The sequence below is a fragment of the Jannaschia sp. 2305UL9-9 genome, assembly GCF_041403465.1.
Classification (GTDB): domain Bacteria; phylum Pseudomonadota; class Alphaproteobacteria; order Rhodobacterales; family Rhodobacteraceae; genus Jannaschia.
Genome location: NZ_JBGEHM010000002.1, coordinates 336520 through 561819, shown reverse-complemented (window position 1 = coordinate 561819; position 225300 = coordinate 336520). Strand labels below are relative to the sequence as shown.

Here is a 225300-nt window from a genome sequence, read left to right as displayed (position 1 = left end):
CTTCTGGCCTCGCTGATGCTGCGCCTCTCGCTCAATGTCTCCTCCACGAAACTCATCATAGGCGAGGGGCATACGGGCACGGATGCGGCGGGGCACGTAATCGAGGGCTTTGCGAATTTCGTCATGGGCGGCAGCGTCGCCCTGGGCCTTGTCGTGTTCGGCGTGCTCCTGATCGTGAACTTCATGGTCATCACCAAGGGCGCGACACGCATGGCCGAGGTGGGCGCCCGGTTCGCCCTCGACGGCATGCCGGGCAAACAGCTGGCCATTGACAGCGATGTTGCCGCAGGCGCCATCGATCACGAGGAGGCCAAGCGCCGCCGCGATGTGGAACTGTCCGAAACCACGTTCTTCGGATCGCTCGATGGGGCATCGAAGTTCGTCAAGGGCGACGCGGTTGCCGGACTTCTGATCACGATCCTGAATCTGGTGGTTGGCCTGACGGTCGGGATGATCGCCCATGACATGCCGATCGGTACGGCGGTCGAGACCTATGCGATCCTCACGGTCGGCGACGGGCTCGTCTCGCAGATACCTGCGGTGATCATATCGATCGCATCCGGCCTGCTTCTGGCGAAAGGCGGCGGCAAGGGGGCCATCGATACCGCCATCATCGCGCAGGTCGGCCAGCATCCGGCCGCCTTGGCCACGGTCGCGTTCATCATGACCGTTTTCGCCTTTGTCCCCGGTTTGCCCTTCCTGCCTTTCATCGCCGGGGCGCTTCTGTTGGGTGGGGCGGCGTTCTGGCGAATGCGGGCCCTCCAACCGGAGGACGCATCGGGATCCGATGCCCCCCTGCCCCCCCCGGAACGGGAAATCGGCGATATCCTTGATCTTGACGATATCCGGGTCGAATTTGCGCTCGACCTCGTCGATCTGGCGCTCGACCCGTCAAACGGGTTGGAGCGTCGTATCAGCGGGCTGCGCAACCATATTGCGGAACGGTTCGGCATCATCCTGCCGGAAATCCGGATGACGGACGATGCGGGCCTGCCATCGGGAACCTACGTCATCCGCATCCAGGGTGTCGTCATGGCCCGGGACAAGTTGGAGCGGGGGCACGTCCTTGTCCTGACAGGCTCGGATGGTGCCAATGCCCTGCCCGGCAACATCGTGAAGGAACCCGTCTATGGCGCACCCGCACGGTGGGTGCCCTCGGCACACGCGGACACCATGTCCGGCCATACCATCGTGACCCCGACCGAGGTGCTGGCCACGCACCTTCTGGAGGTCATCAAGTCCAACTTTCCGCGCCTGCTCGGCCTAAAGGGGTTGCAGCGCCTTCTGGACGCCTTTGCCAAGGTGTCCTCGCCGGAGAAATCGTTGGCCAACCGGCGGCTGCTGGACGATCTGGTGCCATCGAAAGTCTCGCCCGAAACCCTGCTGGCGGTCCTGCGGCATCTGTTGTCGGAACGTATATCCGTCCGCAATCTGCCCGTCATCCTCGAAGCAATCGCAGAGCGGCGGGACCACAACCTGTCCCCCGACGAACTGGGCGAACATGTCCGTCAGCGACTGGCCGATCAAATCACCGCAGAGTTGAAACGCCCCGATGGGACGGTGCCCCTTCTGCAGTTGGCGCAAGGATGGGAGGATACCTTTGCCCGTCATCAGCTGGATGGGCACGGGGCCGGTCGCGACATTGCACTGCCGCCGGACCTGTTTCAGAAATTGGCGACCAATCTGGCCGATGGCATCGGGCGCGCGGCGGAACAGGGCACGCACGCCGCTATCGTCACGTCGGCCCGCCGTCGTCGGTTCGTGCAGACCGTCTTGTCTACGCGCGGCTTGCCCAATCCAGTCATCTCCTACGAGGAGATCGGGACCGTCGCGGTGCCCGCGATCATCGGATCGATCGCCGCATGATCGACGGCCTGCTTGCTCTGCATGATGTGGTTGCCCCGGCACTTGGCGGGTTTCTGGTCGTGTTCCTTCGGGTGGGTGCCATGATGCTGCTCGTTCCCGGTCTTGGCGATCAGATGATCCCCGCGCGCGTCCGCCTCGTGGCGGGCTTTGCGCTCGCTGCGGCCATCACCCCTGCGGTGTCGACGCCCGTATCCGTCGGATCCGCACTGATCCTGACGGAGACGATCGTCGGGCTCGCGTTCGGTGCCGTGCTTCGGTTTCTGGCCCAGGCCCTGCTGATCGCGGGGATGATGGCCGCACAGCTGACGTCATTGTCGCAACTTTTCGGCACGCAGGAGCCTTCGTCCGCCATCGGCAACCTGCTCAACATCGCGGGGCTGTGCCTGCTCATGGCAACTGGCCTGCCGCTTTACCTCGTCGAGATGCTGATCCGCAGCTATGACGTCATCCCCCTCGGCAGCATCATGCCCGGTTCCGATGTCGTCAGATGGGGCGTCGCGCGGTTGTCCCATGCGTTCGCGCTCGCCTTCGGGCTGGCGGCACCCTTCGCGCTGGCTGCGATCCTGTACAATGCGGCGATGGGCGTCATCAATCGCGCCATGCCCCAGTTGATGGTCGCGCTGGTCGGCGCGCCTGCGATCACCGGCGCGGCGGGCTTGATCCTGATGCTGGCCGCCCCCGTCATCCTGACTGTCTGGCATGGCGCGATGATTGCCGTTCTCGACGATCCGATCTCAGGCGCCCTGCCATGAGTCAGGAAGACGGCGCAGAACGCAGCCACGAGGCGACACCTCAGAAGCTGGAGGAGGCGCGCAAGAAAGGCGAAATCGTCAAATCCCAGGACGTGATGGTGGCGGCATCCTACCTTGGCGCACTGCTATGCATCCTCTTGGCCGCGCCAACGGTCGGTCGGCTGTTCCTCGAGACCGGCGGCACCCTGCTTGAACGCGCGGAATCATTTGGCCAACCCCTGCGGGAGGGCGGCGGGGGCATAGGCGGCGCCCTTCTTGGTCGGGTCCTCGGCGTGACCGCGCTTGTCGTGGGACCGATTTCGGCGTTGGTTCTGGCCGCGATACTGGCGCAACAGGCGTTCGTCGTCGCCCCATCCAAGCTGATGCCGAAGATGTCGCGCATTTCGGTGATTTCGAATGCGAAGAACAAGTTCGGCCCGTCGGGCCTTTTCGAGTTCGCCAAATCCGCTGTCAAACTGACGGTATTCGCCGGGCTTCTGGGGTATTTCCTGTTCTCGAACATCGACCGCATGATTATGGCCGCCGCCCTAGACCCGCGCGAGGTCGCCGGCCTCGTGCCGGATATGCTGGTTCAGTTCCTGATCGCGGTCGTCCTCGTCTCCGGCGCGATCGCCGTCGTCGATTACGGCTGGCAACGGCACAGCCACCTCGCCAAGAACCGCATGACCCGGCAGGAGGTTCTGGACGAAACCAAGCAATCCGAGGGCGATCCCTACATGAAGGCGCGCCGTCGTCAGCGGGGGCAGGAACTGGCGACGAACCGGATGTTGGCCGATGTGCCCGAGGCGGCCGTGGTCGTGGTGAACCCCACCCATTATGCCGTGGCCCTGAAATGGTCGCCCATGGATCCGTCGCCGCCGGTCGTCGTGGCGAAAGGCGTCGACGAAATCGCCGCCAAGATCCGGGAGGTCGCGGGTGAGCACGGCATCCCGATCCACAGTGATCCACCAACGGCCCGCGCCCTGCACGCCACCGTCGACATCGGCGATGCCATCGACCGCGAACATTTCGCAGCCGTCGCCATCGCCGTCCGCTTTGCGCAGGAAATGCGCGACAAGGCAGGTCGGTGATGCGCCGCGATCAGAAACTGGAGCAACTCGGACAGCTGGCTGCCCTTCGATCGCAACGCTCGGCCGCCCGTCTTGCCGGCCGCATGGCGAAATTGACCGCATTGCAGGCACGGGATACCGCCCTTCGCGCCCCGCCCGAAGGCGAGCCTGCAAGCTTGCCGGAGCTGATCGCGCGGGACCGCCATGATACATGGCGCAACCAGCAACTGGCACGTCTGTCATTGGAGCTGGCCCGTGCCCGAGCCGAGGTGGAGCCCTTTCGCCACGCTCATGCGCGCGACGTGGCACGTGAACAGGTCATCGCCCGCCTGCAGGGCAAGCGGACGAAAGGCGCGGGCTAGGTTCCGTTCTCAGCCGTCCTGGCGCACCATGGAAATGATGAGGACACGGGCATCCGGATCGCCCAGCCGGGTCGAGATCACGGTATCGAGGCGGCCCCGCAGACGGTTCATCGGCTCTGGTGCCGTAAAGTCCCCGTCAAATCCGCCCAGAGAGGCATGGAGGTAGAGAATTTCATTCATGCCGTCCCGCAACAGTGGTTCGAGCAGGAGCACGTCATCGCGCGACACGTTGTGCGCTTCGATCCCGAGGGACAGAACGACGTGGGACCAGATTCTTCCGTCGCGCAGAACGGGCACGACGAAAAGGTCGCGCAGGGACACGACCTCCGGAGCCGACAGGTCCGGTTCCGTAGGTTCCACGACGGCAATTTCTTCGCCTTCGGGCGGGGGCGGACGCAGGAAATGCCCGGCGGCGGCCCCGCCGATCAGCGCGACGACTACAAGCAGGAGGGGGAGGATCTTTGCCATGATCAGAACGGCAGGATGATGTCGGCGACCTGCTGGCCGAGGCGCGGTTGCTGCACCGCCGTGATCTGCCCCCGCCCACCATAGGAAATGCGGGCCGCGGCGATCTTGTCGTAGGTGATCTCGTTCTGACGCGAGATATCCTCGGGCCGCACATACCCCGTCACCAGCATCTCGCGCAGCTCGAAGTTCACGCGCACCTCCTGCCGTCCCTCGATCTGAAGCGTGCCGTTCGGTTGCACCCCCGTCACCGTCGCCGCGACCCGCAGCGTCAGCTTTTCACGCCGCCGCACACCCCCGCTGCCCGACGAGGCGCTGGAGCTGTCGATGCCCACCGCATCCGCCAGCGATGCACCATCCGGCAAGCGTGGATCGATCGACTGAGGCAGGCCGAAGAAGTTCGGGATTCCAAGGCTCTCGGATCCGCTGCGCGATCGATTGGTGCTGTTGTTGATCTCCGCGTTCTCGTCGATCTCGATCACGACGGTCAGGATATCGCCCCGGTCGCCGGCGCGCCGGTCGCCCAGCAGTGATTGGCGCCCCTGCGTCCAGAGCGACGCAGGGTGGATATCGACCGCGTCGATCTTGGTTGCCTCGAACACCGGCGTGGCCATCGCAAAGGCTTCGGCCCCTGTCGAAATCGGTGTCAGTTCGGGCGCCTGGCCGACCTGTTCCAGTCGGCCGCAGGCGGTCGCATTCAGGGTCAGCAGGGACAGGATCGCGATCTTGCGCAGGGGCATCGGGGGCCTCCGATTTGAATCAGTTGACGATGACCGCGCCAGAGGCGGTCGCCACCCCGGTCACGGTGGAACGGGACGACAGGTTCATGACGCGAATGGCCTCACCTTCACCGGCACGGCCCAAAGCGCGTCCTTCCAGCGTGATGGTCAGCCCGCCACGATTGAAGATCAGCGGCACGACAGCATTGCGTTGGATCACCGTCGGCAGGCCGACGTCGCGCAACCGGATGGGCCGCCCAGGGTACAGGTTCACCCGCGCCTCCAGACCGATCAGGTCGCGCGGGTCGTCGAAGCCGTCCTCGATGGTGACATCGGCAAAGGACAGGTCGTCGGGGCCCAGCGCCTCGCCCGCCCGCAAGGGACGCAGCACCATGACGGATTGTGCGACGGCGGGCAGGGCAACGGCCACGAGGCAGAGAGCAAGGAGGATGCGCATGACGTCAGCGGATCTGCGTGGTGGCCGACATCATCTGGTCGGCGGCGGTGATGACCTTGGCGTTCATCTCGTATCCGCGCTGCGCCTCGATCAGGTCCGTGATCTCGCGCACTGCATCGACGGAACTGTCCTCAAGGTATCCCTGTCGAAACATGCCAAGCCCGTCCTCGCCGGCAAAGCCCACGATGGGCGCGCCCGAAGCATTCGTTTCGGCGTAGAGATTGGACCCCAGCGCCTCCAGCCCCTTTTCGTTCGAGAATCCCACGAGGGTCAGCTGTCCCAGCTGCTCCGGCTCCGTGCGGTCGATGAAATAGGCATAGACCTCGCCGTCGGCATTGATGCTGACCGACCGGGTATCGTCGGGAATCGTGATGTCCGGCACGATGGCGTGGCCATCCGACGTCACCAGAAGCCCCTCGCCCGTGCGCTTCAGCGCGCCGTCCCGCGTATAGGCCGCGTTGCCGGAGGGCAGCGTGATTTCCAGGTATCCCTTGCCTTCGATGGCCACGTCCAGGTCGCCGTTTGTCTGCGCCAGAGTGCCTTGCGCGACATCCATCGTCACGGCGGAAGCGCGCACGCCCAGGCCAAGCTGCACCCCGGTGGGGATCACGGTTCCGCTCGCGGATGCGATGGACCCGGCGCGCGTCGCCTGCTGGTAATGCAGATCCGCGAATTCCGCCCGCCGCGCGTTGTAGGCGGTGGTGTTCATGTTGGCGAGGTTGTTCGAAATCACCTCGACCCGCATCTGCTGGGCCGACATGCCGGTTGCGGCGATAGACAGGGCGCGCATGGGCGTCTCCTTTACGGTGTCATTGTTCCATCAGACGGAAGATCGAGCGGACGCGCTCATCCTCCTGCGTCATGAAGTTCTGGCCCAACTCGTAGGCATTCTGGACGGTGATCATCCGCGCGATTTCCAGCACGGGGTTCACGTTCGATGCCTCGAGAAAGCCTTGCAGGATGCGCGGGGTCTCCACCGGAACCGTGCCGTCCCCTGCCTCGAACAAGGTGCCTGCCGTGCGCGCCAGACGATCCGGTGCGACAGGCATGACAAGCCCGATCTGCGCAAGCGGCTGTCCGTCCGCCGACAGGGTTCCGTCGCCCGAGACATGCACGGCGTTCGATCCCGGCGGCACGAACACGGGCGCGCCGCCTGCGTCCAGCAAGGCATCCCCTTCGGGGGTGACGACACCTCCGTCCGGCCCGGTCATGAACGCGCCGGCGCGGGTCAGAAACGTCTGCCCGTTGCGATCGACCTGAAAGAAGCCGTCCCCCTCGATCGCCAAGTCAAACGCGCCGCCGGTTCGTTCCAATGCGCCCTGGGTCAGGTTCGTGGTCTGCACGTTGGCATGGGCCATCGACACCGACGGATTGCCGTTCCCGGTATCCACCACGAATTCCGAAAACAGCATGCCGCCGCCCCGGTATCCGGTGGTGTTCGCGTTCGCGATGTTCTGCGCGATGGCGTTCATTTCGCGCAGCAGGCCGGATTGGCGGCCGAGCGTGGGATAGATGCCGTCGGTCATCTCAGAATCCTCCGATCACGGGGACGAGCGTGTCGGTGAAATAGCGGACCAACGTCAGGGTCATGAAACCCATCGATGCCCAGAACACCGCCAGCATCGCGGCCATCTTGGGCACGAAGGTCAGCGTCATCTCCTGAATGGACGTCAGGGCCTGGAACAGCCCGATGGCGAGGCCGACCGTCAGGGCAACCGCCAGGATCGGCGCCGACATCACGACGGCAATCCACAGACCCTGACGCAGAATATCGAAGAAAAGGGCATCGGACATCGATCAGACCGGCATCCGCAGGATTTCCTGATAGGCTTCGACCACGCGGTCACGCACCGTGACGACGGTATCGATGGCCAGCTTGCTTTCGGCGATGGCCGAGACCAGCGCATGGGGGTCCGCCCCGGTGGTCAGCGCGGCCTGCGACTGCGCCTCGGCCTCGGACAGGGCCTGGGCAAAGCCGGTGACGGCATCCATCGCAGCAGATCGGGCTGATCCGGGCATGGCGGTAGCGGGCCCGGCGCCTGACATCAGGGCCGAGATATGGGTGGTGTTCATTCTGAACTCCTATCGTTTGAGAATATCCATCACCGCCGACGACATGCGCCGGACCTGTTCGAACATCTTGAGGTTGGCCTCGTAGGTGCGCTGCGCTTCGCGCGCGTCCGCCAGTTCCGTCACGAGGTCGACGTTGGAACTGAAGTAATAGCCTTCCTCGTCGGCCATGGGGTGCGCGGGGTCGTGCAACCGTTGCAGGTCCGACCGGTCAAGCCGGACGGGGCCCGTCTCGACCGCACCCGTGCGTTGCCCGGCGTCGTATTCGGCGCGGAATTCCACCGTCTTGCGGCGGTACCCCGGTGTATCGGCGTTGGCGACATTCTCCGAGATATGGCCCAGCCGCTGGCTCTGGCTTCGCATTCCCGAGGACAGGACGGACATGGCGTTGGAAAAACCCGACATATGGCCCCCCTCAGTTGCGGCCGATGCTGGCGCGCAGCATGTCCAGCGATGATTTGTAGATGGTCACGGCGCGATTGTGGGCGCGCGTCGCCTCCACCCCCAGTAGCACCTGATCCTGCAAGGATACGGTGTTGCCATTCGGATCGGCAGGCGTCCCGCTCTCCTGGAACACGCGGGCGCTGCGCGATGTGCCGGCCAGATGACCCGGATGCGTGCGGTTCAGCGGCATCTCGGTCGAGGCGGGTTGAAAGGGGGCCATGTCGCGGGCGCGATATCCCGGCGTGTCGGCATTCGCGACATTCGTGGCGATCACGGTCTGGCGCGCGGCTGCGTGTTTCGCAGCGTCCGACGCCAGCCGGAGCAGGGAAGGTATCTCGGTCACAGGCGGATTCTCCGTCATTCCTGCAACGAAGCCTTAAGAGTGATTCCTTTAGAAATCGTTTCAACCAGCAAGGGGATGGCCATGACCACCGACACGCTCGATCCGTTCGCCCCGCTCCGCCAGGCGGTTCAGGGCATTACCCGCATGACCCCGATCGGACGCATCACGCGACTGGATGCGACGGGGTTCTTTGTCAATGGCCTGTCGGATCACGCGCGTCTGGGCGACGATGTCTACTACCGCGGGGATGATGACATTCCCCAGCGGGCAGAGGTTGTGCGGCTTGATCGCGATGGCCTGTGGGCAACCCCTTTCGGGCCGGCAACCGGTCTGCGCATCGGCCTGCCGGTGCGGGCCGGCGGGGCCCCGATGCTCGCCCCTGACACAAGCTGGATCGGCCGCGTGGTCGACCCCTTCGGCCGGCCCCTCGACGATCGCCCGATCGGCGGCGGCCTCGCAAGGCCGCTGCGACGTGCGCCGCCCCCTGCGGGTCGCCGCGGCGGCATGGGGCTGCGCCAGACCACGGGTCTTGCCGTTCTGGACACCATGCTGCCGGTGGCCGCCGGACAGAGAATCGGCCTGTTCGCCGGATCGGGCGTTGGCAAATCCACGCTGCTCGGGATGCTGGCACGACGGATGCAGGCTGATGTCTGCGTTCTCGCCCTCGTGGGGGAACGGGGGCGCGAGGTGTCGGATTTCGTCAACACGGTGCTTGGTCCCGAAGGAATGAAACGTACCGTCGTCATGGCCGCCACATCCGACATGCCTGCACCGGTCCGGCGACGCTGCGCGTTTTCCGCCATGACGGTGGCCGAACACTTCCGGGATCGGGGCCTTTCGGTGCTGTATCTGTGCGACAGCGTCACGCGCCTCGCCGAGGCTCATCGCGAAGTCGCAAGTGCGGCGGGCGAAGCGGCGGAATTGCGTGGTCACCCGCCGAGCCTGACACCCCTTCTGGCATCCCTCGCTGAACGCGCCGGTCCGGGAATCGACGGGCAGGGCATGATTTCGGCGGTCTTTTCCGTTCTGGTGGCAGGCTCGGACATGGAGGAGCCGGTGGCCGACATCGTGCGGGGGCAACTCGATGGTCACGTCGTCCTCTCGCGCGACATTGCGGAGGCTGGACGTTTCCCTGCCGTCGATGTCCTGCGATCCGTATCGAGGAGCCTTCCTGATGTGGCAACCGCAGAAGAGAATGCCTTGATCACGGAAACGCGGCGGCTGTTTGGCGTATACGACCGCGCGGAACTGATGGTGAGCTCGGGTCTCTATGAGCGTGGCGCCAACCCGGAAATCGATCGCGCCGTCGCGCTTGTCCCCCGGTTGAACGAGGTCTTTACCCAAACGAACCTTTCCACCGCGCAAGAGGCGTTTCAACAGATCGCCGCCGTTCTTGGGCGAACCTATCGGCCAATGGCATGACGGAAGGCCCGCGGACGACATGCGATCCGACGGATCGGCACAGGGCTGACCTTGTCGCAGGACAGCGTCATCTGCGCATCTGTCGCTCCCGAGCCGGAACTGACGTGCACCTGGATATACTCAGTACCCGCGCAACAGGATCAGGGCGGGGGACGTGACCGTTGACGATGCATCGTTCAAGCCGGCAATCGCCGTGTAGCGGTCGAGAACCCGGTCGATCGTGCCGGGCTTCACAAGGTCATCGACCTGATCCGAACCGAACATTGCCGCGCTCCTTTCCTTGAAAACCTCCAGCTGCCGATCCAGTTCGAGGGTCGCAAAGGATGTCGGAAGGTTCAGCGCACCCTCCATGACGGCACGCAGCGGGGCCGTGCCCATGATGGTGAACCACTTGGTCGTATTCGAGGAGGTGCCACCGGCAATTCCCTCCAACTCCCGCTGCGCGTTGAGGGCCAGGCGCATGGTGTTGTTCGTCTCTCCCATTGCCGTCTCGAAACTCTGGTCGGCATAGCGCGCGGCAATCTGATCGGGAAAATCGCTCATCACCGTGTTCGGGACGGGAAAATCCCCGAAACCGAAGGCTTTGGACATTGCCTTGTAGCGACTATCAGACAGCTTGTTCGACAGGGCGTCGGGATCCAGTGTTCCCTCTTCCAGCACCTTTCGGATGAGGTATTTGTTGTTGATATCCTCAGACAGGCCAAACGCCCCGAGCGCGACGGTCAGCAACCTGTAGTCGGAGACCAGTTGTTCCGGCGTCTCGATCGTTCCGATCTTTTCCGCGAAGTAGTCCAGATCCCGCTGCACGCTTGCGGACGATGCATGCGCAGCCTTCTGCACGTCGAGGGTCGACTGCAGAAACCGCCACCCGGCCAGCCCGCCGGTCGGCACGAACGGCTGAAAGGTCATGGCAGGTGTTGCGACAACAGCGCCGCCTCCCGCTGACGCAAGCGACCGAGGTCTCGCAATGCTTGATAGAATTGCCGCTCTTCCAGGTGCGCCGTGATTTCGTCGATCCGGTCCTTGTCAGCCGCATCCATGAAGGCCGCGCGCAGGGGCACGAGGGCCGAGAGCGTTTCGCCCAACACGGAATCGACCTCGCATTCCCCGACCAGCATCAGCTGGACGGAATGGCACAAGCGGCCGACCGGGGTGGTGACCTCTTCGGGGTTGATCGCGTCCCGCAGCCGCAGCAGCTGCGTGTTCGGTGTCAGCACCCGCAAGCGCGCCCCGCGCCCCACGTTTTCGATGACGGCCCCGTTCAGGACGATCCGATCGCCGGCAGGAAATTTCAGCATCAGGCCAGCCATGTCAGCGGGCCCCGTGGGACAAGCCGCCGACGACACGGCGATTGATCTCGAACAGGATGCGGGGATCGCCTTTTCCTTTGAGAAGTGCACGCGTCTGGCGGTCCACGAAGGCGGCAAGGCTCAACAGGCTTGCCCGCAGCGGCGCCGGCATGCCGTTTCCATCATCCGCCAACGCAGCCGCTGCTGCCAACCAGAGGCGGCGATTGTCATGCAGGACCGATGCACGGCTTGCGAAACTTGACTTGGGGTCAGAAAACGCGGCTTCCAGCCTTCGGGTAACGCCCGCAAAGACAAGGGCTTCGGCACGGGTCGGGTCCAGCAGTTGGGCGTCTAGGGCGCCATAGCCTGCGGCGGCTACGGTGTGTACGTTCAACATCGGGGGCATTCACTTTCTGCAAGGCAGGCCGCGCTTCGGCGGCGGGTCGGCAGGGCCGGTCATTCAGACGGGTTGGTCGCCCCGGAACATACCGGGACGACCGCCTTGCTTAGCGGAACAGCGACAGGATCGACTGCGGCGCCTGGTTCGCGATGGACAGCGACTGGGTTGCCAGCTGCTGCTGCACCTGAAGGGCCTGCAGACGGGCCGACGTTTCCTCCATGTTGGCATCCACGAGAGAGCCGATGCCGGAGTTGAGCGAGTCTGTCAGCTTGGAGATGAAGTCGGACTGCGTTTCGATCCGCCCCTCTGCCGAACCGAAGGCCGCGGCGGAATCGATGGCCGTCTGGATCAGGCCTTCGATGCTTTCCAACGCGCTTTCGGATCCTTCGGCCGAAGACACGTCGATGTCGGCAAGATCCGACAACCCGCCACCGATGGTGGTGTCTGCGGCGGCGTAGCTGTTGACGTTGATGCTGAACGCGTCGGCGGCAACGCCCGTTTCACCGGTGATCGTCACGGCTCCACCGGTCGAGGCGGCGGCGACGGTGGAATCGTCACCAAGGCCCGCCTCCTTCACGTATTTGTTGAAGGCATCCGTCAGACCCTTGGCAACATCGGCCGCGGTGTCACCATCGCGCGCCACGTAGGAGATCTCGTTCAGATCGCCGGCTGTCGTGTTGAAGCCCGCGCCCACGGTGCCGCCACCGGCGGTGATGGCAATCTGGTAGCCCTGGCCGGCCGCGACATCATCACCGATGGTGAATGTCCCGGTGCCAGCCGTCGCCGCACCCGCGATCGCGAAGACCGCCGCATCACCGTCACCCGTGACGTTGTTGTTGGCCGTTGCCACGACGCTGGCGCCGGTGGCAATATTGGACTTCTCGATCCCCAGATCTTCCTTCGCGACGGAGATCGAGCTCGAGGCGACGCCGCTGCCGGACCGGTCCAGCGAGGCAAGCACGTCGACCGACCCGGATCCGGCGTCGGTTTCCTTGTTGGACAACAGATTCAGGCCGTTGAACTGTGCCGCGCCGACGACGGCGCCGATCTGGTCGCGCAGAGCGGTGATGTCGGTCTGGATCTTCTCGCGGTCGACGTTGTCTTCCTGCGAGGCCACGATCTTGCCCTTGATCTGGGTCAGCAGGTCGGTGACCGTCTCGGACGCGTTCCGTGCCACGGCGACGGTGGATTCGCCCAGGGCAAGGCTTTCCTGGATCGACTTGAACCCCTGCACATCCGATTCCATCTGCTTGGAGATGGCCCAGACGGCCGAGTTGTCCTTGGCGTTGGCAACCGATTTGCCGGTCGAGATGGCGGACTGGGTCGCGCCCATATCCTTGTTGATCGATTGCAGGGTCTGCAGCGCAACCATTGCGCCGTTGTTGGTCAGAATGCTGGACATTTCAGTTCCTTAAGAATGCGCCCGCTTTGCGGGCAAGTGAGCGTCCGCCAAGGGCGGACATCGCGACATTCTGCCGTCGGGCGGGGCCCGTGATCGCCATTCTTGGCCAGACGATGGGTAATCCGCTCGGCTTAACGACTTCCTAATTTGCCCGGCCAAGTCCTTCGGATTCGACACGAAATCAACACGTCCCGCGCACCCTTGCACTTTGCGCGAACCCTGCGCTTGATGCCGGCAATGCAAGTCTTCTCCTCCAGATCCCGCCCCATCCACCTTGGCCGTTTTCCGGCGGAACGGTTGCGCCGTGGCGCAATGCCCGACCTGTCGGCCGTCCCGGCGCCCGCCGAACTCCGGTTCGACGGTGACGATACCGGCCCGATCGTCGCCGCGATGGCCGAATATCAGGCGACGATGGATGCGATCCGCGACGGCCCCGTGAACAAGGTGCAATCCGACTGCCCCTCCGACCCCGCGGAACGGGCCCGCCATCTCAAGGCGTTCGGATATTTCAACGACGCGGCCCTGATGGGCATCGGCCCTGTCCCCCCCGAGGCGCATCTTGCCGAGGTGCGTCGCAACCCGGATATCGACGCATTGGCCGAGGCGCTGCGCACCCGACAGACCAAGACACTCGCCGCCGGGATCGACGGGATCATGGCCGATCTGCGTGACCAGATGCAGACGCCGCCGACCGGCATCGGCGGGCATGACAACGCCATCTGCATCGTTGCCGACATGCCACGCGCGCCCCGTGCGGATGAGGTCGGCAGCGATTGGATCATGGACGCCTGCGCCCATCGCGCCTGTCTGCGCGCGTCGGAAACCGCGGTCATCCTGGCCAGCTATCTCCGGCTGATGGGGTTCGACGCGGTGGCGCATACCCCGACCTCGACGGACGTGAACCTGCATGTGCTTGGCATCGCGGCCGGTGTCCTGACCCACGGCGATGGCACGGTGAAGGCACCGTTTCTTGGCGCACGGTTCGGCATCGCCGCCGTCACCACGACCTTCGGGATGACGCAGGACGCGCCGCTGGCCGCGCGACAGCCTTTCGATCCGAAATGGTGGCTGGGGCTGGGTAGCCAGCGCTCCGCCCTTTCCGGCGATCCGTATACGCAGCGCGACTATCACATGGGGCCGCATCCGTTCGAAACGCTCAAACGCCGAGATACACCGACGACCTACATCGACGAGGCGCGCGTCCCCCGCGTGCCCAAGCGCGCCGACCTCTTCGCCCGCGCGCAGTTCGGCGACATGGGCAAGACCGTACAGAAGGCCGCGACGGGTGGCTATTATGTGCGCAAGGCCGCGACATCCTCGGCGCAGCGCCGGATGCTGGGGGCCTTTACCCTGTTGCAGGACGGAACGCCCGATGAGGGCCCCCGCCCCACCGATGCCGCGCGCAACGCTGCGAACGTCAAGGCGGCGGCCTACTGGCTGGGCGTGGATGCCGTGGGCATCAGCCGCTGCCCCGACTGGACATGGTATTCCCACGACGCGCGCGGCGACCCGATCGACCCGCCCCACGACCAGGCGATCTCCATGATCGTCGATCAGGGCTACGAGACGATGGAAGGCGCGTCCGGCGACGACTGGATCAGCGTGGCCCAGAGCATGCGCGCCTACCTGCGGTTTTCCCTGCTTGGCGGGGTCATCGCCCGGATGATCCGCTCGCTCGGCTACAAGGCCAAGGCGCATACCGTGATCGACGGCGAGGTGCTGCAACCGCCGCTCCTCCTGCTGTCCGGCCTCGGCGAGGTGTCCCGTATCGGCGAGGTCATCCTGAACCCCTTCCTCGGGCCGCGCCTCAAATCGGGCGTGGTGACCACCGACATGCCCGTGGCGCACGACAGGCCGATCGACTTCGGCCTGCAGACCTTCTGCGAAAGCTGCAACAAATGCGCCCGCGAATGCCCGTCCGGTGCGATCACCGCTGGGCCCAAGCGGATGTTCAACGGCTACGAGATCTGGAAATCGGACAGCCAGAAATGCGCCACCTACCGGGTAACGACCGAAGGCGGTGCGATGTGCGGGCGGTGCATGAAGACCTGTCCCTGGAACCTCGAAGGGTTGTTCGCCGAAAAACCGTTCCGCTGGGCCGCGATGAATGTTCCGGCCGCGGCCCCGGTGCTGGCCAGGCTTGACGATACGTTGGGGCGCGGCAACCTGAACCCCGTCAAGAAATGGTGGTGGGATCTGGAGCTGTCGGAGGACGGGGCCTACCGGCCCACACGCCACCCCGTGAATGCCCGCAACATCCAGCCCGACCTCGAATTGCGGCACGAGGATCAGACCCTCGCCGTCTATCCCGCGCCGCTGGCCGCGCATCCCCATCCCTATCCCGACCCGATGGACCGGGAGGCGGGGATCGCCGCCTACCGCGCGATGATCAGCGCCGACGACTACCGCCGCCGGATCGCCAAAGGGGATACGTCCCACGTCCACCGCTACACGGCGGACCGCGACAGCCCGGTCATCGCCGCCGTGGTCACGAAGGCCGAGGTGATGTCCCCGGACGTCACCAAGTACGAATTCGCCGCCGCCGATGGCAGCGACCTGCCGCCATGGACGGCAGGCGCCCACCTCGACATCGTCGTGGCGCCGGAATACCTGCGGCAATATTCCATGTCCGGCGACCCGGCCGACCGCAGCAGATATCAGATCGGCGTCCTGCGCGAAGATACGGGGCGCGGCGGTTCCAAACTCCTGCACCGCATTTTCACGCGGGGCAGGCGCGTGTTCATCGCCCCCCCGATCAATCACTTCCCCCTTACCGAGGATGCGACGATGACGCATCTGATGGGTGGCGGCATAGGCGTCACACCGATGATCGCCATGGCCCACCGCCTACACGCGCTGGGCCGCGACTTCGCCTTGCACTACTCCATCCCGTCACGGGCGCAGGCGGGCTATCTTTCGGATCTTGCCCGGGTGCCATGGGCCGATCGCGTCCACATCCACGTCAGTGACGAGGGCAAGCGCGCCGACCTTCGCGAAGTGTTGGGACATTGGTCCGAAGGCACCCATGTCTACACCTGCGGGCCCGATCGCTACATGTCTGCCGTGATCGCCGCTGCCACGCAGAACGGCTACCCCGAGGACGCCCGGCACCTCGAATATTTCGCCATCCCCGAGGAGCCGGAGTATCAGAACCATCCCTTTACCCTGCGCCTCACCGATGGCCGCGACATCGATGTCGCCGCCGATGAGGCGGCGTCCGACGCCCTGATCCGTGCAGGGATCACCGTGGATGTAAAATGTGGCGACGGTCTGTGCGGTGTCTGCGCCTGCGGCCTTGTTGCGGGTGAGGTGGAGCATCGCGACCACGTCCTTTCCGCGGCCCAGCGCGAAACTCGCATCATCCTGTGCCGTAGCCGGGCGACCTCAGCGGGCGGCGTCGTGTCGATCGACCTGCCCGAACAGGGTTAGACCGCGAAAGCCCCGCCTGTCCGAACCTCTTCCATGACGGCATAGGTGTGCGTTTCGCGCACACCCGGCAGGGTCAGCAATGTGTCCGACAGGAAGGCGCGATAGGCGGCCATGTCGCGATGGCGCGTCTTGAGCAGGTAATCGAACCCGCCGGCGACCATATGGCATTCCTCCACATCCGGGGCGTTTCGGATGGCGGCGGCGAAGGCCTCGAACACATCGGACGCGGTGCGGTCCAGCTTGACCTCGACGAAGGCCAGCAGGCCGCGCCCCAACGCCTCGGCGGACACCGTCGCGCGATAACCGGTCACGATACCGTCCCGTTGCAATCTGCGCATGCGTTCGGCGGTGGCATTCGGCGACAGGCCGATGCGCTCGGCCAGGGCCGTCACCGCGATCCGCCCATCCTCCTGCAGAATGGACAGGATTCGTCTGTCATGACGGTCCAACTGCGCTGGCATGGTGAAATCCCCCGGCCAAAACCCGATAAACGGGATTTTCCGCGCTTTGACAGCCCGCGCAAGCGATACTTTGGTGAGACCCACTGCACCGATCCGGGTAGATCCCGTTTACCCCCCCCCAGCGTCGGAGACATGCGATGCCCCCATTTTCCGCCCCATATGCCCCGGCCGACGAAGCCCTCATCGCGCCCTTGATGAAACACGCCAAGGTTTCGCCCTCGACACGCGAGACGGCGGCGCGGCTGATCGGCGCGATCCGCGCCGCCCACACCCGTATCGGCGGCTTGGAGGATTTCCTGCGCGACTACGACCTGTCGACCCGCGAGGGCCTCGCCCTGATGGCCATGGCCGAGGCGTTGCTGCGCGTCCCCGACCGCGAGACGCAGGACAAGCTGATCGCCGACAAGATCGGACAGGGCGACTGGGCCGGGCACGACCCCTCCGACGCGTGGCTCGTCTCGGCGGCGACCTGGGGCCTTGGCCTGTCCTCCCGCCTGCTGCGTCCCGGCGACACGGTGCAGGGCGTCATGGGTCAGATGACCCGCCGCATCGGCGCCCCCGCCGTGCGCACCGGCGTGCAGCAGGCGATGCGCTTCATGGGGCATCAGTTCGTGCTGGGTGAGAGCATCGAAGCCGCCCTGAAACGCGCCCGCGACAACGAAGCCAAGGGCGCGCTGCACTCCTACGACATGCTGGGCGAAGGCGCGCGCACCTGGGATGACGCGCGGCGCTATGCGGACAGCTATGCCAAGGCCATCGCCGCCATCGGGCGCAGCGCGGGCAATCGCCCCCTGCCGCACCGGCCCGGCATCTCCGTCAAGCTGTCGGCCCTGCACCCGCACTACACCCCGCGCAACCGCGAGGCGGTACTGGCCGACCTGACGCCTGTCCTGATCGACCTCGCCAGACAGGCCAAGGCGCACGACCTCAACTTCACCGTCGACGCGGAGGAGCAGGAGCGGCTGGAGCTGTCTATCGACGTGATCGAAGCGGCGCTGGCCGACGACGCCTTGCGCGACTGGAACGGCTTCGGCCTTGCGATCCAGGCCTATGGCAAACGCGCCCTGCCCCTGATCGACCGCATCGGGGCGCTGGCCCGCGACCACGGCCAGACCCTGATGGTGCGCCTCGTCAAGGGCGCCTATTGGGACACGGAGGTCAAACACGCGCAGGTCGAGGGTCAGCCGGATTTCCCCGTCTTCACGCGCAAGGTCGTGACCGACCTCAACTACCTCGCCTGTGCCGAAGCCATGCTGGCCCTGCGCCCGCATCTCTATCCGCAATTCGCCACCCACAACGCCCTGAGCATCGCAGCCATTCAGGAGATGGCAGCGAAAACCGGCATTGAGGGCGGCTATGAGTTCCAGCGCCTGCATGGCATGGGCGAGGCGCTCTATGCCGGGGTTGCCAAGCTGACCGACATCCCCTGCCGGATCTACGCCCCCGTGGGCGGGCACCGCGACCTGCTGGCCTACCTCGTGCGGCGCCTGCTGGAAAACGGCGCCTCCACCTCCTTCGTTGCCAAGGCGGGCGACGACGACGTGCCGGTGGCCGACCTGCTGGCGATCCCCGACGACCTGCGCGACCGGCCCCGCCACCCGCGCATCACCCGGCCCGGCGCCCTGTTCGGGACGCGGCGCAACTCGCAGGGGATGACCTTCGGCGCCCGCGCCGAGCTGGAGGAGCTGTCGCAGGCGATGACCGCCGCACCCGAGGCCCCCACCGCCGAGATGATCGATCCGGCCGAGGCCATGGCACGCGCCGCCCGCGCCTTTCCCGATTGGCGCGACGCCCCGGTCCAGACCCGCGCCCAGGCCCTGCGCCGCGCCGCCGACCTGTTGGAGGATCACCGCCCCGAGCTGATGGCGACGCTGGCGCGTGAGGCGGGCAAGACCATCGACGACGGCATCGCCGAGGTGCGCGAAGCGGTGGATTTCCTGCGCTTCTACGCCGACGAGGCCGAAACCCTCTGCGCCCCCCGCATCCTGCCGGGCCCGACCGGCGAGGCGAACCGCTGGCGCGCGCACGGGCGCGGGGTCTTCGTGACCATCGCGCCCTGGAACTTCCCGCTGGCCATCTTCCTCGGCCAGACCGCCGCCGCATTGGCCGTCGGAAATACGGTGGTCGCGAAACCCGCGCCGCAGACCCCGCGCATCGCCGCACAGGCCGTGGCCCTGTTGCACCGGGCGGGCGTGCCCGAGGATGCGCTGATCCTCTGCCCCGGCGGGGTGGAGGTGGGGGCCGCCCTGAGCGCCGATCCGCATCTGGCCGGCGTGGCCTTCACCGGATCGACCGCGACCGCCCGCGCCATCAACCGCGCACTAGCCGACCGCGACGGCCCGATCCTGCCGTTCATTGCCGAAACGGGCGGCATCAATGCGATGATCGTCGATGCCACCGCCCTGCCCGAACAGGTTGCCGATGACGTGGTCATGTCGGCCTTCCGCTCCGCTGGGCAACGCTGCTCCGCCTGTCGGATCCTCTATGTGCAGGACGACGTGGCCGACCGGATGATCGACATGATCGCGGGTGCTGCGGCCTGCCTGCGGCTGGGCGACCCGACGGACCCGGCCACGGATGTCGGCCCGATCATCGACGATGCCGCCCTGACGCGCCTGCGCGACCACGTCGCCAGGCATAAGCCCGTCTTCCAGGGCAAAGCCCCCGAAGGCCGCTTCCTGCCACCCACGATCATCGAACTGGGGCGCGACGATCACCTGACGGAGGAGGTGTTCGGCCCGGTCCTGCACATCAAACGCTACCGCGCCGCCGACCTCGACCGTGTGCTGGACGAGATCGCGGAGACCGGCTTCGGCCTGACGTTCGGGCTGCACAGCCGTATCGATGCGACGATCGCCCATGTCACGGCGCGGGCCTCTGCGGGCAACATCTATGTCAACCGCAACCAGATCGGCGCCATCGTGGGCAGCCAGCCATTCGGGGGACACGGCCTGTCCGGCACGGGCCCCAAGGCAGGCGGTCCGCTGTACCTGCAACGGTTCGTCACCGAGACCGTGGTCAGCACCGACACCACGGCCGCAGGCGGAAATGCCAGCCTGATCGCCATGGCGGAGGTCGGGCAAGGCTAGCCTTGCCCTGCGAAGTAATGGTCGGCGGGAACGGGGCGGGATCGTGCTAGGCGGGGCCGGAATCGGGTGCTAAGCCTGCGCCCATGATCGATGCCACGCTTCATCCCGACCGCCTGTTCCCCGCCGATCCGGCCACTCGGGCCATCGCCCGCAGCCTGTTCGCAAAGGTCGAGCATATGCCGATCGTCTCACCACACGGGCACACCGACCCGACGTGGTGGGGGGACAATCCGTCGTTTTCAAACGCGGCTGACCTGTTCGTCATACCGGACCACTACGTCGTGCGGATGCTCGTGTCGCAGGGTGTCCCCTTCGAGGATCTGGGCGTCGGCGCCGCCACCGATCCGCGCGCCGTATGGCGCAGGTTCGCGGCCCATTACCACCTGTTTGCGGCAACCCCATCCCGTCTGTGGCTGGACCATGCCTTCCAGACGGTTTTCGGCCTGACCCAACGCTTGTCCGAGACGACGGCGGATATGTTCTACGACGCGATCGGTGCGGCCCTCGCGACGGAGGCCTGCAAGCCGCGCGCCCTCTACGACCGCTTCGGCATCGAAGCCATCGCAACCACCGATAGCGCGCTGGACGATCTTGCACATCATCGTGCCGTGCGGGACAGCGATTGGTCCGGTCGCGTCGTGCCGACCTACCGCCCGGATGCCTGCGTTGATCCGGAGTTCGACGGCTTCACCGACAACCTTGCCCGGTTGGGCGAGATCACGGGCTGCGACACGACCACCTGGGCGGGATACCTCGATGCACATCGCGCCCGGCGTGCCTGTTTCATCGAACTGGGCGCGACGGCCACGGATCATGGGCACCCCACGGCGGCGACGCTGGATCTGCCGCAAGACGAGGCTGCTGCGTTGTTCGCACGGGTGTCCCGGAACGCAGGCGCTCCCGGCGACGCCGAGGCGTTCCGCGCCCAGATGCTGACCGAGATGGCGCGCATGTCGGTGGACGACGGGCTGGTGATGCAATTGCACGCGGGGTCCAGTCGCAACCACTCCGACATGGTGCACGCGCGCTATGGCCGCGACCGGGGCTTCGACATTCCCGCGCGGACCGATTTCACGGGCGGCCTGCGCCCGCTGCTGAATGCTGTCGGCATGGACTCGCGCCTGACCCTGATCCTGTTCACACTGGACGAAAGCACCTATGCGCGCGAACTGGCCCCCCTGGCCGGGGCCTATCCCTGCCTGCGGCTGGGCCCGCCCTGGTGGTTCCACGACAGCTACGAGGGGATGCTGCGGTTCCGCGAACGCGTGACCGAGACGGCAGGCTTCGCCAACACCGCGGGGTTCAACGACGATACGCGGGCGCTCTGCTCCATCCCCGCGCGTCATGACGTCGCGCGGCGGGTCGATTGCGCCTTTCTCGCGCAGCAGGTCGTGACCCACAGATTGTCGGAGGAAGAGGCCCATGCCCTGATCCCCGACCTGACCACTGGACTAGCAAAGAAGGCCTACAACCTATGATGATGCGACAGACATGGCGCTGGTTCGGCCCGTCCGATGCGATCCCGCTGTCCTATATCCGCCAGGCGGGTGTCGAGGGAATCGTGACCGCCCTTTATGACCTGCCACCCGGCCGGGTCTGGCCCCTCGACAGCATTCTGGCCCGCAAGGCGCAGATCGAAGCCGCCGGCATGACATGGGACGTGGTCGAAAGCCTTCCGGTGACCGAATCCATCCGCACGGGCGACGCGGGCGCGGCGCGCGACATCGACACCTGGATCGAAAGCCTGCGCGCCTGCCATGCGGCGGGTCTGCGGGTGATCTGCTACAATTTCATGCCCGTCCTCGACTGGACCCGCACCAACCTGATGTGGGAACGGCCAGACGGGGCGCGGGCGCTGCGCTTCGACCTCGTGGATTTCGCGGCCTTCGATTTGCGCGTGCTGGGCCGCGATGCGGAAGCGGACTACACCCCCGAAGTCGTCGCCGCCGCCCGCACGCGGGACATCGACGAAGCCGCCCTGACCGCCACCATCCTTGCTGGCCTGCCCGGCACGATGGAGGGGTGGACGATCGACACCTTCCGCGACCGCCTTGCCGCCTATGCCGATATCGACGCCGACACACTGCGCGCCAACCTTGCGACATTCCTGCGCGCCGTCGTTCCCGTGGCCGAGGAACTGGGGATGCGCCTTTGCGCCCACCCCGACGATCCGCCCTGGCCGCTGTTCGGCCTGCCCCGCATCCTGTCGACCGAGGAAGACTACGCCGCCCTGCTGACCGCCGCGCCGTCACCCGCCAACGGGGTCACCTTCTGCACCGGCAGCCTCGGCGCGCGGGGCGACGTGGACCTTCCGGGCATGGCCACACGCATGGGTCCACACATCCATTTCGCCCACCTGCGCAATGTCCGCAGAGAGGCCGAGACCGTGCCGACCTCCTTCTTCGAGGACGCGCATCTTGGCGGATCGACCGACATGATCGCCTGTATCCGCGCCCTTCTGGCCGAACAGGGGCGGCGCATGGCGGCAGGCCGCGACGATGCGCAGATTCCGATGCGCCCCGATCACGGACAGATGATCATGGACGACCACACCCGCGACACGGCGCCCGGCTATCCGGCAATCGGACGCCTACGGGGCCTGTCGGAGCTGCGCGGCGCAATGGCGGCCCTGCAATGATGCCGGTTGTACTGCACTTCGGCCTCGGGGCCTTTCACCGCGCGCATCAGGCTGTCTACACCGAGGATGCCGGCGGATGGCAGATCGAGGCCGTGTCGATGCGCGACCCTACGCTTGCCGATGCCGTGAACGGGCAGGCGGGCTATACGCTTGTGACACGCACGCCCGATGGCCCGGTCCTGCGTCAGATCAAGGGCATCACCCGTGGCCATGCCCTGTCGCGGGGTGCGGGGCCGATCGCCGATCGACTGGCCGACCCGGACGTCCATGTCGTCACGGTCACGATCACCGAAAAGGGATATGGCCTCGACCGTGCGACCGGTGGGCCGGATCAGGCCCATCCGACCATGTCCCATGACCTCGCGCATCCGGGGGACCCCCGCGGCCTGATCGGCACGCTTCTTCTCGGGCTGGATCGCCGCCGCGCCGCGGGCACCGGCCCGCTGACGATCATCTGTTGCGACAACCTGCCCGACAACGGCGCGGTGCTTTCCGGTCTTCTGCGACAGACGGCGCAGATCACGCATCCCGACCTGATCGGATGGATCGACGACAATTGCACATTTCCCGCGACGATGGTCGACCGCATCACCCCCGCCACGACGCCCGAGACCACCGAACTGGTCAAGGCGCAGACCGGTCGCGACGACCCGCTTGCCATCGAGACGGAACCTTTCACCCAATGGGTGATCGAGGATCGGTTTGCCGGACCCATCCCCGACTGGCACGCCGCGGGCGCACAGATCGTGGACGATGTCGCACCCTACGAGATGATGAAGCTGCGCATGCTGAACGGCGCCCACTCCACGCTGGCCTACATGGGCCTGCTGGCGGGGCATGCCTGCGTGCGGGATGTGATGGGCGATGCGACGCTGGCCCCCTGCATTCGCGCCGTGATGGATACGGCGGGGCGGACGCTGCCGGCCGATCTGGAGACGGGCGCCTACGCCGATGCCCTGATGGAGCGTTTTGCCAATCCGTCCATCGCGCACCGCTGTCAGCAGATCGCGATGGACGGCAGCCAGAAGATGCCACAACGCATCTTCGCCACCGCCCGCGATGCCTTGGCAAAGGACATCGACGTGGCCGCCTTGGCCGATGCGACGGCAGCATGGCTGACGTACCTCGCGACTGCGGACACCGTGGACGACCCGCTGGCAGAGGCCATCTGTTCCGCCGCGCGCGCGGACGATCCGGTGGCCCGGATCGCGGATGTCGCGGGTCTCGGGTGCCGGGACGTTCTCGAACATCCCATCTGGCAGGACGCCGTCCGACAGGCCCTTGCGCGGCGGGGCGCCCAACACTGACACGGCCCGTACGGGGCGTGCAGGCGTCGGCCCGGGAAACGGACCGATCGACGGCCGAGCAAGACGGATTGGCCGCACCGCAAAAAGGGCATGATGCCCCTCATCCCGCGTGACCCTGCCACCCGGCGATGTCCGACCGGGGCAGCTTCGGCAGGGTGGCGCGGGATATGACCGCCCGCCGGGGGCGCGGCCCGCCACTGGACCCTTCGGGCCCGATACGACAAGACTGAACGCAACGCGTGCCCCGTTCCGGAGAGACAGATGAACCGCTACCCCCGCGACATGCTCGGCCATGGTCCCACCCCGCCGGATGCCCATTGGCCGGGCGGTGCGCGGATCGCCCTGTCGCTCGTGCTGAACTACGAAGAAGGCGGCGAAAACAACATCCTGCACGGCGATGCGGCCTCCGAGGCGTTCCTGTCGGAGATAACCGGCGCACAGCCTTGGCCGGGACAGCGGCACTGGAACATGGAATCGATCTACGAATACGGCGCACGGGCCGGTTTCTGGCGCCTGCACCGCATCCTGCACGATACCCCCGTGACCGTCTACGGCGTCGCCACGGCCCTGTTGCGATCCCCCCTGCAGGTCGAGGCCATGCAGGGCGCTGGCTGGGAAATCGCGTCCCACGGTCTGAAATGGGTCGAACACAAGGACATGCCCGAGGACGAGGAACGCGCTGCCATCCGCGAGGCGCTGTCCCTGCACGAGGCCGCCACCGGCAGCCCCCCGCGCGGCTGGTATACCGGCCGCTGTTCCAACAACACGGTTCGCCTCGCGGCCGAGGAAGGCGACCTCGCCTATATCTCGGACAGCTATGCAGACGACCTGCCCTACCGCGTGCGCATCGGGGATCGGTCGCAGCTGATCCTGCCCTATACGCTGGATGCCAACGATATGCGTTTCGCCATTCAGGCGGGTCATGCCGACGGCGCCTCGTGGGAGCAGTATCTGCGCGACAGTTTCGACTGCCTCTACGCCGAGGGCGGACGGATGATGTCCATCGGCCTGCATTGCCGCCTGGCCGGGCGGCCGGGGCGCGCGATGGCCTTGAAGCGGTTCCTCGACCACGTGCGCAGTCATGAGGGCGTCTGGATCGCCACGCGCGAACAGATCGCTGCCCATTGGAACCGCGTGCATCCTGAAAACGCGGGCCATGTCCGGACCGGTCAGGACATCACGCGCGACGCGGTCCCCCCCCTCTCCGATCGCCCCGTGACCGCGGGCAGCGGGGACATGGTTCACGAGTTGACGCAAGAGGCGTTCGTCGCACGCTTCGGCGGCATCTACGAACACTCTCCCTGGGTGGCAGAACGCGCCTGGCAGCAGGAGCTGGGGCCCGCACACCATCACCCTGCGGGCCTGTCCGCCGCGATGGCCCGCGCCTTCGCCGCCGGATCGCAGCAGGAACGCCACGCCGTCCTGACCGCGCACCCGGACCTTGCCGGAAAGTTGGCCGCAGCGGGCGAATTGACGGGCGACAGCACCGCCGAACAGGCAAGCGCCGGCCTCGACATGTTGACGGCGAAGGAACGGGAGACGTTCCAATCCCTGAACACGGCCTACGTCGCCAAGCACGGGTTCCCCTTCATCATCGCGGTGCGCGACTACGACAAGGCGGGCATCCTCGCCGCCTTCCACGCGCGCATCGACAACGACAGCGAGGCCGAGTTCGCGACCGCCTGCGCGCAGGTGAACCGCATCGCGCGCCTGCGCCTCGAAGCCCTCGACTGGTAATCCTCAGACCGGAGACGCACATGCCAAAAGTCCAGTTTGCCATCGAGATAGGAATGGGCACCGACCTGACCGGGGAGGACCATACCAAGGCCGCCTGCCGCGCGGTGCACGACGCCTTGCACCGCAATTCACTGACCATCGGCCCGGCCTTCGGTTTTCCGCGCGAGGCGATGCTGGTCGATATCCGCGTCGGCGTGCCCGACCCGGATGCAGTCGACCGGGACCGTGTGGCGGCCGAGGCGCCCTACGGGATCGTCGCGGTCGAGGCGGTCAAGGGCGGCGCGTCCCTGCAATCGCGTGACAAGACGGTGGTGGTGGCGAACGCCATCGTCTCGGTCAGCTTCGACGTGGAGGACGCCCGATGAGCGAGCAGCAGTTGATCGTCGAGATCGGGATGGGCGCCGACGTGCATGGCCGTGACATGACCAAGGCGGCCCTGCGCGCGGTGTCGGACGCGATCCGCCATTCGTCCCTGTCGGTATTCTATGCCTGGAAGGTGCCGCACAAGATGCGGATCGAGGTGACCATCGCCTGTCCCGACCCCGATGCCGTCGACCGCGGCGCGGTGGCCGCCGCCCTGCCCTACGGCACGGTGGAGGTGATCTGCCAGCACGGCGGCCTGACCGATGAGGGGATGGGCGGCAGCAGCGACACGACGCTGGTGATCGCGGGCGTCCGCGCCTTTCTCGATACGGGCGACCACCCGTTCACCCTCGTCGAATAGGCACGCGCGCGCCCTTCTTTGTTCCTTCAAATATCCAATCCGACGCCCGGCTTCAGGCGTCGGCATTGGCGCGCAGCGGGCCGCCGGCGCTTTCCAGCTCCACCTCGCCCGCGCGATGACAGGCGACACGGCCATTTCCGAAAGGCTGCAGTTTCGGACGTTCAGCCGAGCATCGTTCGATGGCCAGGGGGCATCGGGGATGAAAGGCACACCCCTTGGGCGGGTCGATGGGGTCGGGGATCTCGCCCTCGGGCGGCGCGACCTCGCGTCCGAAGGCATCCAGCTTCGGGGCCGCGTCGATCAGCATCGCGGTATAGGGATGGGCGGGGCGCGTGAACAGGTCGTCTGGCGCCGCCTCCTCGACCAGACGACCCAGATACAGCACGCCGATGGTGTCGGCCATGTGCCGCACCACGGTCAGGTCGTGGCTGATGAACAGGTAGGTCAGGCCATGCTCGTCCTTCAGGTCGCTCATCAGGTTCAGGACCTGCGCCTGCACGGACACGTCCAGCGCGGACGTCGGCTCGTCGCAGACGATCAGCTTGGGCTCGGAGGCCAGTGCGCGCGCCACGCAGAGCCGCTGCCTCTGACCACCCGAAAACTGGTGCGGGTATTTGCCCGCGTCCTCGGCGGCGAGACCCACCTGCACCAACAGCTTCTCGGCCATGCCATCCACGTTCCCCCCGCGCGCCGCGACGGGTTCAGTGATGATGTCGCGCACCCGCCAGCGCGGGTTGAGCGAGGCGAACGGGTCCTGGAAGATCATCTGGATGTCGGTACGGATGCGGTCGATGGTGGCCGGATCGGTTTCCGTTACCAGATCGACGCCATCGATCTCGACGTTGCCCTCGGACGGGCGCAACAGGCCGACGACCATCTTGCCGATGGTCGATTTGCCGGACCCGGATTCCCCCACGAGGGCATAGGTCGTCCGTTCGGGAATATCGAAGCTGACGTCCGACACGGCCGTCAGCATCCGCTTGGGCAGTCGTTCGATCACACGGTTGAGCCAGGGTTTGGAGACGTCGAACACCCGCGTCAGGGCCTTCACGGAAACAAGCGCGCTCATGCCGCGTCCTCCTGCGTGATCGGAAACCAGCAGGCGGCACGCGGGTCGGCCTCACCAACTTTCGGGCCGGGGTTCTGGCGGCATTTTTCCTGCGCATAGGGACAGCGCGGGTGGAAGGCACAGCCATCCGGCAGCTTGCCCAGACGCGGCATCGCACCGGGGATCTGCCGCAACCGGTGCTGACCGGCGCTGGCCGCCGGGGTCGAAGCCATGAGGCCGTCGGTATAGGGATGCCGCGGCTGACCGACGATCTGGCTGACGGGCCCGATCTCGGCCAGGCGGCCGGCATACATCACGGCCACGCGGTCGGCGGTTTCCGCGATCACGCCCATATCATGGGTCACCAGCATCGCGGCCATCCCGCGCTCACGGCACAGCCGTTTCAGAAGGGCGATGATCTGCGCCTGAACCGACACGTCCAGCGCAGTCGTCGGCTCATCCGCGATCAGCAGCGTCGGTTCGGCACAAAGGCTGAGCGCGATGACGACACGCTGACGCATCCCGCCGGAAAATTCGTGCGGATAGGCGCCCATGCGGTTCTTGGCCGACGGGATGCCGACCTCGTCCAGACCGCGGATCGCGCGGGCCTGTGCCTCGGATTGCGACACGTCGAGGTGACGCAGTATCGTCTCCTCCAACTGCTCGCCCACGGTCAGCAACGGGTTCAGGGACGTCAGCGGATCCTGGAACACCATGCCGATCCGCTTGCCGCGGATCTTGCGCATCTGCGGCAGCGACAGGTTGTCGATGCGCTCTCCCTCCAGCAGCACTTCACCGCCCGAGATATGGGCAGGCGGGTCCAGAAGGCCGATCACGGCGTTGCCGGTCATGGATTTGCCGGCACCGGATTCGCCGACGACGCCGAGAATCTCGCCACGCGCGATGTCCCAACTGACGTTGTCGACGGGGCGCAAGGTGCCGTAGCGGGTCGGAATGTCGACCGTCAGGTCGCGGAGCGAAAGGACTGGAGTGGTCATGTCTGGCCCTCGATCAGCGCGGCAAGCAGCGCCGCGTCGGTGGGATATGTTTCGGTCTCGGGCAGGAAGGACGCCATCGGGGGCCGGCCTGCCCAACTCATGTGGACGAGGGCGATGGGATGCGCCGCGTCGTCCGACCGGACGATGATGCGATCGCCGTCCCGCGCCTCGACGGACAGGCTGTCCTGACGGGGCCACAGAACGTGGCCGATAGGCAGCTCGGCCAGCAGATGCCGAAGGAGGGCGGCTCGCTCCTGATCATCGGGCCGCCAGAACGGCGTCGCTTTGAGAAGGGCATTCACCGCAGCCTCGGGTTCAGGGCATCGCGCAGCCAATCACCCAAAAGGTTCACGGACAAAGCCAGCGCAAGAAGGGTGCAGGCCGGGAAAAACAGGATCCACCATTCGCCCGAGAACAGGAAATCCTGCCCGATGCGGATCAGGGTGCCCAGGCTGGGCTGTGTCGGCGGGGCGCCCACCCCGAGAAAGCTGAGCGTCGCTTCCGCGATGATCGCCAGCGCCAGCGAAATCGTCGCGATGACCAGCACGGGCGACAGCACGTTGGGCAGGATGTGGCGCAGCATGATCGCGCCCGGTTTGCGCCCGATCAGGCGCGCGGCCTGAACGTATTCCTTGTTCTTCTCGACCATCGTGGCACCGCGCACCACGCGCGCGAACTGCACCCAGTCGGAGAGGCCGATGGCCACGATCAGCACCCAGATCGCCATCTGGTCGCGGTATTCGATGGGGATGACCCCGCGCGCCACCCCGAAGATCAGCAGCGCGACAAGGATCGACGGAAACGTCAGCTGAACATCCGCGACGCGCATGATGATCGTCTCGGTCCAGCCGCCGACATAACCGGCAAGCAGGCCCAGCGTGATGCCAAGCACCATCGCGAAGGCCACGGCCATGACGCCGACGAACAGGCTGATGCGCAAACCGTAGAGGATGGTCGAATAGACATCGCGCCCCTGGTCATCGGTGCCCAGAAAGAACGTCTCGCCGGTAAAGGCATTCGGAACGCCCGGCTCCGAGAAGCCGTTCATCAGGTTCAAGGATGAGGGATCGAACGGATTGGTCGTCGCGACCCATGGGGCCAGCACGGCGGCCAGCACCATCACGACGGTAACGAAGAAGGCGACCATCGCGACCGGCGACTTGCGGAAGGAATAGGCGAGGTCGCTGTCCCATGCCGTGCGCAGGCGCGAGGGCGCCGCCTCGGGTGCCTTGGCCAGACGGGCCTCGGGTTGCTCGGGGCTGTGGGTCATGCGTGCCTCCCGTCGATGCGCAGGCGGGGGTCGACCCAGACATACAGGATGTCGACCAGTAGATTGATCATCACGAACATCACGGAGATCAGCATCAGGTAGGCGGCCATCACCGGGATATCGACGAATTGCACCGCGTTGATGAACAGCAGGCCGACACCCGGCCATTGGAACACCGTTTCGGTGATGATCGCGAAGGCGATGATCGCACCCAGTTGCAGGCCGGTGACCGTGATCACCGGGATCATCGTGTTCTTCAGGGCGTGGCGGAAGTTGACGGCCTTCGCCGACAAACCCCGCGCGCGGGCAAAGCGGATGTAGTCCTGACGCAAGACCTCCAGCATCTCGGAGCGGACGAGGCGCATGATCAGCGTCATCTGGAACAGGCCGAGCGTGATCGACGGCAGGATCAGCGACTTGAGCCCGCTTGTCGTCAGGAAGCCCGTGGTCCACCAGCCAAGATCCACCACGTCACCGCGCCCGAAGGTCGGCAACCATCGAAGCTGCACCCCGAATACATATATCAGCAGGATGCCGATCAGGAACGTCGGCAGACTGACCCCGATCAGCGATGCGGACATGATCGCATTCGCCGCCCAGCCATCACGCCTGATCGCCGTGAAGACGCCCAGCCCGATGCCTACGGTCAACGCAAGGAACCCGGACACGAAGGCCAGTTCCAGCGTGGCAGGCGCCCGCTCGGCAATGATTTCGGCCACGGGACGCGACTGACGATAGCTGATCCCGAAATCCCCCTGCACCGCGCGGCCAAGGAACTTGGCGTACTGCACCGGGAACGGATCGTTCAGGCCAAGGGCATCGCGCAGACGCTCCACGTCGGCGACGGTCCGTTCCTGGCCCAGAAGCTGTTCGATCGGATCCCCGACGAACCGGAACATCGAAAACGCGACGAGACCAACGGCCAAAAGCACGATGACGGACTGAAAAACGCGGCGAATGATATAGGCAAGCATCTGCAATCTGTCCCGTCTGTCGACCCGGACGTCAAGACGTGACCGATGGTCAAACCCCTTCAAACGCCCGCATTGACCGAAACAGGTCACATCGCTATCTGATTTGCCAAGGCCGCAGACGCCCGCCATCCGCAGACGAAGGTCCATGGTGAAGGTCTGACAGCAAGGATGCTGTTCTACCCCGTCCTGCCTGTCGCGCAGGGGCAACGCGGATACCCCCTCGAATTTTGCGACCAGCAGACGAGAGGTCCGGCCATGGCCGACAGACCACGACCCCCGGGGGTGTCCCCCATTCACGAGACGCATCTGCATTACAACCGACCCGCCGCTTGCGCGGAATCCGGTTCGCCCCAAGGCGACCGCCCGATCGCGCGATTGGTCACAGGGGCCGCCATTCGGGATTGCGAGGTGCGCAGATGACCCCGCATCCGACCCGCAGACAGGCCAAGGAACTGGCCCGGGCCCTGCGCCAGCACGCCGGCAGGCGTGGCGAGACCATCAGTCATGGCGCCGCGCTGGATCGCGTGGCGCGCGCTCATGGGTTTCGGGACTGGAACGGCCTGTCGGCCCATGCCGGCGACGATCGCCGCGAAGGGGCCGTCGTGACCGGATCCTATCTGGGGCAGCCGTTTCGCGGCCGGATCCTGCAAAGCCGGACCATGCGACCGGGGTGGACGCGGCTTGTCCTCGACCTCGACAAGGCGGTGGACGTGGTCACGTCCGACAGTTTCAGCAACCTGCGCAAGCGTATTACCGCAACCGTCGGACCGAGGGGCCATACGCAGGAGGTGACCTCCGACGGGCGACCGCATCTGATCCTGACCCCCTGAGGGTCTGCCCAGGCCCGGAAACAATTCTCCGGGCCGGGGCGATTGCCTATTCGGCGACGTCGATCCAGCGCAGCACGAGGAAGTTGTCGGGCCGCTGCACGACCTCGACGCCGTCCTTGACGCCCCAGACGAGGGGTTGGACGTACATCGGCACGTAGGCCACATCGTCCAGCTGGATCTGCGCGATCTCGTCCAGCATGGCCTGACGCTTCGTGTCGTCGATCTCGGACTGGATCATCGGCAACAGCTCGTCGATGCGGGCGTTGGAATAGCCGCCGAAGTTCCAGGACCCCAGCTTCGCCTCGTCATCCGGCGTCGCCAGCAGGAAGCGGATCGGATGCTCTGCATCGAAGGTGCCGGGCGACCAGCCAAGCAGATACATGTCGTGATCGTCCTCGCGCAGGACCGGCCAGTAGTTGGCGACCGGCATCGTCTCGAGCAGCGGCTCCAACCCGATCTGGGCCAGCATCGCGTTGATCGCGGTGCAGACGGCTTCGTCGTTCAGATAGCGGTCGTTCGGGCACTTCAGGCTGAACCGGAAACCGTCGGGATATCCCGCTTCGGCCAGCAGGGCGCGCGCGGCTTCGACATCATAGGCCGGACGTTCCAGCCCTTCGGTATAGCCGCGCATCCCCGCGCCGACCAGTTGGGCCACCGGCTCCGCGCTGCCGCGCATCACGGTCTGCAGGATCGCGGGGACGTTGATCGCCTGGGCCACGGCCTGACGCACGCGGTTGTCGGCAAAGGGATTGCCCTCGCCACCCGCGATCAGGGCGTCTGCGTCATGCGGAAAGCCGAGCATGATCACCCGCGCCTCGATGCCGCGCACGACATCCACGCCGTCCGCCGCTTCCACGCGGGCCGCATCCTGAACCGGGACCGGTTCGATCAGGTCCAGCTCGCCGGACAACAGGGCCGCGACCGCCGTGGCCGAGTTCTGCACAGGTGTGAATTCCGCCGTCGTGACATTTCCACGATCATCGCCCCACCACCCGTCGAAGGCGGTCAGGACCGTCCGCAGGCCCGGCTGCCGTTCCGTGATCTGGTAGGGGCCGGTGCCATTGGCATTCAGCGTGGCAAAGTTGCCCTGTTCGATGTTGGGACGTTCCGCGTCATTTGCCGCGGCCCAGCCGCTGTCCATCATCATCCAGTTGGCGATGCCGTCGACGAAGATCGGGTTCGGCGCGCTCGTCATGATCTCGACGGTGTAATCGTCGGGTGCGGTGACGGAAGTGACGCCCGCGAACCAGCTCGATGTGTCGGATTCCGGTGATGATGCACGCTCGTAGCTGAAGATCACGTCCTCGGCGGTGAAATCCTCACCACCGTGAAACTTGACCCCCTCGCGCAGGGTGAAACGCCAGCCCTCGCCGTTTCCGATCGGCTCCCACGCGGTGGCAAGCGCCGGTTCGACCGCCATGTCGCGACCGCGCCGCACGAGGCCTTCGTAGACATTGCCCAGCAGGCTGAAGACAGGGGCGGAGTTGCCCGCATTCGGATCGAGCGTATTCGGATCCGTCGTCGAGGCGAACCGCAGTTCAGCAGCGCCCGCAGGCAGCGCGGCGGCCACGACCAGTGTGGCTATCATTGATCTCATGGTGTCCCCCGAAGATGATATCGGGGGACAAAATGACGCAGCGGACGGAAACGTCAAATCAAGTTTGCGATGCTCAGGCCGCAAACCCGATTTTGTATACATGGATCTCGAACGCGGGGTGCTGCTCCGCGCCGACAAGCTCGGGGCGGGCATGCCGATAGGTCGAGCGCCAATAAGGTTGGATGACGACTCCTTCGTCCTGCATGATGCGTTGCAGCTTTTCGGAAAGCGCCCGACGGGCGTCGGCGTCGGCGATGGCCATCGCCTCCGTCAGGGTGGCATCGAACTCCGCGTTGGAGAAACCCGTTTCATTCCACGGCTCGCCCGTGCGGAAGGCCAGGGCCAGGACCTGAACGCCAAGGGGGCGCTGTGCCCAATCGGTGGCCGAGAAGGGATACTTCGTCCAGTCGTTCCAGAACGTCGCACCGGGCAGGACCGTGCGGCGCACCGGAATGCCCGCGTCGCGCAACTGCGCCGCCGTCGCGTCGCAGGTGTTGCGCCGCCAGTTGTCATCGATGGAGATCAGCTCGTGCTCGAAGTCGCTCAGCCCGGCCTCCTCCAGCAGGGCGACGGCCTGGGCCGGGTCGTGCGGAACGGCAGGCAGTTGCGCATATTCCGGATGGATCGGACAGACGCAGTGGTTCTCGGCTACCGTCCCCCGGCCGTCATAGCCAAGTTCCAGCAGCACCTCGTTCGATACGGCCAGGGCCAGCGCGCGTCGCACGCGGACGTCCTCGTAGGGGCGGATGCCGTTTACCTCGGCCAACTGGTTCGGGCGCACGAACACGGTGTTCGCGGTCACGACCTCGGACCGGGTCCAGCCGGTCGTGTCCAGCAGATCGACGAATTCGCCCAGGGATTCGTAGACCATGTCGACTTCGCCCGAATCGGCGGCCGCGAAATGCGACGCCTGATCGGTGCCATAGTCGATGTATTCGATCCGGTCGGCGTAGGGCCCGCCGAAAACCTCGGTTCCCCACCACGTGTGGTCTTCACGACGAACCATGGCCGCGCGAATGCCGACCTCCAGCATGTCGGGGCGGTACGGGCCGGTGCCCTTGGCCGTCATCGGATCGCCGTCGAAATCCTGCGGCACGATCGCGGCCGGATATTCGGAGAAGCCGGCGATCAATGTGATGTCGGCCGTTCCCGGACGCAGGGTGACCGTCAGGTCGTCGGTCACCTCGATCGCGCCATCACGGGCCATGCCCGTCTCGGGATCGATCAGGGATCCCATGCGGGACGCCATGGAGTTGCCATCCACGGATTGGTCACACCACCGTTCGATGTTGAAGGCGACGTCCTCGGCGGTGAAATCCGTGCCGTCGCTCCACCGGATGCCGGGACGGACGTTCAGGGTATAGACGGTCGCGTCCTCGTTCACGTCCCACGATTCCAGCAGCATCGGCGAGAACGATCCGTCCCGCTGATACTCGACGAGGTATTCGAGCCAGCCGCGCGACAGGTTGGACATCTGCGGCCAGTCATAGGTGCGCGGGTCCTTCAGGGCACGGACGTCGGACTGAATGCGGATGGTGCCGCCCTTGGCGATCTGGGCGTGGCCATCCGCCTTGGCCGGAGAGGCCCCGATCAGCGCATAGGCCGCGGGCGCGGTCACGCCGAGCGCGGTCGCCCGGCTCAGGAAATCCCGCCGCGTCATCAGCCCCTCCGCATGTTCGCGGGCGTAGAGACGGGCAGCGGGATGGATCGTGTTGGTGGTCATGCGGACCTCCGTTCTGGTCTGGATGGGATCGGTCGGGATGGCACCGGAACGGGCCGGTGCAGGGGCGGAAAGCCCTTTGTGATTGATATCGGGAGGGGAGGTAGCCCGCCGCTCGTCACCGGCGAGGCCAAAGTGCGCAAAGCGACACCTGCGGACGCGAAAAGGGGCCCCGCGGGGCCCCTCCGATAGCAACGCCGAGCCTTGGCTCAGTTCATTTCGAAGAACTTGAACTTCGGATCATCCTCCGGCGACACCTCGATGCCGACGGCTTCGGACATGCCCCAGTTCAGCACCTGGTGGTGCAGCGGGATGTAGAGCGTCTCGCCGTTCACGACTTCCCAGATGCGGGCGATGGCGGCGTCACGCGCCTCCAGATCGGTTTCCGAGGCCAGCGACACGATCAGCTCGTCGACTTCGGCGTTGGAGAAACCGGTCGGGTTCCACGAGCCGCGGTCTTCACCCTTGGAGTGGACGAGGAAGTTGAAGATGTATTCCGAATCGTAGGTCGGAACGCCCCAGCCCAGCATGTAGAAGTCGGTCTGCTCGTTCTGGATCAGCGGGAAGTGAAGCGCCTTGGATTGGGCGTTCAGATTCACGTTCACGCCGATCTGACCCAGCATGCCGACGGCGGCCTGACAGATCGCCTCGTCGTTGACATAGCGGTCGTTCGGGCAATCGAGCTGCACCGAGAAACCGTCGCCATAGCCGGCTTCGGTCATCAGGGCCTTGGCGGCCTCGATGTCGCCCGACGGCACGGCGTCCAGTGCTTCGGTCCAGCCGTTGACGAACGGCGGCATGATGACGCCCGTCGGCTGCGACTGACCGCGCATGACGACCTGCTTGATGGCGTCGCGGTTGATTGCCATGTTCATGGCTTCGCGAACGCGGGCATCCGAGAAGGGGTTGCCTTCGGCGGAGCGCAGGTCTTCGGACCCGATGTCCATGCCGAAGAAGATCGTCCGGTTCTGCGGCGCGGTCTTGACGGTAAGGCCGTCGGTTTCGGCGACGCGGGACAGGTCCTGCACCGGAACATCCTGGATGAAATCAACTTCGCCGGACAGGAGCGCGGCCACGCGGGTCGCGGCGTTCTGGATCGGGGTGTATTCGATCCGCGTCACTTCCAGCGGGAACTCACCCACGCCCCAGTAGTCGGGGTTGGCTTCCAGAATGGTGCGGACGTCGGGCTCGCGGCTGACGAGGGTATAGGGGCCGGTGCCGTTGACATTGGTCGCGGCAAAGGTCGTCTCGCCGCTGGCCATGTCCTGAACCGCGGTCACGCCGTTCTCTTCGGTCCAGGTCTTGTCCATCATGAACAGGTTGGTGAAGTTGTTCGGCAGGATCGGGTTCGGGCCGTCCGTCACGAATTCGACGGTCAGGTCATCGACTGCGCGGACCTCGACGATGGAGGTCAGAAGCTCCTTCATCGCGGATGTTTCGGACTTCGCTCGCTCGAAGCTGAAGACGACGTCTTCGGCGGTGAAGGCGCTGCCGTCGTGGAAGGTCACGCCTTCACGCAGGTTGAACACCCAGACGTTCGGATCGTCTTCCTTGGGCGCCCAGTCGGTCGCCAGCGCGGGCTGGAACGCACCTGCGGTGTCGCGGATGATCAGCGGCTCGTAGATCTGGTGGGCCAGCGTGTGTGTCGGTCCCTCGTTCTGGGCGTGGGGGTCCAGCGTCAGGCTGTCGCCCGCACGCGCCCAGCGCAGCGTCTCGGCGCTGGCGGCACCGGCGGTGACCGCAAGAATGGTCAGAATTGCAGTGGTACGAAGCATCTTCGTCTCCCGTTGTTGGTTGGTCTGGCCCGGTGTCGTTCATCGCACCCGGCGTCATGGCGGCAGAGGATCACCGTTTCGTGTCCGGTGCAAGTCGCGGGTTCGGCTTGCCGTTACGTACGCCCGCACCATCAAGGACCATGACGCGATCGTTCCGGCCAGCCGTTCAACCTTCTGTCCAATATCCCCGCAGGGGCGCTGCCGCGGCGGGGCCAAAGGAGCCGGTTGCTGGCCGTCTGCGGCCCCGGGGCCGAGATGCAGACCCCGACCGGGCCAGGAATTGAGCGATCGGGCGAATTGCGCGACAGACGGCGAAGCTTTGCGACCCTGTCCCACCCCGCCGGAAATGGCATGGCGGACGAGGTCGCCGACCCCGCCCGATCAGGCCTTCGCCATCGCCTCAGCCGCGGAGCGATCGCAGGACGGCTTCGGCCGCGGCCTGTATCGGTGCCTCGACCTCGCGCAGGATCTGGACGCGGTCGAAACGGGACGGATCCGCGGCGACGACGGCGCGCAGGGCCTGGCCAAAGACCTGACGCACCTCCGTGCCGATGTTGAACTTGGCGATGGAGGTGTTGCGCGCCAAACGTGCCCGCTGCGCATGCGGCACGCCGCTGCCGCCGTGGATGACCAGGGGGACCGTGGTGACCGCCTGAATGGCGGCAATCGCATCCTCGTCCAACCCGGCGCCTGCATTGGTCTGCAGATGCACGTTGCCGACCGAGATGGCCATCGCGTCGACACCGGTTTCAGTGGCGAAGCGCGCGGCCTCCTCCGGGTCGGTGCCCCGGCTTTCGACACCGGCGGCATAGCCGACGAAGCCGATCTCGCCCTCGCAGCTGACGCCAGCCGCGTGGGCGATCTCGGCGATGGCGCGCGTCTGGGCGATGTTGTCCGCAAGCGGCAGTTGCGAGCCGTCGAACATCACGCTGGTGAAGCCCGCGTCGATGGCCGCGCGGCAGTCGTCGGCCTCATACCCGTGGTCCAGATGCGCGACGACGGGCACATCCACCGATGCGGCCAACGACCGGAACATCGCGCCCAGCACGGGCAGGGGCGTATGCTCCCGACAGGATGGCCCGGCCTGCAGGATGACGGGCACGCCCATCGCCTGCGCGGCATGGGTGTAGGCGCGCGCGTCCTCCCAGCCAAGGCAGACGAACCCGGCTATGGCCCGTCCGTCGCGCAAGGCGGGCTGCAGGACCTCGGACAGGGTGGCGAGCGTCATTTGAACTTGGCCACCATGTCCATGATGCCCGGGATCGTATGAAGCTGTGCCTCGTGCGTCGGCTGGAAATACTGCTTCAGGCTACGCTGGGACAGGCCGCCGAGGATGGTGAAGTAATACATCTCGTAGCCCGGCAGGACGGCGCAGGGGTGATACCCCTTGTCGAGGCAGATCGTGGACCCGTCCATGATGTGATAGGCATCACCGGGTTCGTTATCGACGCGCTGCAACATCTGGACGCCGGAGCCGTAGTTCGGCTTGAACCGGAAGTTGTAGGTCTCGTCATGCCGCGTCTCGTCGGGCAGACGGTCGGTATCGTGCTTGTGGCTTGGAAAGCCGGACCAGCCACCCTGTCCCACGGTGAACAATTCCGACACCAGCAGGCGCCCGACACGGTCGTGGCACCCTGCCCCCAGGATATGGGCGATGCGGCGGTGGGTCTTGGTCTCGTCCGATCCGTATTGCACCTTGTCGAGGTCCTTGGTGCGCACCTCGAAGGGCTTGAGCACGCCATCGAACTTCGCCCCCGCGATAAATACCTCGGCCTCGGCGGTTCGGCAGGTGAAATGCGCCTTTGCCCCGGTGGGCACGTAGACGCCTTCGGGATCGCCGTCGAAGACATCGACCTCGCGCACGCCGATGTCGCGATAGACCTGATCGTCGACATGCACCGTGACGGTCCCGGTCGCGGGCACGATGCAGGTCTCGTAGCCCGGCACCTGGTAATCGAAGGACTGCCCCTCGGTCAGCTTGACGATGTTGAAGTAGTTCAACGGCACAGTCGGGTTATCGACGTCGACGATGGGTTTGTTGTGATTGTCATGGGGGGGGATATGCATGGGGTTACTCCTTTGGGCCGGGGTGTTCGGCCAGGAAGGCCTCTAGTTCGTCGGTGGTGGGCATGGCGGGTGCGCAGCCGACGCGGGCCACGACCATCGCCGCATTGGCGGACCCGCGCAGCACGGCGTCCCTGACCGAATGGCCATTGGCCAGCGCGGCGATGAACCCGCCCATGAAGCTGTCGCCTGCACCTGTCGGCTTCAACGCGGCCGTCGCGAAGATCCCTGTCCGGACCTCCTGCCCGTCCGCGAAGGTGATCGCGCCCTTTTCGCCCATCTTGTAGACGATCAGCTTGCCGGTCGCCGCCAGCGCGCGGGCCTTTTCCAGACCCTTGTCGTAGTCCCCGGCCATGAAGCCGAACTCCACGTCGTTGCCGATGATGCAGTCGCACATGTCGCCCGCCCGGCTCAGCACCTCTGCCGCGAACTCCGCCGAGGTCCAGGAATAGGGGCGGTAGTCGATGTCGAAGATCGTGGGCAGGCCCGCCTCCTTCGCCAACTCGAACGCCCGGAAGGCCGCCGTGCGGCTGGGGTCGGCGGCGAAGACCGTGCCCGTGGTGATCAGGGCGGAATAGGGGGCGTAGTCCACCGCCTCCACGTCCGCGACCGTCATCTCGAAATCGGCGGCGCCGTTGCGGTAAATGACGGACTGGTGATCCTCCATCCGCGTCTCGACCACGGCCAGCGAATTGCGCGCCTCGCCGCCGACGGGGGTTACATGGGTGTGGTCGATGCCGTAGTGGGCCAGCTGGTTCACGCAGAACCGCCCGATAGCATCGTCGCTGACACGGGTGACGAGGGCGGCCTGACACCCCTGTTTCACCAGCGCCACGCCGATATTGGCGCTGCTGCCCCCCAGGCAGGAGACGAACTGCGTCGCATCCTCGGTCCGGGTGCCGGGCGGGTCGGGATAGAAATCCATCCCCGCGCGCCCGACGATCAGGAAATTGGTGCCCTTGAGGTCCATGTCATACACCCTGCCGCTGCTTGTGCCGGGTGGATTCCCAGTCCTCGTGCCCCTTGCGCACGCCCTCGTCCTCCGACACCTCGGCCGTCCCGACCTCCCACCAGGCGTGGCCGCCAGTGGTCCACCCCTCGTAGGCATCGACCTTCATCACGATGACGCTGGTGCGGGTGGCGGCCTTGGCACGGGTGAAGGCCTCGCCCAGTTCGGCGGGGTTCGACACGGTCTCGGCGATGGCACCCATGGCCGCGGCATGCGCCTCGAAATCGACGCCGACCTGATGGGTGGCGGTGGGCGTGTCGGCGATCAGGTTGTTGAAACTGGCTTGCCCTGTGTTGTTCTGCAACTTGTTGATGACGGCGAACCCGCCGTTGTCGAGGACGAGGATGATCAGCTTCTTTTCCGTCAGAACGCTGGAATAGATATCAGAGTTCATCAGCAGGTAGGAACCGTCGCCGCAGAACACGATGGTGTCGCTGTCGGCCTCCGCCTCCATCTGCGCGATCCGCGCGCCCCAGGCGCCCGCGATCTCGTAACCCATGCAGGAAAAGCCGAACTCCACATCCACGGTGCCGGGCGTCAGCGTACGCCAGTTGGCCGTCACCTCGGCGGGCAGGCCGCCGGCCGCCGCGACCACCCGGTCGGTTGGCGCACACAGGGCGTTCACCGCGCCGATGGCCTGCGCATAGCTGTTGGGGCGGTTGCCGGGTTTGACGTTCTCGGCCACGTAATCCGTCCACTTGGCACGCTCGGCCTGCGTGCTCTGCGTCCAACCGGTGGGCGCGCGGTGGTCGCCCAGCCCTGCGCCGATCGCCTGCAACCCCAGCTTGGCATCGCCCACGACGGTGGTGGCCAGATGCTTGGCCGCGTCGTGGCGCCCGACGTTCAACGTCATCAGGTGCGCGTCATGGGCAAAGGCCGTCCACGACCCGGTGGTGAAATCCTGCAACCGCGTACCCACGGCGAACACCACGTCGGCGCGTTCGGCGGCCCAATTGGCCGAATCCGACCCGGTCACACCGACCGGCCCGATGTTGAGGGGGTGCGTGTCCAGCAGGTTCGCGCGTCCGGCGATGGTTTCGATCACCGGGATGTCATGCGCCTCGGCAAAGGCGGTCAGTTCGGCCACCGCGCCGGAATACTGCACCCCTCCGCCTGCGATGATGACGGGGCGCTTGGCCGCGCGCAGGATCTCGACCGCCTCGGCCACCTCGACGGTGTCGGGGGCCTGACGGCGGATGCGGTGCACGCGCTTGTCGAAGAAGGTCTCGGGGTAGTCATGCGCCCAGCCCTGCACGTCCTGCGGCAGGCCGATGAAGGCGGGGCCGCAATCGGCCGGGTCCAGCATCGTGGCCAGGGCCGCGGGCAGGGAGTTCAGGATCTGCGCCGGATGCGTGATCCGGTCCCAGAAGCGCGAGACCGCCTTGAAGGCGTCGTTCACGCCCAGCGTCGGGTTCCCGAAATGCTCCAGCTGCTGCAAAACGGGGTCGGGCAGGCGCGTGATGAAGGTATCGCCGCACAGCATCAGCATCGGCAGGCGGTTGGCATGGGCCAGCGCGGCGGCCGTCAGCAGGTTCGCGGTGCCCGGCCCGGCCGAGGCGGTGCAGAACATGAACCGGCGGCGCAGGTGGTACTTGGCATAGCCGGCGGCGGCAAAGCCCATCCCCTGCTCGTTCTGTCCGCGATACAGCGGCAGGACATCGCGCAGCGGATAGATCGCCTCGCCCAGGCAGGGCACGTTGCCATGCCCGAAGATGCCGAATCCCCCACCACAGATCCGCGTCTCGACCCCGTCGATGACGATGTATTGTGCCTCCAGCCAGCGCAGAATGGCCTGCGCCACGGTCAGTCGAACCGTTTTCGTCATGGCGATCTCGCCCCTCCCCTTGTCGCTTGGAAACGTCATACACAAAACGATTGCATATTGCGCATTTCCGAATCCGAGCATACAAATTTTGCAACCGGTTGCAAATCGTAATTGCGGCTCGGCACGAAGGGGAGGATCGCATGACCGAGATCGGGATCGGGATTGTCGGCGGGGGCTACATGGGCAAGGCCCATGCGGTCGCCTATGCCGCCGTAGGCGCGGTGTTCGAGACGACGTTGCGCCCCCGGCTGGAAATGGTCTGCGCTACATCCGAAGCCAGTGCGGAACGGTATCGCACGGCCTTCGGGTTTGCGCGGGCAACGACCGACTGGCGCAACCTCGTGGGCGACCCGCGCGTCGACGCGATCGTCATCGCCTCGCCCCAATCCACCCACCGCGCCATCGCGGAGGCCGCCTTTGCGCTGGGCAAGCCCGTGTTCTGCGAAAAACCCCTTGGTCGCGACCTCGCCGACAGCCGCGCCATGGTTGCCGCCGCCGATGCGGCGGGCGTGGTCAACATGACCGGCTTCAACTACGTGCGCACCCCGGCCACGCAATATGCCCGACAGCTGCTGCAGGAAGGCGCCATCGGGGACGTGACGTGGTATCGCGGCGAACATACCGAGGATTTTCTGGCCGATCCGGAGGCGCCCGCCACCTGGCGCTGTCAGGGGCGCGATACGGGCACGATGGGCGATCTTGCCCCGCATCCGATCAACTGCGCCCTTGCCCTGATGGGGCCGATCGCGTCGCTGAACGCGGTGATCGAAACCGTGCACGAAACGCGCCCCGGCGCGGATGGCCCTGTGACCGTGACCAATGACGACCACGCGCAAATCATGCTGCGCTTCGCCTCGGGCGCGATGGGGCATCTCTACGCCAGCCGCACGGCAACGGGCAAGAAGATGGGCTATGCCTACGAGATCCACGGCACCAGGGGCGCGATCCGCTTCGACGGCGAGGATCAGAACTCCCTGCATGTCTACCGCGCCGAGGGGCCGGAGGCCGGGCGCGGGTTCACCCGCATCCTGACCGGTCCCGCGCATCCGAACTATGCCGCGTTCTGTCAGGGGCCGGGGCATGGCACCGGCTATCAGGACCAGATCATCATCGAGGCGCGCGACTTCCTCGCCGCCATCGAGGCGGGCGCATCCGCCTTCCCCACTTTCCGCGACGGGATGGAGGTCAACCGCGTGGTCGACGCCGCCTGGACCTCCTCCGACACCCGTGCCTGGGTCGATTTGTAAGGACAAGACCATGACGATACGCATTGGCAACGCCCCCTGTTCATGGGGCATCGAATTCGCCAGCGGCGAAGGCTATCCCACTTGGACCGAGGTGCTGCGCCAATGCGCCGCCGCCGGCTACAAGGGGATCGAACTTGGCCCCATCGGCTTCATGCCCGAAGATCCCGCCATCCTGGCCGATAGACTGGCCGAGCATGACCTGAGCCTGATCGGCGGCGTGGTGTTCCGCCCATTCCATGACGCGACCAAGTGGGACGAGGTTGTCGATGCCTCCGAGCGGACGATCGCCGCGCTCAAGGCACATGGCGCGAAACACCTCGTCCTGATCGACAGCATCTCGCCCCGTCGCGCGCCCACCGCCGGACGCGCCGCCGAAGCCGAGCAGATGGACACCGCCGAATGGGCGGCGTTCCGTGACCGCATCGCCCATGTCGCCAGGATGGGCACCGACGCGGGGCTGACCGTGGGCATGCACGCCCATGCCGCCGGGTTCATCGATTTCGAGCCGGAGCTGGAACGCCTGCTGGACGAGGTGCCGGAGGAGATCCTCAAGATCTGTTTCGACACGGGCCACCATTCCTATGCCGGCTATGACCCTGTCGCCTTCATGAAGCGGCACATCGGGCGCATCAGCTACATGCACTTCAAGGATATCGACCCCGCGGTGAAGGCCCGCGTCGTCGAAAACCGCACCGGGTTCTACGATGCCTGCGGACAGGGCATCTTCTGCAACCTTGGCAAGGGCGACGTCGATTTCCCCGCCGTGCGGCAGATCCTGCTGGATGCGGGTTTCGAAGGCTGGTGCACGGTCGAACAGGATTGCGACCCGACCATGGACAACGACACGCTGGGCGACGCGCGCGCCAACCGTGAATACCTGCAATCGATCGGATTCTGAGACATGGCAAAACTGAACTGGGGCATGATCGGCGGCGGCGAAGGCAGCCAGATCGGACCGGCGCACCGTCTGGGTGCACAGGCGGATGGCAATTTCACCTTGGCCGCGGGCGCGCTGGACGTGGATGCGGCGAAGGGGCGGGATTACGGAATGCGCCTCGGCATTGCCGAGGACCGCGCCTATGCCAACTGGCAGGACATGCTGGACGGCGAAAAGGGGCGCGACGACCGGGTCGACCTCGTGACGGTCGCCACGCCCAATTCCACGCATTTCGAGATCACCAAGGCGTTCCTCGAAGCCGGGTTCAACGTGCTGTGCGAAAAGCCTATGACCATGACGGTGGAGGAGGGAGAGGAGATCGTCCGCGTCGCGAAATCCACCGGCAGGATCTGTGCGGTGAACTACTGCTACTCCGCCTATCCGATGGTGCGCGAGATGCGGCAGATGGTGGCGACCGGGCAGCTGGGCAAGATCCGCCTTGTCGTCGCCAACTTCAGCCACGGGCACCATGGCGACGCGACCGACGCCGACAACCCGCGCGTGCGCTGGCGCTATGACCCCAAGATGGCGGGCGTATCGGGGCAGTTCGCCGATTGCGGCATCCACGCGATGCACATGGCCAGCTTCATCGCCGGCGATCAGGTGCGCAGCCTGTCGGCCGATTTCGCCTCCACCATCTCCAGCCGGGAGCTTGAGGACGACGCCATGGTCAACTTCCGGATGGAAGGGGGCACGGTCGGGCGCCTCTGGACGTCCTCCGTCGCCATCGGGCGCCAGCACGGCTTCGACATCCAGGTGTTCGGAGAGACGGGGGGCCTGCGTTGGGCATCCGAGCAACCGAACCAAGTCTACTACACCCCCGTCGGCAGACGCACGCAGATCATGGAAAAGGGTGAGGGCGGATTGTCGTCGGAGGCCGCGCGCCTGAGCCGCGTGTCCATCGCGCACCCCGAGGGGTTCCCGCTGGCCGTGGCCAACATCTACGTCGATCTGGCCGCCGCGATCCGGGGCGAGGTCTATGGCGCCCTGCCCACGGCGGAAGACGGGTTGCGGTCGATGGCTGCGGTGCACCAGGCCGTGGCGTCGGCCAAGGCGGACGGGGCCTGGGTGGACGCGCGTCCGCCGATGTATCGCTGATGCCGACTGAAAGGCGCGGGGGCCTGCCCCCCGCGCTTTTGCTGCACGACACCCAATGGTCAGGAAATGGGGCGCAGCGTTCCGCGTTCGACGATGTGACAGGCGAAAAGGCGCGCCTCCGGCAGGCGATCAGGGTCTTCTATGGTGGCAAGGGCCAGTTCGATCGATGCGTCGATGATGGCGTTCACTGGCTGTCGGATCGTGGTCAGGTCGATGTTCTGCCAGCCTGCGATCTGCATGTCGTTCAACCCGATCAGCCCGACGTCACCGGGCACCGAGAAACCCGCCTCGCGCAGGGCCGATAGCGCCCCGATCGACAGAACGTCATCCCCGCAGAAATAGGCATCGGCAGGCGGACCGGCGGCGATCAGACGCTGCATCTCGGCGCGACCTGCCTCGAAGGTGTACCCTTGGGCAAAGCTGGTCATGACGCCGGGCACGGGGGCATCGGTCAACCCATCGAGAAAGCCCGCCAGACGATCCTCCGTCGATGTCGCGGCCTCTGGTCCCCCCAGAAAGGCAACCCGGCGATATCCGCGTTCGATCAGGGTTCGCGCGGCGAGGCGTCCGCATTCGCGGTTGTCGATTCCGACGACATGCGTTTCGGGGGCCGCCGTCCAGCGCCCGAAACTGTGCACCACCGGCAGGCCCGCCTTGCGGAAGGCCCCCGCGAAACTGGGCGGCAGGGTCGAGGAGGCGACGATCACCCCGTCGACCGAATATTGCCGCAACATCCGCACCGAGGCTTCGGGATCCGTCTCGCCCGTCAGGTTGACCAGAAGCGGGCGCAGACCCCGCGCCTGCAGGCCGGTCGTGAACCTGTCGAACACCTCGAGGAACAGGGGGTTGTGAAAGTTCGATACCACCAAACCGATCAGCTTGGTCCGCCCCGTCGACAGCGCCGAGGCCAACGCCGAAGGCGCATAGCCCAGATCGGCGGCCGCACGTTCGACCTTGGCGCGCGTCTTCGGGCTGACGGAGGCGCCTTCGGTAAAGGTCCGGGACACGGCGGACCGCGAGACCCCTGCCCGCTGGGCGACATCCTTGAGCGTGACGGGCATGGCGACGTTTCTCCCACTTGCGGGGCTGATCATAGTCGATCCGTCCGCGCGGAGCCATCCTGCTCCGTCGCTGATTGCAACCGGTTGCAAAACGTTTCGATTCGTGCTTTCCTTGCGTCAGCGGGCGGAGGAGACCGACATTCGGGCCGCCCCCTGACAGTCTCGGGAGGACGAAATGAAGCTTGTCAAATCACTCGCCATGACGGCGCTGGTCGCGATCACGCCGTTTGCCGCAAGCGCGGACGGACACGCGAGCCTGAATTATGTGCTGGTCAGCCATGCGCCGGATTCCGACAGCTGGTGGAACACCATCAAGAACGGGATCGCGCTGGCCGGGGACCAGATGGGCGTCAACGTGGAATACCGCAACCCGCCCACCGGCGATCTGGCCGACATGGCCCGCATCATCGAACAGGCCGCCGCGGCGCAGCCTGACGGCATCATCACCACGCTGGCCGACTTCGACGTCCTGTCCGGGCCGATCCGTTCGGCCGTCGATCAGGGCATCGACGTGATCATCATGAATTCCGGCACGCCCGAACAGGCCCGCGAGGTCGGCGCCCTGATGTATGTCGGACAGCCGGAATACGACGCCGGTTTCGCCGCCGGACAGCGCGCCGCGGGGGATGGCATCGGCAGCTTCCTGTGCGTGAACCACTACATCTCCTCGCCCGCTTCGACGGAACGGTGCCAGGGTTTCGCCGATGGTCTGGGTGTCGAGCTTGGCAATCAGATGATCGACAGCGGACAGGACCCGGCCGAGATCAAGAACCGCGTTCTGGCCTACCTGAATTCCAACCCCGAAACGGAGGCCGTTCTGACGCTCGGCCCGACCTCTGCCGATCCGACCCTGCTGGCGCTGCAGGAAAACGGGCTGGCCGGTGACATCTATTTCGGCACCTTCGATCTGGGCGAAAATATCGTTCAGGGTCTCAAGGACGGGATCATCAACTGGGGCATCGACCAGCAGCCGTTCCTTCAGGCCTACCTGCCGGTTGTCGTCCTGACCAACTATGACCGCTATGGCGTTCTGCCCGGCAACAACATCAACTCGGGCCCCGGTTTCGTGACCGCCGACGGCCTGACCAAGGTCGAAGAGTTCGCGGGCGAGTACCGCTAAACCACCTTCAGGGCGGGCGATTCAAACAGATTGCCCGCCCTTTTTGCATCTTCTCGGAGGAAATGATGGCTGACACGCCGCAAGCCGCGCTGGACGAACGCGTCAAGGAAATCTCACCACTGCGCCGCGCGCTGATCCGTCCGGAGCTGGGCGGCATCATCGGCACGGTCGCCGTGTTCACCTTCTTCGCGCTGCTGGCCGGGTCATCGGGCATGTTCAATGCGCAAGGCATCATGAACTGGTCCACGGTATCGGCCCAGTTCATGATCATCGCCGTCGGCGCCTGCCTTCTGATGATCGCGGGTGAATTCGACCTGTCCGTCGGATCCATGATCGGATTTGCCGGCATGATGGTCGCGATCTTCGGCGTCACGCTGGGCTGGCCGATGTGGGTCGCAATCCTCGTGACCTTTGCGATCTGCGTGGCCTTCGGGGCGCTGAACGGCGTCATCGTCGTGCGCACCGGCCTGCCTTCCTTCATCGTCACCCTTGCGACGCTGTTCATCCTGCGGGGCTTCACGATCTTCATCCCCCAGACGATCGAGCGGAAGACCATCATCGGCGGCATCCGCGAAGCGGCCGAGGGTGACTGGCTGGCCCCGCTGTTCGGGGCCAAGGTCTTCGGCTCCGTCTTCCAGTGGCTGGGCGACGCCGGGATCATCGGCGTGTTCGAGCGGGGAAACCGCGCCGGACAGCCCGTGGTCGACGGTATTCCCATGCTGATCCTCTGGGCCGTCGGCCTGATCATTTTCGGCCACGTCCTGTTGACCCGCACGCGGTTCGGAAACTGGATCTTCGCCGTCGGCGGCGATGCGCAGGCGGCCCGCTACACCGGTGTGCCCGTCGATAGCGTCAAGATCCTGATGTTCATGTTCACCGCCTTCTGCGCCACCGTTTTCGCCGTCTGCCAGGTCATGGAATTCGGGTCCGCCGGGGCCGATCGCGGCCTTCTGAAGGAATTCGAGGCCATCATCGCCGTGGTCATCGGCGGCGCCCTTCTGACCGGTGGCTATGGCAGCGTGATCGGGGCGGCTCTCGGGGCGCTGATCTTCGGCGTCGTCCAGCAGGGGTTGTTCTTTGCCAACGTCGAATCCTCTCTGTTCCGGGTCTTCCTCGGGGTGATCCTGCTGCTGGCCGTGATCCTGAACACCTACATTCGTCGTATCATCACGGGGGAACGCTGATGCAGCCCATCGTTCAAATGAGGGACATCGCCAAGCATTTCGGCAGTGTCATCGCGCTCAACGGCGTGTCCGTCGATATCCATCCCGGCGAATGCCATTGCCTGCTGGGGGACAACGGCGCCGGGAAATCGACGTTCATCAAGACCATGTCCGGCGTTCACAAACCCACCAGCGGTGAGATCCTGTTCGAGGGACAGCCGATGTCCTTTGCCGACCCGCGCGACGCCATCGCCGCCGGCATCGCGACCGTCTATCAGGACCTCGCCATGATCCCGCTCATGTCGGTCAGCCGCAATTTTTTCATGGGCAACGAACCGATCAGGAAGATCGCGGGCCTGCCGTTCTTCGACCATGACCACGCCAACCGCGTCACGATGGAAGAAATGCGGACGATGGGCATCAACCTGCGCGGCCCCGATCAGGCGGTGGGCACCCTGTCGGGGGGCGAACGCCAGACGGTCGCCATCGCCCGCGCGGTGTATTTCGGCGCCAAGGTCCTGATCCTGGACGAGCCGACCTCGGCGCTCGGCGTGCGGCAGACGGCGAACGTGCTGGCCACCATCGACAAGGTTCGCAAGAAGGGCATCGCCGTCGTCTTCATCACCCACAACGTGCGTCACGCCATGGCCGTGGGTGATCGGTTCACCGTGTTGAACCGGGGTCAGACCCTCGGCACCGCGCAGCGCGGTGAGATCACGCCCGAGGAATTGCAGGACATGATGGCCGGCGGGCAGGAGATGGCCACGCTGGAAGGGTCGCTGGGCGGCACCGTCTGACACGGACCCGCAGGGGGCAGGATGGACTCCGGTTTCGCGCCGGACACCACAACTGCCCCCTGTGCAAAGCGGTCGGGACGGGCGTATCACGCAAGGATTGCGCAATGCCCCGAGGCCCCGGGCTCGCCGCCGATCAAAGGACCTGTGCCATGGAACTCAAGGACGAAATCGTCATCACCGCGCCGCGCGACGTTGTCTATGCCGCGCTCAATGATCCCGACGTGCTGCGCGACTGCATCCCGGGGTGCGAGGAGTTGACCAAGAAATCCGATACGGAGCTCGAGGCCAAGGTCGTCCTGAAAGTCGGGCCCGTGAAAGCGAAATTTGCGGGGGATGTTACCCTGAACCCGGAAAACCCGCCCGAACGCTTCACCCTGACCGGGGCGGGCAACGGCGGGGCGGCCGGGTTCGCCAAGGGCGGCGCGGATGTCGAGTTGCAGGATCATCCCGATGGCACCCTGCTGCGCTACGATGCCAAGGCGGATGTCGGCGGCAAGATAGCCCAGCTGGGCAGCCGCCTGATCCAGAGCACGGCCAAGAAGCTGGCCGCCAAGTTCTTTGCAAATCTGGCCGACCGTATCGGCAGCAAGGCAGAAACCTGAAACAACGCGGCCGCCCCGAGGGGCGGCCATCGCGGTTTTCGTGATGCTTGGTCGGGCTGAGAGGATTCGAACCTCCGACCCCCTGCTCCCGAAGCAGGTGCGCTACCAGGCTGCGCCACAGCCCGACCTTTCGACCCGAGGCCATGCCTCTGCCGGATGCGCCGGACTTATCCCCGGTCACGCAATGAGGCAAGGGCTTATCGGCCTTTCAGGTCGTGGGTTTCATCCGGGTCAACGCCGCGGCAGCATCCTGCGACAGGGACCGGATCTGCTCTCCGATGACGGCAAACCCCTGCCCCGCCTCGCCGGCGCGGGCCGCTTCGACCGATGCGTTGATCGAGATGAAATAGATCTGTCTGCTGATGGAGGATATTTCCTGCGCCGCGATCTTTGCACGTTGGGTCGCCTGCTGCTGCTGTCGCAGGACGGTGCCGATGAACGCCTCGCGCAGATGGTCGAGAACCTCTTCCGCCCTGTCGATCAAACCGTCCGGCAGACCGTCGGCGGCGTCCGGTGCCTTGATTCGCGCGCTCAGGGCCGAGAGTTCGGCCGACAACCCCTGCGCCAGTCGGATCGTGTCGGCCGGTATCACGATATCGTAGCCGTCGAATACCCGCCCCTTGATATCCGACAGGGACCGCGCCGCATCGGCCATGGCCGCGGCAAGCGGGTCGGTCACCGAGCGCGCGTCATCGGGGCGACGGGCCGCCACCCCGAGAAGCACGGGATAGATCTGTTTTTCCAGCCGGACGATGGGATCGCGGCGCCAGTCCGTATTCGACATCACAGGATCCATCCCACTTCAGTTCGGACCCCGAGACTACGAAACAGGAGCGAACGAACCCTTAACGACCGTCGTCCTGTGGCACCGTCCTGTCCAGTTTCGACAACATCGGCGCAATCCGCGGCGCTGTCCCCGTTTCGGCCCGGGACCGGGTGCGCAGAACCGGCGAATTGACGGATCGTCCGTTGCCTTCGCGCAGGACGATATACAGGCCCGACGCGATGATGACCCCCGCCCCGACGCCGGTCACGGGGTCGATGGATTCATCGAAGAACCACCAACCATAAAGCGCCGCCCACAGGATCTGACTGTATTGCATCGGGGCCACGACGACCGCATCGGCCCGTCGATAGGCATGGATCAGGGCGATCGACGCCCCGAAGGCCAGAACGGCCATCATAACCCACAGCCCAAGGTCGAACAGGGGCATGGGCCGATAGACGAAGGGCAGAAGCAGGCCCATGACGATGAAGTTCGCCATCATCGGATACAGCATCATCACGGCGGTGCGTTCATCGCGCCCGATCTTGCGCATGATCACCGCGGCAAGCGCCCCGAAGAACGACGCCCCCAAAGCCGCCATATGGCCCAGCCCGAGATCGAGATCGTTGGGCCGCAGAACGATCAGGACCCCCAGAAGGCCCACGATCACGGCACCGCCCCGATGCCAGCCCACACGTTCGCCCAGAACGGGGATCGCCAGCACGGTGATCAGCAGGGGCGATGCGAAGATGATCGCATAGACCTCTGCCAGCGGCAGGACGGAGAAGGCGTAGAAGGCACCGAACCCGGTGATCACCGCCGATACGGTGCGAAGCGCCGTCCACCAGGGGTGCACGGGAATCAGGGTTGCCTGCTGCTGGTCACGCAACAGCATCATGACGACGAAGGGAAACGTCAGCAGGACGCTGAAGAAGACGATCTGAAAGACCGCATAGCCACCGCCAAGCATCTTGACGGCGATGTCATGCGTCGAGAACAGCGCAAAAGCCGCAAGAGACAGCAGAATGCCGGTGAGGGGAGAGTTCTTTTCGGGCATGATGCCCTCCGCGGTTGGATGCGCGACATCGCTCCTCCCCGGAGATGACGCACGTTGCGTATTTACCCAGACCCTATCGGGTTCCCCCCCTCATCGAAAGGGGGGCAGAGGTGTTCGCGTGCCAGCCCCGGACCAGATGCGGTTTCGCAGACGGCCTCTGATCGGATCAGGCGTCACGCCGGGGTCGATCCGGATCGCGCACGCGTCATCCTTGCCATTGGACAGGCACGGCAGGTCAACACCCGCCGCACCTGTCGGTTCCATGGCCGTTCGCGAAATCAGGCCGCGTCGAGCGCCGCGAGGATCGCATCGCCCATTTCCGTGGTCGACACCGGCGTGCCGCCTTCGGGGCCCATCAGGTCGGCGGTGCGCACACCGTCCGCCAGCACCTTCTCGACCGCGCCTTCCAGCAGGTCGGCGTTCGCGCCTTCGTCGAAGGAATAGCGCAGCGCCATCGCGAACGACAGGATGCAGGCGATCGGGTTCGCCTTGCCCTGCCCCGTGATGTCGGGGGCGGAGCCGTGGACGGGCTCGTACATTGCCTTGGGCCGCCCGTTCGCCATGGGCAGGCCAAGGGACGCGGAAGGCAGCATGCCCAGCGATCCGGTCAGCATCGCGGCGCAATCGGACAGCACATCGCCGAACAGGTTGTCGGTGACGATGACGTCGAACTGCTTGGGGGCACGGACCAGCTGCATGGCGCCGTTGTCGGCATACATGTGGCTCAGCTCCACCTCCGGATACTCGGCGTCGTGGATCTCCTGCACGACGTCACGCCACAGGATGCCGGATTCCATCACGTTGGCCTTCTCCATCGAGCAGACCTTGTTGCCCCGGCGCTTGGCCAGTTCGAACGCCGAACGGGCGACGCGGGCGATCTCGGACTCGGTGTAGCGTTGGGTGTTGATGCCGACACGCTCGTTGCCCTCGTGGTGAATGCCGCGCGGCTCGCCGAAGTAGACGCCCGAGGTCAATTCGCGCACGATCATGATGTCGAGACCGGAGACCACGTCCCTCTTGAGCGACGAAAAATCGGCCAGCGCATCGAAACACTGCGCCGGGCGCAGATTCGAGAACAGGTCCATTTCCTTGCGCAGGCGCAGCAGGCCCCGCTCCGGCTTCACGCTGAAATCGAGGTTGTCGTACTTCGGCCCGCCGACCGCGCCCAGAAGGACGGCGTCGACCTCCTGCGCCTTTGCCATCGTCTCGTCGGTCAGGGGGGTGCCATGCGCATCATAGGCGGCACCACCGACAAGGTCCTCGGACACGTCGAAGGCAAGGTCGCGGTTGGCGCCGAACCAATCGATGACGCGGCGCACCTCGGCCATGACTTCGGGGCCGATGCCGTCGCCGGGCAGGATCAAAAGGGTGTTTGCCATGGGGTCCGGACCTCTGTTCTTCTGTTCTGGAATTGCGCACTCCGGGTAAGCCGTGGCCCCGCGCCCGTCAAGGAAAGGCGATATCCACCCAGACAAGGCGCCCCCGGCTGGCCGCCCCGGCCGCCTCGGCCAGTGGATCGCCCGGCGCGGGCCAGATCACGCCTGCATCGACAACCCGCAAGGTCGCGGCGGGCAGGACGTAATCCACACGCAAGGGTCCCGGCCCCTCGAAAGCCACCGTATCCAGCGCGGGATCGCCCAGATGACCGTCACCGCCGCCGCCCCGCCCCCTTGGCACCGGGTCCTGCAGCGCGGGATGATTGAGAAGGTCGGCCATTGCCCCACGATCACCCGCCCCGTCGAAAGGGTCGACATTGCTGCGCCCCAGAACCACCGGGACGGGCACCGTCCCCGCAAGGTCCGCGACAAGGCCCAGTTCATCGGCGTTCCGTATGCCGTTCCGGTCCTCGGGCCCGTCGAACACCGGCGTGTTGGCGTTCAGGGTAATCAGGCTCAGATCATGACCGCCGACCGACAGGGGCACCACCCATTGCGCCACCGAAGCAAGCGGGACGACCGCCTCGGCCCCCGGCGGAAGAACGTCGCGCGCATCGGGGTTCCGATCGACCCAGAGAAGGTCGGAATGATCCGTCAGCGCGCCCAGGGGCAGGCGTGACAGCAGGACCATGCCGCCATCCCCCATGAACCGCCCGTACCCGAGCGCATCCCGCCCCCGCCCCAAACGCCCGTCCCCGTCCAGATCGAACCCGCTGACACGGCCGGAATTGGGACTTGGCGCAACGTGATGGGCATAGGTCAGGCCCCGGTCGGACAAGGCCGCGCGCAGGGCCATGACCGCGCGCCCCTCGAAATCCCAGTCGACATCCAACAGCAGCAGGACATCGGCCTCGGCCGCTTCGATGATGTCGAGGACGGCATTGACCTGATCGTCCTGCCCCCGCGCGATATCGCGTAACAGAAGGGCAGGTCCCCGTCGGCTCAATTCCGTGTGGTATGTGGCAATGCGAACCGTCTCGGCGGATGCGGCTGTCGCGCAGAGGGCGAAGACCACAAAGGCCCGGATCACGCCGGCAGGAAGGCGGGGTCTTCGGCGTCCTGCCCGGTGTTGTAACGGCGCCGCTTCTTGGAGATCATGAGGGCAAGCCGCCGCATCGCGATGCCACGAAGAAAGAGGGAGGCAGGAAGAAACGCCCATATCGACATCGCCCAGACCAGCAGAAGATCACTCTCCAGCATGGAGACGTGGTAGGATTTGGCAATGAAATACGCGAAGGGCGGCGTCAGGTACGGCAGGGCAAGGCCCAGCGCGATGTTGATCGCCCCGTCGCGGTTCAGGCGCTTGACCACGTCCGCGCCCGCGGTCGGATCGAAGGTGGGCAGGTTCACCCAGACATTGAAGCTGCCGGTGGGGGACGGCCAGTTGTTGAGGCGAATCATGATGGCGAAAACCGTCAGGCCGACGAGGGACACCAGATAGGCCAGACCGGCCGCAATACGGACAAGATGCGCCTCGCCGACCGTCGTGCCCTCGGGCAGCAACCACAGGATCAGGCGCACGGGGCTGAGCGCGAAATCCATCGACTGCCCCAGCAGAAGGCCCACGGCCTGCACCAGACGGGCAAGGGTTGACGGGTTTTCCACGCCGCGACAGGCCAGCGCGATCAGCACGACCATGAACAGCAGCATGCCGAACCGCACGCGGTTGAAGGGCGGCGCATCCCGGAATTCGATCAGGCCGGGGTAGACGGCGGCATATTCCAGAACCACGAACACGGCGCCGAAAAAGGCGATCAGAACGATGGTATCCGTGATCTGGGGTGATGCCTGAGGCAGCAGCAGCGATGGCGTCATCACCATCACCACGATCAAAAGCGCACGTATGCACGCACCTGGGAGCTGCGAAATCACTGCCTAACCGATCCTCGTTGGACGAGGGCGATACGATGCCACCCTCTTGTTCCATCTGTCGTCGCACCCTGTTGACCGGGTGTCTGCCTCAATCTTGCCTTGAAGGTGCCTTGTTTAACTTCGACCTGCAAGTTCCTGTTTGGGAACAAAAAGGCATTCCCGTTTTCTGTGTGCCCAGAAAGCATCAGACCTTCCTTGGTTAACAAGAAAGGTCTGAAATATCATTTACTTATGAAGGGACGTTAACCTAGACCCACGGCCTTTCCTGCGACATGCCCTTTTCGTAGGCATCGATCGACGCGCCCTTCTCCATGGTCAGGCCGATGTCGTCCAAACCATTCATCAAACAGTGCTTCTTGAAGGCGTCGACCTCGAACGCATAGGTGGTTCCGTCGGATCCGGTCACGGTCTGGTTCTCCAGATCGATCGTGATGCGGGCGTTCTCGCCGTTTTTCGCATCTTCCATCAGGGCATCGACCTGATCCTGCGGCAGGACGATCGGCAGGATGCCGTTCTTGAAGCAGTTGTTGTAGAAGATATCCGCATAGCTGGGGGCGATGACGGCCCGGATGCCGAAATCGAGCAACGCCCAAGGCGCATGTTCGCGCGAGGAGCCGCAGCCGAAGTTGTCACCGGCAACGATGATCTGGGCCGACCGATAGGCCGGCTTGTTCAGAACGAAGTCCGGGTTCTCCGAACCGTCGTCCAGATAGCGCATCTCGTCGAACAGGTTCACCCCAAGGCCCGACCGCTTGATCGTCTTGAGGAACTGCTTGGGGATGATCATGTCGGTATCGACGTTGATCAGCGGCAGGGGTGCCGCAATGCCGGTCAGGGTCTCGAACTTGTCCATGGGGGCCTCCGTCAGGGTTGCCCCCGATTACTCCTCGGGCACGGCAAAGGTCAACGCGGCCCAGAGCGTATACCAGACCGGGTCATTCGCCACCTCGGGCTCGAGCGGCAGGATGGTCACCGAGTCGAGAAGGTATTCGTGACCCGCCTTGACGGGCAGGGTCGCGCGCCCCTCGGCGTCGGCACGGTGCAGCGTCACGGCAACCTCCCCGTCAGGGGCCCTTTCGAACATCTCGATCTGCGCATCGGCCTTGGGCGCCCCTTCGAACAGGATCCGCACCGGCAGCCCGTCGCCCAGATCGTCGGTATAGGGGTTCGCTTCGGCGACGAATTCCACCCGCAATCCCCGCGCGGCATCGTCACCCGCGCCGTCACCGACCGCGATCAGGGTCTTGGCGAACCGGCGATAGGACTCCCGGAACCCCTCCTGCGGCAGGCCGCGGCCGACATGTTCGTCCAGCACGAAGGTGAAATCCTTGTGCTCGGCAAAGGTGATCCACTTGGACCATTCCTCGTAGCTGAGCGATTGATCGGTGGTTTCATGCACGATGGTCAGCAACCCGTCCGGGATCCCGACCATGCCGAATGCGGGGTTGTCGCCCACCCGTGCCGGCACCGGCCGCACGTCGTCACCCCGGATCACGTCGAAACGGGCGGACCGCCCCGGGATCCAGCTGAGGCTGGAGCCGTTGAACAACTGACCGTTGCGAAAGCTCGCCTCGACGGCATCGTCGGACGAGACGGTGTAGTCGACCGGCTGTATCCAGAATTCATGCGCTTGAAGCGGGGCGGCGAAAATGCAGGTTAACGCGAATATCTTTGAAAGGACGGACATGGCTCTCTTCCTCGGGTTCCTGCGCAGGGTGGTGTTTGTCGCGCTGCTGTCAATGGGGACGGCAATCACGGCCTCGGCACACGAAGTGCAACCGGCCGTGGCCGACGTGCGCGTCACGGCCGAACGGGTCGAGATGTCGCTTCGCCTCGCGATCGAGCCGATCCTTGCCGGGATCGATCTGACGGCGGTGGCGGATACGAACGACTCGCCGCTGTCGGACCGCAACGATGCCCTGCGCGCCCTTGCCCCCGACGCCCTTGCCGCCGCCATCACCGAGGCATGGCCCGGCATCGCAGACCAGATCACCATCCGCACGGGGGATGTCGACGTCGTGCCCGTGCTTGCCGCCATCGATGCGGCCCCCGTCGGCGACCCGGAGCTGCGCCGCGACACGACCCTGACCATCACCGCCGACCTGCCCGAGGGCGATGCGCCCGTGGTCGTGGGGTGGGATGCAACCTTGGGCGGCCTGATCGTCCGGCTGATCAACGAGGGCGAGACCTATTCCGCGTTCCTGACGAATGGTGCGCTGACCGACCCCATGTCGCGGGATGGTTCGGCCGACCTGACCCTCGGGTCCGCCATCGCGCGCTATCTCGTGTCAGGGTTCGACCACATCATCCCCAAGGGCCTCGACCACATCCTGTTCGTGCTGGGCCTCTATTTCTACGCCCTCGCGTGGCGCCCGCTGCTCTGGCAGGTGACCGCCTTCACGGCTGCGCATACGGTCACGCTTGCCCTTGCGACGACGGGCGTGGTCACCATTCCCGACGACGCGATGTGGATCGTCGAAGCGATCATCGCGGCCTCGATCGTCTATGTCGCGGTCGAGAACATACTGGGCGGCAGGAAGGACCGGATCGGCTGGAACCGCATCGCCGTCGTCTTCGGATTCGGCCTTCTGCACGGTCTGGGGTTCGCGTCGGTGCTGTCGGAATTTGGTCTGGGCAACCACTTCGTCGCGTCGCTGATCTCGTTCAACATCGGGGTGGAACTGGGCCAATTGTCCGTGATCGCGGTGGCGTTCCTGCTGCTGGGTCTGCCGTTCGGGTCAAAGCCGTTCTACCGCAGGGCGGTGGTCATACCCGGATCCCTGATCATCGCGGCCATCGGCGCCTACTGGGTCCTCAACCGGATCGGCGTCGCGGGGGATCTGCCGATCCTGACCTGACGACCTCAAAGCAGGTTCAGAAGGGCCCTCTCCGGTTGGCGCAGGCCGGTGGGGGCGTCCGGCACCTCGATATCGCGCCATCTGTCGGACAGGGCAATGACATCGGGGTGGATATAGGACGTGCGCGCGATCGTCGGCGTATTGTGCAGGACGTCTGCCGCCGCCTCGGCCATCGCCTTGATGGTGACGCCCTCGCCGGTCTGCATCGCGGCGGCAAGCGCGGCGGTGGTGCCGTTCCATGTGCGAAACGACTTGGCGGTCGCCTGGGTGCCGGTCGCCTCCTGCAACCAGTCATTGACCTGATCCGCCTGTATGGCCCGCCGGTCCCGCCCGTCGATCCATTCGAATATCGGCGCGCCGGGCAGGTCGGCCAGATCATGCAAGGCCCGTGCAAGGGTGCGGTCGGACACCTGTCGGCGCACCCGCTTGCCCCCCTTGGCCCGAAAGTCGAGCCGCAGCCCCCCGGCGTCCAGACGCAGGTTTCTGCGACGCAGGGTGGTTGCCCCCTCCGTTCCGTTCTCGGTGCGATAGATCTCGGACCCGACCCGCAGGGACGCGCGATCGATCAGGCGCACGACGGCGGCAATCGCGAAATCGCGTTCGCCGGCCTCGCCCCTGAGGGCGTCCGCCACGCGCCGCCGCAGACGCGGCAGGGCCGCGCCGAACGCGGGCAGATCATCGAACTTGGCCCGTGCCCGCCAATCCGACCATTCGGCGTGGTAGCGATACTGCTTGCGCGCGCGATCATCGTATCCCGTGGCCTGCAGGTGCCCCCGCGCTTCCGGCGATATCCAGACACGGTCATAGGCGGGCGGAACGGCAAGGGCATCGATCCGGGCCCGCTCCTGCGCGTCGGCAATCGTGGTGCCATCGGGCGCACGATAGGACCAGCCGCGCCCCGCCCGGCGTCGCGTGATGCCGGGCCGGTCGTCCGGGTAATAGATCAAGTCGGGCTTTCGCATGCGTCGCAACCTGTCGTTTGCCCGCCACGATCCTGCGGGTCCCCGAAGCAGGAAATACGCCGTATCCGGCGAAAGGCACGTGCGGCACCGCTTGCGCCTTGCGAAAACCCGTGACACGTTTCGCCATGACGCCCGATAAACTCCCTTCCTGGCCGGACGCGGCCGCCGACCTGATCGCCATTGCCGCGGGGCGCGCCCCGGCCGAAACGGTGATCACCGGCGGCAAGGTCGTCCTGGTACATACCCGCGAAATCCTCGACTGGCAGATCGCCATCGCCCGTGGTCGGTTTGCCTATGTCGGACCGGATGCATCCCATTGCATCGGCCCGGACACCGAGGTGATCGATGCCGGCGGACGCTATGTCATTCCGGGGCTGTGCGATGCCCACATGCATGTCGAATCCGGCATGCTGACCCCTGCGGAATTCGCCGCCGCCGTCATCCCCCATGGCACCACGGCGATGTTCACCGATCCGCATGAGATCGCCAATGTCCTCGGCCTGCCGGGCGTGCGTCTCATGCATGACGAGGCGCGCGGCCTGCCATGCAGCATGTTCGTGCAGATGCCCTCCTGCGCGCCCTCCGCCCCCGGTCTGGAAACGACGGGCCATGAGATCACGCCCGAGGACGTGGCCGAGGCGATGTCGTGGCCCGGCATCGTGGGCTTGGGCGAGATGATGAATTTTCCCGGTGTCGCGAACGGCGATCCCAAGATGCTGGCCGAGATGGCCGCGACCGCGCAGGCCGGCAAGACGATCGGCGGGCATTACGCCTCGCCCGACCTGGGCCCCGCGTTCCACGCCTATGTCGCGGGCGGCCCTGCCGACGATCACGAAGGCACCTGCGAGGCCGACGCCATCGCGCGCGTCCGTCAGGGCATGCGGTCGATGATGCGCCTTGGCAGCGCGTGGTACGATGTCGAAAGCCAGATCACCGCCGTGACGGAAAAGGGCCTCGACCCGCGCAATTTCATCCTGTGCACCGATGATTGCATGGCGGGCACCTTGGTCAACGACGGGCACATGAACCGGGTGTTGCGCCATGCGATCGCCTGTGGCTGCGATCCGCTTGTCGCGTTGCAGATGTGCACGATCAACACCGCGACGCATTTCGGATTGGAACGGGAACTGGGATCCATCGCGCCGGGGCGGCGGGCGGACGTGATCCTGACGTCGTCCCTGACCGACCTGCCGATCGAACATGTCATCGCGATGGGGCAAACCGTCGCCAAGGACGGCGCACTGACGGTGACCTGCCCGCACATCGACTGGCCCGCCACGGCCCGCGACACCGTGCACCTCGGGCATGGCCTCGGGGCGTCGGACTTCGCGATCACGGCCCCCGAGGGGGCGACGGATGCGACGGTCCGGGTGATCGGGGTGGTCGAGAACCAGGCCCCGACCAAGGCCCTGACCCGGACCCTGCCCGTCAGGGACGGCCTGATCGAAGGGGAGGGCGACACCTGTCAGATCGCCCTTGTCGAACGTCATCGCGCCACCGGTGGCGTCACCAATGCCTTCGTGGCGGGTTTCGGCTATACCGGTCGCATGGCCATGGCATCGACCGTGGCGCATGACAGCCACCACATGATCGTCGTCGGCACCGACCGCGACAACATGGCCGCCGCCGCCAATCGGCTGGCCGAGGTTGGGGGCGGTGTCACCCTGTTCATCGACGGACAGGAACGGGCGATGGTCGAACTGCCGATTGCCGGCCTGATGTCGGACCGTCCCGCCGCCGAAGTGGCCGCCAAGGCCGAAGCCTTGATGCAGGCGATGCGCGACGCGGGATGCACCCTCAACAATGCCTACATGCAGCATTCGCTGCTGGCCCTTGTCGTGATCCCGGAACTGCGGATCAGCGATCTGGGTCTTGTCGATGTCACGACATTCACACTTACGGACCTTATCCAGACCGCATGACTGATTTGACCCCCCTTTGCACGCCGGACGACGCGCCGCACCGCAGCTTTTCGAATGCCACCGACGCGGTGGCCGAATTGCGCCGTCTCTATGATGAGGCAACACGTTTCCTGCGGGAGGCTTTTGCCCAGTCGATCACCGGCGAGACACCCACCTGTCGCTACCGCGCCTTCTACCCGGAGGTGCGACTGACCACGACCAGCTTTGCCCGTATGGACAGCCGGCTGTCGTTCGGCCACGTGGCGGAACCGGGCCACTACGCCGCCACGATCACGCGGCCCGACCTGTTCCAGAACTACCTGACGGGGCAGATCGACCTCGTGCTGAAATCGCACGAGGTCTCGGTGTCGGTCGGCTGGTCGCGCACGCCGATTCCGATCCATTTCGCGATGCTGGGCGATACCGACCTGACGGTGCCGCAGGACGGCGTCCTGCCATTTCTGATGCGCGACGCCTTCGATGTTCCCGACCTCGAAACCACCAATGATGCGATCGTCAACGGAACGGGTTTCACCTTCGAAGACGGCGCGCGGCCACTGGCCCCGTTCACGGCGCAACGCGTCGATTACTCCCTCGCGCGACTTGCCCATTACACCGCAACCGCGCCCGAGGATTTCCAGAACCACATCCTGTTCACGAACTACCAGTTCTATGTCGAGGAGTTCGTCGCCTACGCCCGCGCGGCGCTGCGCGACCCGTCTTCCGGCTATACCGCGCTGGTCGGCCCGAACGGACAGCGTGTCACCCGCGACGATCCCGATGCACCGATGACCGACCCGCCCAAGATGCCGCAGATGCCGACCTATCACCTGACCCGCGACCAGGAAGCCGGCATCACCCTCGTGAATATCGGCGTCGGCCCATCCAACGCCAAGACGGCCACGGATCATATTGCCGTCCTGCGTCCGCATGTCTGGCTGATGGTCGGGCATTGCGCCGGGCTGCGCAATTCGCAGTCGCTGGGCGACTTCGTGCTGGCGCATGCCTATCTGCGCGAAGACCACGTCCTCGATGACGATCTGCCCGTCTGGGTTCCCATCCCGGCCCTGGCCGAGGTGCAGATCGCGCTGGAAGAGGCGGTCGCGGAGGTCACGGCCTTCAAGGGCTACGACCTCAAGCGGATCATGCGCACCGGGACCGTCGCCACCATCGACAACCGCAACTGGGAGCTGCGGGAGCAGGCCGGACCGGTCCAGCGCCTGTCGCAATCCCGCGCCGTCGCGCTGGATATGGAAAGCGCGACCATCGCCGCCAACGGATTCCGGTTCCGCGTTCCCTATGGCACCCTTCTCTGCGTCAGCGACAAACCGCTGCACGGAGAGCTGAAACTGCCCGGAATGGCCTCGGCCTTCTACAAGACTCAGGTCAGCCGCCACCTGCAAATCGGCATAAAAGCCATGGAATCCCTTCGGGAGATGCCTTTGGAGAGGCTACATTCCCGGAAATTGCGCAGTTTCGAGGAAACTGCATTCCTCTGACCCTACGACACTCTGGTTGACGGGGCCCTGACCATTACAAATTCTTGTGGGCTCCAACAACAATAGGCTAGTCTGCCGCAGACTGACACGAAACCTGCCGTGAAAAGGGAGAGCCGCCTTATGGCCCAGAAACCGATGACCAAGACACAACTGGTCGCTGCACTCGCCGAGAAGATGGATACGGACAAGAAGACCGCGACATCCGCCCTCGACGCCATTGTCGGCGTGATCACCGACGAAGTATCCAATGGCGGTGCCGTCACCCTGCCCGGCGTTGGCAAGATCATGTGCCGTGAACGCCCCGAGCGTATGGTTCGCAACCCCGCCACGGGCGAGCAGTTCAAGAAAGAAGCCGACAAGGTGGTCAAGATGACCATCGCCAAGGCGCTCAAGGACTCGGTCAACGGCTGATCCGGCCTTTCCGGTCGTTGCCGTCCGGGGACGGTGTGACCGGGACCACGGATCGCGGGCCATTCCGGCGGCGGCATCAGCCGCGACGACTGACCTGCCACACCCGACGACAGGGCCGCCCACCTCGGGCGGCCCTTTCCGCATCCACGCTGGCGTTTCGGTCTTTCGTGTCAGACGCGCCTGATACAAGGTCCGCCCGATGGATATGCGCGCACTTCTCTACGGGCTGCTCTTTGCCCTGATGTGGTCCTCGGCCTTTACCTCGGCACGGATCATCGTGGCCGAAGCGCCGCCGATCCTGTCCCTGTCCCTGCGGTTCGCGATGTCGGGCTGCCTCGGGATCGTCATCGCCTATGCCATCGGGCAACGGATGCGGCTGACCCGCGGCCAATGGCAGGCGGTCGTGGTGTTCGGCATCTGTCAGAACGCCCTCTACCTCGGGTTGAACTTCGTCGCGATGCAATGGATCGAGGCGTCGCTGGCCGCCATCATCGCGTCCTGCCTGCCCCTGCTTGTCGCGCTGGCCAACTGGGTCGTATTCCGCGAAGGCACGCGGCTGTTCGGTGTCCTCGGCCTGCTGGCGGGAACGGCGGGGGTCGTTCTGATCATGGGCACGCGGGTGCAGGACGGCGCGGACCCGACCGGCATTCTGCTGTGCATCCTGGGGGTCATCGCCCTGACGATCGCGACCCTGTCGGTGCGCGGCGCCTCGGGCGGTGGCAATCTCTTGATGGTTGTCGGGCTTCAGATGCTCGTCGGCTCCGCCGCGCTGTTGCCGGTGGGCCTGATGTTCGAGGTCTGGGACGTCACCTGGACACCGCGCCTGATCGGAGCCCTGGCCTATACGACGCTGGTGCCCGGCCTTGCGGCAACGTGGATCTGGTTCCTGCTGGTGGCGCGCATCGGGGCGACACCCGCGGCGACATTCCATTTTCTCAACCCGTTTTTCGGGGTCGTCATCGCCTGGGCCCTTCTGGGCGAGGGGCTGGGCCCCCTTGACGTGATCGGTGTCGTCGTCGTGACCCTTGGCATTCTGGCGGTGCAGATCAGTCGGTTGAAACGGCCCTAGCCGATTACCCCGCCCGCATCGCCAACCTGCCCGCGATGCAGCAACAGGTGATCCAGCACAACGCAGGCCATCATCGCCTCGGCCACGGGTACCGCCCGGATACCGACGCAGGGATCATGACGCCCCTTGGTCACGATTGTCGTATCCTCGCCGGATTTCGTGATCGTCCGGCGTTCCGACAGGATGGATGACGTCGGCTTGACCGCGAACCGCACCACGAGGTCCTGCCCGGTCGAGATGCCGCCAAGAATGCCGCCCGCGTGGTTCGACGAATAGACGGGTCCGTCCGGGCCCATCGAGATCTCGTCCGCATTGTCGCGGCCGGTCAGGCGGGCGGCATTCATGCCCTCGCCCACTTCGACGCCCTTGACCGCGTTGATCGACATCATCGCAGCCGCCAGATCGGTGTCGATCTTGGCATAGATCGGTGCACCAAGGCCCGCAGGAACACCCCGCGCGACGCATTCGATGATCGCCCCGACGGAATTGTGGTCATCCTTGCGCAGCCAGTCGAGGTGATCGGCGAACGCCTGTGCCGCCACCGGATCGGGGCACCAGAAATCGTTGCGCGCGATCTCGTCCCAGTCGAACCGGGACCGGTCGATGTCGAGCGGCCCCATCGCGGTCATGTAGCCGATCACGGAAACCTCGGGGGCCAGCGCGGCCAGCGCCGCCCGCGCGATGCCCCCCGCCGCGACCCGCGCCGCCGTTTCGCGGGCGGACGACCGACCACCGCCACGGTAGTCCCGCACGCCGTATTTCTGCCAATAGGTGATGTCGGCATGGCCGGGGCGGAACTTCTCGGCGATCTCGCCGTAGTCCTTGGACCGCTGGTCGGTGTTCCGGATCATCAACTGGATCGGGGTGCCCGTGCTGACACCCTCGAAGACGCCGGACAGAATCTCGACCTGATCGGGTTCCTTGCGCTGCGTCGTATGCTTGGATTGGCCGGGCTTGCGCTTGTCCATCCAGACCTGAATGGCCTCTGCGGTCACGGGCACACCCGGCGGGCACCCGTCGACCGTCGCACCCAGCGCGGGCCCGTGGCTTTCGCCCCAGGTGGTGACACGGAACAGATGGCCGAAGGTATTCATGGACATGGGCGCACTCCTCACGGGCTGCGGTCTAGACGGAACGTCAGGGGGCGGCAAGCGGACGCCCGGTCGCGCCCGTCAGGTATCGGGGATCGCGCGCGGGGCCCCGGCATCATCCAGCGCGACGAAGACGAAATCGGCATCCGTCACCTTGGCCCCCGTCTTGGCGAACCGCGCGCGGGCCCAGACATCCACGTGGATCCGCATGGAGGTCCGCCCGACGGATTTCAGCGTCGCATAGAGGGTGACTTCGTCGCCGACCTTGACGGGCCGCAGAAACTGCATCCCCTCCACCGCGACCGTTGCGCCGCGCCCCTGCGCGACACGTCCGGCCATGTTGCCCGCCGCCAGATCCATCTGCGACATCAGCCAGCCGCCGAATATGTCACCCGCCGGGTTCGTATCGGCGGGCATCGCGATGGTGCGGATGACCAGAACGCCGTCATCCTGCTGTCGCCCGTGGCTGCCCCGCTCGCGCGCGCGGGACAGGGCTGGATCCTCGTCATGTGCCACCGGCATGCTCCTCATCGCCCATCGTTCCGACCGTGATAGCACCGCCACCTCGGGACGACGAGCCTTTGCCAGCCACACGGTTTCCGGGGGCTGGTCCCCGGACCGCACCTCGGCTAAGCACAAGGCACCTCGGGGGGCCAACACAGGCTGAGATGCGAAAGCGGACCCGTTGAACCTGAACCGGTTAAGACCGGCGGAGGGAAGGTCGCGCACGTCAATGCCAACCTCACCCCCGTCCGTCGCCATGGGAGTTGTGAGATGAAACTGACCACCGCCATCGCCACGGGCCTGACCCTGATCGCCTCGGCCGCCACGGCCGAACCGCTCACGGTCTATGCCCCCGATTACTTCGCGTCCGAATGGGGCCCCGGCCCGGCCATCAAGACGGCCTTCGAGGCCGATTGCGCATGCGAGATCGAATATGTCACCGGCGACCTGCTGCCACGCCTGCGCCTCGAAGGGGAACGCACCGGCGCCGACGTCGTGATCGGCCTGAACACCGACGATGCGGAACGCGCGCGTCAGACCGGCCTGTTCGCCCCCCACGGCGTGACGATCGAGGGGCTGACCATGCCCGTCGACTGGACGGACGACACCTTCGTGCCCTTCAACTGGGGGCATACCGCCTTCGTCTATGACACGACCAAGCTGGATGCCGTCCCGACGACCTTCCAGGGCCTGCTGGATGCGCCCGACGATCTGCGCATCGTGATCCAGGACCCGCGCACCAGCGTGTCCGGCCTTGCGTTGGCTTTGTGGATGAAGTCGGTCTTCGGCGACGATACGCAGGCCGCGTGGGAGGCATTGGCCCCCAAGATCGTGACCGTCACGCGCGGCTGGTCCGAGGCCTATGGCATGTTCACCGAAGGAGAGGCCGACATGGTCCTGTCCTACACGACCAGCCCCGCCTATCACATCATCGCCGAGGAGGACCTGACCAAGAAGGCCGCCATCTTCGACGAAGGCCACTACGTCATGGTCGAGACCGCCGGCCAGATCGCGGGCACCGACCAGCCGGAGCTGGCGCAGGCCTTCCTCGACTTCATCCTGACCGAGGATTTCCAGTCGATCATTCCCGAAGGGAACTGGTCCCTGCCCGCCAAGCTGGACCCAGCGAAGATGCCCGAAGGGTTTGCCATGCTCGACATGCCGGACACTGCGCTCCTGTTTTCCTCGGATGAGGCAGAGGCGCTGCGCGACACCGTCGTGGCAGAGTTCGAGGCCGGCCTCGGCCGCTGACCGGGGTGGGTCGCGGCACCCGCATCGGCATCGCGGCGGCGCTTGTCGTCGCGGTTGTCCTGCTGCTGCCCCTCGGGGCGGTGGCCTGGCGCGCCGAGGGGTGGGACGGCCTGACGGCATCCGATTGGGGGGCCCTGCGCTTTACCTTGTGGCAGGCGGCCCTGTCGGCTGGCCTGTCCGTCCTGCTGGCGATTCCGGTGGCACGCGCGCTGGCCCGCCGACGGTTCGCGGGACGGGGCGCGGTGATCCTGCTGCTGGGGGCGCCCTTCATCCTGCCGGTGATCGTCGCGGTTCTGGGCCTCGTCGCCCTGTTCGGCCGGTCCGGCCCGATCAGCCTCGTGCTCGGCTGGTTCGGGGTCGACCCGGTTTCGATCTATGGTGCGCAAGGCGTGATCCTTGCGCATGTGTTCTTCAACATGCCGCTGGCCACCCGGCTGATGGTGCAGGGCTGGCAAGGCATTCCGGGGGAACGGATACGTCTGGCCGCCTCCCTCGGCTTCGACGCCCGCGACACGCGGCGGTTCCTCGAATGGCCCATGCTGCGTGCCATCGTGCCGGGGGTCTTCCTCGTGATCTTCCTGATCTGCACGACGTCCTTTGCCGTGGCGCTGGCCTTGGGCGGCGGGCCAAGGTCCACGACGGTCGAACTCGCGATCTATCAGGCGTTCCGCTTTGATTTCGACCTCGGCCGTGCCGCCATCCTCGGCGCGCTGCAACTCGCGCTCGGGGTTGGCGCCGCGCTGTCGTCGCTGCGCATGACATTGCCGTCGGGATTCGGGGCCGGACAGGACAGGATCGTGCGCCGCTGGGATTCGGCGGGGTGGGTGCTCCGGCTTCAGGACACGGTGGCGATCGTGCTGGCCTGCGGGTTCCTTCTGCTGCCGATCGGCATGATCCTCGCCGACGGGCTGAGCCATGTGACCGCCCTGCCCGCGTCCGTCTGGTGGGCGACATTGCGGTCGCTGGCCATCGCCCTTGCGGCAGCGATGCTGACCGTGTCCCTTGCCCTCGCCATGTCCCTTGCCGCCCTGCGCGCCGGTTGGGTCGAGGTGGTGGGAACGCTGTCGATCGCGGCATCGCCCCTCGTCCTCGGGACTGGGCTTTATATTCTGCTGCTGCCTTGGGTGAACCCGATCGCGCTGGCGCTGCCGATCGTGCTGCTGGTCAATGTGGTGCTGGCGCTGCCCTTTGCCCTGCGCGCCCTGATCCCTGCGATGCGGGACCTGCATGCGAATTACGGCCGCCTCTCCTCCTCCCTGTCGTTGACCGGCTTCACGTGGCTGCGTCTGGTCGGTCTGCCGCGCCTGCGGCGACCGGCGGGGTTTGCCGCGGGGCTGACGGCCGCGCTGGCCGCCGGGGATCTTGGGGTGATCGCCTTGTTTGCGACACCTGATCAGGCAACCCTGCCGCTTGTCCTGTACCAGCTGATGGGCGCCTACAGGATGGAGGAGGCAAAGGCCGCCGCCATCGTCCTGATCGTTTTGTCACTGGGCCTGTTCTGGATCTTCGAGAAGGGAAGCCGCGATGCTGCAACTTGACGGTCTCCGCATCGATCTGGGCAGGTTTTCCCTGAGCGCCGATGGCACCCTGCCCGCGGGCGGGGTGACGGCCCTGATGGGGGCCAGCGGGTCGGGAAAATCGACCCTGCTGTCTGCCATCGCCGGGTTCATCCCCCCGGCCGCCGGACGGATCCTCATCGACGGACGCGATGTATCGGGTGCGGCACCGGGCGACCGCCCCCTGTCCATCCTGTTCCAGGACAACAACCTGTTCCCCCACCTCACGATCGCGCAGAACGTCGGCCTTGGCCTGCGCCCGGACCTGCGCCTGTCTGCGGACCAGAAGGCCGCCCGCGATGCGGTGCTGGCCCGCGTGGGGTTGGAGGGGATGGCCGACCGCCGCCCCCGCGATCTGTCCGGCGGTCAGCAAAGCCGCGCCGCATTGGCCCGTGCCCTGCTGCGCGCGCGGCCATGGCTGCTTCTGGATGAGCCGTTTTCGGCCCTTGGTCCCGCGTTGCGGGCAGACATGCTGAACCTGCTGCGCACCACCGCGCTGGCCGAGGGGATGTCCGTTCTGATGGTGACCCACGATCCGGGCGATGCACGGGCCGTTGCCGATCATACGGCGGTCCTGTCCGACGGCGCGATGGCCCCGGCGGCCCCCACGGCCGAGCTTTTCGCGAACCCGACCCCTGCCCTGCGGACCTATCTGGGTTAGGCCGCCATTTCGGGATTTCTGCGCAGCACGGAGGCGTTCAGCGCGCCCGCGATCGTCACCCACAGAAGGTAGGGAAGGATCGCCACGAAGGCGAGCCGGTCGAGCGGCCAGAGCATGATCAACAGACCAGCGACCGACAGCCACAGAAATCCGATGACGACCAATGCGGCCTTCATGCCCCGCAACCCGAAGAACACCGGCGTCCACAGCGTGTTCAACGCGATCTGCACCGCCCAGAAGGCCAGGGCGTATTCGGCCCCGTCCATTGGCGCCACGCGCGCCGCCGCGAAGGCCAGGCAGAGATACAGGATCGACCAAGCAATGGGGAACACGATGTCCGGGGGTGTCCATGGCGGTTTCGACAGCTGACGATACCAATCGCCGGGCGGAAACATCGCACCCGTCGTGCCCGCCGCACAGCAGGCACCGAAGAACAGCAGAAACAGCATCCAATCCATGCACCCTACATAGGGTGCAGACCGTCCTTGTCCATCCGTCTGTCCTGCGCGGCAAGTTGCGCGAAGACGCCCATCAGGTCTTCGCCCCATCCATCGCGGGCCGGACGCGGATCGCTGGCCGCAGCCACGAGGAAGGCGACCTCCTCCAACGGGCGGGCATGCAATACAGGTGAACGCGGGACCACCGATATCAGCCCGGCCTGAATGACACTGCGACCGATCCAGCCCAGCTTTTGCGCGGAACTGGTATGGGCGCGCCGCGTGATACTGTCGAACCCATGACGCCGGACCTGTCCGCCGATGCCATCGTAGACGTGCCGCGCGGCCAGAATGCCCGGACGCGCGCTCAGCGGCAGGGCACGAACCCCGGCCTCCGACCGGTGATAGAGACGCCGCGCCTCGGCCAGAAGGCGGCGCGTCATGGCCCGGATTTCCGGTGTCGGCTGCGGATCGCGCAGGAATGCGTCGGGATCGATGCCTGCCTCGACGAACCAGTCCGTGGGCAGATACAGACGCCCCGCGCGCGCATCCTCGCCGATATCGCGGGCGATGTTGGTCAACTGCATCGCGACGCCAAGGTCGCAGGCGCGCGCAAGGGCATCGCCATCGCGCACACGCATCAGCACGCACATCATCGCGCCAACGGCGCTGGCTACCCGGGCGCCATAGCCGCGCAGGGCGGACAGATTGGTATAGGTGCGCCCCTGTGCGTCCCAGGCCAGCCCCTCCAACAAGGCCTCGGGCAGGGCGCGCGGCATGTCGAAATCCTCGATCACGCGGGCAAAGGCGCGGTCGGCGGGGGCATTTCCGGGCCGGCCCGCGAAGGCCATGTCCAGCCGGTCCCGCAGGGCAAGGACGGCGGGGGCCTTGTCGGCGACCTCGTCCACGGCATCGTCGGCCAGCCGGCAGAACGCATAGAGCGCCAGCGCCGGGTCGCGCACCGCGCGCGGCAGAAGACGCGATGCCGCGTGGAAGGAGTGGGAGCCGGTGCGAATGGCATCCCGGCAATGGGCCATGTCCGATGCCGCGCTCATTCAGCGGCCTGCGTCATCGCGGCGGCGGCCGAGGATCGCGCGGTCGGTGCGCGGGCACCTGTGCGGGCCTGCGGCACCACCTGTTCCAGAACCTCGGCCGAGGCGACGACACCGGGCAGGCCCGCACCGGGGTGGGTGCCTGCCCCGACGAGGAACAGGCCCGGTATCTCCTCCGAGACGTTGTGCGGCCGGAACCATGCGGATTGCAGGATCCGCGGCTCGATCGAGAAACCCGCGCCGTGCGGCGACAGGTATCGATCGCGGAAATCCTCGGGCGTCAGGCACATGCTGGCCGTCAGATGTTGTCCCAGTCCCGGCATGACCGTCCGCTCCAATGTATCCTGAACTTTCTGGCGATACCGCTCCGCCTCCTGCGACCAGTTGACGGGATTGTCGTGGCCAAGGTGCGGCACGGGCGACAGCGCATAGAAGGTATCGTCCCCGTCAGGCGCCACGCCCGGATCGGTGACCGACGGGCGGTGGATGTACAGGCTCATGTCGTCAGCCAGATGCCCCTTGCGGAAGATGTCGCGCAGCAGACCCTCGTAGCGGTGGCTGGACTGGATGGTATGATGACCCAGCTCTGGCCACATCCTGCGCGTGCCTTTCGTCCCGAAATACCAGACGAACAGGCCCATGGACCACCGCGTCCTGTCCAGCTTGGCATCCGTCCAACGCGTCCGGGTCCGCTTGCGCAGAAGATGGCGATAGGTATGGCCCGCATCGGCGTTGCTGACGACGATGTCGGCGGGGATCACCTCGCCGTCGGTCAACCGCACGCCACTGACATGGCCCCGGGCGTCCTGCATCACCTGATCGACCTGCGACCGGAAACGGATGCTGCCCCCCTGATCGCGAACGACATTGGCCATCGCATTGGCCATCGCCCCGACGCCGCCCATCGCGTAATGCACGCCCTGCGTCTTTTCGAGATGGCTGACCAGGGCATACATCGAGGTCACGCGGGCCGGATCGCCGCCGATGAACAGGGGGTGAAACGACAACGCCATGCGCAGACGTTCGTCCCTGACCCGCGCGCGGGCGAGGCCAAGGATCGAGCGGTCCGCGCGGAGCCAAGCAAACTGCGGCAGGACGCGAATCGTCTCCCACAGCTTGTGCATCGGCTTGGTCAGCATGCCTTCGTAGCCGACCTCGTAGCGCGCCTCGGCGTCGCGCAGGAACTTGCGCCAGCCGGCCACGTCATCCGGCGACAGGCGCGCGATCTCGGCCTCCATATCCTCGTCCCGGGCGCGGGCCTCCATATGTGAGCCGTCCGCCCAGCGGATGGTATAGAAAGGGTCCAGCGGCGTCAGCGTCACCTCGGCGTCGAAGTCGCGGCCGCAATCATCGAAGAGCTTTCGGAATACCTGCGGTGCGGTGACGATCGTGGGCCCAAGATCGAATCGATGCCCGTCGGCCGTGATCGACGTCGCCCGCCCCCCGGGCATGTCGAGGCGATCGATCACCGTCACCCGCCACCCCTTGGCCCCAAGGCGCATCGCGGCGGCAAGACCGCCCAATCCGGCGCCAATGACAACCGCGTGGGAGGATTCGGGAGGCTCAAAGGTCTGATGACGTGTCATGCGGCTCGGTATTGGCTTGAGTGTCCATTTCGGTTTACAGTATTTTTGTAAGCAAAGCCAACAGTTGTTGCGACACCCCGCGCACCCGAGGATCCGACCATTCAGACCGTGACCCTGACGCTCTATCGCTTCGGCCCGATCCGGGACCGCGTCTGGGCGTTTGCGCAGATGGGGATCGCACGCCCGTCGATGGCCCGCCTGCCCGGCTGTGCCTTCTGGAAGTTGATGGGTTCCGGCAGCGGCGAGGGTTTCACCCCCGTCCCGAATACCGCCGTCTATGCCATTCTGTGCGTCTGGCCTGATGCCGACGCCGCGCGCACAGGCCTGCGTGCGCGTGTCTTTCAACGCTATGCCGACCGCGCCGAAGAGGTCTGCCAGATGTCGCTGCGCCCGACTTCGGCGCGTGGCGCATGGAGCGGTCGCGCGCCCTTCGCCGCAGCAGGCCCGCCCGCCCCGAACGGGCCTCTGGCTGCATTGACACGTGCCTCTGTCAGACCGGGCAGGATGCTGCGCTTCTGGCGGCGGGTTCCCGACATCAGCGCGCGCATCGGTGACAACCCGGACGTCCGCCTGAAGATCGGTGTGGGCGAGGTGCCGTTCCTGCATCAGGTAACCTTTTCGATCTGGCCCGATGCCGACGCCATGGCGCGGTTCGCCCGCACCTCGGGGCCCCATGCCGCGGCCATCCGGGCGGTGCGCGATGGCGATTGGTTCGCCGAAGAACTCTACGCCCGCTTCCACGTGACCGACGCCACGGGCACATGGCAGGGGCGGCCCATCACCGAGGTACTTGCATGACCGCTTTCCCCTTCACCGCCATCGTCGGACAGGACGAGATGAAGACCGCGATGATCCTGACGGCGGTGGATCCCGGCCTTGGCGGGGTGCTGGTGTTCGGCGACCGGGGAACCGGAAAATCGACGGCCGTGCGCGCCCTGTCCGGGTTGTTGCCACCGCTGGATATGGTCGCGGACTGTCCGGTCAATTCGGCGCATCCCGACGACGTACCCGACTGGGCCCGCACGGGGACCGAGATGGTCAGCCGCCCCACCCCCGTCGTCGACCTGCCCCTTGGCGTGACAGAAGACCGGGTGACGGGCGCGCTCGACATCGAACGGGCCCTGTCGCGCGGCGAAAAGGCGTTCGAACCGGGTCTGCTGGCGCGGGCGAACCGCGGATATCTCTATATCGACGAAATCAACCTGTTGGAGGATCACATCGTCGACCTGCTGCTGGATGTCGCCCAGTCGGGCGAAAACGTGGTGGAGCGGGAGGGCCTGTCGATCCGTCATCCCGCACGCTTCGTCCTCGTGGGATCCGGCAACCCCGAGGAAGGGGAGCTGCGCCCACAGCTTCTGGACCGTTTCGGCCTGTCGGTCGAGGTCCGGTCCCCGACCACGATCGAGGACCGGGTCGCCGTGGTGAAGCGCCGGGATGCCTTCGATCGGGACCGCACGGGCTTTGCCGCCGAATGGGCGGGCGCGGAGATCACGTTGCGCAACCGGATCGTCACGGCGCGCGGGGCCCTGCCGGACGTCGTGGCGGGCGACGACATCCTGCACGATTGCGCCGCCCTGTGCATCGCGCTCGGCTCTGACGGGTTGCGCGGGGAGTTGACGTTGCTGCGCGCGGCGCGGGCGCTTGCGGCCTTTGACGGTGGTGGATCGGCGACGCGCGACCACCTGCGCCGCATCGCGCCGCTGGCCCTGCGCCACCGCCTGCGCCGCGACCCCCTGGACGACGCGGGCAGCACCGCACGCGTCACCCGCACGGTGGAGGAGGTGCTGGCGTGACCGATCGCGGGGCCCTCGCAGCCCGCGCGGCGGCATGTCTGGCCGCCGACCCTTTCGGACTTGGCGGGCTTCACCTTCGGGCACGGGCCGGGGACGCGCGGGATGCGTATCTCGGGTTGCTGCCCGACCCGATCCGAACCGCCGCACGCCTGCACCCCGACATTCCCGATGCCGACCTGCTGGGCGGGCTGGACCTGACGGAAACACTCGCCTCCGGGCGGCGCGTGACACGCGCGGGCCTGCTGACGCGGCACGACATGCTGATCCTGCCGATGGCGGAACGAACACCCCCCGGCCTTGCCGCCCGGCTGTGTCAATCACTTGACGCTGGTCGCCATTGCCTGATCGCACTGGATGAGGGCGCCGAACCGGACGAGGTGCCGCCCCCGGCCCTTGTGGATCGGCTTGGCCTGTTCGTGGACCTGACCGGCCTGCGCGCGGGCGACCTTGGACCCTGCACCCCGTTCGAAACCGCCCCTTCGGTGACAGAGGGCGACGCCCTGATCCGGCTGGTCGCGACCTCTGTCGCGCTTGGCGTGCATTCCCTGCGCCGCCCAACGCTGGCCCTCTGCGCCGCGCGCGCGTCCGCCGCGATCGACCGGCGCGACAGCCTGATCGAGGCGGATCTCGCCTTCGCCGTGCAGGCCTGCCTTGCACCGCATGCGACGCAGCTTCCACCGGAAGAGGCGCCCGAGAAGGCCGAGGAGGAGACCGCCGCGGACAGCACTGCGGATGCCCCGGCGGAGGATACGACAAACGCACCCGAAGACATCCCTGCTGGCGATGTTCTGCTTGAGGCTGCCCTTGCAAGCCTTCCCCCACACCTGTTGGCGGATCTGGCGGCTGGCACGGTGCCACGCGCCACGGGCACGGGCGCCGGTGCGGCCCGCAAGGGGAACCGGCGCGGACGCCCCCTTGCGCCGCGCGCCGGACGCCCGGACGGGCGGGCACGGATCGACCTTGTCGCGACCCTGCGCGCGGCCGCCCCCTGGCAGCGTCTGCGCGGTGGCGGGCCCGGCCAGGCGGTTCAGGTCCGTGCCGCCGACATCCGCCTGAAACGCTACGAGACACGTTCCGACCGGCTGATCATCTTTGCTGTCGATGCCTCCGGCTCGGCCGCGTTTGGCCGTCTGGGCGAGGTGAAGGGCGCCGTCGAGTTGTTGCTGGCCGAGGCCTATGCGCGGCGCGATCACGTGGCCCTGATCTCGTTCAGGGGGGACACGGCGGACCTTCTGCTGCCCCCGACGCGCAGCCTTCTGCGCACGAAGAAGGAACTGTCCGGCCTGCCCGGTGGGGGCGGAACCCCCCTTGCCGCCGGACTGCGCGAGGCGGCCATCCTCGCGACGCAGGCACGCGGACGCGGGATGGACCCGGCCATCGTCGTTCTGACCGACGGGCGACCGAACATCGCCCTGTCGGGTGCCGCATCCCGGCCCGAGGCCATGCAGGATGCGGTCGCAATGGCGCGCACCCTGCGGGCCGAGGGGATTGCCGCGCTGCTGATCGACGCGGGAAACCGACCGACAGCCGCGCTGGCCGATCTGGCCGCGCAGATGGGCGCACGATGCCTGCCCCTGCCGCGTGCCGATGCCCACGGCCTGAGCCGCGCCGTGGCGGCGGCCTTGTGATGCGCCCGCCCCCGCCCGCGGATTGGCCCTTTGCCGAACATAGCCGCATCGTCGCGTGCGCCCCCCACCGCTGGCACGTGCAGCAGTTCGGGACCGGGCCGGATGTCGTGTTGCTGCACGGTGCGGGGGCGGCAACCCATTCGTGGCGCGGGTTGGCCCCCCTTCTGGCGCCGCATGTCCGGCTGACCCTGCTGGACCTGCCCGGCCACGGCTTTACCCAAGTCGGCAGTCGCAACCGTTTCGGGCTGGCGGAAACATCGGCAGACATCACCTCTCTGCTGTCGTCGCTCGGCGTCGTGCCGAAGGCGATCATCGGTCATTCCGCCGGGGCCGCGATTGCCCTGCGCCTGTCGCTTGACGCGGGGCGGATCCTTCCCGTGGTGTCGATCAACGGGGCGTTCCAGATGTTCGGAGGCATCGCGGGCGTGGTGTTCCCCCTGATGGCCAAGGCGCTTGCCATCAATCCGCTGACCGTGCCGCTGTTTACCGCCGGCGCCAGCCGGGCGCGCACCCGTCGCATGCTGGATGGAACCGGCAGCGTGCTGGATGACCATGGCATCGACCTGTATCATCGCCTGATCAGCGACAGGGATCATGTCTCGGGCGCGCTGTCGATGATGGCGCAATGGTCGCTGGACCGGCTGGTTCGCGACGCCGCGCATCTCGACGCGCCCGTCCTTCTGCTGGCGGGCGACCGGGACCGGACCGTACCCCCGAAGATCAGCCGCGAGATGGCCGCGCGGCTGACGCATGGCACGTTGATCCATGAAACGGATCTGGGCCACCTGATGCACGAGGAGGCGCCGCAGATCGTAGCGGAGCGGTGCCTTTCGTTCCTGTCGATCCAAGGGGCCGACCCCGCCTGACGGCGCCGACCCGCGCGCCGCCCCCCGGGCATGAAAAAAGGGCCCCGCGTTTCCGCGAGGCCCCCGAAACCGTCTGCGCCGGATCAGCTTTCGGCGTCAGCGAACTGGGCGAGGAAGGCATAGAGGTTCAGCGCATCCTCTTCCTTGCGCACCTTGTAGGACATCTTGCCCCGGCCGCTGTCGCCCGTCACCTCCTGCAGGTGGCCGGTCGGGTCCATCACGTATGCGACGAAATTCGCCTCGTCGTAGATGGTGCCCATTTCCCCGGCGGCGAGCATGATGTCCGAGTACCGGAAATCCTCGACCGCGCCATAGCTGCGTCCGACCACACCATAGAGGTTCGGTCCGGTCTTGGCGGCACGACCGGCAAGCACTTCCCCGTCACCATCCTGAACCACATGGCAGGACTGGCACTGACGGAAGGCACGTTCGCCACCGGCGGCGTCGCCGGTCGGGGCAAGCGCCGGGTCAAGATGCGCATCGGCAAATGCGGGGCCGGCGATGGTCATGGCGGCGATGATGGTCAGTCTGCGAAGCATTTTGTTCTCTCTCCCGTGGAAAACTCTGTGTGGGATGTAGATCGCCGGCCATCCCTGTCCAACGATCCGTGCCGAAAACTGTCAGGCCGTCTGACGCGCGATGGCGCATTGTTTCCACAGTGTCTTGAGGGCCAGCACCAGGTGCTCGATATCCTCGTCGCTGTGGCGCGGGCCCGGTGTGAACCGCAGGCGTTCCGTCCCCTTGGGCACCGTCGGATAGTTGATCGGCTGCACGTAGATCCCGAACATGTCCATCAGGTAATCCGACAGCATGCGCGTCTTGACCGGATCCTTGATCATCACGGGGATGATATGGCTCGGGTTGTCGAGATGGGGGATCCCTTCGGCATCGAGGCGGGCGCGCAGGCGGGCCACCTGCCGGGCCTGTTCGTCGCGTTCCACCTGACTGTCCTTGAGGTGACGGATCGAAGCGGTGGCCGCGGCGGCGACGGACGGCGGCAGGGCAGTCGTGAAGATGAAGCCCGACGCGAAGCTGCGGATGAAGTCGCACAGCGCGGCCGATCCGGTGATGTAGCCACCGAACACGCCGAATGCCTTGCCAAGGGTGCCTTCGATCAGGGTGATGCGATCCATCAGCCCCTCGCGCTCGGCGACGCCGCCACCCCGCGGGCCGTACATGCCGACGGCGTGCACCTCGTCCAGATAGGTCATGGCGCCGAACGCCTCGGCGACCTCGACGATCTCGCGGATCGGGGCAATGTCGCCGTCCATGGAATAGACGCTCTCGAAAGCCACGATCTTGGTCGCATTGGCCGGGGCCGCCGCCAGCTTGGCGGCAAGGTCGGCGGGGTCGTTGTGTTTCCAGATGACCTTCTGTGCGCGGGAATGGCGGATACCCTCGATCATCGAGGCGTGATTGAGGCTGTCCGAGAAGATGATCGCGTTCGGCAGGCGCGATCCCAGGGTCGACAGCGCCGCCCAGTTCGACACATAGCCGGAGGTGAACAGAAGCGCCGATTCCTTGCCATGCAGGTCGGCCAGCTCGGCCTCCAGCTCCAGGTGGTGGTGGTTGGTGCCGCTGATGTTGCGGGTGCCACCCGCGCCGGTGCCGCATTCGCGGGCCGTCTGCGCCATCGCCTCGACCACGTCGGGGTGCTGACCCATGCCGAGGTAGTCGTTGGAGCACCAGACGGTGACGTCGCGCACTTCGCCTTCGTGGTGGTTCTTGGCGCGCGGGTGCTGACCGCATTCGCGGGTCAGGTCGGCGAAGTAGCGATAGTTCCCTTCCGCTTTCAGATCGTCGAGTTGTCTCTCGAACAGCTTATCGAATGGCATCGGGCGCCTCCTCCAGAAGTCTTTCGTTCGCGGGCAGCATCCACCGCCACAGTTTCTCGTCTGGCAGGCGCACGACCATGAACCAGTGTTCCAGCAAGGCCAGCGCGGTCAGCGCGGCCAGCAGGGCAAAGCCCACCGCCTCGGGGGCGGTTTCGGCATATATGACCCGATCGACCCAGCAGGCGGTCGCAAAGGACAGAACCGTCACCGACGTCGGGAACAGCCAGTTGATCCGCGCCTCGCGGAAATGGCTGGGCAGGTGGCGCAGGGGTGACGGGATGAACTCCGTATTCACCTTGCGCACACCGAGGTAGAGGTTGAGCTTGGCGCTGATCCGCGCGGCCCAGAGGATCGCGAAGGTCCAGAGCGCAAAGCGATTCTCGGCCCCGTGGCTGGCAAGGGCAAGGCCGATCAGGGCGGCGGTCAGCGTGATCTCGTGATAGGCGACGGTACCCCAGGCGCGGATGAACCGCTCCCACTCGGGCACGCCGGCGCGGGCGCGCATCCGGTTGGGGCCGGTGATCACGCCGGTCAGGAACGCAAGCTCGATCCAGCCCCAGATGGCAAGCGCGGCGGCAAAGCCGAGGTAGGTCGCGCCCAGCCCCGCATCCGCCATCGACACCCAAGCCGCGATCACCCCGAAGGCCATCATCGGCATCATCGCGACCACGGCCCAGACATGGGCGCCCGCCCTGTCGGCCCGGCGCACGATCACAAGGATCGCCCCGGTGGAAAACCACCAGGCGAACAGGGCGACGAGGCCGGCAATCCAGGGCGAGGCGAACATCAGTAGGCGGGCTCCAACCGGGTCTGTTCAGGCACGACGTGTTTGTGCGCCGGAATCGTATAGAGCGACACGAACGCCAGCGCCGCACGCGCACGCGCGCCGGTCTGCGCCACGACGCGGGCAAGACCGGTCTTCTTCTCTGCCGCAGCCAGATCCGCGTTGGCCTTCTGCAGGCGCACCAGCGTCGGCATCCAGCGCGGATGGTCGATGTCCAGCGTGATCGGGAAGACCTGGCGGCTGATCTCGGAGGTCTTGCGGAACACTTCCTGCGCATACCAGTCGGGATCGACGCCAAGGGCCTTGTGGAACTCGGGCCGCTGATGGTCGCGCACGTACATCGTGCCGTAGACCGCCGTCAGGAAGAACTTGATCCACCAGACATTGCGCCCCTGCGTCAGCTTCGGGTCCGTCTTCATCAGCAGGGCAAAGGCCTCGCCGTGGCTGAACTCATCGTTGCACCATTCCCGGAACCACTTGAAAATCGGGTGAAAGCGATGCTCGGGGTGCTGCTCTAGGTGACGGAAGATGGTGATGTAGCGGGCGTAGCCGATCTTCTCCGACAGGTAGGTGGCGTAGTAGATGAACTTGGGCCGAAAGTAGGTGTATTTCTTCTTCTGCGTCAGAAACCCGAGGTTCACGGAAACGCCCGCCTCGCGCAGGGCGTCATTGATGAAACCGGCGTGCCGCGCCTCGTCCCGCGCCATCAGCTGGAACAGGGTCACGATATCCTCGTTCGACCCCCGGCGCTTCATCTCCTTGTAGAGGACACAGCCCGAGAATTCGGCGGTGCAGGACGACACGAGAAAGTCGATGAATTCCTTCTTGAGCGCGGGCTCCATCCCGTCCCAATCGACGGTGTCCCAATCCTCGTTCTTCTTGAAATGACCCTTGTTCGGGTCCGCCTTCATCTGGCCGATCAGGACGTCCCAATCGGCGCGCACGGGGGTGACGTCGATCGCATCCATCTCGTCAAAATCGGTGGTGTAGAAGCGCGGCGTCAGCAGGGTGTTTTGCATCGCCAGCGCGGTCGCGCCCTTGCTGTCCACGACGGTCTGGTTCTCGGCGGCCAGTGCCTCCTCGACGGTGCTGGCATCGGCGGAATGCTTGATATGGGCGTTCATGTCAGCACCTCTTCCGAGAAGGAAAATTCGCACAGCTCCATGAATTCCAGGTCACCCGTGGCGCGTGTCCACATCCGCTCCAACCCGCTGGCGCGCGTGATGATGGCCGTGCGGTCCTCGGACACGCATTCGCCGTAGGGGGCCATGATCTCGGCGCCAAGAACCTGAACACTGTCACCGGGGTGGATCACGGCGCCGTTGTTCAGACGGACATGCGCCGACAACTCCTCGAAGCGGTGTGACACCTCGACGGTGCAGGGCGCCTCTTCCCGCGTCCTCGTGAAAAATCCCATGGGTCGTTCCTCCCGGTTGGCAAAAGGCTGGGGTCCATCCAGCCGGTGATGTGTCGGCTGGGGTCTAGTCCAGCAATCTTGCGAAGGTTGCGGCGTTCTTGGCCCCGAAACCGATCAACTCGGCACGCCATCCGATTGCGTCGTCGCGCAGGGACAGCTGACCATTCTCGAACAGGATCAAACGCACCGGTGCCTGCGTGTCCTCTCCTCTTTTCTGGCGTTCAAACACCAGGACACGATGCACACCGGCGACGAAGCCGCCTTGTTCTGTGTCAAGGTTCACGATGACGGAGCCATTTTCATCCAGAACGCGGGCCGCGCCGGTGACACCATCCGCGTCGAGGATGATCGTCCGCTCCTTGGCGATCGCGACCTCTCCCTCGAGGGCGGGCATCGCCTCCAACGGACGATCGGTCAGACTGGCGTAGGCCGTGATCACGAGGGCACAGACCACCAGCACACCAACGGCACGCAGCAGCAGGACAGGCACCATTTCCTCGTCGCGGTTGGCAAGACGGGCTTCGGGGGTCATGGGCTCTACTCCGCTGGAACCGGCATTGCGCCGGCAGTGTCATGGGTGCTGTCCACCACGGTGACGCGGGGCATCGCCTCGGCGTCGGCCACGGCCTCGGCCAGAAGGCGCGCGACGGCGGCGGCGTCGGGAATGCAGCGCAGCGCGGGCTGTGTCCTGGCCATCCGCCAGGGGCGCAGATGCGGCCACAACAGAAGATAGGAAAACCGTGTCTCGCCCAGCGTGCGCAGGGCGATGGTGCCGGTTCCATCGGACCGCGTCACAAGATCGGCGGCACCGATCCAGTTGAAGGGGAACTGCAACGTCATGGTCAGGGCCGCCCCGATCCGCAGGATCACGCGGCGGTTGGTGATCGTGTAGACGGCCGTCTTCGCCTGGATCCAGGCGGTCAGGGCCAGAAGGCTGCAGGCCACTGCGCCCAGCACGAGGTAGAAGGAGGACGCGGCCATGGCCTGCAGGACGGACATCTCGGCACCGGCCACGATCGCTCGCCACCCGAACAGCGCGATGAAATATCCGGCGACCCATTTCACCTTGAGCGAGTCGACAGCCAGCGCGCGCCAGTCCGGCGCCCCCTGCCACAGGATATGCTCTCCGGCGGGCAGCATCTGCGGCAGCCCCCGGATCGGTTCATTGTCGAAATCGTCATGTGACATCGGCCGGTCCCCCCTCGGTTCGGTTCAGAGCTGCGGATCTTGCCGGTCGTGGCTGGCATAGAGCTTGCCGCCCCCGACGAAGCCGCTGATCTTGTCTTCTTCCAGCAGGGTGACCTGCGTGGGTGACTTGGTTGCCGGGATCTGGGCGAAATGCGCCGCGTGCAGGGCCTTCACCTCGACGTGGTCGGCGTGGATACGGCAGAAGGTCATCGGAACGATGCGCTTGCCCGCGCCCTCCACGTCGACCTCCAGATAGCGGACCAACTGCTCGGGCACGTCCAGCCACATGTCGGTGACGGTGGCGGCGACTTCGCCGTCATCGCCAATCACGGGCATACCGCGCGGGTCGCGTCCGGCGCTGATGCGAAAGCTGTCGACCGACGCCATGGGGGCCAGCTTGGGGTGCCCGTGGCCGTCAAGCTCGGGGACGTCGCGGCGCGGCGCCCAGGAGGCCGGGCCGACACCGTCCAGCATCGGGTTGCCGGTCGGCTCGAACGGGAACCCCTCGGAAACGGCCGTCTTGCGCATCGCGACATCGCGCTGCTCGGGCTGCTTGGTGGGCTGGACGACTTCGCCACGACCATGCGGCAGGATGAAGGTCTTGGCCGACGGCAGCGGGAACGGCCCCTGGTTCGGGGCCAGCGTGCCATCGTCGTTCTCGAGCGGATAGCCTTCGCGCATGTTCTCGGTTTGAAGATAGTAGATCAGCAGGGCGAAGAAGCCCCAGAACAGCCAGATCGCCAGGCTGGCCAGGTCGAAGTTTGCAAAAAAGGCGTCCACCATGGGGGTGTCCTCCGGGTAGAGTTCAGGTTGGGAAGTCGGCCAGTCCGATCCTGGCCTCCTTCGGGTCTGGTCTGTTGCGGTGTCTGTCGGTGCGGCTGACGAGGGGGCCGAGCGCCACGAGCGTCAGGAAGAGAAGTCCGATTTCGGTGTGATAGACGACCGAATAGCCCGTCGCCGGCGAGGCGAGCGCCTCACCCAAGGTGCAGCTGGTCGCCAAGGCGTTCACGCTGTCGCGCAAGCCCCCGCCCAGTGCGGTCGACAGGCCCTGTGCGGTGGCCTGCGCCGCGCCCCATGCACCAAGGGCCAGGCCGCGCCCGGCAAGACCGGTGGGCAATGTCATTGCCGTGGTCAGGGTGGCGACGGCGAACAGCCCGCCGCCAAAGCCGATGCCGACGGCCCCGGCAAAGAACAACGCGGATGACCCGAGGGGCGAGGCGAAGATCACCGCCGAAAAGGCCGCCACCCCGGCCAGAACGCCCCGCGCCGCCATGCGCGTCGGGTTCATCCCGGCCGACAACCACCGCGCGGCCAGACCGAAGGCCACCAGCGCGCCCACCGCCCAGGAGGCCGTGAGCAGCGTGGTGGCCGACACGGACAGACCCAGGATCTCTCCGCCGTAAGGTTCCAGCAGGACGTCCTGCATGTTGAACGCCATCGTGCCAAGGAAGACCGCCAGTAGCAGGCGCCCCGCCGTGCCGCCCTGCCCCAGGTCGGCCCAGGCATCGCGAAACTGCGGCGCGGGGGCGGCGCGCTCTGCCCGGGTCGTCGGGCGCATGGATTCCTGCTTCCATAGGGCCACGACATTCAGGATCAGGGTCATCACGGCGGTGCCCTGCACCACCTGGATCAGAACGACCGGGTCGAAGTCGCGCAACAGCCAGCCGATCAACAGCGCGCTGACCAGCATGCCCGCAAGGAAGGCCACGTAAAGGAGGGCCACAACGCGCGGCCGCGTTTCATCGTCCGCACGGTCGGCGGCGAGCGCCAGGCCCGCCGTCTGCGTCATGTGCATCCCGAGGCCCGTCATCAGGAACGCCACGGCAGCCGCCGCCTCTCCGGCGAACGGCGGGATCGCCATCTGGTCGTAGCCCCCGAGGATCAGCAGGGCGAAGGGCATGATCGCCAGCCCCCCGAACTGCCACAGGGTGCCGAACCACAGGTAGGGGATGCGCTTCCAGCCGATCGCGCTGCGATAGGTGTCGGATCTGAAGCCCAGCAGCGCCCGGAACGGCGCCACCAGAACCGGCAGGGCGATCATCGCCGCCACGAGGAAGGCCGACAGGCCCAGTTCCACGATCATCACGCGGTTGAGCGTGCCCAGCAACATCACCGCGGCCATGCCGACTGACACCTGGAACAGCGACAGGCGCAGCAATTGGCCCAGCGGCAGGCCCGTGCTGCCCGCGTCCGAAAACGGCAGCGCGTTCAGCGCGAACTGCTTGAGGACGCTCGGGGCACTCATGGGCGCAACTCCATGCAGGTGGAGATGTAGAAACCGGATGTCACACGCTGCACCTCGCGCAGGTTTCCGGCGACCGCGCGCGACAGGCGGGCCGTATCCTGCGGCACCATCACGGGGGACCGGTCGGCGCGGGGGAACAGCTTGCCCATCCCGAAGAACGCCATCAGGAACGGCGTGCGCGGCGCCACGGTAAAGACCACCTGCGCGCTGCGACGCGACAGGATGTCCAGCTTTTCGGCCAGGTCGGGCGTGCGGTAGTAGATCATCGAGTCCTGTGCGACGACCGCGTCGAACGTGCCCAGATCGGTGGCGAACATGTCCCCCGCCATCAGGGTCACGCGGGGGCGCAAGTCCTCAAGCAGACGCCGCGCGGCGATTTCCAGCAGCGCAGGCGAGATATCGACCCCCACCACGTCCGCCCCGCGTGCCGCCAGTTCCGTCACCATCTGTCCGGCGCCACAACCCGCATCGAGGATCCGCGCACCGGACAGATCGCCCGGCAGGCAATCCAGCATCGTGGCGCGCATCCGGTCCCGGCCCGCGCGCACCGTCGCGCGCACGCCCGACACGGGCGCGTCGGAGGTCAGACGCTCCCACACCTGGGTGGCGGAGCGGTCGAAGTAGTGTTCGACACGGGTCAGGGTGGCGGAATAGGTCATGTCAGTCGAAACCCAGCAATTCGAAGATTTCGCGGTCGGGCAGGCTTTCGGGGGCCTTTCCCTCGGTCCCGTCCCAGAGCAGCTTGGCCAGCCGCACGTATTCGGCGCGACAGCGGACGATGTCCTCCTCGTCGGGCATCTCGAACAGGGTCTTCTTCTTGAGGCGCGAGCGGCGGATGGCATCGACGTCGGGCATATGCGCGATCCGGTCGAAACCTACCGTGCGGCAGTAGCGGTCGACCTCGTCGGTGTCCCTCGACCGGTTCGCGACGCATCCCGCCAGCCGCACCTTGTAGTTCTTCGACTTGGCCTGCACAGCGGCGATGATCCGGTTCATCGCATAGATGCTGTCGAAATCATTGGCCGTCACGATCAGGGCACGGTCGGCATGTTGCAGGGGGGCGGCGAACCCGCCGCAGACCACATCACCCAGCACGTCGAAAATCACGACATCCGTGTCCTCCAGCATGTGATGCTGTTTCAACAGCTTGACCGTCTGGCCGACCACATATCCACCACAACCGGTGCCGGCGGGCGGTCCGCCCGCCTCGACGCATTGCACACCGCCATAGCCGACGGCGACGAAGTCTTCGGGGCGCAACTCCTCGGCATGGAAGTCCACGTCCTTGAGCACGTCGATCACCGTGTTCTGCAACCGACCCGTCAGGGTGAAGGTGCTGTCGTGCTTGGGATCACATCCGATCTGCAGCACGCGCTTGCCCAGCTTGGTAAAGGCCGCCGACAGGTTCGACGAGGTCGTCGACTTGCCGATCCCGCCCTTGCCATAGACCGAAAAGACCTTGGCCCCCTCGATCCTGGCACCCTCGTCCTGGTGCACCTGAACGGAGCCTTCGCCGTCCTGTCCGAGGTTCGGAATGGTATCCTTGGGCATCTCGTCTCTCTCCTATTCCGCGGCCACGGTGATGCCTTCGAGCCGGTCTTCCAGCTCGTCGGCGGCGTCCTGCAACGCGGCGAGGGTGTCTGCGTCCGGCTGCCAGAAATCGCGGTCCCCGGCCTCCAGCAATCTATTGGCCATGCGGGCGCTGGCCTTGGGGTTCAGGTCCGCCAGACGGCGGCGCATGGCGTCGTCCAGCACGAAGGTTTCCGACAGGCGCTGATAGACCCAAGGCTCCACAGCGCCGGTCGTCGCCGACCAGCCCAGCGTGTTGGTCACCTGGCTTTCGATCATGGCCACGCCTTCGGATCCGTGCTTGAGCAGCCCCTCGAACCAGCGCGGGTTCAGGCTGCGCGAGCGTGTTTCCAGCGCGACCTGATCGGCCAGCGTGCGCACCTTGGCGGCGCCCGTCGTCTGGTCGCCGATGTAGACGGGCGCCTCGGTCCCCCTTGCGCGTTTCACCGCGCGGGAAATCCCGCCCAGCGTGTCGAAGTAGTGGTCCACCGTGGTCACGCCCAGTTCGACGGATTCGAGGTTCTGATAGGCAAGGTCGACGTCGCCCAGCGCGGCGTGCAGCAACGCCCCCTGTGACGATGCCTTGCCATCGCGCCCATAGGCGAAGCCCTTGCGCGCCTCATAGGCATCGGCCAGTTCGCCTTCGTCGTCCCAGGCGCCGCTATCCACGAGCTGATTGACGTTGGAGCCATAGGCCCCTTCTGCGTTGGAAAACACGCGCAGGGCCGCCGTCTCCAGATCGCAGCCCATCCGCGCGGCATAGTCGAGCGCATGGGCGCGGACGAAGTTCTGCTCCACCGGCTCCTCCGCGCTGGCGGCCAGCCACGCGGCCTCGGCCAGAAGGCGCGTCTGAAGCGGCAGCAGGTCGCGGAAGATGCCGGACAAGGTCATCACGACATCGATGCGCGGACGGCCCAGTTCGGCCAGCGGGATCAGCTCTGCCCCCGCGAGGCGCCCGTAATGATCGAACCGGGGCCGTGCGCCCAGCAGGGCAAGCGCCTGACCGATGGGAACGCCGTCGGACTTGATGTTGTCGGACCCCCACAGGACCAGCGCGACGGAATGGGGCAGCGTCGCGTGGGTCGCGATCAGCAGGTCGGCCTGTGCCGCGCCATCGCGCAGGGCATAGGCGGTCGGCATACGGAAGGGGTCGAACGCGTGGATGTTGCGCCCGGCGGGCAGCACCTCGGGCGAGCGGATCAGGTCACCACCCGGCACCGGCGCGATGAACCGCCCCGACAGCGCCCGCATCAACCCGTCGAGTTCGGCGGAGGAGCGCAGCGCCACTTCGGCCGCGCCGCGCGTGTCATCGGGCAGATGGCCAAGGTAGGCCGCAACCTGCGCATCGGTCAGGTCACGCCCGACCACGTGCAGGCCTTCGGGGATCAGCGCGGCCTCCGTCTCCAGCAGCGTCAGCCACAGGGCATCCGGGTCGGTGCCATCCATGTCCACCGCTGCCGCCTGATCCGCGATCAGGGACGCCAGGTCGTCGGACCGGTCTCCCCCGCGCCAGCGTGTCACGCTGTCCTTGAGCGCAACCAGACCCTTGTAGAGACCGGACGCCAGCAGGCGCGGCGTCACATGCGTCACAGTCACCGCGTTGGCGCGGCGCTTGGCCAGCGACGCTTCCGACGGGTTGTTGGACGCATAAAGGTAGACGTTGGGCAGATCGCCGATCAGGCGGTCGGGCCAATCGCTGGCCCCCAGACCCGCCTGCCGGCCCGGCATGAACTCCAACGATCCGTGCATCCCGAAGTGGAGCACCGCATCGGCGCCGAAATCGTGGCGCAGCCAGCGATAGAAGGCACCCATCGCGTGGGTCGGGGCAAAACCCTTCTCGAACATCAGGCGCATCGGATCGCCCTCGTACCCGAAGGGCGGCTGCAACCCGACGAAGACATTGCCAAGCTGCGCGCCCAGAACGAAGACGCCGCTGCCGTCCGACAGGGACCGTCCGGGCGCGGGGCCCCATGCGGCCTCCGTCTCGGCCAGATACGGGTCTTCGGCCACAAGGCGATCGGCGCTGATATGGGCGGCGACATTGGCATCCTGCCCGTAGGTCGCAGCGTTTCCGGCCAGAACGACCTCCCGCAGGGCCTCCACCGTTTCAGGCACCTCGACGGAATGCCCATCGGCACGCAGCCGCAGCAGGGTGTTGTGCAGGCTTTCGAAGACCGAGAGATAGGCGGCGGTCCCGGCTGATCCGGTATTGGGCGGAAAGTTGAACAGCACGATCGCGATCTTGCGATCACGGGCCTGCGACCGACGCAGGCGGGCCAGCCGCGACACGCGGGCGACCAGCGCGCCGACACGTTCGACGCAAGGGGCCATCTGGCGGCTGTCGCTGCCGGGACAGGCCTTGGCGCAACCGCTGCAGCCCTGCGCGCCGTGGCGCCCGGCAAAGACGGTCGGCGTCGTGGCGCCGTCGATTTCCGGCAGGGCGATCAGCATCGTCGTCTCGACCGGCCCGAGGCCATGGCCGGACGCGCCCCATTGGCCCAGCGTCTGGAATTCCAGCGGATGCGCGGCGACGTAGGGCACATCCAGCGCCGTCAGGGCCGCGACCGCCGCCGGGCTGTCGTTGTAGGCGGGCCCCCCCACGAGGGAGAAACCCGACAGGCTGACCAACGCATCTATGCGCCCATCAGCGAAATAGGCGTCGATGGCCGGTCGCATGTCTAGGCCACCGGCGAAGGCCGGCAGAACGCGAATGCCCTGCGCCTCGAAGGTGCGGATGACGTGGTCGTAATGCGCCGTATCGCGGGCCAGCACGTAGGACCGCATCAACAGAAGACCGACGGTCGCCTTGGCGTCCCCCGGCAGCGGCGGCAGGTCCGTAGCCTCTGTCACGATCCCCGTATCCGGGTGATAGAGCCCCACGTCCGGGTAATCGACCGGCGCCGCTGCTGACAGGTCGATGCCGGGCGCATAGCGACCCAGAAGGTGCCGCAGCAGCCCCTCGAAATTCTCGTCGGACCCGCCCAGCCAATACTGCATGCACAGGAACCACGCCCGAAGGTCCTGCGACTTGCCGGGGATGAAGCGCAAGAGCTTGGGCAGGCGGCGCAGCATCTTCATCTGCTTCTCGCCCGAGGAGGCACTGGGCGACTTCGACCCGCGCAACCGCTTGAGCAGTTCGACCGCAGCCGAAGACGGCTGCGCCATGTCCAATTCCCCCATCCGGGTCAGCTTGACGACCGCCGGGTCCGACACCATCCCGACCATCGCGTCGCAGTGATCGCGACGGGCGCGCAACGCGGGCAGGATGGCCTGAATGTGCTCATCGATGAACAGCAGGCCGCAGATCACGATATCTGCACGCCCCACCGCCGCGATGGCCGCATCCAGCGTGCCGGGCGTCTCGGCCCATTCGCCAGCCGCATGTACGCTGACCTCGATGTTCGGATACTCGGCCGCGATCGCCGGGACGACGCGCTGAACCGGTCCCGCCGACAACGGGTCGAGGGTGATGATCGTCACCCGGTAGGGTGCGACACCCGGGAGGGGACCATCACCGCGCATAATGCGCCTTGGCTTCGTAGAGGGTTTCGACACTGATCTCCGCGACACCGCGTTCGGCGGCGAAGATCTCGGTATTCCGGCGGGCCTTGCCGCGCACGAAGAACGGGATCTTGCGCAACTCCTTCTCTGCCGCGGGGCCCCAGACGATCTCCTCGACCGTCTTCTTCCCTTCGGGAATATCCCGAGGGTGCCTGGGCTGGACTTCGGCGCTCTCGGCAGGTGCATGGCCGCCGTGGTGGGACGGACCCGCCGCGTCGGAAAACTCGAAATCGTCCCGGAACATCGTCAGCAGATGCTCCTCCAACCCCATCACCAGCGGATGGACCCATGTATCGAAGAGCACGTTCGCCCCCTCCACGCCCATCTGCGGCGAATGGCGCGCAGGGAAATCCTGCACGTGGACGGGCGAGGAGATGACCGCGCAAGGGATGCCCAGCCGCTTGCCGATATGCCGCTCCATCTGGGTGCCGAGGATCATCTCGGGGGCGGCGTCGGCGATGGCGCGCTCCACCTCGAGGTAATCGTCGGTAATCAGCGCCTCGACACCCATCTCGCGCGCCAGCGCGCGAACGGGACGGGCAAATTCACGATTGTAGCAGCCAAGGCCCGCGACCTCGAACCCCATCTCGTCGCGCGCGACTTTCGCGGCGGCCATGGCATGGGTGGCGTCCCCGAAAATGAAGACGCGCTTGCCGGTCAGATAGGTGCTGTCGACCGAGGCGGCCCACCACGGCTGTCGCAACTCGGCGTCATCGAGGACCGGGGTGACCCCGGCAAGTGCGGCCACTTCGCCGACGAAGGCACGTGTGGCGTTGGCGCCGATCGGGATGGTCCCGGTGTAGGGTTGGCCATGCTCCCGCTCCAGCCAGCGGGCGGCGGCTTCGGCGTGTTCGGGGTAGAGGACGACGTTGAAATGCGCGGCCCCCAGCCGTTTCAGGTCGGACGGACGGCTGCCCATGGGGGCGACGACGTTGACCGCGATGCCCATCCCCTCCAACAGTTTCGTCACCTCAACCACGTCGTCGCGGTGGCGAAAGCCGAGGCCCGTCGGCCCGAGGATGTTGCAGCTGACCTCTGGTGTGCGGTCGCAGGGTTTGGCCAGCGCGCGGGCCAGTTGATAGAACGTCTCGTCGGTGCCGAAGTTTTCCTTGCGGCTGTAGCTGGGCAGCTCCAGCGCGATGACCGGCACCGGCAGGCCGAGCCTTTCGGCCAAGCCACCGGGGTCGTCCTGGATCAGTTCCGCCGTGCAGGAGGCGCCGACGATCAGGGCTTCGGGCTTGAAGCGTTCGTAGGCGGCGAGGCAGGCGTCCTTGAACAGGGTCGCGGTATCAGCGCCGAGGTCGCGGGCCTGGAACGTCGTATAGGTGACGGGTGGGCGGGCACCACGCCGTTCGATCATGGTGAACAGCAGGTCGGCATAGGTGTCACCCTGCGGCGCGTGCAGGACGTAGTGCAGCCCCTCCATCCCCGTGGCGACGCGCAGGGCGCCGACGTGCGGGGGGCCTTCGTATGTCCAGACGGTCAATTTCATGTCGCCACCTGCGCGGTCGCGACCCGCCGGGGCTCTGCCCCGGACCCCGGAGTATTTGAGCCAAGAAGAAGCAGGGCCTTGCGGCGGATGGGGCGCGCGAAGAGCGCGGCGAGATCGCCGGCCTGTTCGTAGAAATGCACAGGTGTGAAAACCAGTTCGATTGCCCACTTGGTCGTCAGCCCCTCGCGTTCCAACGGATTGGCGAGGCCGAGCCCGCAGACCGTGAGGTCGGGGCGGTCGGCGCGGACGCGGTCAAGTTGCAGGTCGACGTCCTGCCCTTCGGCGATGCGCGGCCCGGAGGGGAGGAGGGCCAGCTCCTCCTCCATGATCCGCGCGTGCAGGAAGGGGGTGCCGACCTCGATCGCCTCCATCCCGCATTCGCGGGTCAGGAAGCGGGCCAGCGGGACCTCCAGCTGGCTGTCGGGCATGAAGAAGACCGCTTTGCCGGACAGTGTTGTCGCGGCCGCGGCGATCGCCTTGCGGGCGCGGGCGCGGGGCGCTTCGGTCACGGCATCGAACAGGGCGACGGGCACGCCGAAGGCGTCGGCCACGGCACGCAGCCAGAGGGTCGTGCCCTCTTCGCCGAAGGGGAAGGGCGCCGCGATACGGGTGGCGCCGCGCTTGTCGAGTTCCGCGGATGTGTCGCCAAGGAAGGGCTGCAACAGGGCGTATTGCGTGTTCGGTCCGACGACGGGGTCGAGGTCGGCGCGGCGCCCGGGCAGGACGGTCACGTCATCGATGCCCATGGCCGAAAGCAGGCCACGGACCTGATCCTCGACCACATCGGGAAGCGCGCCGACCAGCAGCAGGTTCCGCGCCGTCGTCGTGGACAGTCCGGGCACCATCGCGGCGAGGCAGGCGTCTTCGCCTTGGGTGAAGGTCGTCTCGATTCCGGAGCCGGAATAGTTCAGCACGCGCACATGCGGCGCATGGTCGACCGACAGCCGCTCGGCGGCACGGGCGAGGTCCAGCTTGATGACTTCGGAGGGGCAGGAGCCGACGAGGAACAGCTGCCTGATGTCCGGGCGGCGCTCCAGCAGGCGCGCGACCTCGCGGTCCAGCTCCTCGTTGGCGTCCTTGAGCCCTGCGAGATCGCCCTCCTCGAGGATGGCGGTGCCGAAACGCGGTTCGGCGAAGATCATCACGCCCGCCGCCGATTGCAGAAGATGCGCACAGGTGCGCGAACCGACCACGAGGAAGAAGGCGTCCTGCATCTTGCGGTGCAGCCAGATGATGCCGGTCAGGCCGCAGAAGACCTCGTGCTGACCACGTTCGCGGATGACGGGGGCGGCCGAACAGCCGATGGGCGCCTGATCGTTCATGCGGGCGCCCCTTCGAGACGGGCCATCCGAAGTTTCCAGATGAACTGACCCGCGTTGACGACATAGGCGGCATAGGCCGCAAGGGCGCAGGCCATTTCGGCCCGCGGACCGAAGCCGCCATCGATCAGCATCCAGACATAGGCGAGATGCAGGGCGATGACGCCGAAACTGACGACATCCTCCCAGAAGAAGGCAGGCGCGAAGAGCCAGTGATCGAAGACGACCTTTTCCCAGATCGACCCGGTGACCATGATCGCCAACAGGACACAGGTCTTGACGATGATCGACAGGGTCGCGGCCTCGTAGCCGATGCCGGTGACCAGATAGCGGGACACGAGGGCAAGCGAGACGAGGAACACCAGAAACTGAAGCGGTGCGAGAACGCCCTGCACCAGCGTCCAGATGCTGGCATCCCGCCGCGCACGCTCTTCGGGCGTGTATAGCCGTGTACGGCGTCTGGTTCGGCTCGGCACATTCATTGCAACGACTCCCCCTCTGACAACAGTAACAGCGTATTGACGCCCATGTTGTCAACTTGAACTTACAGTATCCGGGGGATCCGGGTCGCCGAACAGGCGGAACCTGTGGGTATTTGTCGCGTCAGATTGACATATGAACCGTCAGCCTGTCTATTCACCCTGTCGCCCGACACCAGTTGCGAGGATTTGCCGGTGGGGACTGAAACGAAGATCATGATCCCCACCCCGCCGGAGGCGATGTCCGCCGCCGTGCTCGTGACGACCCTCAAACGGTTTGCCGGATTGGCGCGGCTGGCAGAGCACCCCGAAAGCATTGCGCGCGGTCTTGTCCCGCTGATCGAAGCGGCGTTTCTGCATGCCGACGACGCGCCCCGCCGGTGCCTGCTGTCGCAAGCGAAGGCAGACGCGCGGTTCGCGGACCTTCTGGTGACCGAGGTGTTCACGGATGTCGCCCGCAGCCTCGAAACCGGCTGGAACGATGACCACCTGTCATTCGTGGACGTCACGATCGCATCCACCCGCCTGCAGGATGCGATCCGCATCCTCAGCCGACCATGCCCACCTGCGCGGGATATCGCATCGCTGCTGATGATCGTCCCCCAGTGGGAGCAGCATGGACTGCCCGCGATATTCGCCACGGAAAAGCTGCGCCGCCTCGGGGCCCCGACGCGCCTTCTCAGCGGCCTGTCCACCCCCGAGATCATCCGCCTTGCAGCCCGGATCGCCCCCCATGCCGTCCTGATATCGACCAGCAGCTATCGGTCGGCGGCGCGGCTTCCTGAACTGGTCCGTTCCTTGCGCAAGGACATTCCGCAAACCTTTCCCATCATCGTCGGCGGCCCCGCGATGGTCGAGAACAGGACCCTTTGTGCACATTCCGGCGCCGATCTGGCCACAAGTGATCTGAATGAGGCGTTGCGTTTCTGTGATTTCCCCCTACGTGAAGTAACAGTTCCCGTCAGCGCGGCCGGGGTGTAATCGCCCATGAGCACATCGATGGGCAAAAAGAGGTGGCTATCATGAATACCCGGGAAAGCGATTTCTGGAACGAGCGTTCCGGGCCGCGGATTGCCCCGGAGTATTTCGGCGATATCGTCGCGACGGCCGCCGACCTGGCCATCGTCCTGTCCGAAGGCGGCACGGTCGTATCCGTCACGCGCAATCCGCTGAATTCCGCCCTCGGCCAGATGGACCATTGGGCCGGTCGCAAGATCACCGAATTTTTGGCACCCGACAGCATGCGCAAGGTCACACGTCTTCTGTCCGCCGTCACGAACGGCGAGGCGGATCACCCCGAGTCGATCGAAGTGAATCACATCGATGGCGCGGCGTGGGACTTTCCCATCCGCTACACGATGCACCTGACCGGGCGGGATGGTCGGGTGCTGATGCTTGGCCGTGATCTGCGCCCCTTGGCAGAGCTGCAACAACGCCTTGTCCGGGCACAGCTCGCGCTCGAGAAGGACTACGAAAGCCAGCGCGTCTTCGAGACGCGGTATCGCGTCCTGATCGAGGCGACGACCGACGCGGTTGCCCTGATCGATGTCACGTCCGGGCGCATCGTCGACCTGAACGACGCCGGGGCGCGCCGCCTTGGAGGCACGCATTCCACCCTCGTGAACGCGGCCTTCACGCAGGAGTTCGAGGGCCGCCGGCGCGCCGAGTTCATCGAGGAGCTGTGCGCCGCTGCGCAGAACGACACATCCCAGCCGCTGCGCGCATTGCTGCGGCGCAGCGCGGAGACGATCTGCCTTCACCCGACGCTTTTCCGCAATGCCGGAGAGCGCATGCTGCTGTGTCGCCTTTCCGGCGAGGGCGACGACCCGTTCCGGCAAGGCGGGTCCGATCCGCTTCTGGGCAAGATGTCGGACCTGTTCCATGGTGCGCGCGAAGCCATCGTCTTTACGAACGCCGACCACCAGATCACGCAGGCGAACGACGCCTTCCTGTCGATGATGGACGTCGATTCCCTTTCCATCCTGCGCGGACGGGCGATGGCGGACCTGCTGGCGCGGGGCAGCGTCGATTTGCGCTTCGTGACCGATGGCAACCAGATCGGCGCCTACGAGACGCGACTCATCACGCATTTCGGATCCCATCTGGCGATCGAGATGACGGCTACGCCCGTCGGAAGCGATGCCAACCGGATGGAATATGCCTTCGTCCTGAGAGAACAGGGCCGCAACGCGATCATGCGCGACGCAGAGGATGCAGGCGCATCCGGCCAGACGACCGGCATGGCGAATGCGACCGCACTGGTCGGCAGCGCGCCGCTGCGCGACATCGTGGCGTCGATGACCGATGTCGTTGAAAAGCAATGCATCGAGGCGGCCGTCGAGTTGACGAACAACAACCGCGTTGCAGCGGCCGAAATGCTGGGCCTGAGCCGGCAGAGCCTTTACGTGAAGCTGCGCAAATACGGCCTGTTGCAGCGGGACGAACCGTAAACCCCCTGACGTGTAAAGTTCTTGTTACAGCATGGGTGTATCGGCTACGATACGGTCATGAGTGTCATTCCAGATTTACAGTCGACCCAGACACGCCGGTTTCCGGAACCCGCCGCCATGCTGCGGCTGATCAAGCCGATCACGTGGTTTCCGCCGATGTGGGCCTATCTGTGCGGTGTCGTCTCCTCCGGGATCTCCCCTTTCTCGCAACCCGCCCTCGTCGTCCTTGGCGTCGTGCTGGCCGGTCCCATCGTCTGCGGCATGTCGCAGGCCGCCAACGATTGGTGCGACCGGCACGTCGATGCCATAAACGAGCCTGACCGCCCCATTCCGTCCGGCCGTGTGCCCGGGCGTTGGGGATTGTGGATCGCCCTGTCGATGACCGTTGTGTCCCTTGTCGTCGGCGCGTCGCTTGGGCCGTGGGGGTTCGGGGCGACCTGTCTTGCCGTGATCGCGGCCTGGGCCTATTCGGCGGAACCGTTTCGCGCCAAGCAATCGGGCTGGTGGGGGCCCGGCCTTTGCGGGCTCAGCTATGAGACACTGCCATGGATCACCGGTGCCGCCGTGCTGAGCGCGGGCCTGCCGGACTGGCGCATCCTTGCCATCGCCACCCTCTATGGCATCGGAGCGCATGGCATCATGACCTTCAACGACTTCAAATCCCTGCAGGGCGACCGTCAGATGGGCCTGCATTCGCTTCCCGTGACGCTCGGCCCTGATCGCGCGGCGCGGGTTGCCTGCTGGATCATGGGCGTTCCCCAGATCGGTGTCATTGCCCTGCTCGTGGCATGGGGCCGACCGATCCATGCGCTCGTCATTCTTGGCCTTCTGGCCGCGCAGGTCATCGCCATGCGCCGGATGCTGACGGACCCGAAGGCACTGGCGCCCTGGTTCAACGGCACCGGCGTCCTCGGGTCCGTTGCTGGCATGATGGTTGCCGCCCTTGCATTGGGCGGCCTGTGATGGGTTGGGGCGGGATCCTGCGGCTGTGCCTCGTGAATGCCGCGATCGGCGGGATGGCCGCCCTGCCCGTCAATCTGTTCAATCGGCTGATGGTCGTGGAACTCGCCCTACCCGCCCTGCTGCCGGGCCTGCTTGTCGCGCTGCACTACGCGGTTCAGATCACGCGCCCCGCATGGGGGCACCGGTCGGATCGCGCCGGCGCGCGGGTGCCGGTGATCCTTGGCGGCATGAGCGTTCTGGGCGCAGGCGTCGTTGCCGCAGCCTGGGCCATTGGCCTGCCGACGGGGGTCGCGCTGATCGTCTGGGTCGCGGCCTATGCGGCCATCGGAATCGGGGTCGGGGCCGCGGGCACATCGTTTCTTGCCCTGCTGGCGACGGTCGCGGGTGACCGGCGCGGGGCCGCGGCAACGTTGGCGTGGCTGATGCTGATTGCAGGCGCGATCGCGGCCTCGGTCGGGACGGGCATCGCGTTGGAGCCTTATTCCCCGGCGCACCTGACCATCGTCGTCGCCACCTGCGTCGCCATCGCGCTGGCACTGACGGTCGTCGCGACATTCGGGATGGATCGGCACACGCCCGCGCCCGCACCGACGCCTGCGTTGGGGGCCGCCCTCCGGCAGACATGGGCGGATCCGGCCGCGCGGCAATTCACGGGTTTCGTCTTTCTTTCGATCCTCGCCTTCTACCTGTCCGAACTGGTGTTCGAGCCTTTCGCCGGACAAGTGCACGGCCTGACGCCGGATGCCTCGACCAGGCTGTCGGGGGCCAAGGATGGCGCCGCGCTGATCGGCATGATTGCCAGCGGTGCATTGGCCCAGCTGCGCATCGGCAGTCTGCGGGCATGGGCGATCGTCGGATGCCTCGTGTCGGCGGGGGGCCTTCTGGCCCTGGGCGGGGGCGCACCGTTGATGCCCGCGACGCTGACCCTCGGGCTTGGCAACGGGTTGTTCGTCGTCGGCGCCATCGGATCGATGATGCGCCTCGCGTCCGCCCGCTCGGGGGCAGAGGGCACGACGATGGGCGTCTTCGGCGCGGCCCAGGCGATTGCGGCGGGCCTTGCGGGCATCGCGGCGACCGCAACCCTTGATCTGTTGCGCGGCATTCTGAGCGACGGCGCCGCCTATGGCAGCCTGTTCGCGATCGAAGCCGTGCTGTTCCTGCTGGCGGCCCTGATGGCCGCCCGTATCCTGGGCCCCGCGCCCGCCGCCATTCCGGGGGAATAGACATGAACCAGACCTTCGATGTCGTCGTCATCGGCGGGGGCCCATCCGGCGCCACCGCGGCCCACGATCTGGCGCTTGCCGGTCGCAGCGTGGCCCTGATCGACAAGGCCGGGCGGATCAAACCCTGTGGCGGCGCCATTCCACCCCGCGCCGTCCGGGATTTCGCCATCCCCGATGACCTGATCGTGGCCCGGATCAACACCGCGCGCATGATTTCACCCACCGGGCGACAGGTCGATATCCCGATCGAGGATGGCTACGTCGGCATGGTGGATCGCGAACATTTCGACGAGTTCCTGCGCGTCCGCGCGGCCGACGCCGGGGCGGTGCGGTTGACGGGCACGTTCACGCGGATCGAACGCGCCGGAAACGTCCAGACCGTCGTGTTCCGCGACAAGGCCAGTGGCACGGATCAACGGCTCGATGCGCGACTGGTGATCGGCGCCGATGGCGCCCGGTCCGGCGTGGCACGGGCCGAGGTGAAGGGTGGCAAGGAAATCCCCTACGTGATCGCCTACCATGAGATCATAGAGGCGCCCGGCAGGACGGGCACCTATGATCCGACCCGTTGCGACGTGATCTATGACGGCGCCATCAGTCCCGATTTCTATGGTTGGGTCTTTCCGCACGGCAGGTCGGCCAGCGTCGGCATGGGCACGGGCCGCGACGGCGTCGACCTGAAGGCGGCCACGACGGCGCTGCGCATGGCCTCCGGATTGTCCGACTGCAGGACAATCCGCAAGGAAGGCGCGCCCATCCCCCTGCGCCCCCTCGACAAGTGGGACAACGGCCGCGACCTCGTGCTGGCCGGTGACGCGGCGGGCGTTGTCGCCCCCTCGTCGGGCGAGGGGATCTTCTATGCGATGGTGGGTGGACGGGTTGCCGCCGTGGCCTGCGAGAAGGTGCTGGCGACCGGCAATGCGAGGCATCTGGCAACGGCGCGCAAGTTGTTCATGAAGGACCACAAGGCCGTCTTTCGCATCCTTGGCGCCATGCAGGATGCCTATTACAAGTCCGACGAGCGGCGGGAACGCTTTGTCACACTGTGTCACGATGTCGACGTGCAACGCCTGACCTTCGAGGCGTATATGAACAAGGAACTGGTAAGGGCCCGCCCCATGGCGCATCTCAAGATAGGCATCAAGAACGTGGCGCATCTGTTGGGCGTGGTCCGGGCGACGGGACCACGCCGGGCATGACGGCGATGGTGATCCCTGCATGGGTGGACGGCACCCTGACCCCGGTCGAGAAGCTGGAGGTGCACCGCCGCGGCCTGCGCCACAAGGCAGTGTCGGTCTTCGTGATGAACGGCGCGCGCATCCTGATCCAGCAGCGCGCATTGTCGAAGTATCACACCCCCGGCCTTTGGGCGAATACCTGCTGCACGCACCCCCATTGGAACGAGGACAACACAACCTGCGCAATGCGCCGCGTGTCCGAGGAACTGGGCATCACCGGCCTGCAGATGCACCCGCGCGGCGTTCTGGAATATCGCGCCGAGGTGGGGAACGGTCTGACGGAACACGAGGTGGTCGAGGTTTTCACGGCCGAAGCGCCCGCCGATCTGCCGATGCGCCTGAACCCGGAGGAGGTCGCCGCCGTCCGCTGGATCGATCTGTACGATCTGGCCGCCGAGGTGGAACGCCACCCGGACCGGTTCACCCCGTGGCTGCGGATCTACCTTGCCGACCACATGGATGCGATCTTCGGCGTTCTGAACCGCGCCTGATCCGTCCGGGTCATTGGATGGCCCGATCGACCCCCGCCCAGCGGCGCACCCCATCCAGCAACAGGCCGAATGGCCGGCTGAGCAGGATCATGAACAGGATGGCGGACCCGATTGCCGCCGACATCTCGGCCAGGTCAGCCCCGGCAACCCAGAGCGTTGCGGCATAGACCGGCACCTGGAACGTCAGGAAGGCGCCGATATCCAGAAGCGTCCGGCCGACCCGTCCGGACGGTGCCATCCTGCGAAACAGAAGATCGCGCCATGCCGCATAGGGGCGCCCCGTCAGCACCATCATCGGAATGGTCAGAAGACGCGTGATCAGCACCTGGCCCGGTGCCATCCCCGCAATCAGCAGTTCCGACAGACCGGCGGCAACCGTGAAGAACACGATGGTGGTGAGGGTATCGACGATGGCAAGGCGCATCCCCCTGCGCTAGGGCATGGCCCTGCTTCTGTCGATGCGGGTATCGCGCAAATCGACCCCGCCCGCATTTCTGCGGACGGGGCCTGCCTTTCGGCACCGACAAAAGATCACTCGTAAACTGGTGGTTCCGTGCTTGCCAGTTCAGGCCAGTCCGCAATCGCGTTCAGACCCTGCATCGGCTTGTTGTATCCTTTATGACAGGTCGCGCAGGCGGCCTTGGGCGCATCGGCATAGACGGGGCCGAGGCGTTCGGGCGGATAGACCGGACCCAATGGTTCGAGGAAGATGTTGTTGAGATCCTGAGCCATGTAGATGCCGAGCGATGCGGTCGCCCACTGCGGCGTCACCTGCGCACCATCGTAGAACGCCCGCGAGTTGTGACAGAACACGCAATTCACACCCAGCGAGTTTGCGAAGTAGTTCATCAACGAATACGTCCGCTCCGTGTCCTGCACCGTCGGGAAACCGGGGTCCGAGGGGCTGCCTGCGACGCGGCTTTCAAGGTCATGGACCGCGATGACGTTGTCCTCGTAGAGGTAGCGGTACAGGGCGTCGGATGGCAGGGACGTCGATTGCGACTGGATCGTTGCGCGGTTCTGCACGGACGCCCAACCTGCCGTCGCATCCGTGACCGGATCGATGCGGAACCAGACGTTCGTCGGGACGGGTTGACCACGGTGACAGGTGTTGCAGTTGACGCCGACCTCGGCATTGGCCTGAACGTGGCCGATGTAATCCTCGTTGATGTATTGCGTCATCTGGATCATCCGCCGGGCAACGGCCTTGGTATAGAGGTCGTCATCGGCGTAGTTCCCCTCGTCCGCGCCGGCATGGCAATAGGCGCAGCCCTCGTCGGGCGAGACCCAGATCGTGATGGCATTCATCAGGCGCAGGAAGTTCCCCTCGGACACGCCGCCCAGAACCTGGACGTTCTCGTAGATCTCGCTCGCCAGAGGCTCTCCCTCCTCGCGGGGATAGGGCTCCTCCGTGTAGTAGTCGGCGATGGTGGGATCGACCGTGCTGCTGAGCGCGGCGATCTGCATGCCGGTCCCGCGGGGGCCTGTCTGATCGAACTCGTCGTAGAACGGGTCGCCCCATGTCACCAGCAGGGCGGCGACGAAGACCGCCCCCCCGAGGGCCCCCACCAGAATGGCGGGGCCGAAGACGTTGGTGGGATTTTCGGAGTTCCAGCTATCGAACCATTTGGGGAACATGTCACTGACCCTCCGTCACGTAGGACTCGTAGCCGTAGGGCTCGAGATAGGTGGGGGCGAAGTTGTGCTCCTGCGCCCAGATGAACCAGTTGTCGACCACGGTGCCCGTCAGCAGGATCCCGATCCCACCGGTGATCGGGGTCAGGACCGCGAACCACCAGGCCCAGCGGTGGATGCCCTCCATCGTGGCGTTGAACCCCATGGTCCAGCGCCAGAACAGGGCGGCCCGTTCGGTCGCGGTGCCGCGGTCGTAGATCTGCTCCAGCTCCCGGTCGCCGCCATAGCGGGTGACGGCGAGGATCGTGGCGCCGTGCATCGCGAACAGCAGGACGGACCCATAGAGGAACACGATCGAAAGCGCGTGGAACGGATTGTAGTAGAGGTTCCCGTAACGGATCGAGAAGGCGGTCGTCCAATCGAGGTGCGGGAAGATGCCGTAGGGCACCATTTCCGACCACGACCCCATGAAGATCGGGCGGAACAGGCCCAGCACGAGGAAAAGCCAGATCGCGGCGCCAAAGGCCCATGCGACGTGCTTGCCCATCTTGTGCTGCTGCGCGAGGTGGTAGGACCGCGCCCACCACGACATCACGGACACGAGCAGCATCAGCGACGCGATCATGTACCATCCGCCGTCGTCCAGCGGCGGCATGGTCAACCCATGTTCGGGCGATGGCGGGTCGAGCGACAGCCAGAACAGCTGCCGGATGAATTCCGGGATCGACCAGTCCACCTGCGCCAGCATGTTGAAGCCGATGATGTTGAACCAGATCAGACCGGTCGCAAGCGAGATCACCCCGAAAAAGCCAAGATAGATCGGCCCGAGCTGGGCGTTGCCGATCAGGCCGGCAAGGGTGCTGAACGTGGCGCCGTTCGTGCGTTCGCGCGCCATCTCGTTCTCGTTGTCCATCCCCATTTCCGGGGCACCCTGCACCTGCACCTGGGTGAAGATGTTCTGATATTCAGGCCACCAAGACATGTCTTACATCCCCCCTGTTACAACGGACGCCGCGGGCCAGATCGGCAGGTCGAGCCACCAGTTCCACCATTCGGGCCATCCACGGGTCCAGACCGGCCCGGAAATGATGATGCAGACGGCCGACCAGAACCCGGCGTTGATCGCCAGCAGGAAGCCGAGGCGGTGAATGCCCAGCGTGCCGATCGAATAGCCGATGAAATCGCGAAAGAACGTATCCTCGTCATCAGGCGTCTTGGCCGCCTCGCCCTTTTCGGGATTGGCCGCCGACAGGATGAGCGCGCCATGCAGCGCCAGCGCCAGGGTGGTGGTGAAGAACAGCGTCACCGCCAGCATGTGGGCCGGGTTGTAGTGGAAATGCAGATAGGCGTAGCCGGTGTTGCTGACCCAATCGAGATGGCTGAAGATGCCATAGGGAAAACCATGTCCCCAGGCGCCCATCATCGCGGGGCGCAGAACGTTCAGCGTGACATAGGCAAAGATGGCGACGCCGAAGGCGAAGGGCACGTGGTATCCCATGCCCAGCTTGCGGCAGATCTCGACCTCGCGCAGGGCCCAGCTGACGAAGGCGCCAACGGCGCAGATCGTGATGATCTGCCACAGGCCGCCCTCCTGCAGGGGGGCAAGGCCAAGGCCGTATGACAGGTCGGGCGGCGCGATGCTGATCGTCCAGGGATTGAACGTCCCCTGCCAGGCGGCACCGATAAATATGAGCAACGTGCCGAGAGCGGCGAAAAAGGCAGTCGTGACACCGAAGAAGCCGACATAGAACGGCCCCACCCAGAAGTCGAAAAGATCGCCCCCGATCAACGTCCCGCCACGGACGCGGTATTTTCTCTCGAAGCTGAGCAATGCCATGGGGCAGCCTCCGCGCATTCGGGACGGTCAGACAGGCAAGGGTCGCTCCCTGCTCGGCCGTCGATTGTTTCAGGAATTGGTTGGTGCGGGCGACATGGTTGCAGGTCGCCCGCGACCGTTTCGATCAGATCGGATCTCTCACATTTCGGCGAGACGGGCGGCCTGGCTCAGTTCGAACCAGTTGTACCCTTCGTGCGAAAGCAGAACGAGATGGATCATTGCCGCGAGCAGGAACAGGAAGACGCCCTGTGCCACGAAAACGCGACGCGGGTCGAAGACCAGCCAGATTTTGTAAAACTTGGACATGATCTACCCCCTCAGAACGCGAACCACGGGAACACGATATACGTGAGCAAGTGAGCGACGACGGCGACTGCCGAAAACAGCCAGAGCCCGCTCAAATACACCGCATGCAGTTCCTGGGCCTGCTCGTCAGTGAGACCTGTAAAGGACAGGTCAGTTCTGTCAGCCATAGGATTATCCTCCATCAGCCAACGCCGCACACCCTGCGGCCGGGCCCCGGTGCCGCCTTATTGCGACACCGGCCGATCACCCCCCTGGCGGGGGGTGAAAGCGATGGTTCCATCCGCCCGGCCACGGGAGAGGAACCCTGTCTCAACCCTCGGCGTGTCTGACGTGCCAAGGTATCTCGGTGCCCCTTGCGAGGCAGGATCAGCTCGTGGTCAGACCGAGCAGATCGTCGTTGTCACGTCGCTTGCGCGGCTCCAGGCGTCCGCGATGATACCCGGTCGGTGGGCCGCGTCCGATTGCACCACGGCCATGCCGGCACGCAGCACCGCCAGCGGCACCGACACGGCAAAGATCGGGACGAAATACGCCCAGTATTCCAGTCCGGGTTCCTTGCGGGACCGGGCAATCGGGGTATTCGAGGTCATGTCAGACATTGGCATCCTCCTTTGGTGTTGGGCCTCGTGGCGCGATCTGCGCCACGGTCTCCACCTCCACGCGGGCGGCCCCCGATTTCAGGGCGGCCCGCTCGGCCTCGTCTCGCAGGCTCTTGGCGGCGGAAATTCTGGTCAGGACGGGGAACTCGGCGACGATGCGGTCGAGCATCGCCTGCGCCTCGGGTTCCCACGGGAAATCGCGTTGCAGGGGCGTCGGGGTCGCTTCCGCAGCGTCCATCTCCGTGCCCAATGGCAGGATGTGGAACAGCGCGTCGAACAACCCGTTGCAAATCTCCTGCAACAGATAGGTGGCCCCGGCGTAACCCATGAAGGGCGTGCCCGTAGCGCGGCGAATTGCGGCACCGGGAAAGCCTGCGGGGATGAACGCCGGCTTCGGTCCGAAACCGCCCGACATCTCGGCCATGTACATCTTCTCGTTGATCGACCCCATCACGATCAACGGGCGCTTTTCGTGCAGCGCCGCGCGGACCGCATCGTTATCGGTCTTCCTGCCCTGCAAGCGGGGGATCGCGAAGGCGCAGGGAAAACCAAGATCATCTTCGAGGAACAACCGGATGCCGCGGGTATAGGTCTCGTTCGACACGATCCCGAAGGAGGCGGTCGCGAAGAAATCCTGCGTGACGGAACGCCACAGATCCCAGACCGGCTTCAACGTCGAATGCTTTTCGACCTCGATGAACGGCTCGGGGTCCAACCCCGTCAGCTCGCCCAGCTTGCGCAGGAAGGCGGTCGTGCTCTCCACCCCGATGGGCGCCTGCAGATACGGCTTGGCCAGAACCTCGCACAACCCGCGTCCGAACTCGCGATACATGCAGATGTTGACGTCCGCGTTCACCAGGTTGCGCATCTCGGCCAGATGGGCGCCCAAGGGCATCACCATGTTGACCTCCGCGCCGATCCCTTCGACCAGCCGCCGGATCTCGGCCAGATCGCTGGGCATGTTGAAGGTGCCGTACATGGGGCCCAGGATGTTGACGCGGGGCTTCGCGCCCTCCTCGCGCGCCTTCTCCTTCGGCATGCGTCCCTTGGTCATCCCGAACTCGGTAAAGATCCAGGTCATGGCCCGGTCGGCGGCCTGCCACTGATCCTCGTCGATGGTGCGCGGCAGGAACCGCTGGATGTTGGTGCCCTGCGGCGTGACGCCGCCACCGATCATCTCGGCGATCGAACCGGTCACCACGACCGCGGGCAGGGCCGGGTCCATGGTGGCCCAGGCCCGCTTCATGGCACCTTCGGTCCCGTCGCGGCCCAGCTCCTCCTCGCCCAGACCCGTGGTCACGATGGGCAACTCATGCGGCGGCAAGGCATCGGTGTAGTGCAACACGCTCGTCACCGGCAGATTTTCGCACCCGACCGGCCCGTCGATGACGACCTGCAACCCCTTGACGGCACAGAAGGCATAGACGGCGCCCCAATAGCCGCCCGCGCGGTCATGATCCTGAACTAGCATGACCGACCCCCCGTTTCTTCCTGGCGGAAATATTCCGGGGTCTGGGGCAGAGCCCCAGCCCGCGCCCCGAAGGCGCGCGCGCGGGTCATATCATCTGCGCGGCAGCATCTGCGCGCGCCTTCTTGTCGAGCTTCTTCTGATGCGCGGCGCGGAAATCCGGGCGCAGGTTCGGCGCCCCCTCCCAGACACCGGCGGTATCGCCGTCACCGACACCTTCGAAGAATCCCTTCATCTTCGCCATGCGGTCCTTGTTGCCCATGGCGGCGTTGACCACCTGCTGCAACGACCCGGCGCCCGCGACGCCCATCAGAGGCCGCGCGGAAATGAGGTTCGTGAAGTAGAGCGAGGGGATGCCCAGTTCCTTGGCCTTCTGGACGACAGGTGTCGTGCCGATGGCAAGGTCGGGGCGCAGCCCTTCGACAACCGACAGGTCATCCTCCAGCGAAGCGCGGAACCTGACCGTGACACCCCTGGCCTCCAACCATTCCAGATCGGGGGCGGACCAGGGCGTCTTCGGACAGGCGGTGCCGACATAAGGCACATCGGCGCCGCTTTCGATTAACAGCCGCGCGACCAGCAATTCGGACCCTTCGTAGCCCGACACCGTCACCGTCCCGTCGATCCGGCTGCCCGACAGGGCACCCTGGATCGCGGGCAGGAACTGGTTCTGCGCCTCGGCCACTTGTGCAGCAGAAATCCCGAAGGCATCGCCGACTGATGCGAGCCACGCAGCCGTTCCATCGACCCCGACGGGGGCCGACCCGAGCACAGGGCGTCCGGCCGCCTGAAACTCCCGCACGGCTGCGGTGTAAAAGGGATGGATCGCGGCGACAGCGCCGCAATCCAACGCAGAATAGAACTCGCGCCACTCACGGCAGGGAACGACCGGACCTGCCGCCAGACCGAGTGGCGCGAGCATTCCTGCTATCCCCAGGGGGTCAGCAGGAAACATTTCGCCCAACAGCGTGACTGTCGGACGATCGGACTTGCCTGCTTTCGGCGCGGGCACGGGCCCTGCGGCGATCTCCTTGCGGGCGTAGGAAAGCATGGCTCCGGCCAGAACGTCCTTGGCCTCGGCGTGGGTGGGAATGCCGAAACCGGGCACGTCAATGCCGATGACGCGCACGCCGTCGATCTGATCGGGCAGCAGGCGCAGCGGGACGCCGCTGGCCGTCGGCACGCACAGGTTGGTCACCACGATGGCGTCCAGCCTGGACGGATCGGCTATATCGTGGACCGCGTCGCGGATATCCTCGAACAGCTTGCCGGTCACCAGCGTCTCGGAATCGAACGGCACATAGCCCACCGACCGCCGCGCCCCGTAGAAATGCGACACGAAGGTCAGGCCATAGACGCAGCAGGCAGAGCCGGACAGGATCGTCGCGACCCGCTTCATCCGCAGGCCGACGCGCAGCGACCCGAAGGCGGGGCACATGGACTGAGGCTTGTCATGCGGGCCGACCGGGTAATCCGCCTTGTAGCGGTCCAGCACGTCGCCCTTGCCCGCCTTGCGCGCTGCCGCCTCGAAGGTGTCGGGTGTGCTGCACCCCCCTTCGGAGGCGATATCGCGGAAGTCGTCAGGCATCGTCATACACCACTTCCAGCGAGGGCTTCACCTCATAGAACTTGCCTCGCATGTCGGCGTCCGTCGCGGGCTCCAACGTGACGCCAGCCCCCGTTTCGGACCCGTCGAACAGCGCCAGCAGGCCATCCTGATCGACCGGCGTGGGCCGCACGGGCGGCGCGACGGCAACCGCATCGCCAAGCCCGGCGAACAGACTGCCCCACTGGCTCTCGGCGGTGCCGACAATCTGGTAGTTGGCCGATTTCTTGCGCAGGTCGTCGTCCTGCGGAATCGAGGCCAGGACCGGAATACCCGCGACCTCGGCAAAGGCCTGCGCCTCGCCCGAGCCGTCGTCCTTGTTGATGACGAGACCCGCAACGCCGACATTGCCGCCCAGCTTGCGGAAATATTCGACCGCCGAGCAGACGTTGTTGGCCACATACAGCGATTGCAGATCGTTGGAGGCGACGAGGATCACCTTCTGCGCCATGTCGCGCGCGATCGGCAGGCCGAAGCCGCCACAGACCACGTCGCCCAGGAAGTCGAGCAGGACATAGTCGAAATCCCAGTCATGGAAGCCCAGCTTCTCCAGCAGCTCAAAACCGTGGATGATGCCGCGCCCGCCGCATCCGCGACCGACCTCCGGCCCGCCCAGCTCCATGGCAAAGACGCCGCCGCGCTTGAAACAGACGTCACCGATCGCGACCTCCTCGCCCGCCAGTTTCTTGCGGGTAGAGGTCTCGATGATCGTGGGGCAGGCCTTGCCGCCGAACAGCAGGCTTGTCGTGTCCGATTTCGGGTCGCAGCCGATCAGCAACACGCGCTTGCCCTGTTCGGCCATCATATGGCTGAGGTTGGCGAGGGTGAAGGACTTGCCAATACCGCCCTTGCCATAGATCGCGATGACCTGGCACTTCGACGTCGGTTCTCCCTGCGGGATCTCCAACGTCGGCTCTGCCGCGGCTTCGTCGCGCAGACGGTCGGTGAAACCCGTGAGGTCCGGAATATCTTTCACTGCGCCGTCTCCCAATCGAGGATCATCTTCAGGCAGTCGAGCGATTCGAACGCCTGTGCGTAGGCGGCAGGCGCGTCGGTCGCGGCCCGCCTGTGCGTGACAAGACCGTCCAACGACAGGATCCCGTCTTCGACGAGGTTGCGCGTCGCCACGAGGTCGTCGCGCGTCCACTCGGCCGAGATGCGAAAACGCACCTCGCGCATGAACGCGGGGGGATAGGCGAAACTGACGGGTTGGGGGTAGAACCCGGCAAGGACGATCTCGCCGCCCTTGGCCAGACGACCGACGAGGTCGTTGATCAGGTCCGCGTTGCCGGACGCATCGTAGATCGTCCGGTAATCCGTGCGGGCGTCCGTCGCGGGATCGAGGACATCGTAGCCGGATGCCCCCGAACGCCGTTCCGCCGCTGTTTCCCAGACGGTAGGCGCCCCGCCGGCGGCAACGGTCAGGCGGGCCAGCAGGCGGCCAAAGGCGCCGTGTCCGACGATCAGGTCCGGCAGGTCGACGCGCAGCCCGGCAATCGCATGGCGCGCGGTTGCGGCAAGGGCCAACAGGGCGCCCTGCGCGCCGTGACCGGCGTCGATCTTCACAAGACGGTCAGAGGGGCTGACGATGCGGGACGCGGCGGCGCCGAACAGGCCCCGCGCGCCGTCGTAGCAATCGGCGCCCGGCACGAACACGCGGTCACCGACAGCGAAGGCCGCGCCGGCGGTGACCTCGACCACCTCGCCCACGGCCTCGTAACCCGGAACAAGCGGATATCCCATGCCCGGGAACGGCGGCATCTCACCTGACCACAAGAGTTTTTCGGTACCAGTGGAAATCGCGGAGTGCCTGATGTCGACCACCACGGATCCGTCCTGCGGATCCTTCAGGCCCAGAGACGACAGCGCGATGGCCCCCGGTCCGGACATGATGATGGCCTCTGTCTGCACGCGATCCCTCCCGATCTTCGGACGCATTGGACTCGCCCGGCTTGCCCTCACCTTACCGCCACGCCACTTTATGTCAATCAGGATTGACAGATTAGGTGTCAGTTATAATCGTCACTTCAAGGCTGACAGAACGTGCGTGACGAAGGGGCGCGTCGTTCCGTGATCCGTGATGGCCGCAAAACCGGCCTGCTGCAGCAGGTCGATGATCCGGGCCGGACTTCGGGCGCAACCGGTCCGCATCGCCATGCAGTAGATGGCGAAATAGGCATCGCCCGCGCGGTTCGGACGCGCACCGCCCGTCATGGGCTCGCTGATGACGACGCGCCCGCCCGCGGGCAAAGCCGCATGCACGGACCGAAGAAGGGCAAGGACCGTGTCGTCCTGATGGTCATAGAGAACACGCACGAGGGTGATGACATCGGCCGTGGCGGGAAGGGGGTCGTCCCGAAAGCTGCCGGGCGTGATCTGAACGCGGGGTGCCAGATCGGCGGCGGCAAATGTGTCACGCGCGCCTGACACAACAGCCGGCAGATCGAACAGATGAAGGCGTGGCCCGACGTGCCTTTGCCCCAAAGCCGTCAGAAACGCACCGGTGCCGCCGCCGATATCCATCACCTCCCGCGCGCGGGATACATCCACGCGGCGCAGCGTCTCCTCGGCCACGAGGGTCTGGCTGTCGGCCATCAGCCGGGAATAGCGTTGCGTCGTGGCCGGATCCTCGGCGGCGCCCGCGCCGAACACATAAGGCCAGAATCCCGCAAGCCCGGTCTCGCCCCCGCGCAGGACGGACAGGGGGTCCTGCAGGTCCCGGTAGAGGACCGCGTGATGAGAGATCATCGCCTCCAGCCCCGGAACACCGAGCAGGGCCGCCCCACGCCGGGCAAGGCGAAAGCGGTCATCCCGGCCCCTTGTCATCAATCCAAGGGACGCCGCGCCATTGCACAGGATCGCCATGCGATCGGCCGTCAGGCCACTGCCCACCGCAAGGCCAGCCGCCGTCTGCGGCCCCTCCGCGATACGGTGCAGCAACCGAAGTTCCACGACGGACCACAGGATCTGGGAATGCACGAAGCCTGCCACCAGATCGAACAGCGCCTCTCCGTCGCGGCGGGCAATGCTGCGCAATCCCGGCACGGCGGAACAGAAGGATTGAAACCGGCGCGAGGCCACAAGGCGCATCATCCAAGACCCACGGGGGGTGGGCGCGGGGGACGGCTCTGCCAGGGTCACGACCTATTCCGCCGGGGTTGTGCTGTGATGCGCGGGGGTCAGGCGCTCGGCCGTGCGGCGCACCATTTCGGCCAGCATCCCCTCACCCGGACAGGCCGGGATGGAGGCGATGGCGCCCGAAAGGATATCCTCCAACCGCCGGATCGCCCCCTCGACACCGAATTGCGCGACCGCGCTTGGGCGGTCATGCGCCGCGTCCTGTCCGACCGGCTTGCCCGTCACGTCGGCGGGTTGCAGCACGTCGAGCAGGTCATCGGCGACCTGAAACGCCTCGCCGATGCGGGCGCCCAGTTCCGTCCACTGCTCCGGGTCCTGCCCCGCCGCGGCGGCCCCCATCCGGGTGGCCGCCGTGAACAGCGCCCCCGTCTTGGCACGGTGATAGGTCGCAAGGTCGATCTCGGCCTCGCTCTCCCACCCCTGCCCGGCACAGATGCCATGCGGCATGCCCGTGTAGCGCGCCAGTTCGGAGGTCAGGCACAGCGCGCGGGCCGGATCGTCCGCCCCCGCCTGCGCAAGGATGTCGAACCCCAGCACGATCAGGCTGTCCCCCGTCAGCAGGGCAATGGGTTCGTCGAAGGCGCGGTGCACGCTGGGCTTGCCGCGCCGGATGTCCGCGTCGTCGAAACAGGGCATGTCGTCATGTACCAGTGATGCGCAGTGGATCATCTCGATCGCGGCGGCACCCGCATCCGACAGGGTCGGCCGGTCGTCACCGCAGGCCATCGACACGGACAGGGCGATCGTCGGACGGATGCGCGCGCCCCCCGGTTTGACCGCATGATGCAGCGCGGCCGCAAGTCGCGCGGGCGGGGTGGCCCGCGTCGCACGCGCCAGCGCCCGGTCGATTGCGGCTTCGATTCTGGCATTCAGGGGCATGGCCGACCTCGGGGCTGATCTGTCATTGAAAGATGACAAAAGGTGTAACACAGTGTGGACATATGCCGGTGTCTGTCAACCGGTGGGGGGGATGATGTCGAAACGGGTCGTCATAATCGGTGCGGGCATTGGCGGGCTGGCCACGGCCATGCGCCTTGCCCATGCCGGCTGTGACGTTCTCGTGATGGAGCGTGCCGCCGACGTCGGCGGCAAGATGCGCACCCTGCCGAGTGCAGCGGGGCCGGTCGATGCGGGCCCGACCGTCCTGACCCTGCGGGATGTCTTCGAAGACCTGTTCGACGCCTGCGGCACAAGCCTTTCCGCGCATGTCACGCTGGACCCGCTGGATGTTCTGGCCCGCCACCACTGGGACGACGGCAGCACGCTGAACCTGTTCGCCGACCATGCCCGGTCGCTGGATGCCGTCGCGCGGTTCGCGGGGGCGCGCGCGGCCCGGCAGTTCGACAGCTTTCACAAGACCACCGCCCGCCTGTTCCGCGCGTTCGAGGCACCGATGATGCAGGCGCAGGCCCCGACCCTGTCCGGCATGACCGGCGTCGTTTTGCGCAATCCGAGACTGATTCCCGCGATGATGCCGGGGCTCAGCATGGCACGCGCCCTTGCGCTGAGGTTCTCGGACCCAAGGCTGAGACAGCTGTTCGGACGCTATGCCACCTACGTCGGCGGCCATCCCGATCAGGCGCCCGCGATCCTGTCGCTGATCTGGCAGGCGGAATCGCGGGGCGTCTACGCCGTGCGCGGCGGGATGCACGAACTGGCCAAGGCGATGCGGTCGGTCGCCGAGGCCGCCGGTGCGCGGTTCGTGTGCGACGCCCATGTCGACCGGATCGAGGTACAGGACGGCCGCACCGCCGCCGTTCATGCGGGCGGCCAGCGATACACCTGCGACCACGTCGTCTTCAACGGCGACCCCGGGGCCCTGTCCCGCGGCCTTCTGGGGGATGGCCTCGGTGGCATCCCGGAACGGGCGGTCGCCCCGCGCAGCCTGTCGGCCTTCGTCTGGTCCTTTGCCGCACGGGTGACCGGCGATCCCCCTGCCCATCACAATGTCTATTTCGCCAACACCCCGAACAGCGAGTTCAGCGAGATCCGCGCAGGCCTCCTGCCGTCGGACCCGACGCTTTATGTCTGCGCGCAGGACCGGGGGACCGGACATGTGCCGGACGGGGCCGAACGATTCGAGATCATCATCAACGGACCATCCCGCAACGGACCCACCCCCGACCCGAAGGAGGCTGAGCAATGCCGAGAGACGACATTCATCAGGCTGGCGCGCATGGGCCTGACCTTCGACCGGATCCCGGAGATCGGCGCGTTGACCACGCCCGAGGGCTTCGGTCAGCTGTTCCCGGCCAGCGACGGATCCCTCTACGGGCGATCCCCGCACGGGATGATGGCGGCGTTTCGGCGACCGACGGCGCGCACGGCGCTCGCGGGTCTGTATCTGGCGGGGGGCGGGGCGCATCCGGGGGCGGGGGTACCGATGGCGGCCACGTCCGGCAGGCTTGCGGCCGAGGCGATCTTGACGGACCTCGCTTCGACCTCTCCGTCCCGGCGCCCGGCTACGGCTGGTGGTATGTCGACGGGATCAGCGACGACGGCGCCCGCGCCATCTCGATCATTGTCTTCATAGGATCGGTCTTTTCGCCCTGGTACCGCTGGAGCGGGCGGACGGACCCCGAAGACAACGTCTGCATCAATGTCGTGACCTATGGCGCTGGCGGACGCTGGACGATGACGGACCGGGGGCGCGATGCCCTGCGCCTGACCGACCGGACGATGACCGTCGGCCCTTCCTCCATCCGGTGGGAAGGCGGGCGGCTGGTGATCGACATAGACGAGATGTCGACGCCCCACGCACAGGCCATTCGCGGCACGGTCACCCTCACCCCCAGCGCGATCACGCAGGTCGAGGTGCCCCTGACCCCCGATGGCGCCCATGTCTGGCGCCCCTTCGCGCCGACCGCCACAATCGAGGTGGACATCGACCGCCCCGGATGGCGCTGGTCCGGGCACGGCTACCTCGACGCGAACTTCGGCACGCGGGCGCTGGAGACGGATTTCGACTACTGGACATGGGGGCGCTTTCCGGTCGCGGGTGGGTCGGTCGCCTTCTACGATGCGGTGCGGCGCGACGGCTCGGACCTGTCGGTGGCCCTGCGCTTCGGCGCGGACGGATCCTGCGAGGAAATCGCCGCCCCGCCCTTGCAACGGTTCAGGCGGTCCAACTGGCTGGTCCGGCGGGAAACACGCTGCGACGCGGGGTCAGCACCCCGGCAAGTGAAGGCAATGCTCGACGCCCCGTTCTACAACCGCTGCGCCGTGGAAACGGTCATTCATGGCGAGACGACGACGGGCGTCTACGAGGCACTGGACCTCGATCGCTTTCGCAAGCCTTGGCTGATGCCGATGCTGGCGATGCGGGTGCCTCGGCGCAAAGGCTGGCGATTCTCGTGACGACGCCCCATATCGGGGCAAAGGAGACGAGACATGAGCGATTTTCCCGGCTGGCACGGCACAACCATCATCGGCGTCCGCAAGGGGGGCCGCGTCGTCATCGCGGGTGACGGGCAGGTCAGCGTCGGCCAGACCGTGATGAAGGGCACCGCCCGCAAGGTGCGCCGCCTGTCGCCCGGTGGCTTCGACGTGGTGGCGGGTTTTGCCGGGTCCACGGCGGATGCCTTCACCCTGCTGGAACGTCTGGAAAAGAAGCTGGAGGCGACGCCCGGCCAGTTGGCGCGCGCATCGGTCGAACTGGCCAAGGATTGGCGCACCGACAAGTACCTGCAAAAGCTGGAGGCGATGCTGATCGTCACCGACGGCACCGACCTGTTCGTCATCACCGGCGCGGGCGATGTGCTGGAGCCTGAACACGACGTGGCGGCCATCGGATCGGGGGGCAACTATGCCCTCGCTGCCGCGCGCGCCCTGATGGGCACGGACATGGATGGCGAGGCGATCGCCCGCCGCGCCATGTCGATCGCCGCCGACATCTGCGTCTACACCAACGGCAACCTGACGGTCGAGGCGATCGGCTAGATACCGGCTCAGCTCAGCTTGGCCATGCCGAGGGGCACGTTGAAGCGTTCGCACCAGATCCAGATCTCGTTGTACTGGCTGGGGTCGATGCCTGCGGGCACGGTGTAACTGCTGGCGCCGCTGGTGGACTTCAGCGGCCCCATCAGCGTCGCAGGGTCATAGCCGTCGCGGCCCAATGCCACCTTGGGGTCCGGCGCACTGCCGAAGCGGAAATCATCCAGCAGGTTGACCTGGTTTCCGGCCAGCTCTCCCGTGCCGCTGATGCCGTAGCGGGCCGCGCCGCTGAAGCTGCCAAGTCGGCCATGGCCGCCGGCAAGGGCCGGGATGGCGGACAAAAGGAGGGGGCCGGTCACGGCAAGGGTCACAAAGGATCGGCGGTTCATGGGGCAACTCCGGCATGGTTGGGGCAATGCCTGCATCCTGCCCTTGGCTGCGGCATCGGCAAAGCCATCCGCACGCCAACGTGACCGCCCGTCAGGTGGCGTGTCCGGCAACGTGCATCAGCGGGGACGACGTTGCGTTTCCCGCTTTGCCCCTTAGGTAGGGGACGAAGGAGACTGCCATGACCGACCTGACCCCGCGCGAAATCGTATCCGAACTGGACCGGTTCATCATTGGCCAGAAGGACGCCAAGCGTGCCGTGGCCGTTGCGCTGCGCAATCGGTGGCGGCGCAAGCAGCTGGGCGATGACCTGCGCGACGAGGTCTATCCCAAGAACATCCTGATGATCGGCCCCACCGGCGTCGGCAAGACCGAGATCAGCCGCCGGCTTGCCAAGCTGGCCCGCGCGCCGTTCCTCAAGGTCGAGGCGACCAAGTTCACCGAGGTCGGATACGTCGGCCGCGACGTCGAGCAGATCGTGCGCGACCTGGTCGATGCCGCCATCGCGATGATCCGCGAACAGATGCGCGAAGAGGTGAAGGCCAAGGCCCACACCGCCGCCGAGGACCGCGTCATCACCGCCCTGGCAGGCGAGGATGCGCGCGAAGGCACGCGCGAAGCGTTTCGCCGCAAGCTGCGCTCGGGCGAGCTTGATGACAAGGTGATCGAGCTGGAGGTCGCGGACACGTCGAACCCGATGGGCATGGCGATCCCCGGTCAGCCGGGGATGGACCAGATGGCGGGGCTGGGCGACCTGTTCGGCAAGATGATGCAGCGGACCGTGAAAAAGCGCCTGTCGGTCGCGGCCAGCTATGACCTGCTGATCGACGAGGAGGCCGACAAGCTGCTGGACGATGAAACCGTCAAGCGCGAGGCCGTGCGCGCCGTCGAACAGAACGGCATCGTCTTTCTGGATGAGATCGACAAGGTCGCCACGCGACAGGACGCGCGCGGCGGCGATGTCAGCCGCGAGGGTGTGCAGCGCGATCTGCTGCCCCTGATCGAAGGCACGACGGTCAGCACCAAGCACGGGGCGGTCAGGACGGACCACATCCTGTTCATCGCCTCCGGCGCCTTCCACATCGCCAAGCCGTCGGACCTGTTGCCCGAGTTGCAGGGCCGCCTGCCCATCCGGGTCGAATTGCGCGCCCTGACCGAGGAGGACTTCGTCCGCATCCTGACCGAAACGGACAATGCGCTGACCCTTCAATACCGCGCCCTGATGGCGACCGAGGACGTGACCGTGACCTTCACGCCCGAAGGCATCGCCGCCCTTGCCAGGATCGCCGCGCAGGTCAACGAAAGCGTGGAGAACATCGGCGCCCGTCGTCTCTATACCGTTCTGGAACGCGTATTCGAAGACCTGTCCTTCGATGCCCCCGACAAGGGCGGAAGCGAGGTCGTCGTGGATGGCGATTTCGTCGAAGCCCAGCTGGGCGAATTGTCCCGGTCGACCGACCTGTCCCGATACGTTCTGTGAGGAAGGACGGGGCCTTGGCGACCTACCTCGGGTTCCTGCGGGCCAACGCAGCCTTCCTGCTGGCGGGGCTGCTGATCTGCTTCACGTCCAGCTATGGGCAGACATACTTCATCTCGCTGTTCGCGGATGGGATCATGGCCGATTTCGGTCTGAGCGACGGGGAGTGGGGTCTGACCTATACCGTCGCAACGACGACATCCGCCGCGCTGATGGTGTTCATGGGCGGCCTGACGGACCGGTTCCGGGTGCGCCGCCTTGCCATGATCGCGGGCGTGGGCCTGACGCTTGCCTGCCTCGCAATGGCGACGGCACAGGGTGTGTTCGCATTGGTCCTGACGGTTCTCGCCCTGCGCCTTTTCGGGCAAGGCATGATGAGCCATATCTCGGCGGTGGCCATGTCCCGCTGGTTCGTGGCCACGCGCGGCAAGGCCCTGTCGATCTCGACCATGGGCTTCGCACTTGGACAGGCAATCCTGCCGATCGTGTTCGTCGCCTTGATGGCCAGCCTTGGATGGCGGTCGCTCTGGTGGGTGGCCGCGGGACTGGTCCTGCTGGCCATGCCGGTGATCCTGCGCCTGTTGCGGGCGGAACGGACGCCGCAATCGCTGGCGGCAGAGGCGCCGGTCGCAGGCATGGGTGGCCAGCACTGGACCCGTGGCCAGATGCTGCGCCACTGGATGTTCTGGGCGATGATCCCCCTGCTTCTGGGGCCACCCGCCTTCGGCACCGCCCTGTTCTTTCATCAGGTGCATCTTGTCGACGTGAAGGGCTGGGGCCTTGCCTCCTATGTCGCGCTGATGCCGCCGTTCACGGTGGTCGCGGTCGCGACGACCTTTGCTTCTGGCGCCATGCTGGACCGGATCGGGACCGGGCGGTTGATCAGCCTCTATCTGCTGCCCTTTGCCGGTGCGTTCCTGATTTTTGGTTTCGGACAAAGCCTCTGGGCCGCCGCCCTCGGCCTGATCGTGCTGGGTCTTGGAACAGGGACACAGGCGACGGTGCCCACCGCCTTCTGGGCCGAATATTACGGCACGCAGCACCTTGGATCGATCAAGGCGATGGCCGTCGCGATCATGGTGCTCGGCTCGGCCATCGGTCCCGGCCTGACGGGCCTGATGATCGACCTCGGGCATGACCTGCCGTCGCAGATGCCGTGGATCGCGGCCTATTTCGTCGCCTCTGCCGCGATTGCGACGCTGGCCGTGCGGCGGGCGGGCCCGACCCTACCGTCGCAGGTAGACGTAATACGCCCCTGAACCGCCGTGCGCGCGGTTCGCCTGCGCCACCTGCAACACGACCGCCGCAAGGGGCGGCATGGACAGCCACATCGGCACCTGATGCTTGAGCACGCCGAGACGGTTCGGAATGACCGTATCGCTGGGTTTCGATTTCCCCTTGCCCGTCACCACGAGGATCAGGCGCTTGCCGTCGCCATGGGCGCGCATCACGAACCCGACCAATGCGGGCTGGGCCATGGCAAGGGTCATCCCGTGCAGGTCGATCTTGCCCTCGGGGCGCAGCTTGCCGGCCTTCATCCGCTTGTGGGCCTTTGCGTCCATGCGCAACGGGGCGGCGGCGACCTGTTCCGTGATGCTGGGCACGAGCGAATGGACGGACCCCTTCGCCTTCGCCCGAGAGCCGAGCGTGAAGGGATCGACCTTGCGGGGCGACACGGGATCGGTCCGCGCGGGACGGGGCGCCGGATCGGGGGGGGCATCCCGGCTGGATTTCGCCAAAGGATCAGCCGATTTCGTATATCGCTGCCACAGGTCGCGATCCTCGGGGGACAGGGGGCGCCGGGTCATCGGGGCACCAGCGGGATCAGGCGACCGGTATCGTTCAGGCGACCGGCCGCGCGACCGGCGTCATCGCCCGTGCCGAGAAACAGATCGACGCGCCCCGCCCCCTTGATCGCGGACCCGACATCCTGTGCCACGCACAGACGGGCCATTCCCGCCGCCTCCAGCCAGACGAGGCTGCCCAGCGCGATGTGGTCCGGATCGACCGCAAGGCTGCGTCCGGCCGTCACGGGTTGCCCCATTGCACCGGTCGGCCCCCGGTCGGCGGGCACATCAAGCAGCCGAAAGAAGACATAGCTGGGGTTCCTGTTCATCACGGCCCGCCCGCGTGCCGCATCCCGTCGCAGCCATTCCTTGAGCGCATCCGCGGTGATGTCCGGCCCGAAGATGCCCTCTGCGATCAGAAGGCGTCCGATCGATCGATAGGGATGGCCGTTGCGCCCCGCATACCCCACGCGAAGCACCGACCCGTCCCCGAGGGCAAGGCGCCCCGACCCCTGCACCTGCAGGAAAAAGCGATCCACCTCGTCCCGCAGCCAGGCGATTTCCTGCCCAACCAGAGCAGCATCCACATCGCCGCGGGGCAGCGTACAGCCACCGGGCGGCAGGGCGTGCAGCGGAACGCCGTATTCATCGGACGGGGCAAGGCTGGCAGACAGCTCAGGCTCATAATACCCGGTGACATGCGCGGGAATGGCCGGGCCGGGACGGAACGCCCCTTCGAGGGCCCGCCGCATATCCCCGGATGGCAGGGGCCTGTCGCACGTCAACGCATAGGCCGCCGTCGCAGCCGCAAGATCATCCTCTGCCCACCCCGGCAGATCGGCAAACGAAAGCCGCCCCGTTTCGGGGGCGGCCGGGGTATCGCGGGTCGATGCCACCCTACCCGCCGGTGGCGACGAGTTTCCAGTTCGGATCGGCGGCACCCATTTCGCGCGCGAAGGTCCAGATATCGCGCTGTTTCTTGATCTCGTTCGGGTTGCCCTCGACGATCGTGCCCTCGGCATCACGCACGACGCTGGTCAGTTCTCCGACGAAACGGATCGTCACCTGGCCCTCGTTCGTGACGGGATCGAAGGCCGCATCCTCCAGCGTGGTCTCGCGCACGCCGATGAAATTGGCGTCGATCTTCAGGCCCTTGTCCTCCCGGTCGGCAATCACCGACAGGAATGCCTCGTAGACATCTTCGCCGAGGAACGGCTGAACCGACGACAGATCGCCGTTCTCGAAAGCCATGAGGATCATCTCATAGGCGCCGCGGGCGCCGGCGACGAATTCCGTCACCACGAAACCTGGCTCGGCCGCTTTCATCGCCGCAAGGGCCTTGGCCGTTTCGGTACCATCCTCGGCGTGATCGGTGATGTCCTGATCGGGTCCACCTTCGATCACCTCGAAATCGCGGCGCACGGGGATGTCATCCCCCGACTGAATGGCGGGCGGCTTCTCGAATCCGGTCCGCGTGCCAAGAACATTCTTGAGGCGGAACACCAGAAACAGCGCGATGGCCGCCAGTACGAGGAGTTGTATCACGGCGTCATCCATCCTTCTCTCCGCGCCCGTCGTTGGGCATTTGGTCTTGGTATCGCACAGAGGGCACATATGTAACACCGTGAAGGGGTCAAGTCATTCCGACCCCAACAGGAGGTTTCGTCGCATGTGGCTGCTCGCCATCTTCATTCTGGTCCCCATCGTGGAAATCGGCCTTTTCATCCAGGTCGGCGGATGGCTCGGCCTGTGGCCGACCCTTCTGATCGTGGTGATCACCGCGATGCTGGGCACATGGCTGGTGCGCAAGCAGGGGTTGGAACAACTGGCCGCCGTGCAGCGGTCCTTCGGTGAACTGTCGGACCCGACGCGGCCCTTGGCCCATGGCGCGATGATCCTCGCCTCCGGTCTGCTTTTGCTGACACCCGGCTTCTTCACCGATGCGGTCGGCTTTGCATTGTTGGTGCCCGGTGTGCGCGATGCGGTGATGAAGGCCGTCAAATCCCGGATCAAAGTGCAGAGCTTTACCATGGGCACCGGCCCACAGCCGCAGCATGCCCGCCCCGACCCGCACGGCCGGGACGACGTGATCGAGGCCGATTATGTCGAAGTGCCCCGGCGGGACGGGCCATCGGGCTGGACGGATCCGAACGGCACCGCCCCGCGCCGCTAGCGTATTGTTGTGACCTCCGGGGCGGTCTGCTAACCGTCCTGCAACCAGACACGCCAGACCCGGAGACACAGTCACATGGCCGACACGGACGAAACCGTTCCCGCACCCGACGCAGCCGCCGCCGAAAACGCCGCGACCGAGCAACCGAAAACCCCGCAGATGCAGGTTCTTGGCCAGTATATCCGCGACATGTCGTTCGAGAACGTCGCCGCCCAGAAGGGCAACACGATGGAGGGTCAGCCCGACATCAACGTCCAGGTCGGCCTCGATGCGCGCAAGCGCAAGCAGGACGGTCAGTTCGAGGTCGCGACCAAGCTGAACATCACCGCCAAGGCAAAGGGCGGGGAAGAGCCGATCTTCGCGATGGAGCTGGATTATTGCGGCGTCTTCGCCATCCAGAACGTGCCCGACAATCAGCTGCATCCATACCTGCTGATCGAATGCCCACGGATGCTGTTTCCGTTCCTGCGCCGCATCGTCTCGGACGTGACGCGCGACGGGGGCTTCCCGCCCCTGAACCTCGAGAACATCGATTTCGTGTCGCTTTACCGCAACGAGATCACGCGCCGGGCACAGGCCGAGGCCGCGCAGGTCACGCCGTCCTGACCCACGCATAGAGACCGGGCCGCCCTTGGCCCGGTCGCCCCCCCTTTTCCGTCAGAACTCCTTTTGCACAAGTGGATGGCACCTGCCGCCGGAACCGCCTGTGTTTGCCGCAATCGGATAACCGCGCCTGCCATCGCTTGACATGCCCGGAATATAGGCAAACCCTCCGACGCGAAGCACAGCCCCGGAGAGTGATACGATGACCCTGACCCGCCGCCATTTGATGTCCGGGGCCGCTGCCCTGGCGCTGTTGACCGCCCTGCCCGCCTCTGCCGATGGCCATGCGCCCCTGAAGGTTGCGGGCATCTACACCGTGCCGGTCGAGCAGCAATGGGTCAGCCGCATCCACATCGCGGCCGAGGCCGCCGCCGCGCGTGGTGACATCGAATACACCTTCACCGAGAATGTCGCCAACACCGACTATCCCCGCGTCATGCGCGAATACGCCGAAAGCGGCGTCGGCCTGATCGTGGGCGAGGTTTTCGGCGCCGAGGCAGAGGCCCGCGAAGTTGCCGCCGATTACCCGGAGGTGGCCTTCCTGATGGGGTCGTCCTTCAAGGAAGATCCGGCCCTGCCGAACTTCGCGGTGTTCGACAACTACATCCAGGACGCGGCCTACCTGTCCGGGATCATCGCGGGCGCCATGTCCGAGACGGGCAACATCGGCATGGTCGGCGGCTTTCCCATCCCCGAGGTGAACCGCCTGATGCACGCCTTCATGGCCGGCGTGCAGGAGACGAAGCCCGAGGCGACCTTCCAGGTCAGCTTCATCGGCAGCTGGTTCGACCCGCCCAAGGCCAAGGAAACCGCCTTCGCCATGATCGAGAACGGCGCCGACGTGATGTATGCCGAACGCTTCGGCGTGTCGGATGCGGCGGTCGAAAAGGGCGTGCTGGCGATCGGCAACGTCATCGACACGCAGGCCGATTACCCCAACACGGTCGTGGCCAGCGCGATCTGGCACTTCGAGCCGACGCTTGATGCGGCCATCGCCGCGGTCAAGGCGGGCGAGTTCACCGCAGCCGATTACGGCCGCTATTCCTTCATGGACCGGGGCGGATCGTCCCTTGCGCCGCTGGGCACCTTCGAAGACCGCGTCCCGCAGGAGGCACTGGACCTCGTGGCCGAACGCGAGGCCGCCATCATGGACGGCAGCTTCGCGGTCGAGATCAACGACGAAGAGCCGAAGTCCTCCTGAATGTCCGATGCAGCCAAGGCGGAGATTGTCCTTCGCCTTGAACATATCACCAAGCGGTTTGGACCGGTCACGGCGAACGAGGATGTCTCGTTCGCCGTCGCCTCGGGTGAGGTCGTGGCCCTTCTGGGCGAGAACGGCGCAGGCAAGACAACGCTGATGAATATCCTGTTCGGTCTCTATTCCGCGGATGAGGGCGAGGTGGAGCTGTTCGGACATCCCCTGCCCCCCGGCAATCCGCGCGCGGCCCTCGATGCCGGCGTCGGCATGGTGCATCAGCATTTCACATTGGCCGAAAACCTCAGCGTTCTGGACAACATCGTCCTTGGGACACGTCCGATCTGGTCGCTGTCGCTCGGTCTGCGCGCCGCCCGCGCGCGGGTGATGACCCTGATGACGGATTACGGCCTGCATGTGGACCCGGATGCGCAGGTGGCGACCCTGTCTGTCGGGCAACGGCAGCGTGTCGAAATCCTCAAGGCGCTCTACCGGGATGCGCGCATCCTGATCCTCGACGAGCCGACCGCCGTCCTGACCCCGCAGGAGGCAGAAGACCTCTTCGCCACCCTGCGCATCGCCGTCGCGCGCGGCCTCAGCGTGATCTTCATTTCCCACAAGCTGCACGAGGTCGCGGCCATATCGGACAGGGTGGTGGTGTTGCGCCATGGCCGTGTCGTCGCGCAGGCAGGAACGGCGGACACCAGCCGCGCGGACATGGCCCGTCTCATGATCGGCGGCGATATCGCGGCCCCGGCCCTGCGCCCCTCGGCGCCCGGTCGCGCCCTGGTCGATCTTGTCGGCGTATCGACGCCGGGCATCGGCGCCATTCCCGGTCTGCGCGACGTGACCCTGTCGTTGCCCGCCGGTCAGGTCACGGGGCTGGCGGGTGTATCGGGCAACGGACAGGGCGCGCTGGCCGACCTGTTGGCGGGCCTGATCCGCCCCACGTCCGGCACGCTTGCCATCGACGGGACGACACCGACCGACTGGTCCCCGCGCACCGCGATCGCCGCCGGGATCGCCCGCATCCCCGAAGACCGGCACGGCACCGGCACGGTGGGCGATTTCGACCTGGCCGAGAACGCCATGCTGGAGAGGTATGCCGCCCCCCCTATGTCCAAGCACGGCTGGCTGAACCGCAAGGCGGCGCTTGGCTTTGCCGACAGGATCATCGCGGCCTACGATGTCCGTTGTCCCGGCCCGACCACGCCCATTCGCCTACTGTCTGGGGGCAACATGCAGAAGCTGATCCTCGGCCGCGTGATGGAGGTGGCCCCGTCGGTGATCCTCGCCAATCAGCCGGTGCGCGGCCTTGATATCGGCGCGCTGACCTATGTGCATGAACAACTGCTGGCGGCACGCGACCGGGGGGCCGCCGTCCTGCTGATCTCCGAAGACCTCGACGAGGTCATCGCCCTGTCGGATGTGATCCACGTGATGTCCGAGGGGCGGCTCTCGCCCGGCTTCGACCGCGGCACCAAGACGGCCGTCGAATTGGGGGAATGGATGACCGGTGCGGGGTTTGCCGATGCGGCTTGAACCCATTCCCGCGCCCAGCCTTGCCCGTCGGCTGGGCCTGCCCCTTGCCGCGCTGACGGCGACGGCCCTGCTGGCGATGGGCCTTGCCGCACTGGCCGGTGCCGCCCCGGCAGAGGTCGCCTGGCTGGTGCTTCGCGGGGCCGTCGGGTCGAAATTCGCCTTATTGGAGACGTTGAACCGCGCCACTCCGCTGATCTTCACCGGTCTTGCGGTCGCTGTCGCGTTTCGGGCAAAGCTGTGGAACATCGGGGCCGAGGCACAGCTGTACCTCGGGGCGGTCGTGGTCGTGGTCCTTGGCACCGGGATGCTGCCGTGGCCTGCCGCGACGTTGCTGCCCGTGCTGGCCGTGGTCGCGATGTTGGCCGGGGCGGCGACCTTGCTTGTCCCGACCTTCCTCAAGACACGTTTCGGCGTCGACGAGGTGGTGACGACCCTTCTGCTGAACTTCGTGGCTCTCCTCTTCGTGTCCTACCTGCTCGAGGGGCCGCTGAAGGACCCGATGGGCATGGGATGGCCGAAATCGCCCCGCCTGATCCCCGAGGCACGCCTGCCCCGTCTGGCCGAAGGGCTGCGCCTGCACTGGGGGTTCGCGCTGGCCTGTATCGCCGCGGTGGTGGTCTGGGTCATCCAGACGCGGACGATCTGGGGGTATGAAATGCGGACCGTCGGCCTGAACGCCCGCGCGGCGCGGTTTGCCGGGATGCCGGTCAACATGGTCCTCGTGCGGACCGCCGTCCTGTCGGGCGGGTTGGCGGCGCTGGCCGGGTTTTCCGAAGTCGCGGGCGCGAAAGGGTCGCTGACCTTGGACCTGTCGCCGGGCTTCGGCTACACCGGGATCATCGTCGCGATGCTGGCCCTGCTGAACCCGCTGGGCGTCGTCATCGCCGCGATCTTCGTGGCGGGCATCTTCGTCGGGTCCGACAGCATGAGCCGTGCCGCCGGCGTTCCGACCTATATCGCCGATATCCTGCTGGCCGGATCGCTTCTGGCGATGGTGCTGGCAATCGGCCTGACACGGCGCAGGGTGGTCTGGAGATGAACGATCTGATCGAAATCCTGCTGTCCGCGTCGTTCTGGGCCGCCGCGATCCGCATCGCATCGCCCCTGATCTTCGCCGCCATGGGCGAGTTGATCTGTGAACGGGCGGGCGTCCTCAACCTCGGGATCGAGGGCATCATGGTGGCGGGCGCCTTCGCGGGGTGGATGGCGGTCTATGCGGGAGCCGGCCTGTGGATGGGCGTCGGCGTCGCCATGGCGGCGGGGATGCTGTTCGGTCTTCTGCATGCGACCCTGACAGTGCCCTTCGGCCTGTCGCAGCATGTCGTGGGGCTGGGCGTCACGCTTCTGGCGACCTCGGCCACGTATTACGCCTATCGCCTGGCCCTGCCCGAGGTGACATCCCCCCCCAAGATCGATGCATTCGAACCCTATGCGATCCCGATCCTCGGGGATCTGCCGATCGTGGGGACCGCCCTGTTCCAGCAGACCCCCCTGACCTATGGCGCCTATCTGACCGTGATCATCGTGTCCGTCGTGCTGTTCCGCACTCCGCTTGGGCTTGCGATCCGCGCGGCCGGAGAGAACCCCTCTGCCGTCGCGGCGCAGGGCCTGTCGGTCACGGGCATCCGCATGGGCGCGGTCATCACGGGCTCGGGCCTCATGGCCGTTGGCGGGGCTTTCCTGACCATGTCCGCCTTCGACAGCTTCTTCTTCGAGATGGTGAACGGACGCGGCTGGATCTGCATCGCGCTGGTGGTCTTCGGCGCATGGAAGCCGGGCAAGACCCTGCTGGGTGCGATCCTGTTCGCGGCCTTCGATGCATTGCAGATCCGTCTGCAACAGACGCCGATCGGCGCGGACATCCCCTATCAGGTGTTCCTGATGGCACCCTACATCCTGTCCATCCTCGCACTTGTCCTCATGTCACGGCGGGCGGCCGTGCCTGCGGCCCTGATGGTGCCATTCAACAAGGGGGAACGCTGATGTTCGACCTGATCATCCGGGGGGGCACCCTGCCCGACGGAACCGTCACCGACATCGGCATTCGCGGTGATCGCATCGCGGCAGTCGAGGACCTGTCGGCGGCCGAGGCGAGCGACGTCATCGACGCCGTAGGCGATCTGGTGTCCCCGCCCTTCGTCGATCCGCATTTCCACATGGACGCGACGCTCAGCTACGGCACCCCCCGCGTCAACGCCAGCGGCACCCTGCTCGAAGGGATCGGCCTCTGGGGGGAGCTTCGCGATCTTGCCAGCACCGACGCATTGATCGACCGGGCCCTGTCCTATTGCGACTGGGCCGTGTCGATGGGCCTGTTGACCATACGCAGTCACGTCGACACGACCCCCGACCACCTGCGCGGGGTCGAGGCGATGCTGGAGGTCAAACGCCGCGTCGCCCCCTACCTCGACCTGCAGCTCGTGGCCTTTCCGCAGGACGGGCTGTTGCGCACGCCGACCGGCCTCGAAAACGTGACGCGCGCGTTGGACATGGGCGTGGACGTGGTGGGCGGCATCCCGCATTTCGAACGCACGATGGCGGACGGCGCCGAAAGCGTGCGCATCCTGTGCGAAATGGCGGCGGATCGCGGATTGCCCGTCGACATGCATTGCGATGAAACCGACGATCCGCTGTCGCGCCATATCGAGACCCTCGCGGCCGAAACGACGCGACTGGGGCTGCAGGGCCGGGTGGCCGGATCGCACCTGACGTCCATGCATTCGATGGACAACTACTATGTCTCCAAACTGCTGCCGCTGATGGCCGAGGCGCAGATCGCCGCCATTCCGAACCCCCTGATCAACATCGTCCTTCAGGGCCGGCACGACAGCTATCCCAAACGCCGCGGCCTGACACGGGTGCGCGAAATGCTGGCCGCGGGGATCGAGGTCGGGTGGGGGCAGGATTGCGTTCTCGATCCGTGGTATTCACTGGGCACGGCAGACATGCTGGACGTGGCCTTCATGGGCCTGCACGTGGCCCAGATGACCCATCCGACGGAAATGGCCCGGTGTTTCGACATGGTAACGGGGGCCAATGCCCGCATCCTTGGCCTGACCGACTATGGCCTGCAACCGGGACGCCTGGCCTCGCTCGTCGTTCTGGACGCCGCCACCCCGACCGAAGCCCTGCGCCTGCGGCCCGCACGATTGGCTGTCGTCTCCAAGGGCCGCGTCGTCAGCCGACAGGCCCGTGGCACCGGCGAGCTGACACTTCCCGGGCGCCCATCACAGGTCAGCCGGCGTCATCAAGCATCCGGCGATAAAGGCTAAGGCCCTCCTCTGACCGAAAATACCTCGGGGGGGCCGTCAGGCCGGGGGCAGCGCCCCCTCCCCCTTCGCCGCTCAACCCTGTCCGATCGCCGTCGATTCCGTCACGATGAGGGTCGGGGTCACATCTATCCGCGGCGGCGCAGGGCGCCCCGTCAATACATCGATGATCATCTGCGCCGTTGCCTGCCCGATCCTTGCGGGGTGCGGATCGATCGTGGTCAGGCGCGGCACGCAGATATCCGCGATCTCGTAGGCACCGAACCCTGCGATCACGATATCCCCCGGGACCGACAGACCCCGACGTGCGCATTCCGTCAACGCGCCAAAGGCCGACAGGTCCGAAATGCAGATGACCGCCTCGGTCCCCGGATAACCGTCGAGCAGACGAACCATCGCATCCGCCCCCTCGCGCATGGAGATCGGCGGCCGTCCCGCGCCGATCAGGCGCGATGCGTCCAATCCATGCGCGGCCATCGCCGACAGAAACCCCCGCCGCCGGTCGGCCCCACGCGTGTCGCCGTCCGTGTCACCCCCGATGAAGGCGATCCGGCCATGACCCTGCCCCACGAGGTGATCGACCATCATCCCCATCGCCGCCGCGTTGGAGAACCCGACAACCCTGTCGACCGGATCCTCGGGCAGGTCCCATGTCTCGATCACCGGAATTGCGGCGGCCTGCAACAGGCGGCGGGTCCGCGCCGTGTGGCGCCCACCCGTCAGAACGATCGCCTCGGGTCTGCGGCGCAGCAACTGTTCCACGAGGCGTTCTTCTTCCTCGATGTCATAGTTGGTATAGCCGAGCAGGACCTGAAGGCCCTGATCGGACAGTATCGGCGCCAGCCCACCAACGGTATCGGCGAAATTGGCGTTGTTCAGCGACGGGATCAGAACGGCAACGAAGTCCGTTTTCTGCGACCTGAGGTTCGCGGCGGTGCTGTCGTAGACATAGCCCAGCTCGTCGGCGGCCTTCATGATCGCGGCCCGCGTCGCCTGCTTGACCGAGGCATCCTTCTTGAAGGCCCGGCTGACCGTCATGACCGACACGCCGGCGGCCATTGCAACGTCCTTCATCCGCGCACTGCGCTGCATCATTCGGGACCTTCCGTCGGTGGACGGATCGCCCGCACGCAGGCACATCCGTCGGTCATCTGATACCGCGTTAACGTTACCACGCCGACATGCGGGATGGCACCCGTCACGAACGGGTGCCGCCCATGACAAAGCCGCAACGATGAGACGCCTGAGCGCCACGGGACATGATGTCCCGTTGCGAATAGTTCGCTTTTCTGGTTCGACTGCGCGCAACAAGGGACAGGACATCATGACGAACAACAATGACGCGCCCGCGCGGGCCAGCGGACGCGACTGGGTCATGACCCTCGCCAAGTATCGTGAACCCGACAACCTGCGCAGCGTCTTCGAACTCTGCGTCAGCGCAGGGCCGTTCATCGCCCTCTGGGTGCTGGCATGCTGGGTGGCGCAATACAGCTATCTCGGCGCGCTCGCGATCTCGATCGTGAACGGCGGGTTCCTCCTGCGTCTCTTCTGCATTCAGCACGACTGCGGGCATGGGTCGTTTTTCGGGGATCGTCGGGTCAGCGACTGGGTTGGCCGGGTTCTGGGGGTGGTCACTTGGACACCGTATGACGTCTGGCGCCGGACCCATTCCATCCACCACAGCCACGCCGGTGACCTTGGCCATCGCGGGATCGGGGACATCATGACCCTGACCACCGAGGAATATCATCAGCGCAGCGCCTTCGGCCGCTGGCTCTATCGGGCCTATCGCAGCCCGATCGTGCTGTTCGGTATCGGTCCCAGCTATATCTTCTTTCTGCAGAACCGCCTGCCGCTCGGCCTGATGACGCAGGGCAGGAAATACTGGATCTCGGCCATGGGGACCAACATCGCGCTGGCCGCGATCCTCGGGCTGATCGCCTATGTCGGCGGCTGGCAGGCGCTGGTTCTCGTCATGCTGCCCTCGACCCTCGTCGCGGCGTCGATCGGGATGTGGCTGTTCTACATCCAGCATCAGTTCGAGGAAACGCACTGGGACGAAGGGGACGACTGGCAGTTGCACGATGCCGCCCTGCACGGATCATCGCATTACGACCTGCCGCCGATCCTGCGGTGGTTCTCGGCAAATATCGGCATCCACCACGTGCACCACCTTTATGCGCGCATCCCCTTCTACCGGCTGAGCGAGGTTCTGCGCGACCATGCGGAACTGGGCGACTATGGCCGCATGACTCTGCGGGAAAGCCTTGCCTGCGCCCGACTGGACCTTTGGGATACCGGCACGCGCAAGCTGATCTCGTTCCGCGATGCACACCGGATGAAGCATCAGGCCGCCCTGGCCGCCTGATCCACCAAGGGGCGGGTTGCGGGCAACGTGATGGCGTTGCCCGTGACAAGGTTCAGGCCAGCCACTCATGTGCTTCGGTGACGTGGTGATGGATGCGCCCATCGAAATGCGCAGCCACGATTTCCGCCGTGACCTCCCGCGATTGCGCGCGGAACGGACTGCCGAGGGCGCTCTCCATGCCATCACGGTCCGCATAGGTGATCGCGAGGATCAGCGGAAACTCCGGCGCGCCTTCGTCACGCTCCTCTCCGAACATGACGCGCACGGCGACATTGCCGGGAAACTGGCGCCACAGGGGGACCAGACGCTCCTGCACGGCGGTGCGAAACGCATCCCGGTGGCCGTCCTTTACCGTGCCCTCGAACAGGGCGTAGCGGGTTATCATTCGAAGTGCTCCTTGTTGGGTCCCTTGAAGTATTCCATCAGCGCCGCCTGATCCTCGCCGCCCAGACCGGCAGCGGTCAGCATGCGGTGCACCTCTGCCGCCAGGGCGGTCATCGGCATCGATGTATGCGTGCGCCGCGCCAGATCCTGCGCGCCGTTCAGATCCTTGACCATGTTGTCGATCCGGCCGGTGCGTCGGTAGTCACGGGTTGCAAAGCGCGGCATGTATTCCTGCAAGATCGCACTGTCCGCACGTCCCCCGCGCAGGGCCTGCGGGATCATCTCGGCATCCACACCGGCATCTTGCGCCAGTTGCGTCGCCTCGGCCACGGCAAGGAAGTTCAAGGCACACAGGACCTGATTGATCAGTTTCGTGGTCTGACCCGCGCCGACCGGTCCCATGCGGGTGATGTTCGATGCGACATGGGACAGGACGCCGCGCGCATCCTCCACATCCGCCTCCGCCCCGCCGCACATCAGGGTCAGCTCCCCCGTTTCCGCCTTGGGCGCGCCGCCCGACAGGGGGGCATCGACCCACCGCAGGCCATGGTCGGCGGCCCTTGCGGCAAGGTCCTTGGTCGCGTCCGGATCGATGGAGGACATGTCGATGATCAACGTGCCCTTTGCCGCCCCCTCGGCCACGCCGCCGGGACCAAACACGGCCCGTTCGACGATGATTGGCGCATTGAGACTGGTGATTACGACGGGTGAGGCTGCGCCTGCGGCCGCACCGCTGTCCGCTGCGCGGGCCCCCAGATCGACCAAGGCCTGCACCTTTTCCGCATCCAGATCGAAAACGGTCAGCTGTTGACCCGTCCTTGCCAGTCGCTCGCCAATGGCCCCGCCCATGGACCCGGCCCCTATCAAGGATACTGCACCCGCCATTCCGGCCCCCATTCCGTTCAGTTCTTGCTCGGAGCAGGGTTTGTTACCGATAACAGTAAGTCAACCCGCGAAGTGACACCGGGTCTGAAGGATCATGCCGCCACACCGGTCACTGAACGCAAAACGGCGGCCCCGTCGGGGGCCGCCGTCATGCAGACAATGCCAGATGGTGTCAGTCGCGCTCGGCGTCGTGGATCATCGCACCGCGGGGGCCGTCGCTGGCGATGCGGGCGCAGGCTTCCTCGAACCCGGCAACGGCGACGGCGTTCTGTGCGAGGTCGCCGAAAACTTCGGTCATCTGCAGGAAGGTCACCGGGTCGCCCATCGCGGCCTTGCGGACGGTGTCGGCATTCGGATCGGCGAAGGTATCCGAGGTGCGGACGTGTTCACGCCACAGCGCCACCTCCAGCAACAGACCCCGCGCGTCACCGCCAGCGGCCAGGCAATCGCGCAACGTCGGCACGATGAACTTCGGCTGACGGTTGGACCCGTCGAAACACAGGCGCGGAATGGTATCGCGCACCGCATCGTTGCCGAACCGCTCCAGCAGCTTGAGCAGGTAGGCGTCGTAATCGACGCCCGGGATCGGCGCCAAAGTCGGCGCGATCTCCCGGCGGGCGATGCCCAGCATCCAGGACCGGATGACCGGATCGCGTACCGCATCATGCACGACACCATGCCCGGACAGGTCACCGGCATAGCCCATCGCCGCGTGCAGACCGTTCAGAAGCCGCAGCTTCATCAGCTCATAGGGTAGGACATCCTCGACGAACTCCACCCCGACATCTTCCAACGCCGGACGGCCCTGTGGGAAGGTGTCTTCCAGAACCCACTGACGGAACGGCTCGCAGGTCACCGGCGCCTTGTCGTCGATGCCGAGCGCATGGACGCGCGCGATCTCGGCGGGCCCGGTCGCCGGCGTGATGCAATCGACCATGCCGTTGGGCAGAGCCACCTCGGCCTCGATCCATGCGGCAAGATCGGGGTCCGACATCGCGGCCAGACCGACCAGCGCGCCCCGCGTGACATTCCCGTTGTGGGGGATGTTGTCGCAGCTGAGCACCGTGAACGGCGGCGTGCCGGCGGCACGGCGCGCGCGCAGGGCGGCCAGAAGGATGCCGAACACCGTCCTGGGCGCATCGGGGTTGGCCGCATCGGCAACGATGTCCGCATGCTTCGTATCGAACGAGTTGGTCAGCGGATCGATGTAATATCCGCCCTCCGTTATCGTCAGCGAGGCAATGCGGATCGACGGCTTCGACAGCGCATCGACAAGCACGGCGGCATCGACGGGCAGAAAGTCGATCATCGGCGCCGTGATCCGGGCGCTTGCGCCCGCCGGGTCCAGATCGACGACCGTGCTCAGGCAATCCTGCGCCTTGAGACGGTCGCGCATGGCGGCGTCCCCGGGGCGCACACCGGCCCCCAGCAAGGCCCAGTCATGGTCCTTGCCGGTCCCGAACAGCTGATCGAGATAGACCGCCATATGCGCCCGGTGAAAGTTGCCGACACCGATATGCACGATGCCCGCGGTCAGGTCGTCGCGGTCGTATCCCGGACGCGCCACCTGCGCAGGCAGGGCATCGAGGTTCGCCAACGACAGGGGAATGATATCCCCGGTGGTCATGGTTTCAGTCACGTCAGTCACAGGCGCAGGCCATCCGGGCCGAAGCGGTGGATCATTTCCATGTTGGGGCTCAGACGAATGGTATCACCGTGGTTCACGGCAATATCGCCCGTCTGACGAACGGTCATCGTTTCCATCAGGCCCGTGTCATGCACGTGCAGGAACGTATCCGATCCGAGATGCTCGGCCACGCCGACACGGCCTTCCCAGATGCCGTTCGGGTCGACGGCCAGATGCTCGGGGCGCACGCCGATGGTGGTGGCGTTGTGCTTGGCGGCCTCGGGTCCCTCGATCAGGTTCATCTTGGGCGACCCGATGAAACCGGCGACGAAGGTGTTGCGCGGCTTGTGATACAGTTCCAGCGGCGATCCGACCTGCTCGATGTTGCCCTTCTGCAGAACGACGATCTTGTCGGCCATGGTCATGGCCTCGACCTGGTCGTGCGTCACGTAGATCATCGTGGTCTTGAGCTCCTTGTGAAGCTCGCTGATCTCCATGCGCATGCCGACACGCAGGGCCGCATCGAGGTTCGACAGCGGCTCATCGAAGAGGAAGGCGGACGGCTCCCGCACGATGGCGCGGCCGATGGCGACACGCTGACGCTGACCGCCTGAAAGCTGACCGGGACGCCGATCGATGTAGTCGGCGAGGTTCAGGATCTTGGCGGCGTGGTTGACGCGGCGATCCTGCTCGGCCTGGTCCATCTTGGCCATCTTCAGCGGGAACGAGATGTTCTTGCGCACCGACATATGCGGGTAGAGGGCATAGGACTGGAACACCATGGCAAGGCCGCGCTTGGACGGCGGCAGGCTGGTGGCATTGGTCCCGTCGATCTCGATCGTGCCCGAGGTCATGTCCTCCAACCCTGCGATCAGACGCAGCAGGGTGGACTTGCCGCAGCCCGAGGGGCCTACGAAGACAACGAATTCACCATCGTTGATCTGCAGGTCCAGCGGCGGGATGACGTTGACGTCGCCAAAAGACTTGGTGACCTGTGTGAGATTGATCTGTCCCATTATTTCACTGCTCCGAATGTAAGGCCGCGGACGAGCTGTTTCTGGCTGAACCAGCCGAGGATGAGGATCGGCGCGATGGCCATTGTGGACGCTGCGGACAGCTTGGCGAAGAACAGGCCTTCGGGTGACGAGTAGCTGGCGATGAACGACGTCAGCGGTGCGGCGTTGGCGGCCGTCAGGTTCAGGGTCCAGAACGCTTCGTTCCAGGCCAGGATGAAGTTCAGCAGAAGGGTCGATGCGATCCCGGGCACCGCCATCGGCGTGAGCACGTGGAAGATCTCCTCCCGCAGGGACGCACCGTCCATCCGCGCGGCCTCGAGGATCTCGGAGGGGATTTCGCGGAAGTAGGTGTAGAGCATCCACACGATGATCGGCAGGTTGATCAGCATCAGGACGATCACGAGGCCGATCCGCGTATCCAGAATGCCCAGTTTGATGAATACGAGGCTGATCGGATAGAGCACGCCGACGGCAGGCAGCATCTTGGTCGAGAGCATCCACAGAAGGATGTCCTTGGTCCGGGCCGAGGGCACGAAGGCCATCGACCAGGCCGCCGGAACGGCGACGATGATACCCAGAAGGGTGGAGCCGCCGGCGATGATGATCGAGTTCCACAGGAACTTCATGTAGCCGGAGCGGTCCTGAACGACGCCGTAGTTTTCGAGCGTCCAGTCGAAGAACACGAAGCTCGGCGGCGATGCGATCGCCTCGGCCTCGGTCTTGAACGATGTCAGGATCGTCCAGAGGATCGGGAAGAACAGCAGCAGACCGATGGTCCAGGCGGCGGCTGTGGTGATCGCCTTGCGGCGGGGTGTGACGGCGCGGGCCATATGACTTCCCTCCTTAGGCGTCGAGGTTCTTGCCGACGATCCGCATCAGGAAGATCGCGACGATGTTGGCTACGATGACGGCGAAGATGCCCCCTGCGGATCCGAGGCCGATGTTCTGGCTTTCGACAATCCGCTGGAACACGAGGTAGGACAGCGTCCGGGTTCCGAAGGCACCACCGGTGGTGACGAAGATCTCGGCGAAGATCGACAGCAGGAAGATCGTCTGGATCAGCGTCACGATCGTAATCGCGCGGCCCAGGTGGGGCAGGATCAGGTACCAGAACCGCGACAGGGCGGGGGCGCCATCCATCTCGGCTGCTTCCAGCTGTTCACTGTCCAGCGACTGGATCGCGGTCAGCAGGATCAGCGTGGCAAAGGGCAGCCACTGCCACGACAGGATCAGGATGATCGACAGAAGCGGCGATTGTGACAGGAAATCATGTGGCGTCGCCCCGAAGAACCGCCAGACATGACTGAGCACGCCGTTGTTGGGGTCCATCATCATGTTCTTCCAGACCAGCGCGGACACGGTCGGCATCACGAAGAAAGGTGAAATCACGAGGATACGGACGATGCCCTGTCCAAAGATCTGCTCGTTGAGAAGCAGGGCGAGCAAGACGCCGATCGTCAGCGTGATGATCAGCACCGCCGCCACGAGGATCAGCGTCGTCCAGACGGAGTCGGCGAAGGACGACGAATTCCAGAAGCGGACGTAGTTTTCGAAGCCCACCCAAGGTTCGAACACGCCGCGCAGCGGGCGGTAGTCCGAGAACGAGAAGTAGAGCGTCATGATCAGCGGCACCAACATCCACCCCAGGAGGAGCGTGACGGCTGGTGCCATCATGTAGCGTGCGGCGGTTCTGGAATGCGCGGTTGCCATGACCGATTCTCCTGCGGAAGCCCGATTGGATCGCGGCTTGCGGCGTCAGTGAAAAAAAGAGGTCGCCGCTTGTAAAGCGCGGCGGCAGCTTGGGTTTCCGGGGCGACGAACGCCGCCCCGGACCATGAAATCAGTAGCCTGCGGCTTCCATTTCTTCGACGGCGATGGCCTGGGCCTTCTCGAGGGCTTCCTCGACGGTCTGCTGACCGGCATAGGCAGCCGACAGTTCCTGGCTCACCTGGGTCCAGAGACCGGACCACTCGGGGATGGCGGCGAACTGGACGCCGACGTAGGGGACGGGGTCGACCGTCGGGTTGGTCGGGTCAGCCGACAGGATCGAGTCCAGGGTCATCTGTGCGAAGGGCACTTCCTGGTATTCGGCGGTGTCATAGAGCGACTGACGGGCGCCCGGAGGCACGTTGGCCCAACCTTCGTTGGCGGCGACCATCTCGATGTAGGCCGTACCGGTGGCCCACTCGATGAACTCCTTCGCGGCGTCTGCCTTCTGGGTGCCGGCGGGGATGCCGAGTGCCCAGGCCCAGAGCCAGTTGGAGCGCTTGCCCAGACCGTTGTCGGGTGCCAGTGCGAAACCGACGGAGTCAGCGACCTGGCTGTCGTCGGGGTTGGTCACGAAGGACGCCGCCACGGTGGCGTCGATCCACATGCCGCACTTGCCCTGCTGGAACAGGTTCAGGTTCTCGTTGAAGCCGTTGGTCGCGTAGCCCGGAGGGCCGTAGGCGTCCATCGTGTCCTTGAAGAAGTTGACCGTGGTGGCCCACTCTTCGCTGTCGAGCTGGGGAACCCAGTTCTCGTCGAAGACGCGCGCGCCGAACGAGTTTGCCATTGCCGTGATGAAGGCGCCGCCCTCACCCCAGCCGGCCTTGCCGCGCAGGCAGATGCCGTACATTTCGTTGTCGCGGTCGGTCATCGACGCGGCTGCTTCGACGATCTGGTCCCAGGTCGGGGCCTCGGGCAGGTCGACGAGGTCCGAACGGTACATCACCATCGACGATTCACCGTAGAACGGTGCGGCGTACAGGGTGCCATCGTGCGACAGGCCACCGGCCATGGCGGGCAGGATGTCGTCGGCGTTGTATTCAGCGGACAGATCGTCCAGCGGCACGAGCCAGCCCTGGGCACCCCAGATGGGGGCTTCGTACATACCGATCGTCATCAGATCGAAAGCACCGCCCTTGGTGGTGATGTCGGTGGTGACTCGCTGGCGCAGGACGTTCTCTTCGAGGGTGACCCACTCGACCTGGTGGCCGGTCTTCTCGGTGAAATCGTCTGTGTAGCCCTGCATGCGGATCATGTCGCCGTTGTTCACGGTCGCGATTGTCAGCGTGGTGGCGTGGCCGTCGGCGAGCGCAATGCCGCCAGTCGCACAGAGTGCGGAAGCGCCCAGCAGGGCGCGCATGGTCTTGTTCATTTAGTCCTCCCAATGCCCGACCGGGCAATTGCCTATCAGGTGGGCACATGCTCATCGATAAACACGAATCTGTCAAGGGGGGTCTTGATACCGCCGCGATTTTAGCCAGGCGCGACTCGCGTCAGATCGCAAGGATGCTTTCGGCAGTTGCCTCGTCTGTAATCAAACCGTTCACCAAACGACCGACAAGTGCCGCACGAATCGCCAATGTCTTGGAAATTCCGACGGCGACGCCAAGTACGGGCTTGTCATCCGCAGTATTCAGCTTGGCCGACAGGACCCGCTCATTGGACCCGGTGGGCAGGATCCGACCTTCCGCATCGTAGACCCAGCTCGTGATCTCACCAACGGCCCCCTGCCCCATCAGGGCGCGCATGTCGCCCTGGGTCAGGAAACCGTCCAGCAGCAGCGGGGCGGATTCGTCGATTTGACCGATCCCCACAAAGGACACGTCGGCACGCGCGCACAGGTCCATCGTGTTGCGGATCGGGGGAAGGTCCTGAAGGGTCCGCAATTCATCGGTCGACCGGGCCAGCACCGGAAGGGCCATGGGATACTGCCGCGCGCCGACCCGTTCGGCCAACCGCACCGCCGCGTTGTAGGGCGAGGCGCTGCCATCCTGCATCATGTTGCCAAGGCGGCTGACGATCCGGTGCTGGGGACAGTTCATCATCGGAAGCTGTTCGGTGCAGGCACGCAGGGCCCGACCGGTGCCCAGACCGATGATCCGCGGCTCCGACGACTTGAGGTGACGCTCCATCTCGACGGCACCGGCGATTGCGACGCCGGTCAACAGACCGGGGGCGTTGCGATCCGAGGGCACGACCTCGCACCGGGTCAGGCCAAACCGGTCCGACAGGCGATGGGCCAGTTCCATGCAGCGGGCGATCGGATGGTCCAGCCGCACCTTGACGAGACGTTCGCTGACCGCCGTGGCCACCAGCCTTTGCGCGGACTGGCGCGACACGCCCAGCTTGCGCGCGATTTCGTCCTGCGTGTTCCCGGCCACATAATACAGCCAGCCGGCCCGCGCCGCTTCGTCCAGTTTTCCGTCGGTCATGATACATTCGCCCGGTTCATCAGTGCGGTAAACGCGCACCAGTCTTCAAAAGTGGTCACATCGTCCCCGTGCTTGAGGTGCCGACCGCGCAGATGCGCCCCGCCCGTGTACCGCAGGACGGGCATACCGGCGGCCTTCGCGGCCTCGATGCCCGGCAGGCTGTCCTCGATGACAAGGCATCTGGCAGGGGGGGTCGCCATCACCGCCGCCGCATGCAGGAACAGGTCCGGCGCAGGTTTGCCGCGCGACACTTCGGACGCGGTAAACACATGCGGAAACCTCGGGGCGAGTCCGGTCAGTTCGAGCGATCGGCGCACGCGCGGCGGGCTGGAGGATGTCGCGACGCATTTCGGCAGATCCAGCGCATCGAGCGCCGCCTCGATCCCGTCGGTGACCTGCAGTTCCTGCTCGAACCGGGCAAGCAACTGCGCCCTGTAATCGGCCTCGAAGGTCGGGGGCAGTTTCACGCCCCGTGTTTCCCGGATCTCGGCCGCAACGGTCGGGAAACTGCGCCCGACCATGCGGGTGCAGAACTCATCGTGGTCGATGTAGACCCCGATTTCCGCAAGGGCCGCGGCCAGAACCTGACCGGACAGGCCTTCGCTGTCGATCAGGACGCCGTCGCAATCGAATATTACAAGATCGATGTCATTCATGGCGGCGACCCTATCCCCGGGTCAGCTTGCCGCACAAGTCAGCCGCGCGGCTTGGACCCCGGTTTTCCGCCCGGCTTGCCACCTGACTTGGCGGCGGCGCGCGCGACGTTCTTCTTGCTGTCGGGACGGCCTACGGGCGGTTTCGGACCCTTGGGTTTTCCGGCGAACTTCGGCTTGCCGCCGTCGGCCTTGTGCCGCGGCTTGCGGTCCGTGACCGCCCCGTCCGAACTCGCCGTCAGGCTTTCCGGTTTGGGCTTCCACTGCTTTTTCGGCCGGGGGCCGTCATCCGCATCGCGGGGCTTGTAGCCGGGTTTGCCGCCCGGCTTGCCCTTGAACCCACCGGGCCGGGGACCGCGATCGTCGGCAGGCGGGCCGTCGGCGGGCTTCAACGTCAGGCCACCTTCGATGTTGCCCTGCGCCGCCGACAGGAAGGCATCGGCACTGCTTTCCTTGATCTGCACGAAACTGGCATTGTCGCGGATGCGGATCGCGCCGACATCGTCACGCGTCACGTCCCCGGCCTTGCACAGGATCGGCAACAGGCGGCGCGGTTCCAGATCCTGATCGCGACCGGCAGAGATTTCGAACCACCGGCTTGCGCCGAAGGATTCACGCGGCGCGGGCTTGGCCCCACCGGCGGGCACCTCGGACAGATCCTCGGGTGCGGTCTGTTTCTGCGCCAGCAGGCGGATGTAGGCGGCGGCCAGCTGCTCGGGGGTGAACCGCGCGGCCAACTCGTTGACGATGGGCGATTCGCCCTCCGTCACCTCTTCGTACCACGCAGGATCGGCCAGCATGCGCTCCCGGTCCTTGGCCGTCACATCGTCGGCCGAGGGGGCATTGCCCCAGGTTGCCGACAGTTTCGCCCACCCCAGAAGGCGGTTTGCCTTCGTCCGCGCCGAGGGCGGCACGATCATCACGGACACGCCCTTGCGCCCGGCACGGCCCGTCCGGCCCGAACGGTGCAGCAGGGTATCGGACCCGGTCGGCAGTTCGGCGTGGATCACCAGATCGAGGTTCGGCAGGTCGATGCCCCGCGCCGCCACGTCCGTGGCCACGCAGACCCGCGCGCGCCCGTCGCGCATCGCCTGCAGGGCATTCGTCCGCTCGGACTGCGTCAACTCACCCGACAGGGCGACGACCGGAAAGCCGCGATTGGACAGGCGCGTGGTCAGACGGTTCACCATCGCCCGCGTATTGCAGAACACGATGGCATTCGGTGCCTCGTGATAACGCAGCACGTTGATGATTGCATTCTCGCCATCGCGGGCCGAGACATTCAGGGCCTGATACTCGATGTCGGAATGCTGTTTTTCCTTGGTGGCGGTCGCCACGCGGACGGCATCCTGCTGATAGCTCTGCGCCAGCTTGGCGATTGCGGCCGGCACGGTGGCCGAGAACAGCAGGGTCTGGCGCGCCTCGGGGCATTCGCCAAGGATGAACTCCAGATCCTCGCGGAACCCGAGATCCAGCATCTCGTCCGCTTCGTCCAGCACGACCGCACGGACGGAGTTCAGGTCGATGGACCCCCGCTGAATATGGTCGCGCAGGCGGCCCGGCGTGGACACGACGATATGCGCACCACGGGCAAGGGCCCGGCGTTCGTCGCGCATGTCCATACCGCCCACGGTCGAGGCCAGAACAGCGCCAGCCCCGGCATAGAGCCACGAAAGCTCGCGCTTCACCTGAAGCGCGAGTTCGCGCGTCGGCGCCACGATCAGGGCAAGCGGCGCATCCGCCTGTTCGAATTCGTCGGCAACGCCAAGGATCGTCGGTGCAATCGCGAGGCCGAAACCAAGCGTCTTGCCCGATCCGGTCTGCGCCGAGACAAGCATGTCGACACCATCCAGTTCCGGCGCAAGGACGGCTTCCTGAACGGGGGTGAGGGTGTCATATCCGCGCGCGGCAAGGGCGTCGGCCAGTGTCTTTTTCATATCGGTTCCCATTCCGCCCCCGGATGGGGCGGCCAAGGGCGGGCTGCTACGCGTGTTGGCACCAAATGTATAGGGCCTAGCGCTGGATGGTTTCCAGGTATGTCGTCAACGCAAGCAGATCGGCGGGAACCGGCGTGCCAAGACCATCATGTTCCACGATGACCGTGGCGCCCATATCGCCGGCCCCGAATTCGGGCATCACCGCGTCGCTGTCGCCGTGCCGGCCAAGACCGTCGATCTGGGCCATGACGGCATCGCGCGGAAAGGTGCCGCCCGCATCAGCGCTCAGCATCGTCAGGTCCGGCCCGACCCCGCCCCGGCCATCGGCCCCGTGACAATCCGCACAGGAGGCATCGAACAACGCGGCGCCGCGCGTGGCATCGACGTCGGTCGCGACAGGCAGGTCCCTGTCGACGCAACCCGCGACAACCAAGACAAAAAGAACGGACATCAATCGCATCGAAACTTCCTTTCACCGGGAAGGGCCCAGTCTGCCTTCGATCAGAACCCGACACCTTGACCCGCATCAACCCCGGAAACGCGATCCGTCGTTTCCCCATGTGTGCGGCGTCACGGAACCTCGGGGCGACCGAAGGTGTCTGGCCTGCGAAGAATGGTTCCGCCCCGTCCAGCCTTGGCCCCGATGGTCAACCCCGGTGGCTTCCACGGCGCCGATGCCCGGTCTTGCAGCAGATCGCGATCCTCCCGGCCCGTTAACACCTGATGCAGATAAGCAACAGTTTTACGGCTTGCCGCGGCTTGGGACAGGTACCGTCGTCGATCGGGCCATGGACAGGGCTGCGCATCACGGGATGTCGGTGCGGGCACGAGTTTTTGGAAAAACAGAGTCAAACAACTGTTAACCAACACAATTTAACTGTCAGCATTCCTGTCCTTTCCCGACATCGGCCGGTCAGGCCGTGATTCCGCGCCGGTTTCCAATTCGGAAACACAAAAGGGAAAACCGCCCAATTCTCTCCTTATTGTTATGAAAACCAGCGGATAGCCGCCGCTGCGTTTTGTCGCGGGTGTCGTTTTCATGCGTGGAGAGATCTTTGCCCCGCCTCGAACCCAAACAAGCATCTGTGCCGCATGTGTCCGGTTCGGGTGATTCCGCCTGACCGCCGATGATGCTGGTCAGTCATATCGCCTACCTGTCGATCGTCGTCATCCTCGGCTCCGCCGTCTCCAAGGATCTGCTTGGGTCGGCGCGTGATACGGTCATTGCGATCGGCTTGCTCGGCACCTGGCGCTATAGCTGGGCCCTCATCAATTTCGTGCGCGCCGCGTGGTTTCGGGTGGTGTCGCACCCCCGCCGCAAGGCCCGCGCCCGCGCAAGGTTCGCCGCGTCCGGCCACAAGGCGCATGCCTATTTCCTCGTCACGTCCTACATGATCGATACGGCGACGACGATGGCCGTCTATCGCTCGATCTTCGCGGCGGCGAACAAGGCCCGTGACGGGGCCACCATCGTGGTATCTGTCGTGGATGGCGCGGACGAGCGTCTGGTCCATCAGCTGTACGCCACCTCGCCCGCCGCACAGAACGGGGATGTGCGCCTGATCGTCGACCGAATTCCCGGAACCGGGAAACGCGATGCCCTTGCCCGGTCCTTCCGCATCATCGCACGACACTATCCGACACAGCACGATGTCCTGTTGGTGGCGGACGGCGATACCTGCGTTCCCGAAGACATCATCGACCAGATCGCACCGGTATTTTCCGACCCCAAGGTCGGCGCCCTGACGACGGATGAAGCGGTGGATATCCCGGATGCAGGCCTGTTTCAGGACTGGTTCAGACTGCGGTTCGATCAACGACAGGTGATGATGTGCTCCATGGGGCTGTCGCGGCGCGTCCTGACGTTGACGGGGCGCATGTCGGCGTTCCGGGCGTGCCTTGCCACGGATCCGACCTTCATCGAGATGGTCCAGGCCGATTATATCGACCACCTGCGCCTCGGGCGGGTCAACTTCCTGACGGGTGATGACAAGTCGACGTGGTTCTGGCTGCTCAGGAACGGCTACCAGATGATCTATCTGCCCGATGTGCAGTCGATCTCGGCCGAGACCCAGCCCCGCGATACCTTCTATGCCTCGGCGAACGTTCTGATGGTGCGGTGGTTCGGAAACATGCTGCGCACCAATGGCCGGGCGCTGCGCCTGTCACCGTCCCGCATGGGGATATTTACATGGTGGTCGATCCTGGATCAGCGGGTATCGATCTGGACGACGATCTCGGGGCCGATCCTTGCGGTGATGGCGGCCCTGTTCTTCGACGTGGCCCTCGTGGCGGTCTACATCGCCTGGATCATGCTGACACGATATGTCTTCGTGACCCTGATCACGGCCTTCAGGGGCCGCATCGGCTTTCCGATCACCTATCCGTTCCTTCTGTATTTCAGTCAGCTCTATGGCGCGCTGGTCAAGAGCTTCGTCCTGTTCCGGCTCGATCGGCAAAAGTGGACACGACAGACATACGCCTCGAACGCGGTGCAGCTGTCGATGACCCAGCGCCTGATCGCCGCAAGTTCCGTTTACATGAACGTTCTGACGTTCGGCTGGCTCTTCGTGGCCCTCTTCTTGTTGTCGGCAGGTATTTGACGAATGAAGCATGTTGATCTGACCGCCCCGCGCGCCAACACGATCCTGCCGCCGGCCTTTGCCCACGGGAATGAACATCCACAGCTGGACCTGCCGTTTACCGCCCTCGTCGACGGGCGCGAACTGAAGGGACGGACCCTGTCCATCACGCGCGCCATCGTGTCGGGCACCTTGCCCGATCGTGCCGAGAACGGTGCCACGGATGCCGTCCTGCGGATGAACTTCGACGGCTTTTCCATCGTCCTGTTCATCGACGTCTGGGTAGAGCGGACCGTCGGCGGCGATGCGGGCGATTACGTGCTGCACTTTACCGACCCGACGGCATCGCACCTTGCCCCGCTGCGATACCTGCTCAACAGCCATATCGCGGGGGACATCGTCTCCCTGAACGGGGTGATGGGCTATACCGGACCGGTGTCGGTCAAGGCCAAGGCCGAAGTTCAGGCACCGTCCCGCCTGTATCGGATCCGGAACATGGCCCGCCGGGCCGTCGTCGTCACGCTGACCGCCGGTCTGGCATTGATGGCGCTGAACCTTGCGCATGAACGCGTGGTCTTTGCATATGAGTCCCGCCCTGTGACGGTGACATCACCGGGACAGACCCTTCTGGCGACGGCCGCAGGGCAGCTCAGCTATGTCGACGAAGAGGCGGAGCTGGGCGATGTCGTCTACTCGCTCGTGTCGAACTCAGGCGATTACATCAGCGTGAAGATGCCCTGCGACTGTACGCTGGAGCCTTTGCGCGATTTCGTCGAAGGCGCGACCATCCTGCCGGGGACGCCGCTGGTGCGACTTGTGTCCGGTCGCGCCGGATTGGTCGGCAATACCGACATCAGCGCCGATGGCGCGGTCCGCCTCGTCGGGGGGGATGCCGTCGAGCTGGTCATGACGAACGGCCGCATCGTTCCGGTCACGCCCCACATCCTGCCATCCCGCGAAGACGCCAACCGGACGGTCCCGATCGAGATCACGCTGGATGACGTCACAGGCGTGTCCGCCGGCGATGTGGCGCGCCTGCGCTTCCGCCGACATCTTCTGCCGGCGTTTCTGCGCCGCTCCGCCCCGACCGATTGATCGAACACCGGAAGGTTTCCCCCCGTGTCCCATCCGAAATCCGCATTGACCCACCTGCGCCGCGCCCTTTGCGCGACTCTGGTCGGGGTATGCGCGGTTGCCGGATCATTGTCCGGGCCCGCCGGGGCTACGCAGCCGCTGTCCTCCGGCGCGGCATTGTCCGAGGCCGAGGCACGTTATGCGGCGTTGGTGTCGGACCTTGCCGCCCCCCCCGAAGCACGGGACCACGCGGCCGAGACCCGCTTCGAAAGCCGGGACCCCGATCTGCAGATCACCGATCTGCGCATCGCCCTGATGAAACTCGGCCGCCCCGAGGATGCGGCCGCGCAGGCGACCGTCCTTCGGGCGCAACCGGACGGGCGGCGTCTGGGCATCACCTTGATGTCGGGTGATATCACCTTCGCGGATCTGCTGGCGGCGCTGCCGCGCATGTCGGATACGGCCCTCGCCTCGGGTGGCCTTTCCGTGCCGCTGATCATCGAACAGGGTGCCAGCCTTCTTGTCGGCCCCGGCGATGCCCTCCGTCTCGACCGTGGGACCGGGGCGTTCATCGTCAACTTCGGAACCCTGCATGTCGTCGGTGGCAGTATCGCGGCCACGGGTCATGCCAACAATCCGGCGCCGGATTTCGCCCCCTTCATCGCGACAGCGGGTCAGGGCGTCATGATGATCGAGGACGCTCATGTCACCGGGTTGGGGTTCGGTCACGCCCCGACATATGCGGGCCTTTCTGTGATGGTCAGCGGCCTCTACCGGCCGAAGGCCCCCTCCCGCGTGACGGGGACCACCTTTCGCGATACCGGCTCGCTCAGCCTGTCGGGCGGGGCGGATGCGCTGATTGCCGACAATGTCTTCGACAAGGGACGCAGCAGCGACCTGATCCTGCGCGGCACGGACCGGGCCCGCGTCCTGCGCAATACTTTTGTCGACGGACAGGCGGGCGATGCGATACGCCTGTCCGACCACGCCACCGCAACGCGCATCGCCGGCAACGCGATCTATCGCCCCCGCAACAGCGGCATATCCATCGCCGATGGCAGCCATGGCACCGACCTGCGCGACACGGTGATCTGGCGCCCCCGACACCACGGTGTCCTGGCGCGCGAGTCCGACTGCCTGTCACTGACCGGGATGCGTATCCTTGCCCCCCGGCATGAGGGCATCCTGCTGCGTGGCACGCGCCAAGCCAGCATCGTGGACACCGACATGATCGGATCGGGCCACGCCGGCCTGATGATTGCCGATCAGCCGGAGTTCGCCCGGACCCGCATCGCGGGCAACCGTTTTGCCATGAACCGCACCGGCATCGAAACGGCCGCGCCCGGTCACCTCGACCTGACGGGCAACGACTTTTCGGATCAGTTTCCGCGCTTTCTGGCCGGGGATATCCAACTCCTGACGCCGGTGGTCATGCGCGATCTGCGCGGGGAGGCGCCCTTCGTTCTTGCCGCCGGTGGCATCGACAGGACGTTGCCGCCCCCGGCGACCTGCACCCAGTACGAGGATAGCTGAACCATGGTCTTTTCCTCGGAATCCTTCCTGTTCCTGTTTCTGCCGCTGTTCCTGCTGGCCTACTACCTGACGCCTGCGCGGGGAAAATCCTTCACGATCCTTGCGGGCAGCTACCTGTTCTATGCCTGGTGGCGGGTCGATTTCCTGGCGCTGCTGTTCGGCACGACGGCCTTCGCCTATCTGGTCGGCCAACAGGTCGCCAGGCACCGGCACACGGCGCAGGGCAAGGTCTGGCTCTGGGTCGGCGTCGCGGGATGCCTTGGCGTTCTGGGCGTGTTCAAATACCTCAACTTCTTCCTCGACAGCATTGCCGCCTTGGTCGGCACCGACGTCGCGGGCCTCGGGATCCACTGGCGCCTGATCCTGCCCATCGGGATCAGCTTCTACATCTTCCAGGCCCTGTCCTACCTGATCGATGTCTGGCGCGGCGATGCAAAGGCCGACGCGCGCTTCATCGACTTCGCCGCCTTCATCGCGCTGTTCCCGCAGCTGATCGCCGGGCCGATCCTGCGCTACAAGGATCTGGAGGATCAGTTCCGGTCCCGCACCCATAGCGCCGAGATGTTCGCCGATGGCATGGCGCGCTTCCTGATCGGACTGGCCAAGAAGGTCCTGCTGGCGGATGCGGTGGCGCCGCTTGCCGACCTTGCCTTCGGCAACTCGGGCGAGGTCGGCATGGCCCTCGCGTGGGTCGGGGCGATTGCCTACATGTTGCAGCTCTATTTCGACTTTTCCGGCTATTCCGACATGGCGATCGGGCTGGGCAAGATGATGGGATTCACCTTCCTCGAAAACTTCCGCTTTCCCTATGTCAGCCGATCGATCACCGAATTCTGGCGCCGGTGGCACATCAGCCTGTCGAACTGGCTGCGCGATTACCTCTACATCTCGCTGGGCGGGAACCGGAAAGGCGCGCTGCGCACCTATGGCAACCTGATGACGGTGATGATGCTGGGCGGGTTGTGGCACGGGGCCAACTGGACCTTCGTGCTGTGGGGTCTGTGGCATGGCGGTCTTCTGGCCATCGAACGCGCCACCGGTCACGACCGGCGCGCGGCTGGGCAGGTGTGGGCCCTGCCCCTGACGCTGGCCCTCGTGCTGATCGGCTGGGTGATGTTCCGCGCGGAACACGTCGGGCAGGGGCTGGATATCTATCGCGCGATGATTGGCCTGAACGGATGGGCCGGTGACGCGACCCTCTGGCAACAGGTCACTCGTGAAAGCCTTGCCTTCTGCATTCTCGCGGCGGCCATCTGCGCGCTGGAGCCGCGGATCTGGTCCCTGTTCGAGGGCGAGGGCGACGTTCGCGTGAACCCCGACGGCACCGTTGTCCTGCCGATCGTTCAGGGCGTCGTGTCTTTCGGCCTTGTCAGCCTAGGGGCCTTCACGGTGATGAAGCTGGCCGAGCAGAGCTTCTCTCCCTTCCTGTATTTTCAGTTCTGAGGCCCCGCGATGACCCCGACCCTTGCACTCAAGCTGATCGTGCCGACCGCCTTCTTCGGCTATGCCGCCATTGCGAACCTTGCGCTCGTGCTGACGCCGGATGTGCGGATGCCCGAGGCGCAGGGCGTTCTGACCGGCGAGATCACGCAGGTCATCGACACGCTTTACCGTGACACCCTGCCCCACAAGACTCCGGCCATCGGCCTGATCGGCGCGGCACGGTATGTTCTGCTGGACGAGGGTCGAAAGGGTGTCGTCGTCGGCGCCGATGGTCACCTGTTCACGGCGGAGGAGTTCCGGCCCGTGGACGATACCCTTTATCAGGCGGCGACCGCGCAGATCACCGCCGCGGCAGACCGACTGACCGACGCCGGTATCCGCCTCGTGATCGCCCCACTGCCGGCCAAGGTGGACGTGATGCGGGATCATGCCCCCGATGCGACCGCGACAGAGGCGGCAGAGGCGCTGTATCACCGCCTGCTCGGCGATCTGCGCGATCTGGGCATTCCGGCCGTCGACACCCGGCCCGCCCTGATCGCGCAGAGGGCCCCCTTCCTTGCGACGGATACCCATTGGACGCCCGCCGGCGCACGCGCCGTCGCCGCCATGATCGCCGACAGCGGCATGATCGATCCCGGCACGGAGGCCTTCGCGGTCGAACGCGATGCGCCGCGACCGATGACGGGCGACCTCGTGTCCTACGTGACGTCCGACACCCTTGCCCCGCGCGTCGGTCTGCGACCGGAAACGGTGACATCCTGGCGGGCCGTGGCGCATGCCGACGACAGCGACCTCGGGCTGCTGGACCTGTTCGGCGATGATGGCGCGGGCACCGATCTTGTCGGAACCTCCTATTCCGCCAACCCGAGTTGGAGCTTTGCCGAAGCCCTGAAGCTGGAACTGGGCCGCGACGTCGTGAACCATGCCGAAGAGGGCCGCGGCCCCTTTGCGCCGATGACCGCCTATCTCGACCGGCTGGACCCGATGTCGCCGCCACAGGTCGTGATCTGGGAAATCCCGGTTCGGTATCTGACCGATCCCGGCCTGACGGCGACGGGGGCCCGATAATGCGCCTGCCGGAACCCCGTGACACCTGGGCCGTCCTCTGGCTTTTGACCGGGGCGGCCTTTGCGCTGGCCATCGCGGCTGGATCTGCGCAGGCACAGGCGCCGTCCGGCCTGAACCTTGCCCGCATGGGCGTCGCCGACGCCGAGGCGCGGCGCGTCTCCGTCACCCTTGTCCCCGGCGTTCGCAGCTCCGCGGATCTGAAGGATGCGCGCCTGATCGAAACGCGCCGCCGTCTTGCGCGGGATCAGCCGGTCACGTTGCAGGACCTGCGGGCGCTTGCGGATGCGGGCGACGGCAACGCCGCCCTGCATCTGCCCCGCCGGATGGAGGCCGAGGGGATCGCCGCCGAACCCGCAAACCTTGCCCACTACTACGGCCTTGCCGCTGCCACGGGACGCGTCGGGGGGCTGTTCGGTCTTGTGCGCATCCTGCCCGCCATCGACCCGGATCAGACATCGGCCGCGCGGCTGGACCTGCTGCGCAAGACGCTGATGGCCTATGCGATCGCGGGCAATTCCGTGGCAATCGATGCCGTCATCCGGTTCGATCGGACCGGCCATCCATTCGGTCCGATGCCGGACGACATTGCCCGCCTCGCGCGCGATGGACGCGGGCGCGGTGCCGCGACCGTGGCCCTGCACCTTGCAGGCGACCTGATGCAGCGCCAATGGGACGATCCCGATGCGCTGTCGCTCGCGCTCGGCTATCTGCAGACGGCATCGGACGCGCCGTCGATGCGGGTCCGACTGATCGCGGGGAACATGCTGCCGGTCGTCGAGGACCGCATCCGCGACCTGTCCCCCACCCGCCCGGAGGGCGAAGGATGACCCCCCTTGCCCGCACCGCGGCGATCGCCGCCCTTGGCTTGCTGACCCTGCCCGCCACGGCGCAGGAAATACCCAGCGCCTACGGCTGTCACGGATTGGAACAGGATGCCGACCTTGCGACGATCGAAGGGCGGGACGGCATGTTCTACCGCATGGCATCCGACATGCGGATGGATCGCCCGTTTTCGGATGCGACCGTGGCCGACATGGCGGCGCTGTCGCGGGCGCTGGCCTCGCGCGGGACAACCCTGATCTATGCGCCCATCCCGACCAAGTCCGTGTCCATGCCGGCCTGGCTTCCGGACCGGGCCACCGATCTTGGCTTCGATCTGGAGGTGGCGACGAAGGTTCAGACGGACATCCTCGATCGCCTGAATGCGGCAGGAGTCGTGACCGCCGATCTGCGCGCGGCCCTTCTGACGGCCGAGCCAGGACGCCCGACCTTCTTTGCGACCGACACCCACTGGAACGCATACGGGGCGGATCTTGGCGCCCGAGCCATTGCCGAGGTCATGCGCGCCCAGCCCGTCTATGACACCCTCGAAAAGACGCGGCACGAGACCGTGGAAACCGGCACCGACAACGGCGTCCTCGTGATGCGGCGTATCCTGCAGCGGCGCTGCACCGAGACGTTGCCGATGCCGGTCACCAGAACCTACGAGACACGGGTCGCCCAACCCGGCGGTCCCCTCGATATCGGACTGGGCGGCGATGCGCCGCTCGATATCGGGTTGGGTGAGGATGCCCCGCTCGACATCGGCCTCGGCGATGATTCCCCCCTCGATATAGGGTTGGGCGGCGAAGACATCGATCTGTTCGGCGAGGCCGAGGCACGCCTGCCGGTGGCGATCGTCGGCACGTCCTTCAGCGACCTTGCCACCGTGAACTTTCCCGGTTTCCTGGCACAGCATTCCGACCTCGAAGTGGTCAACTACGCCATCACCGGGGGCGCGCAGTTCGGGGCGATCACGTCCTATCTGACCTCGGATGACTACCAGAACGCGCCGCCGACCTTTCTTGTCTGGGAAAACCCGATCTACACCAACTTTGCCCAGGTTGGCGATCAACCGATGCGGGAACTGATCGCGGCCGCCGGGGATACCTGTACGCGGCAGGTGCCCTTCACGCTTGACCCGAACGGACAGACCCTGATTGCCGATCTGGATACGGACCTGACACCGGGCGACACGCTGTTTCTGGATACGGATGCGCCCGTCACGGACGCGGTCGCCTTCCACTTCTGGTCCGCCGAGGATCGCATCCGCACGCGCAGCATCCGGCGTGGCGACCGCCTGCGCCGGACCGGCCGTTTCTACATGCCGCTTACCGGGCTCTGGCCGGATGGCGCCCGGCAGGTCGAAGTCACCAGCACTGCCAAGTTTGGCCCCACTCCGACCCTTTTCGTCTGTTCCTTGGACGCATCTTGATAAGGAACTTGACCATGACCAACCGCCGTAGATTTCTGGCCACCGGCCTGACCGCAAGCCTTCTGCTGGGTGCCCCGCGTGCCTTTGCCAATGACGACGGGCTGTACGAAGACGCCTTCGATCCACAGTCCAGCTTCATCCGCGTCCTTGCCCCGGATCAGGCCTTTGCCTCGATCGGGGGTACGCGCGTCACCGATTTCGACGCGGGCCTGTCGGCCTATGTCAACGTGATGCCCAGCACTCTGTCGGTGGCCTTTGCCGATGGCGCGACCGATCTGGATGTGGCGCCCGCCACCCATTACACCGTGATCGCGCGCGCAGGGTCCGCCCCGCTGGTCCTGATCGACGACCTCAAGATGAACCCAGCGAAATCGGATGTGTCGCTCTACAACCTCAGCGGTCAGGATGGCGTCGACCTGTTCGTGCCCGCCGCGCGCGCCGTCGCGCTGAGCGCGGTGCCGATGGCCGGGGCGAAATCCGTGGCCCTCAAGGCCCCGCTGACCCTCGATTTCGATTTCCGCGCAGGCGAGATGGTGCTGGCCTCCGTGCCCGCTGTGGAACTGAAGCGGCGCGCAGGTGTCTCGGTCGTGCTGACCGGGGATGCGGGTGCCTATTCCGCGGTCGCCGTGCCCAACAGCTATCTGAGGTAGCCCCATATGCCCCCTGCCCCCGCCGTCATGACACGGATGCTGCGCGCCCCGATCCTTGCGATCTTGGCCGCAACCTTTCTGTCGGGGGGGGCAATCGCCCAATCCGGGACCACCGCGACCGGTGGCCCGACGCTGGACCTGAAATTCCGCCCGCCGGACATCAGCCCGGGGCCGATCTGCGTGTCGCCACCCGGCGATGACGCGACCCTCGGGTTCTGGCAGGCATGGGACAAACGCGCCCTGCCCGACCGGGACATGGCCGACATCCGCCGCGATATCCGGCGCCTTCTGCAGATCGACGGCGCCATGTGGTTCGGCACAGCAACGCGCGCCATGGACCTTCTGGAGGAGCAGGATTCGGACTTTTTCGGTGAGACGGCCCTGCTCCTGCGGATTCTGGCCCTGGACGCCTCCGGCCGTTTTGCCGAACTGACGGACAGCGGGCTTGTCCAGAACCTTGCCGACCTTGGCCCGGATCTGGGTCCGCAGGGCAAGACCGTCCTTGCAGGCTATCTGCGCAGTGGCCTTGGCATCGCACAGGATGAAGACCGGGCCGATGCCCTGTTGATCGAAGCCGGTTTCGCCGGCAGTTCCAGCGCCCTGCAAGCCCTGGCACGGCGACAGCTGGACGGCACCGCCCCCGCCGATTGGATCGTGCCTGTCGAGCTGACGGTCACCACCGCCTTCGGCGCGCTGGTCGGTGAGTTGGGGCCCGATATCTGCGAACGGACGGTCCGCATTGCCGAGCAATACCAATGGGGCGGCATCGTCACGCCGGATATCGAACTGGCGCACGACTGGTTCCGGTTTTCCGCCGATCTGGGCGACGGTCATGCCGCGTGGAAAGTGGCGCAGATGCATCTCGACGCCGAGGGGTTCGACCGCGCGAACGACGTGATGCTGCGCTATCTGCAAAAGGCCGCCTCGGCGGATCTGTCCTACGCGCAGATCGAACTGGCGCGCGTCCACGAACGCGGGGCCCTCGCCCCCCGCGACATGGGCCACGCACGCGCCCTCTACGAGGATGCGGCCCGCGGTGGCAGTGTCCGGGGCCTGTCGCAGCTGGCCCTGTTCCTTGGCCGTCAACCAACCCTGTCCCCCGAGGATCACACGCGCAGGATCGAGGTTCTGACCCGCCTGACTGAAATCGAGGAAGCACCGGGCTGGGCCTTTGCCGCCCTTGCCGAAATCACGCTGGAGGACGAGGGACGCTGGGCCGGGGCCGCCAAGGCCCGCGATCTGGCCGAGGAGGCGGTCCTGCGCGATACGCTGGACGGGCACGTTATTCTGGCCCGCATCCTTCTGGCCACCGGCGACGGTGTCGAAGACGTCGACCGCGCCGTCGACCTGTTGACGCGCGTCGCGTCGGAACGCGGCGGGGCGCAACCCATGTCGATGTTGCAAGCCGCCCATGCCTGTGTCGCCCCGGACGGCCCGCATCTGTCGGAAATGGCATTCTGGCAGGCACGGGAACGCGCGCTTGGCACACAGGTTCATGATCATGACCAAACGCCTGTCACTGCCCTTGACCACGGCACCCATCCCCTGCGCCTTGCCGCGATACAATCCGAGGCGATAGAAGCCTCTCCTGTGGGGCTGGCCGAATGGCAACGCATCCTGAATGTGGCGCCCTTTGCCACCGACGGGCAACGCAGGCTCTGGTCCGGCTATCATGCCGAAACCGATGACTTGTTCATCGCAAGGGCCAAGGTCGACCTCAGCCTGACGAATGATCCGAAGGCCGTGGACCTGATCCATGCGGGTCTGCGCGCCCGCTATCTTGCCGCGGGGCCGGATTTCGCAGGTGGCCTGACCCCGACGCTGTTTGACGGCATTGCCGGACCGAAGGTGCGCCAAAACCTGTCTGCCGAAGAAGACACCGCATTGGCGAACATGCTGCACGCCTCTGCCGCCTTGGGTTATGGGCGCGCGATGCAGGTTCTGGCGGCCCGTGCCCCGACGCACGAGGCACGACAGGCCCTGTTCGCGCAGTATCGTCCCATCATCGATGCCGATGGTGATTTCGCCGCACAGGTGTTTGCCGCGGGCCTTGCACAGGATGCGGACCGCGACCGATACCTTGCCCGTGCGGCGGGCACCGTCCCCTGCACCTATCGCACGGCGATGGAGATGGTCGACCTGGCCCGCGACCTGTCGGATCGCGCAGGGACCGATCGCTGGCTTGCCGTGGCGCAAGCCTTGGTGGAAAACGATCCGTCCCAGATGACCGGCCTTGCCCGCGCGAGGCTGTCCATCGATGGCCGCTCCGCGATGCCGGCGGCCCTGTCCCTGCTGACACGGGCCAGCCTGCTGGGGCACACGCCCGCCGACCGGGAAATCTTTCGCATCGTCGTGACCCCCGGCAGCGATGTCTACGACCCCGAACGCGCCGCGGACCTGATCGTGCAGGCCGCCGATGACGCCGCGTTCGACCGGTTGTCCGGCTATCTGTCCACCTATCGCGACGCGGATGACGCGGTGCGGGCCCGCATCGCCGCCATCATCGACATGCAGGGTATTCTGCGTGTGGCCGCAGAAAGCGGCGATGCGACGTCGATGCGCAGCTATGGACGCTTGTTGCGGGACGATGCGCAGGACGCGGATGAACTGGCCCATGCGATGACATGGCTGCACCGCGCGGCCGAGGCGGGGGATTCCTTCGCGATGGCCGACTATGGCGAGGCGCTGGCCTTCGGCATCGGCGTTCCCGCCGACAGGGCGCAGGCCGTGCGATGGCTGGACCGGGCGGCCAGCCGGGGCAGCGACCGTGCCGCCGAAATCACGCGACTCATCCGGCTGAGCGGTCAGCTTTGATCAGGGGCGCGCGCATGGCCGGTGCCTTGGGCTGTGGCCTGGCCTTCGGGTCCGCCGCATTCGCCTGCGATGCCGTGATCGCCCCTGTCATCACCCTTGATCACGGCAGCCGCTATCAGGTCGAGGACAGCAGCCGGTCCGCCATCGACGCGGCAAGTAACCGCGCCGTGACCGAGGCCCTGAAACCCGTGGATGATTTCATCCGCGCCCTGTCGCGGGACGTGACGGCGGCCATCCGCAGCAACGACCTTGGCCGGGCCGAATGCGGGATCGCGGCAATTGCCACCTGGGCCGAGGCCGACGCCCTATCCCGCCTCGACAGTTTCAACGCAAGGCTGGCCGTGGGCGGGCGTCTGGCGGGCATCGTCACCGCCTATGGACACCTGCGCCCCCTTGTCTCCGCCACCCCGCAAACGGACGCGATCGATGCATGGCTCAGCCGTCGCACCGCCGCGCAGATCGATTTCTGGGAAAAGGACGCAACCACGGGGGCACGCCGCGGGAACCTGCGGGCCTGGGCCAGCCTTGCCATTCTGTTGACCGGCCAGATCACGGATGACGACGCCGCGCGATTCTGGGCCTATGCTTCGGCGGCACGTATCCTGTGCAGCACCCGTCCCGACGGCAGCCTGCCGCAGGAAACGCGGCGTGGGAAATTCGGCCTGCACTACCAGTTCCATGCGATCGCCCCGCTGGTCACAATCGCCGCCTCCGCGCAGCGGGAAGGCATGCCCCTGTCGGGAATGTGCCACGACGCCCTGTCCCGCGCCGTGACCTTTGCCTTGACCGACTACCGCAACCGCGGTGCCGCGACCGAAGATTATGCCGGGGCCGTGCAGTCCTATTTCGACGGAACACAGACGTTGGAGGCGCATGTTCTGGCGTGGATTCCCGCCTATCTGACATTGCATCGCGATCCGCTGGTTCTGGACGTGGCCAACGACTATCCCGAACTTCTCAATTCGAAACTGGGCGGCGATCAATGGCTTCTGTGGCCCGATCCCCGATGAGCCGTAGCCTGGATTTCCCCGATATAGACCCTGAAACATGGGCGTTCATCGACCGGACAGAGGCATTCTATCCTGCCAATGGGCAGCAGATGTCCATCGCCGATCAGCGGCGGGTCTATGACAGGATGTGCCGGGCATTCCATGCCCCCACCCCCACCACCATCGAAACGACCGACACGATGGTTTCCGGTGTTCCAGTCCGGATCTACACCCGGGGCGCATCGACGGCGACCGTGGTCTACCTGCATGGCGGTGGGTTCGTGGTGGGCGGCCTGCACAGTCACGACGACGTCTGTGCCGAGCTTTGCGATCGCAGTGGATACAGGGTCATCGCCGTCGACTATCGTCTTGCCCCCGAACATCGCCACCCCGCCGCGTTCGACGATTGCCTTGCCGTGGTCCGGTCGGTCGCGCGGTCGATGACCACGCCCCTTGTCCTTGTCGGGGACAGCGCGGGCGGCTGTCTGGCGGCATGCGTATCGGCACGGGTTCCGGAAGTGATCGCGGGGCAGATCCTGATCTATGCGGGCCTGGGTGGGGACAGGACCAAAGGCTCCTACGTCGAATGGGCACGGGCCCCGATGCTGACCACCGAGGACCTGTACGACTACGACGCCCTGCGCTTCGATGGGGAGGTTCCGGCGGGGGATCCGACCGCGATCCCCCTTGCCGCCCCGGTCCATGGCCACCTGCCCCCGACCGTGTTGATCACGGCGTCCTGTGACCCCGTCCGTGATGACAGCAGGGTCTATCGCGACCGCATACGGGCCGCGGGCGGCAAGGCCCATTGGGTCGATGAGACCGGCCTCGTCCATGGCTATCTGCGGGCCCGCCATTCGGTCGGGCGCGCCGCGGCCAGTTTCGACAGGATCGTCGAAGCCCTCCGTGCCCTCGGGTCCGGACGGTGGCCGTACCGGACAGACAGGCCCTAGTTGCCCGCCCCTTCCATCTTGCGATGGGCCATGACCTCCTCCAGCCAGCCGAGCTTCATCTCGGGGACCGAAGACAACAGAAGATCGGTGTAATCGTCGAACGGCGGTGACAGGACTTCGGCCTTGGTGCCATAGCGTGCAAGCTTGCCCAGATGCATGACGGCAATGCTGTCCGCGATGGCTTTGACGGTGGCGAGGTCGTGGGTGATGAACAGGTAGGCCACCCCCTCGCGCGCCTGCAGGTCCAGCAGCAGCTTGAGAATGCCATCGGCAACCAGCGGATCAAGCGCCGATGTCACCTCATCGCAGATGATGATCTTGGGCTCCGCCGCCAAGGCACGGGCGATGCAGACGCGCTGTTTCTGCCCGCCCGACAGTTCGGCGGGGTAACGGCGCGCCATGTCGCGGGGCAGCTCGATCAGGTCCAGCAATTCGTCGATCCGCGCGCGCAGCGCCTTGCCCGACAGCCCGAGGTAGAATTGCAGCGGCCGCCCGATGATCGTGCCGATCGTCTGGCGCGGGTTCATCGCCGTATCCGCCATCTGGTAGATCATCTGGATCTGCCGCAGATCGTCGGCGGGACGATCGCGCAAGGCGGGCGTCAACGGGCGCCCATCGAAAGCGATCTGCCCCGATCGAGGGGGCAGAAGCCCCGTTATCACCCGTGCGAGGGTCGATTTCCCCGATCCGCTTTCCCCCACCACGGCCAGCGTCTGACCCGCGTGCAGGTCCACCGACACGTCATCGAGGATGCGGGGGCCATTGCCATAGGCGGCGACGATGTTCTCGACCCGAAGGATCGGGTCCGGCCCCGGCTGCTTGCCTTCATGCACGATGGACCGCACCGAGACGAGCGCCTTGGTATATTCCTCCTGCGGGGCTTCGATGATCTGTTGCGTGGTGCCGTGTTCGACCATTTCGCCGCCGCGCAGGACCATGATCTCATCCGCGACCTGCGCCACGACGGCAAGGTCGTGCGTGATATAGAGCGCGGCCACCCCGGTCAGGCGGATGGCGTTCTTGATCGCGGCCAGAACATCGATCTGGGTGGTGACATCGAGGGCCGTCGTCGGTTCGTCGAAAACGATCAGGTCGGGCTTGGGGCACAGCGCCATGGCCGTCATCACCCGCTGCAATTGCCCGCCCGACACCTGATGCGGATAGCGGTCGCCGATGGTGTCGGGATTTGGCAGGGACAGGGCGGCGAACAACTCGCGGGCCCGCGCCTTGGCTTCCGCCCGGGTCATCAGACCGTGCTCGAGCGTTGCCTCGATCACCTGATCGATCAGGCGGTGGGCCGGATTGAACCCGGCGGCCGCCGATTGCGAGACATAGCAGACCTCGCGCCCGCGCAGGGTGTTCAGGCCGCCGCGCGACAGCTCCAGGATGTCGCGCCCGTTGACCCAGACCTCGCCACCCGTGATCTCCACCCCGCCGCGACCGTATCCGAGCGAGGCGAGACCGATGGTGGATTTGCCCGCACCGGATTCCCCGATCAGGCCCAGAACCTTGCCCTTGCCCAGAACGGTCGAGACGCCCTGGACGATCTCGATATCCCGGGGCGGCTCGCCCGGTTCGCGGACGGTGACGCCGATCTGCAGGTTGCGGATATCGAGAAAGCTGTCGTCGTTCAGATCATTGGCCACCACGGCCCCCTTTCAGGTCGGTCGTCCGGTTGAGGATCCAGTCGGCCACGAGGTTCACCGAAATCGCCAGCAAGGCGATCGCCCCCGCCGGAATCAGTGCCGCACCGATGCCGAACACGATGCCGTCCTTGTTTTCCTTGACCATCCCGCCCCAGTCGGCGGCAGGTGGCTGAATCCCGAGGCCGAGGAACGACAGCGACGACAGGAACAGCACGGCAAAGATGAACCGCAGGCCCAGTTCCGCGACCAGCGTCGACAAAGCATTGGGCAGGATTTCCCGCGTCACGATCCAGATGCGGCCTTCCCCGCGCAGCTTGGCCGCCTCGACGAAATCCATGACGTTGACGTCGACGGCCACGGCACGGGACAAACGGTAGACGCGCGTGCTGTCGAGGATGCCCATGACGAGGATCAGAACCGGGATCGACACCGGCATCACCGACAGGACCACCAGCGCGAAGATCAGCGTCGGGATCGACATCAGCAGGTCGACGAACCGCGACAGCAGCTGATCGATCCAGCCGCCGACCACGGCCGCCGTCATGCCGAGGGCAGACCCGAGCGTGAAGGACAGGATGGTTGCGGCAGCGGCAATGCCAAGGGTGGTGCGGGCGCCATAGATCATGCGGCTGAGCAGATCCCGACCAAGGTTGTCGGTGCCAAGCCAATGCTCCGCGGATCGCGGCTCCCACACGGCGCCGACGATCTCGGTCATGGGATAGGGGGCGATCAGCGGTGCAAAGACAGCCGCAAACACGAACAGTCCCGTGGAAATCAGGCCGATCCACGCGCTGATGGGAATACCGAGCGGCCTCATTTCGGGTGCCTCAGACGTGGATTGGTCAGGATGGACACAACATCGGCCACAAGGTTCAGGCCAATGTAGAAGGCCGCGAAGATCAGGCCACAGGCCTGCACCACGGGCACGTCGCGTTTCGACACGTGATCCACAAGATATTGGCCCATGCCGGGATAGACGAAGATCACCTCGACCACGACGACGCCGACGATCAGGTAGGCCATGTTCAGCATGACGACGTTGACGATCGGCGCGATCGCGTTCGGAAAGGCGTGTCGATAGATGATCTTGAACCGGCTCAGGCCCTTCAGCTCGGCGGATTCGATATAGGCTGACTGCATCACGTTCAGGATCGCGGCGCGCGTCATGCGCATCATATGCGCCAGCACCACGAGGGTCAGGGTCAGCGCGGGCAGGATCACGACCTCCAGCCGGTCCCAGAAGCCCATGCCGTCATAGACGGTCGCGACCGAAGGGAACCAGCCCAGCTTGACCCCGAAGAAGAAGATCAGAAGGTAGCCGATGAAGAACTCCGGCAGGGAAATCGAGGCCAGCGTCGTGGCCGAGATCAGCTTGTCAGGCCACTTGTCCTTGAACCGCACGGCCAGCAGACCCAGCAGGATCGCCAGCGGGATCGAAAAGGCCGCCGCCACGGAGGCGAGGAACAGCGTATTCGCCAGGCGCCCCCCGATGGCATCGCCGATATCGGCCCCGGAGGTCAGCGCAGTGCCCAGATCACCGGTCAGCATGCCACCCGCCCATGCGAAATAGCGCGTGATCGCAGGTTCGTTCAGGCCAAGTTCGGCGCGCAGGTTGGCAAGGCTTTCGGGTGTCGCCGACTGACCGAGAATGGATTGTGCCACGTCACCGGGCAGGATCTGCGTGCCGACGAAGATCAGGACGGAGACCGCGACGAGGAGGAGACCGCCCAGCGCAAGGCGCTGGGCGATCAGTTTCAGTGCAATATGCATGGGGTCAGCCGACCACCCACATTTTCATGGGCGCATAGAAGTTCATCAGGTCGAAGCCCTTGGACGGCCCCCAACCTGCGACCTTGTCGGATGTCGCATCGATGAAGTTGTTGAACATCGGACAGATCAGGCCGCCTTCGTCGCGCACCATGACGGACATGTCGCGATACATCCCCTTGCGCGTCTCCTCGTTCAACTCGCCCCGCGCGGCCACCAGCAACTGGTCGAACTGCGGGTTGAAGAACCGCGTGTCGTTCCAGTCCGCCGCCGAGGAATAGGCGGTCGAGAACATCGCGTCCTGAACCGACCGGCCGCCCCAGTAGGAGGTGCAGAACGGCTGCGTGTTCCAGACTTCGGACCAGTAGCCGTCGTTCGGTTCGCGCTTGATGTCCAGCTCGATCCCGGCGGCGGCGGCGGATTGCTGGAACAGTTGCGATGCGTCGGGCGCGCCGGGGAAGGAATTGTCCGAGGTGCGCAGAAGGATCGGACCTTCGTGACCGGAGGCCTTGAAGTGGAACGCCGCCTTGTCGGGATCGTAGGTCCGCTGTTCGATATCGTCCGAGAACAGCGGATAGGCGGCGTTGATCGGGGTGTCGTTGCCGACCGTGCCGTTGCCGAACAGGATCTTGTCGACCATCTCCTCGCGGTTCATCGCGTATTTCAACGCCAGTCGCAGGTCGTTGTTGTCGAACGGCGCGGTGTTGCAATGCATGATGAACACGTAGTGTCCGGCGCTTGGCGTCGAATGCACAGTGACGCCGGGCATCCGGCTGACCAGCGATGCGACCTTGGGCGCGACACGGTTCACCATGTGGACCTGCCCGGATTGCAAGGCCGCGGACCGCGCCGTGTCGTCGTTGATCACCAGCAGTTCGATGGTCGCGGCATGGCCGAGGTCTTCGCGCCAGTAGTTGGGGTTCTTTTCGAACACCGACCGCACGCCTGCCTCGTGTGCGACAAGGGTGTAGGGACCGGTGCCGATGGCCGCATCCGGTGCTTCCTTGCCGCCGCCCGGCTGAATCATCAGGTGATAATCGGTCAACAGATAGGGCAGGTCGGCATTCGGCCCGTCCAGCGCGATCACGACGCTGTCGCCTTCGACGGTGATCGAGGTGATCCCGGTCAAAAGTCCAAGTGCACCGGATTGCGATTCCTCGCCGGCGTGACGTTCCAGCGTGGCCGCGACGTCGGCGGGCTCCAGCGTCTTGCCGTTCGAGAAGGTGACACCGGGCCGGATCTTGAACGTCCAGGTCGCCGCATCGGCGGATGCGCTGAACTCTTCGGCCAGCACGTTTTCCAGCCCGCCATCCGCCGTCAGTTCGACCAGCGGTTCGCCCCACATGCGCAGGATCTGCGTCGCGGTGGAGTTCGTCGCCGTCGCCGGATCGAGGCTGTCGGTCGAGGACCCGCCCTGGATGCCGACGCGAATCGTGCCGCCCTTGACGGCCCCCTGTGCGCGAACCTGCGACGTCAGCAGCGTTCCTGCGCCCATCGCGGTCACACCCAGCGCAGCGGCCCGCCCCATGAAGGCGCGACGGTCCAACCGGCCAGCCGCAACAAGGCGCGACAGGTACTTGAGTTCATCGGACATCTATAACTCCCCAGACGTTTGTTTTTCTTGGATGGTCATATCATGGCACGCTTTTGCACCGTATGAAAAGCACGCTGGCAGATAGGCTCGTCGTCGACGAAAGCCTCCAGCGTGGCGTCGATATGCCAGTGCGTCTCATCCGACCGCATGACATGCACCACCTTCGACGAGGCCGTGACGCCGTCCCGCGTCAGGCTGCGGGTCCATTCGATCCGGGCCTGCGCGCAGGCCGCATTGCCCGTGTCGATCGACCAAAGCTCACGAACACTGTTGGCGGTGATCAACCCGTGGGACAGATCCTCGGTCGCGCCACGATCCGCAATGATCTCCAAGTGGCGCAAGCCATCGGCGTCGTACCGGCGCTTTTCTTCCCGGCCCTCGGTCAGGGATCTGTGGCTGGGCGATGTGGGGGGAACATCCTCGGGGATCGTGATCGCGTAGGCCTCCGGATCGGCAAGGATCGGCAGGGCAACGGACCCGGCGGTCAGCAACAGCGTCACATCCCCCCGCTCCGGCCATGCGAAGGGCCAATAGGAGGTTGAGATCGAGATGCGCAGGCGATGCCCGCGGGGAACGACATAGGCGATATGATCAAGCGACAGCGAGACATCCATCGCGTGACCCGGACGTGGTGGCCGTGCCTGCCCCATGTCATCCGCAAGGGCTAGGTTCAGCAGGCCATTGGTGACGAGATGCGACGACCCGTCCGGGGCCACATCGCAAAGCCGCACCACGAGCTGACCGAAATCCCGGTCGGGCGTCAGACAGATGTCGATCCGTGGCGCGCCGACGATGGCCAAGGGTGCCGCCAAGGGACCACTGTCGAATGTCGACGCCCGGGCGTCGTCCGCCCGTTGGTCGTCCGGCAATTCACCGGGCCCGAAGCCGAAGGGGAAGAATTCGCCGCATCCTTCGCCGTGCAGCGGATCGGTGGTGACCCTCGCGGACAGAGGGGCCGGATCGCGGGACAGCCCCCCATCGGTCAGATGGAACGCCTGTGCCCGAATGTCCCGGCAGGGCCATTCCGGAAACGACAGCCAACGACCGGGCCTGTGATCGTACGACGTGGCGGGTGCGATGCCGTCCATCAGGTAGAGCCGCGCGGCCGGCAGATCCGGCCCCGGTTCCTGCGCCAGATGACGGTCCCACCAGGCAATCGCCTCCTCGACGAAGTCGAGGCGCGGACCGGGCGTGGCAAGATGCGGATACTTGTGGTTCCAGGGGCCAACCAGGGCGCGGGTCTGGTCGGGCCGGTTCGCCAACAGCCTGAACGGCGTGTTGCGATACCCATCGTGCCACCCGCCAAGCGACAGGACGGGAATGCCAAGCGCCGCATAATCCTCGCAGACGGACCCATGGCGCCAATAGGCATCGCGGGTCTGATGCGATGTCCATGTCTCTGCAAGGAACGGGGCCGCCTCCAACCTGTCCTGCCAGATCCGTCGCCAGTCGGGCCGCAACGCCGGGTCCGGCGGCATGGTCAGCCACGACATCGCCACCGCGGCCCAGCCGATATTCTCCGAAAGCTGGCACCCGCCCTTGTAGTGGATGTCATCGGCAAAACGATCGACGCTGGAGCATGAGGATATGATCGCACGCAACGCGGGCGGCTGTCGGACGGCGACCTGCAACCCGTTGAACCCACCCCATGAGATGCCCATCATCCCGACCGCACCGCTGCACCATGGCTGATCCGCGATCCAGGCGATGATCGCCTCGATATCCGACAGCTCGGTCTCGGAATATTCATCGTCGAACAGGCCGTCCGATTCACCTGCCCCGCGCAGGTCGACACGAATGCAGGCATAGCCGCGTTCCGCGAACAAGGCATGGGTGGTCGCGTCCCGCGCCGCCGTCCCATCGCGTTTGCGGTAGGGCAGCGCCTCCAGAATAGCCGGGGCCGTGCCCGTCGGTCGCCAGATACGGGCCGACAGGACGGTCCCATCCGGCAGGGGTACGGGGTGATCCTCGAAGGTGAGGACGGTATCTGGCATGGCGGCTCTCCGGGTTGGGGCTGTGCCACTAAGCCGGGGACGTATGATCGGGGCAAGGCCGCAGGAATGCCTTGCCAGTCGAAAAGCGCGCGCGGCCTCAGGCCAGCTTTTTCCAGATCGCGCCGTCGCCCAGACCGTCGACATGGGCGGCATGGGCGGCGCGTTCCGCCTCCGTCAAACGGCTTGGCAGGGGTTTGGGACGGGGACGCGCCTTCCAATTGGCGCCATCGTCCACCGCGACACGCTTTTCCTGCCCGGCAAGGGTCAGGGTCGGCTGACGCCCGCCGATCAGCTCCAGATAGACTTCGGCCAGAATCTCGCTGTCGAGAAGGGCGCCGTGCTTTTCACGGTTGGAGTTGTCGACCCCAAAGCGGCGACACAGCGCATCCAGCGACGCCGGAGAGCCGGGAAACTTGCTGCGCGCGATGGCCAGCGTATCGAGCGATTGCGCCATCGGCAGGGGGGCCAGCCCCATCCACTTCAATTCCGCATTGAGGAATTTCATGTCGAAGGCAGCGTTGTGGATCACCAGCCTGTCGGTCCCGATGAAATCGACGAAGGCCTGCCCGATCTGCGCGAAGACGGGAAAATCCTTCAGGAAGTCATCGCCAAGGCCGTGAACCTGAAACGCCCCGTCCGGCATGCTGCGTTCGGGGTTGATGTACTGGTGATAGGTCCGGCCCGTCGGGACATAGTTGATCAGTTCGACAGCGCCGATTTCGACGATGCGGTCGCCTGCCTCGGGCTCGAATCCCGTCGTCTCGGTATCCAGAACGATTTCGCGCATCATCGGCCCCCTGTCAGATCCGTCACTATCGCCTCGACCGCCGCTTCGGCTACGGCCATCGTATCGGTGGGGATGACATAATCGGCGCGGGCCCTCTTGTCAGCATCCGGCATCTGGCGGGCAAGGATCATCGCCAGCTCGTCTTCCGACATCGTGCCACGCTCAAGGATGCGGGCCCGTTGCGTTGCCGCATCGACAGATACGACGGCAACCCGGTCGCATTGTGCATCGAGACCCGTTTCGAACAGCAAGGGCACGTCCCAGACGACGATGGGGTCGTGACGGGCGGCCATCCAGTCGCTGCGCGCCTGCGCAACAAGGGGGTGAACGATGGCATTCAGGCGGGCAAGCGCGGCATCGGGATCGGCCCTGATTGCCGTGCGCAACACCGCGCGATCTATGGCATCGCCCTGCCGCGTTCCGGGAAAGGCATCCCCGACCGGGCCGATCGCGGCACCACCCGGCGCATAGAGGTCGTGAACCGTGGCATCCGCATCCCAGACCGGCAGCCCCCTGTCCCGGAACATTCGGGCCGTGGTCGATTTGCCCATGCCCATCGATCCCGTCAGCCCCAGAATGATCATCCCAGCACGGCCTTGCGCAGGGCGTCATCGACGTCGGGCACCCGGCCGAACCATGTGCTGAATCCCGGCACCGCCTGATGCAGAAGCATCCCCAACCCATCGACGACAGGGTTTCCACGCGCCCGTGCCCGCTCAAGCAACGGTGTTTCGAGCGGCGTGTAGACGATGTCCGTGACCACGGCGTCGACGGAAAGGCCCCCAAGATCGAGGTCAAGCGCCGGCTGGCCGGACATGCCAAGGCTCGTGGTGTTCACCAGAAGACCATGGTTGGCCATGCTGTCCTGCGCCGATGCCCAATCGACGACCGTGACTGCCTTGCCGAATTCGGCGGCCAGCGCCTCGGCCCGGGCGCGCGTGCGGTTCGTCAGGGTGATTGCCCCGGTGCCCTCGGCCATGAGGGCCGCGATCACGCCACGGGCGGCCCCCCCTGCCCCGAGGATCATCGCCGGGGCCGTCCTGTCGCGGTCGGGCACGACCTGATCGATATTGGCCACGAACCCGTAGCCATCCGTATTGTCCGCAAGGATGCGCCCCTCCCGGAAGGTCAGGGTGTTCGCGGCCCCGACGGCACGCGCACGGTCGGTGACTTCGTCGGCGGCGGCGAAGACGGCCTCCTTGTGGGGAAGGGTCACGTTGATGCCCGCAAACCCGAGGCGCGGCAGCAGGTCGAGCGTTCGCGAAAGGTCGTCCGGTGTGACGTGCAAGGGCACGTAGTGGCCATCTATCCCGTATCGGCGCAGCCAGTGCCCGTGCAGCCGCGGTGACCGGCTGTGAGAGATGGGATCCCCGATAACGCCCGCCAGGATGGTCATGCTGTCACCTCTCCACGGGTCACGAGATAATCGATCAATGGCAACAGGGGCAAACCGAGCACCGAGAAGAAGTCCCCCTGCACCTGGTGAAACAGGCGCGCGCCCTCGCCTTCAAGGGTATAGGACCCCGCGCTGTGTCGGATGCTGTCCCAGTTCCGGGCGACGTAATCGCCAAGATACGCGGGGCTGGCCGCGCGCATGATCATCGTGACATCACCGATATGGCGCCAGACGGGCTTGCCGTCCTCGCAAATGACCGCGGCGGAGTGCAGCTTGTGCCGGCCACCCGACAAACGGGTCAGCTGCGCCACCGCGTCCTTTGGGGTTTCCGGTTTGCCAATCACGTCACCGTCGAAGGACAGCGTCTGATCGCAACCAAGTACAAGGCCCGGGCGCGCGATGCGAAGAGCCTTCAACTCGGCCAGCGCATCGGCGACGTTCCGGGGGCCATGCCCTTCGGCCATGAGGCTGTCACGAACGCTTTCCTCGTCGACACGGGGTGGCACGGCCTCGAACGGGATCGCGGCGTTTCGAAGCAGGGTCTGCCGTGTTCGGGATGACGAGGCGAGGATCAGCATGTGGATAGGTCTGTGCATCAGGGGGCGGATTACCCTGTCGATAGGTCTGTGATCAGATCCGACCGGGTGTCGCAGTGGAAGAACTGACCTGTTCCTAGCCCGTCGCCGCGAAGTTATCCATGGGGATCACGGATCGTCAGGGGGATGTGCACAAAGCGATCCTTCGACACGTAACAAAACTGTCATCCACAAGACAGGCAACATTTCAAATTACTGATATGATTTATTTTTTTACAGAAATCCACAAGCGAACAGAATTGCAGGAAACCATCTGTTCACCGTTCTGGGGACGAAATTCCATCCCCGGTTTTCACCGTACTATCTACAACTTCAATCTTCTCTTATTTCTTTATAGGAAGAGAGGGGATCACGAGGACATCACGCCATGGACATCTATATCTGGGCCAAGGCCCTGCATGTGATCTCGATGGTCGCCTGGATGGCGGGGATCTTCTATCTGCCACGGCTGTTCGTCTATCACGTGGAACGACAGGCCTCCGTCCCCGAGATGATTCCGACGCTGGAGATCATGGAACGCCGTCTGTTGAAGGCGATCATGACCCCGGCAATGATCGCGACATGGATCTTCGGCCTGATCATGGTTGGGATGGGCGGTTTCGACTGGAGCGCCGCCTGGTCGTGGATCAAGCTAGCTGCGGTGATCGCAATGTCCGCGTTTCACATGTGGTGCGCGAAAGAGCGCAAGGCCCTTGCCGCCGGCCAGTCAACCGTCAGTGGCCGGGGATACCGGATGATGAACGAGGTTCCGACCATCTTGCTGATCATCATCGTCATTGCCGTGATCGTACGACCGTTCTGATTGACTTTGCCGTTCCACGGCCCTAGCTGATCCAGAACGGGGGCCGTTCTGGCCCGTAATCCGTTTTCCCTATGACGATAGTCCACGCGCCGAACCCCGATAAGGTTCGCGGCGCTTCGTGACGGAGGCTCGCCCATGCGCGACAATATTTCTGGCACCGAATCCGATGCCCCCGAAAGCACCGAACGGCTCAACCTGCGTGACCTGAAGGCGACCTCGCCCAAGGCGCTGGTCGACATGGCCGAGACACTGGAAATCGAGAACGCCTCGACCATGCGCAAGGGAGAGCTGATGTTCTCCATCCTGCGGGAACGGGCCGATGAAGGCTGGGAGATCAGCGGCGAAGGCGTGCTCGAGGTCCTGCAGGACGGCTTCGGCTTTCTGCGCGCACCCGAAGCGAACTATCTGCCCGGTCCCGATGATATCTATGTCTCGCCCGATGTGATCCGCGCGCATTCGATGCGGACCGGTGACACGGTTGACGGCATCATCCAGGCGCCCGACGACAACGAACGTTACTTTGTGATGACGAAGGTCACGTCGATCAACTTCGAAGATCCCGAAAAGACGCGCCACAAGGTGTCTTTCGACAACCTGACGCCGCTCTATCCGGACGAACGTCTGAAGCTGGAGATCGAGGATCCGACAATCAAGGATCGTTCGGCCCGGATCATCGACCTGGTCGCGCCCATCGGCAAGGGTCAGCGTTCGTTGATCGTGGCACCCCCGCGGACGGGTAAGACGGTGATTTTGCAGAATATTGCCAAATCGATCGAGACGAACCACCCCGAATGCTACCTCATGGTCCTGCTCATCGACGAGCGGCCGGAGGAAGTCACGGACATGCAGCGGTCCGTCAAGGGAGAGGTCATCTCCTCGACCTTCGACGAACCTGCAACCCGCCACGTTGCCGTATCCGAGATGGTGATCGAAAAGGCCAAGCGCCTCGTCGAGCACAAGCGCGACGTCGTGATCCTGCTCGACTCGATCACCCGCTTGGGCCGTGCGTTCAACACGGTCGTGCCGTCGTCGGGCAAGGTCCTGACCGGTGGTGTCGATGCGAACGCTTTGCAACGGCCCAAGCGGTTCTTCGGTGCTGCGCGAAACATCGAGGAAGGTGGATCGCTGACGATCATCGCGACCGCGCTGATCGATACCGGATCGCGCATGGACGAAGTCATCTTCGAAGAGTTCAAGGGTACCGGCAACAGCGAGATCGTTCTGGACCGCAAGGTCGCTGACAAGCGTGTGTTCCCGGCTATGGACATCCTCAAGTCCGGCACCCGGAAAGAAGACCTGCTGGTGGATCCGCACAACTTGCAAAAGACCTTCGTTCTGCGCCGCATCCTGAACCCGATGGGCACGACGGATGCGATCGAGTTCCTGATCTCGAAGCTGAAGCAGACCAAGTCGAACGCGGATTTCTTCGATTCCATGAACTCCTGACCGGGGCTTTCCTATGACGGATACGATCTTTGCCCTGGCGTCCGCGCCAGGGAAGGCTGGCGTTTCCGTCGTGCGGATCTCGGGTCCCGAGGCGGGACAGGTCTTGTCCGAGCTCGGCATCACCGGATTGGAACCAAGGCACGCCAGCCTTCGATCCATCCGCGACTCCGACGGGACGGTTCTTGATCGGGCGCTCGTGCTTTTCTTCGAGGCTGGCCGCAGCTTTACCGGTGAGGTATCGGCCGAGTTGCAGTTGCACGGCAGTATCGCCGTGGTGCGTGCGGTGCTGCGGCGGCTTGGTGAGATGCCTTTCGCCCGCATGGCGGAGCCGGGGGAATTTACACGCAAGGCCCTGCTGAACGACCGATTGGACCTGACGGAAGTTCAGGGCCTCGCCGATATCATCGATGCCGAGACGGAGGTTCAGCGGCGCGAGGCGATGCGTGTCCTGTCCGGCGAAATGGCGGAACGTATCGGCCGCTGGCGCGCCGACATCATTCGCGCGATGGCCCTGATCGAAGCAACGATTGACTTCGCGGACGAGGATGTTCCCGAGCAGGTGATGCCGGAGGTCATGGACCTGCTTCGTCGGCTCGTCGCATCGCTTCGGGATGAACTGGCCGGCGTGAAAACCGCACAAAGCCTGAGAAGCGGATTCGATGTGGCCTTGGTCGGCGCGCCGAACTCCGGCAAGTCATCCCTGCTGAACCGACTGGCGCGATCCGACATTGCCATCGTTTCCCCCATTGCTGGGACGACACGCGATGTTGTTGAAAAATCCTTGGATATCGCCGGGTTGAAGGTAAACTTCCTGGATACCGCTGGTCTGCGCGAGACTGATGACGTCGTCGAGGCCATTGGGGTCGAACGTGCCGTGAAACGCGCGAATGAGGCAGACCTTCGACTGTTTCTCTACGAAGGCAAGGGTCAACCGCAATTTCCCGTGGCATCACAGACGGATGATCTGCATCTGCGTACGAAAGCTGATATCGATGCGGAGGCTGATATTTCGGCTGTCACCGGTGCGGGGATCGACAAACTGGTGAAAAAGATCGGCGAAATTCTGACCGCACGCGTATCGGACGCGGGTTTTGTATCGCGGCAACGGGACGAAGTCGCCTTGCGTGATACCGTTGAACGGTTGTCCCGTCTGGTATCCAGCACCCCTCCCCCGCCTGATGAGGTGTTTGTCGAGGAACTGCGGCTTTCCGCACGCAACCTTCAGGGGATGATCGGCGGGGTTGATATCGAAGCCGTCTTGGACGAGATATTCAGTTCGTTCTGCCTCGGAAAATAAGCAGGGTTTCACGTGAAACAATTGGATTATGATGTCATCGTCGTCGGTGGCGGTCATGCCGGCTGTGAAGCCGCTCAGGCCGCGGCACGGGTCGGTGCACGCGTCGCACTGGTTACCATGCGTCTCGATGACCTTGGTGTGATGTCCTGTAACCCGGCAATCGGTGGCTTGGGTAAAGGTCATCTGGTCCGGGAGATCGACGCGCTGGATGGTGTCATGGGACGGGTTGCCGACGCGGCAGGTATCCAGTTCCGTCTGCTGAACCGGCGCAAGGGGCCCGCTGTGCAGGGGCCACGGGCGCAGGCCGATCGCGATGCCTACAAGCAGGCAATGCAGGCGGAGTTCAGCGCGGATCGCGGGATCAGCCTTATAGCGGCCGAGGTTGCCGATCTGATCGTGACGGACGGAAACAGGGTTGCCGGTGTCATGTTCGCTGATGGGAGCAGTGTTTCCAGTTCTACGGTCATCCTGACAACTGGCACATTCCTCGGCGGCCTGATCCATATCGGTGACCGTTCATTTCCCGGTGGCCGCCATGGTGCAGCGGCGTCGCATGGGCTGTCCAGACGGTTGCGGGAGAGCGGCTTGCGCATGGGGCGTTTGAAGACGGGCACCCCGCCCCGCATCGTGTCCGCGTCGATTGATTGGTCAGGCTTGGACATGCAGCCGGGCGACGAGGATCCGACGTTCTTTTCCTTCGCGACAAGAGCGACCGCCATCCGCCAGATTTCCTGTGGTATCACGCATACGAACGAAGCGACGCATGACATTATCCGGGGGAACCTGGATCGGTCCGCAATGTATGGTGGACATATCGACAGCATCGGACCGCGCTACTGTCCGTCGATCGAAGACAAGGTCGTACGTTTTGCCGAGAAGGCATCGCACCAGATCTTTCTTGAGCCTGAGGGTCTAAACAGCCCGTTAGTCTATCCCAACGGCATCTCTACATCGCTGCCGGAGGATGTGCAGACGGACTACGTCCGTTCCATTCAAGGGTTGGAAAACGCCGAAATCGCCCAGTTCGGCTATGCGATCGAGTACGACTATATTGACCCGAGAGAGCTTTCCCGGTCACTTGAGTTGCCCGATCTTCCCGGACTTTATCTGGCGGGCCAGATCAACGGCACAACTGGCTATGAAGAGGCCGCCGCTCAGGGCTTGGTTGCCGGACTGAATGCGGCTCGGCGGAGCTTGGATAAGGATGCCGTCACGTTCTCTCGGTCGTCCTCTTATATCGGTGTCATGATCGACGACCTTGTGACCCGCGGCGTGACTGAGCCCTATCGCATGTTTACGTCCCGGGCCGAGTTTCGACTTTCGTTGCGGGCGGACAACGCGGATGCGCGCCTTACGAACTTTGGTGCGCAGATCGGATGCCTTGGTGAAGACCGCTTGCGTATGGCCGAAGAGAAGCTGCGGAAAATTGACGATTGCTCGGCGGCCGCAAAGGAAACTGCCATAACAAACGATGCATTGCACCGGGCCGGTATCGCATCCGCATCTGACGGGCGGAAACGCTCCGCTTATGATCTTCTGTCGCTATCGGAGGTGGATGTATCGGCAGTTGAACAGGCGTGGCCGGCGTTCGAGACTTGGGATCAGGCGATCCGGGATCAGGTTAAGCGTAATGCGACGTATCACCACTACGAAGAACGGCAAGCCCGTGATGTTGCCGCAATGGAGCGGGAAGAGAACTTGGCCATTCCGCGAGATATCGATCTGTCGGCAATTTCCGGTTTGTCCGGGGAAATTCGAAGCAAGCTGGCAAAGGCCCGTCCGGAAACCATTGGTCAAGCCGGCCGGTTGGAGGGGATGACCCCAGCAGCTTTGGTTACCCTTCTGAGTGCGGTGAAACGTCATGCGCGGCTGTCCGCCTGATGTCCGCAGCGCAGAACCTTGACGATGTTTCACGTGAAACATTGGACCGGCTTGAAGACTTGGTTCGCCGTTGGAACAGCAAAATCAACCTCATCGCGCCCTCTACCTTGACGGATATCCGCAATCGGCATTCCTTGGACGCCGCGGCCGTATCGAATGCTGTAGCTCACGATGTATCTTCGTGGGTGGATCTGGGCTCCGGGGGCGGGTTTCCGGGGTTGGTCGTGTCGATCCTGCGTCCTTCCTGCAAGGTTACGCTTGTCGAAAGCGACGGACGCAAGGCAGCATTCCTTCGCACGGCAAAGCGGGAACTCGGGCTGAATGCTCAGGTGATCGCAGATCGCATAGAAGCCGTTCCGCCACTGAACGCAGAAATCGTATCGGCCCGTGCACTCGCGCCTTTGCCGTTGCTGCTGGAATATGCGTTAAGACACGGGACAGATGGGACCAGATACCTTTTCCCGAAAGGGAAGAACTGGGAAGCGGAGCACGATTTGGCCAGCGTAGACTGGGCTTACGATCTTAACGTACACGATGGTGCCCCGGCATCGGATGGTAAGATTCTTGAACTTACAAACTTACGGCGTCGCAATGGGTAGCAAGAAGATCATCAGCATCGCCAATCAAAAAGGTGGTGTGGGAAAAACGACCACGGCGATCAATCTTGGCGCGGCTTTAGCCGTACGAGGTCAGCGCGTGCTGATCATTGATCTGGACCCGCAGGGCAACGCGTCGACCGGATTGGGCATCTCCAGGGATGAGCGGCGCAAGACAGTCTACGATCTTCTGCTCGGGCAGGATTCGGCCTCGTCTCTGGCGCGACCGACCGATGTGGAGAATCTGTCGATCATTCCGGCGAACATGGATCTTAGCTCCGCGGACTCCGAACTGATGGCAACGGCCCGGCGTGTGGTTCACCTGCGCAACGCCTTGCATCATCGGGAGTCCGATTTCGATTTCATCCTGATCGACTGTCCGCCGTCTCTGAACCTTCTGACCATCAACGCTTTCGTGGCCTCCGACACGGTGATCGTGCCCCTTCAGGCGGAATTCTTTGCGCTCGAAGGTCTGTCACAGCTTCTGCTGACGGTACGAGAGGTGCGGGAAACGGCAAATGCCGATTTGCGGATCGAAGGGATCGTTCTCACGATGTTTGATCGGCGGAACAACCTTTGCCAGCAGGTCGAGGAAGATGCGCGTTCCAATTTGGGCGACCTCGTCTTCGAAACCATGATCCCGCGCAACGTCCGGCTAAGCGAAGCGCCAAGCTATGCCATGCCTGTCCTGAACTATGATCCGACGTCGCGGGGGGCCTTGGCCTACAAGGCTCTGGCAAGCGAAGTCATGTCCCGTAACTCTGCCAGCCAGGTGCCCGAAAATGTCTGACTCCACCACGCGGAAACCCATGCGACGCGGTCTTTCAGCCCTGATGGCCGATATTGGCGTCGACGCGACCGACGCGGGCAGCAAGCGTAGCAGCAGCCCTGATCGCGAGATTCCGATCGAACTGATCCATCCCAATCCGGATCAGCCGCGCCGTTCTTTCGATGAAGAGAAGCTGTCCGACCTTGCGGCCTCGATCGCTGCGAAAGGTGTTCTGCAGCCTCTGATCGTTCGCAGTGCACCGGGACAGACGGATCGCTACGAGATCGTCGCCGGGGAACGTCGTTGGCGCGCGGCGCAGCGAAGCGGGTTGCACAAGATCCCGGTCATCGTGCGGGAGTTTGACGACCTCGAAGTCCTCGAAGTTGCCATTGTCGAGAACATTCAGCGCGATGATCTGAATGCCATCGAAGAGGCGCAGGGCTTTCGCCAGCTGATTGACCGGTTTGGTCATACGCAGGATCAGCTTTCGACCGTTCTGGGAAAATCGCGCAGTCACGTCGCGAACCTCATGCGCCTTCTGAAGCTGCCCGACGGCGTTCAGGATCTGCTGCGGAACGGTCAGTTGTCCGCAGGCCATGCGCGGGCCCTGATCAATGCCGAAGACCCCGAGGCTTTGGCCGCGCTGGTCGTCAAGAATGGCTTGTCCGTTCGGGAGACGGAGCGCCTGGCAAAGTCGTCCAAGGCCGAAACCCCGGCGCGTCCCGCCAAGTCAAAGGCCGCGAAGGATGCGGATACCGTGGCCCTCGAAGGCGATCTGACAGCCGCTCTGGGATTGGCGGTCCAGATCAAGCACGAAAACGGCGCAGAAAGTGGTCAGATTTCCGTTAAATATCAGTCTCTTGAACAGTTGGATCAGCTCTGCGCGCTGCTATCCAACGGGTTGGAGCGGTAGTAGGCCGCCAATCACCTGATTCAGGACAGGCGTGCCGCGGTCAGTGGCGCGCAAGGTCGTCTGATCCGCGACCAGAACGCCCTGATCCACAAGCGACTGAATGGCCGCATCGTCCGGACAGAACCCGAGCGTGTGTAGGCGGTCCAGATCCAGCCCGTCACGCAACCGCAATGACATGAGCAGCAGTTCCTCGGCGGTATCGATGTTCTGCAAGGTTTGCCGTTCTTCCGCGCCATGTCCCCTGGTTTGCGCAAGGCTTCGCCAGACTTCGGGCATCATGGCGTTTCGTGTGGCCGTGCGGTGTCCGTTCAACGCGACACGTCCATGCGCACCGGGCCCGATGCCCAGCCAGTCCCCACCCCGCCAATAGATCAGGTTGTGCCTGCTTTCCGCGCCGGGTCGTGCGTGGTTGGAAATTTCATACCTTGGGATACCGGCCTGCGCCGTCATGGCTTGGGTCAGGTCGTACATGTCGGCAGACAGGTCTTCGGAGGGTAACCCCCCAAGCCGACCGATGGCCGCGCGATCGCCGAAGGCCGTGCCCTCCTCGATCGTCAGCTGATAGAGGGACAGGTGATCCGGTTCCATCGCCAGGGCGGTGCGCAGCTCCGCCTCCCAGGCGGCTAGGGATTGATCCTGCCGGGCATATATCAGGTCGAACGAGACGCGATCACAGGTATCGCGGGCAATTTCATAGGCGCGTCGACCCTCATCGACGCTGTGCAACCGCCCAAGGCGGGTCAGATCACCATCGTTCAACGCCTGCAGGCCGACGGAAAAGCGATTGACCCCGGCACCCGCAAACGCGCGGAACCGTCCCGCCTCGACCGAAGTCGGATTTGCCTCCAGCGTCACCTCCAGATCGTTGGCCATCGTCCAGCGGCCCGCGATCCTGTCCAGAATTGCGGCCGTGGTGTCAGGATCCATGAGGGAGGGGGTTCCGCCCCCGAAAAACACGGAGGAGACGACGCGCCCTTCGGTCTGATCGGCCCAATGGTCGATCTCGGACAGGTAGGCCTTGCGATAGGCCACCTGATCGATTCCGCGCGATACGTGGGAATTGAAATCGCAATACGGGCATTTCGCGGCGCAGAAGGGCCAATGCACATAGATGCCGAACCCGCCGACTTGCCAATTTTCCATCAGGTGCCCCGATAGGCCGTGACTTCGATTTCGTAGAGCATCGCGTCCTCCATCAACCCGGCGATCACCATCGTCGCCGCCGGGCGGACATCACCCAATTCCTGGCCCAGGACGGGGATCAGAGCGGGCACGAGGCTGCGATCCGATACGTAGTGCGTGACGCGAACGATGCTATCGAAGGGGAAGCCTGCTTCGGTCAGGACCTTGCGCACCGTGGCAAGGCAGGCCCGTGCCTGCGCCTCGATCCCGTCCGGCAGTTTCATCGTTTCATAATCATAGCCGGTCACCCCGGCCATGAAACACCAGTCCCCTTGAACCACCGCGCGGGAATAGCCCACCTGTGCCTCGAACGGGGATCCGGTGCTGATCAGTCGGCGGCTCATCCCGCAGTCTTGGCCAAGGCCGCCATCATCTGTTGCAAGGCGTCCGAACGGTGACTGATCGCGTTCTTTTCCGCGAAAGTCATCTCGCCGAACGTCTTGTCGTGACCCAATGGCTGAAACATCGGGTCATAGCCGTGACCGACCTGACCGCGGATGGGCCAGACGAGCGTGCCTTCGACGGCGCCTTCGAAAACCGCCTCCGTGCCATCAGGCCACATCAGGACGAGCGTGGCGCGAAACCGCGCCGTCCACGGCTCGGCGGTACCACTCGCGTCCAGTTCCGTCTTGGTGCGGGTCATGGCCATGATGAAATCCCGGCCATTCGGCGTCTCAGCCCAGTCGGCGGTGTGCACGCCCGGACGCCCGTCCAAGGCGTCGACCTCGATCCCGCTGTCATCGGCGAGGGCAGGCAGACCCGTGGCCGCAACCGCGGCGCGGGCCTTGATCCGGGCATTACCGACGAAGGTCGTTTCCGTCTCCTCCGGCTCCGGCAGGTCGAAATCGGCGTTCGACCTGCAGGTGATGCCCAAGGGGGCGAACAGGGCGCGATACTCCTCCAGCTTGCCGGCGTTGTGCGTGGCAATCAAAAGCGTGTCGCCAATCGCCTTCATGCGACCGCGGCCTTCTGTGCGGCGACCAGTTCGGACACACCCTTGTCGGCCAGCGCCATCAGTTCCGCGAACTGGTCCCGACTGAAGGTGGCGCCCTCCGCGCTGGCCTGCAACTCGATCATCTGACCCGATCCGGTCATCACGAAGTTGCCATCCGTTCCGGCCTCGGAATCCTCGGGGTAGTCGAGGTCGAGGACCGGCTGGCCCGCATAGATCCCGCAGGATACCGCGGCGACATGGTCGAGCAGCGGATCGCTGGTGATATCCCCGGCCTTGAGCAGCTTGTTGACCGCCAGCCGCAGCGCGACCCAACCACCGGTGATGGAGGCACAGCGCGTGCCGCCGTCTGCCTGAATGACGTCGCAATCCACGGTGATCTGACGCTCGCCCAGGGCCTGACGGTCGATGCCGGCGCGCAGGGACCGCCCGATCAGGCGCTGGATTTCCTGCGTGCGACCCGATTGCTTGCCTGCCGCCGCCTCGCGCCGCATGCGCGACGTGGTTGCACGGGGCAACATGCCGTATTCCGCGGTGACCCAGCCCTGTCCGGTGTTGCGCAGGAAGGGCGGCACGCGCGGCTCCAGCGATGCCGTGCACAGGACATGCGTATTGCCGCAACGGATCATGCAGGATCCCTCGGCATGCATGGTCACGTCCACGTCGATTTCGATGTCGCGCATCTGGTCCAGGGCTCTGCCGGAAGGTCTCATGTCTGTCGTCCTTGTGTGATGTTGCCCCGGGTTCTGACCCCTGCCCCACCCATAAGCAAGGGTCGCGGTGGACAACGCGCGATTGACCGCACGGCCTTTGGTGCATACATCCCTAGCGCCCCACCCCGAGAACCCGATGTCCGATAACGCCAAGATCCTGTCCGAGATGAACGACCGCTCCCGCGAGGTATTTCGTCGGGTGGTCGAAGGGTATCTTGGCACCGGCGATCCGGTGGGCAGCCGCACGTTGACGCGCACGATGTCCGAACAGGTGTCGGCGGCGACCGTGCGCAACGTGATGCAGGATCTGGAGTATCTGGGCCTGATACAGGCGCCCCACGTCTCTGCTGGGCGCATTCCGACACAGGCCGGCCTGCGCATGTTCGTTGACGGCCTGCTGGAGGCGACGCTGGGCGACGAGGACCGCGACAAGATCGAGGCCTCCGTCGGATCGTCCGAAGCCGATGTCGGCAAGATGATGGACCGCGTCGGCAACGCCCTGTCCGGCATCACGCAGGGCGCGTCCCTTGTCCTGGCCCCAAAGCACGAGGCCCCGATCAAGCATATCGAATTCGTGTCCCTCGCTGCGGACCGGGCGCTTGTGGTGCTGGTCTTTGCCGATGGCCACGTCGAGAACCGCGTGTTCGTCCCGCCCCCCGGCCAGACGCCGTCGTCGATGCGCGAGGCGGCGAATTTCCTGAACGCGATGATCGACGGCAAGACGATCTCGGACCTGCGCGGCCTGATGGCGGCCGAGGTCGACGCGCGGCGGCAGGAGATCGACATCCTGGCCCACGACCTTATCGAACAGGGTCTTGCCGCGTGGGAGAACGAGGGCGAACGGTCCGAGCGCCTGATCGTGCGCGGCCGTGCCAACCTGCTGGGCGAAGGGGCCGATCCCGCCGATCTCGACCGCATCCGCAGCCTGTTCGACGACCTCGAACGCAAGCGGGACATCACCGAGTTCCTGTCCCTTGCGGAAACGGGGGAAGGTGTGCGCATTTTCATCGGGTCGGAAAACAAACTCTTCTCACTTTCCGGTTCATCTCTGGTGGTTTCCCCCTATATGAACGCGGATCGCAAAATCGTCGGTGCGGTCGGCGTGATCGGTCCGACCCGTCTGAATTATGGACGGATCGTGCCGATCGTCGATTACACCGCACAGTTGGTCGGACGTATCCTGTCCGGCCCCCAAAGATAGAGAACCACGAAGAGGGTGAGCATGGCTGAGCCAAAGGAAAATCCGTTCCTCGATGACCCCGAGGATATGGAAGAGGATTTCGACCTCGACGCCGCGATGGAAGAGGGCGACGGACCGACCGCGCCCGCCACGTCCCGCGCCAACGTCGAGGCGATCACCGCCGAGCGGGATGAATTGCGCGACCGCCTGATGCGGTCTCTGGCCGAGGCCGAGAACGTGCGCAAACGCGCCGCCCGCGACCGTGTCGAGGCAGAGCAGTACGGCGGCTCCAAGCTGGCCCGTGACCTGCTGCCGGTCTACGACAACCTGCGCCGCGCGCTGGATGCCGCCGGTGACGGCAAGGACGGCGTGATCGAGGGGATCCAGCTGACGCTGAAGGCCCTGATCGACGTGTTCGGCAAGCACGGCATTTCGCTGATCTCGCCCGAGGTCGGTGACAAGTTCGACCCGCAGGTGCATCAGGCGATGTTCGAGGCGCCCCTGCCCGGCACCAAGGCCGGAGAGATCATCCAGATTGCCTCCGAAGGGTTCTTCCTGCACGACCGCCTGTTGCGGCCCGCGCAGGTCGGCGTGTCGTCCACGCCCGCGTGATTGCGCGCGGCGGGGCGGATTACTCCGCCCTGCCGTCCTTCAGCGCCTTGAGTTCATAGATCAGGTCCAATGCCTCTCGCGGGCTCAGCGTATCTGGCAGAACATCGCCCAACCTTGCTTCGACGGCGCTCGTCTTCGGTGGCGTCGGTGCCGGCACCGGTGTCGCGCTGAACAGCGGCAGGTCGTCGATCATGGCCTTCGGTGCCGTCTTGCCCGATCTTTCCCCTTCTTCCAACGCCGTCAGAACGGCCCGGGCGCGGGTGACGACAGACTGCGGCAGGCCCGCCAGCTTGGCGACCTGCACCCCGTAGGACCGGTCTGCCGCGCCATCGCGCACCTCGTGCAGGAAGATCACGTCGCCTTCCCATTCCCGCACGGCGACGGTCGCGTTCTCGACCCCGTCGAGGCGACCGGCCAGAACCGTCATTTCGTGGTAATGCGTCGCGAACAGCGCGCGGCAACGGTTGATGTCGTGCAGATGCTCCAGCGTGGCCCAAGCGATGGACAGGCCGTCATAGGTCGCGGTGCCGCGACCGATCTCATCCAGAATGACGAAACTGCGGTCGTCCGCCTGGTTCAGGATCGCCGCCGTCTCCACCATCTCTACCATGAATGTCGACCGCCCTCGGGCAAGGTCATCCGAGGCCCCTACCCGGCTGAACAACTGCGTGACGATCCCGATATGGGCCGCCTCGGCGGGCACGAAGGATCCGCATTGCGCCAGCACCGCGATCAGGGCGTTCTGGCGCAGCCATGTGGATTTACCTGCCATGTTCGGCCCGGTCAGCAGCCGGATTGCTGCGCCGTCCGTCGCGGTCAGCGTCGTGTCGTTCGTCACGAAGGGTGTTCCGTCGCGTTTCAGCGCGCGTTCGACGACGGGGTGACGACCTGCGGTGATGTCGAAGGCCCGGCTGGTGTCGACCCTGGGGCGACACCACCCTTCCCCCGTTGCAAGATCGGCAAGCGCCGTCGTGACGTCCAGTTCCGCAAGGGTCCGCGCGGCGGTGAAGATCCTATCGGACGCGGCCAGCACGTTGGTGCGCAGTTCCGAGAAGATATGGCTTTCCCGCTCCTGCGCGCGTCCGCCGGCATTCAGGATCTTGGTCTCCAACTCGGACAGTTCGACGGTCGTGAACCGGACCTGGTTGGCCGTCGTCTGCCGATGGATGAACCTGTCATCCGCACGCATCCTGTCCGCATGGGTCGCGGTCGTTTCGATGAAGTAGCCCAGCACGTTGTTGTGCTTGACCTTCAACGTGGTGATCCCCGTCGCAGCCACGTAGTCGGCCTGCAGGGCGGCGATGACGCCGCGGCCTTCGTCACGCAGTCGCCGCATCTCATCGAGTTCGCCGTCATACCCGCTTGCCACCACGCCCCCGTCGCGCAGCATCAGGGGCGGTTCCGCGACAAGGGCGGTGTCCAGAAGGTCGCGCAATGCCTCCAACCCGATCAAACCCGTCACATCCAGCGGCAGATCAGTCTCGTGAATCGTGGAATAGAGCCTGTCTGCTGCAGCAAGCCCATCGCGCACGGCCGCAAGATCACGCGGGCCCCCACGGTCCAGCGACAATCGCGACAAGGCGCGATCCATATCTGGCACACGTCGCAGGACGGCCCGCAGATCGCTTGCCATGGCCGCTTCCACGGTGGCCCATTCGACTGCGTCGAGCCGGGCCTTGATCGTGTCCGTCACCGCCGAGGGGGCCGCGAGGCGCCGCTCCAGCAGGCGGCCGCCTGCCGCTGTCACGGTGCGGTCGATCGCCCATAGCAGGGATCCGTCCCGCCCGCCCGATGCCCCGCGCGTCAACTCCAGGCTGCGCCGCGTGGCGGTATCGATGGCCATCAGGTCCGACGCGGCCTCGCGCCGCGGCGTGCGCATCAGGGGCAACTGACCGCGCTGTGTCAGTTCCACGTATTCGATCAGCGCGCCCATGGCCGACAGCTCGGCGCGTTCGAAACTGCCGAAGGCGTCGAGGGAGCCGACGTCGAACATCGCCCGCAACCGTGCCTCGGCAGAGGCGGAGTCGAATGCGCTGCGCCCCAGCGGTGTTGCCGCCGCGCCAAGATCCTCGACCACCGAAATGGCGTCGGACCCTTCGACCAGAACGACTTCGGCGACGCCGATCCGCGCCAGATCGGGGCCAAGCCGCACGCGGGGACAGATCGCCACGTGGAACGCCCCCGTCGAGACATCCGCCCATGCCAGGGCCCCGGTGCCCCGCACCTCCGCCCATGCGGCAAGGTAGTTGTGCGCCCGCGCGTCCAGCAGGGTATCCTCGGTCAAGGTGCCCGGCGTCACAAGGCGCACGATGCCGCGTTTGACGACGGACTTGGATCCGCGCTTCTTTGCCTCGGCCGGGCTTTCGAGCTGCTCGCAAACCGCGACGCGGAACCCCTTGCGGATAAGGGTCATCAGGTAGTTTTCCGCGGAATGCACAGGCACGCCGCACATCGGGATGTCTTCACCCAGATGCTTGCCCCGCTTGGTCAGGGCGATATCCAGCGCGGCGGCCGCCGCAACGGCATCATCGAAGAACAATTCGTAGAAATCGCCCATCCGGTAGAACAGCAGGGCATCGGGCGCCTCTGCCTTGATCTCAAGGAACTGGGCCATCATCGGCGTGACTGACATTTGGGCCCCTCCGTTAGCGGTCGCACCCTACCGTCCGTGCGCGCCGCCCGCTACACCATCCTGACCCGAGGGAGGAAGACAATGGCCGGACGTACAAGGATCACCGACGCAGAGGCGCTGAGCTACCATCTGGAGCCGCGGCCCGGAAAGATCGAGATCAATGCCTCGACCGCGATGGCGACGCAACGTGATCTGTCTCTGGCCTATTCCCCCGGTGTCGCCGTGCCCTGCGAACGGATCGCCGCCGACCCTGCGCTGGCCTATGACTACACCACCAAGGGCAACCTCGTGGCGGTGATTTCCAACGGGACGGCGGTTCTGGGCCTTGGCAACCTTGGTGCGCTGGCCTCCAAACCGGTGATGGAGGGGAAGGCGGTCCTGTTCAAACGCTTTGCCGACGTCAATTCCATCGACATCGAGCTGGACACGGAAGAAGTCGACGCCTTCGTCGCGGCCGTCAAGCTGATGGGGCCGTCCTTCGGGGGCATCAACCTGGAGGACATCAAGGCGCCCGAATGCTTCATGATCGAAAGCCGCCTGAAGGAGGAGATGGACATCCCCGTCTTCCACGACGATCAGCACGGCACCGCCGTGATCTGCGCCGCCGGGTTGATCAACGCGCTGCACCTGTCGGGCAAGAAGATCGAGGACGTGCGCATCGTCCTGAACGGCGCGGGGGCGGCGGGGATCGCCTGTCTCGAGTTGTTGAAATCCATGGGCGCACGGCACGAGAACTGCATCATGTGCGACACCAAGGGCGTGATCTATCAGGGTCGGTCCGAGGGGATGAACCAGTGGAAGTCGGCCCATGCCGTCAAGACCGACCTGCGCAGCCTTGAACAGGCGATGCAGGGGGCGGATGTGTTTCTGGGGGTTTCCGCCAAGGGTGCCGTGACTCAGGACATGGTCGCCAGCATGGCCGACAATCCCGTCATCTTCGCCATGGCCAACCCCGACCCGGAGATCACCCCGGAGGAGGCGCACGAGGTTCGCGCCGATGCCATCGTGGCGACGGGGCGGTCGGACTATCCCAACCAGGTGAACAATGTCCTGGGCTTTCCCTATCTCTTCCGCGGGGCCCTCGACATCCACGCGCGCGCCATCAACGACGAGATGAAGATCGCCTGTGCCGAGGCCTTGGCCGAACTCGCGCGCGAGGACGTGCCGGACGAGGTGGCGATGGCTTACGGTCGCAAGCTGACCTTCGGGCGCGATTACATCATCCCGACCCCTTTCGACCCGCGCCTGATCCACGTCATCCCGCCCGCCGTGGCTCGCGCGGGGATGGACACCGGGGTTGCCCGCCGCCCCATCGTGGACATGGAACGCTATACCAATGACCTTGCCGCGCGAATGGATCCGACGGCGTCCATCCTGCAGGGGCTGTCGTCGCGGTCGCGGCAGGCGCAGGCGCGCATGATCTTTGCCGAAGGGGATGATCCCCGCGTCCTGCGCGCCGCCGTTGCCTATCAGCGCAACGGCTATGGCAAGGCGCTGGTGGTGGGGCGGTCGGATGACGTGCGCGAAAAGCTGGAGGCCGCGGGCCTTGGCGATGCCGTCCGCGAACTGGAGGTCGTGAACGCGGCCAATACCCGGCATCTGGATGCCTACAAGGCGCATCTCTACAAGCGGTTGCAGCGGCAGGGATATGACGCGCAGGACGTCCACCGCCTTGCCACGCGCGACCGCCATGTCTTTGCGGCGCTGATGCTGGCCCATGACCACGGTGACGGGTTGGTGACGGGGGCCACGCGCAAATCGGCCCATGCGATCCGCCTTTTGAATCATGTCTTCGAGATCCAGAGCAACGATCAGGCCGTGGGGATCACGGCGCTTCTGCATCGGGGGCGCATCGTTCTGATCGGTGATACGCTGGTGCACGAATGGCCGGAGGAGGAAGACCTTGCCACCATTGCCGAGGCGGGCGCCCGCGTTGCCCGTGGTTTCGGAATGGAGCCTCGCGTCGCCTTCGTCAGCTTCTCGACCTTCGGCTACCCGGTGTCGGAACGCGCGACCAAGATGCATTTGGCGCCCGATGTCCTGAAAGCGCGCGGGGCGGATTTCGAATACGAGGGCGAGATGACCGTGGATGTCGCCTTGAACCCGGAGGTGGCCGCGAACTATCCGTTCTCGCGCCTGACGGGACCGGCGAACGTTCTGGTCGTGCCGGCGCGGCATTCGGCGTCGATCTCGGTCAAGCTGATGCAGGAAATGGCCGGGGCCACCGTGATCGGCCCGATCCTGACCGGGATCGAACGACCGATCCAGATCGCATCGACCGGGTCCACGGCCTCGGATATCCTGAACATGGCGTTGCTGGCGGCCTGTCGCGTGGGTGGATAGCAGGGCATTGCCCGCCGCCCGGGCCGGTGATCGGGGCACGATGCCAGATAGCAAAAGGGGCGCCCACAGGACGCCCCTTTCGTTTTTTCGGCTGTTCGACGGATCGGACCTTATTGCGTCATCCCGTCCCAGAACCCTTTGACCTTGCGGAAGAAGCTGTCGCCTTGCGGGTTGTTGTCCGCATCGATCTTTTCGAATTCGCGCAACAGTTCCTTCTGCTTGGAGGTCAGGTTCACCGGCGTCTCGATCGCCATCTCGATGAACATGTCGCCGACACCGCCACCGCGCAGGGCGGGCATGCCCTTGCCGCGCAGGCGCATCTGACGCCCGGTCTGCGACCCGGCCGGGACCTTCACGCGGGACCGGCCACCATCGATGGTCGGCACCTCGACCTCTCCGCCCAAGGCAGCGGCGGTCATCGACACGGGCACGGCGCAATAGAGGTTCACGCCATCACGTTGAAAGATCGGGTGATCCGCAACTTCGATGAAGATATAGAGATCCCCCGTCGGCCCACCGCGCAGGCCAGCCTCGCCCTCGCCGGTCAGGCGGATGCGCGTGCCGGTTTCGACACCGGCCGGCACGTTGACCGACAGCTGACGCTCCTTCTCGACACGACCGCCGCCGCCGCATTGCGAACAGGGGTTCTTGATGATCTGACCCGCACCCGAACAGGTGGGACAGGTCCGTTCGACGGTGAAGAAGCCCTGCTGCGCGCGCACCTTGCCCATGCCGGAACAGGTCGGGCAGGTCGCGGGCTCCGAGGCACCTTCGGTCCCCTTGCCGTCGCATTTCGTGCACTGCACGGCGGTCGGAACCGTGATCGTCTTCTGTTCGCCGGCGAAGGCTTCTTCGAGCGTGATGCGCATGTTGTAGCGCAGGTCCGACCCGCGCGATGCACGCGCCCGACCGCCCCGACCCTGTTGGCCGGGCTGCCCGCCCATGAAGTCACCGAAGAGGTCTTCGAACACGTCCGAAAAAGCGCTGGCAAAGTCGCCCTGCCCCTGCGGTCCGGCACCCGGACGGCGCGGTCCGCCGCCGCCCATGCCACCCTCGAAGGCGGCGTGGCCGAAGCGGTCGTAGGCGGCCTTCTTCTCGGCGTCCTTCAGAACGTCGTAGGCCTCGTTGGCTTCCTTGAATTGTGCTTCCGCGTTGGGGTTGTCGGAATTGCGGTCGGGGTGCAGTTCCTTTGCCTTGGTGCGGAAGGCTTTCTTGATTTCGTCGGGACTCGCGCCGCGCGCGACGCCGAGCGTCTCGTAATAGTCACGTTTGGCCATGGATTATCCTCCAACGACAAGGCCGGCCCGCGGGGGGCCGGCCTGACGTGTTGCAACATGCCAGCAGGAATCAGGCCCGCTTCTGATCGTCGTCCAGATCTTCGAAATCCGCATCGAGGATCTCGTCGTCCGGACCGGCAGTGCCCTCGTCGGCGGGGGCGGCGGTGTCGTCATCACCGGCCTGCGCCTTGTAGATGGCCTCGCCCAGACGCATGGCCGCTTCGGTCACGTTCTGGATGCCGGACTTGATCTTCTCGGCATCGTCGCCTTCCATGACCTCTTCCAGCGCGGAAACCGCCAGTTCGATTGCCTCGACGGTGGACGGATCCACCTTGTCGCCGTGATCCTCGACCGACTTTTTGGTCGAATGCACGAGGCTTTCGGCCTGGTTCTTGGCTTCCACCAGATCGCGGCGCTTCTTGTCGGCGTCGGCGTTTGCCTCTGCGTCCTTGACCATCTGTTCGATGTCCACATCCGACAGACCGCCAGAGGCCTGGATCGTGATCTGCTGTTCCTTGCCGGTGCCCTTATCCTTGGCGCCCACCGACACGATGCCGTTGGCGTCGATGTCGAAGGTCACTTCGATCTGGGGCATGCCACGCGGGCTGGGCGGGATGTCTTCGAGGTTGAAGTTGCCGAGCATCTTGTTGTCGGCGGCCATCTCGCGTTCGCCCTGGAACACGCGGATCGTCACGGCGTTCTGGTTGTCCTCGGCGGTCGAGAACACCTGCGACTTCTTGGTCGGGATCGTCGTGTTGCGGTCGATCAGGCGGGTGAACACGCCACCCAGCGTCTCGATGCCGAGCGACAGGGGCGTCACGTCCAGCAGAACCACATCCTTGACGTCGCCTTGCAGGACACCGGCCTGAATGGCGGCGCCCATTGCGACGACCTCATCGGGGTTCACACCCTTGTGCGGCTCCTTGCCGAAGAACTTGGTCACCTCTTCGATGACCTTCGGCATACGCGTCATGCCGCCGACCAGAACGACTTCGTCGATGTCGGAGGTCGACAGACCTGCATCCTTCAGAGCCTCTTTGCAGGGCTTGATGGAGTTCTTGATCAGGTCACCGACCAGGCTTTCCAGCTTGGCACGCGTCAGCTTCATGACCATGTGCAGCGGCTGACCGTTCGACCCCATCGAGATGAAGGGCTGGTTGATCTCGGTCTGCTGGCTGGACGACAGTTCGATCTTGGCCTTTTCCGCCGCCTCTTTCAGGCGCTGCAGGGCCATCTTGTCCTGCGTCAGGTCTGCGCCATGCTCCTTTTTGAACTCCTCCGCGAGGTAGTTCACGATGCGCATGTCGAAGTCTTCGCCACCAAGGAAGGTGTCGCCGTTGGTCGACTTTACCTCGAAGAGGCCGTCGTCGATTTCCAGGATCGTGACGTCGAAGGTACCACCACCAAGGTCGTAGACGGCGATCGTGCGCGTCTCTTGCTTGTCGAGGCCATAGGCCAGCGCGGCTGCCGTCGGCTCGTTGATGATGCGCAGCACTTCCAGACCGGCGATCTTGCCGGCGTCCTTGGTTGCCTGACGCTGGGCGTCGTTGAAGTAGGCGGGCACGGTGATCACGGCTTGGGTGACGTCTTCGCCCAGATAGGATTCAGCCGTTTCCTTCATCTTCTGCAGGATCAGCGCGCTGACCTGCGCGGGCGAGAACTTCTCGCCGCGAATCTCGACCCAGGCGTCGCCGTTTCCGGACACGACGTTGAAGGGGAGGTTCTTCTTGTCCTTGTTCAGGTGCTCGTCGTTGAACCGGCGACCGATCAGGCGCTTGACGCCGAACACGGTGTTTTCCGGGTTCGTGACGGCCTGCCGCTTGGCGGGCTGACCGACCAGGCGTTCGTTTTCGGTGTAGCCGACGATGGATGGTGTGGTGCGGGCCCCTTCCGCGTTCTCGATCACGCGGGGGGTGGCCCCGTCCATGATGGCGACGCAGGAGTTCGTGGTCCCGAGGTCGATGCCGATGACTTTTGCCATTTCGAAGTGTCCTCTCTAGGCGATTTGCTCGAACCGAAGCCCTGACGGCACTTCGGTCCTCATCCCGAATGAATACGGATCGGGTCCAATGCACCCTTTCCGCGGTTCGTGGGGTATATAGTGAGGGGGTTTTGGGGTCGCAAGGATGTGAAGGGACTCAAATTGACGGAAAGCGTGGCACGCGAAATCAGGGGCTTTCGCATATTCGACGGAATGCTCGGTGCGACGGCCCAAAGGGACATGGTTGCAGACGTGCGCCGCGTGGTGCGCGCCGCACCCCTGTTCGCACCCGTCACGGCGCGGGGGCAGGCGATGTCCGTCCGCATGACCTCGGCCGGGGCGCGGGGGTGGGTCACGGACCGGCGTGGATATCGCTATCAGGCGATGCATCCCGGCGGTATGCCATGGCCCCCGATCCCCGACAGCATCCTTGCCGTCTGGAATGCCGTGGTGCCACAGGCCCGGTCGCCGGATACCTGTCTGATCAACTGGTACGCCCCGGCTGCGCGGATGGGCCTGCATCAGGATCGGGACGAGGCGGACCTGACGCAGCCGGTCGTGTCTATCTCGTTGGGCGACGATGCGCTGTTCCGTATCGGCAATACGGAGCGGGGCGGCAGGACCGAAAGCCTCTGGCTGCGGTCCGGTGACGTCCTCGTCATGGGGGGTGCCGCGCGTCTGACCTATCACGGGGTGGATCGGATCGCGCCCGGCACCTCGACCCTGCTGGATGCACCGGGGCGGATCAACCTGACGCTGCGGGTGGCCGGCTAGCGTGCCAGCGTGCAACAACCCGCCAGCATCTCGTTGCCATGAAAGGCGACGACCTCGATCCCATAGGCCCGGTCGGACATGCCGTCGGAACACCGGTTGCGCATCAGGACCCCGCGAAAGGTCCGGTCGGCCAGATCTACGGTCAGGCCATGACGCGTCAGGTTCGCAAGCGGCGTCTGTCGGCTGCGCAGGGTGCCCGGGGTGGTGCCGGCAGGGGTGAGGAACGCGGCCTGCGGCGCGACATGCAGGGTCCAGAACGGTTCCGTCCCGAAACAGCGGGTCACCTGCGGATGGCTGTATGTCCACTGTCCCGGACGACGGTCGAGAAACGTCAGGGACACCCACCCCACGCCTTCACCGACGTTCACCTGTCCCCATGTCTCGGTATCGTTCGGGGCGATCACCTCCACCCCCGTCGCGTCCGGCGCGAGGGTTCCGAGAATGGCGGCGCCCGCGTCCGGGGCGCTGCGGATGTTCAGCACGTCGTTCACCGCCACGCCCGTCACGTCGAACAGGGCGGGCCATGCGTCCTGCGTCGCGAAAGCGGGGGCCGCCAGCCAGATCAACAGGACGGCAAGCGCCCTCACCGACCCGCGTTCCACGAAAGCGAGGCGTGCCGCTTGGTATAGAATTCCGCCATCAGGCCGATCAGGATCAATATCAGCGACAGGATCAGCGGGTAGGTCCAGCTGGTGTAATGCGGGTTGTAGTTCACGAAGGTGAAGCCACGCGACTGGTCGATGGTGTGGAACAGGGGGTTCCAGCTGAAATAACTCAGCCACGCACCCGGCAGGGAATTGGCAACGAACATCTTGCCCGAGAACACCATATTGGCCCGCGAATAGATCGTATTGGCGATCTGGGCGAAGTTCGGGAACCACGGTTTGATCGCCAGCAGGATCAGGCCGATCCCGATGCCCGAAAACCAAGCCAGCATGAACATCATCGCCGATCCGGTCGGGTCCGAGATATAGACCGGGTGCCACGCCACGTGGACCGCGAACAACACGACGGCCAGCGACAGGGTCTGCAGATACAGCGCCGACAGGGCGGCGGCAGCGATGGCCACGGCCGTGTTCATCGGCGCGTGTTTCATCATCGGGGATGCGGGGCCTTCGGCGCCGAAGACCGCGCCGATCGTCTTGATATGCGTCAGGAACAGGAAGATGCCCGACATCAGGTACAACAGGAAATCGCCCCTGATCGCGCTGCCGCGCATGCCCAGAAGGGAAAACAGAATGAAGAACGCAGCAAGGAAGATCACGGTCTGCAGGACGTTTATTCCGAGGGCGAGCAGCGCATTGCCATGCCCCTTGCGCGATTGGCGCACGGTGGCGTGAAAGATCAGTTCCACCAGGGTGAACGCACTGGTCAGCGCGGTCTGTCGTCTTTCAACTCGAAACACCTTGGTTTGCCTTCTCGTCTTGCTAAGGGTGCCGGCAGGCTACCATAATCGGGCAACGCGCCAAAGACCTTCGGATTTTCACCGGATACTACCTCCGGATATATTAACGGGAAGACATACTCATGGATTTTGACCGAATGATGGAGACGCTGCGTCGTCTCTCGCTCGAGGCTGGCGACAAGATCATGGAGATCTATGACGGCGAGGATTTCGAAGTGCGCAGCAAGTCCGACGACAGCCCGGTCACGGCAGCCGACGAAGCGGCGGATGCGATCATCTCGGCTGGTCTGGCGGCCGCATTTCCGGACGTTCCCGTCGTCACCGAAGAACAGGCCGACACCCATACTGTATCCGCCACGACGTTCTTCATCGTCGATCCGCTGGATGGCACCAAGGAGTTCGTGCAACGGCGCGGCGATTTCACCGTGAACATCGCATGGGTCGAAGACGGAATTCCGATCCGCGGCGTCGTCTATGCGCCCGCGCGCGAACGTCTGTTCTGGACCAGGGCGGATGGCACGACGGTGGAAGAGACGGGGCCGTTCCGGAAGGACGCCGCGGGCGACCTGACGCCGATCGGGGTTTCGACGCCCGACAACGATGCGCTTCTGGTCGTGGCATCCAAATCGCACCGCGATCAGGCGACCGACGACTACATCAACCGCTATGCCGTGGCGGACATGAAATCTGCCGGATCCTCTCTCAAGTTCTGCCTTGTCGCCACGGGCGAGGCGGATCTCTACCCGCGTCTGGGCCGCACGATGGAATGGGATACCGCAGCGGGTCACGCGGTGCTTTCAGGTGCGGGCGGAAAGGTCGTGCGGTTCGATGATCATCAGGCCCTGACATATGGAAAACCCGGGTTCGAGAACCCCTTCTTCATCGCCTATGCACCGGGCGTGTCACTGGCACCGGCCTGATGGGCAAGCCTTTGCCGAGGTGTATCGCCAGCCTTGGAAGGTTGACGGTCACGTGGGACACGGCAGAGAATGCGGATATTTGATCCGCCGCGACGCGACATGGACCGCAACCGCATGACGGCAACAGCGTCAGCCAGCACCGAAATACTGAAGGAAGCACTTTGATGGAAAAGAAAGTTACCAAGGCCATTTTTCCGGTTGCGGGCCTCGGGACGCGTTTCCTGCCGGCGACGAAATCGGTGCCAAAGGAAATCATGACGCTGGTCGACCGGCCCCTGATCCAATACGCCATCGATGAAGCGCGCGCCGCCGGCATCGAAGAGTTCATCTTCGTCACCGCGCGGGGAAAATCCGCGTTGGAGGATTACTTCGATCATTCCCCCGAGCTGGAACGCAAGCTTAAGGATGGTGGCAAGGATGAATTGCTGGCCGAGCTTCACCATACCTACATGGATTCCGGTCAGATCGCCTATATCCGGCAGCATCAGGCCCTCGGGCTGGGGCATGCGGTCTGGTGCGCGCGGCGTCTGGTGGGGGATGAACCCTTTGCCGTCATCCTGCCTGACGATGTGATCGCCGCCGACACGCCGTGTCTGCAGCAGATGGTCGAAGCCTTTGCCGAAACCGGTGGCAGCGTCGTCGCCGCCATGGAAGTGGCCCCTGAAAAGACCTCGTCCTACGGCATCCTCGATGTCGAGGACACCGCGGGCTCTACCCTTCGGGTCCGGGGAATGGTGGAAAAGCCCAAGGCGGGCACGGCGCCGTCCAACCTTGCCGTGATCGGGCGCTATATCCTCAGCCCGCGGGTGATGACCCAACTCAACGAAAAGAAGGAAGGGGCCGGGGGCGAGATTCAGCTGACCGACGCCATCGCAAGGGAAATCGACGACGGTCAGAAGGTGCACGGCTTCCGCTTCAACGGCCAACGGTTCGACTGCGGCTCCAAGGCGGGTTTCCTGCAGGCGACGGTTGCCTTCGGGATGGCACGGCCCGACCTGCGCGACGAGTTGATGGATTTCATGTCAGACGTCATCTCGATCCAGGCCGCCGCCGAATAGGTCCCCGAATGGCGAGAGGCGACCTGCGGACAGCCTACAAGCTGCGCTGGCGTCGCCGCCGTCTTCTGATGCGGTCCCTGCGCAAGCGGGGACAGCTTGACCCGGTGACCGATCACACGGCATCCATCACCCCCGGCGCGATCCTGGTGTTTGCGACGGTTCGCAACGAAGGATTGCGCCTGCCGTTCTGGCTCGATCACCACCGCGCGCTGGGTGCGTCGCATTTCCTGATCGTCGACAACGACAGCGATGACGGAAGCGCCGAATGGCTGGCCGGCCAACTTGACGTATCGCTGTGGTCCACGTCGCATGGGTACAAGGCGTCCCGCTTCGGTATCGACTGGCTGACCGTTCTGATGCGTCGCTACGGTCACGGCCACTGGTGTCTGACGCTGGATGCGGATGAGCTGTTCGTCTATGCGCACCACGAGACCCGCGATCTCCGCGCACTGACCGGCTGGCTGGACTGGCAGGGTCGCGAAAGCATGGGCGCCCTGATGCTGGATCTCTATCCACGCGGCCCCCTTGGCCGGACGACGCACCGGCCGACCGACGACCCGACCCGGACGTTGCCCTATTTCGACGCCGGGAACTACGTCATCACCCGTCAGCCCAAGCTTCAGAACCTGTGGATTCAGGGCGGCGTGCGGGCGCGCGCGTTCTTTGCCTCCGACCCCCGGCGGGCGCCCACGCTGTCGAAGGTGCCGCTGATCCGATGGCACCGTGACTACGCCTATGTCACCTCGACGCATTCCGCCCTGCCGCGCCGGTTGAACCACGTCTACGCGCAGGATGGGTCGGAGGCCCCGACAGGCGTGCTGCTGCACAGCAAGTTCCTTCCGAACATCCTTCAGAAATCGCAGGAGGAGCAGGTCCGGCGACAGCATTTCGAGAACTCCGAACTCTATCAGGGGTATTACGACGCGCTTGTTGGCGATCCGACCCTGTGGTGCCCACAATCCACCCGCTACGAAGGCTGGCAACAGCTGGAGGCCTTGGGCCTGATGTCGCGGGGCGGATGGGAATGAGCGCCGGACCCCGACGCCCCCGGACATTTTCTTGCGACAAAGCCCAAAGATGGCCGCAATTGGCAAATAGGCGGAAACAATCGACAATTGGGCGCAAGGGGTGGTTCCATAGCGCCGAAGGCAAGAGGGTTGCGGGCTGCGATGGGGTTGATCTCCTCCTACCGGATGAGGTGGCGCCGGAAATTCTGGCGCGCGCGGGCCTTTGTGCGCCGGCGGCAGCTGAGGTCCGTGCGGAACAATACGCGCAGCATCTCCGGCCCCGACATCCTGCTGTTCTCGACCATGCGGAACGAACGTATCCGCCTGCCCTACTTCCTAGATTACTACCGCAAGCTGGGCGTGAACCACTTCCTGATCGTCGACAACGACAGTGATGATGGCACCCGCGAATACCTTGCCGAACAGGACGATGTTTCCGTCTGGACGACGACGGCCAGCTATCGGAAATCCGGTTTCGGCGTCGATTGGCTGAACTGGCTGCAACGGGAACATGGCGCGCGACACTGGTGCCTGACCGTCGATGTGGACGAGTTCTTCGTCTATCCGTTCTGCGACACCCGCCCCCTGCGCGCATTGACCGACTGGCTGGACGCAAGCCAGATCCGGTCGTTCGGCGCGATGCTTCTGGACATGTATCCCAAGGGGCCGATCGCCGCGCAGACATATGCCGAGGGTCGGAACCCGTTCGAGATCGCCTCGTGGTTCGATGCCGGGAATTACCTGATCGAACCCAATCCGAGGTATGGCAACCTGTGGATCCAAGGCGGGGTCCGCGCGCGCAAATTCTTTGCCGACCGACCGAAACAGGCCCCTGCCCTCAACAAGATACCCCTGGTGAAATGGACGCGGGATTATGTCTACGTGTCTTCGACCCATGCGCTTCTGCCGCGGGGGTTGAACCAGGTCTACGACCAGAAAGGCGGCGAAAAGGCCAGCGGCGTCCTGTTGCATGCCAAGTTCCTGAACCTGTTCGTCGACCGCGCCGAGGAGGAGGCCGCCCGGCAGGAGCATTACCGCGCAAGCGACGAATACAAGACCTATGCAGATGAACTGGACCCGGGCGCGAACCTCTGGTGCAAATGGTCTGAACGCTACATCAACTGGCGCCAGTTGGAGATTCTGGGCCTGATCAGCAAGGGGAACTGGGCATGACCCTGGGATTTGTCATGCTGGTGCATACGGCGTTTGACCGGGCGGAACAGGTGGCGCGCCATTGGGCCGCCGCCGGCTGTCCGGTGGTGATCCATGTCGACGGCAAGGTGACGCGCAAGGTGTTCCGCGGCTTCCGCGACCGGTTCGCCGGCGATCCGCTGATCCGGTTCTCGCGCCGGGTGCGCGTCGAATGGGGCACGTGGTCCCTCGTCGCGGCCACACAGGTCGCGACCGAGCGTCTGTTGCAGACGTTTCCCGATGTCCGCCACGTCTACCTTGCCAGCGGGTCCTGCATGCCGCTGCGCCCGATCCCGGAGCTGTGCGCCTATCTGGATGCAAACCCGGATACGGATTTCATCGAAAGCGTGACGACCGACGAGGCGACATGGACCATCGACGGGCTGGAGGCGGAGCGGTTCACCCTGCGGTTCCCGTTCTCATGGCGCAAGCGACGCAAACTGTTCGACCGATATACCGAGGTGCAGCGCAAACTGGGCGTGCGGCGCAAGATACCGGAGGCGGTCAGGCCCCACCTCGGCAGCCAGTGGTGGTGCCTGACCCGCACGACCCTGCAGGCGATCCTGACGGCGCCGGACCGGGCCGAGATCGATGCCTATTTCAGCAAGGTCTGGATTCCGGACGAAAGCTATTTTCAGTCTTTGGTGCGCAACCATGCGCGCCGCATCGAAAGCCGGTCGCTGACCCTGTCGAAGTTCGATGTTCAGGGAAAGCCGCACATCTTCTACGACGATCACCTGCAATTGCTGGAACGGTCCGATTGCTTCGTCGCACGCAAGATATGGCCGCAGGCGAACGGATTGTATGACACGTTTCTGGCGGCGGACCGTCCGTCACGAAGGGTGGCCGAACCCAACCCCGGCAAGATAGACCGCGTGTTTTCCCGCGCAAACGGGCGCCGCGCAGTCGGACGCCCGGGCCTCTACAACCAGGGACGGTTTCCGAGGCAAGGCTTCGAGAACGGGATCACGGCCGCCCGCTACAACGTGTTCTGCGGCTTCGACGATCTGTTCGACGGGTTCGGGGCATGGCTTGCACGGCGGATCGGCGGCCGGGTCCACGGGCGATTGTTTCACCCCGATGGTGCGCGGTTCGCGGGGGCGGAGCGTGTGTTCAACGGCTGTTTGTCCGACAATCCGACATTGCGCGACTATCGCCCCGAACAGTTCCTGACGAACCTGCTGTGGTCCACGCGCAGCGAAAGGCAGACATTCCAATACCACCCCGGCGACACGCCAGAGGTGGTCGATTTCATCGCGCGCGATCCGAATGCCACGATCTGCGTGATCACCGGCGCATGGGCGGTTCCGCTGCACCTGTCGGACCTGTCGTTTGCCGACATGCGGGCCGAGGCTGCGCGGCTGCAACGTGCCGATGCGGCCATGACCGCGACATTGCAATCCGCGGGCACGGCCGCCCGGTTGCACCATTGGACGCTTGCCGACTTCGTGGCGCAGCCACGAGACAGGATGCGCGGTATCATGCACGAGATCACGGGCCCGGGGCCGCGCCGCGTGACGGACCTGCCGCCGATGCGCGACCTGACGGGCTTTCCCGCCTTCCTCGAACAGCTTCGCAACGACGGGATGAAACCGGTCGTGATGGGGGATTTCACGGCAACACCGGGGGGGCGGAATGGCCGCTAGGTTCGACGCATTCGTCCTGTTCGCGGAAATGCGCACGGGATCCAACCACCTGGAGGAGTCGCTGAACACCCTGTCGGATGTCACCAGCTATGGCGAGATCTTCAATCCGGTGTTTCTGGGCGCGCACAATCGCGAAGAGCTGTTCGGGATGACCATGGCGCTACGCGAAGCGGATCCCCTGCCGTTGCTCGATGTCATTCGCGAACAGACGGACGGCTTGCCCGGATTCCGGTTCTTCCACGATCATGACCCGCGCGTCGTCGATCCGATCCTGCAGGATGCGCGCACGGCCAAGGTGATCCTGACACGCAATCCGCTGGACAGTTATGTCAGCCTCGCCATCGCGCGAAAGACCGGGCAGTGGCGCCTGACGAACCCCAAGATGGCCAAGGCGGCGCTGGCGCATTTCGATGCGGCGGAGTTCGATGCCGAACTTGCGCGCCAGCGGGCGTTCCGCGACCGCATTCAGAGAGCGTTGCAGGTCACGGGACAATCCGCGTTCTGGATCGGGTATGATCAGATCGGCGATCTGGAGGTTCTGAACGGTCTGGCGGCCTTCCTTGGATCGAAGGACCGTCTGGCGGCGGTGCCGGGCAAGCTGAAGAAACAGAACCCCGGCAGCGTCGAGGCGAAGGTCGACAACCCTGACGAGATGCGCGCGCATCTGGCCACGCTCGACCCGTTTCTGCTGTCCCGGTCCGTGAACCTCGAACCTCCGCGCGGCCCCGAGATCAGCACGCTGGTCGCCGCGGGACGATCGCCGCTGCTGTATCTTCCGGTGCCCGGCGGGCCGGATGCGGCGATCCGTGACTGGCTGACCCGGCTTGATGGCGTGGCGCCGCAAACCGGAATGACGGAACGCGCCCTCAGGCCATGGATGCGCAAGGCCAAGGGGTTCGTATCCTTCTGCGTGGTGCGGCATCCGTTGGCCCGCGCGTATGATGCATGGGGCAGGGTTCTGACCGGCAAGGGGCCCGAGGCGAACACCCTGCGCCGGATCCTGACCAATCAGCATTCCGTGACCCTGCCCGAAACCGCGGATGCCGACGCCCACGCAGAGGGGTTTCTGGGCTTTCTGAGGTTCCTCAGGGCAAACCTTGGTGGGCAATCCTCCTTGCCCGTATCACCGGAATGGGCCAGCCAGGCCGGGATCCTCGCCGGTCAGGCGCAGGCCGTCCTGCCGCAACGCATCCTGCGCGAATTCGATGCGCAGGAGGAACTGGACAGGTTGGCAATACTGGCCGGACGTCCCCCGCAGGTGTTCAGCCCCGATGCGGATCACGCCGGCCCGACGTTGAAGGATATCTACCGGGATGCGCACGACGATGCGGCGGTCGAGGCCTATCGTCACGACTACATGCAGTTCGGCTTCAAACGCTGGAAGAACAGCTAGTCACGTTCAGTCGAGGCCGGACCGATCCGCCCGTCAGGCGGCCTGCGATGCCTGCGCTTCGGTCAGAACGGTATAGAGAATGGACGGGTCATGGTTGGCGCGCAGTTTCGCGCAGAGAGAGCTGTCCCGCAGGGTGCGCGAGACCAGTGCCAGTGCCTTGAGGTGTGCCACACCCGCGCCCTCGGGCGCGAACAGGGCAAACACGAGGTCGACGGGCTTTCGATCCGTGGCGTCGAAATCGAGCGGTGTTTCAAGGCGCACGAATACGCCATGCACATCCGTCAAGCCGTCAAGCCGCGCGTGGGGCAGGGCGACACCGTCGCCCACGCCCGTCGGTCCGAGGGATTCGCGGTCCTGCAGCGCACCAAGGGCATCCGCCTGGTTCAGGCCGTGCACATCGCGCGCGATGTCGGCCAGGCCACAGAACAGCCGCTTCTTGCTGTTGACCTTGGGCAGGACGCGCACGGCGCCCTGTCTCAGGATATCGTTCAACTGCATTCGCTTGATCCTCGCTTCGCCTATTCGGGCGAAATCATGGGGTGCTTGTTGCGGGGTCTATCCAGCCGACGTTGCCGTCTTCACGCCGGTACACCACGTTCAGCCCCCCTCCCTTTTCGTTTTTGAAGATCAGAACAGGCGCGCCGGCCAGCTCCATCTGCATGACCGCCTCACCTACGGACAATGCCGGGATCTTCGTCTCCATCTCTGCAACGATGACCGGGTTCAGGCTGTCCGGTTCTGAATCGTCTGCTTCGGCGGCGAGGATATACGAGGAGCCCCCGGAAACTTCAACCGGCTGTGCCCGCTCCTGATGATGGTTCTTGAGGCGACGCTTGTAGCGGCGCAATTGCTTGTCCAGCTTTTCGCCGGCGGCATCGAAGGCCGCATAGATTTCGACGGCCTTTCCCTTTGCCGTGGCCGTCAGGCCCGTCGACAGGTGGACCGTGGCTTCGCAAACATGTTCATGCGCCGATTTGGAAAACGTCACCTGGGCATCTGTCGGTCGGCCTGCGTATTTCTCGAGAACGCTGCCGAGTTCCGTCTTTACGTGTGTCTGAAGTGCTTCGCCGATGTCGATTTGCTTGCCGGTGATCTGGTAACGCATGAGTCCTCCTGCGGGGTATTTTCGTGAGCTTCGTGGAACTTGGGTCGAAGCTCAGGGCACCGGACCGCGCCTCACGCGGTAGTGGTCGCATGTGTTTCGCGGGTGCGAAACAAGGACGAGAGAGCGGTGCTCCATCCGCTGATTGGGCGCCGGAAGCGGCGACGTGTCAATCGAAAACGCCGTGCGCCCCTTAACGGGAGAAGCTTTCGCCGAGATAGACGCGGCGCACATTGTCATTGGCGACGACCTCGTCCGGGGTTCCCGACATCAGTACCCCGCCATCATGAAGGATATATGCGCGGTCCACGATCTCGAGGGTTTCGCGGACGTTGTGATCGGTGATCAGCACACCGATCCCCCGCGATTTCAGGTCGACCACGAGGTTGCGGATATCGCCGACGGCGATCGGGTCGACGCCCGCGAAGGGTTCGTCCAGAAGGAGGTAGCGGGGGTTCGCGGCAAGGCAGCGCGCGATCTCCACCCGGCGGCGTTCCCCGCCCGACAGGGCAAGCGCGCTGGCGCGGCGCAGGTGTTCGATATGAAACTCGCCCAACAGCTCTTCCAGCCGTTCCCGGCGGCGATGGCGCTTGCCTTCGGCGACTTCGAGGATGGCCATGATGTTCTGTTCGACCGTCAGCCCGCGAAAGATCGACATCTCCTGCGGCAGATAGCCGATGCCCGCCTTGGCCCGGCGATACATCGGCAGCCATGTCACCTCTCGACCGTCGAGCGAGACCTTGCCGCCATCGGGGGTCACCAATCCGGCGATGCAATAGAACGTCGTCGTCTTGCCCGACCCGTTGGGCCCCAGCAGGGCGACGACCTCGCCCCGGGCCAGATCCATCGACACGTCACGGATGACGGGGCGCTTCTTGTAGGCCTTCTTGAGGTTGCGGATGCGCAGCCCGCCTTCCCCCTCGATCACGTGGGGGGCATCCGCCGACGGTGCTTCGGTCACGGCTGCAACGTGGTCCGCACGCGACCGGTCACGGTTCCGGCGCCTGATTGCAGGTTCACGGCCAGACGATCCCCGGCCAGCGTGCTGCCGCCCTGCGTGACGACCACATCGCCGGTCAGCAGAATCTCGGAGGTGCCGAGCACATAGACCGCCTCCTGCCCCTCGGCGGCATCCGGGCCCGCGACGATCAACACGTCGCCGCTGGCGTTCAACTGTTCGATCCGCCGGTCGCCGCCGGTTGTAGCATAATCGACGGTGATCTGCCCCGCGCTCAGGCGCAGATCGCCCTGGGCCACCACCACGTTGCCGGTCAGGGTCGCGCGACCCGTGGCCTGATCGACCTCCAGATTGTCGGCGGCCACTTCCACAGGGGCGGAGGTGTCATGGTTGCCGCCGCCGAACCCGACTTGCGCCTGTTGCGCCGCCGCGGGCGCGGCGATCAGGCAGATCAGGGCAAACACTCGGGTCAACATCGGCACATCCTACTCGGTTGGCGGAACGTATAGCAGGTCGACGCCACCGGTAAACAGCAGCCGCTGGGCGCCGTCCTCATCCTCGTTCAGATACATTGCCCCCGCGCGCAGGGTGCCCAGGGGCCCGTCACCGGTCACACCTTCGGTCGCGCGGATGTTCAGACTGCCAAGGGTGCCCTGCAGGCGCGTGGTCAGCAGCCGGTAATCGGTCGAGGTCTCGATTCGCACGTCACCCTCCAACGTCAGTTGTCGGGCCGCGGTATCGACCTCGGCCGTGTCGGCCGTCATCTGCGCCGTCGCCTCGGACGTATCGCGCAGGGTCAGCATCACTGCCTGCGCGGTCATGCGCCTGGGATCATCGGCATCTGGCCGGGCCAGATCCGCGGTCATCGCAAATTCTGTGCCGTCGCGCGAGACACCCGCAAACCGTGGCATCGTCAGTTGCTGATCGCGCGCGCGCATCGAGACGTCGACCTCGGCGAAGGGGATCGCATCGTCGGGATTGACCGATCTGGCCAGCAGGAACAGCGTCGACAACAGCCCGATCGCCGCGACGGGCAGAACGACGCGCGCACCCCGGACAAGGCGGGTATGATATCGATCGGTGACCATGCCGAACATGATGTCACGAATGGGCGAAGATGTCCGTTTCCGGATACCCGATCAGGTCCAGTTTCGCACGCGTCGGCAGGAAATCGTAGCAGGCCTGCGCGATCTCCGTCCGGTCTTCGCGGGCGAGCCTTGCGTCCAGCACCTCTTTCAGGCGGTGCAGGAACAGGACGTCGGATGCGGCATAGGCCTGCTGGGCCTCGCTCAGGTCGTCCGCACCCCAGTCCGAGGTCTGCTGCATCTTCGAAATGTCTTCCTGCAACAACTCATGCAGCAGGGCCTTCAACCCGTGACGGTCGGTATAGGTCCGCACCAGCCGGGACGCGATCTTGGAACACCAGACCGGCTGCGCCAGCGCACCGAAGGCATGATACATCGCGGCGATGTCGAAGCGGCCGTAATGGAACAGCTTGAGACAGGTCTCATCCCGCAACACGGCTTCCAGATTGGGGGCAGAGGTCTGACCCCTGGCGATCTGGACAAGATGCGCGTTCCCGTCGCCACCCGAAAGCTGCACGAGGCACAGCCGATCGCGGTGGGGGTTCAGGCCCATCGTTTCGCAATCGATGGCAACGCCGTCCGGAAAGGTCAGCCCGTCCGGCAGGTCGCCCTTGTGCAAGGTAATCGTCATCTGCTGGCCCTTTCGAAACATACGTCCGGAAACACGAACGCCCAGCCGATTGGCTGGGCGTTTCATGCGGTAGACCGTGGTGCCCAGAAGAGGACTCGAACCTCCACTCCCTTGCGAGAACTGGCACCTGAAGCCAGCGCGTCTACCAATTCCGCCATCTGGGCGTCCACGGTGGGCGGTGGGTATCCCCGGTTTGCGGTGGCGTCAATACCCTCAATTGCGAAAACCTGTCCTCTTGTCCGGCGCGTCCTATGAAGGTATCGCAAATCCGACCGGACAGGAGAGACGTCATGCAGAAGCTCGTCACGATATTCGGCGGCTCCGGCTTTGTCGGCCGCTATATTGCACGCCGGATGGCCAAGGCGGGGTGGCGCGTGCGCGTCGCCGTGCGTCGTCCCTACGAAGCACCGTTCGTGCGCATGTACGGATCCGTCGGTCAGGTAGAGCCCGTGTTCGCCAACATCCGCGACGATGCCTCGGTCGAGGCGGCGCTCATGGGCGCGGACGCGGTCGTCAACTGCGTCGGGATTCTGGCCGAGAACGGCAAGAACGGTTTTGATGCCGTGCAGGCGGATGGTCCCGCACGCATTGCCCGTATCGCCGCCGCCATGGGCATCGACCGCATGGTCCAGATCAGCGCAATCGGCGCCGATGCCGACAGCGACAGCGACTATGCCCGCACCAAGGCCGAAGGCGAGGCCGCGGTGCAGCAGCACATGCCCACCGCCGTGATCCTGCGCCCATCGATCGTCTTCGGCGCGGAGGACGAATTCTTCAACCGCTTCGCCGGGATGGCGCGCCTGATGCCGATCCTTCCGGTCGTCGGTCCGAACACCCGGTTCCAGCCGGTCTATGTCGACGACGTCGCCGCCGCCGCCGAACTGGCGATCGAGGGCAAGGCACAGTCCGGCATCTACGAGTTGGGCGGACCGGAGATCCGGACCTTCCGCGAGTTGATGCACGAGATGCTGGCGGTGATCCGCCGCCGTGCGCTGGTTCTGACCGTGCCATTCTTCGTTGCCCGCATCATGGCGGGTGGCCTCGATCTGTTGCAGAAGGTGACGTTCGGCATCCTGCACAACGGCACCCTGACGCGCGATCAGGTTCGCAATCTTGCCAACGACAACGTCGTCGCGGACGGCGCGCGCGGGTTCGACGCGCTGGGCATCGCGCCGACGACGCTTGAATCGGTTCTGCCGGATTACCTGTGGCGGTTCCGTCCGTCGGGCCAGTACGCGGAAATCAAGGAAAGCGCGCGCAACCTCAAGACTTGAGGGCCTGCTGCGCTATGTCCGGGATGGTCGAGACGACCCGAAAGGACAACGCATGGCGCAAGGCGGCCGCGATCTGACGACAGGACCGATCTGGAAGGCGCTTGCCTCCCTGTCGCTTCCCATGATGCTGGGCATCGCCGCGGTGCTGTCCACCGGTCTGGTCGATGCCTATTTCCTGGCCCGTGTCTCGCCCGAGGCGCTGGCTGCCGTCGGGTTCATCTATCCGGTGACCACCGCGATCTCATCGCTGTCGATCGGTCTGTCGGCCGGGTCCAGCGCAATCATCAGCCAGGCCCTTGGCCGCAAGGACAGCGCGAATGACGTGACGCGCCGGGGGCTGCATGCCCTTGGCGTGGGGCTGATACTGGCAACCGTGGCGTCGGTCGTCTTCTGGCTGGTGGACGCGCCTCTGCTGTCGGCCCTGGGGGCGAAGGACGCGGTTCTGGAGGCTGCCCTGCGCTATACGCCGCTCTGGTGTGCGGCGTTTCCCTTTCTCGTATCGATGATGCTGATCAATGCGGTATTCCGCGCGCACGGGAACGGAACGACATCCGCGATGGTCATGGTGGCCTCGGCGGTCGTGAACGTCGGCACCACGCCGGTGTTCATCCTCGGGCTGGGGCCGGCACCGGAGATGGGCATCGCGGGCGCGGCGCTGGGCACGGTCGTGGCGATGGTTGCCGGGTCCGGCGTGGCCTTCGCGCTTGCATGGCGGGACGGGATCCTGAACCCCTGTTCCGAGCCCTTGAAGGATCTGTGGCGCAACACGCGGGCCATCGCGGGGGTTGGCGGGCCGGCGGCGACGTCGAACGCGATCAACCCGGCGGGCATGGCGCTTGTCACGGCGGCGGTGGCGACGGTCGGGTCCGGCGCCGTCGGGGGCTTTGGCGCGGCCACGCGAGTCGAGAGCATTCTGGCCGTCCCCCTGCTGGCGCTGTCGTCGGGTATCGGGCCGGTCGTCGGTCAGAATTGGGGCGCCGACCTGAAGGACCGCGCGCAACAGGCGCTGCGGCTGTGTCTGGGAATATCCGTGGTCTACGGCCTTGGCATCGCGGTCGTCCTGACCCTGTTCGCGGAGCCTGTCGCACGGGCCTTCGGCGCAGGAGAGGACAGCACGCAGGCCGCCGCATCCTATCTGCGCGTCGTGGGGTGGTCGCTGTTCGGCTACGGGATGCTGGTCACGGGCAACGCGGCGCTGAACGCACGGTCACGTGCGGGGCATGCCATGGCGCTGTCTCTGGCGCGTGTCCTTGCCATCTATGTGCCGCTGGCATGGCTTGGCGTATCCCTCTTCGGCTATGTCGGGATATTGGGCGCGGCCGTCATTGCCAACCTGTTCGGGGCCTGGGCCATTCTGGTGGCGGCCCGGGCAACCGACCTTCTGTCGACGGACATCGGGCCGGTCGCCTGGCCCGCGCGTCACGTTCCGACGTAGGCATAGATCAACAGGCCGGAGCCGAGGATGATGCGGTAGATGACATAGGGCGTGAAGCTGACCGATCGAAGCAGGCGCATCATCAGGTGAAGGGCTGCGAATGCGGCGGCAAAGGCAAAGGCGGCGGCGATCGCCCCGTCACGGGCAAGGGCCCCATTCGCCTCGCTCGCGACCTCCAACCCCAGCAGCACGCCCGAGGCCATGATCGTCGGGATCGACATCAGCATCGCGATCCGCGCCGCTTCCTTGCGGTCGTATCCCATGGCGCGGGCCCCGGTCACACAGATGCCCGAGCGGGACGTGCCGGGGATCAGGGCGATGGCCTGCCACAAGCCCATCTTCAGCGCCTGACCAAGGGCCCAGTCGCCGACATCCTTTCCGGTCGCCCCCCGCTGATCGAACCACCACAGCAACAGGCCGAACCCCAGCGTGGTCCAGCCGATGACGGTGACGGAGCGGAGGACATCGGTCCCGATCGTCATCTTGAGGACGAGCCCGGCAAGGATGACCGGAATGGTCGCAACGATAAGGCCGGCGGCCAGACGCTCTTCGTGGCCCCATCGCCGGCGGACAAGACCGACGGTGCCGCGCAGGGCGGCGGCGACGTCACTGCGGAAATACAGAATGACCGCGCCGAGTGTTCCGACGTGGACCGCGACATCCAGAAATGCGCCCTGATCTTCGAGGCCGGTCAACGCAGGCAACAGGATGAGGTGACCGGACGACGACACCGGCAGGAATTCCGTGACACCCTGAAGTGCCGCAAGGAGGAGAAGATGCCAAAGGGCCATGGTGCTCGATTCGTTCGTGTTTTTGGTGATATGTGAAGGGCAGTTCGGTCAGTCGGCAGGGCGATAGGTCCGAACCGGACATGAATTGCGACGATTTGTCAGGTCAACTTGGGTCCGTAGGGCAAAAAATTGTTATTTAGGTCAGCAATGCTGACTTTATATCCTTTTGAACCTTTCGTATAGGAAGGCCTCGGATTCAGGAGGGACCCATGGCTACGAACAAGATGCTTCGTTTTGTTAATCTGGAACGCCAGACCCCCGAAAAGCGGACGGCTGACGCGCGCAAGGAGGATTTCGGCGAAATCTATCGCGAGTTTGCCGCAGACCGCGCCGCCGAGCAAGCAGGCCGGTGCAGCCAGTGCGGTGTGCCCTATTGCCAGAGCCATTGCCCGCTGCACAACAACATCCCCGACTGGCTGCGCCTCGTGGCCGAAGACCGGTTGCAGGAGGCCTACGAGGTCAGTCAGGCAACCAACACCTTCCCCGAGATCTGCGGACGCATCTGTCCGCAGGACCGCCTGTGCGAAGGCAACTGCGTGATCGAACAGTCGGGTCATGGCACCGTGACCATCGGTGCGGTCGAGAAATACATCACCGACACCGCCTTCGAAAACGGCTGGGTGCCGTCGATCAAGCCGCGGACGGAGCGTGCCGAAAGCGTCGGCATCATCGGCGCGGGCCCGGGTGGCCTTGCGGCTGCCGACGTGCTGCGTCGTGCGGGCGTGCAGGTCACCGTCTACGACCGCTATGATCGTGCGGGCGGGTTGATGACCTACGGTATCCCGGGCTTCAAACTGGAAAAAGACGTCGTGATGCGCCGCAACGATCAGCTTGCCGAAGGTGGTGTCACCTTCGAGCTGAACTGCGAAGTGGGCCGCGACATCTTGTTCGAGGATATTCGCGCCAGGCATGATGCGGTCATCATCGCGACCGGCGTCTACAAATCCCGTGATCTGGGTGGGGACAATTCCGACGCCTCGGGTGTGGTGCGGGCCCTCGATTATCTGACGGCCAGCAACCGCAAGAGCTTTGGCGACGACGTCGAGGTATTCGACAGTGGTGAGCTGTCGGCCGAAGGAAAGCGCGTCGTCGTGATCGGCGGTGGCGATACGGCCATGGATTGCGTGCGCACGGCCATCCGCCAGGGGGCCACGTCGGTCAAATGCCTGTATCGCCGTGACAAGGCGAACATGCCGGGGTCGCAGCGCGAAGTTCAGAACGCCGAGGAAGAAGGCGTGGAGTTCATCTGGCTGACCGCGCCCGCCGGGTTCGAAGCCGGGGCGCGCGACGCCATTGTCGGCGGCCCCGCCGTGACCCCGATGAACGCACAGGCCGCCAGCCATGCCGCGGCCGTCAGCGGCGTACGTGTTCAGCGCATGAAACTGGGTGAGGCGGATGCCACGGGGCGCCAGATGCCCGAGATCATCGAGGGGGCCGATTACATCGAGGAGGCGGACCTCGTCATCAAGGCGCTGGGTTTCGAGCCCGAGGACCTGCCGACCCTGTGGTCGCAGCCCGAGCTGGAGGTTACCCGCTGGGGCACGGTCAAGGCCGATTTCCGCACGCATCAGACCCCGTTGGAAGGTGTCTATGCCGTGGGCGACATCGTGCGCGGCGCGTCGCTGGTGGTTTGGGCCATCCGCGACGGGCGCGAGGCGGCAGAGGCCATTCTGGAGCAATTCTCCAACGCCGCTGCGACCATCGCCGCTGAATGACGGTCGGGGTCCCGCAATCCGTCACCTGAGGTGAGCGGGGCCGCCCGAACCATTGCCCGCCCGGTGGGTCGTTGTACCAGCCGGGCCGGATTGGACGGATATCATTGGGTCGGGGGCTGTCTCGAACCTTCATAAGGGATACTGCATGGCGCTGACCATTCACACGGTGCTCCGGGATGAGGAGCTGACGTTGCGCTGGCTCTCCGGGTCGACGCCGCGGATGGTCGTCGTGTTCACGGGTATGCGGTCGCAGGTCGGGGGGCAGCCGCTGGACGAATTCGCGCGCTCCGCCTCGTTGAACGGACAGAACAACGTGCTGTTCGTCACGGATCGCCGGGCCACGTGGTACACGGCATCGGGCCTGTGGCGCCGGATCGTGCGGGCCGTGACCGGCCTGCGACAGTCCGAGGGCATCCGCGAGATCGTCAGCCTTGGGACGTCCATGGGGGGGTATGGCGCGCTGCTGCTGCCACGCGACGTGCGCGTGGCCCGTGCGATTGCGCTGGCCCCCCAGATCACCATGGACCGGTCCGTCCTCAACGACCTGCGCTGGCCCGACGTCGGCAAGCGGTGGGGCGCGTTGCCGGTGCGGTCGATCGCGGACACCATCGAGGATACGCGGACCCAGTATTACGTGTCGGTCGGTGGCAATTGCCCCGAGGATGTGGCGCATCTGGCCCTGTTGCCCAAACACAAGCGGATTCACCGCTTCGTCCTGCCGCGCGGGCGGCACAACCTCGCCCGCAGCCTCAAGGACGCGGGCGTCCTGTCCGACGTGATCGCCGCCTCGCTGCGCGGGCGCAAGCGGCGGGTCGAGGCGCTGTACGATCAATACGCCGGGGTGATGGCATGACCGGCCCCGTGGACACGGCGCCCTATCGCCGGGACGGACACCTGCAGGGGCATTGCCTGTGCGGGGCCGTGACGATCGCGGTCGACGGTGCCCATGTCGCCGCCATCGGCGCCTGTCACTGTGCCATGTGCCGTCGTTGGTCCGGAACGGTCCTGTCCGGTTTCGAGGTATCGCCCGAGGCCGTGACCGTGTCAGGCCGCGTGTCGTCCTATGCGTCGTCCGACTTCGCCCATCGTGCCTTCTGTGGCACCTGTGGCAGCCATCTGTGGTTCCGGGACGATGCCGCCGATGCCCCCTATGAGTTCGTCCCCGGCATCTTTGCCGGGGCCCATGACTTTCCCCTGATTTCGGAAATCTACGTGGACCGCGCCCCGGCCTATGCCCGGCTGGCCGGTAACCACGCCACCGCAACCCGCGCCGATTACGAGGCGCGCCGCCCCTTTGTCGAAGGAGACGATCCATGACCCATTACTTCACCGATTGGGAACGGCAACAGGTAGAGATGCGCACCAAGATGGGTGGCACGAGCCTGTATCACGAGGATAGCGAACATGCGTCCTGTGGCGTCGGCCTGGTCGTCAACATCGACGGAACCAAGTCGCGCAAGGTCGTCGAAGCGGGGATCAATGCGCTCAAGGCGATCTGGCACCGTGGCGCGGTTGATGCCGACGGCAAGACGGGTGACGGCGCGGGCATCCACCTGCAGATTCCGGTCGAGTTCTTCTATGACCAGGTGCGGCGCACCGGGCACGAGCCGCATGCCGATCAACTGCTGGCCGTGGGACAGGTATTCCTGCCGCGCAACGATTTCGCCGGGCAGGAAACCTGCCGCACGATCGTCGAGACCGAAGTCCTGCGCATGGGCTATTATATCTATGGCTGGCGCCATGTGCCGGTGAACATCGAGTGCCTTGGCGAAAAGGCCAATGCGACACGCCCCGAGATCGAGCAGATCCTGATCTCCAACGTCAAGGGCGTGGACGAGGAAGCGTTCGAGCGCGACCTCTATGTCATTCGTCGCCGCATCGAGAAGGCCGCCATCGCGGCCCAGCTGCCGGGCCTGTATCTGGCGTCGCTGTCGTGCCGCAGCATCATCTACAAGGGCATGATGCTGGCCGAGCAGGTCGCGGAGTTCTATCCCGACCTCAAGGATGAGCGGTTCGAGAGCGCCTTCGCGATCTATCACCAGCGCTATTCCACCAACACCTTCCCGCAGTGGTGGCTGGCGCAGCCGTTCCGCATGCTGGCCCACAACGGCGAGATCAACACCCTCAAGGGCAACGTCAACTGGATGAAGTCGCACGAGATCCGGATGGCGTCCTCGGCGTTCGGCGACAACGCATCGGACATCAAGCCGATCATCGCGCAAGGGTCCAGCGACTCGGCCGCGCTGGATTCGGTGTTCGAGGTGCTGGTGCGGGCCGGGCGCAATGCGCCGATGGCCAAGACGATGCTCGTGCCCGAAAGCTGGTCGCAGGCCGCCGTCGAGCTGCCGGAGGCGTGGCGCGACATGTATGCCTATTGCAACGCCGTGATGGAGCCGTGGGACGGCCCCGCCGCCCTTGCCATGACCGACGGACGCTGGGTCTGTGGCGGTCTGGACCGCAATGGCCTGCGGCCGATGCGCTACACGGTGACGGGTGACGGCCTGCTGATCGCCGGGTCCGAGGCGGGGATGGTTCCCGTGGACGAGGCGACGGTGGTCGAGAAGGGCGCGCTCGGCCCCGGTCAGATGATCGCCGTCGACATGGTCGAGGGACGGCTTCTGCATGATGCGGAACTCAAGAACGAACTGGCCGGTGCACAGCCCTTCGGTGACTGGGTCGGTCGGATCACCGACCTCGAAGAGGCATCCGGGGATGTGACCGAAACGGCGATCCATACGGGTGCCGAGCTGCGCCGGCGGCAGATCGGTGCCGGCTATTCCATCGAGGAGCTGGAGCAGATTCTCGCCCCCATGGCCGAGGATGGCAAGGAAACGCTGGCCTCCATGGGGGATGACACGCCTTCGGCCGTGTTGTCGGAAAAGTATCGCCCGCTGTCCCACTTCTTCCGCCAGGCGTTCAGCCAGGTCACGAACCCGCCGATCGACAGCTTGCGCGAATTCCGGGTGATGTCGCTCAAGACCCGCTTCGGCAACCTCAAGAACGTGCTGGATCAGGACGGGTCGCAGACCGAGATCCTCGTGCTGGACTCGCCCTTCGTCGGCAATGCCCAGTTCGAAGCCATCATGGAGCAGATGGGCGAAAGCGTCGTCACCATCGACTGTACCTTCCCCGCGGGTGGCGAATACGGTGCCCTGCGCGCCGGGTTGGAGCGTATCCGCGCCGAGGCGGAGGAGGCCGTACGCTCGGGGGCGGGGCATCTTGTGCTGACGGACCGCTTCCAGGGCGAGGACCGTGTGCCGATGCCGATGATCCTTGCGACCAGCGCCGTGCATTCGTGGCTGACGCGCAAGGGACTGCGGACGTTCTGCTCGCTCAACGTGCGCTCTGCCGAATGTATCGATCCGCATTATTTCGCCGTTCTCGTTGGCTGCGGCGCGACCACGGTGAACGCGTATCTGGCCCAAGACAGCCTGGCGGACCGGATCGAGAAGGGTCTGCTCGACTGTTCCCTGACCGAGGCGGTCGCACGCTATCGCAAGGCCATCGATGCGGGTCTTCTCAAGATCATGGCCAAGATGGGCATCTCGGTCATCTCGTCCTACCGTGGCGGCCTGAACTTCGAGGCAGTGGGCCTGAGCCGCGCGATGTGCGCGGAATATTTCCCCGGCATGCTGTCGCGTATTTCCGGCATCGGCACCAACGGGTTGCAGCGCAAGGTCGAAGGTATCCACGCGACAGCATGGGGTGGTGCGTCCAACGTCCTGCCGATCGGCGGCTTCTACAAGGCGCGCCGGTCCGGCGAAAAGCACGCTTGGGAAGCACAGACGATGCACATGCTGCAGGCTGCCTGCGACCGAGGGTCGTATGAGCTGTGGAAGCAGTTCTCGTCCGCCATGAAGGCGAACCCGCCGATCCATTTGCGCGACCTGCTGGCGATCAAGCCGAAGGGCGACGCCATCCCGCTGGAGGAAGTCGAGAGCATCACGGCCATCCGCAAGCGGTTCGTGACGCCGGGCATGTCGCTTGGCGCCCTGTCGCCCGAGGCGCACAAGCTGCTCAACGTGGCGATGAACCGGATCGGCGCGAAGTCCGATAGCGGCGAGGGCGGGGAAGACCCGGCGCATTTCGTGCCGGAGCCGAATGGCGACAACCCGTCGGCCAAGATCAAGCAGGTGGCCTCGGGGCGGTTCGGCGTGACCGCCGAATACCTGAACCACTGCGAAGAGTTGGAGATCAAGGTCGCGCAGGGCGCCAAGCCCGGCGAAGGCGGGCAGCTGCCCGGCATGAAGGTCACCGACCTGATCGCGCGGCTGCGCCATTCGACCAAGGGCGTGACGCTGATCTCGCCGCCGCCGCACCACGACATCTACTCCATCGAGGATCTGGCGCAGCTGATCTACGACCTCAAGCAGATCAACCCGCGTTGCAAGGTGACGGTCAAGCTAGTTGCATCGTCCGGCGTAGGCACGATTGCCGCCGGCGTGGCCAAGGCCAAGGCCGACGTGATCCTGATCTCGGGCCACAACGGCGGCACCGGTGCGTCGCCGGCGACGTCGATCAAGTATGCGGGTCTGCCGTGGGAGATGGGCCTGACCGAGGCACATCAGGTTCTGGCGATGAACAACCTGCGGTCGCGCGTCACGCTGCGCACCGATGGCGGGCTGCGCACGGGCCGCGACATCGTCATGGCCGCGATGATGGGGGCCGAGGAATACGGGATCGGCACCGCCGCCCTGATCTCCATGGGCTGCATCATGGTGCGTCAGTGCCAGTCGAACACCTGTCCGGTGGGCGTCTGCACGCAGGACGAGGCATTGCGCCAGAAGTTCACGGGCACGGCGGACAAGGTCGTGAACCTGATCACCTTCTATGCGCAGGAAGTGCGCGAGATCCTGGCCGAGATCGGCGCGCGGTCGCTGGACGAGGTGATCGGGCGTGCGGACCTGCTGACGCAGGTGTCGCGCGGGTCGGCGCATCTGGATGATCTGGACCTGAACCCCCTGCTGATCACGGTCGATGGGGCGGACAAGATCCGCTACGACCGCAACAAGCCGCGCAATGCCGTGCTGGACACGCTGGACGCCCAGATCGTGAAGGACGCGCAGCGGTTCCTCGACGATGGTGAGAAGATGCAGTTGCAGTACGCGGTGCAGAACACTCACCGCAGCGTCGGCACCCGGATCTCCAGCCACGTCGTGTCGAAGTTCGGGATGCGCAATCCGCTGCAACCCGACCACCTGACGGTCAAGTTGCAGGGGTCGGCGGGGCAATCGCTGGGCGCGTTCCTCGCGCCGGGCCTGAAGCTGGAAGTGTCGGGCGATGCCAACGACTACGTCGGCAAGGGTTTGTCGGGGGGCACCATCGTGGTGCGCCCGCCGATGGCCAGCGGTCTGGTCGCGGATCGCAACACGATCATCGGCAATACCGTGCTCTATGGTGCCACGGACGGCTTCCTGTTTGCCGCCGGTCGGGCAGGGGAGCGCTTTGCGGTCCGCAACTCCGGCGCGTCGGTGGTCATCGAGGGCTGCGGGTCGAACGGGTGCGAATACATGACCGGCGGTGTGGCCGTGATCCTTGGCGAGATCGGCGGCAACTTCGGCGCCGGGATGACCGGCGGCATGGCGTATCTCTATGATCCGGACGGGCGCGCCCCGGCGATGATGAACATGGAAACGCTGGAAACCTGCCCGGTCACCGTCGCCTATTGGGAAGCGCAGTTGCGCGGTCTGGTGGAACGTCACGCCGAGGAGACCGGGTCCCGCAAGGCCCGCCTGATCCTGTCGGACTGGGACGCGGAGGTTCGCAACTTCATCCAGATCTGCCCGACCGAGATGCTCGTGCACCTCAAGGCGCCCCTGTCGGAAGACGCGGACGCCATACCGGCCGAGTGATGAAGGAGCGCCGGGCGCGGACAGGTCAGGCCTGCCCTTGCCCGGCGCGCGCAGTCGCGCGGCATCGCGTGCCCGCGAGGCATCGAGAACATCGGGTCGTCCGAGGGGGCTCTGCCCCCGCCTTCGGCCCGCGGTGGTATTTGTCGCCAGAGGAAGCATGGCTGTGGGGTTGACCCCTTGGCGTGCTGCGCGTTGATGGCCCCATGGCGAAGAAATCCACACAGAAGCCCGCAGGCGGGAGAACCCGCAAGGCGGCGTCCCCGAAGCCGGGCCTGAGGGCACGGGCAACGTCGATCATCCGTCTTGTCGCCAGATGGGTTCGGCGCGTCGTTCTGGGCGGGCTGCTGCTGCTGTGCCTATGGGTTCTTGCCTATCGCTGGATCGATCCGCCAACGACGCCCTATATCGTGGGCGAAGACGCGCGGCTGGCCGGGGTTGCCCGGACGTGGGTCGATCTGGAGGAGATCGCCCCGGTCATGGCGCGGGCCGCCGTGGCGGCCGAGGATGCGAATTTCTGCTTGCACTGGGGGTTCGACGTGGATGCGATACGCGATGCGATCGAGGAGGGCGGCAACCGCGGTGCCTCGACCATCAGCCAGCAGGTCGTGAAGAACGCGTTCCTGTGGCAGGGACGATCCTGGGTCCGCAAGGCGCTGGAGGCGGGGTTGACGCCGCTGATGGAACTGCTCTGGCCCAAGCGCCGGATCATCGAGGTATACCTCAACATCGCGGAGTTCGACGAAGGCGTCTTTGGGGTCGATGCCGCCGCGCAGGCCTATTTCGGGCGGTCCGCTGCCGAGCTTTCGGATCGTCAGGCAGGGCTGCTCGCCGCGGTCCTGCCCGGGCCGAAGGATCGGGACGCGGCGAACCCGACAGCCTTTCTGTCCCGGCGGGCCGCGTCCATCGTCGACGGGGCGGCGACGATCCGCGCCGATGGCCGCGCCGCCTGTTTCGAGGATTGAAACCGCGCGCGCCTCGGGGCATTGCGGGGTAATGATCGAGCTCTATCATTTCGCCCTCTCTCCCTTCTGCCGCAAGGTGCGGCTGACCTTGGCTGAAAAGAAGCTGGAGGTTCAGCTGATCGACGAACCTTTCTGGGAGGCGTCGTCCGAGTTCCTGCGCCGCAACGCCGCCGGGAAAGTTCCGGTTCTGCGGATCGACGGGCTGACCCTGTCCGAAAGCCAGGCGATCTGCGAATACCTTGAAGAAACGGTTCCCGAGCATCCGCTGATGCCACGCGATCCGGAAGGCCGCGCCGAGGTTCGGCGCCTCGTCGCGTGGTTCGACGACAAGTTCCATCAGGAGGTGACGTCCAAGCTGGTCTACGAACGGGTCAACAAGAAGCTGACACGGTCGGGATACCCGGATGGAACGAACGTCAAGAACGGTGTGAAGGCGATCAAGTTCCACCTCGACTACATGGGGTGGCTGCTGGATCAGCGGCGATGGCTTGCCGGGCCCGACATGACGCTGGCCGATTTCGCCGCGGCCGCGCATCTGTCCTGCCTCGACTACAGCTCGGACGTGGACTGGAACCGCAATCAGGGCGTCCGGGACTGGTACGCCAAGATCAAGTCGCGGCCCGCGTTCCGGTCATTGCTGGCCGATGTGGTGCCGGGATTCCGCCCGGCGTCGCATTACGCCGATCTGGATTTTTGAGCCTGCGGGCACGGTTGGACGCAGAGTCGCGGGCCGCCGGGTTCGTGTCGACGGGTGTCTGTCGTCCCGATGCTGTGCCCGATATCGCCGCGCACCTGTCGACATTCGTCGATGCGGGCCGGCATGGCCAGATGGCCTGGATGGCGGAACGCATGGCCTGGCGCGGGGATCCCGCCGCGCTGTGGCCGGAGGCGCGGTCGGTCGTGATGCTGGCCCATTCCTATGCACCGCAGCATGATCCGTTGTCCGATCTGGACCGGAGGGAGCAGGGGGCCATATCGGTCTATGCACAGGGGCGCGATTATCACGACGTGGTCAAGAAGGCCCTGAAACGGGTCGCGCGCTGGATGGTTGCCGAAGCCGGGTGCGAGGTGAAGGTCTTCGTCGACACCGCGCCGGTAATGGAAAAACCCCTGGCACAGGCGGCGGGTCTGGGGTGGCAGGGCAAGCACACGAACCTCCTGAGCCGGAAGTTCGGGAACTGGGTGTTCCTCGGGGCGATTTTCACCACCCTGGAGTTGGAGGTGGACGCGCCCGAGGCGGAGCATTGCGGATCGTGCCGCAAGTGCCTCGATATCTGTCCGACCGATGCTTTCCCCGCGCCGTTCCAGCTGGATGCGCGGCGGTGCATTTCCTATCTGACGATCGAGCATCGCGGTCCTGTCGATGCGGATCTTCGGCCCGCGCTGGGCAATCGAATCTATGGATGCGATGATTGTCTTGCGGTTTGCCCGTGGAACAAGTTTGCGGTCGAGGCATCGGACATGCGCTATCACGGGCCGCACCGGGCGCCGGACCTTGCGGATTTGGCGCAGCTCGACGACGCGGGATTTCGTGCGCGGTTCTCGGGCTCTCCGATCAAGCGGATCGGGCGTGACCGGATGGTGCGGAACGTCTGCTACGCGATTGGAAATTCCGGTGCGGCCCATCTGAAACCGGTTGTGCAGGATTTGTGCGAAGATGATGACGCGACGGTCGCCGATGCCGCGCGCTGGGCGGTGGAGCGGTTATGAGCGTCTTATTGAGCTTTGGTCATGGGTATTCGGCGCGGGCATTGACGCCGCTTCTGCTGGCGCAGGGGTGGGAGGTGATCGGCACCACGCGGACAGAGGCAAAGGCCGAGGTTCTGCGATCCGAAGGGGTCATGCCGGTAATCTTCGGCGCACCTATTGACGAGGCGCTGTCGCGGGCGACGCATGTCCTGACCTCTGCCGCGCCGGGCGAGGCGGGCGATCCCGTCCTGTCGACCTATGGTGACGCTTTGCGCCGGGGACTGCGCCCGGATCAATGGGTGGGCTATCTGTCGACGACGGGCGTTTACGGCGACCACGGCGGGGCCTGGGTCGATGAGGGGACGGCCCTGACGCCATCCACGCGCCGCGGCCAGATGCGGGTCGACGCCGAAGCGGCGTGGCGCGCCCTTGCCGATCAGACGGGTGCCGCGTTGCACCTGTTCCGGCTGGCCGGGATCTACGGACCGGGGCGTGGGCCATTCGCCAAGGTGCGGGCAGGCACCGCGCGGCGGATCGTCAAGCCGGGACAGGTGTTCAGCCGCATCCACGTCGACGATATCGCACAGGTTCTGGCCGCATCGATCAGGCGCCCGAATCCCGGTGCCGTCTACAACCTGTGCGATGACGATCCGGCCCCGCCGGAGGATGTGATCGGCCATGCCGCGGCGCTGCTGGGCCTGCCGGTTCCGCCGTCCGAGGATTTCGCGAGTGCCGACATGACGCCGATGGCGCGCAGTTTCTATGCCGAATCCAAGAAGGTCCGAAACGATCGGATCAAGGATGAACTGGGCGTCCGCCTTGCATATCCGGATTACCGGGCCGGTCTTGCGGCCCTGATGCGACAGGATGGCACGACTGCGCAGGAAGGCTAACCAGCCGTTTCCAGGCGTTCGCCTTTGCGGTATGATCGCCCCCGGGACAGTGCAACGCAGAGTGCAGGCAGACATGGAACGAATCACACGTCGTGGCGCGATGGCGCTTGGGCTGGGCGGTACCGCATTGCTGGCGGGCTGTGGCGGCAAATTCATGCATTACAGCGGGCCGCAGGTCACCCGCGTCGTGGTTCAGAAGACCGAGCGCCGGATGTTCCTCCTGAACGGGGCAACCCCGCTGGAGATCTACGACGTGCAGCTTGGTTTCCGCGCTGCGGGGCACAAGCAGTTCGAGGGTGACGGAAAGACCCCCGAGGGGCGGTATCACATCGACCGCCGCAACCCTGATTCGGCCTTCTACCTGTCGATCGGCATCGATTATCCCAATGCCGCCGACCGGGCCTTTGCCGCGTCGCACGGCAAATCACCGGGTGGCGATATCTTCATCCATGGATGGGGCGACAAACGCCGCAAGCGGTCCGACGACTGGACGGCGGGCTGCGTCGCGGTCAAGAACCGCGAGATGCGCCAGGTCTATGCGATGGTCATGAATGGAACGCCCGTCGACATCTATGCCTGACGGGCGACGGGTACCTCAGGTGCCGACGTTCAGCGTCCACCAGATCTTGCCATTGGGTTCCTGATAGAACGCGAATCCCATGCGGCGTCCGGCGGGGTCGAGGATGACGCGCCGGGGGCCGTCTTCCTGCATCCATGCGGCGATGGTTTCCAATTCGCTTTCGAAGGTCTCGGAAATCGTCTCGCCCAGAAGGGTGCCGTCGAAGCCGACGCGCCGGGCCCGGTCGATGGGAGACGATCCGTCCGAGCCGAAGTGCCACGGCCTGTTCTGAAGCGACATGTCGCGCGAATGCGTCTCGGCAGCGGCCGTCAGCGTATTGTCGAGTTCGAGCGTCGCGACGCCTGCGCCCTGACGCAGGGCATTGACCGCATCGAGGGCCCGAAACGGAATGCGCCGGGCGTCGGCATTGGAAATCCGATAGAGCTTGGGCAGCGGATTTCCGTCCGGGCCCAGTGTCGGCGGGGGTGGGGCACAGGCGGTCAGCGCGGAGCCGGCCAACAGGATCAGAGCGGTGCGACGGTTCATGCAGGTGTCCCCATGGGAATTCGTTCGACAAGGGGATTACCCCGGAGCATGGCCCGAGGCAAATGTTCCACACGACAGAATTGTAACCCCGTTCGGGAAACGTCGGAATCGGATCGGTTTCTATGGTTCTTCCGGGCCGCGGCGCCTATTGTGCGCGCAATACGGACAGAACGCGTCAGAGGAGGATGCCCATGTCGAAGGGATTGACCCGTCGCAGCATGATCGCCGGATCCGCGGCAAGTGTTCTCGCGGCTCCTGCCTTGGCGCAGGAATTGCCCGATACGGTCCAGATACGCGAGAGCCTGTCGTCCACGACGCGGCGCAACACCGCCAGTTTCCGGGCCATCCAGTGGCGCGCACATTTTCCGAACCTGCGCAACGGTGCGATCCTCGTGGACATAGACAGCCGCGCCCTGCACCTCTGGCAGGAAGATGGCGGGTATCACGTCTATCCTTCGTCGGTTCCGCAATCGGCCGAGATGACGCGCAAGGGCCGCACCCGCGTGGTGCGCAAGGTCGTTGGCCCCACGTGGCGCCCCACCCCGAACATGCGGCGCCGCAACCCCGAATGGCCCGCCGTGGTCGAACCGGGCCCGAACAATCCGCTGGGAACACATGCGCTGTACCTGTCGTGGACATATTACCGGATTCACGGCACGCATGACACGCGCAAGATCGGGCGTCGGTCGTCGTCCGGATGCATCGGCCTCTACAACGAGCATATCGCAGAGGTTTTCGGGATGACCAAGATCGGCACCCAAGTGTTGCTAATTTGACGGCAGCGCGGCAAAGCTGCTTTTGTAGCCCCGAGTCGTCGTTGCAACCCTCCGGCTTTGCTGCTTAACGGGTCGCACGAGGTACAGTCTTGGGTGCCATATGGTGTGGCAACTGTCGCCTCACCGATGGCGTATCTTGGAGGATATATCATGAAGAAACTCGCTCTCGCCGCCGCTCTGTCGGTCGCTTCCACCGCCGCTTTCGCCGGCAACATCGCACCTGCTCCGGTTGAGCCGGTTGTCATCGTCGAGGACACCTCGTCCTCCGCTGGTGGCATCATCGTTCCGATCCTGGCTCTGGTCCTGCTGGCCGCTGCCGCTGCTTCGGACTGATCCGAACAGCGTCGTGACCTGACGGTTCGACATCAAAGGGCGTCCTTCCGGGGGCGCCCTTTTTTCGTGTCCCGATGCCTGATTGCGCAGGGGCCGGAATAAAAGAACCCCCACACCGGACAGGCCGGGCAGGGGTCAAGTTGCACCCGCCGGACATTGGACAGCGGGCGCAGGCGGTAACTTGTTGTTTGTGGATCAGCTGAGGCGCTTGCCTGCCATCTCATCGCGGATCTGCTGACGCAGGGTATCGATGGGCTCTCGCTTGCCCTCGCGGTTGAAATGCCAGTAGGTCCAGCCGTTGCAGGATGGCGCGCCTTCATAGGCTGCGCCGACCTGATGGATCGATCCCTTCACGTCCTTGCCGGCAAGGGTGCCGTCGGCCCGGATCTTGGCGCGGTGCCGGCCATTGCCGGACAACAGCTCCTCACCGGGACGCAGCATGCCACGCTCGACCAGCTGGCCGAAGGGCACGCGCGGTTCGGCCCGCTTGGAGGTGGTCACCTCCAGCGCGGCCTTCTCGTAGGGGCGGACATCGGCGATGCGGCGGGCGGCGAGGTCGCGGTATTCCTCCTCGCGCTCGATCCCGATGAAATGACGCCCCATCATCTTGGCGACCGCACCCGTCGTGCCGGTGCCGAAGAACGGGTCCAGAACGACATCGCCGGGGTTCGTCGTCGACAGAAGGACACGGTGCAGCAACCCTTCGGGTTTCTGCGTCGGATGGGCCTTTTCGCCGCGCGCGTTCTTGAGGCGTTCGTGCCCGGTACAGATCGGAAACGTCCAGTCGGAACGCATCTGCACCCCTTCGTTCAGGGCCTTCATGGCCTCGTAGTTGAAGGTGTATTTCGACTTTTCCGACTTCGATGCCCAGATCAGTGTCTCATGCGCATTCGTCAGGCGTTTCCCGCGAAAGTTCGGCATCGGGTTCGTCTTGCGCCAGACGACGTCGTTCAACAGCCAGAAACCCGCATCCTGGATGGCCGCGCCGACCCGGAACACGTTGTGATAGCTGCCGATCACCCAGATCGCGCCATCGGGTTTCAGCACGCGACGCGCGGCGCGCAGCCAGTCGCGGGTGAACCGGTCATAGGCGGCGAAGGTGTCGAACTGATCCCAGTGATCGTCGACTGCATCCACGAGGGAATTGTCGGGCCGGTGCAGATCACCGCGCAATTGCAGGTTGTAGGGGGGGTCCGCAAACACCAGATCGACGGAGTTTTCGGGGAGCGCGTCCATCGCTGCAATGCAGTCGCCGGACAAAATCGTATCGAGCGGAAGCGCCTGCGCCTCCGGGGTATTTCTTGCCATGTCTGTCGCCTCAGTTGGCGCCCTCATTGATCGGGGTCGCCTTGTTTGGCCAACATGACCGGCTGTTAGTTAATGGTCCACAGAACGATTGAGGCGAAAATTGGGCATGGTTACTGACACAACATCTTGCGGATTGGCGCAAAGCTGCGCCGATGATGTTGTGTCACTCCATGATTTTCCAAACCTTGCCGATGTGTGGCCGTTCCGTAGCCCGCGTTCGTCTCCCAGCCGTAGCCGGGGAATTGTTGCGCCAGTGACACCATGCCTTGATCCCGCCTTGTTTTTGCCAAGACTGATGCCGCCGCGATCGACAGTGATCGCCCGTCCCCGCCTTTGATCGTCTGCCAGCTACAATTCGGAAGGGATTTGACCCAGTCCGGGCAATCTATCCCGTCGATCAGCAGGTGATCGGGCGCGAAGGGCAGCGCCACAATTGCGCGCCGCATGGCTAGATGCGTGGCCTGACGAATGTTCAGGCGGTCGATTTCGGCGACCGTGGCCTCACCGTAACCGACGGCGCAGCAGTCATGCAGCAGGGGTTCCATCGCGATGCGCCGTTTGCCGGACATCTGCTTGGAATCGTTCAGGCCATCGGGTGGCGGCGCCGTCAGCATAACGGCACAGGCCGTGACCGGCCCGGCCCAGGGGCCGCGCCCGACCTCGTCCATGCCGACCACGAAACGCGCCCCCCGGTCATGGGCGGCGCGTTCGAAGCTGAAATCAGGGAATGTCTTGGACATGACAGGGTTCTACGGCCCTGCCACCCCGCGTCAACGACGCGCCATGGTCCAGCCTTCGCGTTGCAGGCAGCGATCAGCATAGATGTTGCGCGTGCCGCGGTCCGTGCGGACCTGCCGTATACAGCGTGGGGGCAGGGCACCGGGACGGGCGACGTTGTTCTGCATGCAGCGCGCGCCGTATCCGGTCACGCGACCGTTTGCGGTGCGAAAGGTGTTCGCGCATTGCTGGGGGATACGTTTGGCGTTGTGCCCACCACGGGCTGGCGCACCGCGTTGTGGGTGGCGGGCAACCGGGGCGCGGTAGGTCGGGGCCCGCTGAACGGGAGTTGCCTGTCGCTCCTCCCGCCGGTCGAGGGCTTCCTTCAGGACATAGAGCGCGGCAAGCCCGCCGAGGATCTGGGCGGCATGTCGCCCTTCGATCTGTGCCTGTGCGGGCGTGGTCGCCATCGGCAGGGCAAGGGTAAGGGACAGGGCGGCGGCGGCAAGGGGGCGAAGCATGGGGGGATCCTCAGCGTTGTTTCGACAGGCCCCGATGCTGCCGCGCCCCTCTGCCACCCCTCAATAACGGCTGCCGGTCATGGGATAACGTCGCGCATGTTATTGCGTGACGCGCCCGTGTCGCCCAAGGTCGGCGCATGACCCATGCCTTGCCCTCTCTGATCGTCCTGCTGCTCTGCGCCAGCACCGCGCAGGCCGCGTGCTATGCCGACTACAAGGCCAAGCAGGATGACCCCCTGCGCCTGCACTATGGCGTGATGGAGGTTCCGGACGCGGCCTGTTCGGCCAGTGCCGCCGCAGCTGTGGTGGCGGACCGGTTGCGGGACGGCTGGCAATTGCTAAGTATCGAATCGGTCTTCGGTCCCGAAGGTCTGGATCAGAGGAGAGCCAGTGCCGGCCCCTATTTCCTCCGTTACTGAAACGCGTGCGGTGTCGGCACGAATCGTCGGCGTCGGCATAGGGGCGATCGTCGTCATCCTGCTGGCCGCGGCAATATTCCTGTTCGCGACCCTGCCCGATGCGAATGCCTTCAATGCGCGGGTGGAACGCCTGTTCGTCGAGCAGGATCTGACCACGCGCGCGGAAATTGGCCTGTTGGAGGTTCTTGCCCAGTCCGGAACGGCCTTCTCCGAGGTGTTGGGCAGCTATCGCATGATCATCTGGGTGCTGCTGGTCTTTGCCACCGCCCTCCTGATTGCCTGCGTGGTCCTGCTCGTGGCGATCGTGACGCTGAACCGTCGCATGGGCGAGATCGAGCGATCGGGCATTCAGGTGACATCCCTCGTGCTGGCCCGCGCCGAGAATGCCGTGATGCTGAACGACATCGAACTGAAGCTGACCGATGCGGCGATGGAAACATTGTCCGTTCTGGCCGAGGCGCGGCTGGACGGTGACATGCTGACCGGGGCCCAGATCGAGAGCGTGATCTCCGGCAAGTCCGAAGCCGACTGCGACGAGGCCGCGGGCGCAACCCGGATCAAGCGGTTGCGCGATGCGCTGGGCAACCAGATCGTCACGCATCTGCTGATCCGGAACATCACGCGACAGGGCTATGTCCTTGCGCTTGATCCCAAGGTCATACGAATGGTCTAAAATCTGTGCAGAGCGGGGCGCCAAGGCATCGCCTGCCCGCCAATCGGGATTGCCCTCTTTCCATGCGTGATCGGATCGGCAAGTCTGCGCCCCGTGGGGGACGGACCGATGATGATACGACTTTTCCTGACCGGGCTGTCCTGTGCCGTCCTGTTTCTGGCAATGCCCGTCGCGGCACAGGACGAGCGGACGTTCCGGATCGCAACGGCAGGCAATGCCGGCACCTATTTTCCGATCGGCGGCCTGATCGCCAACGCGATTTCGGCACCTCCGGGGTCGCGGGCCTGCGATGATGGCGGGGCCTGTGGCGTGCCCGGCCTGACGGCAACGGCAATTTCCACGAACGGGTCGGTCGCCAATGTCGAACTGATCGCCGCGGGGCAGATGGAAAGCGCCTTCGTGCAGTCGGACGTGGTGACATGGGCCTGGACGGGCAGCGGCATCTGGGCCCCACGGCCCCCGGTCGATGGCCTGCGGGCGATCGCGAACCTCTACCCCGAGTCGATGCACGTCGTCGCCAGCGCCGAGAGCGGTATCACATCGCTTGCCGATCTGTCCGGCAAGCGGGTCTCATTGGACGAACCCGGCTCCGGCACCCTGGTCGAGGCGGAAATCATCCTGCGCGCCGTCGGTGTCACCCCGGCGGACGTGCAGGCGCAATACCTTCCGACGACCGATGCGGCGAATGCGATGCGGGCGGGCCAGTTGGACGCGTTCTTCTTTGCCGGCGGCTTTCCGGCAAAGGCGGTGTCCGATCTGGCGAACGACATGGACATCGTGCTGATCCCCTTCGACGAGGATACGACCGAGATCATATTGGTCGACCACGAATTCCTGACCTACGACCTGATTCCCGCCGGGACATACCGGGGCATGACGGCCGATGTCTGGACGATCGGCGTCAATGCGCAGTGGGTCACGACGACGGATCAACCCGACGACCTGATCTACGATGTGACGCGCGCCCTGTGGAACAGCACGACGCGCCGCCTGCTGGACGGGGGGCACCAGAAGGGGGCCCTGGTCACGATGGAGACGGCGCTGGACGGGGTCGGCATTCCCCTGCATCCGGGGGCGCAGCGGTTCTACGAGGAAACCGGAATGCTGAACTAGCGCGGTCTCGGCGGTCTTGCCGGGCTCGGGTCCCGTGATGGTCAGACGCCGATCAGGCGGGCGGCGGTGTCCGGTGTCAGGTCCTGCATCGCACCGGACCAGACGCTGTGACCGCGTTCGAGGATGACGGCGCGATCCGCAATCGCCGAAAGTTCGGCAAGCGACTTGTCGATCACCAGAATGGCCGCCCCGGTATCGCGGATGGCGGCGATGGCGGCCCAGATCTCGGCCCGGACAAGCGGGGCCAGACCCTCGGTCGCTTCATCGAGGATCAGAAGCCGTGGGTTCGTCATCAAGGCGCGGCCGATGGCCAGCATCTGCTGTTCGCCCCCCGACAGGGTCACGGCCCGCTGCGCATGGCGTTCGGCAAGGCGGGGGAACAGGTTCGTCACCGTGGCAAGCGACCATGCGCCGGGACGCGCGGCCGCGATCAGGTTCTCGGTCACCGTCAGGCTGGCGAAACAGCGACGCCCCTCGGGGACGAGGCCGACACCGAGCCGGGCAATCCTGTGACTGGGCAGACGGGTCAGGTCGTGGCCGTCGAAGGTGATCGTTCCGCCCGCAGGCAGCATTCCGCAGATCGCCTTGACGGTGGTGGACTTGCCCATTCCGTTGCGTCCCATCAGGGCCAGAACCTGACCGGCCCCAATCGACAGGGTCACGTCGAACAGGGCCTGCGCGGCGCCATAGCGTGCCGAAACCTCGGACAGGGACAGCAGGCTCATGCGGGGTCACCCAGATAGGCCGCGCGCACGGCGGCACTGGCCCGGATTTCAGCAACGGTGCCCGTGGCGATGACGCGCCCGCCGACAAGAACGCTGATCCGGTCGGCCAGGGCAAAGACCGCGTCCATGTCATGTTCCACCAGCAGGATCGGGGCTTCGGCGCGTAGGATGTCCAGAAAACCAGTCATCCGTTTCGATCCGTCCCCGCCAAGACCGGCCATGGGTTCGTCCATGACGAAGGCGCGGGGCGACAGGGTCAGGGCTATGGCAACCTCCAGCAGGCGGCGTTGACCGTGGCTGAGGTCCGCCGTGCGGCTGCGCGCCTGATCCTGCAGGCCGACGCGGACCAGCGCGGCCTCGGCCCGGTCGCGCGCGGCCCCGTGGCGCAGGGCGGGGCGCAGGAACGACCACGCGCCGCCAGTGGCCCCGACGACACCCAGCAGCGCGTTCTGCAGGACGGTATCCTCCATCGCGAGGGCGGAAACCTGAAAGGTACGCGCAAGGCCCATGCCCGCCCGTTCGCGCACGGGCAGGGCGGTGACATCCCGGCCAAGGAAGGTCACGCGGCCCTCGTCCGGGGCAAGGGCCCCCGTGATCTGGGCAATCAGGGTGGATTTGCCCGCACCGTTCGGTCCGATGATGGCATGGATCTCGCCCGGCCTCAGGTCGAGTGACACGCCGTCCGTCGCGCGCAGCGCGCCAAAGGTTTTCGACAGGCCGTCGACGGCAAGAACGGGATCAGTCATGGACAGCCCCCCGCCCCGCCAGAAGCCCCATGATGCCCCCCCGCGCGAACAGCACGACGGCCAGCAACAGCGCCCCGAGGTAGATATGCCAGTAATCGGACAGCCCGCCGAGCACATGTTCCAGCAGGACAAAGACGCAGGCGCCGATCACGGGGCCGAACAGGCGCGCGGTGCCGCCGAGGATGATGAACACGATGATCTCACCCGACATCTGCCAGCTGAACATCACCGGGCTGACGAAGCGGTTGAGATCCGCGAAGAGCGCACCCGCGAGGCCGGTAATCACCCCGGACAGCACGAAGGCCACCAGTTTCAGCCGCTGGGGGTTCAGGCCAACCGTTTCCGCCCGCGCGGGCGACTGGCGCGCCGCGTTCAGGGCAAGGCCGAACGGGGATTTCGCCAAGGCGGCGTTCAATGCCAGCACCAGCAGCAGAACGCCGAGGCAGAGCCCGTAGAACTGTATCGGGACGAGCGTGTTCAGCCCCGGAAACCCGTTGCGCACGTAGATCGACAGCCCATCCTCCCCGCCATAGGCCGGCCAAGAAATGGCGAAGAAATAGAACATCTGCCCGAAGGCCAGCGTGATCATGATGAAATAGACGCCCGCGGTGCGCAGTGACAGCATCCCGATCAGAAGGGCGGCAAGGCCCGAGGCGACCATCGCGACCAGCCAGATCACCGGCATGGACTTCGTCCCCCCGGTCGTGAACAGCCCGAGGTCCAGCACGGTATAGGTCTGTGCATGGTGCGCGAGGATACCCATGGCATAGCCGCCGATCCCGAAGAAGGCCGCATGTCCAAGGCTGACCAGCCCGCCAAGACCGAGGGCGATATTCAGGCCGACGGCCGCCAGTGCAAAGATGACGGCGCGCGTGGCCAGTGTGATGGTGAACGGCTCTCCGGTCACGACCGCCCATGCGGGCACGGCAATCAGAAGGGCAAGGACGACTGCGTTGACGATGGATTCCCGGGTCATGCGGCACGGGGTCCGAACAGGCCCGTAGGGCGCCAGATCAGGACGGCCCCCATCAGGATGTAGATCGCCATCGATGCCACAGCCGAGCCGGAGGCGGTGGCGGCCGAAGGTGTCATGAACAGCTTGAATACCTCGGGCAGAAAGATGCCCCCCAGCGTGTCGGTCAACCCGACGAGGATTGCCCCGATCAGCGCGCCCTTGATGGATCCGATGCCGCCGATGACGATGACCACGAACGCAAGGATCAGGACAGGTTCGCCCATGCCGACCTGCACCGACTGAATGGCCCCGACCAATGCGCCGGCAAGACCGGCGAGGGCGGCACCAAGGGCGAAGACGAGGGTGTAGAGCTTGGAAATATCGACACCGAGGGCGGCGATCATCTCTCGGTCGTTTTCACCTGCGCGGATCTGAATGCCGATCCGGGTGCGCGTGATCAGCAGGCCAAGCCCCGCCGCGATGGCCAGCCCGACGCCGATCAACAGCAGGCGATAGCGTGGATAGTCGATCCCACCGGGCAAAGTCACCGGACCGGACGCCCAGTCGGGCGTGTCGAGGAACAGGGGAAACGACCCGAAGGCCCAGCGGGTGCCTTCCGAAAAGATCAGGATCAGGGCAAAGGTCGCCAGCACCTGATCGAGGTGGTCGGCCCGGTAGAGGCGGCGGATCACCAGCGTTTCGACCAGCACGCCGGCGATGGCCGCCGCTGCCATCGCAGCAGTCAGTGCCATCAGGAACGACCCCGTCGCGCCCGCAACAGCCGCCGCCGCGAACGCGCCCACCATGTAGAGCGACCCGTGCGCGAGGTTGATCAGGCCCATGACCCCGAAGATCAGGGTCAGGCCCGCCGCCATCAGGAACAGCATGACGCCGAATTGCAGGCCGTTGAGGACCTGTTCGATGATCAGGATAGAGGTCATGGATCAGGTGCGTCGGGCGGGGTGACCCCCGCCCGCAGGCCTCACAGGCCGCATTCGGCGGCGTAGACATCCCCATGATCTTCGAGCGCGACGCCGATGACCTTGTTGGTGAAGATGCCGTCCTCGACGATCACCTCGCGGGCATAGATGTCCTGGATCGGATGCTGGTTCGATCCGAAGGCGAAATCTCCCCGCGTGCTGTCGAAATCAGCCGCGCGCAGCGCTTCGCGGAACGCCTCCGCGTCGGAGGGGCTTGCGACTTCGAGGGCCGAAATCAGCAGGTTTGCCGTGTCGAATCCCTGCGACGCGTAGAGCGACGGCAGGCGGCCGTACTCGGCCTGAAAGGTCTCGACAAAGGCCGCGTTGGCCGGATTGTCGAGGTCCTTGGACCATTGCGAGGTGTTCACCACGCCAACCGCAGCGTCGCCGACGGCCTGAAGGATGCCCTGATCGAAGCTGAACGCCGGGCCGATCACGGGGATGTCCACGCCCGAGTCGGCGTATTGCTTGAGGAAGCTGATCCCCATGCCGCCGGGCAGGAAGAAGAACACGGAGTCCGCGCCGCTGGCCCGGATCTGCGCGATCTCGGCGGCGTAATCGGTCTGACCCAGGTCGGTGAACAGTTCACCCGCAAGGTCGCCTTCGAACATGCGCTTGTATCCCGTCAACGCGTCCTGCCCCGCCGGATAGTTCGGGGCGAGGATGAAGCTGTTGTCATAGCCCGCGGTATTGGCATAGGCGCCCGCCGCCTCGTGCAGGTTGTCGTTCTGCCATGCGACGTTGAAGTAATTCTCGTGGCACCCGCGCCCGGCAAGCGCCGAGGGGCCCGCATTGGGCGACAGGTAGATCTTGCCCTGCGCCACCGCCGAGGGGATCACCGCCATCGCGAGGTTGGAGAAGATGATTCCGGTCATCACGTCGACCTGCTCGGACTGGATCATCTTGTCGGACAGTTGCACGGCCACGTCGGGCTTGCGCTGGTCATCCTCGATCACGACCTCGATGTCGTCGCGGCCCGACTGGGCGATGGCCAGCATGAAGCCGTCGCGCACGTCGATGCCGAGGCCCGCGCCGCCGCCGGACAGGGTGGTGATCATGCCGACCTTGACGCCGCCGTGGCCATCGGCGCCCGCGATGCCGCCGATCGCGGCCAGCGCGGTGCCAAGGATCATGGATTTCAGGTTCATGGTTGTCTCCCGTCGTGTGTCTGTGTCGGTCTTGTGGGGCGGTCGCTAGAATGCCCTGAAGGTCAGGGTGGTCAGCGTCCGCTCGATCCCGTCGATGTCCAGCAGGTTGTCGTTGATGAACTTGCCGACGTCTTCGCCATCCGGAATGTACATCTTGACGATCAGGTCATACTCGCCCGACGTCGAATACAGCTCTGAATGGATTTCACGCAGGGCAATCGCGTCCGCCACCTGGTAGGCGGTCGCAGGGCGGCAGCGGATCTGGATGAAGACGCAGTTCATGGTGTGCCCCTTTGCTGGCGTTCGGCCCGAGTTGACCAGAAACAACCCTGCCCTGCCAGTGGCGGCAAGCCTTAATCGTCATCCCGGTGGGGGCTGGACCTTCGTGGCCACTCGCATGCCCGTTGACCGGGGCAAACGAGTAGATCTTGGCAGGTATCGGCAGTGGCGGGCGTTGCGGGGACCGCCCCCGGCGCATCCGGCCCGCACACGAAAAAGGGCGCCCCCCTTGCGGAAGGCGCCCATCGGTCGGCGGATCAGAAAGCGATCACTTCAGGTCGAAGCGGTCCAGTTCCATCACCTTGGTCCAGGCGGCGACGAAATCGGTCACGAACTTCGCCCCCGAGTCGGCCTGGGCATAGACCTCGGCCAGCGCACGAAGCTGACTGTTGGAGCCAAAGACCAGATCGACACGCGTTCCGGTCCAGACCTTTTCGCCCGTCTTGCGGTCGACGCCTTCGAACAGCTGGGCGTCCTCGGACACCGGGCGCCATTCCGTGTTCATCGACAACAGGTTCACGAAGAAGTCGTTGGTCAGCTGGCCCGGACGATCGGTCAGGACACCATGCGTCGTCCCGCCCGAATTCGCACCCAGCGCGCGCATCCCGCCGACGAGCACCGTCATTTCGGGCGCGGTCAGGGTCAGCAGCTGCGCACGGTCCACCAGCAGTTCCTCGGCCGAGACCTTGAATTCCGCAGCCTGATAGTTGCGGAAACCATCCGCGCGCGGCTCCAGCGGCTCGAAGCTGGCGGCATCCGTCATCTCGTCCGTGGCGTCCGTCCGACCCGGCGTGAAAGGCACCGTGATGTCGTGACCGGCATCATGCGCGGCCTTTTCGACGGCGGCACAGCCGGCCAGCACGATCAGGTCGGCGATCGAGACGGGCTTGGCGTAGTCGGCCTTGATGCCTTCCAGAACCTCCAGCACGCGCGCGAGGGTGACAGGCTGGTTCGCCTCCCAGTCCTTTTGCGGCGCAAGGCGGACGCGGGCACCATTGGCCCCGCCGCGCTTGTCCGACCCGCGGAACGATGCGGCGGACGCCCAGGCAACGGCAACCAGGTCGCTTACCGACACACCCGAGGCAAGGATGGTCTCCTTCAGCTCGGCCACGTCGGCATCGCCGATCAGCGGGTGATCGACTTCGGGCACGGGATCCTGCCAGATCAGGGTTTCCTCGGGAACCTCCGGGCCGAGGTACAGAACCTTGGGGCCCATGTCGCGGTGCGTCAGCTTGAACCATGCACGCGCATAGGCGTCCGCGAACTCATCGGGATTGTCGAGGAAGTTCTGGCTGATCCGGGCGTACTCCGGATCCATCTTCAGCGCCATGTCGGCGGTGGTCATCATCGGCTGATGGGTGCGCGACGGATCGTGCGCATCCACGACCGTGCCCGCCATGGCGTCACCGACCGGCTTCCACTGGTGCGCACCAGCGGGCGAAGTCGTCAGTTCCCACTCGTTGCCCAGCAGCGTCTCGAGATAGCCCATGTCCCACTTGGTCGGGTTCGGCTTCCACGCGCCTTCGATGCCGGAGGTGGTCGTGTGCACGCCCACGCCGGTCTCGAACCCGTTCTTCCAGCCGAGGCCCATCGCCTCCATCGGGGATGCCTCGGGCTCCGGGCCCATCAGGGCGGCGTCGCCCGCACCATGCGCCTTGCCGAAGGTGTGACCACCGGCGACCAGTGCGACCGTCTCGTAGTCGTTCATCGCCATGCGGCCGAAGGTGTCGCGGATGTCATAGGCCGAGGCCAGCGGATCGGGGGTGCCGTTCGGACCCTCCGGGTTCACGTAGATCAGGCCCATCTGCACGGCGGCCAGCGGGTTTTCCATGAAGCGGCCCTTGCCGTCCTCGCCCTTGTCGTAGCGCTCGTCCTTGGTGCCGAGCCACTCGTCCTCCATGCCCCAGTAGA

216 protein-coding genes, 2 tRNA genes and 1 riboswitch (2 of these 219 cut by a window edge) are annotated in these 225300 nt (G+C 65.2%); of the genes, 96 read left to right on the top strand and 122 right to left on the bottom strand.

The window, feature by feature from the left end; all coding sequences use genetic code 11:
* The 4 genes in view from V6N07_RS10560 to V6N07_RS10545 are tightly spaced (each overlapping or abutting the next) and all read left to right on the top strand, a layout consistent with a single transcriptional unit that may run on beyond the window.
* Window positions 1-1866 carry the 3' portion of a flagellar biosynthesis protein FlhA gene (locus V6N07_RS10560; RefSeq protein ID WP_371156233.1) on the top strand. The gene continues 192 nt to the left of window position 1, outside the view, so only the last 1866 of its 2058 coding nucleotides appear in the window; the start codon falls outside the window, past its left edge; its stop codon occupies window positions 1864-1866.
* On the top strand, window positions 1863-2618 hold the full coding sequence (locus tag V6N07_RS10555) for a flagellar biosynthetic protein FliR (protein ID WP_371156231.1): 756 nt from the start codon (window positions 1863-1865) through the stop codon (window positions 2616-2618). Before V6N07_RS10560 ends, V6N07_RS10555 begins: the two co-directional genes overlap by 4 nt.
* Window positions 2615-3688 carry a flagellar biosynthesis protein FlhB gene (locus V6N07_RS10550; protein ID WP_371156229.1) on the top strand — a complete coding sequence of 358 codons (1074 nt, stop codon included), beginning with the start codon at window positions 2615-2617 and terminating at the stop codon, window positions 3686-3688. Before V6N07_RS10555 ends, V6N07_RS10550 begins: the two co-directional genes overlap by 4 nt.
* A complete protein-coding gene (locus V6N07_RS10545) occupies window positions 3688-4029 on the top strand; it encodes a hypothetical protein (protein ID WP_371156227.1) in 342 nt (113 codons plus the stop codon). Before V6N07_RS10550 ends, V6N07_RS10545 begins: the two co-directional genes overlap by 1 nt.
* A 9-nt stretch (window positions 4030-4038) precedes the next feature.
* On the opposite strand, the gene V6N07_RS10540 is transcribed toward V6N07_RS10545, so the two are convergent.
* The 9 genes from V6N07_RS10540 to V6N07_RS10500 are packed head-to-tail and all read right to left on the bottom strand — an operon-like array spanning window position 4039 to window position 8527.
* On the bottom strand, window positions 4039-4497 hold the full coding sequence (locus V6N07_RS10540; RefSeq protein ID WP_371156225.1) for a flagellar basal body-associated protein FliL: 459 nt from the start codon (window positions 4495-4497) through the stop codon (window positions 4039-4041).
* Window positions 4498-4499: 2 nt separating this feature from the next.
* Complete coding sequence (gene flgH, locus V6N07_RS10535; protein ID WP_371156223.1) at window positions 4500-5234, bottom strand: flagellar basal body L-ring protein FlgH; 735 nt, start codon at window positions 5232-5234, stop codon at window positions 4500-4502.
* 19 nt (window positions 5235-5253) lie between these two features.
* The gene (gene flgA, locus V6N07_RS10530; RefSeq protein WP_371156222.1) at window positions 5254-5670 is read right to left on the bottom strand and encodes a flagellar basal body P-ring formation chaperone FlgA; all 417 of its coding nucleotides are present in this window, start codon (window positions 5668-5670) and stop codon (window positions 5254-5256) included.
* A 4-nt stretch (window positions 5671-5674) separates the two neighbouring features.
* Window positions 5675-6460, bottom strand: a complete 786-nt coding sequence (flgG, locus tag V6N07_RS10525) for a flagellar basal-body rod protein FlgG (RefSeq protein ID WP_371156221.1) — start codon at window positions 6458-6460, stop codon at window positions 5675-5677.
* A 19-nt stretch (window positions 6461-6479) separates the two neighbouring features.
* The gene (locus V6N07_RS10520; protein WP_371156220.1) at window positions 6480-7196 is read right to left on the bottom strand and encodes a flagellar hook-basal body complex protein; all 717 of its coding nucleotides are present in this window, start codon (window positions 7194-7196) and stop codon (window positions 6480-6482) included.
* A gap of 1 nt (window position 7197) precedes the next feature.
* Window positions 7198-7464, bottom strand: a complete 267-nt coding sequence (locus V6N07_RS10515) for a flagellar biosynthetic protein FliQ (protein ID WP_371156219.1) — start codon at window positions 7462-7464, stop codon at window positions 7198-7200.
* Window positions 7465-7467: 3 nt separating this feature from the next.
* On the bottom strand, window positions 7468-7743 hold the full coding sequence (fliE, locus tag V6N07_RS10510; protein ID WP_371156218.1) for a flagellar hook-basal body complex protein FliE: 276 nt from the start codon (window positions 7741-7743) through the stop codon (window positions 7468-7470).
* Window positions 7744-7752: 9 nt separating this feature from the next.
* Window positions 7753-8145, bottom strand: coding sequence for a flagellar basal body rod protein FlgC (gene flgC, locus V6N07_RS10505; RefSeq protein WP_371156217.1), 393 nt, complete (start codon window positions 8143-8145; stop codon window positions 7753-7755).
* A 10-nt stretch (window positions 8146-8155) separates the two neighbouring features.
* Complete coding sequence (locus tag V6N07_RS10500) at window positions 8156-8527, bottom strand: FlgB family protein (protein ID WP_371156216.1); 372 nt, start codon at window positions 8525-8527, stop codon at window positions 8156-8158.
* 81 nt (window positions 8528-8608) lie between these two features.
* Here V6N07_RS10500 and V6N07_RS10495 point away from each other — a divergent pair, with 81 nt between their 5' ends.
* On the top strand, window positions 8609-9949 hold the full coding sequence (locus V6N07_RS10495; RefSeq protein ID WP_371156214.1) for a FliI/YscN family ATPase: 1341 nt from the start codon (window positions 8609-8611) through the stop codon (window positions 9947-9949).
* A 120-nt stretch (window positions 9950-10069) separates the two neighbouring features.
* Here V6N07_RS10495 and V6N07_RS10490 read toward each other — a convergent pair whose 3' ends face one another.
* The 4 genes from V6N07_RS10490 to V6N07_RS10475 all read right to left on the bottom strand — a co-directional run bounded on the left by V6N07_RS10490 (window position 10070) and on the right by V6N07_RS10475 (window position 13040).
* Window positions 10070-10858, bottom strand: a complete 789-nt coding sequence (locus V6N07_RS10490) for a DUF1217 domain-containing protein (RefSeq protein WP_371156212.1) — start codon at window positions 10856-10858, stop codon at window positions 10070-10072.
* Window positions 10855-11247, bottom strand: a complete 393-nt coding sequence (locus V6N07_RS10485; RefSeq protein WP_371156210.1) for a flagellar biosynthesis repressor FlbT — start codon at window positions 11245-11247, stop codon at window positions 10855-10857. Before V6N07_RS10485 ends, V6N07_RS10490 begins: the two co-directional genes overlap by 4 nt.
* Before the next feature lie 13 nt (window positions 11248-11260).
* Window positions 11261-11635: a flagellar biosynthesis regulator FlaF gene (locus V6N07_RS10480; protein ID WP_371156208.1), complete on the bottom strand. Its 375-nt coding sequence runs from the start codon at window positions 11633-11635 to the stop codon at window positions 11261-11263.
* A 109-nt stretch (window positions 11636-11744) separates the two neighbouring features.
* Window positions 11745-13040 (bottom strand): flagellin, encoded by a 1296-nt coding sequence (locus V6N07_RS10475; RefSeq protein ID WP_371156206.1) that lies wholly within the window; start codon window positions 13038-13040, stop codon window positions 11745-11747.
* Between the two features lie 228 nt (window positions 13041-13268).
* Between V6N07_RS10475 and V6N07_RS10470 the strand changes: the two genes are divergently transcribed.
* Window positions 13269-16469 (top strand): 4Fe-4S double cluster binding domain-containing protein, encoded by a 3201-nt coding sequence (locus tag V6N07_RS10470; protein ID WP_371156204.1) that lies wholly within the window; start codon window positions 13269-13271, stop codon window positions 16467-16469.
* Here V6N07_RS10470 and V6N07_RS10465 read toward each other — a convergent pair.
* Entirely contained in the window at window positions 16466-16930 is a 465-nt protein-coding gene (locus V6N07_RS10465; RefSeq protein ID WP_371156203.1) for an Lrp/AsnC ligand binding domain-containing protein, read from the bottom strand. The genes V6N07_RS10470 and V6N07_RS10465 overlap by 4 nt on opposite strands.
* A gap of 137 nt (window positions 16931-17067) precedes the next feature.
* On the opposite strand from V6N07_RS10465, the gene V6N07_RS10460 reads away from it, so the two are divergent.
* The 7 genes from V6N07_RS10460 to V6N07_RS10430 all read left to right on the top strand — a co-directional run bounded on the left by V6N07_RS10460 (window position 17068) and on the right by V6N07_RS10430 (window position 26425).
* Complete coding sequence (locus tag V6N07_RS10460) at window positions 17068-20019, top strand: L-glutamate gamma-semialdehyde dehydrogenase (protein ID WP_371156201.1); 2952 nt, start codon at window positions 17068-17070, stop codon at window positions 20017-20019.
* 83 nt (window positions 20020-20102) lie between these two features.
* Window positions 20103-21497 (top strand): glucuronate isomerase, encoded by a 1395-nt coding sequence (gene uxaC / locus V6N07_RS10455; protein WP_371156200.1) that lies wholly within the window; start codon window positions 20103-20105, stop codon window positions 21495-21497.
* A gap of 2 nt (window positions 21498-21499) precedes the next feature.
* Window positions 21500-22657, top strand: coding sequence for a mannonate dehydratase (gene uxuA / locus V6N07_RS10450; protein WP_371156805.1), 1158 nt, complete (start codon window positions 21500-21502; stop codon window positions 22655-22657).
* Window positions 22654-23964, top strand: coding sequence for a mannitol dehydrogenase family protein (locus tag V6N07_RS10445; protein ID WP_371156198.1), 1311 nt, complete (start codon window positions 22654-22656; stop codon window positions 23962-23964). Before uxuA ends, V6N07_RS10445 begins: the two co-directional genes overlap by 4 nt.
* A gap of 261 nt (window positions 23965-24225) precedes the next feature.
* Complete coding sequence (gene puuE, locus V6N07_RS10440) at window positions 24226-25701, top strand: allantoinase PuuE (protein ID WP_371156197.1); 1476 nt, start codon at window positions 24226-24228, stop codon at window positions 25699-25701.
* Between the two features lie 20 nt (window positions 25702-25721).
* Window positions 25722-26066, top strand: a complete 345-nt coding sequence (locus V6N07_RS10435) for a Lin0512 family protein (protein ID WP_371156196.1) — start codon at window positions 25722-25724, stop codon at window positions 26064-26066.
* On the top strand, window positions 26063-26425 hold the full coding sequence (locus V6N07_RS10430; protein ID WP_371156195.1) for a Lin0512 family protein: 363 nt from the start codon (window positions 26063-26065) through the stop codon (window positions 26423-26425). Before V6N07_RS10435 ends, V6N07_RS10430 begins: the two co-directional genes overlap by 4 nt.
* Window positions 26426-26477: 52 nt before the next feature.
* Here V6N07_RS10430 and V6N07_RS10425 read toward each other — a convergent pair whose 3' ends face one another.
* The 5 genes from V6N07_RS10425 to V6N07_RS10405 are packed head-to-tail and all read right to left on the bottom strand — an operon-like array spanning window position 26478 to window position 30715.
* Entirely contained in the window at window positions 26478-27494 is a 1017-nt protein-coding gene (locus V6N07_RS10425; RefSeq protein WP_371156194.1) for an ABC transporter ATP-binding protein, read from the bottom strand.
* On the bottom strand, window positions 27491-28471 hold the full coding sequence (locus tag V6N07_RS10420; RefSeq protein ID WP_371156193.1) for an ABC transporter ATP-binding protein: 981 nt from the start codon (window positions 28469-28471) through the stop codon (window positions 27491-27493). Before V6N07_RS10420 ends, V6N07_RS10425 begins: the two co-directional genes overlap by 4 nt.
* A complete protein-coding gene (locus V6N07_RS10415) occupies window positions 28468-28773 on the bottom strand; it encodes a hypothetical protein (protein ID WP_371156192.1) in 306 nt (101 codons plus the stop codon). The genes V6N07_RS10420 and V6N07_RS10415 overlap by 4 nt, the downstream gene beginning before the upstream one ends.
* Window positions 28770-29741, bottom strand: coding sequence for an ABC transporter permease (locus tag V6N07_RS10410; RefSeq protein ID WP_371156191.1), 972 nt, complete (start codon window positions 29739-29741; stop codon window positions 28770-28772). The genes V6N07_RS10415 and V6N07_RS10410 overlap by 4 nt, the downstream gene beginning before the upstream one ends.
* Entirely contained in the window at window positions 29738-30715 is a 978-nt protein-coding gene (locus V6N07_RS10405; RefSeq protein WP_371156189.1) for an ABC transporter permease, read from the bottom strand. The genes V6N07_RS10410 and V6N07_RS10405 overlap by 4 nt, the downstream gene beginning before the upstream one ends.
* A gap of 416 nt (window positions 30716-31131) precedes the next feature.
* Here V6N07_RS10405 and V6N07_RS10400 point away from each other — a divergent pair, with 416 nt between their 5' ends.
* Window positions 31132-31545, top strand: a complete 414-nt coding sequence (locus V6N07_RS10400; protein ID WP_371156187.1) for a glyoxalase superfamily protein — start codon at window positions 31132-31134, stop codon at window positions 31543-31545.
* Window positions 31546-31591: 46 nt separating this feature from the next.
* Here V6N07_RS10400 and V6N07_RS10395 read toward each other — a convergent pair whose 3' ends face one another.
* The 7 genes from V6N07_RS10395 to iolD form a co-directional block, all read right to left on the bottom strand.
* Entirely contained in the window at window positions 31592-33142 is a 1551-nt protein-coding gene (locus V6N07_RS10395; protein ID WP_371156185.1) for an ABC transporter substrate-binding protein, read from the bottom strand.
* A gap of 73 nt (window positions 33143-33215) precedes the next feature.
* The gene (locus V6N07_RS10390) at window positions 33216-34865 is read right to left on the bottom strand and encodes an ABC transporter substrate-binding protein (RefSeq protein ID WP_371156183.1); all 1650 of its coding nucleotides are present in this window, start codon (window positions 34863-34865) and stop codon (window positions 33216-33218) included.
* Window positions 34866-35071: 206 nt separating this feature from the next.
* A complete protein-coding gene (locus tag V6N07_RS10385; RefSeq protein ID WP_371156181.1) occupies window positions 35072-36637 on the bottom strand; it encodes an ABC transporter substrate-binding protein in 1566 nt (521 codons plus the stop codon).
* A gap of 400 nt (window positions 36638-37037) precedes the next feature.
* Window positions 37038-37865 carry a class II fructose-bisphosphate aldolase gene (locus V6N07_RS10380; protein WP_371156179.1) on the bottom strand — a complete coding sequence of 276 codons (828 nt, stop codon included), beginning with the start codon at window positions 37863-37865 and terminating at the stop codon, window positions 37038-37040.
* Entirely contained in the window at window positions 37862-38704 is an 843-nt protein-coding gene (locus tag V6N07_RS10375) for a 5-deoxy-glucuronate isomerase (protein ID WP_371156177.1), read from the bottom strand. The genes V6N07_RS10380 and V6N07_RS10375 overlap by 4 nt, the downstream gene beginning before the upstream one ends.
* A gap of 4 nt (window positions 38705-38708) precedes the next feature.
* A complete protein-coding gene (iolC, locus tag V6N07_RS10370) occupies window positions 38709-39671 on the bottom strand; it encodes a 5-dehydro-2-deoxygluconokinase (RefSeq protein ID WP_371156175.1) in 963 nt (320 codons plus the stop codon).
* Window position 39672: 1 nt separating this feature from the next.
* Window positions 39673-41535: a 3D-(3,5/4)-trihydroxycyclohexane-1,2-dione acylhydrolase (decyclizing) gene (iolD, locus tag V6N07_RS10365; protein WP_371156173.1), complete on the bottom strand. Its 1863-nt coding sequence runs from the start codon at window positions 41533-41535 to the stop codon at window positions 39673-39675.
* A 140-nt stretch (window positions 41536-41675) separates the two neighbouring features.
* On the opposite strand from iolD, the gene V6N07_RS10360 reads away from it, so the two are divergent.
* Genes V6N07_RS10360 through V6N07_RS10350 form a run of 3 tightly spaced genes read left to right on the top strand, consistent with a single transcriptional unit; the run spans window position 41676 to window position 44817 of the window.
* Window positions 41676-42782, top strand: a complete 1107-nt coding sequence (locus tag V6N07_RS10360; RefSeq protein ID WP_371156172.1) for a Gfo/Idh/MocA family protein — start codon at window positions 41676-41678, stop codon at window positions 42780-42782.
* 10 nt (window positions 42783-42792) lie between these two features.
* Complete coding sequence (locus tag V6N07_RS10355; protein ID WP_371156170.1) at window positions 42793-43680, top strand: TIM barrel protein; 888 nt, start codon at window positions 42793-42795, stop codon at window positions 43678-43680.
* 3 nt (window positions 43681-43683) lie between these two features.
* Window positions 43684-44817 (top strand): Gfo/Idh/MocA family protein, encoded by a 1134-nt coding sequence (locus V6N07_RS10350; RefSeq protein WP_371156168.1) that lies wholly within the window; start codon window positions 43684-43686, stop codon window positions 44815-44817.
* 59 nt (window positions 44818-44876) lie between these two features.
* On the opposite strand, the gene V6N07_RS10345 is transcribed toward V6N07_RS10350, so the two are convergent.
* The gene (locus V6N07_RS10345; protein WP_371156166.1) at window positions 44877-45878 is read right to left on the bottom strand and encodes a LacI family DNA-binding transcriptional regulator; all 1002 of its coding nucleotides are present in this window, start codon (window positions 45876-45878) and stop codon (window positions 44877-44879) included.
* Between the two features lie 175 nt (window positions 45879-46053).
* Here V6N07_RS10345 and V6N07_RS10340 point away from each other — a divergent pair, with 175 nt between their 5' ends.
* The 4 genes from V6N07_RS10340 to V6N07_RS10325 all read left to right on the top strand — a co-directional run bounded on the left by V6N07_RS10340 (window position 46054) and on the right by V6N07_RS10325 (window position 49560).
* A complete protein-coding gene (locus V6N07_RS10340) occupies window positions 46054-46998 on the top strand; it encodes a sugar ABC transporter substrate-binding protein (protein WP_371156164.1) in 945 nt (314 codons plus the stop codon).
* A gap of 65 nt (window positions 46999-47063) precedes the next feature.
* Window positions 47064-48182 carry an ABC transporter permease gene (locus V6N07_RS10335; protein WP_371156162.1) on the top strand — a complete coding sequence of 373 codons (1119 nt, stop codon included), beginning with the start codon at window positions 47064-47066 and terminating at the stop codon, window positions 48180-48182.
* Window positions 48182-48958 carry an ATP-binding cassette domain-containing protein gene (locus V6N07_RS10330; RefSeq protein ID WP_371156160.1) on the top strand — a complete coding sequence of 259 codons (777 nt, stop codon included), beginning with the start codon at window positions 48182-48184 and terminating at the stop codon, window positions 48956-48958. Before V6N07_RS10335 ends, V6N07_RS10330 begins: the two co-directional genes overlap by 1 nt.
* Before the next feature lie 149 nt (window positions 48959-49107).
* A complete protein-coding gene (locus V6N07_RS10325) occupies window positions 49108-49560 on the top strand; it encodes a carbon monoxide dehydrogenase subunit G (RefSeq protein WP_371156158.1) in 453 nt (150 codons plus the stop codon).
* Between the two features lie 48 nt (window positions 49561-49608).
* On the opposite strand, the gene V6N07_RS10320 is transcribed toward V6N07_RS10325, so the two are convergent.
* From V6N07_RS10320 to V6N07_RS10285, 8 genes are all read right to left on the bottom strand, one after another.
* Window positions 49609-49685: transfer RNA gene (locus V6N07_RS10320), tRNA-Pro, on the bottom strand.
* A gap of 83 nt (window positions 49686-49768) precedes the next feature.
* A complete protein-coding gene (locus V6N07_RS10315) occupies window positions 49769-50344 on the bottom strand; it encodes a methyl-accepting chemotaxis protein (protein ID WP_371156157.1) in 576 nt (191 codons plus the stop codon).
* A 61-nt stretch (window positions 50345-50405) separates the two neighbouring features.
* Window positions 50406-51383 (bottom strand): DMT family transporter, encoded by a 978-nt coding sequence (locus V6N07_RS10310; RefSeq protein WP_371156155.1) that lies wholly within the window; start codon window positions 51381-51383, stop codon window positions 50406-50408.
* 278 nt (window positions 51384-51661) lie between these two features.
* Window positions 51662-52762, bottom strand: coding sequence for a 3-isopropylmalate dehydrogenase (gene leuB, locus V6N07_RS10305; protein WP_371156153.1), 1101 nt, complete (start codon window positions 52760-52762; stop codon window positions 51662-51664).
* Window positions 52763-52829: 67 nt separating this feature from the next.
* Window positions 52830-53849, bottom strand: a complete 1020-nt coding sequence (locus V6N07_RS10300) for an endonuclease/exonuclease/phosphatase family protein (protein WP_371156151.1) — start codon at window positions 53847-53849, stop codon at window positions 52830-52832.
* The gene (locus tag V6N07_RS10295) at window positions 53846-54634 is read right to left on the bottom strand and encodes a hypothetical protein (protein WP_371156150.1); all 789 of its coding nucleotides are present in this window, start codon (window positions 54632-54634) and stop codon (window positions 53846-53848) included. Before V6N07_RS10295 ends, V6N07_RS10300 begins: the two co-directional genes overlap by 4 nt.
* Before the next feature lie 304 nt (window positions 54635-54938).
* Window positions 54939-55544 (bottom strand): 3-isopropylmalate dehydratase small subunit, encoded by a 606-nt coding sequence (gene leuD / locus V6N07_RS10290; protein WP_371156148.1) that lies wholly within the window; start codon window positions 55542-55544, stop codon window positions 54939-54941.
* A gap of 27 nt (window positions 55545-55571) precedes the next feature.
* Window positions 55572-56378 carry a DUF4198 domain-containing protein gene (locus tag V6N07_RS10285; protein WP_371156147.1) on the bottom strand — a complete coding sequence of 269 codons (807 nt, stop codon included), beginning with the start codon at window positions 56376-56378 and terminating at the stop codon, window positions 55572-55574.
* Here V6N07_RS10285 and V6N07_RS10280 point away from each other — a divergent pair.
* A complete protein-coding gene (locus tag V6N07_RS10280; protein ID WP_371156146.1) occupies window positions 56377-57549 on the top strand; it encodes a HupE/UreJ family protein in 1173 nt (390 codons plus the stop codon). The genes V6N07_RS10285 and V6N07_RS10280 overlap by 2 nt on opposite strands.
* Window positions 57550-57554: 5 nt before the next feature.
* Here the strand turns inward: V6N07_RS10280 and V6N07_RS10275 are convergent, their stop codons facing one another.
* On the bottom strand, window positions 57555-58511 hold the full coding sequence (locus V6N07_RS10275; RefSeq protein WP_371156144.1) for a DNA topoisomerase IB: 957 nt from the start codon (window positions 58509-58511) through the stop codon (window positions 57555-57557).
* Window positions 58512-58636: 125 nt separating this feature from the next.
* On the opposite strand from V6N07_RS10275, the gene V6N07_RS10270 reads away from it, so the two are divergent.
* From V6N07_RS10270 to V6N07_RS10255, 4 genes are all read left to right on the top strand, one after another.
* Window positions 58637-60433, top strand: coding sequence for an adenine deaminase (locus tag V6N07_RS10270; protein ID WP_371156804.1), 1797 nt, complete (start codon window positions 58637-58639; stop codon window positions 60431-60433).
* The gene (locus tag V6N07_RS10265; protein WP_371156142.1) at window positions 60430-61911 is read left to right on the top strand and encodes an AMP nucleosidase; all 1482 of its coding nucleotides are present in this window, start codon (window positions 60430-60432) and stop codon (window positions 61909-61911) included. The genes V6N07_RS10270 and V6N07_RS10265 overlap by 4 nt, the downstream gene beginning before the upstream one ends.
* A gap of 120 nt (window positions 61912-62031) precedes the next feature.
* On the top strand, window positions 62032-62322 hold the full coding sequence (locus tag V6N07_RS10260; protein ID WP_371156141.1) for an HU family DNA-binding protein: 291 nt from the start codon (window positions 62032-62034) through the stop codon (window positions 62320-62322).
* 199 nt (window positions 62323-62521) lie between these two features.
* Complete coding sequence (locus tag V6N07_RS10255; RefSeq protein WP_371156140.1) at window positions 62522-63391, top strand: DMT family transporter; 870 nt, start codon at window positions 62522-62524, stop codon at window positions 63389-63391.
* On the opposite strand, the gene aroC is transcribed toward V6N07_RS10255, so the two are convergent.
* Window positions 63388-64491 carry a chorismate synthase gene (gene aroC / locus V6N07_RS10250; protein ID WP_371156138.1) on the bottom strand — a complete coding sequence of 368 codons (1104 nt, stop codon included), beginning with the start codon at window positions 64489-64491 and terminating at the stop codon, window positions 63388-63390. The genes V6N07_RS10255 and aroC overlap by 4 nt on opposite strands.
* 72 nt (window positions 64492-64563) lie before the next feature.
* On the bottom strand, window positions 64564-64899 hold the full coding sequence (locus V6N07_RS10245) for an acyl-CoA thioesterase (RefSeq protein ID WP_371156803.1): 336 nt from the start codon (window positions 64897-64899) through the stop codon (window positions 64564-64566).
* A gap of 219 nt (window positions 64900-65118) precedes the next feature.
* A riboswitch (TPP riboswitch) is annotated at window positions 65119-65217 on the top strand.
* Between the two features lie 39 nt (window positions 65218-65256).
* On the opposite strand from V6N07_RS10245, the gene V6N07_RS10240 reads away from it, so the two are divergent.
* The 3 genes from V6N07_RS10240 to V6N07_RS10230 are packed head-to-tail and all read left to right on the top strand — an operon-like array spanning window position 65257 to window position 68454.
* Window positions 65257-66237: a thiamine ABC transporter substrate binding subunit gene (locus tag V6N07_RS10240; protein WP_371156136.1), complete on the top strand. Its 981-nt coding sequence runs from the start codon at window positions 65257-65259 to the stop codon at window positions 66235-66237.
* A 5-nt stretch (window positions 66238-66242) separates the two neighbouring features.
* Window positions 66243-67775, top strand: coding sequence for a thiamine/thiamine pyrophosphate ABC transporter permease ThiP (locus tag V6N07_RS10235; protein WP_371156135.1), 1533 nt, complete (start codon window positions 66243-66245; stop codon window positions 67773-67775).
* Window positions 67762-68454, top strand: a complete 693-nt coding sequence (locus V6N07_RS10230) for an ATP-binding cassette domain-containing protein (RefSeq protein ID WP_371156133.1) — start codon at window positions 67762-67764, stop codon at window positions 68452-68454. The genes V6N07_RS10235 and V6N07_RS10230 overlap by 14 nt, the downstream gene beginning before the upstream one ends.
* Here V6N07_RS10230 and V6N07_RS10225 read toward each other — a convergent pair.
* Genes V6N07_RS10225 through V6N07_RS10215 form a run of 3 tightly spaced genes read right to left on the bottom strand, consistent with a single transcriptional unit; the run spans window position 68451 to window position 71529 of the window.
* Window positions 68451-68912: a TspO/MBR family protein gene (locus V6N07_RS10225; RefSeq protein ID WP_371156131.1), complete on the bottom strand. Its 462-nt coding sequence runs from the start codon at window positions 68910-68912 to the stop codon at window positions 68451-68453. The genes V6N07_RS10230 and V6N07_RS10225 overlap by 4 nt on opposite strands.
* Window positions 68913-68917: 5 nt before the next feature.
* Window positions 68918-69946 carry a 15-cis-phytoene synthase gene (gene crtB, locus V6N07_RS10220; RefSeq protein WP_371156130.1) on the bottom strand — a complete coding sequence of 343 codons (1029 nt, stop codon included), beginning with the start codon at window positions 69944-69946 and terminating at the stop codon, window positions 68918-68920.
* Window positions 69943-71529 (bottom strand): phytoene desaturase, encoded by a 1587-nt coding sequence (locus V6N07_RS10215; RefSeq protein WP_371156129.1) that lies wholly within the window; start codon window positions 71527-71529, stop codon window positions 69943-69945. Before V6N07_RS10215 ends, crtB begins: the two co-directional genes overlap by 4 nt.
* A 108-nt stretch (window positions 71530-71637) precedes the next feature.
* On the opposite strand from V6N07_RS10215, the gene crtA reads away from it, so the two are divergent.
* The 4 genes from crtA to bchO are packed head-to-tail and all read left to right on the top strand — an operon-like array spanning window position 71638 to window position 75816.
* The gene (crtA, locus tag V6N07_RS10210; protein ID WP_371156127.1) at window positions 71638-72327 is read left to right on the top strand and encodes a spheroidene monooxygenase; all 690 of its coding nucleotides are present in this window, start codon (window positions 71638-71640) and stop codon (window positions 72325-72327) included.
* On the top strand, window positions 72324-73322 hold the full coding sequence (gene bchI, locus V6N07_RS10205; RefSeq protein ID WP_371156125.1) for a magnesium chelatase ATPase subunit I: 999 nt from the start codon (window positions 72324-72326) through the stop codon (window positions 73320-73322). The genes crtA and bchI overlap by 4 nt, the downstream gene beginning before the upstream one ends.
* Window positions 73319-74950, top strand: a complete 1632-nt coding sequence (locus V6N07_RS10200; protein ID WP_371156124.1) for a magnesium chelatase subunit D — start codon at window positions 73319-73321, stop codon at window positions 74948-74950. Before bchI ends, V6N07_RS10200 begins: the two co-directional genes overlap by 4 nt.
* Window positions 74950-75816: an alpha/beta fold hydrolase BchO gene (gene bchO, locus V6N07_RS10195; protein WP_371156122.1), complete on the top strand. Its 867-nt coding sequence runs from the start codon at window positions 74950-74952 to the stop codon at window positions 75814-75816. The genes V6N07_RS10200 and bchO overlap by 1 nt, the downstream gene beginning before the upstream one ends.
* A gap of 83 nt (window positions 75817-75899) precedes the next feature.
* Here the strand turns inward: bchO and V6N07_RS10190 are convergent, their stop codons facing one another.
* The 15 genes from V6N07_RS10190 to bchF form a co-directional block, all read right to left on the bottom strand.
* Window positions 75900-76355, bottom strand: coding sequence for a cytochrome c family protein (locus V6N07_RS10190; protein WP_371156120.1), 456 nt, complete (start codon window positions 76353-76355; stop codon window positions 75900-75902).
* 81 nt (window positions 76356-76436) lie between these two features.
* On the bottom strand, window positions 76437-77651 hold the full coding sequence (gene hemA, locus V6N07_RS10185; RefSeq protein ID WP_371156118.1) for a 5-aminolevulinate synthase: 1215 nt from the start codon (window positions 77649-77651) through the stop codon (window positions 76437-76439).
* Complete coding sequence (puhE, locus tag V6N07_RS10180) at window positions 77638-78438, bottom strand: putative photosynthetic complex assembly protein PuhE (protein ID WP_371156116.1); 801 nt, start codon at window positions 78436-78438, stop codon at window positions 77638-77640. The genes hemA and puhE overlap by 14 nt, the downstream gene beginning before the upstream one ends.
* Entirely contained in the window at window positions 78438-79559 is a 1122-nt protein-coding gene (gene acsF, locus V6N07_RS10175) for a magnesium-protoporphyrin IX monomethyl ester (oxidative) cyclase (protein ID WP_371156114.1), read from the bottom strand. The genes puhE and acsF overlap by 1 nt, the downstream gene beginning before the upstream one ends.
* Window positions 79556-79852, bottom strand: a complete 297-nt coding sequence (locus V6N07_RS10170; RefSeq protein ID WP_371156113.1) for a hypothetical protein — start codon at window positions 79850-79852, stop codon at window positions 79556-79558. The genes acsF and V6N07_RS10170 overlap by 4 nt, the downstream gene beginning before the upstream one ends.
* Before the next feature lie 64 nt (window positions 79853-79916).
* A complete protein-coding gene (puhC, locus tag V6N07_RS10165; RefSeq protein ID WP_371156112.1) occupies window positions 79917-80384 on the bottom strand; it encodes a photosynthetic complex assembly protein PuhC in 468 nt (155 codons plus the stop codon).
* A gap of 5 nt (window positions 80385-80389) precedes the next feature.
* The gene (puhB, locus tag V6N07_RS10160; RefSeq protein ID WP_371156110.1) at window positions 80390-81040 is read right to left on the bottom strand and encodes a photosynthetic complex putative assembly protein PuhB; all 651 of its coding nucleotides are present in this window, start codon (window positions 81038-81040) and stop codon (window positions 80390-80392) included.
* Window positions 81041-81064: 24 nt separating this feature from the next.
* Complete coding sequence (gene puhA / locus V6N07_RS10155) at window positions 81065-81823, bottom strand: photosynthetic reaction center subunit H (RefSeq protein WP_371156108.1); 759 nt, start codon at window positions 81821-81823, stop codon at window positions 81065-81067.
* Window positions 81824-81845: 22 nt separating this feature from the next.
* The gene (locus V6N07_RS10150) at window positions 81846-83285 is read right to left on the bottom strand and encodes a PucC family protein (protein WP_371156106.1); all 1440 of its coding nucleotides are present in this window, start codon (window positions 83283-83285) and stop codon (window positions 81846-81848) included.
* Window positions 83282-83944: a magnesium protoporphyrin IX methyltransferase gene (gene bchM, locus V6N07_RS10145; RefSeq protein ID WP_371156105.1), complete on the bottom strand. Its 663-nt coding sequence runs from the start codon at window positions 83942-83944 to the stop codon at window positions 83282-83284. Before bchM ends, V6N07_RS10150 begins: the two co-directional genes overlap by 4 nt.
* A 1-nt stretch (window position 83945) precedes the next feature.
* Entirely contained in the window at window positions 83946-84836 is an 891-nt protein-coding gene (gene bchL, locus V6N07_RS10140) for a ferredoxin:protochlorophyllide reductase (ATP-dependent) iron-sulfur ATP-binding protein (RefSeq protein WP_371156103.1), read from the bottom strand.
* A 12-nt stretch (window positions 84837-84848) separates the two neighbouring features.
* Complete coding sequence (locus tag V6N07_RS10135) at window positions 84849-88376, bottom strand: cobaltochelatase subunit CobN (RefSeq protein WP_371156102.1); 3528 nt, start codon at window positions 88374-88376, stop codon at window positions 84849-84851.
* Window positions 88366-89907: a ferredoxin:protochlorophyllide reductase (ATP-dependent) subunit B gene (gene bchB / locus V6N07_RS10130; protein WP_371156099.1), complete on the bottom strand. Its 1542-nt coding sequence runs from the start codon at window positions 89905-89907 to the stop codon at window positions 88366-88368. The genes V6N07_RS10135 and bchB overlap by 11 nt, the downstream gene beginning before the upstream one ends.
* Window positions 89904-91229, bottom strand: a complete 1326-nt coding sequence (locus V6N07_RS10125; RefSeq protein WP_371156098.1) for a ferredoxin:protochlorophyllide reductase (ATP-dependent) subunit N — start codon at window positions 91227-91229, stop codon at window positions 89904-89906. Before V6N07_RS10125 ends, bchB begins: the two co-directional genes overlap by 4 nt.
* Window positions 91226-91708 (bottom strand): 2-vinyl bacteriochlorophyllide hydratase, encoded by a 483-nt coding sequence (gene bchF, locus V6N07_RS10120; RefSeq protein ID WP_371156097.1) that lies wholly within the window; start codon window positions 91706-91708, stop codon window positions 91226-91228. Before bchF ends, V6N07_RS10125 begins: the two co-directional genes overlap by 4 nt.
* Before the next feature lie 213 nt (window positions 91709-91921).
* Between bchF and V6N07_RS10115 the strand changes: the two genes are divergently transcribed.
* From V6N07_RS10115 to idi, 6 genes are read left to right on the top strand one after another with little or no spacing between them, the layout of a single operon-like run.
* Window positions 91922-92686 (top strand): B12-binding domain-containing protein, encoded by a 765-nt coding sequence (locus V6N07_RS10115; protein WP_371156096.1) that lies wholly within the window; start codon window positions 91922-91924, stop codon window positions 92684-92686.
* 41 nt (window positions 92687-92727) lie between these two features.
* Complete coding sequence (ppsR, locus tag V6N07_RS10110; protein ID WP_371156095.1) at window positions 92728-94155, top strand: transcriptional regulator PpsR; 1428 nt, start codon at window positions 92728-92730, stop codon at window positions 94153-94155.
* A gap of 57 nt (window positions 94156-94212) precedes the next feature.
* A complete protein-coding gene (chlG, locus tag V6N07_RS10105; RefSeq protein WP_371156093.1) occupies window positions 94213-95118 on the top strand; it encodes a chlorophyll synthase ChlG in 906 nt (301 codons plus the stop codon).
* The gene (locus tag V6N07_RS10100; RefSeq protein WP_371156092.1) at window positions 95118-96341 is read left to right on the top strand and encodes an MFS transporter; all 1224 of its coding nucleotides are present in this window, start codon (window positions 95118-95120) and stop codon (window positions 96339-96341) included. Before chlG ends, V6N07_RS10100 begins: the two co-directional genes overlap by 1 nt.
* A 2-nt stretch (window positions 96342-96343) precedes the next feature.
* Window positions 96344-97540, top strand: coding sequence for a geranylgeranyl diphosphate reductase (locus V6N07_RS10095; RefSeq protein ID WP_371156090.1), 1197 nt, complete (start codon window positions 96344-96346; stop codon window positions 97538-97540).
* Window positions 97537-98070 carry an isopentenyl-diphosphate Delta-isomerase gene (idi, locus tag V6N07_RS10090; protein WP_371156089.1) on the top strand — a complete coding sequence of 178 codons (534 nt, stop codon included), beginning with the start codon at window positions 97537-97539 and terminating at the stop codon, window positions 98068-98070. Before V6N07_RS10095 ends, idi begins: the two co-directional genes overlap by 4 nt.
* 10 nt (window positions 98071-98080) lie before the next feature.
* Here the strand turns inward: idi and alaE are convergent, their stop codons facing one another.
* The 13 genes from alaE to V6N07_RS10025 all read right to left on the bottom strand — a co-directional run bounded on the left by alaE (window position 98081) and on the right by V6N07_RS10025 (window position 109538).
* Window positions 98081-98494: an L-alanine exporter AlaE gene (gene alaE, locus V6N07_RS10085; RefSeq protein ID WP_371156088.1), complete on the bottom strand. Its 414-nt coding sequence runs from the start codon at window positions 98492-98494 to the stop codon at window positions 98081-98083.
* 107 nt (window positions 98495-98601) lie between these two features.
* Complete coding sequence (gene pufC / locus V6N07_RS10080) at window positions 98602-99708, bottom strand: photosynthetic reaction center cytochrome PufC (RefSeq protein ID WP_371156087.1); 1107 nt, start codon at window positions 99706-99708, stop codon at window positions 98602-98604.
* Between the two features lies 1 nt (window position 99709).
* Window positions 99710-100687, bottom strand: a complete 978-nt coding sequence (gene pufM / locus V6N07_RS10075; RefSeq protein ID WP_371156086.1) for a photosynthetic reaction center subunit M — start codon at window positions 100685-100687, stop codon at window positions 99710-99712.
* Window positions 100688-100690: 3 nt separating this feature from the next.
* Entirely contained in the window at window positions 100691-101542 is an 852-nt protein-coding gene (gene pufL / locus V6N07_RS10070) for a photosynthetic reaction center subunit L (protein WP_371156085.1), read from the bottom strand.
* 138 nt (window positions 101543-101680) lie between these two features.
* Window positions 101681-101848, bottom strand: a complete 168-nt coding sequence (gene pufA, locus V6N07_RS10065) for a light-harvesting antenna LH1, alpha subunit (RefSeq protein WP_371156083.1) — start codon at window positions 101846-101848, stop codon at window positions 101681-101683.
* A gap of 11 nt (window positions 101849-101859) precedes the next feature.
* Entirely contained in the window at window positions 101860-102015 is a 156-nt protein-coding gene (gene pufB / locus V6N07_RS10060; RefSeq protein ID WP_109562365.1) for a light-harvesting antenna LH1, beta subunit, read from the bottom strand.
* A 210-nt stretch (window positions 102016-102225) separates the two neighbouring features.
* On the bottom strand, window positions 102226-102447 hold the full coding sequence (gene pufQ, locus V6N07_RS10055; protein ID WP_371156080.1) for a cytochrome PufQ: 222 nt from the start codon (window positions 102445-102447) through the stop codon (window positions 102226-102228).
* Window positions 102440-103918, bottom strand: a complete 1479-nt coding sequence (gene bchZ / locus V6N07_RS10050) for a chlorophyllide a reductase subunit Z (protein ID WP_371156079.1) — start codon at window positions 103916-103918, stop codon at window positions 102440-102442. Before bchZ ends, pufQ begins: the two co-directional genes overlap by 8 nt.
* 85 nt (window positions 103919-104003) lie before the next feature.
* Window positions 104004-105503 (bottom strand): chlorophyllide a reductase subunit Y, encoded by a 1500-nt coding sequence (gene bchY, locus V6N07_RS10045; protein WP_371156077.1) that lies wholly within the window; start codon window positions 105501-105503, stop codon window positions 104004-104006.
* A complete protein-coding gene (locus V6N07_RS10040) occupies window positions 105496-106497 on the bottom strand; it encodes a chlorophyllide a reductase iron protein subunit X (protein ID WP_371156075.1) in 1002 nt (333 codons plus the stop codon). Before V6N07_RS10040 ends, bchY begins: the two co-directional genes overlap by 8 nt.
* A complete protein-coding gene (bchC, locus tag V6N07_RS10035) occupies window positions 106494-107432 on the bottom strand; it encodes a chlorophyll synthesis pathway protein BchC (RefSeq protein WP_371156074.1) in 939 nt (312 codons plus the stop codon). Before bchC ends, V6N07_RS10040 begins: the two co-directional genes overlap by 4 nt.
* A gap of 111 nt (window positions 107433-107543) precedes the next feature.
* Entirely contained in the window at window positions 107544-108611 is a 1068-nt protein-coding gene (locus V6N07_RS10030) for a methyltransferase (protein ID WP_371156802.1), read from the bottom strand.
* A gap of 54 nt (window positions 108612-108665) precedes the next feature.
* Entirely contained in the window at window positions 108666-109538 is an 873-nt protein-coding gene (locus V6N07_RS10025; RefSeq protein WP_371156073.1) for a polyprenyl synthetase family protein, read from the bottom strand.
* Between the two features lie 94 nt (window positions 109539-109632).
* Here V6N07_RS10025 and crtD point away from each other — a divergent pair, with 94 nt between their 5' ends.
* From crtD to hslV, 3 genes are read left to right on the top strand one after another with little or no spacing between them, the layout of a single operon-like run.
* Window positions 109633-111192, top strand: coding sequence for a 1-hydroxycarotenoid 3,4-desaturase CrtD (gene crtD / locus V6N07_RS10020; RefSeq protein WP_371156072.1), 1560 nt, complete (start codon window positions 109633-109635; stop codon window positions 111190-111192).
* A complete protein-coding gene (gene crtC / locus V6N07_RS10015; protein ID WP_371156801.1) occupies window positions 111147-112016 on the top strand; it encodes a carotenoid 1,2-hydratase in 870 nt (289 codons plus the stop codon). The genes crtD and crtC overlap by 46 nt, the downstream gene beginning before the upstream one ends.
* A 33-nt stretch (window positions 112017-112049) precedes the next feature.
* Window positions 112050-112598: an ATP-dependent protease subunit HslV gene (hslV, locus tag V6N07_RS10010; protein WP_371156071.1), complete on the top strand. Its 549-nt coding sequence runs from the start codon at window positions 112050-112052 to the stop codon at window positions 112596-112598.
* A gap of 8 nt (window positions 112599-112606) precedes the next feature.
* On the opposite strand, the gene V6N07_RS10005 is transcribed toward hslV, so the two are convergent.
* Complete coding sequence (locus tag V6N07_RS10005; protein ID WP_371156070.1) at window positions 112607-112981, bottom strand: DM13 domain-containing protein; 375 nt, start codon at window positions 112979-112981, stop codon at window positions 112607-112609.
* A 179-nt stretch (window positions 112982-113160) separates the two neighbouring features.
* Between V6N07_RS10005 and hslU the strand changes: the two genes are divergently transcribed.
* Both hslU and V6N07_RS09995 read left to right on the top strand, forming a co-directional pair.
* On the top strand, window positions 113161-114459 hold the full coding sequence (hslU, locus tag V6N07_RS10000) for an ATP-dependent protease ATPase subunit HslU (RefSeq protein ID WP_371156068.1): 1299 nt from the start codon (window positions 113161-113163) through the stop codon (window positions 114457-114459).
* 14 nt (window positions 114460-114473) lie between these two features.
* Window positions 114474-115715, top strand: coding sequence for a nitrate/nitrite transporter (locus V6N07_RS09995; protein ID WP_371156067.1), 1242 nt, complete (start codon window positions 114474-114476; stop codon window positions 115713-115715).
* Here V6N07_RS09995 and V6N07_RS09990 read toward each other — a convergent pair.
* Genes V6N07_RS09990 through V6N07_RS09980 form a run of 3 tightly spaced genes read right to left on the bottom strand, consistent with a single transcriptional unit; the run spans window position 115683 to window position 117800 of the window.
* A complete protein-coding gene (locus tag V6N07_RS09990) occupies window positions 115683-116264 on the bottom strand; it encodes a Smr/MutS family protein (protein ID WP_371156065.1) in 582 nt (193 codons plus the stop codon). The genes V6N07_RS09995 and V6N07_RS09990 overlap by 33 nt on opposite strands.
* A complete protein-coding gene (locus V6N07_RS09985) occupies window positions 116261-117139 on the bottom strand; it encodes an MltA domain-containing protein (RefSeq protein WP_371156063.1) in 879 nt (292 codons plus the stop codon). Before V6N07_RS09985 ends, V6N07_RS09990 begins: the two co-directional genes overlap by 4 nt.
* Before the next feature lies 1 nt (window position 117140).
* On the bottom strand, window positions 117141-117800 hold the full coding sequence (locus tag V6N07_RS09980) for a Tim44/TimA family putative adaptor protein (RefSeq protein ID WP_371156062.1): 660 nt from the start codon (window positions 117798-117800) through the stop codon (window positions 117141-117143).
* A 112-nt stretch (window positions 117801-117912) separates the two neighbouring features.
* On the opposite strand from V6N07_RS09980, the gene V6N07_RS09975 reads away from it, so the two are divergent.
* The 7 genes from V6N07_RS09975 to V6N07_RS09945 all read left to right on the top strand — a co-directional run bounded on the left by V6N07_RS09975 (window position 117913) and on the right by V6N07_RS09945 (window position 125028).
* Window positions 117913-118416, top strand: coding sequence for an FxsA family protein (locus tag V6N07_RS09975; RefSeq protein ID WP_371156060.1), 504 nt, complete (start codon window positions 117913-117915; stop codon window positions 118414-118416).
* A gap of 75 nt (window positions 118417-118491) precedes the next feature.
* Complete coding sequence (secB, locus tag V6N07_RS09970) at window positions 118492-119022, top strand: protein-export chaperone SecB (RefSeq protein ID WP_371156059.1); 531 nt, start codon at window positions 118492-118494, stop codon at window positions 119020-119022.
* A gap of 199 nt (window positions 119023-119221) precedes the next feature.
* Complete coding sequence (locus V6N07_RS09965; protein WP_371156058.1) at window positions 119222-120220, top strand: BMP family protein; 999 nt, start codon at window positions 119222-119224, stop codon at window positions 120218-120220.
* Window positions 120221-121756, top strand: coding sequence for an ABC transporter ATP-binding protein (locus tag V6N07_RS09960; protein WP_371156056.1), 1536 nt, complete (start codon window positions 120221-120223; stop codon window positions 121754-121756).
* The gene (locus V6N07_RS09955) at window positions 121746-122795 is read left to right on the top strand and encodes an ABC transporter permease (protein WP_371156054.1); all 1050 of its coding nucleotides are present in this window, start codon (window positions 121746-121748) and stop codon (window positions 122793-122795) included. The genes V6N07_RS09960 and V6N07_RS09955 overlap by 11 nt, the downstream gene beginning before the upstream one ends.
* Window positions 122792-123739: an ABC transporter permease gene (locus V6N07_RS09950; protein ID WP_371156053.1), complete on the top strand. Its 948-nt coding sequence runs from the start codon at window positions 122792-122794 to the stop codon at window positions 123737-123739. Before V6N07_RS09955 ends, V6N07_RS09950 begins: the two co-directional genes overlap by 4 nt.
* Entirely contained in the window at window positions 123739-125028 is a 1290-nt protein-coding gene (locus V6N07_RS09945) for an amidohydrolase family protein (RefSeq protein ID WP_371156051.1), read from the top strand. The genes V6N07_RS09950 and V6N07_RS09945 overlap by 1 nt, the downstream gene beginning before the upstream one ends.
* A 72-nt stretch (window positions 125029-125100) precedes the next feature.
* Here the strand turns inward: V6N07_RS09945 and V6N07_RS09940 are convergent, their stop codons facing one another.
* Window positions 125101-126120: a LacI family DNA-binding transcriptional regulator gene (locus V6N07_RS09940; protein ID WP_371156049.1), complete on the bottom strand. Its 1020-nt coding sequence runs from the start codon at window positions 126118-126120 to the stop codon at window positions 125101-125103.
* Window positions 126121-126349: 229 nt separating this feature from the next.
* Here V6N07_RS09940 and V6N07_RS09935 point away from each other — a divergent pair, with 229 nt between their 5' ends.
* The gene (locus V6N07_RS09935; protein ID WP_371156047.1) at window positions 126350-127393 is read left to right on the top strand and encodes a fatty acid desaturase; all 1044 of its coding nucleotides are present in this window, start codon (window positions 126350-126352) and stop codon (window positions 127391-127393) included.
* Window positions 127394-127445: 52 nt separating this feature from the next.
* On the opposite strand, the gene V6N07_RS09930 is transcribed toward V6N07_RS09935, so the two are convergent.
* The 11 genes from V6N07_RS09930 to V6N07_RS09880 all read right to left on the bottom strand — a co-directional run bounded on the left by V6N07_RS09930 (window position 127446) and on the right by V6N07_RS09880 (window position 138545).
* Window positions 127446-127778, bottom strand: a complete 333-nt coding sequence (locus V6N07_RS09930) for a putative quinol monooxygenase (RefSeq protein WP_371156045.1) — start codon at window positions 127776-127778, stop codon at window positions 127446-127448.
* Window positions 127775-128662 carry an NAD(P)-dependent oxidoreductase gene (locus V6N07_RS09925; protein WP_371156043.1) on the bottom strand — a complete coding sequence of 296 codons (888 nt, stop codon included), beginning with the start codon at window positions 128660-128662 and terminating at the stop codon, window positions 127775-127777. Before V6N07_RS09925 ends, V6N07_RS09930 begins: the two co-directional genes overlap by 4 nt.
* Before the next feature lie 172 nt (window positions 128663-128834).
* The gene (locus tag V6N07_RS09920; protein ID WP_371156042.1) at window positions 128835-130289 is read right to left on the bottom strand and encodes a mannitol dehydrogenase family protein; all 1455 of its coding nucleotides are present in this window, start codon (window positions 130287-130289) and stop codon (window positions 128835-128837) included.
* Between the two features lie 17 nt (window positions 130290-130306).
* Entirely contained in the window at window positions 130307-131305 is a 999-nt protein-coding gene (locus tag V6N07_RS09915; RefSeq protein WP_371156041.1) for an ABC transporter ATP-binding protein, read from the bottom strand.
* Complete coding sequence (locus tag V6N07_RS09910) at window positions 131305-132135, bottom strand: carbohydrate ABC transporter permease (protein ID WP_371156039.1); 831 nt, start codon at window positions 132133-132135, stop codon at window positions 131305-131307. The genes V6N07_RS09915 and V6N07_RS09910 overlap by 1 nt, the downstream gene beginning before the upstream one ends.
* A 13-nt stretch (window positions 132136-132148) precedes the next feature.
* A complete protein-coding gene (locus V6N07_RS09905; protein WP_371156037.1) occupies window positions 132149-133015 on the bottom strand; it encodes a carbohydrate ABC transporter permease in 867 nt (288 codons plus the stop codon).
* A 130-nt stretch (window positions 133016-133145) separates the two neighbouring features.
* Window positions 133146-134444, bottom strand: a complete 1299-nt coding sequence (locus V6N07_RS09900; protein WP_371156035.1) for a sugar ABC transporter substrate-binding protein — start codon at window positions 134442-134444, stop codon at window positions 133146-133148.
* A 121-nt stretch (window positions 134445-134565) separates the two neighbouring features.
* Complete coding sequence (locus V6N07_RS09895; RefSeq protein ID WP_371156033.1) at window positions 134566-135504, bottom strand: sugar-binding transcriptional regulator; 939 nt, start codon at window positions 135502-135504, stop codon at window positions 134566-134568.
* Window positions 135501-136160: an HAD family hydrolase gene (locus tag V6N07_RS09890; protein ID WP_371156031.1), complete on the bottom strand. Its 660-nt coding sequence runs from the start codon at window positions 136158-136160 to the stop codon at window positions 135501-135503. The genes V6N07_RS09895 and V6N07_RS09890 overlap by 4 nt, the downstream gene beginning before the upstream one ends.
* A 38-nt stretch (window positions 136161-136198) precedes the next feature.
* Window positions 136199-138094, bottom strand: a complete 1896-nt coding sequence (locus V6N07_RS09885) for a DEAD/DEAH box helicase (RefSeq protein ID WP_371156029.1) — start codon at window positions 138092-138094, stop codon at window positions 136199-136201.
* Between the two features lie 76 nt (window positions 138095-138170).
* The gene (locus tag V6N07_RS09880; protein WP_371156027.1) at window positions 138171-138545 is read right to left on the bottom strand and encodes a c-type cytochrome; all 375 of its coding nucleotides are present in this window, start codon (window positions 138543-138545) and stop codon (window positions 138171-138173) included.
* Window positions 138546-139221: 676 nt separating this feature from the next.
* Here V6N07_RS09880 and V6N07_RS09875 point away from each other — a divergent pair.
* From V6N07_RS09875 to V6N07_RS09825, 11 genes are all read left to right on the top strand, one after another.
* The gene (locus tag V6N07_RS09875) at window positions 139222-140697 is read left to right on the top strand and encodes a glycosyltransferase (RefSeq protein ID WP_371156025.1); all 1476 of its coding nucleotides are present in this window, start codon (window positions 139222-139224) and stop codon (window positions 140695-140697) included.
* A 3-nt stretch (window positions 140698-140700) separates the two neighbouring features.
* Window positions 140701-141771: a hypothetical protein gene (locus V6N07_RS09870; RefSeq protein WP_371156023.1), complete on the top strand. Its 1071-nt coding sequence runs from the start codon at window positions 140701-140703 to the stop codon at window positions 141769-141771.
* A 108-nt stretch (window positions 141772-141879) separates the two neighbouring features.
* Window positions 141880-143283: a NosD domain-containing protein gene (locus tag V6N07_RS09865; RefSeq protein WP_371156022.1), complete on the top strand. Its 1404-nt coding sequence runs from the start codon at window positions 141880-141882 to the stop codon at window positions 143281-143283.
* Window positions 143284-143286: 3 nt separating this feature from the next.
* Window positions 143287-144726, top strand: a complete 1440-nt coding sequence (locus V6N07_RS09860) for an MBOAT family protein (RefSeq protein ID WP_371156020.1) — start codon at window positions 143287-143289, stop codon at window positions 144724-144726.
* Between the two features lie 9 nt (window positions 144727-144735).
* The gene (locus V6N07_RS09855; RefSeq protein ID WP_371156019.1) at window positions 144736-145794 is read left to right on the top strand and encodes a hypothetical protein; all 1059 of its coding nucleotides are present in this window, start codon (window positions 144736-144738) and stop codon (window positions 145792-145794) included.
* The gene (locus V6N07_RS09850) at window positions 145794-146621 is read left to right on the top strand and encodes a hypothetical protein (protein ID WP_371156017.1); all 828 of its coding nucleotides are present in this window, start codon (window positions 145794-145796) and stop codon (window positions 146619-146621) included. Before V6N07_RS09855 ends, V6N07_RS09850 begins: the two co-directional genes overlap by 1 nt.
* Window positions 146618-148048 carry a hypothetical protein gene (locus V6N07_RS09845; protein WP_371156016.1) on the top strand — a complete coding sequence of 477 codons (1431 nt, stop codon included), beginning with the start codon at window positions 146618-146620 and terminating at the stop codon, window positions 148046-148048. The genes V6N07_RS09850 and V6N07_RS09845 overlap by 4 nt, the downstream gene beginning before the upstream one ends.
* Before the next feature lie 14 nt (window positions 148049-148062).
* A complete protein-coding gene (locus V6N07_RS09840; protein ID WP_371156015.1) occupies window positions 148063-148698 on the top strand; it encodes a hypothetical protein in 636 nt (211 codons plus the stop codon).
* A 27-nt stretch (window positions 148699-148725) separates the two neighbouring features.
* The gene (locus V6N07_RS09835; RefSeq protein WP_371156013.1) at window positions 148726-151512 is read left to right on the top strand and encodes a tetratricopeptide repeat protein; all 2787 of its coding nucleotides are present in this window, start codon (window positions 148726-148728) and stop codon (window positions 151510-151512) included.
* Between the two features lie 14 nt (window positions 151513-151526).
* Complete coding sequence (locus V6N07_RS09830; RefSeq protein WP_371156012.1) at window positions 151527-152522, top strand: alginate lyase family protein; 996 nt, start codon at window positions 151527-151529, stop codon at window positions 152520-152522.
* Window positions 152519-153454 (top strand): alpha/beta hydrolase, encoded by a 936-nt coding sequence (locus V6N07_RS09825; protein ID WP_371156010.1) that lies wholly within the window; start codon window positions 152519-152521, stop codon window positions 153452-153454. The genes V6N07_RS09830 and V6N07_RS09825 overlap by 4 nt, the downstream gene beginning before the upstream one ends.
* On the opposite strand, the gene V6N07_RS09820 is transcribed toward V6N07_RS09825, so the two are convergent.
* The 9 genes from V6N07_RS09820 to V6N07_RS09780 all read right to left on the bottom strand — a co-directional run bounded on the left by V6N07_RS09820 (window position 153451) and on the right by V6N07_RS09780 (window position 163234).
* Window positions 153451-155100 carry an ABC transporter ATP-binding protein gene (locus V6N07_RS09820; RefSeq protein ID WP_371156008.1) on the bottom strand — a complete coding sequence of 550 codons (1650 nt, stop codon included), beginning with the start codon at window positions 155098-155100 and terminating at the stop codon, window positions 153451-153453. The two genes, V6N07_RS09825 and V6N07_RS09820, sit on opposite strands and share 4 nt — an antisense overlap.
* A complete protein-coding gene (locus V6N07_RS09815; RefSeq protein ID WP_371156006.1) occupies window positions 155090-155917 on the bottom strand; it encodes an ABC transporter permease in 828 nt (275 codons plus the stop codon). Before V6N07_RS09815 ends, V6N07_RS09820 begins: the two co-directional genes overlap by 11 nt.
* A complete protein-coding gene (locus V6N07_RS09810) occupies window positions 155914-156870 on the bottom strand; it encodes an ABC transporter permease (RefSeq protein WP_371156005.1) in 957 nt (318 codons plus the stop codon). The genes V6N07_RS09815 and V6N07_RS09810 overlap by 4 nt, the downstream gene beginning before the upstream one ends.
* A 4-nt stretch (window positions 156871-156874) precedes the next feature.
* Window positions 156875-158461 (bottom strand): ABC transporter substrate-binding protein, encoded by a 1587-nt coding sequence (locus V6N07_RS09805; protein ID WP_371156004.1) that lies wholly within the window; start codon window positions 158459-158461, stop codon window positions 156875-156877.
* A gap of 35 nt (window positions 158462-158496) precedes the next feature.
* Window positions 158497-160455, bottom strand: a complete 1959-nt coding sequence (locus tag V6N07_RS09800; protein WP_371156003.1) for a CocE/NonD family hydrolase — start codon at window positions 160453-160455, stop codon at window positions 158497-158499.
* A 97-nt stretch (window positions 160456-160552) separates the two neighbouring features.
* Entirely contained in the window at window positions 160553-161242 is a 690-nt protein-coding gene (gene dnaQ / locus V6N07_RS09795) for a DNA polymerase III subunit epsilon (protein WP_371156001.1), read from the bottom strand.
* Window positions 161242-161826, bottom strand: a complete 585-nt coding sequence (gene coaE, locus V6N07_RS09790) for a dephospho-CoA kinase (protein ID WP_371156000.1) — start codon at window positions 161824-161826, stop codon at window positions 161242-161244. Before coaE ends, dnaQ begins: the two co-directional genes overlap by 1 nt.
* Window positions 161823-162638, bottom strand: a complete 816-nt coding sequence (locus tag V6N07_RS09785; protein WP_371155999.1) for a shikimate dehydrogenase — start codon at window positions 162636-162638, stop codon at window positions 161823-161825. Before V6N07_RS09785 ends, coaE begins: the two co-directional genes overlap by 4 nt.
* Complete coding sequence (locus tag V6N07_RS09780; protein WP_371155997.1) at window positions 162635-163234, bottom strand: nucleoside triphosphate pyrophosphatase; 600 nt, start codon at window positions 163232-163234, stop codon at window positions 162635-162637. Before V6N07_RS09780 ends, V6N07_RS09785 begins: the two co-directional genes overlap by 4 nt.
* Before the next feature lie 367 nt (window positions 163235-163601).
* On the opposite strand from V6N07_RS09780, the gene hemJ reads away from it, so the two are divergent.
* From hemJ to V6N07_RS09745, 7 genes are all read left to right on the top strand, one after another.
* A complete protein-coding gene (gene hemJ, locus V6N07_RS09775; RefSeq protein ID WP_371155995.1) occupies window positions 163602-164036 on the top strand; it encodes a protoporphyrinogen oxidase HemJ in 435 nt (144 codons plus the stop codon).
* A gap of 135 nt (window positions 164037-164171) precedes the next feature.
* Complete coding sequence (rho, locus tag V6N07_RS09770; protein WP_371155993.1) at window positions 164172-165482, top strand: transcription termination factor Rho; 1311 nt, start codon at window positions 164172-164174, stop codon at window positions 165480-165482.
* A 13-nt stretch (window positions 165483-165495) separates the two neighbouring features.
* The gene (gene mnmE, locus V6N07_RS09765) at window positions 165496-166779 is read left to right on the top strand and encodes a tRNA uridine-5-carboxymethylaminomethyl(34) synthesis GTPase MnmE (RefSeq protein WP_371155992.1); all 1284 of its coding nucleotides are present in this window, start codon (window positions 165496-165498) and stop codon (window positions 166777-166779) included.
* A gap of 12 nt (window positions 166780-166791) precedes the next feature.
* Window positions 166792-168660, top strand: coding sequence for a tRNA uridine-5-carboxymethylaminomethyl(34) synthesis enzyme MnmG (gene mnmG, locus V6N07_RS09760; protein ID WP_371155990.1), 1869 nt, complete (start codon window positions 166792-166794; stop codon window positions 168658-168660).
* Window positions 168660-169259 carry a 16S rRNA (guanine(527)-N(7))-methyltransferase RsmG gene (gene rsmG / locus V6N07_RS09755; protein WP_371155989.1) on the top strand — a complete coding sequence of 200 codons (600 nt, stop codon included), beginning with the start codon at window positions 168660-168662 and terminating at the stop codon, window positions 169257-169259. The genes mnmG and rsmG overlap by 1 nt, the downstream gene beginning before the upstream one ends.
* A complete protein-coding gene (locus tag V6N07_RS09750) occupies window positions 169252-170046 on the top strand; it encodes a ParA family protein (RefSeq protein ID WP_371155987.1) in 795 nt (264 codons plus the stop codon). The genes rsmG and V6N07_RS09750 overlap by 8 nt, the downstream gene beginning before the upstream one ends.
* Window positions 170047-170089: 43 nt before the next feature.
* Window positions 170090-170938: a ParB/RepB/Spo0J family partition protein gene (locus V6N07_RS09745; protein WP_371155986.1), complete on the top strand. Its 849-nt coding sequence runs from the start codon at window positions 170090-170092 to the stop codon at window positions 170936-170938.
* Here V6N07_RS09745 and hemW read toward each other — a convergent pair.
* From hemW to rph, 4 genes are read right to left on the bottom strand one after another with little or no spacing between them, the layout of a single operon-like run.
* Window positions 170915-172081 carry a radical SAM family heme chaperone HemW gene (hemW, locus tag V6N07_RS09740; RefSeq protein WP_371155985.1) on the bottom strand — a complete coding sequence of 389 codons (1167 nt, stop codon included), beginning with the start codon at window positions 172079-172081 and terminating at the stop codon, window positions 170915-170917. The genes V6N07_RS09745 and hemW overlap by 24 nt on opposite strands.
* On the bottom strand, window positions 172081-172464 hold the full coding sequence (locus V6N07_RS09735) for a RidA family protein (protein ID WP_371155984.1): 384 nt from the start codon (window positions 172462-172464) through the stop codon (window positions 172081-172083). The genes hemW and V6N07_RS09735 overlap by 1 nt, the downstream gene beginning before the upstream one ends.
* Window positions 172461-173075 carry an RdgB/HAM1 family non-canonical purine NTP pyrophosphatase gene (gene rdgB / locus V6N07_RS09730; RefSeq protein WP_371155982.1) on the bottom strand — a complete coding sequence of 205 codons (615 nt, stop codon included), beginning with the start codon at window positions 173073-173075 and terminating at the stop codon, window positions 172461-172463. Before rdgB ends, V6N07_RS09735 begins: the two co-directional genes overlap by 4 nt.
* Entirely contained in the window at window positions 173072-173785 is a 714-nt protein-coding gene (gene rph, locus V6N07_RS09725) for a ribonuclease PH (protein WP_371155981.1), read from the bottom strand. The genes rdgB and rph overlap by 4 nt, the downstream gene beginning before the upstream one ends.
* 136 nt (window positions 173786-173921) lie before the next feature.
* Here rph and hrcA point away from each other — a divergent pair, with 136 nt between their 5' ends.
* Together hrcA and V6N07_RS09715 are read left to right on the top strand one after the other, a co-directional pair.
* Window positions 173922-174986, top strand: a complete 1065-nt coding sequence (gene hrcA, locus V6N07_RS09720) for a heat-inducible transcriptional repressor HrcA (protein ID WP_371156800.1) — start codon at window positions 173922-173924, stop codon at window positions 174984-174986.
* 21 nt (window positions 174987-175007) lie between these two features.
* Entirely contained in the window at window positions 175008-175577 is a 570-nt protein-coding gene (locus V6N07_RS09715) for a nucleotide exchange factor GrpE (protein ID WP_371155979.1), read from the top strand.
* A gap of 19 nt (window positions 175578-175596) precedes the next feature.
* Here V6N07_RS09715 and mutS read toward each other — a convergent pair whose 3' ends face one another.
* Window positions 175597-178209, bottom strand: a complete 2613-nt coding sequence (mutS, locus tag V6N07_RS09710) for a DNA mismatch repair protein MutS (RefSeq protein WP_371155977.1) — start codon at window positions 178207-178209, stop codon at window positions 175597-175599.
* An 81-nt stretch (window positions 178210-178290) separates the two neighbouring features.
* Here mutS and V6N07_RS09705 point away from each other — a divergent pair, with 81 nt between their 5' ends.
* Entirely contained in the window at window positions 178291-180552 is a 2262-nt protein-coding gene (locus V6N07_RS09705; protein ID WP_371155976.1) for an NADP-dependent malic enzyme, read from the top strand.
* Between the two features lie 110 nt (window positions 180553-180662).
* On the opposite strand, the gene dnaJ is transcribed toward V6N07_RS09705, so the two are convergent.
* Both dnaJ and dnaK read right to left on the bottom strand, forming a co-directional pair.
* A complete protein-coding gene (gene dnaJ / locus V6N07_RS09700; RefSeq protein ID WP_371155975.1) occupies window positions 180663-181829 on the bottom strand; it encodes a molecular chaperone DnaJ in 1167 nt (388 codons plus the stop codon).
* A gap of 70 nt (window positions 181830-181899) precedes the next feature.
* Window positions 181900-183810, bottom strand: a complete 1911-nt coding sequence (dnaK, locus tag V6N07_RS09695; protein ID WP_371155974.1) for a molecular chaperone DnaK — start codon at window positions 183808-183810, stop codon at window positions 181900-181902.
* 174 nt (window positions 183811-183984) lie between these two features.
* On the opposite strand from dnaK, the gene V6N07_RS09690 reads away from it, so the two are divergent.
* Complete coding sequence (locus tag V6N07_RS09690; RefSeq protein ID WP_371155973.1) at window positions 183985-184584, top strand: alpha-ketoglutarate-dependent dioxygenase AlkB; 600 nt, start codon at window positions 183985-183987, stop codon at window positions 184582-184584.
* Here V6N07_RS09690 and V6N07_RS09685 read toward each other — a convergent pair.
* Window positions 184581-185171 carry an SH3 domain-containing protein gene (locus tag V6N07_RS09685; protein ID WP_371155971.1) on the bottom strand — a complete coding sequence of 197 codons (591 nt, stop codon included), beginning with the start codon at window positions 185169-185171 and terminating at the stop codon, window positions 184581-184583. The genes V6N07_RS09690 and V6N07_RS09685 overlap by 4 nt on opposite strands.
* Window positions 185168-185989, bottom strand: a complete 822-nt coding sequence (locus V6N07_RS09680; RefSeq protein WP_371155970.1) for an ABC transporter permease — start codon at window positions 185987-185989, stop codon at window positions 185168-185170. Before V6N07_RS09680 ends, V6N07_RS09685 begins: the two co-directional genes overlap by 4 nt.
* 122 nt (window positions 185990-186111) lie before the next feature.
* Here V6N07_RS09680 and cysQ point away from each other — a divergent pair, with 122 nt between their 5' ends.
* The 6 genes from cysQ (at window position 186112) to V6N07_RS09650 (ending at window position 193204) form a co-directional block, all read left to right on the top strand.
* Complete coding sequence (gene cysQ / locus V6N07_RS09675; RefSeq protein ID WP_371155968.1) at window positions 186112-186909, top strand: 3'(2'),5'-bisphosphate nucleotidase CysQ; 798 nt, start codon at window positions 186112-186114, stop codon at window positions 186907-186909.
* Between the two features lie 164 nt (window positions 186910-187073).
* Window positions 187074-187967, top strand: coding sequence for a UTP--glucose-1-phosphate uridylyltransferase GalU (gene galU, locus V6N07_RS09670; RefSeq protein ID WP_371155966.1), 894 nt, complete (start codon window positions 187074-187076; stop codon window positions 187965-187967).
* Between the two features lie 8 nt (window positions 187968-187975).
* Complete coding sequence (locus V6N07_RS09665) at window positions 187976-188995, top strand: glycosyltransferase family 2 protein (RefSeq protein ID WP_371155964.1); 1020 nt, start codon at window positions 187976-187978, stop codon at window positions 188993-188995.
* Between the two features lie 141 nt (window positions 188996-189136).
* Window positions 189137-190147 (top strand): glycosyltransferase family 2 protein, encoded by a 1011-nt coding sequence (locus V6N07_RS09660; RefSeq protein ID WP_371155962.1) that lies wholly within the window; start codon window positions 189137-189139, stop codon window positions 190145-190147.
* A complete protein-coding gene (locus V6N07_RS09655; protein ID WP_371155960.1) occupies window positions 190144-191811 on the top strand; it encodes a beta-1,6-N-acetylglucosaminyltransferase in 1668 nt (555 codons plus the stop codon). Before V6N07_RS09660 ends, V6N07_RS09655 begins: the two co-directional genes overlap by 4 nt.
* Window positions 191801-193204 carry a nodulation protein NodH gene (locus V6N07_RS09650; RefSeq protein ID WP_371155958.1) on the top strand — a complete coding sequence of 468 codons (1404 nt, stop codon included), beginning with the start codon at window positions 191801-191803 and terminating at the stop codon, window positions 193202-193204. The genes V6N07_RS09655 and V6N07_RS09650 overlap by 11 nt, the downstream gene beginning before the upstream one ends.
* A 33-nt stretch (window positions 193205-193237) precedes the next feature.
* On the opposite strand, the gene V6N07_RS09645 is transcribed toward V6N07_RS09650, so the two are convergent.
* The 7 genes from V6N07_RS09645 to V6N07_RS09615 all read right to left on the bottom strand — a co-directional run bounded on the left by V6N07_RS09645 (window position 193238) and on the right by V6N07_RS09615 (window position 197144).
* Complete coding sequence (locus V6N07_RS09645) at window positions 193238-193702, bottom strand: PTS sugar transporter subunit IIA (protein ID WP_371155956.1); 465 nt, start codon at window positions 193700-193702, stop codon at window positions 193238-193240.
* Window positions 193703-193736: 34 nt separating this feature from the next.
* Window positions 193737-194309 carry a ribosome hibernation-promoting factor, HPF/YfiA family gene (gene hpf / locus V6N07_RS09640; protein WP_371155954.1) on the bottom strand — a complete coding sequence of 191 codons (573 nt, stop codon included), beginning with the start codon at window positions 194307-194309 and terminating at the stop codon, window positions 193737-193739.
* 190 nt (window positions 194310-194499) lie between these two features.
* Window positions 194500-195267 (bottom strand): LPS export ABC transporter ATP-binding protein, encoded by a 768-nt coding sequence (gene lptB, locus V6N07_RS09635; protein ID WP_371155952.1) that lies wholly within the window; start codon window positions 195265-195267, stop codon window positions 194500-194502.
* Window positions 195264-195740 carry an LptA/OstA family protein gene (locus V6N07_RS09630; RefSeq protein WP_371155950.1) on the bottom strand — a complete coding sequence of 159 codons (477 nt, stop codon included), beginning with the start codon at window positions 195738-195740 and terminating at the stop codon, window positions 195264-195266. The genes lptB and V6N07_RS09630 overlap by 4 nt, the downstream gene beginning before the upstream one ends.
* Before the next feature lie 9 nt (window positions 195741-195749).
* On the bottom strand, window positions 195750-196352 hold the full coding sequence (gene lptC / locus V6N07_RS09625) for an LPS export ABC transporter periplasmic protein LptC (protein WP_371155948.1): 603 nt from the start codon (window positions 196350-196352) through the stop codon (window positions 195750-195752).
* Between the two features lie 13 nt (window positions 196353-196365).
* On the bottom strand, window positions 196366-196980 hold the full coding sequence (locus tag V6N07_RS09620; RefSeq protein ID WP_371155947.1) for a ribonuclease D: 615 nt from the start codon (window positions 196978-196980) through the stop codon (window positions 196366-196368).
* A gap of 77 nt (window positions 196981-197057) precedes the next feature.
* Window positions 197058-197144: transfer RNA gene (locus tag V6N07_RS09615), tRNA-Leu, on the bottom strand.
* Between the two features lie 126 nt (window positions 197145-197270).
* Here V6N07_RS09615 and V6N07_RS09610 point away from each other — a divergent pair.
* Together V6N07_RS09610 and V6N07_RS09605 are read left to right on the top strand one after the other, a co-directional pair.
* On the top strand, window positions 197271-198254 hold the full coding sequence (locus V6N07_RS09610) for a complex I NDUFA9 subunit family protein (RefSeq protein WP_371155945.1): 984 nt from the start codon (window positions 197271-197273) through the stop codon (window positions 198252-198254).
* A gap of 52 nt (window positions 198255-198306) precedes the next feature.
* Entirely contained in the window at window positions 198307-199689 is a 1383-nt protein-coding gene (locus tag V6N07_RS09605; RefSeq protein WP_371155943.1) for an MATE family efflux transporter, read from the top strand.
* On the opposite strand, the gene V6N07_RS09600 is transcribed toward V6N07_RS09605, so the two are convergent.
* Window positions 199674-200480 carry an undecaprenyl-diphosphate phosphatase gene (locus V6N07_RS09600; RefSeq protein WP_371155942.1) on the bottom strand — a complete coding sequence of 269 codons (807 nt, stop codon included), beginning with the start codon at window positions 200478-200480 and terminating at the stop codon, window positions 199674-199676. The two genes, V6N07_RS09605 and V6N07_RS09600, sit on opposite strands and share 16 nt — an antisense overlap.
* 209 nt (window positions 200481-200689) lie before the next feature.
* Here V6N07_RS09600 and V6N07_RS09595 point away from each other — a divergent pair, with 209 nt between their 5' ends.
* From V6N07_RS09595 to V6N07_RS09555, 9 genes are all read left to right on the top strand, one after another.
* Window positions 200690-202195, top strand: a complete 1506-nt coding sequence (locus V6N07_RS09595) for an NAD(P)-dependent oxidoreductase (RefSeq protein ID WP_371155940.1) — start codon at window positions 200690-200692, stop codon at window positions 202193-202195.
* Between the two features lie 145 nt (window positions 202196-202340).
* Window positions 202341-203048: a hypothetical protein gene (locus tag V6N07_RS09590; protein ID WP_371155938.1), complete on the top strand. Its 708-nt coding sequence runs from the start codon at window positions 202341-202343 to the stop codon at window positions 203046-203048.
* Window positions 203045-203512 carry a GFA family protein gene (locus V6N07_RS09585; protein WP_371155936.1) on the top strand — a complete coding sequence of 156 codons (468 nt, stop codon included), beginning with the start codon at window positions 203045-203047 and terminating at the stop codon, window positions 203510-203512. The genes V6N07_RS09590 and V6N07_RS09585 overlap by 4 nt, the downstream gene beginning before the upstream one ends.
* Window positions 203509-208047: a glutamate synthase large subunit gene (gene gltB / locus V6N07_RS09580; RefSeq protein ID WP_371155934.1), complete on the top strand. Its 4539-nt coding sequence runs from the start codon at window positions 203509-203511 to the stop codon at window positions 208045-208047. The genes V6N07_RS09585 and gltB overlap by 4 nt, the downstream gene beginning before the upstream one ends.
* A 203-nt stretch (window positions 208048-208250) precedes the next feature.
* Window positions 208251-209009, top strand: coding sequence for a monofunctional biosynthetic peptidoglycan transglycosylase (gene mtgA, locus V6N07_RS09575; RefSeq protein WP_371155933.1), 759 nt, complete (start codon window positions 208251-208253; stop codon window positions 209007-209009).
* A gap of 31 nt (window positions 209010-209040) precedes the next feature.
* The gene (locus V6N07_RS09570) at window positions 209041-209706 is read left to right on the top strand and encodes a glutathione S-transferase family protein (RefSeq protein WP_371155932.1); all 666 of its coding nucleotides are present in this window, start codon (window positions 209041-209043) and stop codon (window positions 209704-209706) included.
* A gap of 2 nt (window positions 209707-209708) precedes the next feature.
* Window positions 209709-210719, top strand: coding sequence for a tRNA epoxyqueuosine(34) reductase QueG (gene queG, locus V6N07_RS09565; protein WP_371156799.1), 1011 nt, complete (start codon window positions 209709-209711; stop codon window positions 210717-210719).
* The gene (locus tag V6N07_RS09560; protein WP_371155931.1) at window positions 210716-211591 is read left to right on the top strand and encodes an SDR family oxidoreductase; all 876 of its coding nucleotides are present in this window, start codon (window positions 210716-210718) and stop codon (window positions 211589-211591) included. The genes queG and V6N07_RS09560 overlap by 4 nt, the downstream gene beginning before the upstream one ends.
* Window positions 211592-211664: 73 nt before the next feature.
* Complete coding sequence (locus tag V6N07_RS09555; protein WP_371155930.1) at window positions 211665-212171, top strand: murein L,D-transpeptidase family protein; 507 nt, start codon at window positions 211665-211667, stop codon at window positions 212169-212171.
* 15 nt (window positions 212172-212186) lie between these two features.
* On the opposite strand, the gene V6N07_RS09550 is transcribed toward V6N07_RS09555, so the two are convergent.
* Complete coding sequence (locus tag V6N07_RS09550) at window positions 212187-212696, bottom strand: CAP domain-containing protein (RefSeq protein WP_371155929.1); 510 nt, start codon at window positions 212694-212696, stop codon at window positions 212187-212189.
* A gap of 191 nt (window positions 212697-212887) precedes the next feature.
* On the opposite strand from V6N07_RS09550, the gene V6N07_RS09545 reads away from it, so the two are divergent.
* Together V6N07_RS09545 and V6N07_RS09540 are read left to right on the top strand one after the other, a co-directional pair.
* Window positions 212888-213472: a L,D-transpeptidase gene (locus V6N07_RS09545; RefSeq protein WP_371155928.1), complete on the top strand. Its 585-nt coding sequence runs from the start codon at window positions 212888-212890 to the stop codon at window positions 213470-213472.
* A 150-nt stretch (window positions 213473-213622) separates the two neighbouring features.
* Entirely contained in the window at window positions 213623-213805 is a 183-nt protein-coding gene (locus tag V6N07_RS09540) for a hypothetical protein (protein WP_371155926.1), read from the top strand.
* 195 nt (window positions 213806-214000) lie between these two features.
* Here the strand turns inward: V6N07_RS09540 and V6N07_RS09535 are convergent, their stop codons facing one another.
* The 3 genes from V6N07_RS09535 to V6N07_RS09525 all read right to left on the bottom strand — a co-directional run bounded on the left by V6N07_RS09535 (window position 214001) and on the right by V6N07_RS09525 (window position 216351).
* The gene (locus tag V6N07_RS09535; RefSeq protein WP_371155925.1) at window positions 214001-215113 is read right to left on the bottom strand and encodes a site-specific DNA-methyltransferase; all 1113 of its coding nucleotides are present in this window, start codon (window positions 215111-215113) and stop codon (window positions 214001-214003) included.
* 110 nt (window positions 215114-215223) lie between these two features.
* Window positions 215224-215853, bottom strand: coding sequence for a ribonuclease HII (locus V6N07_RS09530; protein WP_371155924.1), 630 nt, complete (start codon window positions 215851-215853; stop codon window positions 215224-215226).
* 30 nt (window positions 215854-215883) lie between these two features.
* Complete coding sequence (locus tag V6N07_RS09525) at window positions 215884-216351, bottom strand: hypothetical protein (RefSeq protein WP_371155922.1); 468 nt, start codon at window positions 216349-216351, stop codon at window positions 215884-215886.
* A gap of 137 nt (window positions 216352-216488) precedes the next feature.
* On the opposite strand from V6N07_RS09525, the gene V6N07_RS09520 reads away from it, so the two are divergent.
* From V6N07_RS09520 to V6N07_RS09510, 3 genes are all read left to right on the top strand, one after another.
* Window positions 216489-216770, top strand: coding sequence for a hypothetical protein (locus V6N07_RS09520; RefSeq protein WP_371155920.1), 282 nt, complete (start codon window positions 216489-216491; stop codon window positions 216768-216770).
* Complete coding sequence (locus V6N07_RS09515; protein ID WP_371155918.1) at window positions 216742-217443, top strand: transcriptional regulator; 702 nt, start codon at window positions 216742-216744, stop codon at window positions 217441-217443. Before V6N07_RS09520 ends, V6N07_RS09515 begins: the two co-directional genes overlap by 29 nt.
* A gap of 108 nt (window positions 217444-217551) precedes the next feature.
* Entirely contained in the window at window positions 217552-218556 is a 1005-nt protein-coding gene (locus V6N07_RS09510; RefSeq protein ID WP_371155917.1) for a TAXI family TRAP transporter solute-binding subunit, read from the top strand.
* A gap of 41 nt (window positions 218557-218597) precedes the next feature.
* Here V6N07_RS09510 and V6N07_RS09505 read toward each other — a convergent pair whose 3' ends face one another.
* The 7 genes from V6N07_RS09505 to katG all read right to left on the bottom strand — a co-directional run.
* Window positions 218598-219281 (bottom strand): ABC transporter ATP-binding protein, encoded by a 684-nt coding sequence (locus tag V6N07_RS09505; protein ID WP_371155915.1) that lies wholly within the window; start codon window positions 219279-219281, stop codon window positions 218598-218600.
* A complete protein-coding gene (locus V6N07_RS09500; RefSeq protein ID WP_371155913.1) occupies window positions 219278-220027 on the bottom strand; it encodes an ABC transporter ATP-binding protein in 750 nt (249 codons plus the stop codon). Before V6N07_RS09500 ends, V6N07_RS09505 begins: the two co-directional genes overlap by 4 nt.
* Window positions 220020-221003 (bottom strand): branched-chain amino acid ABC transporter permease, encoded by a 984-nt coding sequence (locus V6N07_RS09495; protein WP_371155911.1) that lies wholly within the window; start codon window positions 221001-221003, stop codon window positions 220020-220022. The genes V6N07_RS09500 and V6N07_RS09495 overlap by 8 nt, the downstream gene beginning before the upstream one ends.
* Complete coding sequence (locus V6N07_RS09490; RefSeq protein WP_371155909.1) at window positions 221000-221923, bottom strand: branched-chain amino acid ABC transporter permease; 924 nt, start codon at window positions 221921-221923, stop codon at window positions 221000-221002. Before V6N07_RS09490 ends, V6N07_RS09495 begins: the two co-directional genes overlap by 4 nt.
* 41 nt (window positions 221924-221964) lie before the next feature.
* Window positions 221965-223110, bottom strand: a complete 1146-nt coding sequence (locus V6N07_RS09485) for an ABC transporter substrate-binding protein (RefSeq protein ID WP_371155908.1) — start codon at window positions 223108-223110, stop codon at window positions 221965-221967.
* Between the two features lie 45 nt (window positions 223111-223155).
* Window positions 223156-223392 carry an Lrp/AsnC family transcriptional regulator gene (locus V6N07_RS09480; RefSeq protein ID WP_371155906.1) on the bottom strand — a complete coding sequence of 79 codons (237 nt, stop codon included), beginning with the start codon at window positions 223390-223392 and terminating at the stop codon, window positions 223156-223158.
* 265 nt (window positions 223393-223657) lie between these two features.
* Window positions 223658-225300: the 3' portion of a catalase/peroxidase HPI gene (gene katG, locus V6N07_RS09475; RefSeq protein ID WP_371155904.1), read on the bottom strand. Its footprint extends 568 nt past the window's final position; 1643 of the gene's 2211 nt are visible here — the last part of the coding sequence; the start codon falls outside the window, past its right edge; the stop codon is at window positions 223658-223660.

What these genes read in the sequence shown, in the direction of transcription:
- V6N07_RS09645 (WP_371155956.1), bottom strand. Translation starts at nt 193,702, where the DNA reads ATGCAGTTGAACGATATCCTGAGACAGGGCGCCGTGCGCGTCCTGCCC.
- V6N07_RS09555 (WP_371155930.1), top strand. Translation starts at nt 211,665, where the DNA reads ATGGAACGAATCACACGTCGTGGCGCGATGGCGCTTGGGCTGGGCGGT.
- V6N07_RS10480 (WP_371156208.1), bottom strand. Translation starts at nt 11,635, where the DNA reads ATGTTGAACGTACACACCGTAGCCGCCGCAGGCTATGGCGCCCTAGAC.
- V6N07_RS09875 (WP_371156025.1), top strand. Translation starts at nt 139,222, where the DNA reads ATGATGCTGGTCAGTCATATCGCCTACCTGTCGATCGTCGTCATCCTC.
- bchF (WP_371156097.1), bottom strand. Translation starts at nt 91,708, where the DNA reads ATGAATGTGCCGAGCCGAACCAGACGCCGTACACGGCTATACACGCCC.
- V6N07_RS09980 (WP_371156062.1), bottom strand. Translation starts at nt 117,800, where the DNA reads ATGGATGACGCCGTGATACAACTCCTCGTACTGGCGGCCATCGCGCTG.
- leuD (WP_371156148.1), bottom strand. Translation starts at nt 55,544, where the DNA reads ATGGACAAGTTCGAGACCCTGACCGGCATTGCGGCACCCCTGCCGCTG.
- bchL (WP_371156103.1), bottom strand. Translation starts at nt 84,836, where the DNA reads ATGCCCAAGGATACCATTCCGAACCTCGGACAGGACGGCGAAGGCTCC.
- V6N07_RS09845 (WP_371156016.1), top strand. Translation starts at nt 146,618, where the DNA reads ATGACCCCCCTTGCCCGCACCGCGGCGATCGCCGCCCTTGGCTTGCTG.
- V6N07_RS09585 (WP_371155936.1), top strand. Translation starts at nt 203,045, where the DNA reads ATGACCGGCCCCGTGGACACGGCGCCCTATCGCCGGGACGGACACCTG.
- V6N07_RS10330 (WP_371156160.1), top strand. Translation starts at nt 48,182, where the DNA reads ATGCAGCCCATCGTTCAAATGAGGGACATCGCCAAGCATTTCGGCAGT.
- V6N07_RS09490 (WP_371155909.1), bottom strand. Translation starts at nt 221,923, where the DNA reads ATGACCTCTATCCTGATCATCGAACAGGTCCTCAACGGCCTGCAATTC.
- V6N07_RS10025 (WP_371156073.1), bottom strand. Translation starts at nt 109,538, where the DNA reads ATGCCCCTGAATGCCAGAATCGAAGCCGCAATCGACCGGGCGCTGGCG.
- gltB (WP_371155934.1), top strand. Translation starts at nt 203,509, where the DNA reads ATGACCCATTACTTCACCGATTGGGAACGGCAACAGGTAGAGATGCGC.
- V6N07_RS10245 (WP_371156803.1), bottom strand. Translation starts at nt 64,899, where the DNA reads ATGCCCGCCGATACGAACCCGGCGGGTGACATATTCGGCGGCTGGCTG.
- V6N07_RS10255 (WP_371156140.1), top strand. Translation starts at nt 62,522, where the DNA reads ATGGATATGCGCGCACTTCTCTACGGGCTGCTCTTTGCCCTGATGTGG.
- V6N07_RS10260 (WP_371156141.1), top strand. Translation starts at nt 62,032, where the DNA reads ATGGCCCAGAAACCGATGACCAAGACACAACTGGTCGCTGCACTCGCC.
- V6N07_RS09860 (WP_371156020.1), top strand. Translation starts at nt 143,287, where the DNA reads ATGGTCTTTTCCTCGGAATCCTTCCTGTTCCTGTTTCTGCCGCTGTTC.
- V6N07_RS10285 (WP_371156147.1), bottom strand. Translation starts at nt 56,378, where the DNA reads ATGTCCGTCCTTTCAAAGATATTCGCGTTAACCTGCATTTTCGCCGCC.
- leuB (WP_371156153.1), bottom strand. Translation starts at nt 52,762, where the DNA reads ATGGCAAACACCCTTTTGATCCTGCCCGGCGACGGCATCGGCCCCGAA.
- hemW (WP_371155985.1), bottom strand. Translation starts at nt 172,081, where the DNA reads ATGGAAAATTGGCAAGTCGGCGGGTTCGGCATCTATGTGCATTGGCCC.
- V6N07_RS09630 (WP_371155950.1), bottom strand. Translation starts at nt 195,740, where the DNA reads ATGTTGACCCGAGTGTTTGCCCTGATCTGCCTGATCGCCGCGCCCGCG.
- V6N07_RS10170 (WP_371156113.1), bottom strand. Translation starts at nt 79,852, where the DNA reads ATGGGATTTTTCACGAGGACGCGGGAAGAGGCGCCCTGCACCGTCGAG.
- iolD (WP_371156173.1), bottom strand. Translation starts at nt 41,535, where the DNA reads ATGACGAAAACGGTTCGACTGACCGTGGCGCAGGCCATTCTGCGCTGG.
- acsF (WP_371156114.1), bottom strand. Translation starts at nt 79,559, where the DNA reads ATGAACGCCCATATCAAGCATTCCGCCGATGCCAGCACCGTCGAGGAG.
- fliE (WP_371156218.1), bottom strand. Translation starts at nt 7,743, where the DNA reads ATGAACACCACCCATATCTCGGCCCTGATGTCAGGCGCCGGGCCCGCT.
- V6N07_RS09600 (WP_371155942.1), bottom strand. Translation starts at nt 200,480, where the DNA reads ATGGCCCTTTGGCATCTTCTCCTCCTTGCGGCACTTCAGGGTGTCACG.
- V6N07_RS09960 (WP_371156056.1), top strand. Translation starts at nt 120,221, where the DNA reads ATGTCCGATGCAGCCAAGGCGGAGATTGTCCTTCGCCTTGAACATATC.
- V6N07_RS10385 (WP_371156181.1), bottom strand. Translation starts at nt 36,637, where the DNA reads ATGCTTCGTACCACTGCAATTCTGACCATTCTTGCGGTCACCGCCGGT.
- V6N07_RS10420 (WP_371156193.1), bottom strand. Translation starts at nt 28,471, where the DNA reads ATGACCACTCCAGTCCTTTCGCTCCGCGACCTGACGGTCGACATTCCG.
- V6N07_RS09505 (WP_371155915.1), bottom strand. Translation starts at nt 219,281, where the DNA reads ATGAGCCTGCTGTCCCTGTCCGAGGTTTCGGCACGCTATGGCGCCGCG.
- V6N07_RS10225 (WP_371156131.1), bottom strand. Translation starts at nt 68,912, where the DNA reads ATGGATTGGATGCTGTTTCTGCTGTTCTTCGGTGCCTGCTGTGCGGCG.
- V6N07_RS10190 (WP_371156120.1), bottom strand. Translation starts at nt 76,355, where the DNA reads ATGCTTCGCAGACTGACCATCATCGCCGCCATGACCATCGCCGGCCCC.
- dnaK (WP_371155974.1), bottom strand. Translation starts at nt 183,810, where the DNA reads ATGGCAAAAGTCATCGGCATCGACCTCGGGACCACGAACTCCTGCGTC.
- V6N07_RS09605 (WP_371155943.1), top strand. Translation starts at nt 198,307, where the DNA reads ATGGCGCAAGGCGGCCGCGATCTGACGACAGGACCGATCTGGAAGGCG.
- dnaQ (WP_371156001.1), bottom strand. Translation starts at nt 161,242, where the DNA reads ATGCGCGAAATCGTTCTGGATACCGAGACGACGGGATTCGAGCCCGAG.
- V6N07_RS09830 (WP_371156012.1), top strand. Translation starts at nt 151,527, where the DNA reads ATGGCCGGTGCCTTGGGCTGTGGCCTGGCCTTCGGGTCCGCCGCATTC.
- V6N07_RS10125 (WP_371156098.1), bottom strand. Translation starts at nt 91,229, where the DNA reads ATGAACGATCAGGCGCCCATCGGCTGTTCGGCCGCCCCCGTCATCCGC.
- lptC (WP_371155948.1), bottom strand. Translation starts at nt 196,352, where the DNA reads ATGGTCACCGATCGATATCATACCCGCCTTGTCCGGGGTGCGCGCGTC.
- V6N07_RS10555 (WP_371156231.1), top strand. Translation starts at nt 1,863, where the DNA reads ATGATCGACGGCCTGCTTGCTCTGCATGATGTGGTTGCCCCGGCACTT.
- V6N07_RS10550 (WP_371156229.1), top strand. Translation starts at nt 2,615, where the DNA reads ATGAGTCAGGAAGACGGCGCAGAACGCAGCCACGAGGCGACACCTCAG.
- V6N07_RS10240 (WP_371156136.1), top strand. Translation starts at nt 65,257, where the DNA reads ATGAAACTGACCACCGCCATCGCCACGGGCCTGACCCTGATCGCCTCG.
- V6N07_RS10470 (WP_371156204.1), top strand. Translation starts at nt 13,269, where the DNA reads ATGCCGGCAATGCAAGTCTTCTCCTCCAGATCCCGCCCCATCCACCTT.
- hslV (WP_371156071.1), top strand. Translation starts at nt 112,050, where the DNA reads ATGAGCGATTTTCCCGGCTGGCACGGCACAACCATCATCGGCGTCCGC.
- V6N07_RS09920 (WP_371156042.1), bottom strand. Translation starts at nt 130,289, where the DNA reads ATGACCACCGGGGATATCATTCCCCTGTCGTTGGCGAACCTCGATGCC.
- V6N07_RS09550 (WP_371155929.1), bottom strand. Translation starts at nt 212,696, where the DNA reads ATGAACCGTCGCACCGCTCTGATCCTGTTGGCCGGCTCCGCGCTGACC.
- V6N07_RS10515 (WP_371156219.1), bottom strand. Translation starts at nt 7,464, where the DNA reads ATGTCCGATGCCCTTTTCTTCGATATTCTGCGTCAGGGTCTGTGGATT.
- V6N07_RS09560 (WP_371155931.1), top strand. Translation starts at nt 210,716, where the DNA reads ATGAGCGTCTTATTGAGCTTTGGTCATGGGTATTCGGCGCGGGCATTG.
- V6N07_RS10490 (WP_371156212.1), bottom strand. Translation starts at nt 10,858, where the DNA reads ATGACCTTTCAGCCGTTCGTGCCGACCGGCGGGCTGGCCGGGTGGCGG.
- V6N07_RS09510 (WP_371155917.1), top strand. Translation starts at nt 217,552, where the DNA reads ATGATGATACGACTTTTCCTGACCGGGCTGTCCTGTGCCGTCCTGTTT.
- V6N07_RS09975 (WP_371156060.1), top strand. Translation starts at nt 117,913, where the DNA reads ATGTGGCTGCTCGCCATCTTCATTCTGGTCCCCATCGTGGAAATCGGC.
- V6N07_RS09815 (WP_371156006.1), bottom strand. Translation starts at nt 155,917, where the DNA reads ATGAGGCCGCTCGGTATTCCCATCAGCGCGTGGATCGGCCTGATTTCC.
- V6N07_RS10400 (WP_371156187.1), top strand. Translation starts at nt 31,132, where the DNA reads ATGACCCCGCATCCGACCCGCAGACAGGCCAAGGAACTGGCCCGGGCC.
- V6N07_RS09910 (WP_371156039.1), bottom strand. Translation starts at nt 132,135, where the DNA reads ATGGCCCGCGCCGTCACACCCCGCCGCAAGGCGATCACCACAGCCGCC.
- V6N07_RS09885 (WP_371156029.1), bottom strand. Translation starts at nt 138,094, where the DNA reads ATGAAAAAGACACTGGCCGACGCCCTTGCCGCGCGCGGATATGACACC.
- V6N07_RS10405 (WP_371156189.1), bottom strand. Translation starts at nt 30,715, where the DNA reads ATGCTTGCCTATATCATTCGCCGCGTTTTTCAGTCCGTCATCGTGCTT.
- V6N07_RS10520 (WP_371156220.1), bottom strand. Translation starts at nt 7,196, where the DNA reads ATGACCGACGGCATCTATCCCACGCTCGGCCGCCAATCCGGCCTGCTG.
- V6N07_RS09620 (WP_371155947.1), bottom strand. Translation starts at nt 196,980, where the DNA reads ATGACGATTACCTTGCACAAGGGCGACCTGCCGGACGGGCTGACCTTT.
- V6N07_RS10460 (WP_371156201.1), top strand. Translation starts at nt 17,068, where the DNA reads ATGCCCCCATTTTCCGCCCCATATGCCCCGGCCGACGAAGCCCTCATC.
- V6N07_RS09785 (WP_371155999.1), bottom strand. Translation starts at nt 162,638, where the DNA reads ATGACCATCCTGGCGGGCGTTATCGGGGATCCCATCTCTCACAGCCGG.
- V6N07_RS09840 (WP_371156015.1), top strand. Translation starts at nt 148,063, where the DNA reads ATGACCAACCGCCGTAGATTTCTGGCCACCGGCCTGACCGCAAGCCTT.
- alaE (WP_371156088.1), bottom strand. Translation starts at nt 98,494, where the DNA reads ATGCGCCTTGCCATCGTCGATACCCTCACCACCATCGTGTTCTTCACG.
- pufL (WP_371156085.1), bottom strand. Translation starts at nt 101,542, where the DNA reads ATGGCATTGCTCAGCTTCGAGAGAAAATACCGCGTCCGTGGCGGGACG.
- rho (WP_371155993.1), top strand. Translation starts at nt 164,172, where the DNA reads ATGCGCGACAATATTTCTGGCACCGAATCCGATGCCCCCGAAAGCACC.
- ppsR (WP_371156095.1), top strand. Translation starts at nt 92,728, where the DNA reads ATGAATACCCGGGAAAGCGATTTCTGGAACGAGCGTTCCGGGCCGCGG.
- idi (WP_371156089.1), top strand. Translation starts at nt 97,537, where the DNA reads ATGACGGCGATGGTGATCCCTGCATGGGTGGACGGCACCCTGACCCCG.
- V6N07_RS09890 (WP_371156031.1), bottom strand. Translation starts at nt 136,160, where the DNA reads ATGAATGACATCGATCTTGTAATATTCGATTGCGACGGCGTCCTGATC.
- V6N07_RS09895 (WP_371156033.1), bottom strand. Translation starts at nt 135,504, where the DNA reads ATGACCGACGGAAAACTGGACGAAGCGGCGCGGGCCGGCTGGCTGTAT.
- V6N07_RS10475 (WP_371156206.1), bottom strand. Translation starts at nt 13,040, where the DNA reads ATGTCCAGCATTCTGACCAACAACGGCGCAATGGTTGCGCTGCAGACC.
- V6N07_RS10380 (WP_371156179.1), bottom strand. Translation starts at nt 37,865, where the DNA reads ATGACGCTCGCCACCCTGTCCGAGGTCCTGCAGCCCGCCTTGCGCGAC.
- puhA (WP_371156108.1), bottom strand. Translation starts at nt 81,823, where the DNA reads ATGGTGGACGCCTTTTTTGCAAACTTCGACCTGGCCAGCCTGGCGATC.
- V6N07_RS09610 (WP_371155945.1), top strand. Translation starts at nt 197,271, where the DNA reads ATGCAGAAGCTCGTCACGATATTCGGCGGCTCCGGCTTTGTCGGCCGC.
- V6N07_RS10270 (WP_371156804.1), top strand. Translation starts at nt 58,637, where the DNA reads ATGACGCCCGATAAACTCCCTTCCTGGCCGGACGCGGCCGCCGACCTG.
- V6N07_RS10315 (WP_371156157.1), bottom strand. Translation starts at nt 50,344, where the DNA reads ATGTCGAATACGGACTGGCGCCGCGATCCCATCGTCCGGCTGGAAAAA.
- V6N07_RS10355 (WP_371156170.1), top strand. Translation starts at nt 42,793, where the DNA reads ATGACGATACGCATTGGCAACGCCCCCTGTTCATGGGGCATCGAATTC.
- V6N07_RS10390 (WP_371156183.1), bottom strand. Translation starts at nt 34,865, where the DNA reads ATGACCACCAACACGATCCATCCCGCTGCCCGTCTCTACGCCCGCGAA.
- V6N07_RS09525 (WP_371155922.1), bottom strand. Translation starts at nt 216,351, where the DNA reads ATGCTTCGCCCCCTTGCCGCCGCCGCCCTGTCCCTTACCCTTGCCCTG.
- V6N07_RS09715 (WP_371155979.1), top strand. Translation starts at nt 175,008, where the DNA reads ATGGCTGAGCCAAAGGAAAATCCGTTCCTCGATGACCCCGAGGATATG.
- bchI (WP_371156125.1), top strand. Translation starts at nt 72,324, where the DNA reads ATGACCGCTTTCCCCTTCACCGCCATCGTCGGACAGGACGAGATGAAG.
- V6N07_RS09905 (WP_371156037.1), bottom strand. Translation starts at nt 133,015, where the DNA reads ATGGCAACCGCGCATTCCAGAACCGCCGCACGCTACATGATGGCACCA.
- V6N07_RS09655 (WP_371155960.1), top strand. Translation starts at nt 190,144, where the DNA reads ATGACCCTGGGATTTGTCATGCTGGTGCATACGGCGTTTGACCGGGCG.
- V6N07_RS09665 (WP_371155964.1), top strand. Translation starts at nt 187,976, where the DNA reads ATGGCGAGAGGCGACCTGCGGACAGCCTACAAGCTGCGCTGGCGTCGC.
- secB (WP_371156059.1), top strand. Translation starts at nt 118,492, where the DNA reads ATGGCCGACACGGACGAAACCGTTCCCGCACCCGACGCAGCCGCCGCC.
- uxuA (WP_371156805.1), top strand. Translation starts at nt 21,500, where the DNA reads ATGCGACAGACATGGCGCTGGTTCGGCCCGTCCGATGCGATCCCGCTG.
- V6N07_RS10350 (WP_371156168.1), top strand. Translation starts at nt 43,684, where the DNA reads ATGGCAAAACTGAACTGGGGCATGATCGGCGGCGGCGAAGGCAGCCAG.
- V6N07_RS10095 (WP_371156090.1), top strand. Translation starts at nt 96,344, where the DNA reads ATGAACCAGACCTTCGATGTCGTCGTCATCGGCGGGGGCCCATCCGGC.
- cysQ (WP_371155968.1), top strand. Translation starts at nt 186,112, where the DNA reads ATGGATTTTGACCGAATGATGGAGACGCTGCGTCGTCTCTCGCTCGAG.
- V6N07_RS09480 (WP_371155906.1), bottom strand. Translation starts at nt 223,392, where the DNA reads ATGAACTGCGTCTTCATCCAGATCCGCTGCCGCCCTGCGACCGCCTAC.
- V6N07_RS10360 (WP_371156172.1), top strand. Translation starts at nt 41,676, where the DNA reads ATGACCGAGATCGGGATCGGGATTGTCGGCGGGGGCTACATGGGCAAG.
- V6N07_RS10410 (WP_371156191.1), bottom strand. Translation starts at nt 29,741, where the DNA reads ATGACCCACAGCCCCGAGCAACCCGAGGCCCGTCTGGCCAAGGCACCC.
- V6N07_RS10545 (WP_371156227.1), top strand. Translation starts at nt 3,688, where the DNA reads ATGCGCCGCGATCAGAAACTGGAGCAACTCGGACAGCTGGCTGCCCTT.
- pufB (WP_109562365.1), bottom strand. Translation starts at nt 102,015, where the DNA reads ATGGCTGACAGAACTGACCTGTCCTTTACAGGTCTCACTGACGAGCAG.
- V6N07_RS09880 (WP_371156027.1), bottom strand. Translation starts at nt 138,545, where the DNA reads ATGTCCGTTCTTTTTGTCTTGGTTGTCGCGGGTTGCGTCGACAGGGAC.
- puuE (WP_371156197.1), top strand. Translation starts at nt 24,226, where the DNA reads ATGAACCGCTACCCCCGCGACATGCTCGGCCATGGTCCCACCCCGCCG.
- V6N07_RS09855 (WP_371156019.1), top strand. Translation starts at nt 144,736, where the DNA reads ATGACCCCGACCCTTGCACTCAAGCTGATCGTGCCGACCGCCTTCTTC.
- V6N07_RS09595 (WP_371155940.1), top strand. Translation starts at nt 200,690, where the DNA reads ATGGCTACGAACAAGATGCTTCGTTTTGTTAATCTGGAACGCCAGACC.
- V6N07_RS09945 (WP_371156051.1), top strand. Translation starts at nt 123,739, where the DNA reads ATGTTCGACCTGATCATCCGGGGGGGCACCCTGCCCGACGGAACCGTC.
- uxaC (WP_371156200.1), top strand. Translation starts at nt 20,103, where the DNA reads ATGATCGATGCCACGCTTCATCCCGACCGCCTGTTCCCCGCCGATCCG.
- crtD (WP_371156072.1), top strand. Translation starts at nt 109,633, where the DNA reads ATGTCGAAACGGGTCGTCATAATCGGTGCGGGCATTGGCGGGCTGGCC.
- V6N07_RS10005 (WP_371156070.1), bottom strand. Translation starts at nt 112,981, where the DNA reads ATGAACCGCCGATCCTTTGTGACCCTTGCCGTGACCGGCCCCCTCCTT.
- dnaJ (WP_371155975.1), bottom strand. Translation starts at nt 181,829, where the DNA reads ATGGCCAAACGTGACTATTACGAGACGCTCGGCGTCGCGCGCGGCGCG.
- V6N07_RS09930 (WP_371156045.1), bottom strand. Translation starts at nt 127,778, where the DNA reads ATGATAACCCGCTACGCCCTGTTCGAGGGCACGGTAAAGGACGGCCAC.
- mnmE (WP_371155992.1), top strand. Translation starts at nt 165,496, where the DNA reads ATGACGGATACGATCTTTGCCCTGGCGTCCGCGCCAGGGAAGGCTGGC.
- V6N07_RS09705 (WP_371155976.1), top strand. Translation starts at nt 178,291, where the DNA reads ATGGCCGGACGTACAAGGATCACCGACGCAGAGGCGCTGAGCTACCAT.
- V6N07_RS10345 (WP_371156166.1), bottom strand. Translation starts at nt 45,878, where the DNA reads ATGCCCGTCACGCTCAAGGATGTCGCCCAGCGGGCAGGGGTCTCGCGG.
- V6N07_RS10425 (WP_371156194.1), bottom strand. Translation starts at nt 27,494, where the DNA reads ATGAGCGCGCTTGTTTCCGTGAAGGCCCTGACGCGGGTGTTCGACGTC.
- V6N07_RS10230 (WP_371156133.1), top strand. Translation starts at nt 67,762, where the DNA reads ATGCTGCAACTTGACGGTCTCCGCATCGATCTGGGCAGGTTTTCCCTG.
- V6N07_RS09530 (WP_371155924.1), bottom strand. Translation starts at nt 215,853, where the DNA reads ATGTCCAAGACATTCCCTGATTTCAGCTTCGAACGCGCCGCCCATGAC.
- V6N07_RS10325 (WP_371156158.1), top strand. Translation starts at nt 49,108, where the DNA reads ATGGAACTCAAGGACGAAATCGTCATCACCGCGCCGCGCGACGTTGTC.
- V6N07_RS10265 (WP_371156142.1), top strand. Translation starts at nt 60,430, where the DNA reads ATGACTGATTTGACCCCCCTTTGCACGCCGGACGACGCGCCGCACCGC.
- V6N07_RS09810 (WP_371156005.1), bottom strand. Translation starts at nt 156,870, where the DNA reads ATGCATATTGCACTGAAACTGATCGCCCAGCGCCTTGCGCTGGGCGGT.
- V6N07_RS10335 (WP_371156162.1), top strand. Translation starts at nt 47,064, where the DNA reads ATGGCTGACACGCCGCAAGCCGCGCTGGACGAACGCGTCAAGGAAATC.
- bchY (WP_371156077.1), bottom strand. Translation starts at nt 105,503, where the DNA reads ATGCCTGACGACTTCCGCGATATCGCCTCCGAAGGGGGGTGCAGCACA.
- hemA (WP_371156118.1), bottom strand. Translation starts at nt 77,651, where the DNA reads ATGCCATTCGATAAGCTGTTCGAGAGACAACTCGACGATCTGAAAGCG.
- V6N07_RS09950 (WP_371156053.1), top strand. Translation starts at nt 122,792, where the DNA reads ATGAACGATCTGATCGAAATCCTGCTGTCCGCGTCGTTCTGGGCCGCC.
- bchO (WP_371156122.1), top strand. Translation starts at nt 74,950, where the DNA reads ATGCGCCCGCCCCCGCCCGCGGATTGGCCCTTTGCCGAACATAGCCGC.
- V6N07_RS09570 (WP_371155932.1), top strand. Translation starts at nt 209,041, where the DNA reads ATGATCGAGCTCTATCATTTCGCCCTCTCTCCCTTCTGCCGCAAGGTG.
- flgA (WP_371156222.1), bottom strand. Translation starts at nt 5,670, where the DNA reads ATGCGCATCCTCCTTGCTCTCTGCCTCGTGGCCGTTGCCCTGCCCGCC.
- pufQ (WP_371156080.1), bottom strand. Translation starts at nt 102,447, where the DNA reads ATGTCTGACATGACCTCGAATACCCCGATTGCCCGGTCCCGCAAGGAA.
- V6N07_RS09750 (WP_371155987.1), top strand. Translation starts at nt 169,252, where the DNA reads ATGGGTAGCAAGAAGATCATCAGCATCGCCAATCAAAAAGGTGGTGTG.
- V6N07_RS10485 (WP_371156210.1), bottom strand. Translation starts at nt 11,247, where the DNA reads ATGCTGAAATTTCCTGCCGGCGATCGGATCGTCCTGAACGGGGCCGTC.
- pufM (WP_371156086.1), bottom strand. Translation starts at nt 100,687, where the DNA reads ATGTCTTGGTGGCCTGAATATCAGAACATCTTCACCCAGGTGCAGGTG.
- V6N07_RS09650 (WP_371155958.1), top strand. Translation starts at nt 191,801, where the DNA reads ATGGCCGCTAGGTTCGACGCATTCGTCCTGTTCGCGGAAATGCGCACG.
- V6N07_RS09900 (WP_371156035.1), bottom strand. Translation starts at nt 134,444, where the DNA reads ATGAACAAGACCATGCGCGCCCTGCTGGGCGCTTCCGCACTCTGTGCG.
- iolC (WP_371156175.1), bottom strand. Translation starts at nt 39,671, where the DNA reads ATGGACCTCAAGGGCACCAATTTCCTGATCGTCGGGCGCGCGGGGATG.
- V6N07_RS10275 (WP_371156144.1), bottom strand. Translation starts at nt 58,511, where the DNA reads ATGCGAAAGCCCGACTTGATCTATTACCCGGACGACCGGCCCGGCATC.
- bchM (WP_371156105.1), bottom strand. Translation starts at nt 83,944, where the DNA reads ATGACCTATTCCGCCACCCTGACCCGTGTCGAACACTACTTCGACCGC.
- V6N07_RS10280 (WP_371156146.1), top strand. Translation starts at nt 56,377, where the DNA reads ATGGCTCTCTTCCTCGGGTTCCTGCGCAGGGTGGTGTTTGTCGCGCTG.
- V6N07_RS09485 (WP_371155908.1), bottom strand. Translation starts at nt 223,110, where the DNA reads ATGAACCTGAAATCCATGATCCTTGGCACCGCGCTGGCCGCGATCGGC.
- crtB (WP_371156130.1), bottom strand. Translation starts at nt 69,946, where the DNA reads ATGAGCGCGGCATCGGACATGGCCCATTGCCGGGATGCCATTCGCACC.
- V6N07_RS10215 (WP_371156129.1), bottom strand. Translation starts at nt 71,529, where the DNA reads ATGACACGTCATCAGACCTTTGAGCCTCCCGAATCCTCCCACGCGGTT.
- V6N07_RS10150 (WP_371156106.1), bottom strand. Translation starts at nt 83,285, where the DNA reads ATGAGTGCCCCGAGCGTCCTCAAGCAGTTCGCGCTGAACGCGCTGCCG.
- galU (WP_371155966.1), top strand. Translation starts at nt 187,074, where the DNA reads ATGGAAAAGAAAGTTACCAAGGCCATTTTTCCGGTTGCGGGCCTCGGG.
- bchB (WP_371156099.1), bottom strand. Translation starts at nt 89,907, where the DNA reads ATGAAATTGACCGTCTGGACATACGAAGGCCCCCCGCACGTCGGCGCC.
- puhB (WP_371156110.1), bottom strand. Translation starts at nt 81,040, where the DNA reads ATGTCACATGACGATTTCGACAATGAACCGATCCGGGGGCTGCCGCAG.
- V6N07_RS09660 (WP_371155962.1), top strand. Translation starts at nt 189,137, where the DNA reads ATGGGGTTGATCTCCTCCTACCGGATGAGGTGGCGCCGGAAATTCTGG.
- V6N07_RS09955 (WP_371156054.1), top strand. Translation starts at nt 121,746, where the DNA reads ATGCGGCTTGAACCCATTCCCGCGCCCAGCCTTGCCCGTCGGCTGGGC.
- rdgB (WP_371155982.1), bottom strand. Translation starts at nt 173,075, where the DNA reads ATGAAGGCGATTGGCGACACGCTTTTGATTGCCACGCACAACGCCGGC.
- V6N07_RS10115 (WP_371156096.1), top strand. Translation starts at nt 91,922, where the DNA reads ATGATCCCCACCCCGCCGGAGGCGATGTCCGCCGCCGTGCTCGTGACG.
- V6N07_RS09780 (WP_371155997.1), bottom strand. Translation starts at nt 163,234, where the DNA reads ATGCACAGACCTATCCACATGCTGATCCTCGCCTCGTCATCCCGAACA.
- V6N07_RS09745 (WP_371155986.1), top strand. Translation starts at nt 170,090, where the DNA reads ATGGCCGATATTGGCGTCGACGCGACCGACGCGGGCAGCAAGCGTAGC.
- V6N07_RS09825 (WP_371156010.1), top strand. Translation starts at nt 152,519, where the DNA reads ATGAGCCGTAGCCTGGATTTCCCCGATATAGACCCTGAAACATGGGCG.
- V6N07_RS10135 (WP_371156102.1), bottom strand. Translation starts at nt 88,376, where the DNA reads ATGCGCGGTGATGGTCCCCTCCCGGGTGTCGCACCCTACCGGGTGACG.
- V6N07_RS09965 (WP_371156058.1), top strand. Translation starts at nt 119,222, where the DNA reads ATGACCCTGACCCGCCGCCATTTGATGTCCGGGGCCGCTGCCCTGGCG.
- coaE (WP_371156000.1), bottom strand. Translation starts at nt 161,826, where the DNA reads ATGATCATTCTGGGGCTGACGGGATCGATGGGCATGGGCAAATCGACC.
- hslU (WP_371156068.1), top strand. Translation starts at nt 113,161, where the DNA reads ATGACCGACCTGACCCCGCGCGAAATCGTATCCGAACTGGACCGGTTC.
- bchZ (WP_371156079.1), bottom strand. Translation starts at nt 103,918, where the DNA reads ATGCTAGTTCAGGATCATGACCGCGCGGGCGGCTATTGGGGCGCCGTC.
- flgH (WP_371156223.1), bottom strand. Translation starts at nt 5,234, where the DNA reads ATGCCCCTGCGCAAGATCGCGATCCTGTCCCTGCTGACCCTGAATGCG.
- aroC (WP_371156138.1), bottom strand. Translation starts at nt 64,491, where the DNA reads ATGTCCATGAATACCTTCGGCCATCTGTTCCGTGTCACCACCTGGGGC.
- puhC (WP_371156112.1), bottom strand. Translation starts at nt 80,384, where the DNA reads ATGACCCCCGAAGCCCGTCTTGCCAACCGCGACGAGGAAATGGTGCCT.
- pufA (WP_371156083.1), bottom strand. Translation starts at nt 101,848, where the DNA reads ATGTCCAAGTTTTACAAAATCTGGCTGGTCTTCGACCCGCGTCGCGTT.
- V6N07_RS10435 (WP_371156196.1), top strand. Translation starts at nt 25,722, where the DNA reads ATGCCAAAAGTCCAGTTTGCCATCGAGATAGGAATGGGCACCGACCTG.
- V6N07_RS09800 (WP_371156003.1), bottom strand. Translation starts at nt 160,455, where the DNA reads ATGCCAGATACCGTCCTCACCTTCGAGGATCACCCCGTACCCCTGCCG.
- V6N07_RS09925 (WP_371156043.1), bottom strand. Translation starts at nt 128,662, where the DNA reads ATGGCGGGTGCAGTATCCTTGATAGGGGCCGGGTCCATGGGCGGGGCC.
- hrcA (WP_371156800.1), top strand. Translation starts at nt 173,922, where the DNA reads ATGTCCGATAACGCCAAGATCCTGTCCGAGATGAACGACCGCTCCCGC.
- V6N07_RS10340 (WP_371156164.1), top strand. Translation starts at nt 46,054, where the DNA reads ATGAAGCTTGTCAAATCACTCGCCATGACGGCGCTGGTCGCGATCACG.
- puhE (WP_371156116.1), bottom strand. Translation starts at nt 78,438, where the DNA reads ATGTTCGCCTCGCCCTGGATTGCCGGCCTCGTCGCCCTGTTCGCCTGG.
- V6N07_RS09870 (WP_371156023.1), top strand. Translation starts at nt 140,701, where the DNA reads ATGAAGCATGTTGATCTGACCGCCCCGCGCGCCAACACGATCCTGCCG.
- hemJ (WP_371155995.1), top strand. Translation starts at nt 163,602, where the DNA reads ATGGACATCTATATCTGGGCCAAGGCCCTGCATGTGATCTCGATGGTC.
- chlG (WP_371156093.1), top strand. Translation starts at nt 94,213, where the DNA reads ATGAGTGTCATTCCAGATTTACAGTCGACCCAGACACGCCGGTTTCCG.
- V6N07_RS09535 (WP_371155925.1), bottom strand. Translation starts at nt 215,113, where the DNA reads ATGGCAAGAAATACCCCGGAGGCGCAGGCGCTTCCGCTCGATACGATT.
- V6N07_RS09805 (WP_371156004.1), bottom strand. Translation starts at nt 158,461, where the DNA reads ATGTCCGATGAACTCAAGTACCTGTCGCGCCTTGTTGCGGCTGGCCGG.
- V6N07_RS10430 (WP_371156195.1), top strand. Translation starts at nt 26,063, where the DNA reads ATGAGCGAGCAGCAGTTGATCGTCGAGATCGGGATGGGCGCCGACGTG.
- V6N07_RS10100 (WP_371156092.1), top strand. Translation starts at nt 95,118, where the DNA reads ATGGGTTGGGGCGGGATCCTGCGGCTGTGCCTCGTGAATGCCGCGATC.
- V6N07_RS10395 (WP_371156185.1), bottom strand. Translation starts at nt 33,142, where the DNA reads ATGAGATCAATGATAGCCACACTGGTCGTGGCCGCCGCGCTGCCTGCG.
- V6N07_RS10445 (WP_371156198.1), top strand. Translation starts at nt 22,654, where the DNA reads ATGATGCCGGTTGTACTGCACTTCGGCCTCGGGGCCTTTCACCGCGCG.
- V6N07_RS09500 (WP_371155913.1), bottom strand. Translation starts at nt 220,027, where the DNA reads ATGACTGATCCCGTTCTTGCCGTCGACGGCCTGTCGAAAACCTTTGGC.
- V6N07_RS09495 (WP_371155911.1), bottom strand. Translation starts at nt 221,003, where the DNA reads ATGACCCGGGAATCCATCGTCAACGCAGTCGTCCTTGCCCTTCTGATT.
- V6N07_RS10310 (WP_371156155.1), bottom strand. Translation starts at nt 51,383, where the DNA reads ATGCCCGAAAAGAACTCTCCCCTCACCGGCATTCTGCTGTCTCTTGCG.
- rsmG (WP_371155989.1), top strand. Translation starts at nt 168,660, where the DNA reads ATGTCCGCAGCGCAGAACCTTGACGATGTTTCACGTGAAACATTGGAC.
- V6N07_RS09935 (WP_371156047.1), top strand. Translation starts at nt 126,350, where the DNA reads ATGACGAACAACAATGACGCGCCCGCGCGGGCCAGCGGACGCGACTGG.
- V6N07_RS10030 (WP_371156802.1), bottom strand. Translation starts at nt 108,611, where the DNA reads ATGCGCCTTGTGGCCTCGCGCCGGTTTCAATCCTTCTGTTCCGCCGTG.
- V6N07_RS10495 (WP_371156214.1), top strand. Translation starts at nt 8,609, where the DNA reads ATGACCACCGACACGCTCGATCCGTTCGCCCCGCTCCGCCAGGCGGTT.
- flgG (WP_371156221.1), bottom strand. Translation starts at nt 6,460, where the DNA reads ATGCGCGCCCTGTCTATCGCCGCAACCGGCATGTCGGCCCAGCAGATG.
- pufC (WP_371156087.1), bottom strand. Translation starts at nt 99,708, where the DNA reads ATGTTCCCCAAATGGTTCGATAGCTGGAACTCCGAAAATCCCACCAAC.
- V6N07_RS09545 (WP_371155928.1), top strand. Translation starts at nt 212,888, where the DNA reads ATGTCGAAGGGATTGACCCGTCGCAGCATGATCGCCGGATCCGCGGCA.
- V6N07_RS10540 (WP_371156225.1), bottom strand. Translation starts at nt 4,497, where the DNA reads ATGGCAAAGATCCTCCCCCTCCTGCTTGTAGTCGTCGCGCTGATCGGC.
- V6N07_RS09520 (WP_371155920.1), top strand. Translation starts at nt 216,489, where the DNA reads ATGACCCATGCCTTGCCCTCTCTGATCGTCCTGCTGCTCTGCGCCAGC.
- V6N07_RS09915 (WP_371156041.1), bottom strand. Translation starts at nt 131,305, where the DNA reads ATGGGACAGATCAATCTCACACAGGTCACCAAGTCTTTTGGCGACGTC.
- mtgA (WP_371155933.1), top strand. Translation starts at nt 208,251, where the DNA reads ATGGCGAAGAAATCCACACAGAAGCCCGCAGGCGGGAGAACCCGCAAG.
- flgC (WP_371156217.1), bottom strand. Translation starts at nt 8,145, where the DNA reads ATGTCGGGTTTTTCCAACGCCATGTCCGTCCTGTCCTCGGGAATGCGA.
- V6N07_RS09990 (WP_371156065.1), bottom strand. Translation starts at nt 116,264, where the DNA reads ATGACCCGGCGCCCCCTGTCCCCCGAGGATCGCGACCTGTGGCAGCGA.
- V6N07_RS09590 (WP_371155938.1), top strand. Translation starts at nt 202,341, where the DNA reads ATGGCGCTGACCATTCACACGGTGCTCCGGGATGAGGAGCTGACGTTG.
- hpf (WP_371155954.1), bottom strand. Translation starts at nt 194,309, where the DNA reads ATGCGTTACCAGATCACCGGCAAGCAAATCGACATCGGCGAAGCACTT.
- V6N07_RS10465 (WP_371156203.1), bottom strand. Translation starts at nt 16,930, where the DNA reads ATGCCAGCGCAGTTGGACCGTCATGACAGACGAATCCTGTCCATTCTG.
- V6N07_RS09735 (WP_371155984.1), bottom strand. Translation starts at nt 172,464, where the DNA reads ATGAGCCGCCGACTGATCAGCACCGGATCCCCGTTCGAGGCACAGGTG.
- V6N07_RS10375 (WP_371156177.1), bottom strand. Translation starts at nt 38,704, where the DNA reads ATGCATATCCCCCCCCATGACAATCACAACAAACCCATCGTCGACGTC.
- V6N07_RS09835 (WP_371156013.1), top strand. Translation starts at nt 148,726, where the DNA reads ATGACACGGATGCTGCGCGCCCCGATCCTTGCGATCTTGGCCGCAACC.
- V6N07_RS09850 (WP_371156017.1), top strand. Translation starts at nt 145,794, where the DNA reads ATGCGCCTGCCGGAACCCCGTGACACCTGGGCCGTCCTCTGGCTTTTG.
- V6N07_RS09940 (WP_371156049.1), bottom strand. Translation starts at nt 126,120, where the DNA reads ATGATGCAGCGCAGTGCGCGGATGAAGGACGTTGCAATGGCCGCCGGC.
- mutS (WP_371155977.1), bottom strand. Translation starts at nt 178,209, where the DNA reads ATGTCAGTCACGCCGATGATGGCCCAGTTCCTTGAGATCAAGGCAGAG.
- V6N07_RS09540 (WP_371155926.1), top strand. Translation starts at nt 213,623, where the DNA reads ATGAAGAAACTCGCTCTCGCCGCCGCTCTGTCGGTCGCTTCCACCGCC.
- rph (WP_371155981.1), bottom strand. Translation starts at nt 173,785, where the DNA reads ATGAGACCTTCCGGCAGAGCCCTGGACCAGATGCGCGACATCGAAATC.
- V6N07_RS10295 (WP_371156150.1), bottom strand. Translation starts at nt 54,634, where the DNA reads ATGACGCCATCGCTGCTGCTGCCTCAGGCATCACCCCAGATCACGGAT.